This is a genomic window from Enterobacter sp. UNJFSC 003 (assembly GCF_036903355.1).
Taxonomy (GTDB): domain Bacteria; phylum Pseudomonadota; class Gammaproteobacteria; order Enterobacterales; family Enterobacteriaceae; genus Enterobacter.
This window is the reverse complement of record NZ_JBAKHK010000007.1, coordinates 1-194184: the sequence shown is the minus strand read 5'-3', so window position 1 is coordinate 194184 and position 194184 is coordinate 1. Positions and strand designations below refer to the sequence as shown.

Here is a 194184-nt window from a genome sequence, read left to right as displayed (position 1 = left end):
CTGGATGCGACCCTGACCGCCGACGGTAACGTCTACGTCACCTGGCAGTCCGATAATGTGGACGGCAGCGGGATGGGCGTGAGCGGCATCGCGATCGACCCGGATGCAGCCTACTATTCCGAGTTCACGGTCAACACTACCGTTACTGGCGCACAAACCGTCTCCTCCGTAGCGGCCATGCCTGACGGCGGCGCTATTGTGGTCTGGCAGTCCGCCAGCGGCGACGGCTCCGGTAGCTGCGTGATGGGCCAGATGCTGGATGCTAAAGGGCAGCCGGTGGGTGGAGAGTTTGTGGTTAACACCACGACATCCGGGGATCAAACCGCACCACAGGTGGCGGTGCTGGCAGACGGTACCTTCGAAGTGGTCTGGTCATCCGGCAGCTATATCAAAGGCCAGAAGTTCACCTACAGTTACGATAGTGACGGTGTGATGAACGGTGTAGCGACTTCCGGGGCTGAATTTAACGTTAATAACGGTACTGCCGCTGCAAACCAGGGGGCGCCGGTTATAACCACCCTGGAAGATGGCGGTTATATGGTGGTCTGGCAGGCCGCGGTGAACGGTACATGGCAGATCTATGGTCGTCAGTACGACGCCGAGGGATCACCAGTAGCCGATCAGCAGATTCTGACATCTACCACCCTCAGTTCTGGCGGTTTCTTAGTTATTGCCGATTGGGAACCGCTGCCGTCGGTCACCACGCTGAACAACGGTATGCTTGCCATTACCTATACCGTGAAGGGGACGGGTTATGACACGGCGGTACGCATCTACGATCCGTCTACTCAGACCGTAGGAACCGAGTTTATCGCCAACCAGACGCTGACCAACGACCAAGCTTCACCGAGCGTCAGTGCACTGGATAACGGCAACTTCGTCGTGACCTGGGACTCAAACAATAACACTGGACCGGATCAGAACGGCTACAGCGTCTGGGGCCGTATCTACGATGCGACCGGTAAAGCGATATCGAATGAGTTCATCATCAATACCGCGACCGTTGGCGACCAGCATCTGGCGAAGGTGGTGAGCCGTGCCGATGGCAGCTTTGTCACCGTGTTTATTTCGCAGACCGACGCGGATGCAGGGGCCGGTACTTACGGTATCTACGCTCAGTACTTTGATGCCAATGGTAACAAAGTTGGCCAGCAGATGCGTATCAACCAGCTGACCTATGGCGACCAGACGGAAGTGGATGCCACCTTCCTTGAAGGGGGGCAGCTCTATGTAACCTGGACCGATTCGGGTGTGGGTGACGGTAACGGCTCTGCCATTAAAGGACGCATTGTCGACCTGGTGGATACGCTGGGGCTGGAGCAGCAGACGCCGCAGAATAACGATCCGACATTGATTGATTATCAGCCGTCTACCGTCTCAACCCAGACCGGGGATGACACTGTACCGCCGAACGTGGGTATCTCTACCAATACGGCGGATAAACTGGGTGGTCAGACCGAGCCAGGCGTCACGGTCACGGTGACCGATGCCAAAGGCATAGAGCATACCGCGGTTGCCGATAGCACTGGAGCATGGAGCATTGAGCCTAACCCACTTGGCGTAGGGGATAACGGCTATATCTCTGCGACGGATGTGACGGGCAATCAGAGTGCGCCAATTCTGATCAGCGGCTCGGCGCTGGATAACTACGATCTGCTGAATGAGAGCGCGCAGGTCAATACCACGACGGATAACGATCAGGCTAACCCGACCACCACCCGTCTGGCCGACGGCCGTATTGTGGTGATGTGGCAAAACACGACGAGTGTCGGCCTTACGTCGCAGATGGATGTCTATATGCAGCTGTATGAGGCAGACGGCGTGCATAAGATTGGCACCGAGCAGCAGGTCAACCAGCGTACTGCCAATAACCAGGACAGTGCGCAGGTGGTGGCCCTGGCTGATGGCGGCTTCCTGGTGGTTTATGAGTCCTATTATGGCGGCCTGGACAACGATCAGGATGGTATTGTTGCCCGCCGATACGGTGCTGACGGGCAGGCCATGACCGATGAGTTCCTGGTGAATGTCACCACCAGCGGCGGGCAGAATAGTCCTAGCGTGCTGGCAACCGACGATGGCGGCTATATCATCACCTGGGTTGATCAGGCGAAGAGCGTTGTTCAGCGTACTTATGATGCCGATAACCAGCCGACCACCGGTGAAGTGACGGTGGCGACCGGCACCAGCATCGGCGGTAGCGGCGGTCCGGAGATGGCTGCCTTTACCGATGCGGCGCACAGCGGGATGTATATCACCGTCTGGAACGCGGCGAGCGGCCCGTCAGATAACAGCTCCACCGGTGTGGTCGGGCAGATCTTCGGAGCGGACGGTAAGCCGCTGGGCAGCGCCTTCCAGGTGAATACCACCATGGACGCCAGCCAGAACTACCCGGACGTGCTGACCCTTGCAGACGGCAGCTTCGTGGTCTACTGGGATACCAACGACAGCGGAGCGAACGGCTCGGATATCCGTGCGGTGCACTACATCGTGGATGCTGAAACGGGCAAGGTTTCCCTGCAGGGAACGGGTGACTTCATCGTCAACAGCTACACGACGGGCAAGCAGTACAAGCCGGTGGGTGTGGCGCTGGAAGATGGCGGCTACCTGCTTATCTGGGGCTCCGAAGGGGGCGATGGCAGTGGCTCGGCGATTTATGCGCAGCGATTTGACGCGGCCGATCACAGGGTGGGACGCGAGTTTATCGTCAACACCACCACGCTGGGCAACCAGGGTACCGGCGGGGATTCCGCCGACGTCACCCATATTCTGGATGCGACCCTGACCGCCGACGGTAACGTCTACGTCACCTGGCAGTCCGATAATGTGGACGGCAGCGGGATGGGTGTAGAAGGTATCGTGATCGACCCGAACGCGGCCTACTACTCGGAGTTTACGGTCAATACCACCACGACCGGCGATCAGACCAACTCTCAGGTGGTCTCACTGCCGACGGGTGGGCTGTTTGAAGTCTGGGTTTCCGCCAGCGGCGACGGCTCCGGTACGGCCATCAAAGGCCAGATGCTGGATGCCAAAGGGCAGGCGGTGGGCGCTGAGTTTACCGTTAACTCCACCACCACGGGCAACCAGTTGACGCCGGTAGTGCTGGAGAACGGCAATATTGAAGTCGTCTGGACCAGTCCGGGAACGGGCGGGGCCAACTACATCAAAGGTCAGCAATATACCTACTCCTATGACAAGGACGGTAATATTACCGGGCTTACCGCAGTTGGTTCAGAGTTTAATATCAGTTCTGGTGCAGGGGCGACAAGCCAGCAGAACCCAGATGTCACCTCGCTGGACGACGGTGGCTATATGGTGGTCTGGGAAGCTATCGTTGACGGCGAGTATAAGATTTATGCCCGTCAGTACGATGTGAATAACTCCCCGGTGACGGACGAGATTAATCTCGCATCAACTGGCCTGAGTACAGGATTAATAGGCAATAGCAATGGCTGGAGCTCCCTGCCCTCCATCACGCAACTTAGCGGTGGGCAGATCGCCATTACATATGCGGTGAAAGGAACCGGCTACGACACTAGCGTGATGATGTATGACCCGGTGACCCATACGGCAGGCACCCCTACGGTCGTCAACCAAACGACTGCGGGCGACCAAGCCTCAGCCACCGTGTCAGCGCTGGATAACGGTAACTTTGTTGTCAGCTGGGACTCCAGCGACAACAACGGGCCGGATCAGAGCGGCTACAGCGTATGGGGACGCATCTACGACGAAAGCGGTAAAGCGCTGTCAAATGAGTTCCTCATTAACACCGATACTGTTGGCAATCAGCACCTGCCAACCGTAGTCAGCCGTGCTGATGGTAGCTTTGTGGCGGTATTTATCTCTGCGACCGACGGCGATGCGGGTACGGGTACCTACGGGATCTACGCCCAGGACTTTGACGCCAATGGCAACAAAGTCGGCCAGGAGATGCAGATCAACCAGCTGACCTACGGCGATCAGGTTGATGTCAGCGCCACCTTTGTCGAAGGGGGACAGCTCTACGTCACCTGGACCGATGAAGGGGTAGGCGACGGCAGCGGTTCGGCTATTAAAGGCCGCCTGGTTGACCTGGTTGAAACGTTGGGCCTCTCCGATGTTGGTGATGGCGTGACCCATATTGATTATCAGCCTGCCCAGTTCTACCTCAACGGTACGGAAGGTAATGATTCTCTGGATGGGCGCGGCGCTATAACCATCGACGGTAAAGGTGGGGATGACACCATCTTTATTAACAGCACTTCCTTTACCAGTATTGATGGTGGGGAAGGAAAAGATACGCTGGTCTGGGATTCGAATAATAATTTCGAACTGGGCAGCGTCTCGTCGAAAATCAGTGGCATCGAGACTATCCACATGGGGAATAACGCCGCGCAGACGTTGGTTATTAGCGCGAACGATATTCTCGAAATGACCAAAGATAATGGAGAGACTGAACATATACTGAAAATTACCGGTGACGACGGCGATTCAAATACGAGCGGCGCACGTGATACGGTCAGCATCGATAAATCTGGCTGGACGGCTTCAACGTCTGAAACCGATCACGGTGTGACTTATGATGTGTACGTTCATAATGATGATACGACCGTTAAACTGATGGTTCAGCATGGCCTTAATGTAGTGTAAGCAGCACCAAGGCGGTGGCTTCGGCCACCGCCTTAAAGACTGTCTTTGTAAAAATCTTTTCGCAATTAATTAGCCTTTTGCACTTGTAAGGGAATTATGAAACGGTCCGTAATCGCGCAATTTTCACAGGGTAGCTCCTGTAAATATATTACTGCTCTTCTGTTTTTATCCCCTGTATTTAAAACGAATGCGACCGAATTTATAGATATTTTACGGATGACGGCAGATCACCCTTCTATTCAGTCTGCGGTCTCTTCAACCAGCGCTGCTTATTTTGATATTGAGCAGGCAAAAGCGGGTAATAGCCTTCAATTAAGTGCCGGATTAAGTTCCACGGCCTATTCCGGGCAGCCGGGTTATGAAAATAACCCTATTGCGCCGCATATTAGCATCAGCAAGGTGTTATACGATCACGGACGCACTGACGATACGGTTCAGGGTAAAGAGGCGGCGTTTTCGATGCAGCGCGCCCAGGTAATGGCGACCCGCGAAACCATTAACCAACAGGCGTTGACCCTGTTCACCTCGGCGGTGACCAACGCTAAAGTTGTGGCGATCCTCGATCAGGAGATTGTCGCCCTTAACGATCTGCTGCAACGGGTAAAAACCATTGCCAGCATTGACCCCGGACGAGCGTCGGAGATCAACCAGGTCGCCACGCGCTTAAACTCCGTTGTCGCGACCCGCGAGAGCAGTAATACCACCCTGCAACAATCCTGGAAGCAACTCTCACTGCTGCTTAACAGAAATATTGTCCTCACCAGCGAACTGCCCGATCTGAAACAGGCGGGGTTGCTGCCTGAAAGTCTGGATATCGGCCTAAAAGCGTTGATGGACAACCCTACTTACACGGTATACCGCTACAAACGTGACGAAGCACGGGCGGCGTTGCAACTCGCGTCCAAGTGGAATCGTCCGCAGTGGAACGTAAAGCTGAGCCTCGACAGTCCACGTAATAATGGCGAAATGGAGCCGTTTAAGGCAGCCACACTTCAGGTAAGCAGCGATATTAATCTCTGGGATGGCGGGTCAGGCGCCTCGGCGGTGAAGGGGCAGACCCAGCGCCTGGCCTCTGCGGAGCAGGATATGGATGCCACCTTGCGTTCGCTTCAGCAGCAGTTGGAGCAGCTCTGGATTTCACTGCCGCTACGCCAGCAGCAGATCAACGCCCTGAAACAGCAGTCTGAATCCGCCCTGAAAACATGGAAAGCGGGTGAGGTGCAGTTCTTTGCCAGCCAGCGTCCCCTGACCGATCTGATCTCTTTTGCTACGGATTACTACTCCAGCCTGGCAAGTCTTGAGGAGCAGAAGGTGCAATACGCCGCCGCCCAGTGGCAGATTGTGGCCGCCCTTGGAAAGATGAGCGATCTGGCGAAAAACGTCCCAGCGCTGCCCGGCGCGCCGCTGGCAACCTCAGCGCAGAGCCGAAAAGAACAGACGGCGGATGCCATCAGCACGCTTAATGCGCAAGTTGCCGCCAACGCGCGGCAAAACAGCACTTTGGCCGACGAGAAAGATATCGAAGCCTTTAAAAAAGCGGTAGAGAAGACAAGCGATACCTCCGAAGGCGGCAAGTTGTTAACTGCGCCACAGAATCAGCCGCAACAGATGGCTTTAGCCCCTGTCACTTCGCATAGCGCGCCAGTAACCGCACTGGAGAGTAAACCTGAGACGGTGGCTTTAGCTCCTGTCACTTCGCATAGTGCGCTATTAACCGCGCCGGAGAACAAACCTGAGACGGTGGCTTCGGCTTCGACTTCATCCACCCGTACACCGTTGATCGCGTCAGAGCCTCAGCAGAGCACGTTCATCCCTAAAAGCCAGAAAGAGGCCAATGCTCCGCAGAATGCGCTGCGCGCATGGCCGTGGAATGGGTAGTAAAAAGAGAAACAGGACATGACAACTTCAGAGACACAGCAAAAACTTTCTCCGCGACGACCTGATGGTGAGGAGGCGATGACATCGCACGAGGCATCGGATGTTAGCCTGCCGATGGCATTACAAAACGCGCTAAGGCTATTCGATGTGCGCTTAACCCTCAGCGAAATCACTGATGGCATGCCGCGCTGCCCTGACAGCAGCCAGCCCGATAAACAGAAAACATGGGCCAATCTGGTGCTGCAACGACGCAGTATGATGGCGGTGTGGCGGCAGATTGCCTTAATGGATGTGAAATCCTTTTTACTGCCCGCGGTCATTCGCTATCAGGACAGCTACGTGGTGCTGACCCATTACGATGCTGAGCAGTGCCGCATAATCCTGCCGTTGCTGGGCAGCCAGCCGGTCGCGATTAAGACGGAAGAGGTGATGCGTCATTATCGCGGCGAGATGCTACTGATACGGCCAAAAGCCCATATGGACCATCGCGCTGAAGATCTGGTGCAGCTGACCGGTAAGCACTGGTTCTGGCATACACTCTGGCGCTTTAAACGCTACATCTTTGAGGCGGCGGCGCTCTCCGTGGTCATCAACGTGCTGGTGCTGGCGATGTCCATTTTTACCATGACGGTCTACAACCGCGTTCTGCCCAATCAGTCCTATGTCACCCTCTGGACGATGGCGATTGGCGTCATGCTGGCGCTGCTCTTTGAGCTTGCTGCGCGCGTGGCGCGAGCGTGGGTGACCGACCGGGCTGGAAAGAAGATCGATCTTATCCTGGGGGCGCAGATCTTCCGCCATGTATTGCAGGGCAAGATGGAAAACCGCGCCCAGTCCAGCGGCGCATTCGGCAATATCATGCAGAGCTTTGAGAGTGTGCGGGAGTTGACTACCTCGGCGGCGCTTACCACGGTGGCGGATCTGCCTTTCGTTGTGCTTTTTTTATTTGTTATCCATATGGTTGCCGGGCCGCTCGTCTGGTGCGTGATTCTGATTTTAGTGACTATCGTCAGCATGGTGCTGCTGATGCAGCTCCCGCTGAAGCGCCACGCGGAAGAATCGATAAAAATCGGCAGTAACCGCTACGGCCTGGTAATAGAGACGTTGGATAATCTTGAAACGATTAAAGCGCTGCGCGCCGAGAACCTGGTGTCCGGTAAGCACGATATCGCCAGTGTTAAACTCTCCTCTGTTTCCATGAAGTCGCGTTTTCTGTCGACGATGGGATCGAGCATGATCCAGACCACCCAGCAGTTTGGCACGGTGCTGCTGCTGCTCTGGGGGTCATATCTGGTGGGGGATGGTGAGATCTCGATGGGCGGCATTATCGCCACCATGACGTTAATGGGGCGCGCCGTTATGCCTATCGCCACCCTTGCGGCGCTGGGACTGCGCATTCAGCAGGCTAAAACCTCGCTCGATATTCTTAACAAGCTGATGAAAACGCCGACTGAACGCGAAAAGGAAAAAGTGTATATGCAGCTTCCTCAGGGCAGTCAGACGGAGATCGTCTGTCAGGATCTGAGTTTCAGCTACCGCAAAGAGTTGCCAGCAGTGGTTGACCGCCTGGATCTGACCTTACGTCACGGCGAGCGGGTTGCCATCCTCGGGAAAATGGGCAGCGGTAAATCGTCGCTTTTGCGCCTGCTGGTTGGTCTGTATGAACCGGTCGGAGGCACCGTCAAAATTAGTGGCGTCGATATCAACCAGATTGAAAAGGGGGAGCTACGTTCAAGGATCGCGCTGGTGAACCAGGAGCCGCGTCTGATGTTCGGTACGCTTCGCGACAACCTGCTGATGGGCGCCCCATGGGCCAGCGATGAAGAAATGATGCGCGTGGCGCAGATGACTGGCGTGAGTGATATCGTCTCTCGTCATCCGATGGGCTTCGGGATGCCGGTGGGGGAACGAGGCGAGACGCTCTCCGGCGGGCAAAAACAGGCGATCGCGCTGGCCCGTGCGCTATTGACCGAGCCGGATGTGCTGCTGCTGGATGAACCTACCTCCGGCATGGATATGGGCTCGGAACGTATGGTACTTCAGGCGCTGGTTCCCGCTATGGAGGGGCGTACCGTGGTGATCGTGACCCATCGCCCGGCGGTGCTTAAGTATGTAGATCGCATTGTCGTCATGGACGAAGGCATGAAGGTGGCTGACGGCCCGAAAGAGGAGATCGTCGCCATGCTTAACGATGGCAATATTCCGGCGGCCTCGGTACTGCGTGCTTCCGCAAAGCCAAATGTTGTTGAAGGTAAGCCGGTGGCGGCATAGGTGAGAAAGATGCGTAATTTTTTTATTAAAAAACAGCCTGTTGCTTCTGAAGACGGTATTAACCGTACCGATACGTCGTTCCATACCAACAATGCGACGGCCAGTGAGATTGTCCGGGCTGCAGGAGAAGATCGCTGGGAGGGTTGGCTCTATATCTTTGGGGGGATCATTGCGATGTTTGCCCTGGCGATAATCTGGGCCGCTACTTTCAATATCGAAGAGGTCACCACCGGCACCGCGCAGATAGTCCCCAGCTCCCGCGAGCAGGTTTTGCAGAGCCTGGAAGGAGGGATTTTACAAGAATTGCTGGTGCATGAAGGGGATACGGTAGAGAAGGGACAAATTGTTGCCCGTATTGACCCGACCCGTGCGGAAGCGTCGTTTCGCGAGAGCGCCAACCGGCTATTGGCCCTGAAAGCGCAGTCGGCCCGACTGACGGCGGAGGCTGCCGGGACGGATATCATTTTCCCCCCAGAGGTACAAAAAGAGCCAGACCTGATTGCGAGAGAGATGGATGCTTACCGCTTACGTAAACGTGGGCTGGATGAGTCTATCGCGGGCTATGTAAAAACCAGAGAGCTGATTGCCAAGGAGCTGGCTATGGCGAAGAAACTCGCCGCCGAGTCTCTGCTTTCCAATACAGAGGTACTGAAGCTTGAGCGCCAGGCGAATGATACCGAGCTGCAAATTGTCGATCGCCGTAACCGCTATCGCAGCGAAGCGAACGATGAGTTATCCAAAGTGGAAGTGGAGATGAGCAGCCTTCAGGAGACGGCGCTTGGCAGGCAAGACACTCTGGAGCGTACCGAACTCCGTTCTTCCGTACGTGGCGTGGTGAACAGCATCCGCATCAATACTATCGGCGGCGTCATCCAGCCGGGAGCGGAGATCATGGAGATAACCCCTCTGGACGATCAACTGCTGGTTGAAACCAAAATCAGGCCGTCGGATGTTGCTTTCCTCGCGCCGGGTCAGGAGGCGATGGTGAAAATCTCCGCCTATGACTACTCCATCTATGGCGGTCTGAAAGGGCGGGTGCAGAGTATCAGCCCCGGAGCGCTGAAGAATGAGGAAGCCAAAATGCCGAAGCGGCAGGGTGTGGATGAGACATACTATCGGGTGATGGTGCTGACGGAAAGCAATACGCTGACCAAAGCGGGTAGCAGACAACTCCGCGTGATCCCCGGTATGACAGCCACGGTGGATATCCGAACCGGCGAGAAGAGTCTCTTGCAGTATCTCCTGAGACCACTACTCCGGGTTCAGGAAGCTTTCCGGGAGAAATAAATTAGCGCAGGATGTAACCGGGGCAATGCCCCGGTTTTTTTATGTATAGTAGAATGGAAAAAAACGCGGATAAATAAAAAAAAGCCCCCATGTGGAGGCAAAAGGAACATATAAAACGAACACTAACTCTATTGTTATAAGTACAACGGAGGGGGTATATATTCTCATAGCCAACAAAGTTAAATCAATAATGGGAACCCTGTAATGGGACTTTTCTGTAAAGAAAGTCATGAATATTATGGGGCTCACTAAATAAGATATAACAGTAACCAAAAACTCGCCAGAGGAAGAGGTAACGAAGGGGGAAAAGTCGATTAGCAATTCGTTAGGAATAAAGGAAAGGGGCAAAGAGTATATACTTTTGCCCCTTTCCTTTATTCCTGGTTATAGCTGTAGAAGCTTAAAACATTTTATCCTTTGACTAATTCAGTCGCTGATAATCGCTTTTTGCCTCTTCCAGTTCTTCTTTTGCTGACTCCAGCTTTAATTTCTTCTCTTCAATCTTACGGGTTTTATCGCGGATTTTAGAGGCCCTACCATCCTGCTGTGCTTCTGCCAGATCGTCCTGGGCCTCCTCCAGCTCCAGCTCAGCTTTTTTGACTTTGCGCTCTTTTTCACGAACTTCATTTCCTGCTTTATTACTCTGCTGCCCTTCTGTGCACCAGGTATTGACTTTAGACAGTGCTGTTTCAAGTCTGCGTTCGGCATAGCTGTCACCGCCTTCTTTCGCGACGGCCAACTTGCGGCTAATATCATCTTTCTGTTCCTGGCAGCTATTAGTGGCTGCATGACAGGTAGAAAAAAGCCCCGCGGCAATGATAGATAAAATAAGTCTCTTCATGAAAGCTCTCCATGTTAATGTGGATGTTATATAGGGCAAGATATACCTGGTATCGAAGGGTATCTCTTGTTGTAAAGTTTGTTTTGGCGATAATGCTCTTATTTTTATGGAAATATTGCGGATAGCATCTAATGCTAAAGAATTATCCTGGTGAAAATATTATTGCTAATATAGCTAACGTTTACAGAGATCACACCAGGTGAGGACGCGAGCTAAAAATCGCACTTTCATATATACCCTGCAGCTTAAAATATCAAAATGGATAACAACGATGCAGGTGTTTACATAGGCTGTTATACAAGGATAGCGTTGAGCCGAAAAAAAATCCCTCCGTTAGGAGGGCAAATGTATCACCAGAATATACAACTACTCGTATTATTATTGCTTCCACTAGAAGGAGGCTTATCGTTGCATGGGTTGGGGTTTTTATCAATATGGGTATGCTTGAATTAAGATATTTCTTTAAATTCAAATGATTGTGTCGAAAATTCTTTTGCCTGTTTTAAAAAGAAGATACGATGGAAAGTAAGATTAGGATAAAAAAACGCCGTTGCGGAGGGATAGGGATTAGCTTTCTCAGGAAGCGTCAGATTTTTGCATAGTAAATATATTTTGTTATGGCGAAAGCATATGAAAACGTTTCTGGTAGAAAGTATCATTTGTTTATCTTCGGATTAGCGGTTTTCTCTTTCTGGATGGGACCATAAAAAGTCTCATGATTAATATCGATAACGTTGATCACAGCTTCACGATGGCGTGACTGATTAGCCTGTCCTGTAAAGATGCCACCTTTTTTCACTGAGAACTGATCGTATGTCATGGTGCCGTCCAGGCGACCATGTTCGCAGATATGAATTGTATTAGCTTGGCAGTGGCCTTCTATCATGCCATCAATGATCAGCTCCCGACAGAGAATATTGCCCGTGACCAGACCGTTATGCATCACTTTTACCAGACCTTCAGCAGAGGTCATATTGCCTTTTACCTTGCCGTAAACATATACCTGACCACTGGCGTTAATATTACCTTCAAACTCCACATCGGTGGCAATGATCGTGCTATTCGCTCTGTCGCTGCGTAGTGATTCTGGTTCTGACAGCTCGTTCTCCTTTATCTGTGGCGGGATAGTCGGTGTAACAGAGAATGGGAGGGTCTCATCTTTATCCCCGGTCGTTTTATTTTTTCCAAACATAGCGGTAAGCATCTTTTCCTGTTGAACATGCATGGCAAAAGAGAGTGACAGCAGCAAAAAACAGGCGGTTGCAGTCCTTCGATATTCATAACACCATGCCAGCAGCGCCATTCCCCAGAGAAATATGCCCACATTCAAAAAGACACTATTTTTCTGGTCTGTATCACGTTCCATGTTATGACCTGATTTATTTATTGTTACTTTCAGTCTATCTGTTGATATATTCTTACCGCGATTTTTAATTCAAAAAAACCCGAAATGTCTGAAAGTTATAATTAATCATCACTCTGAAGTGGCCAGAAAGATGAGATTATTCTTCAGATAATCTCGCGGATGTTCTTAATGCGAATGTCTGGTGAGAAATATCCTCAAAATACGTTTTTTACGACGCGTCTTAAGACCCATTGAAACACATCGGCGGTATGATCAGCATAGTTCTGCATTGAGTCAGTATCGTGCGTCTCAGTTCAGAAATAGTATGCCAGGACGGTAAAGGTAAGGATATAAATTGCATTTCGAAGGATTAATAACATAATGAAAAATAATCATATACATATTGCGGTGGTGAACAACAGCAAGATCGTTGAAGCGGCGGAAGTTAATGCCGATACCAGCGCACTATCGACTACAGTACAGCCAGTCATTGTAAAAGCGATTGCAGGGGGCAAGTATTTATTAACCGAAGATGTAAACGGTACTGCACCTGAAAATATTACCGTCAAACGGGTAGGCCACAACCTGTGGATCAGCTTTGAGGGGGAAGACCTGGATCATCCAGGCCTTATCATTGAAGATTTCTACGACTATGACGGGGAGGTGATTGGTAAAGGCGAAGACGGTAGCTATCACGAATATATCGCTTCCGATGCGCGCGACGCCCATGAAGCCGCTGCCTTACTGAGCGGTGACTCGTCGGCCCTGGTGCTGGGTAGCGATAACGTTGTCGGCGTGGGGGCATTAGTTGCACCCGTGGGGATGATCAGCCCTGTCTGGATGGGACTGCTGGGCCTGCTTGTGGCGGGGGGCGCTGCCGCTGCATTAGCGGGTGGTGGTGGCGGCGGTGGCGGTGGCGGTGGCGGTGATAACAGTGGCGGCAGTAATACGGACAGCAGCACCGGGGCAACTGATGATACTACCGTGGCACCTGTAGCTGTGGTGCCGCCTACTACCCAGATTACTCAGGTGAGTGACGACGCGGGAGCCGTTCATGGTTCCGTTGCTTCCGGCGGCCTGACTGACGACAATACGCCAACGCTTACCGGAAAATCCGATCCGAATGCCACCATCGCTATCTATGATAATGGAAACAAAATTGGTGATGTGGTGACAGACAATAACGGAGTATGGGTCTTCACCCCGACCATTCCGCTGGCGGATGGTACGCACAGCTTCACCAGCGTGGCAACGGATGCTGCTGGGAACAGCGGTGCGCAATCCGAACCCTGGGATGTCACTATTGACGCTACCGCCCCGGATGCGCCGTTAATCAGTGTCATTAATGATGATGTGGCCCCTACTACTGGCTCCATCGTAAGCGGCGGCGTCACTGACGATAATACGCCTACTGTTTCCGGGCAGGGTACTCCGGGCGATACCATCACCATTACCGATGGCGGGGCGCCAATCGGCACTGCGGTCGTAGACGATAGCGGTAACTGGACCTTTACGCCGGACACGCCGCTGGCGGATGGTGAGCACGATCTGGCGGTGACGGCGACCGATCCGGCCGGCAATGTCTCTGCCCCCTCCGCCATTTATCCCATTATTGTGGATACCACGCCGCAGATCGAAGGATCTCCTCTGTTGACAGATGATGTCGGCAAGGTTACCGGCACGATCGCCAGCGGTGATACCACCGATGACAATCTGCCCGACTATAGTGGTAAAACCGAACCTGGCGCTGAGGTGATTATCCGGGATAACGGCGCTGAAATTGGTCGCGTGACGGCAGATGATGCGGGTAACTGGAGCTTTAGCCCTGAGGCTCCGCTTGCCGATGGCGAACACAGCTTCACCGCGCAGCCGGTGGATGCCTCCGGAAACGTTGGCGACGAAAGCGCGCCAACCGATTTTATTGTTGATACGGTGCCGTTAGCCGTAACCATCTTGAATGCCATTGATGATGTCAGCCCAATTACCGGGGAGTTAACTTCCGGCCAGGCTACCAATGACGCCACTCCGACGCTGAACGGTACCGCCACCCCAGGAGCGACAGTGAACGTCTACGACGGGGGAACGCTGCTTGGTACAGTGACCGCCACGCCGGAGGGAGAGTGGACCTTAACGCCATCCGCCTCTCTTGCTGAAGGCGAACATGACTTCACCGCCACGGCTTCCAGCCCTTCCCAGGGAGAGACCGATCCGACGCCGGTATTTGCTCTTACCATCGACACCACGCCGCCCGATACGCCGGTGACAGATATCAATGATGATGTGGGAGCCATCGTCGGCCCTGTTGCGCCAGGGGGCCTGACGGATGACAATCAGCCGACCCTGAGCGGCACCGGCACCCCGGGAGATACCATCACCATCACTGATGGTGATACGCCGCTCGGCACGGCTGTTGTGGATGATACGGGCGCATGGACCTTTACACCGGATATACCACTGGCGGATGGTGAGCACGATCTGGGCGTAACCGCCACCGATCCTGCGGGCAACGAATCGGCGCCTGCCACCGTTATCCCCATTACCATTGATACTCTGGCGCCGGATGTGCCGGTTATTACGGGTGTAACGGATGATGTGGATGCCCTTACCGGTGCTGTTGCGGAAGCAGGTCTGACCAACGACGCACAACCGGCTATTAGCGGAACGGCTGAGGCGAACAGCACCGTCACGGTATATGTCGACGGTAGCGCAGTGGGCACCACTACGGCGAGCGATACCGGCGATTGGACCTTTACGCCCGAAACGGGTTTGGCAGATGGCACGCATCAGATTACCGCCTCGGCGGCCGATGCGGCGGGCAATAGCAGCGGGCTAAGTAACGACTGGTCTGTTGTGGTAGATACGGTGAGCGAAACGCCGGTCATTACGACCGCAACCGATGATGTTCCCGGGATTATGGGAGATATCAGTAATGGCGGCCTGACCAATGACAACCTGCCGGTGATCAACGGTACGGCAGAGCATGACAGCATGGTTTCCATTTACATCGACAGCGTGATGGCTGGTACCGTGCAGGCCGACGCCACCGGTGCATGGAGCTTCAAGGTGGATAACTTGCTGTCTGACGGTGAACATCAGTTCTCCGCCGTTGCCGTGGATGCCGCCGGGAATACCAGTAGCCAGTCGGCGGCATGGGGATTAACGGTAGATACCGTTGCGCCCACGTCTTCTATTCTCTATGCCTCCGATGATGCAGGTGTAGATTCTGGGTTGGTCTACGACGGAGAAGCCAGCGATGACAGTCGCCCAACCTTGATTGGTAACGCCGAGGCGGGTAGTAACGTCACCATATTTATCGATGGGGTAGAGGTGGGCACCACCATCGCGGGTACTAAAGATACCTGGTCCTATACCCCCACCAACGATCTTGAGATTGGTCAGCACACGTTTGAAGTTATAGCTACTGATGCGGCGGGCAACAGCAGTGAGAAAACCCCCGTCTTTACATTATCAGTTGAGCCGTTAGAGGCACCTTTGCAGGAAAACCTCACTGATATCAGTGAAGCTTCGGCGGCAAAAGAGAATTTCTCTCTAAACCTGACCGATCATCACGCTGATATTAGCTTATCGGTGAATGCAGAGACCGCGCAGGGTAACGGGGCGGCAGAAGGGCAGGGGAGTAAAGGGAATATGCTGTCCAGTACAGATGTTCTGGCCACGGAACAGGAATCCTGGCGGTTTGACGATGCGGGTACGGTTCAAAAAGAAGAGGCGAGCAGGCCGGGTGAACAACATGGCAATGATAATGCTCTGCCGGTAGCGGATCAGCACCTCAATGAGGCAAGCGGGGATCACTACAGCGTCTTACACCCAACGGGTAGCGATCTTGCTCTGCTTCTGCAACAGGGGGGCATGATCCATTGACGTACTCTCTTATCGCTTGACGTTAATTTACCCTAAACCGTATTGATTGGGTGCCTTACAGGGCGCCCATGGAGGAGTCATGAAAAAAGCTGATCTACATATATTATTAGTTATGCTGCTGGCAGGTGCTGCGCTATGTGGTAACACCGCCCTGGCGCGTAATGCGATGGGAAAACAATATGCGCCGGTATCAACCGTACCGCCGTCTCAGTCTCAGGTAATTTATTATCGTGCTGATACAGGGACCCCTGACGGTGCGGCGCATGTTTATGTGGACGGGGAGTTTCAGACGGCGCTGCTGCCGGGGGGATACAACGCATTCTGCTTGACCCCGGGCAGCCATACGCTGGGAAGTTATATCAACGATGCGCCCGCTTATGCCGGAAAAAGGGAGCAGCCGTGGGCGTTGACGCTGGAAGGGGGCAAAACCTATTTCATGCGTATAGATAAAGGGAGCGCGCAGCAGCCGGAGATGGTTAACCGTATGCAGGCGGAGCAGGAGTTAAGCTCTATGCATCAGCAAATCCACACTCTTTCCAGAGCGTCATCAGTGGTGACATGCCAGACCCGGACAGCCCAGGAATAGAAAGGCTCTGAGTCAGCCTGACGGCTTCCATCGTCGTCAGGCTGTTTACGTTTTTAGCTCAGCTTTAGATGCTCGCCATATTTAAATAGCTCCAGATCGGAGCGTAATCCCAATTTCCGTAAAGCAGTCTGCTTCTGGCAGCTGATAGTTTTACGGCTGCGTGAATATTTCGCGGCGATCTGCATCAGTGTCATACCCGCCAGGTAACAGCGAATAACTTCAGTTTCTCGCGGGGAGAGATCGCGTTTTAACACGCTGATATTTGCCCCCTCATGCCAGAGCTCATTCTCGCTTTTCGCGTCCGCTTCCCGAAAACGGTCAAGCTGCCGCTGCATCTCATGTGTAATAAAGGTTTTTCCGCCGCCGACCTGACGGATGGCATGAACCACCATCTCGGTATCTTCATTTTTACTGACATAGCCCCGCACTCCGGCATGCATAACCAACTGGAGAATAGCTGGGCTGGCGATAGAGGAGTAAATAAGAATTTTTAATCGGGGAAACTGCGCGCGCAGATACTTGATAAGGTATAACCCGTCAATCTCCTCACCACCAAGCTGGTAGTCCAGTACCAGAAGATCAACTTCACGGCTCCTCAGAATAGCGATGAGATCGTGACGATTGCCAAAAAGCCCGATCAGTTCCAGCCCCTCTTTACCGGTAAGGATAGATTGTATCCCTCTGCATACAATGGGCTGCTCATCCAAAACGGTTATACGGAGAATTTTCTGTGATTCGCTTTTTTTTTTCATAGAAGGCCATTGGCTCCGGCTGTGAGTAAAAGTCAAAACATATCCGGGCCTGCTTTATCTTTTATAAAAAACAGGATTTATTACAGGATTTTTTTTATACACCCATCATTGGGAGCTTGCTGATAAAGCTCAGCGGCTCTGTGCATAGTAAAAGCGGCAATTTTCTTTCCGGCCACATAAACATTAACGATGTTAGCTTCTTTGTTCTGTGTGCCATCCCAGAAGGCATACCATTGTCCATCTCCCCAGATAGAACCTGCACCAATGTGATAGCTTTTGTTTTCCATACTCAGTGTAATAGTTTGAGTATTTGAATCGTATGCCTGAGAGCCGATATAAAGATACAAGATGCGTTCGCCAATAAGATTAGGGGATGACGCATTAAATGTTGTCTCACAGGCAAAGTTAAGCACATTACCCAATGTATCTTCGACAACATATTCGCGGGCACCTTCCTCCTGTGCTAAAAACCACTCATTTTGCTTTGCAATGGCTGTGATGGAAACAAAAAGGCAAACGAAAACACCCGATCGGTAAAGAATATGAGGCACTGATATTCCTCCACAAAAAGTGAAATAATGAGCTGTTCTGTTTTATTGTGAAGAGTAATGCAGATTCTCAGCATTAAGCCGCAACGTTAATTTTAAGGCATTGAGTTGCTTTTCAGGATGAGTGCCAGCAAAAGAGAAACCTTTTCGAATCAATGTATTGGTATAATATCCATTATATTTAAATGCCCAGATGATAATGAGTATTATCGCTCCAGCACCCAGCGTGTAAAGGCCCAGCAGTATTATCGCCAACATCAAGGTGATAAAAGTCCGGAAATCTCTGCGAAAAAGTGCCGGGAAAGGACCAAAAAAGAGTGTTGTCCAGGAAAAACCATACATACCTGCTACCCATTCACCCGTTCGGCGATTTTCCATCCTGATCTTTACAGCCATGATTTATCCTTGAGAATACAACTTCTGAAATTATCTCTGTTACAGATAGCAACCCGCATGGATGTTTTTAACAAAATCTACCGACAGTAACAATCTCCAGAATCTGAATTTTACAGAGGACATGGAATGCGCTTAGGAATATTCATTATCAGACGTCTAATGACGTTAAATATCCTTATCTGTACAAATTTTCAGGTAGCAATTATGTTCAACAAGATATAATGGCGGTGGAGGCCTGACGTTTGGTAAGCTTGTAATAGTTTTGTGACTAGAAAGAGAAGCGTCTCGAAGTTAATTTTCATCAGCCATACACTGAACCATTTAACTGGACTCTCAATAGGGTGATGAAGATACCCAGATGTAAATATTTGATTTTCCATGCCCATAAACTTCTCGCCGTCAAGCTGGTGCCGAGTTAGCATTACTGCCTTTGTAGTAAATTACCAATCTCTGTCAGGCCACACCCGTTAATGTCTCTGATACCTTCTTAATTTGCATGGTCGTGTTTTTCACTTCAAACGTGGGCATGGCTTTCGATAAGCCTGCGTGCCTTCTCGTTTTAATTTTCACCTTTTAGCCAAAAATTAATATGGGCTGGCTATTCTGCTCTTTGATATTGATTTGAATCAAATAAAGATCTTTTTATTAACAACTTTCCGCCTCATTTAACTTTTTCGATATAAATGTTTGTTTATTGCATTACGCGTAGTTTTATTTGCTGATGTGTCAGTACAATTTGCTATTCATATTTAGCAGGAAATTCTTAAGATTTTTCTTTGTGCCAATTAAAGATCTGTTTAATTGATCATAAGTCGATCATTATTCTATTATCGCGTGTAAATCACTTTAGTCTGAAAGTGCGTGCAGCGATAAACCGAGGGATGATGAGATGGCTGATAGTTTCCAGAATGAAGTGCCAAAGGCACGTATTAATCTAAAGCTTGACCTGCATACCACCGCCTGAACCACAGCCGAAACCCAAACCGATATCGAAAATTGTCCGCCTCGACAGCATGTCGCTGTTCGATTCGGGTAAGTCGGCGCTGAAATCCGGAACCACCAAAATGCTGGTGAACTCACTGGTCGGTATCAGGGCGAAGCCGGGCTGGCTGATTGTCGTGTCCGGGCATACCGATAACACCGGCAATCCGCAACTGAACCAGACGCTGTCACTCAGGCGTGCCGAAGCGGTGCGCAACTGGATGCGTGACACCGGCGACGTGCCGGAAAGCTGTTTTGCGGTGCAGGGCTATGGCGAAAGCCGTCCGATCGCAACCAACGACACCCCGGAGGGGCGCGCGCTCAACCGCCGTGTCGAAATCAGTCTGGTACCGCAGGCCAGTGCCTGCCAGATACCTGGCAAAACCCCAGCGTCATCGCAGGATGATGGCGTTTCTCAACATTAATGGAGTAAATCCGATGGCAATTCCTGTTTATCTTTGGCTGAAGGACGACGGCGGCGCGGACATCAAAGGTTCTGTGGACGTTCAGGATCGTGAAGGCAGCATCGAAGTGGTCGCTCAGGAACATAACCTGTACATCCCGACCGACAACAACACCGGCAAGCTGACCGGTACCCGTATCCACACCCCGTTCCTGTTCACCAAGGAAATCGACTCGTCCAGCCCGTACCTGTACAAGGCTGTGACCACCGGTCAGACCCTCAAGTCTGCGGAATTCAGGTGGTACAAAATCAACGACGCGGGCCAGGAAGTTGAGTACTTCAACACCAGACTGGAAAACGTCAAAGTGGTGAAAGTAAATCCTGAAATGTATGACATCAAGGATCCTTCTAAAGAGAAGCACAACCACCTTGAGCGCATTGAGCTGCGTTACGAAAAAATCACCTGGACCTACAAGGACGGCAACATCATTCATTCCGATTCCTGGAACGAACGCGCCACGGCGTAATCCTGATGCGGGCAGATTTTCCTGTCCGCAGTTTTTTGCTGAGTGCCTCAGATGCGGGCACTCAGCAAAGAAAAAACAATCTGCCTGCCTGACCTTATGCGCTTTGGTGAACAGCGAGGGGCGGTAGCGTGTCCAGGAACCGACAAAGAGAGAATCTCATGGAAAATCCAGCCATCCTGTTGCGACGTCTGAACCCTTACTGTGCCCGCGCGATGGAAGGGGCAGCCTCTCTGTGTCAGACCCGCGCGCACGCAGAAATCCTGCCGGAGCACTGGCTGCTGAAGCTGCTCGAACAGGGGGAAGGTGATCTGACGGTGCTGGCACGCCGCTACGAGTGGGATATGGACGCCATCTGGCAGGATTTGCTGGGCTGGCTGGACAAGCAGCCGCGCTCGGTTTGCCGCCGCCCACAGCTGTCTGATGCCATTCAGACCTTGATGCAGGAAGCCTGGCTGATTGCTTCTCTTAACGGCGAGGAACAAATTCGCAGCATCCATCTGCTGATGGCGCTGGTTGACAAACAGAAACTGGTTCGCTGTGACGGGCTGTGGCCGCTGCTGACGCTGGGCCAGAGCCAGCTGGAACGTCTGCGTCCGCTGCTCGACGCACAATCGGATGAACGCCCGGACGTGCAGCAGGAAGCAGAGCTGGCGCAGAGCCACGGTGGCGAGGTGGAGTTTGTCGGCCGTCCGGTGGGTGCAGAACTGAAAGAGGGGGAACTGACCCCGGCGCTGCTGACCTGCTACAAAGAAAACAGCATTAGTCGTCAGCTGACGAAATTTGCCGGCGTGGATCTGCAGGAGCGACAGGGTGGCTATGCATAAAACGTTAAAAATCGACGGTGACCCACGCAAGCGTACTTGTTGCTCGTCATCTGGATTAATCAGAAAGCAGGTTGCAAAAACGGGTTTCATCCAAATCTGGGAATGGTACCCTGATGCGATTGAATTTTTAAAAGAACATTACGGTCATATGCATGCTGAGGATAGGTTATTACCTCATTGTCCCAGATACGATATTGCTGTGCAGGCGACTAAGTCAGGACTGAAAAGAGCGGTAGCGTGGACGTCAGAAGAGTTCCGCATTCTCCGGCAATTTTATTCCATGCTGGGGATAAAGATAGTTGCTATGTTGTCATGAAGGAGTCTAATACGCTTCATCGAGAGACTGAAAAATAAGGGCTGCGACGATATGCTGAAAAAGTATAAATATTTTCCTACTCTTACGTATGTCGATAAATAGTCCGGCGCACGTTATCTGAACCCGACAATGAATTTAATTCTTGATAAGCAGATGCGAGATGGTGAAAAACCAGGGGGTAAAGTACTTCAACTATCTTCTTCAGGCATCAAACCGCTAGTAGTGTACTACGTCAATGACAATAGTCGGAACATACAAAAAGTGACAGGCGTCAGGTAACCTTTGATTAATCTAAAAGATGAATGAATAAAATCGGATTTTGCCGCTTTTATATCTGGGTTAGCGATATTAAGATGTTTTCGTGAGATCGGAGTCATTGTTATTTTAGTCTCTATTTTAGATATTTAAGGATAAAGTAATGGAAAATAGCACCCTTCAGAAAATGAGTTCAGACCTGTCAGGATTCGTCGGCACCCACTTTGTGTATACTTATGATAATGGTTGGAAATACGAATGGTATGCGCGCAATGAAGATACATGCGACTACCGTATTCACCAGGGATTGGTTGGGGGACGCTGGGTGACCAACCAGAAAATGCATGCTATTCAGTTTGCACCTGGCATCTATAAAGTTGACTGGCATGAGCCGACAGGTACCTGTGTAAGCCTGATTTTTGATATGAATCGTGAGCTTGTTCACGGTACAATTTTCTTCCCACAGTGGATTGCCGGAGAAGGCCAGCATCCGGAAAAAACCATTTGTTATCAGAATGAATTCATGGAAGATATGAAAAAATTCCGTGATGAAGGTCCGGCATATCCTTATGTCATCATTCCGGAATTTGCGCAGGTAACATATATGAAAAATGAAGGTCCGAATAATGATGATGTAATCAATATGCCTCCGGGGCAGTTACCAGATAACTTCTTCGAAGACAAATAGTATCTCAGAAATGTTCTTGAACACTTTAATCTTTTAAGTATTGCACAAACAAGAGGTGCTTATGTCGTTGCGTGAAAAACTGATTGGCGCATGGGAATTATTTTCTTATGTGGAGGTTCCTGTTACTGGGGGTAATCCTATTCACAGGTTAGGAGAAAAACCTAAAGGGTTAATTATTTACACCCCTGATGGGTATATGTCTGCTCAATTAATGTTGCCTGAACGAACTGATTTTAAATCAGGAGACTGGTTCGATGCGACACCTGACGAATATTGTCATGAGGCTACAAGCTATATTGCCTATAGTGGGAAATTCTTTGTTAATGAGCTGGAACAGACGTTACAACACAGCATGTACGTGTCTCTTTTTCCTAACTGGACAGGGCAGACTCAGCCTAGAGTTGTTGATATTCAGGGGGGGGTATTGAAATTGAGTTCGGCCTCACCGATATTTTCCGGGGGCGTTGAGGTTATGTCATATCTTGAATGGCACCGAGCTGAGCCTAACTGACAATATTGATCTATTTGGCCTGGTGAGAGTGTTTTTATTGCTGCAGTGTGAGGATGAAGAAGGACGGAGTCTTGGACTGACCCCACGCCCGTAGACAAATTCTGTCCTCACGATGAGGCCTGTTCGAAGGCCTCCGGACTGACGCCGCTGAACTGACAACGTCACTGTGACCGGAAGGGCAGGGAGTAGCTCAAGAGAAATACTCATGCTGGATGGCAGAAGTAGGACAGGGGGATTGGCGAGCATCGCGACCAGAAATCTACCGGAACCCCAAAAGCAAAAAACCAGCCGTTAAGCTGGTTTCTTTAAATAAGTGGTGCCCGGACTCGGAATCGAACCAAGGACACGGGGATTTTCAATCCCCTGCTCTACCGACTGAGCTATCCGGGCAACGGGGCGCATTAAACCCGATCCGCCTTCCCTCGTCAACGAAAAATGTTGTTTTCGTTACAGACTGCACACTCTCTCACCAGTTAGCCGCAATCTTAAGCAAAAAAATGCGTCCATAGCGCGGATAGCGGCATGGCGAGCAGCAACGCGGGCAGCATATTCACCACGGCAAACATCTTTATTCCGCAGATGCGTAGCCCGGTTGCCAGCAGCAGCAGGCCGCCAACGGCGGTAAAGTCTGCCATCATCGCTGGCGTGGTGAGGGGCAGGATCAGCGTGGCGCAGGTGGCGAGTGCCAGCTGAATCAGCAGCATGGGCACGCAAATCGCGGCGACGGCGATGCCGAGTGTGGTGGCGAAAATGGTGGCGGTAAAGAAATCGAGAAAGGCCTTCGCAATCAGGATGCTGGGGTCACCGGTCATCCCTTCCTGCATTGAGCCAAAAATCCCCGTGCCGCTGGCGCAAAACAGAATAATGATGGCGACGTAGTTTTGTATAAAAGACTCGTGATTGCCGCTTTTCGATTTACCCGGGCGAGAGATCAGGTTTTTCGCTCTGCTCACGGCGTTATTGATGCCTTTCTCCAGATAGCAAAACTCGCCAATTAACGCCCCGAGAAGGGTTGCCAGCACCATCACCGGCAGGTTGGCACATTTGATCACCAGCAGAATACCAATGCCCAGCGATGCCAGGCCAAAGATGGAGGGCATAGATGAGCGAATACGTTCCGGTAATCGCTGACTTAACACTGCGCCGAGAACGCCGCCCAGCAGGACGGCACCCGCGTTGATAAATGGCCCGATAACCACAGTACACTCCCGTTACTTAATCATTGGTATTGCATGATTATGACATGCCAGCGCTGTTTTAAGGGTAAGCTTTGCAGGGATAAATGCATAAGGATTGCCTGTTGCGGCCTAAAATAAAAGGTGACATTATTGCGCGAATTTTCTCCTCCTGTCTCACCGTTCGGTGAGGGTAACTGCGCCTATGAAAACCATGAAAATTGCCGTCAGCCGCGAGCTGGTGTCCATTGTGTCTACGCACCGTGAAAAGGTGACGCTGGATAACACTGATTTTACCGACGTGGCGGCAGTCGTCATTACGATCGCTGAAAGCTGTAGCGGCATCCTTGCGTTACTGAAACGCACGGGCTTTCAGTTGCCGGTATTTATGTTCTCGCAGGAGCCGAACGAGGTTCCAGAAGGTGTTTCGGCAGTCATATCGGGTAAAGCGCAGGATTTTCTGGAACTGGAGAGCGCCGCCTGTCGTTATGAAGAGAACCTGCTGCCGCCGTTTTTTGACACCCTGAGCCAGTACGTGGCGATGGGCAACAGCACGTTTGCCTGCCCGGGGCACCAGCACGGCGCGTTTTTCAAAAAACATCCTGCTGGCCGGCAGTTCTATGATTTCTTTGGTGAGAACGTGTTCCGCGCCGATATGTGCAACGCCGACGTGAAGCTCGGAGATTTATTGATCCACGAAGGCTCCGCCAAGCATGCGCAAAAGTTCGCGGCGAAAGTGTTCAACGCGGATAAAACCTATTTTGTGCTGAACGGCACGTCCGCCGCCAATAAGGTGGTGACCAATGCGCTGCTGACGCGCGGCGATCTGGTGCTGTTCGACCGCAACAACCATAAGTCTAACCATCACGGCGCGTTGATCCAGGCGGGCGCTACGCCGGTCTACCTTGAAGCGGCACGCAACCCGTTTGGCTTTATTGGGGGAATCGACGAGCACTGTTTTGATGACGCGTATTTGCGAAGCTTAATTCGTGACGTTGCGCCGGACAAAGCGGATGAGCCACGTCCGTTCCGCTTGGCCATCATTCAGTTGGGGACTTACGATGGCACGATCTACAACGCCCGTCAGGTGATCGACAAGATCGGCCATCTGTGTGATTACATCCTGTTTGATTCCGCGTGGGTGGGCTACGAACAGTTTATTCCCATGATGGCGGACACCTCGCCGCTGTTGCTTGAACTGAACGAGAACGATCCGGGCATTTTTGTGACCCAGTCGGTGCATAAGCAGCAGGCCGGGTTCTCGCAAACCTCGCAGATCCATAAAAAAGATAACCACCTGCGTGGACAGACGCGTTTTTGCCCGCACAAGCGTCTCAACAATGCTTTCATGCTGCATGCCTCCACCAGCCCGTTTTATCCACTGTTCGCTGCGCTTGATGTAAACGCCAAGATCCATGAAGGCGAAAGCGGGCGCAGGCTGTGGGCGGAGTGTGTTGAGTTGGGCATCGAGGCGCGCAAAGCGATCATTGCCAACTGCCACATGATCAAACCCTTTATTCCGCCTGTGGTGGCAGGGCGTCCGTGGCAGGATCACCCGACTCACGCCATTGCCAGCGAGCTTCGCTTCTTTAGCTTTGAGCCGGGCGCAAAATGGCACGGTTTTGAGGGATATGCCCGCGAGCAGTATTTTGTCGATCCGTGCAAGCTGCTGCTCACCACGCCGGGTATTGATGCCCAAACCGGTGACTATACCGATTTCGGGATCCCGGCAACCATCCTCGCGCACTACCTGCGTGAAAACGGCATCGTGCCGGAGAAGTGCGATCTTAACTCGATCCTGTTCCTGCTAACGCCTGCGGAAAGCAGCGAGAAGCTGGCGCAGCTGGTGGCGATGCTGGGTCAGTTTGAACAGCATATAGAAGATGACACGCCGCTGGCGGACGTGCTGCCTACTATCTATCAGAAATACCCGGTGCGTTACCGTGACTACACCCTTCGCCAGCTGTGTCAGGAAATGCACGATCTGTACGTCAGCTTTAACGTAAAAGATCTGCAGAAGGCGATGTTCCGCAAAGACAGTCTCCCGGCGGCGGTGATGAACCCGCAGGATGCTAATCAGGAGTACATTCGCGGAAACGTAGAGTTAGTGCGTATTCGTGACGCTGCAGGGCGTATCGCCGCTGAAGGCGCGCTGCCCTATCCGCCGGGCGTGCTGTGCGTGGTGCCGGGTGAAGTGTGGGGCGGGGCGGTGCAACGCTACTTCCTGGCGCTGGAGGAGGGCATCAACATGCTGCCGGGCTTCTCGCCGGAACTGCAGGGCGTTTATAGCGAGAAAGATGCTGACGGGATTAAGCGGTTGTACGGGTATGTGCTGAAGCAGTAGGTGCCGCAGCCCTCTCCACCAGGAGAGGGCGTTTTTTATCACACCGCGCTACGCCTGTACATCCTCCTTGGATGCCCAATTTTGCCGTACAGCATCTCCACCGTCAGAAACCCCACCTCCACGCAGTGCTCCAGATAGCGGCGGGTAGTGGTTTTGCTCAACCCCGTTTCGTCAACCACCTCATCGACGGAAAAGCAGTGTGTCGCTTTGTCATTAAACAGCGTCTGCACCCGCGCCAGCGTATTCTCTTCAATGCCTTTGCTGCCGTTGTCCTGGCGGTAGTTTTTCGCCTGCAGCTGATAGAGTGAGTCGACGTTCTGCTGGTCGACAATTTTCCAGACGCGCTGTTGTTCGGCAAACTGCACGAAGCGCTCGAGCGACTGGCTAAGCCGCTTCCAGGAGACCGGCTTCAGGATATAGTCAAACGCGCCGTTACGGATAGCCTGACTGCAGGTATCCATGTCGCTGGCCGCGGTGATGAAAATGACCGAGCAGTTGGCGCGGGTCAGCATGGGGTTGCTGATAAGCGTAATGCCTTTGCCGTCCGGCAGGTAGTTATCCAGCAGCATCAGCTTTGGCTGTTTGCTCTCAAGCTGAATCTGGGCATCCTCCAGGGACGAGGCAATCCCCACCAGCCGCAGTCGGGGGTGTTTGCCGATAAGCTCCGCGTGCAGTTGCGCCAGTTCGTTCTCGTCTTCAACAATCAGTACGTCGATAAGTTCATGATGCATAATCGTTCTCTTCCAGTTCCTGTGCGGGACGCCGGGCGGGAATAAACAGTGAGAAAATAGCACCCTGTGGGGTGTTATCGGCAACTTCAATGGCACCGCCAGCCTGAGTGACATAGCTTTCGATCAAATACAGACCTATACCGTGATCGCCGCGCGTTTTGGTGGTGATGCCGCGTTCAAATATCCTTTCGCGGATCTCCGGTTTAATGCCAACGCCCTGGTCGGCTACTTCAACAATCAGCTCCTGTTCGCTCAGTTTTATCAGCACTTCAACCGGCGCATGGGGAAGCGGAGAGCGCTGGGTCGCCTCAATGGCGTTATCCAGCAGGTTGCCGATAATGGAAATCAGCTCTTCTTCAGGCAGAGTCAGGAACGGCTTGTCCATGCGGCATGCGGGGTCGAAATCCAGCTCGACGCCTTTCTCTCGGGCACGCGCGGCTTTACCGAGTAGCAGCCCGCACAGCGTGGGGGAGCTGAAGCGGGAAGAGATAAAGTCCAGCAGCTCCTGAGCGTGTTCTGATTGCGCCTGAATATAGCCGATCGCCTCTGCATACCGCCCCATATGCAGCAGGCCGGAGAGCGTCGTCATGCGGTTGAGTTGCTCGTGACGCATGATGCGCAGGTTGTCGACATAGCGTTTGACTTGGCTGAGCTGGGCGCTCAGCGAGTCGATTTCGTTGCGATCGCGGAAGGTGATTACCCAACCCTGCAGGGAATCTTCCAGCATGATGCGAACCCGGCTGGCGATGACCGTGAGATCGTTAAAGCGGCATATTTCGTCATGGGTATCGTTCGCCAGCATGGTCTGCGTCGAGAAAAACGGGACGGGCTCGATGACCTGATTAATCAGCTGTCCGCGCAGCTCGCGCGCTGGCTGGCTCAGGCCCAATAATTTACGCGCCGCCTGGTTGATCACTTCGATGCGCAGGTCGTCATCGATAGCGATCACCCCTTCATAAATCGACTCCATCATCGCCTTTTGCTGACGCACCAGCAGGCCAATTTCCCGCGGTTCGAGGGAGAAGATCTGCTTCTTTATGCTGCGGGTGAAGAACCAGGAGAAAATAAACAGGGCAAACAGCAGCAGCACGGCGGCAATCAGGATGTTGACCACTTTATTGACGGTGATGGTATCAAGGTAGCTGGTGAGATAGCCCACTGAGACTATCCCCACCACCTGCCCGGCGTCGTTAAAGATGGGGGCTTTGCTGCGCAGAGAAATACCCAACCCTCCCTTACGGATGGTGGTGGTGCTTTTGCCCTGTAACACCTCTTCGTTATCCCCCCCCACCAGCGTGGTACCGACCCGGTCGGCAAACACGGAATGGAACAGGTGTAATCCTTTATTATCCCCTACCACAATAAAACTGGCGTCGCTGTGGGCGGCTATTTTCTGCATAAAGTCATGGATGGCCTGGGTATCTTTCTCTTCGACTTCATTACGTAAAGTCGGAATAAGCGCAATCTCTTCTGCCTGTATTTTGGCGCGGGTGCTCATTTCCTGATAAAGCTGTCGGCCAACGTCAACATAATAATATCCTCCCAGCAATGCAAAGAGCACTGAGAAAAAAGCAACCAGCGAAATAAACAGCTTTATCTGAAACGACACTTTCATCACTATCACGCAGGGTATCAACAAGTCGGGCTAATATATCATCTTTTCCCCGGTGGATGCTCGCCTTGCCGAAAACTTGTGATCCCTTGCACAGCAAGGTTTGTAAAAGAATTATCCGAAAGCCTTCTCAGCCCAAAGCTAAATTCATAAATGTTATTTGTATGTTCAATTAGGAAAAGAAACCATAAAAACCACGGCAATAAATAAGGTGTAAATCACATTAAATAAAAGAAACCATTAAAACCATAGTGGCCATTAAAACTTCGCTTTTAATATGCCTTCCCTCACATAAAGTAAGCCTTTGTGACTCTAAGCTGAACGTACAAAATAACTAAGGGGCTTATTATGAGCACAACTGACGATTCTTTCTCTGTTACCCTCGACCCGATTGAAATTCAGCGTCCCTCGCTGAAAGAGCGCTGGTGGCATATTATGGATACCTGGAAAATCGGGATTATTCCTTTGCCACTGTTTGTTCTGGCGGGTGTATTGATTGCCATTGATTGTCTGGGTGGAAAACTGCCGAGCGACATCGTGGTGATGGTCGCGACGCTGGCGTTCTTTGGTTTTGCCTGCGGCGAGTTTGGCAAACGCCTGCCGATTGTCGGCAAGCTCGGCGCGGCGGCGATTTGCGCCACCTTTATTCCTTCCGCACTGGTTTACTACGGCCTGCTGCCGGATGTGGTGGTCGAGTCCACGACCAAGTTCTACAAATCCACCAACATTCTCTACCTCTACATCTGCTGCATTATTGTCGGCAGCATCATGAGTATGAACCGCACCGTGCTGATTCAGGGCTTCCTGCGCATCTTCTTCCCAATGCTGTGCGGTGAAATCGTCGGCATGATTGTCGGGATGGGCGTAGGTATCGCTCTGGGCCTTGAACCGTTCCAGATCTTCTTCTTTATCATTCTGCCGATCATGGCGGGCGGCGTGGGCGAAGGGGCGATTCCGCTCTCTATCGGGTATGCCACTTTACTCCATATGGATCAGGGCGTGGCGCTTGGCCGCGTGCTGCCGATGGTGATGCTCGGCGGTTTGACCGCAATCATTATCTCCGGCTGTCTGAACCAGCTTGGTAAACGTTATCCGCACCTCACGGGTGAAGGCCAGCTGATGCCAAACCGCGCGAATGCGGATGCCACCGTCTCTCAGCCCGCATTCTCCGGTAAAGCGGACGTCACCACTATCGCCTCCGGCGCGTTGCTGGCGGTACTGCTCTACATGCTGGGCATGCTCGGCCACAAGCTGATTGGCCTGCCTGCACCGGTTGGCATGCTGTTTATGGCCGTGCTGGTGAAGCTCTGCAACGGCGCCTCTCCGCGTCTGCTTGAAGGCTCTCAGGTGGTGTACAAATTCTTCCAGACCTCTGTGACCTACCCCATCCTGTTTGCCGTCGGCGTGGCTATTACCCCGTGGCACGAACTGGTCGCTGCCTTCACCGTCAGCAACCTGCTGGTGATTGTCAGCACCGTTTCTGCACTGGTCGCCACGGGATTCTTCGTCGGCAAAAAGATTGGTATGCACCCTATTGATGTCGCCATCGTGTCCTGCTGCCAGAGCGGCCAGGGCGGTACCGGCGACGTGGCGATCCTGACCGCAGGCAACCGTATGAGCCTGATGCCGTTCGCCCAGATTGCTACCCGTATCGGCGGCGCGATTAACGTCTCTATCTCACTGCTGATTCTGGGCAACTTCCTCGTTTAAGTTTTCAGGAAAGAACAATGAAACTCGCAAGCTTTTTATACCAGGGAAAACGCAGCTACGGCATCGTGCAGGCCGAAGGTGTGATTGATTTACGTCGCCGTCTGGGCGACCAGTACAGCGACCTCAAAGCGCTGCTGCAGGGCAACGGGCTGGCGCAGGCCACCCGCTATATCAACGATGCGGTAGATGTGCCGATGAACGCTATCACCTTCTTACCGGTGATTGAGCAGCCGGAAAAAATTCTCTGTGTGGGCATGAACTATGCCGACAAGCGCAAGGAGTTTGACCAGCATAACCCGGCCCCAACCCTGTTTGTCCGCTTCCCGGATTCACAGACCGGACACAACGAGCCGGTGCTGAAGCCGCGCCACTCCAGCGAATTCGACTACGAAGGCGAGCTGGCGGTGATTATCGGTAAAGCGGGGGAGAACATCAGCCGCGACGACGCGCTGCGCCACGTGGCGGGCTACAGCTGCTATATGGATGGGTCCGCCCGCGACTGGCAGCACACCTGGTTTACCGCCGGTAAAAACTGGCGTCAGACCGGCGCGTTTGGCCCGTGGATGGCGACAGCCGATGAGATCCCAGACCCGCACCGGCTGGCGATTCGCACCTGGCTGAACGGCCGTATGGTTCAGGAAGACAACACCAGCAGCATGATCCACAAGGTGGCGGAGCTTATTGAATACATCAGCACCTTCACCCGCTTAAGCCCTGGCGACGTGATCATCACCGGCTCCCCTGGCGGCGTCGGTAAAAAGCGTAACCCTCCTCTGTTTATGAAAGAGGGCGATCGCATCGAGGTGGAGATCGAGCATATCGGTCATCTGAGCAACGTGATCGTGGAAGCGCCAGCAGCCACGCTTGCGGCAGCCCATTAAGTAAGGCGGCAGTATGCAATCGCAACCCATCGATTTTCGTCACACCCTGGTGGCGAAACACCCGGAACGCTTAAGCCAGATCCGTTACCTGCTGGCAGACAGCGGCCTTGGCCTGGATAACGACATCACGCTTTTCGTCGAAGCCTGGTCCGGCTCGCAGCTGGTGGGTTGCGCTGGCCTTGCGGTGAATGTCATTAAGTGTGTGGCAGTGAACGAGCAGCTTCGGGGCGAGAACCTCAGCGCGCGCCTGCTGGCAGAAGTCGAAAATGCGGCGCTGGAGCGCGGCCATTTTCATCTTTTCCTCTGCACGCGTCCGTGCAACAAGGAGCGCTTTGCCCGCAGCGGTTTCTGGCAGATTGCCCAGAGTGGTAACAATGCGGTGCTGATGGAGAACACCCCGCAGGGCATCGAACGTTACTGCCGGTCCCTCTCCAGGATGCGTAAATGTGGGGAAAAAATTGGCGCGATAGTGATGAACGCCAATCCGTTCACCCTCGGCCACCGCCATCTGGTGGAGCAGGCGGCAGGGCAGTGCGATGCCCTTCATCTGTTCGTGGTGCGCGAAGATGCCTCGTTCTTCCCGTTTAGCGCGCGCCTCGACATGGTGCGTGCGGGCGTGGCGCATCTGCCGAACGTGGTGGTGCACGAAGGCTCGCAGTACATCATCTCCCGCGCCACGTTTCCGGCCTACTTCCTGAAGGAGACCGGCAAAGTGCAGCAGGCGTGGAGCGAAATTGACGTGCTGATCTTCCGGGAGTTCATCGCCCCGGCGCTGGGGATTACCCATCGCTTTATTGGCTCGGAGCCGTTTTGCGACATTACCCGGCAGTACAACCAGACGCTGCACGATCTGCTCGCCTCGCATATTGACGTGGTGGAAATGCCGCGCATAAAGGCCACCGGCAACGCCATTTCAGCGTCCGAAGTGCGCCGTTTACTGAAGACACAGCAGTTTTCCCGGATCCGGGAGATTGTCCCGGACTCCACCTTCGCGCACCTCGAAACACATTACCGTGCGAGTGCGGAAGTCGCTTAACTACCAGGAATTTATCATGAAAATTGTAAGGGAGGCGCTGGCCGGAACGCAGGAGTCCAGCGACCTGATGGTGAAAATCGCTCCCGCTCACGGCGAGCTGGAGATAGTCATCCACAGTGAAGTGATTAAGCAGTTTGGCGAGCAAATTCGCCAGGTGGTCAACGACACATTGCGCGCCATGAACGTGCACCAGGGATTAATCATTATTGAAGACAAAGGGGCGCTGGACTGCGTGATCCGCGCCCGCCTGCAAAGCGCGCTTCTGCGTGCAGCAGATGACCAGGCCATCAACTGGGGGGCGCTGAAATGAGTAAACTCCGCCGCAGTATGCTGTTCCTGCCCGGCGCTAACGCCGCCATGCTGTCAACCGCGTTTATCTACCGCCCGGACTCCATCATGTTTGACCTTGAAGATGCTGTCGCCCTGCGTGAGAAAGACACCGCGCGCATGCTGGTGTTCCACGCGCTTCAGCACCCGATGTATCAGGATATCGAAACCGTGGTGCGTATTAACCCGTTGAGCACGCCGTTTGGCCTGCTGGATCTGGAGGCCGCCGTGCAGGCTGGCGTGGACGTGATCCGCCTGCCGAAAACCGACACGCCGGAAGATATCTACGAGCTGGAAGGCCACCTGGAGCGCATTGAACGTGAATGCGGACGCGAGGTTGGCTCCACCCGCGTAATGGCGGCGATCGAGTCGGCCATTGGCGTCATCAACGCCGTGGCGATTGCCCGCAGCTCTCCGCGCTTAATTGGCATCGCGCTGGCGGCCTTTGACTACGTCATGGACATGCAGACCGAGCGCGGCGACGGCACCGAGCTGTTCTATGCCCGCTGTGCCGTACTGCATGCCGCCCGCGCCGCAGGTATCGACGCCTTCGACGTGGTGTGGTCAGACGTTAACGACGAGGCCGGATTCCTGCGCGAGGTCGATCTGATCCGCAAGATGGGCTTCAACGGTAAATCGCTGATCAACCCGCGCCAGATTGACCTGCTGCATAACGCCTATGCCCCGACGCAGGAAGAGGTGGATCACGCGAAACGCGTGATTGAAGCCGCAGAAGAGGGTGAACGTAACGGTCTCGGCGTGGTGTCGCTCAACGGCAAAATGGTCGATGCCCCGATAATTAACCACGCGCAGGTGGTGCTCGAACGTGCGGCGGCCTCCGGCGTGCGTCGTTAAGGATTACACAATGAATCAGACAGAACTTCTCCATGTGAATTTTCCCCATTTGCGGGATTTAAAACCCTTTGATACTGCGCACAGCGCGACGCCGTGGCTGGCAGACAGCGAGGCTAAACATAACCGAAAACTGTGTGCGACCGTTGAAGAGGCCGTATTACGCAGCGGTCTGCAGGACGGGATGACCATCTCCTTCCACCACGCATTCCGCGAAGGTGACCGGGTGATCAATACCGTTGTGGCGCTGCTGGCACGGATGGGCTTTAAAAACCTGACGCTGGCCTCCAGCTCGCTGATGACCTGTAACGACGCGCTGATCGAACATATTGAGAGCGGCGTCATCACCCGGATTTACACCTCCGGCATGCGCGGCAAGCTGGCGGATGCCATCTCGCACGGGCTGATGGACGAACCGGTGCAAATTCACTCTCACGGCGGGCGCGTCAAGCTGCTGCAGGACGGCGAGCTGAATATCGACGTGGCGTTTCTCGGCGTGCCGTGCAGCGATGAATTTGGCAACGCCAACGGCACGCACGGCAAATCCTGCTGCGGCTCGCTGGGCTACGCCATGGTGGACGCGCACTTCGCCCGTAAGGTGGTGCTGCTGACCGAAGAGCTGGTGCCGTTCCCCAATATGCCCGCGAGCCTGGTGCAGGACCAGGTGGACTTCGTCGTGCAGGTGGAGAGCGTCGGCGACCCGGCGAAAATCAGCGTCGGCGCGGCGCGCGTGACCAGCAACCCGCGCGAGCTAATGATTGCCCGCAATGCGGCGGATGTGATTGAGCATTCAGGCTATTTCAAACCGGGCTTCTCGATGCAGACCGGCTCCGGCGCGGCGGCCACCGCCTGTACCCGTTTTATGGAAGAGAAAATGGAGCGCAGCGGCGTCAAGGCACGCTTTGCGCTCGGCGGCATCACCGGCAGCCTGGTGGATCTGCACGAGAAGGGGCTTATCGAAAAGCTGCTCGATACCCAGTGCTTTGACGGCCAGGCGGCGGCCTCGCTGGCGCGTAACCCGAACCACGTGGAGATTTCGACCAACGTCTACGCCAACCCGGGCAGCAAAGCGGCGAGCTGCGACCAGCTCGACGTGGTGATCCTCAGCGCCCTGGAGATTGACGTCGATTTCAACGTGAACGTCATCACCGGCTCCGACGGCGTGATGCGCGGCGCGTCTGGCGGGCACTGCGACGTCGCCGCGGCGGCTAACCTGACGATTGTGGTGGCGCCGCTGCTGCGCAGCCGTATTCCTACGGTGGTGAAGCGCGTGACAACGCGGCTGACGCCGGGGGAGAGCATCGACGTGCTGGTCACCGATCACGGGATCGCGGTCAACCCGGCGCGCCCGGAAATCCGCGAACGTTTGCTTGCCGCCGGGCTGAAGATTGTGGACATCAACGCGCTGTTTGAGCGGGCAACGTCCCTGACCGGCGTGCCTAAACCCATTGCGTTTACCGACAAGATTGTCGGGGTGATCCGCTACCGTGACGGCAGCGTGATCGACACTGTACGGCAAGTTAAGGAGTAACCATGACTATAGCGACACCCGTGCGTGCGGGTGTCAGCCTGGAGGAGCTGCTGGCGGCGAAAGAGCGCCGCGCAGCGCGTCAGGTTGACATGCTTGAGCACTATCAACAACCGGTGATTTCCCTCACCCTGGTTACGCCAGGGGAAATCAAAGACAGCCTGCGCTATCGCAACACCATGGGCGTGGCGCTGCAGATGTGTGACCAGCTACTGTGGGAAAACCGCTGGCAGGTACTGGACCGCCAGGTGCTATGGCTCCCGACCGGGCCAGAAGCGCTGTGGTGCGTTGCCCATCCTGCGGCAGAAATTAAGGCCCACTGCGCGGAGCTGGAGCAGACCCATCCGCTCGGCAGACTGTGGGATCTGGACGTGATCTGCCCTGAAAATGGTCACGTTGGACGCCAGTCTTTGGGGGAACACCTGCGTCGCTGCCTGATTTGTGACGAGCCTGCCCACGCTTGTTCACGTTCGCGCAACCATCCTGTCGAACAGGTGGTCGCCCGCGTGGAGAAGACGATCGATGACTGGTTTGCTCGCGACTAAACTGCGCCCGGCCGATGTCCCCGCGCTTGCCGAAGCGGCGCTCTGGCAGGAGCTGGAACTGACGCCCAAGCCGGGGCTGGTGGACAAACTCAATAATGGCTCCCATCGCGATATGGACCACGGGCTGTTTGTCCGCAGCATTGCGGCGATTACGCCGTGGTTTTTGCGCTTTGCCGAGCTCGGTAACGCGCATGCAGATAAACCCGCTGACGAACAGCTACGGATTATCCGGCCGATGGGAATAGCCTGTGAGCAGGCGATGTATGCCGCGACGCGCGGAGTGAACACGCACAAAGGCGGTATTTTTGCCCTCGGTTTACTGTGCTTCGCTGCTGGTCGTCTGGAAAATGTCAGCGCCGAAAGCCTGTGCTGTGAAGTCAGCAACCTCTGTCGTGGGCTGGTGACGCGCGAGCTTGAGGGTAGAAGCGGGCCGGCGACGGCCGGAGAGAGGCAGTTTCAGCAGTACGGCTTAACGGGCGCACGAGGTGAGGCGGAAAGCGGGTTTGCCACGGTGCGCAAGGCGCTGGCACAGTGGAATGGACATTCGCTTCATGACCTGCTGTTACGCCTGATGGCCATCAATCAGGACAGCAACCTTGTTTCGCGCGGGGGCATGGAAGGGTTGCGCTACGTTCAGGGCTACGCCCGCGATCTGCTGGCTAAGGGGTGGGATCGTGATGCGTTGGAAAGAATGGATAATGCATTGATCGAACGGCATTTAAGCCCGGGAGGGAGCGCGGATTTATTGTCGGTGGGCTGGGTGCTCTCTGAAATAAAATAGCCCGGCAAGCGTAGCGCCACCGGGCTAAAAAGGCACTCAAGATCAGTGTGCGATCGGCTGCGCACCGTTCGGCACGCGAACGTGCTTGTACTTGAACAGCGCGATAAACGCGAAGAACAGCACCAGCGAGTACGCGGCGAAGATCAGCCACACTGGCTGCCAGTTGGTGATGCCGTTGGTGGTGTACATCTCAACCACCTTACCGCTCACCACACCGCCCAGAATACAGCCGAAGCCGTTGGTCATCATCAGGAACATACCCTGAGCGCTGGCGCGAATTTCAGGCTTCACTTCTTTTTCTACAAACACCGAACCCGAGATGTTGAAGAAGTCGAAGGCGCAGCCGTAAACAATCATCGACAGAACCAGCAGCACGGTGCCGAACGGGCTTGGGTCGCCGTAAGCGAACAGACCGAAGCGCAACATCCATGCCGCGATGCTGATCAGCATGACGTTCTTGATGCCGTAGCGGCTCAGGAAGAACGGGATGGTCAGGATGAACAGCGTCTCAGAAATCTGAGAGATGGACATCATCACCGAGGCGTGTTCAACGATAAAGCTGCCGGCAAACAGCGGGTTGTTATCGAAGCTGTGCAGGAAGGTATTGCCGAACATGTTGGTGATTTGCAGTTCCGCACCCAGCAGCATGGAGAAGATAAAGAAGATCGCCATGCGTTTGTTTTTGAACAGCGCGAACGCATCCAGACCGAGCATTGAACTCCAGCTCTGGTTCTTCTGCTGGTTTGACACTGGAATGTGCGGCAGCGTCAGGGTGAACAGTGCCAACACTACGGAGAGCGCTGCGCCGATATAGAGCTGCATGTGGCTCAACTCAAAGCCTGCGAAGCTCACGCCCCACATCGCCATGATGAAGCCAATGGTGCCCCAGATACGGATAGGCGGGAAGTCAGTCACGATATCCAACCCCGCAGACTTAATGCGGTGGTAGGAGATGGTGTTGATCAGGCCAAGCGTTGGCATATAGGCCAGCGAGTTCAGCAGGATCACCATGAACATCGCCCCCGGCGTGGTGACGCCGGCCGCCATAAACAGCGTCCCCGCGCCTACCAGATGGCAAAGCATGTAGAGCCATTTCGCACTTAACCATTTATCCGCCACGATACCGAGCAGCGTTGGCATGAAAACAGCCGCAATACCGAGCGAGCTGTAAACGGCACCGATAGACGCACCATCGAACTTGAGCGTCACAAACATATAGGAGCCGAGTGTGGTGAGCCAGCTACCCCACAGGCAGAACTGCAGAAACGACAAGATTTTAAGCTGCAGCTTAAGGTTCATGTTACTTTCCTCACAAGTGAGCGGGAGATATGTTGTTTTGGGAACATTCAGGGTTGTTATTTGATGCAATTCTATCAGTTGGCAACGATATGTTTTGTTACCTCCCGCAAAAAAATGCAATCCACATTAATTTGCAGTTTGGATTGTGATGCAAATAACATTTTCGTATGGATGAGGGGGAGAACACCTTCTCCCGGCAGGAGAAGGTGTTCTGATTAGCGGCGACGGTAGGTTTTCTGCGCCGTGTTCACTTTATAAAGATACCGACGTGACTCTGCCGATGGGTGACGGGTGGTCAGCGTCGTGTAGACATCGCCTGGCGCCATGCTGTTAATGATATTGGCAGCCTGCACCTTGTCGCTTGAGAAGACGCGCAGCACGCTACCTGCACCGCCGTTGTAGGCGGTAATCACCGCATAGCGGCGTGACGTTGGGTTATCAATACCGCCGAGATAGACATTGTTGAGCATCGCCAGGTAGGCGGTACCGGTATCAATGTTGCTCTGCGGATCGAACAGATAGCTGCGGCTCGGGGTGCCCGATTTACCCTGCGAACGGAATACATCTTTACCGGCGCTATGCTGAACGACCTGCATCAAACCCAGCGCGTCAGAACGGCTTACCGCATACGGGTTAAAGGACGATTCGGTCTGCATAATGGCCAGGATAAGCGACTCATCCACGCCATATTTGCGCGAGGCCTGACGCACCATGCCCAGATACTTATGCGCACGTTTGTCGAGGTGGTTCGGTACCAAATTGATGGTGACGCTGTAGATAATCTTCAGGCCATTCGTACGGCTCTTCAGGCGCGTTTGCAGCAGGTAATCCGCGAATTTCGTCGCACGGCCTTCCCAGCGGATAGGCTGACCGGTGTTATCGACGACCTGCCCGTACAGGAACGGCTCTTTGGAGATCGTGACGTCGTCGGCATCGGAGTAAAGATCGATAGATCCGGGATCGTCACCCATTAGCAGGGTTTTGATAATCGCCTGGCGAAGATGTGCCGCAGGTTCAGTGCCCGCAATGGTCTCAATGGTGATCGTACCGTCATCAAAGTTGATGTGGCTACGGGTCTGATAGGCGTCGGTGTACTTAACGTAGTCCTTAGGTCCGGCAATAAGAACTTCGTTAAATCCCCATATGTTTTCGATGTTGTGGGCAAACTGCCCCATCAAAATGTCAAAACCGTTGGTGTCCTTGACCCAGGCTTCGTTGTAATCATCGCCTTTTTTTGACGAACACGAGACAAGCAACGGCGCAACAAGGGCTAGCGCTAAAAGTTTTTTCATCATTCCGGGAGTGCGTGTTGTGTTTGCTTTAACGGCGGGGTTGCCCCCGCACGCAGTTATTTTTCCGGCGGCGTATAGCCTTCGATGTGCACGTCTTTGCCTTCAAACAGGAAGTTCACCATCTCCTGTTCCAGCAATTTCCGGTGTTCCGTATTCATCATGCTGAGTTTTTTCTCGTTAATCAGCATGGTTTGCTTTTTCTGCCACTGTCCCCAGGCGTCTTTGGAGATCTCGTTAAAAATGCGCTTACCCAGATCGCCCGGGTAGAGCTGGAAGTCCTGGCCTTCAGCGTCACGCTGCAGGAAAGTACAAAAAATCGTTCTGGCCATACTCATTCCTCTTTTTCTGACCGATGCTAAATCATTGCACCGGCACGTAATTGCTGTAACAGGCGCTCCACGGGAGCCGCCAGCCCGACTGACGGCGGTTGCGCTAAGTTATACCAGAGAGCCGTTCCTTCATCCATGCAGGAGGTGGATGAGGACACGGGAAGCCACATTGGCACAATATCCAGGTGGAAATGGCTAAAGGTATGGCGAAATGCAGTCTGTTGCGTGAGATTATCGGCAGCAATGCCGCGCTGTTTAAGCCATTCACGCAGTAAATCTTCATCTTCAAACTGTGGGAAGCAGTATAGACCACCCCACAGGCCACTCGGTGGACGTTGGGCGAGAAACACCTCATCACCCCGCTGCATCAACAGCATATAGCCAGTGCGTTCCGGCAGCGTCTGTTTTGGCTTCTTACCCGGGTATTGCGCCCACGAATGGTTGGCGTACGCTACGCAAAGATCATTGACCGGGCAGAGTTCGCATTTGGGTTTTGAGCGCGTGCAGACCATCGCACCGAGATCCATCATCGCCTGATTAAACCGTTCGACGCCCTTGGCCGGGGTAAGCTCTTCGCTGATCTGCCACAGGCGTTTTTCGACCTCTTTTTTTCCCGGCCAGCCGTCAACCGCATAACAGCGTGCAAGCACGCGCTTGACGTTACCGTCGAGGATCGGGAAATGTTTGCCTAAAGACAGAGAGAGAATGGCGCCCGCGGTTGAGCGCCCGACGCCGGGTAAATCCGCCACCTCGTCGAACGTTTCCGGGAACTTACCCTTGTGGTGCGTCGCGACCTGCTGTGCGGCTTTGTGCAAATTGCGCGCACGGGCGTAGTAGCCAAGCCCTGTCCACAGGTGCAGCACCTCGTCTAACGGGGCATTTGCCAGATCGGTTACCGTCGGAAAGCGCGCCATAAAACGCTCAAAATATGGGATGACCGTGGCGACCTGCGTTTGTTGCAACATCACCTCGGAGAGCCATACTTTGTAAGGCGTTTTTTCAATTTGCCAGGGCAGGGTTTTGCGCCCGTATTTGTCGTACCAGTCCAGCACCTGGGCTGAAAATTGAGAGGCTTGCATGTTCATCGATTCGTATAATCAGGGACGCAGATTGCAGCACAGCCCCCCTCTGCTGTAAACCGGATCTTTCCCATGCTTGCATAGAAGCCTTAACTTTGGATAATGCCCGTTTCCTGAACATTCTCACAAGCAGACAACTCTTTTATGAAAAACGACGTCATTTCACCGGAATTTGATGAAAACGGTCGCCCGCTGCGCCGTATTCGCAGCTTTGTCCGCCGTCAGGGTCGCCTGACAAAAGGGCAGCAACACGCGCTGGACAACTACTGGCCGGTGATGGGCGTTGAGTTCACTGAACAGCCAGTCGACTTTGCCGAACTGTTTGGCCGCGAAGCGCCTGTGACGCTGGAAATCGGTTTTGGTATGGGCACGTCTCTGGTGACCATGGCAAAAGCGCGTCCAGAGCAAAACTTCCTCGGCATTGAAGTTCACTCTCCGGGCGTAGGCGCTTGCCTGGCAATGGCCCACGAAGAGGGCGTTGAGAACCTGCGCGTGATGTGTCACGACGCGGTGGAAGTGCTGCACAAAATGATTCCTGACAATTCTTTGAACATGGTTCAGCTCTTTTTCCCTGACCCGTGGCACAAAGCACGTCATAATAAACGCCGTATCGTTCAGGCACCGTTTGCAGAGCTGCTGAAAAGTAAGTTAAAGCTTGGCGGCGTATTCCATATGGCGACCGACTGGGAACCTTATGCGGAACATATGCTGGAAGTGATGTCGTCTCTGGATGGCTATAAAAACCAGTCTGCAAGCAACGACTATGTACCGCGTCCGGATTCACGTCCGGTCACAAAATTTGAACAGCGTGGCCATCGTCTTGGTCACGGTGTATGGGACTTAATGTTCGAGAGGGTGAAATAATGGCGAAGAATCGTAGCCGTCGTCTGCGTAAAAAGATGCACATTGAAGAATTCCAGGAAGTGGGCTTCTCTGTTGCCTGGCGTTTCCCGGAAGGGACCAGCGTTGAGCAGATCGATCAGGACGTTGATGCGTTTATCAACGAGGTGATCGAGCCAAACAAGCTGGCCTTTGATGGCAGCGGTTATCTGGCGTGGGAAGGTCTGATCTGCACCCAGGAAGTCGGTAAATGCACCGAAGAACATCAGGCACTGGTACGCAAATGGCTTGAAGACCACAAGGTGGAAGATGTCCGCGTCAGCGAACTTTTCGACGTTTGGTGGGACTAATAAAGCAGTCAAGGGCCAGCATTAGCTGGCCCATTTTGTCTGAGGGAGTGTTTAAGATGCGCAAAACGTTGCTGGCTGTTGCTTTAATGGCAATCGGAACCACCGCCCATGCGGATTATAAATGTAGCGTCACCCCGCGTGACGACGTGGTCTTAAGCCCGCAAACCGTGCAGGTCAAAGGCGAAAACGGCAATCTGGTGATCACCCCGGACGGTAACGTCACGTTTAACGGCAAACAGCAAAATCTGACCGCTGCCCAGCGAGAGCAGGCGAAAGATTATCAGGCCGAGTTGCGTACTGCGCTGCCATGGATTAACGACGGTGCACTGACGCGCGTTGAAAAGAGCCGCGTGGCGCTGGATAAGATCATCACTAAAGAGGTGGGTGAGAGCAGCAATATGCGCACCCGTCTGACCAAGCTGGATAAACAGCTGAAAGAGCAGATGAACCGAATTATCGAGAATCGCACCGACGGTCTGACGTTCCACTATAAAGCGATTGATGAAGTGCGTGCCGACGGCCAGCAGCTGGTGAACCAGGCGATGGGCGGTATTCTGCAGGACAGCATCAACGAAATGGGTGCGAAAGCTGTGCTGAAAGGCGGCGGTAACCCGCTGCAGGGCGTTCTGGGTAGCTTGGGCGGCCTGCAGACGTCGATTCAGAACGAGTGGAAGAATCAGGAAGATGATTTCCAGCAGTTTGGCAAAGACGTGTGCAAACGCGTGGTGTCGCTGGAGGATAGCCGTAAGGCGCTGGTGGGGACGCTGAAGTAAGTTCTCTGTGCGCTGGGCCCCTCACCCCGACACTCTTCCCAGGGGAGAGGGGGTAATCGTACCCTCTCCCTGTGGGAGAGGGTATCAGGCTCTGCAGTCGTTGCAATATAACCATCATCACTTCCTCCTCATTTGCCCTAAATTCATTATTCCAGAACCGCAAAACGTCCCAGCGGTTTGCGTTTAAGAACGCGGTTCTTCGTAAGTCATACGCCTCTTTTTCCTGATGTTGCCCACCGTCCAGCTCAACGCTCAGCTTCGCCTTAAAGCAAGCAAAATCGACGATATACGTGCCAACCTGCATCTGGCGGCGAAACTTATACCTACAGAAGTGGCGACCTCTGAGCAAATACCAGAGGCGTAATTCTTCAGGCGTCATTCGTTTGCGGAGTTGTTTTGATTTGTCCATCCACACACTCTGCCAGCCTTTCCCTCAGCCGGCAGAACGGGATGCGAAATGCTGAATCAGCCTTCAGGAATCTTCGGCGAGAAACAGCTCAAGAAGGGAGTTTAAGAACAGTTTGCCGTGCTCGGTAATCTGCCAGTATTCCTCACATTCCGTGAGATACCCCTGCGCCAGCGCCTCGTCAATTTGTGGACGAATCACTGACTCCGGCAACCCGGTGTATCGCGCAAACTCTACTCGGGGTGCGGCTTCCAGCAGGCGGAAACGGTTCATAAAGAACTCAAACGGCTTATCCACCGTCTCGACATCGTGCTGTCGTTCCAGGTAACGCCCCTCCATATATCCACGCGGATGGCGAGTCTTAGCCGTGCGCAGAATGCGCCCGTCCGGGAAGGTCACTTTGCCATGCGCGCCGCAGCCGATTCCCAGATAGTCGCCAAAGCGCCAGTAGTTCAGGTTGTGCTGACACTGGTAGCCCGGCTTCGCGTACGCGGACGTTTCGTATTGCTGATAGCCCGCGGCAGTTAAAAGCTGGTGGCCCTGCTCAAAAATATCCCACAGCGCGTCGTCATCCGGCAGCACTGGAGGGCGAGAGCCAAACAGCGTATTGGGTTCAATGGTGAGCTGATACCACGAAAGGTGCGGCGGATTCAGCTCAATGGCCTGACGGAGATCGTCCAGCGCCTCTTCCAGCGACTGGTCAGGCAGACCGTGCATCAGATCGAGGTTAAAGCTGCGCAGACCCAGCCCTGTTGCCAGATTTGCAGCACGCTTAGCCTCTTCCGGGCCGTGAATACGCCCCAGACGTTTTAACTTCGGCTCGCTAAAGCTCTGCACGCCGATGGAGATACGGTTCACGCCCGCACGCTGATAATCGACAAAACGGTCGGCCTCAACGGTCCCGGGGTTGGCTTCCATTGTAATTTCAGCATCCGCTGCCAGATTCAGGCGTGCTCGCACGCCGTCCAGCAGCGTTTGCATCGCCGGGCCTGATAGCAGGCTCGGCGTACCGCCACCAATGAAAATGGTCTTCACTTCACGTCCCTGTGCGTAAGGTAAATCGGCATCCAGATCGGCCAGCAGATGCGCAACGTAATCATCATGCGGCACTTCGCCCTTCAGCGCGTGCGAGTTGAAATCGCAGTACGGGCACTTCTGCACGCACCACGGGATGTGAATATAAAGACTCAGAGGTGGCAGATTAGCCATTACGTAATGCTTCCAGTAACAGTTTCAATGCGCGTCCACGGTGTGAAATCGCGCTTTTCTCTTCGCGGGTCAGCTCCGCAGCGGTTTTGCCCTCAGTTGGGACAAAGAAAATCGGGTCATAGCCAAAGCCGCCGTTGCCCGCCGCTTCGCGGGTTATCACTCCCGGCCAGCTGCCGTGGCAGACGATAGGCGTTGGGTCTTCTGCGTGACGCATATAGACCAGAACGCAGTGAAACTGCGCGGATCGCTGTTCGTCAGGCACATCTTTCAGTGCGACAAGTAGCTTTTCGAGGTTTTGCTGGTCGGTGGCATCAACGCCTGAATAGCGCGCGGAGTAAATCCCCGGCGCACCACCAAGAAAATCGACGGCCAGGCCGGAGTCGTCGGCAATCGCGGGCAGGCCGGTAACCTGCGCAGCATGGCGTGCTTTCAGGATCGCGTTTTCGATAAACGTCAGTCCGGTCTCTTCGGCAGAGTCCACGCCAAGTTCGGTCTGGGCGACCACATCCAGCCCAAAATCATTTAATAGCGAGGCCAGCTCGCGCACTTTACCGGCGTTACCGGTAGCGAGAACAACTTTCTGCATGGTCTAGTCCTGTTCTGTCAGAGCCGCGACTTCCGTCGGGATAGCGTGCGGATTGAGGATTTTTACCTGTTTATGCCGCCCGAGTTCACCTTTTTCAATGATGACCTGGCTTTTGGCGACACGAAACTGTTTTGCCAGATATTTGGTCAGGTGTGCATTCGCCTGGCCATCAACCGGTGGAGCAGTGATGGCGACTTTTAACTCGTCGCCATGCAGCCCTACAATAGCGTCCCGGCTGGCTTTGGGCTGAATATACAGCCGTAAAACCAGCCCGTCAGCGCAAGTGCTTACTGCACTCATAGCGCCATCCACAGCCCCGGCAGCAGCATGTTGCCTGTCGCCTGCAACAACTCGGCGATCCCCATGTTAGCCACATACAACAGCAGTACGAGGATCATAGGTGAGAAGTCGATACCGCCCATAGACGGGAGCAAGCTGCGAATCGGACGCAGCAGGGGTTCTGCCAGCTGAATCAGGGCGTATTCCACCGGGCTGCGGCCCCGGCTCACCCAGCTCATGATCGCCATGACCATGAGTACCCAGAAGATCAGCAACCCAACGGTTTTGATCAGAATCAGTACGGCAGCAATCCAGATAATCGGCTGGAAGGTAATGACCATAAACAACACGATCGCTTTGATAACGCTAAGAATAAACGCCATCAGCAGAGACGAGCTGTCAATCGGGCCCATTGCCGGAATAATACGGCGCAGCGGCCCCACAACAGGTTGTGTGATTTTCACGACAAACTGCGAGAACGGATTGTAAAAATCACAGCGGGCCCACTGCATCCAGACGCGAAGTAAAAGCGCCATCGTATACAGCTCAATGACCGTTGAGAGCAGGAAAGTCAACGTCTTCATGGCGTTCCTCAGGTTTCCTTATTATTTGGTGTAATCGCGCGCACCGAAAATTGCCGTGCCGATGCGCACCATCGTGCTGCCTGCCGCTATAGCGGCTTCCATATCATCCGACATGCCAAGAGAAAGCGTGTCTACCGATTCGTAGCGCGCCTTAAGCGCCTCAAATGCTACCGCCATTTGCTGTGCCACGGCAAACTGCCTTTCATAACTTGACTCAGGTGCCGGGATGGCCATTAAACCACGCAGGGTTAAGCGTGGCAGAGCGGCCACTTCTGCCGCCAGTGCGTCCAGTTCGCTCAGTGCAATCCCGGACTTGCTGTTCTCATCACTGATATTGACCTGAATCAGTACGTTAAGCGCTGGCAACTCGGCCGGGCGCTGCTCGTTCAGGCGCGTGGCAATACGCAGACGATCGACGGTATGGCACCAGTCGAAGTGCTCGGCCACCAGGCGGCTTTTGTTCGACTGCAATGGACCAATAAAGTGCCACTGCAGGTCGGTATTCCCCCGCTCGGTGAAGTGGCGAATTTTGTCCACGCCTTCCTGGACGTAGTTTTCACCAAACGCACGATGACCGGCGTCAATCGCTTCTGCGATAGCGCTCGCAGGCTTGGTTTTGCTCACTGCAAGCAGCGTAATTTCTTCTGAAGCACGACCGCAACGTGTTGCAGCGGCTGAGATTTTGTCCCGGACCTGTGCCAGGTTATGCGCGATGTCGTTCATTTTCCGAGGAGTAGTCTATGGATGTGGAAGAAATTGTGGCCCTTAGTGTAAAGCATAATGTCTCCGATCTACACCTGTGCCGTGATTCCCCTCCGCGCTGGCGCAGGTTAGGGCGGCTTGAACCGGCACCGTTTCCGCCGCCCGATGTCGACGCGCTATTAAAAGCCTGGCTCAACGATGAGCAACAAGGAGCGTGGTGGGCTAATGGACAGGTCGATTTTGCCGTAACCGTTGCGGGAAACCAACGCCTGCGCGGAAGTGCGTTTAGCCACATGAAGGGCGTTTCGATAACGCTGCGGTTACTGCCGGTAACGTGTCCGCAGCTTGCGTCCCTGGCCGTACCGCGGGTGATCCCTGAACTGTTATCCCATGATAACGGACTGATTCTGGTGACGGGCGCCACCGGCAGCGGTAAATCGACCACCCTCGCGGCGATGGTGGATTTCCTTAATCATCATACTGACGGTCATATTCTGACGCTCGAAGACCCGGTGGAATTTGTCTATCAGAGCGAACGTTGCCTGATTCAGCAGCGGGAGATTGGCCAGCACAGCCCGTCCTTTGCATCGGCGCTGCGTAGCGCGCTGCGCGAAGATCCGGACGTCATTCTGCTGGGGGAACTGCGGGATAGCGAAACCATCCGCCTTGCGCTGACGGCGGCGGAAACCGGCCATCTGGTGCTGGCGACGCTGCATACGCGCGGTGCATCGCAAGCCGTTGAACGGCTGGTGGATACCTTTCCTGCACAGGAGAAAGATCCAGTGCGTAATCAGCTGGCAGGGAGTTTGCGGGCGGTACTGGCGCAAAAGCTGCGCCCGGATGCTCACGGCGGGCGCGTGGCGCTTTACGAACTTTTAGTGAACACGTCAGCTGCCGCAAATCTCATCCGGGAAGGTAAAACGTGGCAGCTGCCCGGCATCATACAAACGGGACAGCAGGCGGGTATGCAGAATTTTGAGCAAAGCCTGGCAGAGCGGCGGGCGCAGGGGCGTCTGTAGGCCCCGACGCTCAGTAACCCTGTTCGAAATAGCTTTCGAGGATGATGACCGCAGACGCAGAATCCACGCTGCCTTTGTTCAGCGCGCGGAACCCCCCGTGTTCAAACAGGCCAGCGCGCGCTTCGACGGTGCTCAGTCGTTCGTCGTGCAGCTTGACTGACACGCCAAAGCGGCCGTGGATTTTATTGGCGAACTTACGCGCACGGGCGGTGAGGGGTTGTTCTGTGCCGTCCATATTCAGCGGTAATCCGACAATTACGTCGTCTGGCTGCCACTCCTTGAGCAAACGCTCGATAAGGTTCCAGTCCGGCGTGCCGTCGTTGGCTTTTAGCGCAGAGAGAGGGCGAGCCGTGCCGGTGATTCGCTGGCCAACGGCGACGCCGATACTCTTGGTGCCAAAATCAAACGCCAGAAGTGTTCCGCTCATTATGCGTGCCCCGCGACGCCTGGCATGGTCAGAATATCAATGCCAATCAGTTTCGCCGCGTCGCGCCAGCGGTCAGCAATCGGGGTTTTAAACAGGATGTTCATGTCTGCAGGCGCGGTAAGCCAGGCGTTATCGAGGATCTCCTGCTCAAGCTGGCCTTTCTCCCATGAGGAGTAACCCAGCGCAACAAGCACTTCGGAAGGCTGCGCCGCGGTGCCGAGCGTTTCGAGCACGTCGCGAGACGTTGTGACCACGGTATTATCCGAGATACGAATACTGGAGGAAAAGATCGGCGGTGTATGAAGGATAAATCCACGATCTTCTGCGAGGGGGCCGCCCAACATCACCGGTTTATCAAGACGGACCTCCGGCAAACGCTCTTCAGCGGAGATTTTCAACTTGTCCAGAATCCCTTCAACCTGAAGGTTTTCCAGCGGCTTGTTGATGATAATCCCCATCGCGCCGTCTTCATTGTATTCACAAATATAGACCACTGCGCGACGGAAGATCGGGTCCTGGAGAGCAGGCATGGCAATAAGAAAGTGATGCTGTAAATTCATTGTCAGAGGTACTGTTTCCTGGTTTAAAAAGCGACAGCCCCAGTATGCGGAGAAAGCCGGGCGCTGTCACTAACAGTATTGGTCAGTTATTTAGGCGATACGCTTTTCGATGGCGTCCATCAGCATTCCGGTGATCGAGACCGGGAATTCCGCCTCAATTTCGCGAATACAGGTTGGGCTGGTGACGTTCACTTCGGTAAGACGATCGCCAATGATGTCCAGACCGACGAAGATGAGGCCTTTGGCTTTAAGCGTTGGGCCAACGCGGCGGGCAATCTCCCAGTCGCTTTCAGTCAATGGACGCGGTTCGCCACGACCACCGGCCGCCAGGTTTCCACGGGTTTCGCCACCCTGCGGAATACGCGCCAGGCAGTAAGGCACGGGTTCGCCGTCCACCACCAGAACACGTTTGTCGCCATCGACGATAGCAGGTAGATAGTTCTGCGCCATACAGTAACGTGTCCCCAGCTCGGTCAGCGTTTCGGCAATAACGCCAATGTTTGGGTCGCTCTCTTTCACGCGGAAAATAGACGCACCGCCCATTCCGTCCAGCGGCTTCATGATGATGTCGCCGTGCTTCTGCCAAAATTGTTTCAGCTGTGCTTTGCTGCGGGTGACAAGCGTTTCAGGCGTCAGGTCTGAGAACCATGCGGTGTAGAGCTTCTCATTACAGTCGCGCAGGCTCTGCGGCTTGTTGACGATCAGCGTCCCTTTTTCTTCTGCGCGCTCAAGGATATAGGTGCAGTAGATAAACTCGGTATCGAAAGGGGGATCTTTGCGCATCAGGATCACATCGAGATCGGCAAGCTGGATATCCTGCTCGTCACCGAATGCATACCATTTGTCGTAGTTCTGCTCGACGTTAACGATGCGGGTACGGGCACGGGCTTCACCGTTGATCAGGTAGAGATCGTTCATCTCCATATAGTGAAGCTCATACCCGCGACGCTGCGCTTCCAGCAGCATAGCGAAGCTGGAATCTTTCTTGATGTTGATGTTTGCGATGGGGTCCATCACGATGCCGAGCTTGATCATTTTTCTCTCCAATAATGCGTCAACCCAGATCGCCAAACCGTACCTGAAGCGCGGTAATGGCTGTGAGTGCCGTTGTCTCAGTGCGCAGAACGCGAGGTCCCAACAGAATATCAGTAAACTGGTAACGTGCGGTCATGGCAATTTCGTCTGCCGACAGGCCGCCTTCCGGGCCAATCAGCAGGCGTACCCGTTCAACGGGGAGCGGCAGCGTATTGATGCTGGCGCTGGCACGGGGATGAAGATTGAGCTTAAGCCCGTTATCGTCTTCAGCGCACCAGTCCTCCAGGTCCATCGCCGGGCGGATTTCCGGAATACGGTTGCGGCCACTCTGTTCACAGGCTGCGATGGCAATTTTCTGCCACTGCTGAATCTTTTTGTTCAGACGTTCCGCATCCAGTTTAACGCCACAGCGCTCAGAAAAAAGTGGCGTAATGAGGCTTACACCCAGTTCAATGGATTTCTGAATCGTGAACTCCATCTTTTCACCGCGCGACATCACCTGGCCCAGATGAATGTGAAGGGGCGATTCACGGTCATCCACGTTGCCGCGCAGCACATTCACATGCACGCTTTTTTTGTCGGCACGCGTTATTTCAGCGTCAAAAACCTGATTGGACCCGTCAAACAGTTGAACCGCCTGGCCCGCGCCCATGCGCAGTACGCGGCCAACGTGGTTCGCCGCTTCGTCAGACAGGGCGATTTCACGGCCCGCCGTTATCAGTTCAGGATGGTAGATGCGAGGAATGCGCATAGTCAGAAATTCCATATGTGATGCGGTGTATGCTAATGGTCGCTAGTGTAGGTTAGCTCTTTTGCGCCTGGCAAGCCCGCTGGACGTAAGGGTTATGATTCCCCTGTACTTTGGCAATACGCTCGTCGCGCTGACATTCCCACTCCGTTACCGGGTACTGCTTGTCCCAGGCATTGAACAACTGCGTCTGCTGCCGGGATAGATTGAGGTCGTAACGGTCGCGCATATAGAAGTAGGTGCGGGCAATGCTGCCGCGCGCGCGGGCAGGTGGCTCGGCGACTTTATCTTTGAAATCCACCTTCATGCCGCACTGACCATACTGGCCTTCGCCACCGTTCCACTGGCTATACATGAAGTTACCGCGATCGCCATTCACTTCACCCACTGCCGGCTGCAGGTTGTGCATGTCGCTTTCTATCTGGCGATAAACCGGATCTTTGGCACAGTTTTTACGCCCGCCATCCTGCCAGCACTGACGCTGATGGCCAAACTGCCATGCTGGAACCACATGTTCCCATTCGATTCGGCTGGCGCGGTTCTCGTTTTTACGCACCTTATAGCCACAGGATTCAAGGTCTACAATGCCTTTTTTTCCCTGCCAGTTAATCTTACATCCGCAGTAGAAATCGCCCGGCACGTCGGCGTTAACCTTAACACCTGCCGTTTTAGCCTGAGAAAAACTGTTGATACCTTCGGCCAGCGCGTGGCCGGAGAGTGCCGTCGCGAGAAAGGCAACCGCGAGAGAAAAATTACGGGACATCTTACACTCCGTGTCAAAACGAGCCCGCAACGTAACGAATGTTGTTCCTGTATGCAATCAGTCAGATCAGGAAAGTTCCTGAAAGTTCTAATGATTATTCCGCAACCAGCGGTTCGCCGCATTTAACGCAGCGGTAGGTCGCTTCGCCGCGTACGATGCGATTATGACGACGAACGGTGAGCTGGTGCTGCTGGCACCGGCAGCGATAGGGGAAGGTATTACGGCGAACCGATTCCAGCTCAAACTGATGGGTTCTGCGGGCTGGAACGCCGAGTACGGCTTCCATCATCCACTTCCACTCTTTCCCGTGCGGCGCCACGCGGCCAAAGTGCTTCCACACCAGCAGATGCGCAAGCTCATGCGGAACCACTTCGTTAATAAATGCCTGTTGGTTTTCCATCATCAGAACCGGATTGAGGCGGATCTCATAGGATTCCAGCCAGGCCGTACCGGCAGCGGTGCCGCGCTGTTGATAGACAAGCTTAGGTTCGGGGTAGTTGCGGCCAAGCTTCAGGTTTGCCTGGGCGAGTTTTTCCCGCAGGCTGCGCATAACGGCTTGCTGAAGGGCGATGGGAAGACGGGGAGCTTTCATAGGGGCAGAGCATAAAGCGGGAAGCGGGGAGGCGCAAGAGGCGCCTCCCCGGCAGTACGATCAGTCGTGTGCGCCAATTTCGCGCAATGGACGGCCTTTCATCAGGTTACGTTCGATATGTTCCAGCGACACGTGTTTGGTTTCTGGAACCAGCCAGATAGTCAGAACGATAAAGAACAGGTTAAGACCGGAGTAAACCCAGAAGGTATTGGCATTACCCAGGTTATTAAGCATGGTCAGGAAGGTTGCGCCGACAATCATGTTGGCAATCCAGTTGGTCGCGGTAGAGCAGGTGATACCAAAATCACGCCCTTTCAGCGGCTGAATTTCAGAGCAGAGAACCCAAATCAGCGGGCCGGCACTCATCGCGAATCCAACGATAAACATCAGCAGCATGGCGACGGCAAAGTACTGTGCAGACGGAGAGTGAATGCCCACATGCATCATGGTGCCGAGTACGCCCATCCCTACAGCCATCACCAGGAAGCCCAGCGTCAGCGTTGGCTTACGTCCCCAGCGGTCAACCAGACCGATGGCGATAAAGGTGGCCAGTACGTTGGTCAGACCCACGATAACCGTGCCCCACATCTGTTCGGTGGTATTGGTATAACCCGCCAGTTCGAAGATTTTAGGCGCGTAATACATGATGACGTTCATTCCGGTGAACTGCTGCATGACCTGCAGAAGCACGCCCAGAAACACCGCGCGGCGGAAGTTGCTGTTCTCTTTGAACAGGGCCCAGCCGGACTGTTTGACCTTCAGGCTTTCGCGGATCTCTTCCAGCTCGTTTTTTGCTTCTGCGCTGGTGTCGCGCAGGCGCAGCAGCACGCGTTCGGCGTCGTGGAAACGGCGCTTGGCGGCAAACCAGCGCGGGCTGTCCGGCAGGAAGAAGACGCCAATCAGCAGCAGGATGGCGGGGATGATAATGACACCGAGCATCCAGCGCCATGCGCCGCTGTAGCTAAACGCGGTATCAGAAAGGTAAGCACCTAAAATACCGATGGTGATCATCAACTGATACATGGAGATCATGCTGCCGCGGATTTTCTCCGGTGCAATTTCGGAGAGGTAGAGTGGAGCGGTATATGACGCCACGCCCACGGCCAGGCCGAGCAGCACGCGAGACACCAGCAGCACTTCAACGTTCGGGGCTGCAGCAGAGAACAATGACCCGGCTACGAACAGGATCGCACCGATCATCAGGCTCTTTTTACGACCCAGTTTGAACGAGAGCCAACCGCTGCCCACGGCACCGACGGCTGCGCCGAACATCATCGAACTGACCACCCATTCCTGGGTGTGAGCGCTGATCTGAAACTCATCGGTGATGAAGGGTAATGCACCGGCAATCACGCCGATATCCAGGCCAAAGAGTAATCCTGCCAGGGCAGCGAGGAAGCAGACGAAGAATGTCATCGCCTTATTGGACGTACGCCCCTGTTTTTTATTGTCAGGCATTATGCCCTCCAGTTGGGTTATCAATTTTATCAATGTTAAGGGTAAGTGAGGAACCCGTAAAAATATGTGAGACAAATCACATTGGTGTAATCGGTTACACTGATGTGCAACTGTAAATGTAATTAAAGCTTTGAAAATATAGAGGGAAATGAGTTGATGCGCATCGCGTTTATCTCAATTTCAGACTTAACTGAAATGAAATGTAACAGCAGAAGAAATACGATCATGCAAAGAGATTATTCTGAAAGCGAGGTTTATAGAGTGGGGTGTAAGCGGTTCCAAATATTACCATCATCCGGCATAAAAAAGGCCAGCACAAAGGCTGGCCTGTTTAACGCTACTGTCAGTCGGTTATTTCAAACCGGCAGCTTCACGCAGCAGAGCGGCTTTGTCGGTTTTTTCCCATGGGAAATGTTCGCGACCAAAGTGACCGTATGCAGCGGTTTCTTTGTAGATTGGGTGCAGCAGATCCAGCATCTGAATCAGGCCGTATGGACGCAGGTCGAAGAACTCACGCACCAGCAGGGTCAGCTGCTCTGAAGGCACTTTCTCAGTACCGAACGTTTCAACCATGATGGAGGTCGGTTCTGCCACGCCAATGGCGTAGGACACCTGAATCTCACAGCGGTCAGCCAGGCCTGCAGCAACGATATTTTTCGCAACATAACGTGCAGCGTAGGCAGCAGAACGGTCCACTTTAGACGGATCTTTACCGGAGAATGCGCCGCCACCGTGACGAGCCATGCCGCCGTAGGTATCAACGATGATTTTACGGCCGGTCAGGCCGCAATCGCCCATTGGGCCGCCGATAACGAAGCGTCCGGTTGGGTTGATGAAGTATTTGGTTGCAGCGCTGAGCCACTCTGTCGGCAGCACCGGCTTGATGATCTCTTCCATCACTGCTTCCTGCAGGGATTTCTGATCGATATCTTCGGAATGCTGGGTTGACAGAACTACGGCATCAATACCCACGATTTTGCCGTCGTCATACTGGAAGGTGACCTGGCTTTTTGCATCCGGACGCAGCCACGGCAGAGAGCCGTTTTTACGCACTTCAGCCTGACGCTGCACCAGACGGTGTGCGTAGGTAACCGGCGCTGGCATCAGCACGTCGGTTTCGTTGGTTGCATAGCCAAACATCAGGCCCTGATCGCCCGCACCCTGTTCCAGCGGATCGGCGCGGTCAACGCCCTGGTTGATGTCTGGAGACTGTTTGCCAATGGCGCTCAGTACTGCGCAAGAGTTGGCATCAAAACCCATATCAGAATGCACATACCCGATCTCACGCACCGTGTTACGGGTGATCTCTTCGATATCAACCCATGCGCTGGTGGTGATCTCACCGCCGACCAGAACCATGCCGGTTTTGACATAGGTTTCACACGCTACGCGCGCTTTAGGATCCTGGGTCAGGATCGCATCCAGCACCGCATCGGAAATTTGGTCAGCAATTTTATCAGGATGTCCTTCTGATACGGACTCGGACGTAAACAGGTGTTTTGCCATGTTTTATTTCACCTAAAAGGAATTTGGTTAGCTCAAGCTGCTGTGTGGAATAGCCAATGGAGATAATTCTACCAAGGCCTGCAGGTTTTTGACACTGGCAGTCTGAGTGTTAATCGGTATGGATGGATTAACATCTGGACGTCTATTTTAGGTCACTTCTTCACCCCATTTCCAGTTTTTTTTGACTTACCTCTCACCCTGTTGAAATCAACGATGGAAATATTTCCTGACGGTACTGGCAACCCGCGCATTTTTGTTTTGCTTTTTAGCCGCCTTCTCGGTATAAAACGCGGCGCGCGGCTCATACAAAAAAAGCGCTCGATGAACTCATCGTGTCGCCACTTCCAGCCGGGTTAAGCAGTGAACTTTTAGCTTTGGCTTGTGGTCCGTTTCAGCAGAGGCGGCCGTGGAGGTGATACGAGATAATGAACCATCGTTTTCCGTTAATTCAGCGCAGCCGTTCTGGCGTGCATCTGATTCCCGCAACCCGCATTTCTAGTCTGCAAACCTGCCGATGTTATACCCATCTCGGCGCTTCTCAGAATTCCAGGGCCGGTTACGCTTTGTGAAAACTGAACAAGGGCGCTCTTGTTAATACAAGAGTTATCTCGTGGTTTCGCCGAACCTTGTCATACAGAGTTCGGATACGTGTTTTACAATGATATGAATAAGAAACCGGTCGCACGGCCTGGATTTCAGCATACTCTGCTGGGAAACGTAGCCGTTTATGGGTTGTTATCGCCGTGTAACGCTGCGATAGTAGTCAACTGTTTTACACTTAATACAAAGAGTTGAGGTTCGCTATGTCTGACGACATGTCTTCTTTTTCGCCTTCGTCAGCGGGCGAACAGGGTGTACTACGTTCTATGCAGGAGGTTGCGATGAGCTCCGAGGAAGCCAGCAAGATGCTGCGCACCTACAATATTGCCTGGTGGGGCAATAATTACTACGACGTCAACGAACTGGGCCACATTAGCGTCTGCCCGGATCCCGACGTCCCTGACGCGCGCGTGGATCTCGCCAAACTGGTGAAAGCCCGTGAAGCGCAGGGCCAGCGTTTGCCTGCACTGTTCTGCTTCCCGCAGATCCTGCAACATCGCCTGCGTTCTATAAACGCCGCGTTCAAGCGTGCGCGTGAATCCTACGGCTATAAAGGCGACTACTTCCTGGTTTATCCGATCAAGGTCAACCAGCACCGCCGCGTGATTGAATCCCTGATCCATTCCGGCGAACCGCTGGGGCTCGAAGCGGGTTCAAAAGCGGAGCTGATGGCCGTTCTGGCACACGCGGGCATGACCCGGTCGGTGATCGTCTGTAATGGCTATAAAGACCGTGAATACATTCGTCTGGCGCTGATTGGCGAGAAGATGGGCCACAAGGTCTATCTGGTTATCGAGAAGATGACCGAAATTGCAATCGTGCTGGAAGAAGCCGAGCGTCTGAACGTGATCCCACGCCTTGGCGTGCGTGCGCGTCTGGCATCACAGGGGTCCGGTAAATGGCAATCCTCTGGCGGCGAAAAATCCAAGTTCGGCCTGGCGGCGAACCAGGTGCTGCAGCTGGTGGAGATCCTCCGCGAGCGCGGTCGTCTGGACAGCATTCAGCTGCTGCACTTCCACCTCGGTTCGCAGATGGCCAACATTCGCGATATCGCGACCGGCGTACGTGAATCCGCACGGTTTTACGTTGAGCTGCACAAGCTTGGCGTGAATATTCAGTGTTTCGACGTGGGTGGCGGCCTGGGCGTGGACTACGAAGGGACCCGCTCGCAGTCTGACTGCTCCGTGAACTACGGCCTGAACGAATACGCCAACAACATCATCTGGGCGATCGGCGACGCCTGTGAAGAGAACGGCCTGCCGCACCCGACGGTGATCACCGAATCCGGTCGCGCGGTGACCGCGCACCATACGGTGCTGGTCTCTAACATTATCGGCGTTGAGCGCAGCGAAACTACCGAAGCGACGCCTCCGGCAGATGATGCCCCGCGTTCCCTGCAAAGCATGTGGGAAACCTGGCAGGAAATGCATGAGCCGGGTACGCGTCGTTCCCTGCGCGAATGGCTGCACGACAGCCAGATGGACCTGCACGACATTCACGTGGGTTATTCTTCAGGCACCTTTAGCCTGCAGGAGCGCGCGTGGGCGGAGCAGCTGTATCTGAACATGTGCCATGAAGTGCAGAAACAACTCGACCCAAGCAACCGCGCGCACCGTCCGATCATCGACGAGCTGCAGGAACGTATGGCGGATAAAATTTACGTCAACTTCTCGCTGTTCCAGTCTATGCCGGATGCCTGGGGTATCGATCAGCTGTTCCCGGTTCTGCCGCTGGAAGGGCTGAACCACGCGCCGGAACGCCGTGCAGTGCTGCTGGACATCACCTGTGACTCAGACGGCGCTATCGATCACTATGTAGACGGTGACGGTATCGCGACCACCATGCCAATGCCGGAGTACGACCCGGAGAATCCGCCAATGCTGGGCTTCTTTATGGTCGGTGCGTACCAGGAGATCCTCGGCAACATGCACAACCTGTTCGGCGATACCGAGGCGGTTGACGTGTTTGTCTTCCCTGACGGCAGCGTGGAAGTTGAGCTGTCCGACGAGGGGGACACCGTGGCGGACATGCTGGAATACGTTCAGCTGGATCCGAAAAAACTACTCACCCAGTTCCGCGATCAGGTGAAAAACACCGGTCTGGACGATGCATTGCAGCAGCAGTTCCTGGAAGAGTTTGAAGCGGGTCTGTACGGGTACACTTATCTGGAAGACGAGTAGGAAACCTCCCTCTCCCGCCGGGAGAGGGTTGGGATGAGGGCATCAGACCGTACAATGCCCTATACTCTCTTGAACCCGCATGCATTACCGGCGATAATTCGCCCCAATTAGCGATTTACGAATCAATCCCTTCCTCGTCGGGTTTAACGACGCGGAGGGGATTTTTTTTCATCTGTTTTTAATGTATCGACTTTAAAAGAGGTCAGGACATGAGCACTTTAGGTCATCAGTACGATAACTCTCTGGTATCTAACGCGTTTGGTTTTTTACGCCTTCCGATGAACTTCCAGCCTTACGACAGCGACGCTGACTGGGTCATCACGGGCGTGCCGTTCGATATGGCCACGTCTGGCCGTGCCGGTGGTCGCCACGGCCCTGCGGCAATCCGTCAGGTATCGACTAACCTGGCCTGGGAGCATAACCGCTTCCCGTGGAACTTCGACATGCGCGAGCGCCTGAACGTGGTGGACTGCGGTGACCTGGTGTACGCCTTCGGCGACGCGCGTGAGATGAGCGAAAAACTGCAGGCGCACGCCGAAAAGCTGCTGGCTGCCGGTAAGCGTATGCTCTCCTTCGGCGGTGACCACTTCGTGACTCTGCCACTGCTGCGCGCTCACGCGAAACACTTCGGTAAAATGGCGCTGGTGCACTTTGATGCGCATACCGACACCTACGCGAACGGCTGTGAATTTGACCACGGCACCATGTTCTTCACCGCGCCAAACGAAGGCTTGATCGATCCTAACCACTCCGTGCAGATCGGTATTCGTACCGAGTTCGATAAAGACAATGGCTTTACCGTACTGGATGCAGGACAGGTGAACGATCGCGGTGTGGACGACATCATCGCGCAGGTTAAGCAGATCGTCGGTGATATGCCGGTTTACCTGACCTTCGACATCGACTGTCTTGACCCTGCGTTTGCACCGGGCACCGGTACGCCGGTGATCGGCGGCCTGACGTCCGACCGCGCCATAAAGCTGGTGCGCGGCCTGAAGGATCTCAACATCGTCGGTATGGACGTTGTCGAAGTGGCTCCGGCTTACGATCAGTCTGAAATCACCGCGCTGGCCGCGGCGACGCTGGCGCTGGAAATGCTCTACATCCAGGCGGCGAAAAGAGGCGAATAAGCCTCACGTGATGTGAAAAAAACCTCTCCATGGAGAGGTTTTTTATTGTCTTCAGAACACGTTAAACGGATATTCCACGTAAGCGCGGATCTCATCCCCGCCCACGTTATAGTCGCTGGCGTTGCTGGAAACGCGCAGCACGGAATAGCGCAGCTTCAGCTTCAGGTCTTTGGCCGGGCCATCCTGCACCTGGTACTGGATCTGGTTAAACCACTCATGCTCTTTGCCGTTGCTGGTTTCGGCGGTTTTAATGTTATCGCCGCGCACGTAGGCCGTGGTCCAGCTCAGCCCCGGCAAGCCAAGGCCGCCGAAGTCCAGACCGTAAGACGCCTGCCATGAACGCTCGTCTTCGCCGTTGAAATCAGACCAGTAAGAGTTTGCCAGCCAGATGGTATTACCGCCGTCACCCACGCCGCCCTGGTCGCGGTAGCCGCCGTAGTTGTAACCGGTGCTGCCGCTGCTCTGCTGGTATGCTACTTTGAAGGTATGAATATCCCAGATGTAGCTCGCCGCCAGGCTCCAGATGGCGTTACTGCGCCCGGTATCCAGGCTGTCTGCGTAACCTTGATTCAGACGGGAGTTATAACCGTTAAAGTCGAGCACCAGCTGTTGCCCGGTGTTGAAGGGCTGTTTGAAGTTCATGCCCAGATACTGCTTGTTCATCACCTCTTCAACGTGAGAGGCATACAGCGCGCCACTGAACTGGTCGTTGAACTGATAGCTCGCACCGCCGAAGGAGAGGCTCTTCAGGCCGCTGTTGTGGCGGTCGTCACTTTTACGCTGCTGGTCGGTGAAGTAACCGGCGTTCACGTCCAGTCCGTCGATCTCTTTCGACGTCAGCATCGTGCCGGTGTAGCTTTCAAACAGCAGGCGCGAGCTGTCGGCATTCACAATAGGTAATTCCGGGCGCTGGTTGCCGTAGCTCAGCACGGTATTGGAGATACGCATTTTGGCTGTTGCGCCAAACTTCGCCAGGTCGGATTTTGCACGTCCATCGTCTTCCTGTTTAAAGAAGTCGATGCCGCCCGCGCCGCTCTTGCCGCGGCCGCCGTCCAGACGGACGCCATATTGGGCGATACCGTCCACGCCAAAGCCCACCAGCCCTTCGGTATAGCCTGACGAAAAGGTCGCAATAATTCCCTGACCCCATTCGGCTTTATCCTGCTGGCCCTGATGATAATCGCGGCTGATGTACGCGTTGCGTAAAAACAGATCCAAATGGCTGTCGTTAATAAAACCCTGGCTGTCTGATTGTTGGCTTGCAACGGCGGGTAATGCGGCGAATAAGCCTAAAGCAACTAACGATAATTCTTTTTTCACGGAGGGAACGTCTCTGTCTTGATATATTAAATTGGAGTGCTGCGTGCGGGATAATTACCCGAATATTTACCGATTGCAATAACTATGTGACGAGACGTTTCAGGGGCAGGGTGTTGATTTGGCAGGGATTCTGGCGGTGTTATCGATACGTGCGGTTAAGTTAACAATTCATGCGAAATAAAAAGGAGGCAAATATGCCTCCTGATAAAATCATTTAATTCCGTCTGCGGCCATTCGATCGCGAATATGCTGTGCGCGCTCAACCGATGCCGGGTGATCGTCGAACATGGAGCTTTGACGGCCTGCTTCCAGTTTTGCCAGTTTTTCGAAGCTGGTGGCTAAGCCGGATGGATTAATGCCGCGTTTGCGCAACAGATCATAAGAATAATCGTCGGCCTCTGATTCCTGACGCTGGGAGAACTGGGAGTTAACCAGCTTCTCGCCCATATCGCCAATCTGGGACTGGGACAGGCTGCCGACAACACCACCCGCCGAGGCCGCTGCCGCACGGACGGCGTTGGTGCCCAGTGCGACCTGCATGCCTTTCTTCACGTGACCGAGGGCAACGTGGCCCATTTCGTGGCCGATGACCGCTTCGACTTCGTTGTCGGTCATCATATCCATCAGCCCGCTGTAGACGCGGATACAGCCGTTTGCCATCGCGAAGGCGTTAACGTCTTTTGCCACGTACACCTTATAGTTCACCGGTTGGCCGTTGATGTTGTCACCCAGCGCAGAGGCAATCTTATTCAGACGCTGCGTATAGGTGCTATTGGCCGGAGCAATAGTCGCTTTTGCATCCATATCTTTACAGGCCTGGTCGCTCAGGGTTTTCACCTGCTCGTCGCTCAGAGAGTAAGCCTGAAAGGCTTCTGCGCCTGAGGACATCAGGCCATTAGAATCCATATTCTGACAGCCGCTCAGCAGGAGCGTTGTTCCCAGGGCCAGCACTATTGCACGCATTTTCATGAGAAGGCTTCCGTACTCGTTAATCTGAATAAAATCTGAAAAGTGCACCGTCAGCGAAGCCGGTGTTGGGCTAAGTATAAGGAATATCTACAGGGGGGGGCGAGCGGATTGCGCAACATGCGAGCATGATCCAGAGATTTCTTAAGATGCAAAAGAATGCTCCATGTACATGACTTGCGGCTTGGGTTACATTGTTGGCACTTTTTTCCGGCGTAGCCCAAAACGCGCTGTCGTCAAGGGCATGGCCTTTAACAGTCCGATCTGGAGTTAAAATGTCCTCACGTAAAGAGCTTGCTAATGCTATTCGTGCGCTGAGCATGGATGCAGTACAGAAAGCCAAATCCGGCCACCCGGGCGCCCCTATGGGTATGGCTGATATCGCCGAAGTCCTGTGGCGTGACTTCCTGAACCACAACCCGCAGAACCCAGCCTGGGCTGACCGCGACCGTTTCGTCCTGTCTAACGGCCACGGCTCAATGCTGATTTATAGCCTGCTGCACCTCACTGGCTACGATCTGCCAATCGAAGAGCTGAAAAACTTCCGTCAGCTGCACTCCAAAACTCCAGGTCACCCGGAAGTGGGTTACACCGCTGGCGTAGAAACCACCACCGGCCCGCTGGGTCAGGGTATTGCTAACGCAGTGGGTATGGCGATTGCCGAGAAGACCCTCGCGGCGCAGTTCAACCGTCCGGGTCATGACATCGTCGATCACTTCACCTATGCATTCATGGGCGACGGCTGCATGATGGAAGGCATTTCTCACGAAGTGTGCTCCCTGGCTGGTACCCTGAAGCTGGGCAAACTGGTTGCGTTCTATGACGACAACGGTATCTCCATCGACGGTCACGTTGAAGGCTGGTTCACTGACGACACCGCAGCACGTTTCGAAGCCTACGGCTGGCACGTTGTGCGTGGCGTTGATGGTCACGATGCTGACTCGATTAAACGTGCCGTTGAAGAAGCGCGCGCGGTAACGGATAAGCCGTCCCTGCTGATGTGCAAAACCATCATCGGCTTCGGTTCTCCGAACAAAGCAGGTACCCACGATTCTCACGGCGCACCACTGGGCGATGCGGAAATCGCACTGACCCGCGAAGCGCTTGGCTGGAACCACCCTGCATTCGAAATCCCGTCTGACATTTATGCACAGTGGGATGCTAAAGAAGCCGGTCAGGTTAAAGAAGCGGCCTGGAACGAGAAGTTCGCTGCCTATGCGAAAGCGTTCCCACAGGAAGCGGCTGAGTTTACTCGCCGTATGAAAGGCGACATGCCGTCTGACTTCGACGCGAAAGCGAACGAATTCATCTCTAAGCTGCAGGCGAATCCATCTAAAATCGCTAGCCGTAAAGCGTCCCAGAATGCGATCGAAGCCTTTGGTCCTTTGCTTCCAGAATTCCTGGGCGGCTCCGCTGACCTGGCTCCATCTAACCTGACTATCTGGTCGGGTTCGAAAGCGATCAACGAAGACGCTGCCGGTAACTACATCCATTACGGTGTACGTGAATTCGGTATGACCGCGATTGCGAACGGTATCTCCCTGCACGGTGGTTTCCTGCCGTATACCTCTACCTTCCTGATGTTTGTAGAGTACGCGCGTAACGCTGTACGTATGGCTGCGCTGATGAAACAGCGTCAGGTGATGGTCTACACCCACGACTCAATCGGTCTGGGTGAAGATGGCCCGACTCACCAGCCGGTTGAGCAGGTTGCTTCTCTGCGTGTGACCCCAAACATGAGCACATGGCGCCCATGTGACCAGGTTGAATCCGCGGTGGCGTGGAAGTACGGCGTTGAGTGTCAAGACGGCCCGACCGCACTGATCCTCTCCCGTCAGAACCTGGCCCAGCAGGATCGTACCGAAGAACAGCTGGCGAACATCGCGCGCGGTGGTTACGTGCTGAAAGATTGCGATGGCCAGCCTGAGCTGATCTTCATCGCCACCGGTTCTGAAGTTGAACTGGCTGTTGCGGCATGGGATAAGCTGTCTGCCGAAGGCGTTAAAGCGCGCGTGGTTTCCATGCCGTCTACCGATGCGTTCGACAAGCAGGATGCTGCATACCGTGAGTCCGTGCTGCCTAAAGCTGTCTCTGCACGTGTAGCTGTAGAAGCGGGTATCGCAGATTACTGGTTCAAATATGTTGGCCTGAACGGCGCCATCGTCGGAATGACCACCTTCGGTGAATCTGCTCCGGCAGAGCTGCTGTTCGAAGAGTTCGGCTTCACCGTTGAGAACGTTGTCGCGAAAGCGAAAGCACTGCTGTAGCTGTTCGTTAGGTGCGGGCTGGTGCCTGCACCCCAATCCTCTCCTACCTGGAGAGGATGAAATACTCAAAACGGTAACCTTTCGGTTACCGTTTTGCATTTACCTCGCTGTAAATTATTCCATCGAAAATGTGACGCAAGTCATATAGCTGGCTTATAGCGCTGGACTGACATTCCTTTTATTCCTCTTTTCGCTTACTCTAGCTGAAGCGTTTCAGTCGATGATATGTTCGACATTTGACCAATCAATCGCAGTTTGTGATAGGCAGGCATTCCCCTTCGGTCGTAGCTGGATTACTCTTTCAGCCACCTCAACTCAGGGATAGCTTTGCAGGAGATCTATGACCGTACGCGTAGCGATTAATGGCTTCGGCCGCATCGGGCGCAACGTGGTTCGTGCTTTATATGAATCCGGGCGTCGTGCGGAAATAACCGTGGTGGCAATCAATGAACTGGCGGATGCTGCGGGCATGGCGCATTTGTTGAAATATGACACCAGCCACGGACGCTTTGCCTGGGACGTTCGCCAGGAAAGGGATCAGCTGTTTGTCGGTGACGATACCATCCGCGTGCTACATGAGAACAGTATTACCGGGCTACCCTGGCGTGAACTGGGCGTGGACGTGGTGCTTGACTGTACCGGCGTGTACGGTAACCGCGAGCATGGCGAAGCGCATTTGGCTGCTGGCGCCAAAAAGGTTCTGTTTTCTCATCCCGGTAGCAACGACCTCGACGCCACCGTCGTTTATGGTGTTAACCAGCAAGAGCTGCAAGCCGAACACCGCATTGTCTCCAACGCCTCCTGTACCACCAACTGCATTATTCCGGTCATCAAACTGTTAGATGATGCGTATGGCATTGAGTCCGGCACCGTGACCACAATTCATTCCGCCATGCACGATCAACAGGTTATCGACGCCTATCATCCGGATTTGCGACGCACTCGCGCAGCGAGTCAGTCGATCATTCCGGTCGATACCAAATTGGCCGCAGGGATCACCCGTATTTTCCCGCAGTTTAACGACCGTTTTGAAGCCATTGCCGTGCGTGTTCCGACGATCAACGTGACCGCAATTGACCTCAGCGTAACGGTGAAGAAACCGGTAAAAGCCTGTGAAGTCAACCTGTTGCTGCAAAAAGCGGCACAGGGTGCATTTCATGGTATAGTTGACTATACGGAATTACCGTTGGTCTCAGTAGATTTTAACCACGACCCGCACAGCGCCATCGTTGATGGTACGCAAACGCGCGTAAGTGGCGCACACCTTATCAAGACGCTGGTCTGGTGTGATAACGAATGGGGCTTTGCTAACCGAATGCTCGACACCACGTTAGCAATGGCCGCGCAAGGTTTCAGGTAAGACGCATAGTGCGTCTGCAAAACTTTAAGAATCAACGAGAGGATTCACCATGTCTGTAATTAAGATGACCGATCTGGATCTGGCAGGTAAACGCGTTTTCATCCGTGCCGATCTGAACGTACCGGTTAAAGATGGCAAAGTGACCAGCGACGCGCGTATCCGTGCATCTCTGCCAACCATCGAACTGGCTCTGAAGCAGGGCGCTAAAGTGATGGTAACCTCCCACCTGGGTCGTCCAACCGAAGGCGAGTACAACGAAGAGTTCTCTCTGCTGCCAGTTGTTAATTACCTGAAAGACAAACTGTCTAACCCGGTTCGCCTGGTGAAAGACTACCTGGACGGCGTTGAAGTGGCTGCTGGTGAACTGGTGGTTCTGGAAAACGTTCGCTTCAACAAAGGCGAGAAGAAAGACGACGAAGCGCTGTCTAAGAAATACGCTGCACTGTGCGACGTATTCGTGATGGATGCATTCGGTACGGCTCACCGCGCGCAGGCGTCAACCCACGGTATCGGTAAATTCGCGGACGTCGCCTGTGCCGGTCCTCTGCTGGCGGACGAACTGGAAGCGCTGGGTAAAGCACTGAAAGAACCGGCTCGTCCAATGGTGGCTATCGTTGGTGGTTCTAAAGTTTCTACCAAACTGACCGTTCTGGATTCCCTGTCCAAAATCGCTGACCAGCTGATCGTTGGCGGTGGTATCGCGAACACCTTCGTTGCTGCTCAAGGCCACAATGTCGGTAAATCTCTGTACGAAGCAGACCTGGTTGACGAAGCAAAACGCCTGCTGACAACCTGCGATATCCCAGTTCCAACTGACGTTCGCGTTGCGACCGAGTTCTCTGAAACTGCGACCGCGACCCTGAAATCTGTAAACGACATCAAAGATGAAGAGCAGATTCTGGACCTGGGCGATGTTTCTGCACAGAAACTGGCTGAAATCCTGAAAAACGCCAAAACTATCCTGTGGAACGGCCCTGTTGGCGTGTTCGAATTCCCGAACTTCCGCAAAGGTACTGAAATCGTTGCTAACGCTATCGCCGACAGCGAAGCGTTCTCTATCGCAGGCGGCGGTGACACCCTGGCAGCAATCGACCTGTTCGGTATCGCTGACAAGATCTCCTACATCTCCACTGGTGGTGGCGCATTCCTCGAATTCGTGGAAGGCAAAGTTCTGCCAGCAGTAGCAATGCTCGAAGAGCGCGCTAAGAAGTAAGCCATTCAAGGGCAGGGAAACCTGCCCAATTTTCAGCGCGCTTATAAGAGCTCGCACCTTTTCTAACGGCCGAAGATACAGGACTAAGCAACATGTCTAAAATTTTTGATTTCGTAAAACCTGGCGTTATCACTGGTGATGACGTACAGAAAGTGTTCCAGGTAGCTAAAGAAAACAACTTTGCTCTGCCAGCAGTTAACTGCGTGGGTACCGACTCCATCAACGCCGTACTGGAAACCGCTGCAAAAGTAAAAGCACCGGTTATCGTTCAGTTCTCTAACGGCGGCGCTGCGTTCATCGCAGGTAAAGGCGTGAAAACTGACGTTCCTCAGGGCGCTGCAATCCTGGGGGCTATCTCTGGTGCGCACCACGTACACCAGATGGCCGAGCACTACGGTGTTCCGGTTATCCTGCACACTGACCACTGCGCGAAGAAACTGCTGCCATGGATCGACGGTCTGCTGGACGCAGGTGAGAAACACTTCGCGGCTACTGGTAAGCCACTGTTCTCTTCTCACATGATTGACCTGTCTGAAGAGTCTCTGCACGAAAACATCGAAATTTGCTCCAAGTACCTGGCGCGCATGTCCAAAATGGACATGACCCTGGAAATCGAACTGGGTTGCACCGGTGGTGAAGAAGATGGCGTGGACAACAGCCACATGGACGCTTCTGCACTGTACACCCAGCCAGAAGACGTTGATTACGCTTACACCGAGCTGAGCAAAATCAGCCCGCGCTTCACCATTGCCGCGTCTTTCGGCAACGTACACGGCGTTTACAAACCAGGTAATGTGGTTCTGACCCCAACCATCCTGCGTGATTCTCAGGAATACGTTTCCAAGAAACACAACCTGCCGCACAACAGCCTGAACTTCGTCTTCCATGGCGGTTCCGGTTCTTCTGCTCAGGAAATCAAAGATTCCGTAAGCTACGGCGTAGTGAAAATGAACATCGATACCGACACCCAATGGGCAACCTGGGACGGCATCCTGCAATACTACAAAACCAACGAAGCTTACCTGCAGGGTCAGCTGGGCAACCCGAAAGGCGAAGACCAGCCGAACAAGAAATACTACGATCCACGCGTATGGCTGCGTGCTGCACAGACTTCAATGATCACCCGTCTGGAGCAGGCATTCAAAGAGCTGAACGCGGTTGACGTTCTGTAATTTGAGCTGTTCATAGCATCAGAAAGGTCCGCAAATGCGGGCCTTTTTTTATGGTTTTTCAAGAGCCTGCTTTCACTGATTTTGTGATCTGCTTGGCAAACTCTGCTCTTTTTGTTTACCCTTTACTGACCTGCCTGTCTCCATGGGGGATGGATTTTCATGTTTTGGTTTAGCATAAGGATAAATGAATGGACGATCTTGGTGTAGTAGATGGCATTAACAACGCGGGTACCTGGCTGGTGCGCAACCAGGCCCTACTGATTAGCTATGCTGTGAATATTGCTGCGGCGATTGCCATCATTGTTGTCGGGATGATCGTTGCCCGCACCGTTTCCAGAGGTATCAATCGCGTTCTGCTGTCCCGTCATATTGACGCCACCGTTGCTGACTTTCTCTCCGCACTGGTGCGCTACGCAATTATTGCCTTCACCCTCATTGCGGCCTTAGGCCGGGTTGGGGTTCAGACCGCCTCTGTGATTGCCGTACTGGGTGCCGCAGGTTTAGCCGTGGGTCTGGCGCTGCAGGGCTCGCTTGCCAACCTTGCGGCTGGCGTGCTGTTGGTCACCTTCCGTCCCTTCCGTGCGGGAGAATATGTTGATCTTGGCGGTACCGCAGGAACGGTGTTGAACGTACAGATTTTCTCAACCACGCTGCGTTCAGCTGATGGCAAAATTGTTATCGTGCCAAATAAGAAAGTTATCGACGGCAACATCACGAACTTCTCTCGTGAGCCGGTTCGTCGAAATGAACTGATCGTCGGCGTTGGCTACGATTCTGATACTGACCTGGTGAAGAAGTTGATCACCGATATCATTGAATCAGATGAACGCATCCTTAAGGATCGTGAAATGACCGTGCGTCTGAACGAACTGGGCGCGTCATCCATTAACTTCGTGGTACGTATCTGGAGCAAAAGCAGCGATCTGCAGAATGTCTATTGGGACGTGCTGGAACGCATCAAACGCGAATTTGATGCCAATGGTATTAGCTTCCCGTATCCGCAGATGGACGTGAACGTAAAAAAAATGAAAGAAGTCGAGTAACCTTCTGCCATAGGCCCGGTAAGCGCGAGCGCCACCGGGCTTTTCTATTATTAGCGCTGCTAATACCCAATTAATATTATCCATTTCATCTAATGTTACTCTCGCAGTATAGTCTGCCCCCAAGACAACTGTGTGAGATGTACGTCATGTTATCCTATTACTTTCAAGGGCTTGTGCTAGGTGCGGCCATGATACTTCCCCTCGGTCCACAAAATGCATTTGTGATGAACCAAGGGATTCGCCGCCAGTATCATCTGATGATTGCGCTGTTGTGCGCGGTGAGTGATTTACTGCTGATCTGCGCGGGCATTTTTGGCGGTAGCGCATTGCTGATGCAGTCCCCGTGGCTGCTGGCATTGGTCACCTGGGGCGGCGTGGCGTTTCTGCTGTGGTATGGGTTTGGCGCATTGAAAACGGCCATAAGCAGCAATCTTGAGCTTGCGAGCGCCGAAGTCATGAAGCAGGGACGCTGGAAGATTATTGTCACCATGCTGGCCGTGACCTGGCTCAACCCGCATGTTTATCTCGATACTTTTGTAGTGCTGGGGAGTCTGGGCGGACAGCTGGACGTTGAACCGAAGCGCTGGTTTGCGCTCGGAACGGTCAGCGCCTCTTTCCTGTGGTTCTTCGGCCTTGCCATTCTGGCCGCCTGGCTGGCACCGCGGTTACGGACCGCCAAAGCGCAGCGCATCATTAATACACTTGTGGGGCTGGTGATGTGGTTTATCGCCTTCCAACTGGCAAAAGAGGGGATCCACCATGTTCAGGGATTGTTCAACTAAGCGTTGTCTTATGGACAACTGAACAAGACGCGCTAAGCTTGCTGGCATGCGCCCTGTTGATGGGGCACTCTTCGCAACATGGAGGAATAACAGTGAAGTTTAACGTGATGGCCCTGGCGGCATTAGTGAGTTTAGGCGCGATGTCGGTTCAGGCGAGTGAATTGCCTAATGGCCCGCACATCGTCACTTCAGGCACCGCAAGCGTGGACGCGGTTCCGGATGTTGCAACCCTGGCAATTGAGGTGAACGTCTCGGCGAAAGATGCCGCTACCGCCAAAAAACAGGCTGACGATCGTGTTGCGCAATATCTCTCTTTCCTTGAGCAGAATGGCGTAGGTAAAAAGGATATCAACTCCGCTAACCTGCGTACTCAGCCGGATTATGATTATCAAAACGGCAAAAGTATTCTGAAAGGTTACCGTGCCGTGCGCACCGTTGAAGTCACCGTGCGCCAGCTGGATAAGCTGAATGCATTGCTGGATGGCGCGCTGAAGGCGGGTCTGAACGAAATTCGTTCTGTCTCACTGGGCGTTGCGCAACCTGAGAAATACAAAGATGAAGCACGTAAAGCCGCGATTGATGATGCAATTCATCAGGCGCAGCAGCTGGCTTCTGGCTTCAACAGCAAGCTTGGCCCGGTGTATAGCGTGCGTTACCACGTCTCTAACTACCAGCCAAGCCCGATGGTGCGAATGATGAAGGCGGATGCCGCGCCGGTTTCTGCTCAGGAAACCTATGAGCAGCCAACGATTCAGTTCGACGATCAGGTCGATGTGGTGTTTGAGCTGGAACCTGCTGCCGCGCAGCAGAAACCCGCTCAGTAATGCGTACGCCGGGGTCACCCGGCGTCGTTTTTAGTCCTGCCTCAATACCTTATGCCCAAACGCCAGCAGCGCATCGGTGACGTTGCGCATCATGCGGCTCTCAGGTGCAAAACGATGCCAGTAAAGCATCCGACGCTGATACAGCCCCGGCGTTAAATCAATCAGCTCACCGCTTTTCAACTCTCTTTCAATCTGCAGATGCGGGATCATGCAGCAGGTGGTGCCCTGACGTGCAAGCTGAACGAAGGCTTCAGACGAGTTCACGATATGGCATGGTACGCTGCCCGGCGGCAGGTCAAAGTTTTGCTGCAGGAAGGCCTGATGCATATCGTCAAGATGGTCGAACGCCACGGCCGGTGCTTTAAGCAGGGCTGCGCGGGTGACGCCATTAGGGAAATAACGATCGGCAAAGGCTTTGGAACCGACAAACAGATAATCCAGCGCGCCCAGCTGATCGACCAGACAGCTTGGCAGCGCCTGAGGCTGGATACTGACCGCGCCAACCACTTCCCCACGACGCAAACGTTCCTGGGTGCGGGTTTCATCCTCTACCTGCAAATTAAGGCGGATAGGGGAGTCGGCGAGGACCGGTGCCAGCGCAGGCAATAGCCAGGTTGCGAGGCTGTCGGCATTCACCGCCAGAGAGAGCAGCAGCGGGGTAGAGCCTGTCTGTTCGTCACCCAGCCATTCATCTTCCAGTAGTTCAACCTGGCGCAGCAGGGCGAGCAGCTTTTGCCCTTGTTCAGTGGGACGAGGAGGTACAGTACGCACCAGCAGCGGTTGCCCGAACATGTTTTCAAGCTGTTTGATACGCTGTGATACGGCGGACTGAGTAATACACAGCTTTTGCGCCGCGCGCTCAAAACCTCGTTCACGAATAACCGCATCAAGTGCCTGTAGTGTTCTGTAGTCCGGACGTTTCATTGCTCTGGCGTACTCCTTAATTTTGCTTATTCTGCACTATGACACAATTTTCCCTTCGTGGCAGACGAAATCCATCCGGCGTGTTCTATAATGCGGCCTAAGTTTTCACACCACAGGCAAAACGATCATGACGCAGGATGAACTGAAAAAAGCAGTAGGATGGGCCGCACTCCGGTACGTACAACCGGGTACCATTGTCGGTGTGGGTACGGGATCAACGGCGGCACACTTTATCGATGCCCTGGGCACGATGAAGGGGCAGATCGAGGGCGCGGTTTCCAGCTCTGATGCTTCCACGGAAAAGCTGAAAAGCCTCGGCATTACCGTTTTCGATCTCAACGAAGTGGATCGTCTGGGGATTTACGTGGATGGCGCGGATGAAATCAACGGCCATATGCAGATGATCAAAGGTGGTGGCGCGGCGCTGACCCGCGAAAAGATCATTGCCTCCGTAGCGGACAAATTCATCTGCATCGCGGATGCGTCCAAGCAGGTCGATATCCTCGGTAACTTCCCCCTGCCGGTAGAAGTGATCCCAATGGCGCGAAGCGCTGTGGCGCGACAGCTCGTCAAGCTGGGCGGTCGTCCGGAATATCGCCAGGGCGTCCTCACCGATAACGGTAACGTGATCCTCGACGTTCACGGCCTCGAAATTCTCGATGCCATTGCGCTGGAAAATGCCATAAACGGTATTCCTGGCGTCGTCACCGTAGGCCTCTTCGCCAACCGTGGCGCGGATGTGGCGCTTATCGGTACGGCTGACGGTGTGAAAACCATCGTAAAATGATCTGACGGGGGGAGCACGCCCCCCGCTAAAAAAATTTTGAAAAGCTAAATTCGGTGACTTGTGTCACGTTTTTGCACCACTTTTGCCGATCCTGCCACGTTAATAATTATCCGCAGCATTTTGCTCTGCCATTTTGCCCCGTATGACTTTTCTTCAGAGTGCCGACGCAAACGTTCATATTGCTGCAATAGTTTTTTTTGATATGTTGGCTACAGCGGATTCAAATCCAGCACAACATCAGTTCAGACAAAAACAGGGTCGGGTAAATGGCAAAGGTATCACTGGAGAAAGACAAGATTAAATTCCTGCTGGTTGAGGGGGTGCATCAAAAAGCAATCGATAACCTCCGCGCGGCAGGGTACACCAACATCGAATTTCACAAAGGCGCGCTGGATACTGAAGAGCTGAAAGCGTCCATCCGTGATGCCCATTTCATTGGCCTGCGATCCCGTACTCACCTGACTGAAGATGTTATTGCAGCGGCGGAAAAGCTGGTTGCTATCGGCTGCTTCTGCATTGGCACCAACCAGGTCGATCTGAATGCTGCGGCTAAACGCGGTATCCCCGTCTTCAACGCCCCGTTCTCGAACACCCGTTCCGTGGCCGAGCTCGTGATTGGCGAGCTGCTGCTGCTGCTGCGCGGTATTCCTGAAGCCAACGCCAAAGCGCACCGCGGCGTGTGGAACAAGCTGGCATCTGGCTCATTCGAAGCACGTGGTAAAAAGCTGGGGATTATCGGTTACGGCCATATCGGCACGCAGCTGGGTATTCTGGCGGAATCTCTCGGCATGCATGTTTTCTTCTACGACATTGAAAGCAAACTGCCGCTGGGCAATGCAACGCAGGTCCAGCATCTGTCAGACCTGCTTAACATGAGCGATGTGGTCAGCCTCCACGTGCCGGAAAATGCATCTACCAAAAACATGATGGGTGCGGAAGAGCTGGCTCTGATGAAGCCGGGTTCGCTGCTGATCAACGCCGCGCGAGGCACGGTTGTTGATATTCCGGCACTGGCCGATGCGCTGAAGCGTAAACATCTGGCGGGCGCGGCTATCGATGTGTTCCCAACGGAACCCGCAACCAACAGCGATCCGTTTACCTCTCCGCTGTGCGAATTCGACAACGTGATCCTGACGCCGCACATTGGTGGGTCGACTCAGGAAGCGCAAGAGAATATCGGCCTTGAGGTGGCGGGTAAACTGAGCAAATACTCCGACAACGGCTCTACGCTTTCTGCGGTGAACTTCCCGGAAGTCTCTTTGCCGCTGCACGGTGGTCGTCGTCTGCTGCACATCCACGAAAACCGCCCGGGTGTGCTGACCGCCATCAACCAGATCTTTGCCGAGCAGGGCGTCAACATTGCTGCCCAGTATCTGCAAACGAACTCTCAGATGGGTTACGTGGTAATTGATATTGAAGCGGATGATGATGTTGCCGAGAAAGCCTTGCTGAGCATGAAGGCGATTCCGGGGACGATTCGCGCGCGTCTGCTTTACTGATTTTGACGGCCGGGTAAGGTGCCGCCGCCGCCCGGCTTTGTTCTACCAGGTCCAGGTTTTACTGGGCGTCACCACTGCCGGCAACGGCACATCCCATTTTTCCACCGGCAACGCCTCCACACCTTGACAGTCGTGCGCGTAACCCACCGGCTGTAGCCCATACTGCCGCCAGTTTTGCAGCGTCCTGTCGTAAAAACCGCCGCCCATCCCCAGACGTTGACCCTGCTCATCAAAGGCAACCAGCGGCACGATCAAGACATCCAGCTCAGACAGCGGCAGCACGTCGCGGACGTCGAGTTTGGGTTCAGTGATTTTCAGACGATTCACCACCAGCTCGCTGTGCGGGTGATAGTGGAGAAAGAGCAAGTTTCCCGCGCTAAACGGATGCAGCACCGGCAGGTACACCTTCTTCCCGGCACGCCAGAGCTGTTCGATGAGCGGTTGGGTATCCAGTTCGCCATCAAACGACAGAAACAGGGCGACCGTATGCGCCATGACGACAGGCGGGTATACCATCATTCGTGCAGCAGCGTGTTGAGCAAAATGGGCTTGTTGTTCGGCGGTTAACGCACGGCGTCGTTTACGGATTAACTGACGGATGTCCTGGCGCGATGCAGGAACTTCAGGAAATAGAGTCATGGTAGTTGGTAGAAGAAGAGAGAGGGAATCTCCGAGATGCCGCCGCAGGCTGTAACCCTTGAACCCTTGGTTCAAGGTGAATGTGTCGTCATAGTTTTAAGGCTTCTCGGACGGACCGAGCATGCTCACCAACCATGGAGCGCCACATTCTTGTGGTATGAAATATCGGCTCAGGGGACTGGCCCGCTTGCGAACATCTCAGAGAAATTTTGTCTTCCCAGTTACTCTACCATAGTCAACTGAGAAGTGTTATTCAAACTTTGGTCCCGGTCTTTCGGGATTGCGACCTTGATCAAGCAACGCCTGTTCAATGGTCTGCTGGAGCATTTTAATGCGCTGCTCCATGCTTGCCGCATAGTCGCGGGTTTTTGCTTTTTCCTGAGTCAGTTCATAGCTGATGTTCAACGCGGCGATGAAGACCAGCTGCTCAGTATTTGTGACTCTAGTGCGTTCTTTTAGATCTTGCAACCGCTGATTCAAATCGTCCGCAGCCTGATTCAAAGCATCCCTTTGTTCAGGCGGACAATTCACTCGCAGTGAACGGCCAAAAATCTGGAGATCGACGGGTTGTGCAGACATGCCACCTTCCTGCTGATTGACTGCGCTGCCTTCGCTTACTGCCCCGGGGGCTGCGAAGGGGCGACACTATAGCTACCCTGATGTGAAGATACAAGCCCTTTTCTGGTGTCACCAGGGTCCAAAGTGGTAGCATATCATGAATATTCCTCCAACGATGACGAATGCGCATGTCTAAACAGAACGAAATGCCTGGTTACAAGGATTTAAACCAGTTACTGAACCAGCAGGGAGTGGGGTTAACCCCTGCCGAAATGCACGGTCTGATCAGTGGCATGCTGTGCGGTGGAAACAACGACAGCTCTTGGCAGCCGCTGCTTCACGACCTGACGAACGAAGGGCTGGCATTTGGTCACGAGCTAGCGGAAGCGCTGCGTAAAATGCACTCTGTCACCAGCGATTCGCTGGAAGACGATGGCTTCCTTTTTCAGCTTTATCTGCCTGAAGGCGATGACGTCAGCGTGTTCGATCGCGCCGATGCGCTTGCAGGTTGGGTCAACCACTACCTGCTTGGCCTGGGCGTAACGCAGCCGAAGCTCGACAAAGTGACCGGCGAAGCGGGCGAAGCAATCGACGATCTGCGTAACATTGCGCAGCTTGGCTACGACGAGGACGAAGACCAGGAAGAGCTGGAAATGTCTCTCGAAGAGATCATTGAGTACGTACGCGTGGCGTCTCTGCTGTGCCACGACAACTTTACGCGATCTCAGCCAACCGCGCCGGAAGTCCGCAAGCCAACCTTACATTAAGAACAAGAACGCACAGGAGGGTGTCATGGTTATCTCAAATCAAGAGTATTCTCGCCGTCGGCAGGCGCTGTTGGCAAAAATGCAGCCGGGAAGTGCCGCGCTGATTTTTGCCGCGCCCGAAGTCACGCGCAGCGCCGACAGTGAATACCCTTACCGCCAGAACAGCGATTTCTGGTACTTCACCGGGTTCAATGAACCTGAAGCGGTACTGGTGCTGATTAAGAGCAATGACACCCACAATCACAGCGTTATTTTCAACCGCGTCCGCGATCTGACGGCGGAGATCTGGTTTGGCCGACGTCTTGGTCAAGAGGCTGCACCAGCGACGCTGGGCGTCGATCGTGCGCTGGCCTTTAGCGAAATCAATCAGCAGCTCTATCAACTGCTCAACGGTCTGGACGTGCTCTATCACGCGCAGGGCGAATATGCCTATGCCGATGAGATTGTCTTTACCGCGCTGGATAAGCTGCGCAAAGGTTCACGACAGAACCTGTCCGCGCCAGCCACGCTCACGGACTGGCGCCCGGTGGTGCATGAAATGCGCCTGTTCAAGTCTGAAGAAGAGCTCGACGTGTTACGCCGGGCGGGGGAAATCAGCGCCCTGGCGCACACCCGCGCGATGGAAAAATGCCGTCCCGGTATGTTCGAATATCAGCTTGAAGGGGAAATCCACCACGAATTCAACCGCCACGGCGCGCGCTTCCCGTCCTACAACACGATTGTTGGCGGCGGGGAAAACGGCTGCATTCTGCACTACACCGAAAACGAAAGTGCGCTGCGCGACGGCGATCTGGTACTCATTGACGCCGGTTGCGAATATCAGGGCTATGCGGGGGATATCACCCGTACTTTCCCGGTTAACGGAAAATTCTCACCCGCTCAGCGCGAGATTTATGACATCGTTCTCGAGTCTCTTGAGACCGCGCTGACGCTGTATCGTCCGGGAACGTCTATTCAGGACGTGACCGGCGAAGTGGTGCGCATCATGATTGCCGGCCTGGTAAGACTCGGCATTCTGAACGGTGACGTGGACACCCTGATTGCCGAGAACGCCCATCGCCCGTACTTTATGCATGGCCTGAGCCACTGGCTGGGGCTGGATGTGCATGATGTGGGGGCTTATGGTTCCGAGCGTTCGCGCGTGCTAGAACCGGGTATGGTGTTAACCGTTGAGCCAGGGCTGTATATCGCCCCGGATGCCGATGTTCCGGAACAGTATCGCGGAATTGGCATTCGCATTGAAGACGACATCGTTATCACTGAAAACGGCAACGAGAATCTGACTGCAACCGTCGTGAAAAAAGCCGATGATATTGAGGCGCTGATGGCAGCGGCACGCGTATGAGCGTGATTATCGTTGGCGGCGGCATGACCGGCGCCACGCTGGCGCTGGCTATTTCGCATTTGACGAAAGGACAACTGCCGGTGCATTTGGTGGAAGCCGTTGCGCCGCAGGCCGCTCATCATCCCGGTTTTGATGCCCGCGCTATAGCGCTGGCGCAGGGAACCTGTCAGCAGCTCTCGCGGATTGGCATATGGCAGGCCATTGCCGAGTGTGCGACGGCGATTAATACCGTTCACGTCAGCGACCGCGGCCATGCCGGGTTTGTAACACTTGATGCCCATGATTACCGTATTGACGCGCTGGGTCAGGTTATTGAACTGCATGATTTTGGCCTGCGCCTGTTCCGTCTGTTACAGGATGCACCGGGCGTCACGCTGCACTGTCCGGCTCGCGTCGCCAGCTTCAGCCGCAGTGAAGACGCGGTCAGCGTCACGCTGGAAAACGGCGCAGTCCTTGAGGGCCAGCTTCTGGTGGCCGCAGATGGTTCGCGTTCTGCGCTCGGTACCCAGTGTGGCGTCGAATGGCAGTCGCAGCCTTACGGGCAGGTAGCCGTTATCGCTAACGTCTCGACGGCGGCTGCGCACTGCGGCAGAGCCTTTGAGCGCTTTACGCAACATGGCCCGCTGGCCATGCTGCCGATGTCAGAAGGCCGCTGCTCGCTGGTGTGGTGCCATCCGCAGGAAAAGGTCGACGAGGTGCAGTCCTGGTCTGATGACCGTTTTTGTACCGAGCTGCAGAAAGCCTTCGGCTGGCGTCTTGGGCGTATTACGCATGCGGGCAAACGTTCGGTTTATCCGCTGTCGCTGACGACCGCATCGCAGTCTATCTCCCATCGCGTCGCGCTGGTGGGCAATGCCGCGCAAACGCTGCATCCGATCGCCGGGCAAGGTTTCAATCTTGGCTTGCGTGACGTCATTAGCCTGGCCGAGTCACTGGCACAGGCGTGGGGCGAGCAAAAAGATTGTGGAGCGTATTCAGTGTTAAGCCATTACCAGAAGCGACGCCAGGCCGACAAAGAGGCGACGATTGGCGTTACCGATGGTCTGGTGCATCTGTTTGCCAATCGCTGGGCACCGCTGGTTGCGGGTCGCAACCTCGGGCTGATGGCGATGGAACTATTCATTCCGGCACGTGACGTGCTGGCGCAGCGGACGCTTGGTTGGGTCGCGCGTTAAGGAGTTATCACCGTGCAAAATGTTGATGTCGCCATTGTTGGCGGCGGAATGGTCGGGCTGGCGCTGGCCTGCGGTTTACAGGGCAGCGGCCTTCGCGTGGCCGTTCTGGAACAAAAGCAGCCGCAGCCCGTTGCGCAGGATGCGCCGCCGGAACTGCGTGTCTCGGCAATCAATGCGGCTAGCGAAAAGCTCCTGACGCACCTTGGCGTTTGGTCAGATATCGTGGCGCAGCGTGCCAGCTGCTACCACGGAATGGAAGTGTGGGACAAAGACAGCTTTGGTCATATTGCGTTTGATGATGAAAGCATGGGCTATAGCCATCTGGGCCACATCATCGAAAACGCGGTGATCCACCATGCGCTATGGCAAAAAGCCCAGTCCTGCAGCGACGTGACGCTAATCGCCCCCGCGCAAATCCAACAGGTTGCATGGGGCGAAAACGACGCGTTTATCTCTCTCCAGAGCGGCGATATGTTGACTGCCCGTCTGGTGGTGGGCGCGGATGGGGCGAACTCCTGGCTGCGTAATAAAGCCGATATCCCGCTGACTTACTGGGATTATCGGCATCATGCGATGGTGGCGACAATTCGCACCGAGGAGCCACACGGCGGCATTGCACGCCAGATTTTCCACAGCGACGGCATTCTCGCTTTCCTGCCGTTGAGCGATCCGCACCTGTGCTCCATCGTCTGGTCATTGGTGCCGGAAAAAGCGCAGCTGATGCAGGAAGCCACGCCGGAGGCCTTTAACCAGGCGCTGTGCATGGCGTTTGATAACCGTCTGGGCCTGTGCACGCTTGAGAGTGAACGCCAGGTGTTTCCGTTAACCGGCCGTTATGCGCGTCAGTTTGCGGCGCACCGCCTCGCGCTGGTGGGGGATGCGGCACATACTATTCATCCGCTGGCCGGGCAGGGCGTGAATCTCGGGTTTATGGATGCGGCCGAACTGGTTGAGGAGCTGCGTCGTCTGCAGCGTGAAGGCAAAGATATTGGTCAGCATCTCTATCTTCGCCGCTACGAACGTAGCCGCAAGCACAGTGCGGCGATGATGCTGGCGGGCATGCAGGGCTTTCGCGAGCTGTTTGCCGGGGCAAATCCGGCCAAAAAGCTGCTGCGCGACATTGGTCTCAAGCTCGCCGATACTCTCCCGGGTGTAAAACCTCAACTCCTTCGCCAGGCGATGGGTCTTAACGATCTCCCGCACTGGCTGCGCTAACTTAGACCCCCATCACATTTTATTTTCCCGGCCTCTGCGCCGGGGAAATGTCCTCGTTTGAAATAATCTAATTCCACCTCCTTTTTCGCATTAGATTAACTAATGTCGCGTTTTTGATGTCACGGAAATTTGGCCTGATTTTCGGCATTAAATATCACCATGTTCTAAATTATGTTAGGCGAGTGTTAACTTTATGCGGGTTTAATCGCATTATTCCAGTGAATAACTCTGTAGGCTTTTCAGCGTTTTTTGGTCATAAGCTAATGTGATGACCTGTTTTACCTTATGGTTAACCGCCGGTTTCGGTGGTAAGTTCAGGTAAAAGAGAACGTTTGCGTCAAGGTCGGAAATGCGATCCCGGCGCCGGGTTTTGTGGCTATTCAGGCACACGAAACGCAAGACAGCCCTGCTTATTCAACGAGGAAAAGATGGCTCAACAGACTCCTTTGTACGAACAACACGTGTTATGTGGCGCCCGCATGGTGGACTTCCACGGCTGGATGATGCCGCTGCACTACGGCTCACAGATTGATGAGCACCACGCGGTGCGCACCGATGCCGGTATGTTCGACGTGTCCCACATGACGATTGTCGACCTGCGCGGTAGCCGCACCCGGGAGTTTTTGCGTTATCTGTTGGCAAACGACGTCGCCAAACTGAAGACGCCGGGTAAAGCGCTCTATAGCGGCATGCTAAATGCCTCCGGCGGCGTGATTGATGACCTCATCGTCTATTACTTCGCTGAAGATTTCTTCCGCCTCGTTGTTAACTCCGCTACCCGCGAAAAAGACCTCTCCTGGATCACTCAACACGCTGAACCTTACGCCATCGACATCACCGTTCGTGATGACCTGTCGCTAATTGCCGTTCAGGGGCCAAACGCCCAGGCAAAAGCGGCCTCGCTGTTCAGCGACGAGCAGCGTAACGCCACCGAAGGCATGAAGCCGTTCTTCGGCGTGCAGGCAGGCGATCTGTTTATCGCCACCACCGGCTATACCGGTGAAGCGGGCTACGAAATTGCGATGCCTAACGAGAAAGCCGCTGATTTCTGGCGCGCGCTGGTGGACGCGGGCGTGAAGCCTGCTGGTCTGGGGGCGCGCGATACGCTGCGCCTGGAAGCGGGCATGAACCTGTACGGCCAGGAAATGGACGAAGGTGTTTCTCCGCTGGCCGCTAATATGGGCTGGACCATCGCCTGGGAACCGGTCGACCGCGAATTCATTGGCCGTGAAGCGCTGGAACTGCAGCGTGAAAAGGGCACTGAACAGCTTGTTGGCCTGGTGATGACTGAAAAAGGCGTACTGCGCGGCGAGCTGCCGGTGCGTTTCACCGATGCCGATGGCAACCATCGCGAAGGCGTGATCACCAGCGGATCCTTCTCACCGACGCTGGGCTACAGTATTGCACTGGCGCGCGTTCCGGCCGGCATTGGCGAAACGGCAGTGGTGCAGATCCGCAACCGTGAAATGCCGGTCAACGTAACCAAACCGATTTTTGTTCGCGCCGGTAAGCCGGTCGCCTAATCATTTTTATCAGGAGAACTCCAATGAGCAATGTGCCAGCAGAACTGAAATACAGCAAAGAACACGAGTGGCTGCGCAAAGAAGCGGACGGCACTTACACCGTAGGGATCACCGAGCACGCGCAAGAGCTGCTGGGCGACATGGTATTTGTTGACCTGCCGGACGTAGGTGCCACCGTCAGCGCGGGCGACGACTGCGCGGTGGCCGAGTCCGTAAAAGCGGCCTCTGATATCTACGCCCCCGTCAGCGGTGAGATTGTTGCCGTGAACGACGCACTAAGCGACTCCCCGGAACTGGTCAACAGCGAGCCTTATGAAGGCGGCTGGATCTTCAAGATCAAAGCCAGCGACGAATCGCAGATTGCTGCGCTGCTGGATGCGACCGCGTACGAAGCACTGTTAGAAGACGAGTAAGCCATACCTCTCTCCTCCTTGGGGAGAGGGAGAAAACACATTCACTGCACGTTTCAGGAACCATCGCTCATGACACAGACTTTAAGCCAGCTTGAAAACCGTGGCGCCTTCATTGAACGTCACATTGGGCCGGATGCTCAGCAACAGCAGGATATGCTGAAGACAGTTGGCGCGGATTCATTAAACGCACTGATCGGCCAGATCGTGCCAAAAGATATCCAGCTTGCTACGCCGCCTCAGGTAGGTGAAGCCACCACGGAATTCGCCGCACTGGCGGAGCTGAAGGCCATTGCTGGCCGTAACAAGCGCTTTAAGTCTTACATTGGCATGGGCTACACCAACGTGCAGTTACCGCCGGTCATCCTGCGCAATATGCTGGAAAATCCGGGCTGGTACACCGCGTACACGCCGTACCAGCCAGAAGTCTCTCAGGGGCGTCTGGAAGCGTTGCTGAACTTCCAGCAGGTGACGCTGGATCTGACCGGCATGGATATCGCTTCCGCTTCCTTGCTGGACGAAGCTACCGCGGCAGCCGAAGCGATGGCGATGGCTAAGCGCGTGAGTAAGCTGAAAAATGCGAACCGCTTCTTCGTGGCCGCAGACGTACATCCGCAAACGCTGGACGTTGTTCGCACCCGTGCGGAAACCTTCGGCTTTGACGTGATCGTTGATGACGCTGACAAAGTGCTGGATCACCAGGATGTCTTCGGCGTGCTGTTGCAGCAAGTCGGTACCACCGGTGAAGTTCACGACTACAGCGCGCTGATTGCCGAGCTAAAAGCGCGCAAAGTCGTTGTTAGCGTCGCTGCCGATTTTATGGCACTCGTCCTGCTGACGGCGCCGGGCAAACAGGGTGCGGACATTGTCTTCGGCTCTGCACAGCGTTTCGGCGTGCCGATGGGCTACGGTGGCCCGCACGCGGCCTTCTTCGGCGCAAAAGATGAATTCAAACGCTCCATGCCTGGCCGTATTATCGGCGTCTCAAAAGATGCTGCCGGTAACACCGCGCTGCGCATGGCGATGCAGACACGCGAGCAGCACATCCGCCGCGAGAAAGCGAACTCCAACATCTGTACCTCGCAGGTTCTGCTGGCCAACATCGCCAGCCTGTATGCGGTATTCCACGGTCCGGCGGGCCTGAAGCTCATTGCCAGCCGCATTCACCGTCTGGCCGATATTCTGGCCTGCGGCCTGCAGCAAAAAGGTCTTAAGCTGCGCCATGCCCACTTCTTCGATACCCTGTGTGTCGACGTGGCTGACAAAGCGGCAGTGCTGGCTCGCGCGAATGCGGCAGAGATCAACCTGCGCAGCGACATCCACAACGCCGTCGGGATTACGCTGGATGAAAGCACCACCCGTGAAGATATCCTGAACCTGTTCAGCGTGCTGCTGGGTGATGCGCACGGTCTGGACATCGACGCGCTCGACAAAGAGGTCGCGCTCGACAGCCGCTCAATTCAGGCAAGCATGCTGCGTGACGACGCGATCCTGACGCATCCAGTGTTCAACCGCTATCATAGCGAGACCGAGATGATGCGTTATATGCACTCTCTCGAGCGCAAAGATCTGGCGTTGAACCAGGCGATGATTCCGCTGGGCTCCTGCACCATGAAGCTGAACGCTGCAGCCGAAATGATCCCCATTACCTGGCCTGAGTTTTCTGAGCTACACCCATTCTGCCCGCCAGAACAGGCGGAGGGTTATCATATGATGATCAACCAGCTTTCCGACTGGCTGGTGAAGCTGACCGGGTATGACGCACTCTGCATGCAGCCGAACTCTGGCGCGCAGGGTGAATACGCGGGTCTGCTGGCGATCCGTCACTATCACGAAAGCCGCAACGAAGGGCACCGCGATATCTGCCTGATCCCAAGCTCCGCGCATGGCACCAACCCGGCCTCTGCCCAGATGGCGGGCATGGAAGTGGTAGTGGTTGCCTGTGATAAAAACGGCAACATTGACCTTGCTGATCTGCGTGCGAAAGCCGAGCAGGCGGGCGATAAACTTTCCTGCATCATGGTGACTTATCCGTCCACCCACGGCGTGTATGAAGAAACTATCCGCGAAGTGTGCGAAGTAGTGCATCAGTTTGGCGGTCAGGTTTATCTCGACGGCGCGAACATGAACGCGCAGGTCGGTATTACGTCTCCAGGCTTTATCGGCGCGGACGTGTCGCACCTGAACCTGCACAAAACCTTCTGTATTCCACATGGCGGTGGCGGTCCGGGTATGGGCCCAATCGGCGTGAAAGCGCATCTGGCACCGTTTGTTCCTGGCCACAGCGTTGTGCAGATTGAAGGCATGCTGACCCGTCAGGGTGCGGTCTCTGCTGCACCGTTCGGGAGCGCCTCTATCCTGCCAATCAGCTGGATGTACATCCGCATGATGGGGGCTGAAGGGCTGAAGCAGGCAAGTCAGGTGGCAATTCTGAACGCTAACTACATTGCGACCCGCCTGAAGTCTGCCTTCCCGGTGCTCTATACCGGCCGTGATGGTCGCGTGGCGCACGAGTGCATTCTGGATATTCGTCCGCTGAAAGAGCAGAGCGGCATTAGCGAACTGGATATCGCCAAGCGTCTGATCGACTACGGATTCCATGCGCCAACCATGTCGTTCCCGGTTGCGGGTACGCTGATGGTCGAGCCAACGGAGTCCGAGAGCAAAGCCGAGCTAGACCGCTTTATTGACGCGATGCTGGCCATCCGTATGGAGATCGATCGCGTGATGGACGGTGAGTGGACGCTGGAAGACAACCCGCTGGTCAACGCGCCGCACACCCAGCACGAAATGGTCGCCGAGTGGCCCCACGGCTACAGCCGCGAGCTGGCTGTCTTCCCGGCTGGCGTGGCAAACAAATACTGGCCAACCGTGAAGCGTCTTGATGACGTCTACGGCGACCGCAACCTGTTCTGCTCCTGCGTGCCGATGAGCGAATACCAGTAATCGTCCAGATGGAGTAACGTAAGCCGGGTAAGGCGAAGCCGCCACCCGGCTTTTTTATTGGGAGAAGATAATGGGCATTGCACTGGTCACTGGCGCGAGCCGCGGCATTGGTAAAGCAACTGCGCTGCAGTTGGCAGCAGAAGGCTACACCGTCGCGGTGAATTATCACCACAACACCAAAGCCGCGACGGACGTCATCAATCAGATCGCCGAGGCGGGCGGTAAAGCCTTTGCCCTGCGTGCGGATATTAGCGATGAAGCTCAGGTGCTGGCGATGTTCGACAGTCTTGACCGTGAAGGCGAGCCGTTGATCGCGCTGGTGAATAACGCCGGGATCCTGTTTGAACAATCCACCATCGAAAATCTGTCGGCTGAACGTATAAATCGCGTGCTGACCACCAACGTCACGGGCTATTTCCTCTGCTGTCGTGAAGCCGTTAAGCGCATGTCGCACAAACACGGCGGCAAGGGCGGGGCGATTGTGAATGTCTCATCGGCGGCATCTCGCCTGGGCGCACCGGGTGAGTATGTGGATTACGCGGCGTCCAAAGGCGCGGTGGATTCACTGACTACCGGGTTAGCGCTGGAGGTGGCGGCACAAGGCATTCGCGTAAATTGCGTACGGCCTGGACTGATTTATACCGACATCCATGCCTCTGGGGGGGAACCGGGACGCGTGGATCGGGTCAAGGCATTGCTTCCGATGCAGCGTGGCGGCCAGCCGGAAGAGGTGGCGCAGGCGATTGTCTGGCTGCTGAGCAAGAAGGCGTCGTACGTGACGGGAAGCTTTATTGAGCTAGCGGGCGGAAAGTAAATTAGTCGTCCTCCCCCGCGGGGAGAGGACGGGTAACGTTAAAGCGTCTCGCCGTTGCTGGCAATCACGCCTTTATACCACTCGAAGCTCTTCTTACGAGAACGCGACATATCGCCCGTACCGTCATCATGCTTGTTCACATAGATAAAGCCGTAACGCTTGCTGTACTGACCCGTAGTGAAGGAGACGCAGTCGATACAGCCCCACGGCGTGTAACCCATCAGATCCACTCCGTCGTACGTAACGGCTTTAATCATCTCTTCCACGTGCGCGCGCAGATAGTCGATGCGGTAGTCGTCATTGATGCTGCCGTCCTGCTCCACGTTATCGTAGGCGCCAAAACCGTTTTCCACGATGAACAGCGGCTTCTGATAACGTTCATACAGTTCGCAAAGCGCATAGCGCAGACCGACCGGGTCAATCTGCCAGCCCCAGTCTGACGCCTTCACGTGCGGGTTCGGCACGCTGCCTTCGAAACCTGAAATGGCATCGCCGGTACCGCCTTCCGCTTTGACCGCGTTAGTCATGTAGTAGCTAAAGCCCAGGTAGTCGCAGGTGCCTTCGCGGAGGATCTGCTCGTCGCCTGCTTCCATTTTGATGGTGAAGCCGCGACGTTCCCATTCGATCAGCACGTATGAAGGGTAGTAACCGCGAAGCTGAACGTCGGTAAAGACATAACGTTCACGCATGGATTCCTGTGCGAACATCACGTCTTCAGGTTTGCAGGAGAACGGATAGAGCGCGACCATTGCCAGCATGCAGCCGACTTTCATTTCAGGGTTAATGCGACGCGCCGCTTTCACCGCCAGCGCGCTGGCCACGAACTGGTGGTGAAGCACCTGATACATGGTCTCTTCCGGGTTATCGTGCTCGGTATAGACCACGCCAGAGCAGCAGTAACCGAACAGCGGGGCACGCCAGTTACGCTGGTTGTTGATCTCGTTGAAGGTCATCCAGTATTTGACCTTATTCTTGTAACGCTCGAAGACAACTTCAGAGAAGCGCACAAAGAAATCGACCACTTTACGGTTGGTCCAGCCACCGTATTCCTGCACCAGATGCAGCGGCATTTCGAAGTGGGAGAGGGTGATCACCGGCTCGATATTGTATTTCAGGAGTTCATCGAACATGTCGTCGTAAAACTTCAGCCCTTCTTCATTGGGCTGCGTTTCATCACCTTTCGGGAAGATACGCGTCCAGGCGATAGAGGTGCGGAAACACTTGAAGCCCATCTCGGCAAACAGCTTGATATCCTCTTTATAGTGGCCGTGGAAGTCGATGGCTTCATGGTTTGGGTAGTATTTGCCCGGCACCACTTCCTGCGTGATTTCACGCGGTACGCCGTGGGCACCACCGGTAAGCACGTCACAAATGCTTGGCCCTTTGCCGCCTTTGTTCCAGCCCCCTTCAACCTGGTGAGCCGCGACCGCGCCACCCCATAAAAAATCTTTTGGTAAGGTCAATTTTTTCATCACTGCTATTCCCAATAAATGACTCATTGGGATCGAGTCTAGCAAAGCGAAATTAAATGTCACGATATAACAATTTACGCGAATTGTGATTTGTCACATCTAAAAAACAGGGTGTTTTATTCCGTTAGTTTCTTCGCCAGCTTTCGCCCCAGTGACTCCAGAATATAGATGACGGGTATTTGCGTGGTGATATCGTAGACGCCAGCAATACGTGTTTGTGGAACATGCCAGGAGAGATTAAAGTCAGCCAGTTTCGCGAGACGGGAGTGTTCATGGCTGGTGATCGAGAGCACTTTACAGTGGTGCAGGCTGAACTGGCTGGCGAAGCGTAAGATCTCTTCTGTTTCGCCGGAGACAGACAGAACAATCGCCAGCGCATTTTTGGCCATATCGTTGGTAACAGGGAAATAAGGATCGTCGATATGATTGCTGAATTTACCGATATTTGAAAAGAATCGCGCGCCATATTTTGCCAGCGAGCCCGAGGTGCCTGCGCCAACAAATATAATACGCTCGGACGATAAAATAATATTTACCGCGCTATCCAGTAACGCGTCGAATTCTTCATTGTTAACGCTTTTAAAGAAGCTGATAATTTCGCTGGCCCCGAAGTTAGCCTGCTGCGGTTCGTTCTGTTCTAAATAGAGTTTAAAGCGCACCCGGAATTCAGAGTAGCCTTCGCAGTTGAGCTTGCGGCAAAAGCGCAGGATCGTGGTGGTTGAGACGCCAGCCGCGTCCGCCAGCTCGCGGATGGTCATATACATTACTTTGTCACGGTTTTTAATGACATAGTTGTAGACCATCATCTCAAGGTTATTGAGGCTGGCAACGGCGGAATGGGAGAACATGCTCACAATGGCTAAACTCACTCATCAGACTTTTCTTCAGGGAATAATAACATGCAGCCAAACGACATCACTTTTTTTCAGCGCTTTCAGGAAGACATTCTGGCAGGGCGTAAAACCATCACTATCCGGGACGAAAGTGAGTCCCATTTCAAGGTGGGCGATATCCTGCGCGTAGGGCGCTATGAAGATGAGGGATATTTTTGCACTATCGAAGTGACCGGAACGTCGACCGTTACGCTGGAGGCATTGACGGAAAAACACGCAGAACAGGAGAATATGACCCTGGAGACGCTGAAAAGCGTGATTGCGGAAATCTATCCCAATCAGAACCAGTTTTATGTGATTGATTTTAAATGTATTTGAAATAAATAGAAACACTTGTTCGCTGAAATTAAGGTGTAACTGTCTGATTGCCATTTGGAAATGTAATGTATAACTTTATTTTAGCGAACAGGTGTTCACTGGAATCATTCTCAGTTAGCATAGTCTGGCGATGAATAATCATCTTTAGTTTTCCCGGAGTTTTGTATGGTGAAAAAACCATTAATCGCACAGGGATATTCACTGGCTGAGGAAGTAGCCAACAGTATAAGCCATGGCATTGGCCTGGTGTTTGGGATTGTCGGTTTAGTGTTGTTGCTTGTGCAGGCGGTGGATTCCAACGCCAGCGCAATGGCAATTACCAGTTACAGCCTGTATGGCGGGAGTATGATCCTGCTATTTCTGGCGTCTACGTTGTATCACGCGATCCCCCATCAACGGGCCAAGCTCTGGCTCAAAAAATTTGACCACTGCGCTATCTATCTTCTTATTGCGGGCACGTACACGCCGTTTTTGCTGGTAGGGTTAAACTCGCCGCTGTCGCGTGGCCTGATGATGGTTATCTGGAGCCTGGCGCTGCTGGGGATCTTGTTTAAGCTGACCATCGCACACCGGTTTAAGGTGCTGTCACTGGTGACTTACCTGACGATGGGCTGGCTGTCGCTGATTGTGGTTTATCAGCTGGCGACGAAGCTGTCCGTAGGCGGCGTTACGCTCCTGGCTGTCGGTGGTGTGGTTTACTCGCTGGGTGTGATTTTCTACGTCTGCAAGCGGATCCCATACAACCATGCTATCTGGCACGGGTTTGTGCTGGGCGGAAGCGTATGCCACTTTTTGGCGATCTATTTGTACGTAGGGCAGGTGTAGTTTTTAGGCCCGGTGAGCGCAGCGCCACCGGGCAATACAGCATTACTCTTCCAGTGAATACGGCAGCGGCACAATACTCAGCGTATTCATATCATCACGCACGCGGAATACGCTGTCGGCTTCCATATCGTTGTTCATCACCACCTGAACCAGCAGGCTGCCATCATCAAGCTGCACGGCAGCTAAAACCGTGCCGGTGCGGCGCCAGTTTTCACCCATCTTCAGCTCTAGATCTTCACCGGCTTCCGGTACACGGCTGGCATGGCCTGAAAGCGTCCATAAAGCACGTTTGTTCGCCCCGCGGAATTTCGCGCGTGCCACCATTTCCTGACCGGTGTAGCAGCCTTTCTTGAAGCTGATCCCACCCAGAGCCTGAATATTGGTAGCCTGAGGAATAAATTGCGCGCTGTTTACGGCGTCGATTATCGGCAGTCCCGCTTCAATATTCAGCGCCAGCCACTGTTGGCTATTGTTGAATTGCGCTTCGCCGCGTAAGGCTTCGGTCACGCGCTCGGCGGTGGCGACGTCGGTCACCAGCAGGAAGCGTTCAGCGGGATGTTCAAACCACAGAATGGATGTTTCGCCTTCGTGAACCAGCTGTTTTTGCGCATCAGGCAGTTCGCTGAACACATTTTTCAGCGCCGCACGAGCCTGAAAACCCGCTACGCCCAGCAGCACATGCTCATCGTCCGCGGCGATGAGCACTTTGGAAAAGACCGCATATTTTTTGAGTTCGGTGAGCTGAGCATCACGCAGGCTGCGGCGCTCAATCAAGGCAAACCCATCCTGACGACGGAACAGACGCAGGTTGCTCCACATCTTGCCTTTAGGATCGCAGTGCGCCGCCAGCAAGTGCTGATGTTCAGTCATCTGGCTGACATCGGCCGTGACCTGCCCCTGCAGATATTTTTCGGCGTCGGCACCCTTCAGTGTCGCCAGCGCCCAGTCATCAAGAGTAATAAGCGTCAGCGGCAGACGCGCAGAGGCGGCGGGCTGGCGAGGAGAAAATGGAGTAAAGGCCATAGTGATATCCTGAATTGCTTAACGCTTTGATAATGCCTAATGGTAAAAGAGACTACAGGCAATGCAAGCGCTTTCAGCAGGCCATTCGTGCCATAACGCAGTAATGCGTAGCGCTACGCAAAACAGTGAAATCCTCTGTCTTTGTAGGGTTTATTGTGGAAGCCAGCTCGACGTTCGCAATATTCCAGTAAAGAAACGGTCAAAAACACGTTACACTAGCGAGTGTCCCCGCAGAGAAATAAAGAACACTGAAAGGGGTACCGACTGTGCCAAACGTAATGCAGGAAACAGAACATGGATATTAACAACAAGGCCCGAATCCACTGGGCGTGTCGCCGCGGTATGCGTGAGCTTGATATTTCCATCATGCCTTTCTTCGAATATGAATTTGACACCTTAAGCGATGAGGATAAGCGTCTGTTTGTTCGCCTGCTTGAGTCTGACGATCCTGATTTATTCAACTGGCTGATGAATCACGGCAAACCCGCCGACACCGAGTTGCAACGGATGGTGCAATTAATTCAAACACGGAATCGGGAACGTGGTCCTGTGGCAATCTGATCTCCGCGTCTCGTGGCGCTCGCAGTGGATGTCGTTATTGCTCCACGGCCTGGTTGCGGCATTTGTTTTACTGATGCCGTGGCCGCTTAGCTATACGCCGCTGTGGCTGTTATTGCTGTCGTTTGTCGTCTTTGACAGCGTTCGCAGCCAGCGTCGGATCAATGCCCGTCAGGGGGAAATCAAATTACTGATGGATTCTCGCCTGCGATGGCAGGGGAAGGAATGGGAAATCTTGGGTATGCCCTGGATGCTCAGTTCCGGCATGATGTTACGGTTACGTAACGTGGAGGGCGGACGTCGTCAGCACCTGTGGCTGGCAGCCGACAGTATGGACAGCGCAGAGTGGCGAGACCTGCGTCGAACCTTGCTGCAACAGCCGACGCAGGAATAAGCGCGCGTTAGCTAAACTTCTCTGCCATTTCGCCCAGAATCTGTTCGCACCAGTTTTGCAGGCGTTCATCGCTCAGATCGTACTGGTTGGTTTCATCCAGCGCGAGCCCGACAAACAGTTGCCCATCAGCGATTATCGGTTTTTTACTGGTAAATTCGTACCCTTCGGTTGGCCAGTACCCGATAAACGTGGCGCCTTTTGGTGCCAGCTTGTCATGCAGCATGCCGAGCGCATCCAGGAACCATTCGCCATAACCCAGCTGATCGCCCATGCCGTACATTGCAATGATTTTGCCGTCGAGATTGAGCGTGTCGAGTTGATCCCAGATGGCTTCCCAGTCTTCCTGTATCTCGCCGAAGTCCCAGGTCGGGATGCCAAGGATCAGCACATCGTACTGCTCCATCAGCGTAAGCGCGTCATCTTTCAGGTTATGCAACGTCACCAGTTCCGGGCCAATGATGTCGCGGATTTTCTCTGCCGCCATCTCGGTATAGCAGGTGCTGGAACCATAGAAAAGACCAATATTCATCGCGTAACTATCTCAATTCTTGCTATGACTTTGCGCGTAGTGTACCAGAAACCGGTAGCAATCAGGCATAATGGCCTGATTGCAGAATCATAGGGGCTGATGTGGAAAAGGATCTCGCACTCATCGAACAGTTTCTCGATGCGCTTTGGCTGGAGAAAAACCTGGCCGAGAATACGCTCAGTGCCTACCGGCGCGATCTCAACATGCTGGTGGAATGGCTGGCGCGCCGAGAGCTGTCGCTTGAAACCGCGCAACACGACGACCTGCAGGCTTTGCTGGGCGAACGCATGGAAGGGGGCTATAAGGCCACCAGTTCCGCGCGTCTACTAAGCGCAATGCGTCGGCTGTTTCAGCATCTTTACCGTGAGAAAATACGCGCGGACGATCCCAGCGCGCTGCTGGCATCCCCTAAGCTTCCGCAGCGTTTGCCGAAAGATCTCAGCGAAGCACAAGTTGAGAGATTATTACAGTCGCCCGCGGTTGACCTGCCGCTGGAGTTACGCGATAAAGCCATGCTTGAGCTATTGTATGCTACCGGCTTGCGCGTTTCGGAACTGGTTGGTCTGACGATGAGCGACATTAGCCTGCGCCAGGGGGTCGTTCGCGTGATAGGTAAAGGAAACAAGGAACGGCTGGTACCGCTGGGTGAAGAGGCGGTTTACTGGCTTGAAACGTATCTGGAGCACGGGCGTCCGTGGCTGCTGAACGGCGTTTCTATAGACGTCTTGTTCCCCAGCCTTCGCGCGCAGCAGATGACCCGGCAAACGTTCTGGCATCGCATTAAGCATTACGCCACACTGGCTGGCATCGACAGTGAAAAGCTGTCCCCGCACGTATTGCGTCATGCCTTCGCGACGCATCTGTTAAACCACGGTGCGGATTTACGCGTCGTGCAGATGCTGCTGGGACACAGCGATCTTTCAACGACGCAGATTTACACCCATGTCGCGACGGAACGCCTGCGGCAGCTACACCAACAGCACCACCCTCGTGCGTGAGTGCCGACGAATTGTAACAGGATCACATATGAAAAAGTCTTTTGCGCTGTTCACCCTGCTGGCAGCCTCATTTACCGGTGTTGCCCATGCGGATGATGCCGCTATTAAACAGTCGCTGACCAAACTCGGCGTCACCAGCAGCGATATTCAACCTGCGCCGGTTGCGGGAATGAAAACCGTCTTAACCAACAGCGGTGTGCTGTATGTGACCGAAGACGGGAAGCACATTATTCAGGGTCCGATGTACGACGTGAGCGGCGCCCAGCCGGTGAACGTCACTAACCAGCTGCTGATGAAGAACCTGAACGCGCTTGAAAAAGAGATGATTGTTTACAAAGCGGCGCAGGAAAAGCATGTGATTACCGTCTTCACCGACATCACCTGTGGCTACTGCCACAAGCTGCATGAAGAGATGAAAGACTATAACGCATTGGGTATTACCGTGCGTTATTTGGCCTTCCCGCGTGCGGGCGTGCAAAGCCAGCCCGAGCAGGACATGAAGGCGATCTGGTGTGCTAAAGACCGTAACAAAGCCTTTGACGACGCCATGAACGGTAAAGGCGTGCAGCCAGCGTCCTGTGATATCGATATCGCCAACCACTACGCGCTGGGCGTGCAGTTTGGCGTGAACGGTACGCCAGCCATCGTGCTGAGCAACGGCTATGTGGTGCCGGGCTATCAGGGACCAAAAGAGATGAAAGAGTTTCTCGACGCGCACATGAAACAGACGGGTGGTAAATAATCCGCGTGAAAGCCCCGATAAAATTGCGCCGCCGCGAAGCGGTTGAAACGGCTGATTTACCTGACGATCTATCGCCGCTGCTTAAGCGCCTTTATGCCAGCCGTGGCGTGCGTTCAGCAGAGGATCTTGAGCGCGGCGTCAAAGGCATGTTGCCCTGGCAGCAGCTGAGCGGCGTCGAAAAGGCGACCGACATGCTCTACAACGCATTCCGTGAAGGGACGTGTATCGTCGTGGTGGGGGATTTTGACGCCGATGGCGCAACCAGTACCGCACTGAGCGTGCTCAGCCTGCGCGCGCTTGGCTGCGATAACGTCACGTATCTTGTGCCGAACCGGTTTGAAGATGGCTACGGGCTCAGCCCGGAAGTGGTCGATCAGGCCCATGCGCGCGGTGCGCAGATGATCCTGACCGTCGATAATGGGATCTCTTCCCATGCGGGTGTCGATCATGCTCATGCCCTGGGGATCCCGGTATTGGTCACGGATCACCACCTGCCCGGTGAAACGCTGCCTGCCGCCGAAGCCATAATTAACCCGAACCTGCGTGACTGTGATTTCCCGTCGAAATCCCTGGCGGGCGTCGGCGTGGCATTTTATCTGATGCTGGCGCTGCGTACGCTGCTGCGGGATAAAGGCTGGTTCGAGTCCCGCGGGATTGCGGTGCCGAACCTCGCGGAGTATCTCGACCTGGTTGCGCTGGGTACCGTGGCGGACGTGGTGCCGCTGGATACCAATAACCGCATTTTAACCTGGCAGGGCTTAAGCCGCATTCGGGCGGGCAAGTGCCGTCCGGGCATTAAGGCGTTGCTGGAAATTTCTAACCGCGATCCGCTCAAGCTGGCGGCAAGCGATTTAGGTTTCGCGCTCGGGCCGCGTTTGAACGCCGCCGGAAGGCTGGATGATATGTCCGTCGGCGTGGCGCTACTGCTGTGCGATAACATTGGTGAAGCACGTGTGCTTGCCAATGAACTGGATGCGTTAAACCAGACGCGCAAAGAGATCGAGCAAGGGATGCAGGCTGAAGCGCTGACCCTGTGCGAAAAGCTGGAACGCAGCGGCGATACGCTGCCGGGCGGTCTGGCGATGTATCACCCAGAATGGCATCAGGGCGTAGTGGGGATTCTGGCATCGCGCATTAAAGAGCGGTTCCACCGCCCGGTCATTGCGTTTGCCCCGGCCGGTGACGGCACGCTCAAAGGCTCTGGTCGTTCGATTCAGGGGCTGCACATGCGCGATGCGCTGGAGCGCCTGGATACGCTGCACCCTGGGCTGATGATTAAGTTTGGCGGTCACGCGATGGCGGCAGGTTTGTCGCTCGAAGAGACCAAGTTCGACGAATTCCAGCGCCTGTTCGGCGAGCTGGTAACCGACTGGATTGACCCGGCACTCCTTCAGGGTGAAGTGGTGTCCGACGGCGCACTATCAGCAGCCGAGATGACGATGGACGTCGCACAGATGCTGCGCGATGCGGGGCCGTGGGGGCAGATGTTCCCTGAGCCGTTGTTCGATGGCCGATTCCGGCTTTTGCAACAGCGCATTGTGGGTGAGCGCCATCTCAAAGTGATGGTAGAACCGGTTGGCGGTGGTCCACTGCTGGATGGGATTGCCTTTAACGTCGACACCGCTATCTGGCCAGACAACGGCGTGCGTGAAGTTGAGCTGGCTTATAAGCTTGATATTAACGAGTTTCGCGGTAACCGCTCCCTCCAAATCATCATCGACAATATCTGGCCAATTTAGCGTCAGTAAAGCTACAAAAAAGGGCGTGGATTCGGTACAATCCCGCTCTTATCACCGCATTTTGACAAGTCCATAAAAGAAAACAGACCATGTTTGAAATTAATCCGGTAAAAAACCGTATTCAGGACCTCACGGAGCGCTCCGACGTTCTTAGGGGGTATCTTTGACTACGATGCCAAGAAAGAGCGTCTTGAAGAAGTAAACGCCGAGCTGGAACAGCCGGACGTGTGGAACGAACCTGAACGTGCACAGGCGCTGGGTAAAGAGCGTTCCTCTCTCGAAGCGATTGTAGATACCCTCGACCAAATGTCTCAGGGGCTGGAAGATGTTTCCGGTTTGCTGGAGCTTGCCGTCGAAGCTGACGACGAAGAAACCTTCAACGAAGCCGTGGCGGAACTCGACGTTCTCGAAGATAAGCTGGCACAGCTTGAATTCCGTCGGATGTTCTCCGGTGAATACGATAGCGCTGACTGCTATCTCGATATTCAGGCTGGCTCTGGCGGTACTGAAGCACAGGACTGGGCCAGCATGCTGACGCGTATGTATCTGCGTTGGGCTGAAGCGCGCGGTTTCAAAACCGAAATTATCGAAGAGTCTGAGGGCGAAGTTGCGGGCCTGAAGTCCGTGACCGTCAAGATCATCGGTGATTACGCTTACGGCTGGCTGCGTACCGAAACCGGCGTTCATCGCCTGGTGCGTAAGAGTCCGTTTGACTCAGGCGGCCGTCGCCATACCTCCTTCAGTTCCGCGTTTGTCTACCCGGAAGTGAAAGACGATATCGATATTGAAATTAACCCGGCGGACCTGCGTATTGACGTTTATCGCGCATCCGGTGCGGGTGGTCAGCACGTTAACCGTACGGAATCTGCGGTGCGTATTACCCACATTCCGACCGGGCTGGTAACGCAATGCCAGAACGACCGTTCCCAGCACAAGAACAAAGACCAGGCCATGAAGCAGATGAAAGCCAAGCTTTATGAACTGGAAATGCAAAAGAAAAATGCTGAGAAACAGGCGATGGAAGACAACAAATCCGACATCGGTTGGGGCAGCCAGATCCGTTCTTACGTCCTTGATGACTCCCGCATCAAAGACCTGCGTACCGGGGTTGAAACCCGCAACACGCAGGCGGTGCTGGACGGCAGCCTGGATCAATTTATCGAAGCAAGTTTGAAAGCAGGGTTATGAGGAACCAACATGTCTGAACAACAAGCACAGGGCGCTGACGCGGTAGTCGATCTTAATAACGAACTGAAATCCCGCCGCGAGAAGCTGGCTGCGCTGCGTGAGCAGGGCGTGCCGTTCCCAAACGATTTTCGTCGTGACCACACCTCAGACCAACTGCACGCTGACTTCGACGGTAAAGAAAACGAAGAGCTGGAAGCGCTGAACATCGAAGTGTCTGTGGCTGGCCGTATGATGACCCGTCGTATCATGGGTAAAGCGTCCTTCGTCACCTTACAGGACGTGGGTGGTCGTATTCAGCTGTATGTATCCCGCGACGATCTTCCGGAAGGCATTTACAACGAGCAGTTCAAGAAATGGGACCTGGGCGATATCCTGGGGGCTAAAGGTAAGCTGTTCAAAACCAAAACCGGCGAACTCTCTATCCACTGCACCGAGCTGCGACTGCTGACCAAAGCCCTGCGCCCACTGCCGGATAAATTCCACGGCCTGCAGGATCAGGAAGCGCGCTATCGTCAGCGTTACCTCGATCTCATCTCTAACGATGAATCTCGTAAGACCTTCAAAATTCGCTCCCAGATCATGGCCGGCATTCGGCAGTTCATGGTTAAACGCGACTTTATGGAAGTGGAAACCCCAATGATGCAGGTGATCCCTGGCGGTGCGTCAGCACGTCCGTTCATCACTCATCACAATGCCCTGGACCTGGACATGTACCTGCGTATCGCGCCGGAACTGTACCTTAAGCGTCTGGTGGTCGGTGGTTTCGACCGCGTGTTCGAAATCAACCGTAACTTCCGTAACGAAGGCATCTCCGTTCGCCATAACCCAGAGTTCACCATGATGGAACTCTATATGGCTTACGCAGATTATAAAGATCTGATTGAGCTGACCGAATCCCTGTTCCGTACGCTGGCACAGGACATTCTGGGGACGACGGAAGTGCCGTACGGTGAAGAAGTCTTCGATTTCGGCAAGCCGTTCATTAAGCTGACCATGCGCGAAGCCATCAAGAAATACCGTCCTGAAACCGAGATGGCCGATCTGGATAACTTCGATTCTGCGAAAGCGATTGCAGAAAGCATCGGTATCAAGGTTGAGAAGAGCTGGGGTCTGGGCCGTATCGTGACCGAGATCTTCGAAGAAGTGGCCGAAGCGCATCTGATTCAGCCTACCTTCATCACCGAATACCCAGCTGAAGTCTCTCCGCTGGCGCGTCGTAATGACGAGAACCCAGAAATCACTGACCGCTTCGAATTCTTTATCGGTGGCCGCGAGATCGGCAACGGCTTTAGCGAGCTTAACGATGCAGAAGATCAGGCGCAGCGCTTCCAGGATCAGGTTAATGCGAAAGCGGCAGGCGACGACGAAGCGATGTTCTTCGACGAAGACTACGTGACCGCGCTGGAGCACGGTCTGCCACCAACGGCGGGTCTGGGTATTGGTATCGACCGTATGGTTATGCTGTTTACCAACAGCCACACCATCCGTGATGTGATCCTGTTCCCGGCGATGCGTCCGGTGAAATAAGTCTTCTGGACATAAAAAAAGCCCCGTGCGGTTACCGCCGGGGCTTTTTTATTGCGCTGCAAAGGCGCGAAGTTTATCGCGAGCGGTGGTGGCCTCCATGACCATCCACGGGCTGAAGGCCCACGGCGTGGCATCCAGCGCGCGGAACAACGCTTCAAGCTCAACCCATTGATGTTCCATCACTTCGTCGTCATTTATTGTGATGCTATTGGTGACGCGAGCAGCAAATACTGGGCAAATCTCGTTTTCAACGATCCCGGAGGGATCGGATTCCCGATAGCGAAACTCTGGTGCAACGGCGGTGATAGCCGTAATTTCAGCACCGACTTCAAAGCGGCAGCGGCGGATAATGGCCTGCTCGGTTTCTTCACCCGATTGTGGATGACCGCAGACAGAATTCGTCCACACGCCAGGCCAGGCTTTTTTGCTTAATGCACGCCGGGTAATCAGACATTCACCTTTGGCGTTAAACAGCCAGGAAGAGAAGGCCAGATGCAGCGGGGTATTTGACGTATGCGCGGCGTACTTCTCCTGAGTGCCAATCACCTTTCCCTGGTCATTTACCAAAATAACGTGTTCCTGAATATTCATTCTTGCTCCAGTACCAATCATGCCAGAGGGTTCAGCACCCACTGCGGCATTATTATACTGCATTCTTATACGAACGGTTTGGCCCACAGAGCGGAAAAGGGCATGACCCAAATGAGTGTGGGCTGCTATCATAGTGCGCCATTCACGCTGACCGAGGAGCTGTTTTGTTTGCAGGACGCCTGACGAGAAACCCTATACCTGCCGTTTTTTGCCTGACGCTGACGCTACTTCTGGCGGGCTGCTCGAGCAAATCGTCGGATATGGGCAGCTATTCCGGCGCGGTGTATACCGTTAAGCGCGGAGATACGCTGTACCGCATTTCCCGCGCGACCGGCACCAGCGTGAAAGACCTGGCGCGGCTGAATAATATTTCTGCGCCATACACCATCGAAGTGGGGCAGAAGCTGAAGGTTAACGGTAGCGCCTCCACGGGTAAAAAATCGTCCTCAAAAGGCAAAACCGCTAAAGTGACGCCGTCTTATACGGTACCGCAATCTTCCTGGCCACCGGTCGGGCAGCGCTGCTGGATATGGCCTGCCAGCGGCAAAGTCGCGGTGCCTTATTCATTATCTGAAGGCGGCAATAAAGGGATTGATATCACTGCTGCACGTGGTACGCCGGTGTATGCATCCGGGGCAGGGAAGGTGGTCTATGTCGGCAATCAGCTGCGCGGATACGGTAATCTGATCATGATTAAACATGGTGAGGATTACATTACGGCGTATGCGCATAACGATACCATGTTGGTCAACAACGGACAGAACGTGAAGGCTGGTCAGAAGATTGCGACCATGGGCAGCACCGGGACGGATTCGGTGAAGCTGCACTTCCAGATACGCTATAAGGCGACGGCCATCGATCCGCAGCGTTATCTTCCGGCGCAGGGCAGTAAACCGAAGTGCTAAGTGATTATTTTATCATCGTTTAGTCGAGAATAGACTTGTATGAAGAGGCGTAAGGTCTATAATGCCTTACGCACCTCAAAGCGGGCGTAGTTCAATGGTAGAACGAGAGCTTCCCAAGCTCTATACGAGGGTTCGATTCCCTTCGCCCGCTCCAAACTCAAGTCTCCTGAAGTCTACCAAACTCAATTTTCCCTTGATAAATCAGCGGTTATAGCATTCTATTAGTCTATGGAACTCAATTGTACTCCCCCAGGGTCAAGCTCAATGTGGGGGTATGGATGGGGGTATAATTGTACCCCCTGCTGAGAGGTACCCCCAATGAAGCTGACAGCTCGTCAGGTTGAAACTGCAAAACCTAAAGATAAGCCTTACAAACTCGCTGATGGTGGTGGTCTTTACCTTCTGGTTAATCCCAACGGTAAAAGATACTGGCGACTCAAATACCGTTCGCTAGGTAAAGAGAAGCTGCTCGCTATTGGCGTTTACCCCGATGTTTCTTTAGCTGAGGCTAGAAGTAAGCGTGAGGATGCAAAAAGGACATTAGCGGCTGGCAACGATCCTTCTCTTGAACGAAAAATTGAAAAACTTAGTCGTCAACAAGACGCAGAAAACTCATTTGAGGCTCTCACGCGGGAGTGGTATCAGCGCCGCTATGACCGCTGGTCTGTCTCCTACCGTGAAGAGATGCTGAGAACCTTTGAAAAGGATGTTTTTCCTTATATCGGTCACCGGCCAATCAAAGATATCAAGCCGATGGAGTTGCTTGCAGTCCTTTCTAAGATAGAAGCACGAGGGGCAACAGAGAAAGTCCGCAAGGTTCGCCAGCGTTGTGGAGAGGTCTGGAAGTATGCCGTTGTGACCGGCAGGGCCGAGTACAATCCAGCACCTGATCTAGCCAGCGCCGTGACTCCTCATGAGAAAGAGCATTATGCTTTTTTAACTCAAGATGAACTGCCTGAGTTTCTTCGGACTCTGAACACCTATGCCGGTAGTGTGATTGTTAAGATTGCGATGCAATTACTTATTTTGACTGGAGTAAGGCCTGGGGAATTGAGGCAAGCGGAGTGGCAGGAGTTTGATTTTGAGCGGAAGGTTTGGAACGTACCAGCAGAGCGAATGAAAATGCGCCGACCTCATCTGGTTCCGTTATCAAGCCAGGCAATTGACCTGCTTAATCAGCTTAAACCCATGACGGGAGCAGGAGAGTTGCTGTTCCCAGGACGTAATAATCCTAAGAAACCGATGAGTGATATGGCATTAACTGTATTGGTAAGGCGCATCGGCTATGCAGGACGCGTTACAGGGCATGGATTCCGCCACACGATGAGTACCATTTTGCATGAGCAGGGATTCAACTCGGCCTGGATTGAGTTACAGCTGGCTCATGTCGATAAGAACTCAATTCGTGGGACATATAATCACGCTCAATACTTGGAAGGAAGAAGGGAGATGATGCAGTGGTATGCGGAATTTATAGCAAAATAATTTAAAGTGTGCCCCACAACTATTTCTTGTCTAGTACAGCACCATTACAATGATTAAGGACCATTCATAAAAGGAGGTTTTTTAATTGTGAATTATTTTTACAAGATATCTTTACTTCCAATCTAAGTTTTTAAATAGATTAATGGTCGTTTACAAGAGTTCAGGGCCATGTTCGGCCCTACTAAAGATGTTTTATTTGTTGAAATACATGGAGTTAGTATTAAGATATAAAACTCATACATTAATTACATCCCATAATGTAGTATCTATTTTTAATTGATTGTATCTAGACTCATCTATAGCAAAACATAATAGGTGCTGAGGTCTTGAAAATCCTACATACATCATTTTTGCGTAACGTTCAATTAACGCCATTTTTGCTTGCAAGGTTTTTATTTTTGCTTTTCTTGTTTTTTCCCCATATCCGTTTTTTAATTTTGTGATTTCAATCTCTATTTTACCAATCTCATCTTTAATGCTGCTAATTATATCAACACAATTCCTGCCTTCAAAAAACTCTTTTAGAACAAAGGATTCATAGTTTTTTTTGAAATAAGTTTCTAAGTATAATGTGGAGGAATGTGTCTGTCCCTTAACAGAGTGTATTGTACCTGTATAGTGTTCTGAATTTTTTTTAGTTGGTATTTCTTTAATGACTGGAGTCGCGGTTATTATTTTTTTTGCATCTTGCAGAAAGAAATTATCGTCATGAATATCAATTTCAGAAATCTTTTTGAATGTCCATATGATCGTTTTTTTAGACATTTCAAAATATACTTCGTCACCCAGAATGAACTTACTTGCTACTCTATATAGAAGTTTTTTTAAATCCTCATAATGTTTTTCGTCTAATTTCTTAATGTATTCAATTAATGTTTTCTTTGTGTAAAAATAACCATTGGCATCTTTGATACTATATGATTTCAGCAAAAATAGAGTTGAGTTTATTAATAAATTACATGTATCGCTTATTGTTACATTACTTTTTCTTAATAATATAAGAAAATAGTCATGCAATGTATTTAAGTTATTTGATTTTAGTTCTGGTAAACTATCTATATTTATAAAGTTTACAAGAGATAGTTTGTCATCTTCCCTTGGTTTTGCAACCCAAGCAATGCTTGCTCTTACCGGGTTATCAAGCTTAGGGATTTGGCCTGAGTTTAAATAACAATCATAAAGCTCATTGAATTTTGGTATGACTTTTTTAATATCTTTACTTCGATAACATAGAATAATTGGTTTTATTTTTGATTGATTATTATTTCCTATAACTATGGCATGCGTAAGGGACAATTTACTTACAACATTTGCAATGGGTGAACTAAGTCTATGACTGCCTTGAATATTTAAGGTTGAGGGGCGTCCAACCCAGTTTATACTTTCTTCATTATCGGTGTTATAAATTGCTTGGTTATTATCACCTATGCGTTGATAAACTGTTTTTCCATTATGAAGACAATTCTCCAAAAGAGAATACTGTAATGCGTCCATATCTTGCATTTCATCTACAAATGCATATTGAAATCTATTACCAATGGTATCAATTATTTTTGGATATTTAGTGATAAATTCATTGGCGAAGAGATAAGCGTATCTGTAAGACAGAATTCCATTTTTGAATGTTTCAGTGAATAACATTTCTAACCCATTGAACTTTAAGTTTTTTTCGTCACTTAATAGAACAGTTGATTCACCTGAAACTTGAAATTTTTTCTCTATAAAGTCAAAGTGTAATTTTTTAATGTTTTCTTCAATTAAAAGTTCACATATTTTATTTATGCTTTTACTGTCTTCATTACCAAGGTTTTTTCCGAGTCGTTTGGCTTCTTTGATATTTCTACCGTAAAAAAACTTAGCTAACTTTCCATAATTGTCATCCCATTTGATTTTCGTGTAATATTTAATTAATGAGTCAATGAATTGTTGATCATCAACTATTCTTAATTGAGTATTAAATCTAAGTTTCAGGTAATGACCTGCTAGATAAGTATTTGTGAAGCTTTGTATAGTTCCAATAAAATTAGGATAGGTAAAAAGTTTTGGACAATACTTTCCAATTCTACTTTTAAGTTCATCAATTGCAGCATTTGTATGGGAAATTACCAGAATACCCCGGCCATCTGAAAATGGCATATGCCTTTCTAGTATAAGAAGTTTTGCTAGTAACGCTGTGGATTTCCCACTGCCCGGTACTGCTTGTAAATCTATCGTTTGCAAATTTTTGATGAAATCTATACGTTCTTGATCAAAACGATCTCCATTTTTTAATAGAATGGATTCAGCATATAAAATATCATTATCACTTATGTTAATTACAGACATATTTTACTCCTTCAATCAGCGAAGATATATATCTGTCATCTTCTTGTAAGACTATTCTATGATCGTGTTTTTCAGAGGATGGATCAATTATTTGAGCTAGTTTATATGCAAAGTCTGTCTTACATAGGCTTTTATTGAATAATTTTATTGCTAGTTCTTTTTCAATATCATCTTTGTTGATATTTTTGTGCATATCGCAAAGGACTTGTTTTGAGTATTCGCCTAAAACTGGAGATTTTAGGAGGCTATATTCTAAAGTCCAGTGCTTTGTTACAAATACTCTGACATTTTGACTATTGAACTCATCCTCTTTTTCAATTACTTTCCTTGTTGATTCTTCTTCAATTATTTCTTCATCTATTTTTATATAATCATACTCATTTTTTTTTGCTTTATCTGCTTTATCCTCATTAATTACTTTTCTTTCGAAGGCTCGAACATCAACATCTGTGATTATTGCAACGGGTATTGGAATCAGCGGTTCCTTGTTCCTAAGGAATATTTTACTAAAACGTATAAATTCTGCGCTGGCAACATTGACAACAGCTATGCCCGCATCAGTAAAATCTTTAGTAATTACTCCTTGTTTTTTTAGAAGTTTTGCTATTGCTGGTAAGAGGATTTCTTCAGACCAACCTTCCACCATTAATATTCCTTTGGCAAAGAATAAATTTGATTTTGTGACATCAAGAAAACGCTCTAAATACAGATAATCTCCATTTTCTACATCTAGCTTTGTATACTCTTTCCCTAAAGGAAAAACACTTCCAGAATGGCAAAGAATTAAGTTTTCTAAGTGAACTTTAGATGTGAGATTTGGGCTGTGTGATGTAATTAATATTTGTATATCATTATGTTTTTGTAATGATTCAATAACTTTCATTTGAGCTTGGGGGTGTAAGTGTGCTTCTAGTTCTTCAATTAAACATAGTTTTAATCCAGACCAATCACTTTCCTCTAAATGAAGTAACTCTGCAGCCATAAATAATTTGTTTAATGTCCCAAGGCCAGGGTTAATGCCGTCTTGTATCTTCAGAGCTAACTTTTCTAAAATCGATTTGATGTTGGCTGGGGTTACTTCAAAATTAGTCGATATAGATTCATCAATAAAATCCCTAGCGAACCCCTCAATTTTATCTTTTAATTCCTTACCTTTGCTGTCATCCGGAATGATATTGCCTTGAGAATCTTTCCCTTCAAAATAAAGGGATACGTTAGTGTTGAACTCTATAAAAAGATCAAGGAGTCTATGGTTTTTGTCCTTATTATTAAAGGCTGCATGAGTTTTAAGTATTTGTGATAGTCTAGAGTTTTGTTTAGGAGTTAAATCAAAGTTAGCATCACGAAGTGGTTTTAAATATGTTGTTTTTAAATACTCCTTTGCTTCAGCTTTAAGTGCTTTCCCTTGGTTGTAACTTCCCGCATTTATATCTGATTGTATTATTCTTCCATTCTTTTTATATACCTCGTAAGATAACGTCAAATAAGGATGTATCCTATCGCCGTCACGATGGTATTCTACCCATTCATTAAAATGATGGGCTTCTTTTTCCATGTCGTCAAAAACTAATTCAATTCTAAGTCGGTCTGTATTTTTATAAAAGTCATTTTCGTCAACTTTGATCCATTCAAAACTATGTGTTTTTAAAACCAGTTTAATAGCATCTATTATCGCTGTCTTCCCTGAGTCATTTTCACCTATTAAAACATTAAGACCTTTTTTAAGGTGCAAACATAAATTTGGTTTGTTTAGATCAATCTCCTCCGAAGAGCCATACTTTCGGAAATTCCATACTTTCAAAATTTTCAGGTACATAACACCACCAAGTTTATTCAATAACCTATTGATAGTAATGGTTTTATGAATTTTTAAAAGCATTTTCAAATCAGAATGAGATAGAGGCGTCAATTTCTCATCATCCAGATGCAACCTTCTAAAGGAATATTGTTTTTTTGCCATGTGTGCAATGCCATTACAAATGTGTTTGTGATCGTGCTCAAGGAAAGACCCGCACATAGAAACGGAGCTGCCTCATGAAGGGTTTCCGCACTACCTTCGAAACTGATGCAACATACCCCGGCAAGGTACCGTAGAATCATACTCAATTTATAAAAAGCAGTACTTTATGAACTGTAATGGTATCTTCGTGAACTATAAATATTCGTTATCTCATTGATTGATATATTATTATTCCTGTGCCTACTTCTAGAAAGATGTTACTTAAAAGACTTTTAGTCTTTTAAGTAACGGTGCATACTTCGAAAAAACGCGATAATATTTCGATGCGAGGTGTGTGTATGTCATTGGAAAATATGGTAAAACTACTTGAAAGGTTAGCAGTGATTTCTGACGATCTCACTAAGTTGGCTCTCTCAATAGCCATCCTTCTTTTTGTCTACTCAATAGTTGTAGGTAAGTGATATGAATTTTCTATGGAAACCAATGCCTTACTACATCATGAGAGATTGCGGTCTCTTAAAACAATTAAAAAAAAACCAAGTATCTCAAGGTATATCGGCGTTGAAAATCTTCATGTTGATTTGCTTAAAATCTGAGATTGATGAAAATGGTATTTACAGTGCTAACCTCACCTATGATCAGATTTCGCAACTCTGTTCATTGAGCAGAAAGTTGGTTAGCGATGGATTGCGTTTCTTGGAACACTCTGAAGCTATTGAGGTTTCTGGTGATCGGAAGAAGAAGTATATTTTGCTGAATTGTGAACGGAAAGATGGGGTCCGAAGGGTTGCTAGGTTTAGCTCTGCCAATGGACACTGGTGTAAGCTACCGTTTAAAGGGGTCATTGATGAAAAAAATAGAATCACGGCCTTTGAGTCTATGACTAACCGCAGCCTTCACGAACTTAATGCGCTGAGGTTATTTTTGTACCTACTCATGGTGCGTTCCCGCGGATGCTCGCATTCCTCTGTAACATTAAAAACAATAAAAACAAGACTATCAATAAATTACCAGGAAGTAATGATAGCAATTGGGTATCTTCAGTCTCTTGGTTTGGTGGTTAAGGTTGACGTTGGAACCAACTTAATCGGAAATTATGATGAGCGATTTGCAATTTCCTTTTTAGTTTGTGGCTGGGAAGGTCTGGAATGGAAGCCACGATATCTCTCTGAGGATCAGTGGAAGAACCAGATAACTGATGTTTTCTAACCCTTCATGAAGTTGAATGAAATTGGCGTCTTTGCTTTGGGCGGTAGATATTTCCATACATCAATGATGGTCATATCGTTGTTTGATTAATGAAGTACACAGTATTGATTGTTCAACCGAAAGTACATATTCGTTTTTTCGGATGTGTTGTTGATTTTTTTTGGGTGAAGAGTACCCTACGTTTTTACAGCAAAGGAGTCATAATGTCGCTCTCATCTTTACAACTCTTCAAAAACCTTTCCGATGAAACCCGTCTGGGCATCGTGCTGCTGCTCAGGGAGATGGGAGAGCTGTGCGTGTGCGATCTCTGCACTGCGTTGGAACAGTCTCAGCCTAAGATCTCCCGCCATCTGGCAATGCTCCGGGAAAGTGGTCTATTGCTGGATCGCAAACAGGGCAAGTGGGTTCACTACCGCTTATCCCCGCATATTCCTTCCTGGGCCGCTCAGGTGATTGAGCAGGCCTGGTTAAGCCAACAGGACGATGTACAGGCCATCGCCCGTAAGCTGGCATCGGCAAACTGCTCTGGTAGCGGTAAGGCTGTTTGCATCTAAAAAATTTGCCTGAACATATATGATTTTACGAATGTGAGGTATTCAGAATGAAGACGTTAACGGTGTTTGACCCGGCAATGTGCTGCAGTACCGGCGTATGTGGCTCAGATGTCGATCAGGTTCTGGTTGATTTTTCTGCTGATGTGCAGTGGCTGAAAGGACGTGGTGTACAGGTTGAACGTTACAACCTGGCGCAGCAGCCCATGAGCTTTGTTCAGAATGAGAAAGCGAAAGCATTCCTCGAAGCATCTGGAGCAGAAGGGCTTCCGCTACTGCTGTTGGACGGTGAAACGGTGATGGCAGGGCGATACCCAAAACGTGCTGAGCTGGCTCGCTGGTTCGGTATTCCGCTGGAAAAGGTAGGGTTAGCTCCCACCAGCTGCTGTGGTGGTAATACTTCCTGTTGCTGAATATGTCAGGAGGACATATGAAATTCTTACAGAATATCCCGTCTTACCTGTTTTTCACCGGTAAGGGAGGTGTCGGCAAAACTTCGATTTCCTGCGCAACGGCTATACGTCTGGCTGAACTGGGAAAGCGTGTTCTGCTTGTCAGTACCGACCCTGCCTCTAACGTCGGTCAGGTATTCGATCAGACTATCGGTAACACTATCCAGCCCGTAACTGCTGTTCCTGGTCTTTCGGCTCTGGAGATTGACCCGCAGGAAGCCGCCCAGCAATACCGCGCCAGAATCGTTGACCCTATTAAAGATCTTTTGCCTGATGACGTTGTTAACAGCATCAGTGAACAGCTTTCAGGAGCTTGTACGACAGAGATTGCTGCGTTCGACGAGTTTACTGGCTTACTGACCGACGCTTCTCTGCTGACCCGTTTCGATCACATCATTTTTGATACAGCGCCGACGGGCCACACGATTCGCCTTCTCCAGCTTCCCGGTGCCTGGAGTAGCTTCATTGAAAGTAACCCGGATGGTGCTTCCTGTCTTGGCCCAATGGCCGGGCTGGAAAAGCAGCGTGAGCAGTATGCTCATGCGGTAGAGGCGTTATCCGATCCTGAACGTACCCGCCTGGTTCTGGTTGCGCGACTGCAAAAATCTACGCTGCAGGAAGTCGCCCACACCCATGAAGAACTCGCCGCAATTGGCCTGAAAAACCAATACCTGGTGATTAATGGTGTGCTGCCTAAAGCCGAAGCTGAACATGACGCCCTGGCCGCTGCGATATGGCAACGTGAGCAGGAGGCACTGGCAAATCTTCCTGCCGGTTTATCTGGGCTACCGACAGATACCCTATTACTACAGCCAGTCAATATGGTTGGTGTTTCAGCATTGAAGGGACTGCTGGATACCGGTTCTGAGGCATTACCGCTCCCGGTAACGAACATCCACTACACGCCTGAAAACTTATCGCTCTCTGGCCTGGTCGAGGATATCGCTCGCAGTGAACACGGCCTGATTATGCTGATGGGCAAAGGTGGCGTAGGGAAAACCACGATGGCTGCTGCCATCGCCGTAAGGCTGGCGGATATGGGATTTGATGTCCATCTCACCACCTCAGATCCCGCTGCACATCTCAGTACCACGCTGAACGGTAGCCTTAATAACCTGCAGGTCAGCAGGATTAATCCACACGAAGAAACCGAACGCTATCGCCAGCATGTTCTTGAGACGAAGGGTAACGATCTGGACGAAGCAGGGAAACGGCTACTGGAAGAGGATTTGCGCTCTCCCTGTACTGAAGAAATTGCCGTGTTTCAGGCCTTTTCCAGGGTGATTCGTGAAGCGGGTAAACGGTTTGTTGTCATGGATACCGCCCCTACCGGACACACGCTGTTGCTGCTGGATGCGACCGGGGCTTACCACCGAGAGATTGCCAAAAAAATGGGGAGTAAAGGTCATTTTACTACCCCAATGATGCAGCTTCAGGATCCGGATAGAACCAAAGTTCTGCTTGTTACGCTTCCTGAAACCACACCGGTTCTGGAGGCGGCAAACCTGCAGGCTGACCTTGAAAGAGCGGGGATTCATCCGTGGGGCTGGATTATCAATAACAGCCTTTCCATTGCGGATACGCGTTCTCCGTTGCTTTGCCAGCGCGCCCGGCAGGAACGGCCTCAGATTGAGGCTGTTAAGAATCAGCACGCTGAGCGTATAGCGCTTGTTCCGGTGCTGGCGTCAGAGCCCGCCGGTATTGAAAAGCTCAGAGAGTTGATGAGTTAATTTTTTGGCATATACAGGGCGGCAAAGTCGCCCTGTCAGGAGGTTTTATGTTACTGGCAGGCGCTATTTTTGTCCTGACCATTGTTTTGGTTATCTGGCAACCGAAGGGATTAGGGATCGGCTGGAGTGCAATGCTGGGAGCGGGACTGGCTCTGATATCAGGCGTTGTGCATGTGGGCGATATTCCGGTGGTGTGGAATATCGTCTGGAACGCGACGGCGACCTTTATTGCCGTAATTATTATCAGCCTGCTGCTTGATGAGTCCGGTTTTTTCGAATGGGCAGCGCTGCACGTTTCCCGCTGGGGTAACGGTCGTGGACGTTTGCTCTTTACGTATATCGTTCTGCTCGGTGCGGCGGTGGCGGCACTGTTTGCCAACGATGGTGCGGCACTTATTCTGACGCCGATAGTCATCGCCATGCTGCTTGCATTAGGGTTCAGCAAAGGTACCACGCTGGCATTCGTCATGGCTGCCGGTTTTATTGCCGATACGGCCAGCCTGCCGCTTATCGTGTCAAACCTGGTGAATATAGTCTCGGCGGACTTCTTTGGACTGGGCTTCACTGAGTATGCGTCGGTAATGGTGCCGGTGGATATTGCCGCTATTATCGCCACGCTGGTGATGCTGCATCTGTTCTTCCGCAAAGATATTCCACCGACTTACGACTTGGCTCTCCTGAAAGCACCGGCAAAGGCGATTAAAGATCTGGCAACCTTCAGAACCGGCTGGATAGTTTTAATTCTTCTGCTGGTTGGGTTCTTTGTCCTCGAGCCGCTCGGTATTCCCGTTAGCGCGATTGCGGCTGTTGGAGCTGTGATCCTGTTTGCAGTAGCTAAACGAGGCCATGCCATTAACACCGGCAAAGTGCTGCGCGGTGCGCCATGGCAGATCGTCATCTTCTCATTGGGGATGTACCTGGTGGTCTACGGTCTGCGCAACGCCGGGCTAACCGAATACCTTTCCGGTGTGCTGAACGTACTGGCGGATAAAGGACTCTGGGCTGCGACGCTGGGTACTGGCTTCCTGACGGCTTTCCTGTCTTCCATCATGAACAACATGCCTACCGTGCTGGTTGGCGCTCTTTCTATCGATGGAAGCACCGCAACAGGCGTTATCAAAGAAGCGATGATCTACGCCAACGTGATTGGCTGCGATCTGGGCCCGAAAATTACACCTATTGGTAGCCTGGCAACGCTGCTCTGGCTGCATGTCCTTTCACAGAAGAACATGACCATCACCTGGGGATACTATTTCCGCACCGGGATCGTCATGACTCTGCCTGTGCTGTTTGTAACGCTAGCCGCGCTGGCGCTACGTCTCTCTTTCACTTTGTAATGAGATACTGATATGAGCAACATCACCATTTATCACAACCCAGCCTGCGGCACGTCGCGTAATACGCTGGAGATGATCCGCAACAGCGGTAATGAACCGACAGTCATTCATTACCTTGAAAATCCACCGTCACGCGATGAGTTGGTCAAACTTATCGCAGATATGGGGATTACAGTACGGGCGCTGCTGCGTAAAAATGTCGAGCCTTATGAAGAACTGGGGCTTGCCGAAGACAAGTTTACTGACGATCAGTTAATCGATTTTATGCTTCAGCATCCGATCCTGATTAACCGCCCGATTGTGGTGACACCGTTGGGAACGCGCCTGTGCCGTCCTTCCGAAGTGGTACTGGATATTCTTCCGGATGCGCAAAAAGGCGCATTTGCAAAGGAAGACGGCGAGAAAGTTGTTGATGAAACAGGTAAGCGATTGAAATAAATATAAAGGGGGCTGATGCCCCCTTATTCCTGCCTCAGAGCATAAGATCTGAATCTTCTGGCAGAGTACTATTCCCTTCACCAAGTTTCATTTGCAGCAAAACCGTGTCAAGCCAGCGGCCATGCTTGAAACCAATGTCCTTTAATGTACCTATTTCAGTAAATCCTGCGCGGATATGCAGCGCTACAGAAGCGACGTTAGCGCTGTCACCCACAACAGCAATCATCTGGCGATAGCCTTCGGACTCGGCCCATTTTAATGCATGATCGAGCAGTGCTTTTCCGACGCCCTGTCGCTGATAAGCCGAATCAATATATATCGAATTTTCGACCGTATACCGATAGGCATGGCGTTCGCGGTAACGGGAAATATAACAGTAGCCGATGACCGTATCGCCATGCAGAGCGACATACCAAGGGAATCCCCGAGACTGAATGCTCCTCAGTCGGTTAAGCATTTCCTGCGTATCCGGAGGTTCGGTTTCGAAGCTACCTGTACCATGCAGAACATGGTGAGCATAGATATTGCGTATTGCGGTAATGTGCTGTTCTTCAGCATTAATAATGTGCATCGTGTTACTCCAGTAATGGTGTTTTACAAACTACCGGAATTCGCGACAGCAGGTTAAGTACTTAAACTTATAACCTGTATAAGCTAAAGTTTGGCTACAGAAGATGGGGCCGCAGCCCCATCTGTTAGCCTGCCATTTTTGCCAGCAGAGCCGTACCTACGGGTTCTTCATTTTGCAGTGCCGCTAATGCAATGCGCTTTGCATACTGCTCTGTAACGTCATTTATCAGCGGCAGTTCGCGACTCGCTCGGGTTACGAGGAACGGTGTGGACGGTTTCGCAGCAGCCAGACTGCTATTAATTACCCATGCCCATGGCTCAATTTCAGCCCGACGCAAATCTTGCTGCAGATTTGCTGCTTCCAGTACAGGTGTCGTTTCGGCAAGCGTCACGATAATCACCTTCGTCTTCTCCGGGTCCTGCAATTGCATCATTGGTGTCATCACATGGTCATGTGTTTGCCCCATCTGACGCACCATTTCCCGGTGATAGGCTCCTGTTGCATCCAGTAGCAGAAGCGTATGGCCCGTTGGCGCAGTGTCCATAATGACAAAATGGTCGTCTGCCTCTTTGATGATCCGCGAGAATGCCTGGAAGACGGCGATCTCTTCAGTACAGGGAGAGCGGAGATCTTCCTCCAGCACCGCTAGCCCTTCTGCATCTAACCCTTTCCCCTGATTTTCCAGAACAAAGCGACGATAACGTTCAGTCTCTACTTTCGGGTCAATACGGCTGACCTGAAGGTTTGGTAGCGAGCCATCCAGCGTGTAAGACAGATGTGCTGCCGGATCTGACGTCGTCAGATGGACTTTATGGCCGCGTTTTGCCAGAGATACCGCCACCGATGCCGCAACAGTCGTTTTGCCCACACCGCCTTTACCCATCGTCATGACCAGACCTTTACCTGTCAGGCTGAGTTCATCCACAAGCGAGGCAAGTTTCGGTAAATCCAGAGTATTTAGCGTGGTAGTTGGGAGAGACATCGAGGCTTCGCTCTCTGTAAATAACCCACGCAGGGCTTCGAGACCGACCAGATTAAATGGCTTCAGAAACAGCTGCGAGCGGGGAAGGTTCGCCAGATTCTCTGGCATAGCAAGAAGTGCTTTTCCCTCCCGAGCCAAAATACTTTGCGCCAGCGGATCATTCTCACCCACAAATGGTGGCAAGACACCATTAATAGCAAGGTGTTGATGCTGCAAACCGATAGCAGACAGCTCATCATGCGTATGGGAAACCTCTTTTAGTGTCGAAGCCTGGGCACGGGCAACCAGAACCAGACGCGTGAGTGCAGCATCAGAGAGCGCCTTAACCGCGTCTGAGTACTGGTGCTGTTGTTTCTCCAGCCCCACCAGCGGCCCGAGGTTAGCGGCGGCATCAGGGTTCGCTTCGAGATAACCGCTCCAGGCCCCTGGCAACTCAAGCATACGGATGGTATGACCGGTTGGCGCAGTATCAAATACGATATGGTCATACTTTTCCCGCAACTCATGGTTGGTAAGAAGACCAGTAAACTCATCAAATGCAGCGATTTCCGTAGTACAAGAACCGGAGAGTTGCTCTTCAATACTGCTGACTACATCGGCAGGCATCAGCCCGCGAACAGGGTCGAGCACTCGGTCACGATAGGCTTGCGCTGCAGCCATCGGGTCAACTTCCATCGCCGCAAGATTTTGGACGGTACTGATATCTGTTATTCGGTGGCCGATAGTCTGGCTAAATACCTGACCGACATTGGAAGCCGGATCGGTACTCACCAGAAGCGTTCTCATACCCTGATCGGCCAGCCACACCGCAGTAGCACAAGCGAGGGATGTTTTACCTACTCCACCTTTACCGGTGAAGAAAATGAACGGGGGAATGTCTTTTAAAAATGGCATATTCATCAGTGATAGCTCCTCTGTAATTAAGGCATACGTGGAATGCAGCAGCAGCTTGGTTGCGTGCTGTCTTCACTCCAGTCCTGAGGAAGCTGAATACCGGCCCAACGGGCGATATCTTCACGATTCGGGAGTTTGCCTGCCATTACGAGTTTGCCGTCGAGCAAGGTCACTGGAAGGGACTCTAGTCCCGAAGTGTTCAGAAACTCTTTGATGACAGGGTCATTCAGGAACTGCTGCGGGTTTTTCGCAAGGCTATGCCGCTGAATATCAACGCCATTTTTTTTTGCCCATTCGGCGCTGGCGTTCCATTTGACAGCTTCGTCACTGACCACAACGCTACTGGTTGCGCAGCAGCCTGCAGCTTCAAAGATCTCAATTTTTGACATGGAGTGTTTACCTCAGTGTTTAGTCATTTGGCTTTACACTGAGGTAAACGAAGGTGGTGGGAAAAAGATGCGCGATTAATTCATTTTTTTGTGGCAGCAGACGGGAGACGTGTCATCCGCCTCAATCTGACAAAGTTCTGTCATCGTTTCTTTCAGGTGCTTTCTTGCCCGAAGCAAACGGGATTTAAACGCCGTAAGCGTAATTCCCAGTTCATCGGCCAGAGACTGCTGGGGACGCCGGTTAAGGTCGGACTCTTCAATCAACCACCGATCATCTTCGGATAAAGCCTGTAATGTTTCAGGCAGGCAAATATCCAGCGTTGAGATTGCATCAGGGGATGCGTTTGTTAATGGGGCATCTTCTTCCAGATCAACAAACTCCCTGGTGGTGCGGTACTCATCAATCAGCAGATTCCTCGCCGCCCGGTACAGCCAAGCTCGCGGATTCTCCATCCCGCAGAAACTGTCTGAATGAGCGCGGGCACGTAGGAATAGCTCTTGCAGAAGGTCTGCTGCTTTTTCGCTATCGCCAGTCTTTGATGTCAGAAAGCGAGAGAGTTCGGCTTCATGTTGCCGCCAGAACACGCTCATGCAGTTGTTGAATGCTGTTACATCACTCATACCAGCCCTCAAATTTTGCTCTGATTAACCCGCCGTGAAAGTTCTTCTGCAGACTCTTTTCGTTCGCTGTAGCGATCAACGAGATAGGCTGAGTTACCTCGGGTCAGCAGAGTAAATTTCACCAGTTCTTCCATCACATCCACGATCCGGTCGTAATAAGACGACGGCTTCATGCGTCCATCTTCATCAAACTCCTGCCAGGCTTTTGCGACAGAGGACTGATTCGGGATGGTGATCATCCGCATCCAGCGGCCAAGAATGCGCATCTGGTTTACGGCATTGAAAGACTGAGAGCCACCGCAGACCTGCATAACGGCCAGTGTCTTACCCTGTGAAGGGCGAACTGCACCTTCTGATAACGGTATCCAATCAATCTGGGCCTTCATGATGCCGGTCATCGCACCATGGCGTTCAGGGGAACACCACACCATCCCTTCGGACCAACGAACCAGCTCGCGCAGTTCCATGACTTTAGGATGCGAGTCAGGCGCATCATCAGGAAGAGGCAAGCCAGAAGGATTGAAGATCCGCACTTCTGCGCCCATGGCGGTCAGTAACCTTGCCGCTTCTTCCGTTGCCAGTCGGCTGTAGGAACGTTCGCGCGCAGAGCCGTACAACATGAGGATACGTGGAGGATGGGGAACGGCAGGAACACCGAATCTTGCCTCTGTGATTGAGGTGTCGAACAAACCCGAATCAACATTCTTAAGATCACCTGTCATTTTACTTCTCCGTCGTCTGGGGCAGGGTGAGGCAGTCGTCAGTTCCTGAGCAGCATTCTTCTGTCAGGAAGGCAATCAGAGCCTCGAGGTTTTCATATCGAGCATGGCAAAAGAGCGTTCTACCCTGACGTTCCTGGCGTACCAGAGAAACTGATATCAGCGATGAGAGATGATGGCTCAGCGTAGAGGCAGGGATGTCGAGCCGCTTCTGCAGTTCGCCAACCGGTAACCCTTCATGTCCGGCTTTAACCAGCTCTCTGTACACGCTCAGTCGTGTAGGATGACCCAGCTCTTTCAGAGTGTCTGCTGCTTTTGAAAGCTCCATTTGTGTCTCGTTTCTATATTTCCGGAATAATGGAAATATTAACTCATTTTCCCATCAAACCATAGTTCAATATGTTTGAGGGTGAACTGGAGCAACGACTTAATCTGCAACGGTGGATACACGGTGGTATGAATGTTAAATAGGTTGACGGGGATTTAGTTGTTGCCAGTCCGATGCGAGATCTGGTGTGAGTTCCTGGGCTGACAATCACACAGAGTTCTGCCAGTGCCGGGAGAAAATCTCCCTGCACTGTACTGACTTATCTTATGCTTCCCCCGAATGAGCGTTCTTCATTGTTGTAGGACTTGGTGTATTCTTTGGCATAGTATTCCAGGTGGCTCCGTAACTTCAGTATCTGTTGCCCAAAGCGGTCCACCCGAAGACGCTCCAGATAGTGCGGCGTATTGGTGAGGTTAACCAGCGTCCTGTACTCAGGGAATTCGAGCAGACCCAGCGCACTTAGCCAGGCCTCGCAGATATAACTCCCCAGATTATGGTCTTCTTTCGAATAATTCCCTAATCCATTAAACGTATCTTTGTTAACGAATATCGCCATGTGGTAATGTGATTTACCGCTGGTTCCCACCTCGCGCACCCAGACGTATCTCAGGTCCGTTGGACACACCTGATGGCCTTCCCGCTTACGTCGTTTCTGATGGGTTGTGACACGGGATATCAGCGCCCCTATGACTCGTTCCATCAATCCTGAACTCAGATCAGGGACACAGGCAATACTGTCGCCCGTATCACGATATTCAGGCAGTCTGAGTACGAAGGTGAATACGGATGTCCTGGCGTGGGCTTTTGTCGCGAAGTTGATGATATCCGTAATACGTTTCATATAACCCGGATTGATTTGCCCAAATTTCCTGTTAGTCATAAATATTACTCCTTTTGAGTCTGTTTCAGACGAGCGAAGTCCCTGCCAGAGCGAATGGCAGTAATGAATACATTGGTTGTTTGATATTTATGCCTTTACTGGGTAGGGGGCGTTATTTTCCCGTTGTTATCCCCTGGTAGTTATAACTTAAGAGTTAATATTGTGGTTTCTATTTGTGAGATGCGGCTCTCTTTTTGACATTTAACACATATTTTTTTGAATGTGTATTAAGGTATTTAAATTGAAATGATGCATATGGATTGCATAAGCGGAATTATTGCATGCACTCTGTTGATTTATATTTAATTAGTCAGTGTTGTGTGTTTCATACTAAAAACACATGAATTCCTGGAGATACATTTTAATCATTTTTCATATCTGCCTACATATACCATTAGCTTGTTTATGTATGTTTATATGTATTTATATCTTAGGGTATTAGTCTCTTTGCATATAATATATATACTGTACAACTGAATATAACTTATATACACAAAAGCCTTTCCACATGCGGGGCTTTATATTATAGGCGTTCAGAGTTTACTCCAGGGTTAGCAATTCAGAATATAAATAAAAATCTGATAATCAGGATATTCGGAAGTGCTCATGGACAACATCTGTTTTGTCCATTTATGCTTCTGCCAGGCCACCAGGAGCTAAACCTTACTTCCACTATTTTACAGACATGCTCAGTTACCCCGGGAGTCTGCTATGCGCTGCTGCAACCAGGCTTCCACTTCGCTCTTTAGCCAGCGCGAGCTACGACCCAGTTTGATTGGCTTAGGAAAGAGTCCTTCACTGATGAGTTTGTAGAACCATTTGTCTGTCATTTCGGTATAGGTGGTGATGAATGCCATATCGACAAGCTGGTCGTTCAGCAGAGCAGGTGATGTATTCATGGGGATATCTCCTTTACGTTGAATGTGAAAAGGAGGAATGACTGGTTCTCAGTGTTGTGTTGCAGCCTTCCTCAGGGGATGGAAGACCGTGTAAAAAATCAATGAAGCTGGCTGTTACCCACTTTCCTCTGTCGCATAAGAGATGCATAAAACGTCACTTCTTTTACCCGGAGCAGATGTCATGCCATAGCGGTCCATTGGGTATGACGGGCAGCGTCTGAGAAGATTGTTATCGCAGTAATTTTTAACTAACTTCCGGTTAAGTGAGATTCTCAAGGTAAAAAAGAACCTTCTGAGTAGATGGTATCTGGTAAGTTACAGAAACTACTGCATTTAAATTAACGCAATGAATTTAAATGTTAAAATTGAAAGTAGCCTACTTTTATAGGTCACTTTTAAATTTTATAGCATGTAATTAATAACCTATACCTTATCAATTTTAGGGTACTTTTTATTTTTTAATTACCATCAAATTAAGGTAAATTGGTTGTGCGATAGTGATGGGTGGAGTTCCGGAGCAGGAATGTAAACCAGCAGGTAAATGCAGAGAAATCAGGAACAGCCGGGGGGGATGTATGGCGTATAAATACAAAGCAACGATGTACTATTCTGATGAGGAGACTGAGGCGTTTCTTCGTGACAAAGCGGTGAAGTCGAATGGGAAAAAAAGTGCGTCTCATTATCTTTACTCTCTGGTCACAAAAGAGAGAGAGAATTTGATGGCTAATAATGACATCAAAGGTAAACACGTTCCGGTTCAGCTTTTTCCCGAATATGTTAATTCGAGGGAATTCAGTGTGAACGGTTCGGTTGATTTCATCGGACTGCCTGAGGTGTACTTCCCTAATAACGGAGAGAGCTCCTTGATACGGCAAAACCATAAGTCTTTGATGGAAACAATTGACGATAAAATTCTTGAACACGTTGCTAATCATTTTAGCAATCATGGTCACGAAGTTAACGATAAATCGTTTCGGATTGTGCTGAAGACATATGTGGCGTGTTATTACTGTAATACCAGCACTGCCACCGGATTGTACTCAGGGACCTTTACTGCAACGTGCAGGATGATTACTGTCAGCAGGAGCGAATGGGACAAATGTGGCGGGGTGCTGGATTTTGAAAACTTACGCTATATAAAATACGAGGCTGTCGCTCAAGCAGGACGAAGAATTCCCAGAGGTCTGTGTAAGGTCGCTGAATCGTCCCGGACAGATACAACCGGGGCATTTTTTATACCGGTATTAACTTTACCAAAAAAATTCCCTGAGAAGACGTTACCTGAATCTGTGATTATCAAAGGGGTTGATATTTCATTTAGTAAAGAACGTCTGAAGTTTAAAGCCATGAATGAAAGCCAGAAGAAGAGGTATCTGCTGAAACCTTAACGCCGGGTGATTGAGTTGTAAATTATTTCAGGCCTATATTACTCCTGTGATATTGAACAAGATTGTTTTATCACAGGTGAAATATGAACAATGAATCCTCTAAAATAATGCCGCTACAGCAGCTCCTTTCACAGTTACCTGCTGATGCTACAGAAAAGATATACCGTCAACTCAGCAGTATCATAAGTTATGAACCCTGTATCGGACTGATGGGAAAAAGCGGCACAGGGAAATCCAGCCTCTGCAATACCCTGTTCAGCCCACCTCCCGCCAGGGTTGATGCCATCAGCGGCTGTACCCGTACCGTTCAGCGCTATCGGGTCACTCACGGCACACATACCCTGACACTGGTAGATTTTCCGGGTATTGGCGAAACCCCGGAGCTGGACAGTCTGTACCGTAGCCTGTATCAGGCGTGGTCCGGCAGGCTGGACCTGATTGTCTGGGTACTCAAAGCCGATGAACGGGCCTGGAACGAGGATATCCGCTGTTACCGCGATTTACTCCGCAGCGGAGCAGAACCGGAGCGCTTTCTGTTTGTCCTCAGCCAGGCAGACAAAATAGAGCCCTGCCGGGAATGGGATGGGCTGAATCACCGGCCCTCGCAACAGCAGCAACAGAACCTGCAGGCTAAAACCCGACTGGCTGAAACCCTTTTCGCCACTGCCCACCCGGTCATTGCCGTCTCTGCTGCAGAGCACTACAACCTGCATCACTGGGTGGAGGCCCTGATACTGGCGTTACCAGTACACAGCGGCAGCGCAGTTTCCCGCCATCTGCACCCCGAACTTCGGACCGACACAGTCAGGGAAACTGCCCGTGATGGATTTGTCCGTGTGACCGGGGAGATATTTGATGAAGCGGTGAACACTCTGAAGACTTCCGGGATTCTGGTTCACTATCTTCACCAGATCCGCCACCGGTTGCTGACTGTTGCCCGCGCCGTCTGGCATCTCCTGTTCTGATTTTATCGTGTCTTTTCTCAGCACCTGTTCGATCTGTTTCGACGATCGAAATGAAACCGGATAATAGGTATTGACTATCAGATTAAGTTTATCGATCGTCTCATTCGATAGAAAATAACGATCGGTAATCAATTATCGATCTGAATTAACGATTATCACACCAGAAAGTTAGGCAGTACGATCTGCGCTGAAAATAACCAGCAAACCTTTCTTAACCATCCCAGTAATTTGTTTATTAAGGAGTATTTTATGTCTTTGTGCGTCCCTGTGTTTAACAGAGAAAAGAGCAATTCGGGGGAATCGCTATGAAATCTTATCCGTTATTACGTCAGGACCTGTTCGCATGGTGTCTGGCGGCAATTCTCCCGACCCTCTGGATTGTGCTTTACCTGAACTTTCCGCAGGGCGTTGCCGGGGTCATTTATATGATTGTTGCCCTAGTCTGGGTGTTACTGGACCGGATAAACCTGATGAAGCAGGGCATCACACCACCTTCATGGCTGTGGTTTCCTCTGAATTTTGTTTACCTTCGCCAGCGCGACCAGATGCAGGGCAAATCGTGGCGGCTTCTGCAGGTCTGGTTGCTTTGTACAGTGCTGTCATTCGTGGCGATAAATCAGTTTAAGAAAACCTCAGGTACAGAAAATCTGGCGCAGAGTGCCTGTGCCGTCGTGACGAAAATCCTGCATAAAGAGGGGAGTGATGAGCGCTGTATCCGCGTCACGGAAATGCATGAAGAGGTCAGCGGTCGTTTCTGGCAGGCGCAGGCATTGCTGAATACCGGTGTAAAGGAGCCTGTGACCATTGAGGTCAGGGGCCGGGATATTTATGTCGTTTTACCCGAAGCGGGAGAGTGAAAAAATGAAAACGGTAAACGTTATCGCCCGGCTGCTGATTGTCGTCGCGGTATTATGGACTCAGGTGAGCCGTGCTGCTGCCTATGACATTAAACCCGTTATCGTCACAGGCGAGGTGGCAGGAAATGTGCAAGTCATGCATGACCACATCATGGATGGCGTGGATGATTTTATAATTAGCGCCACAAAGGGTAAGGAAACGCAGAAGTTTATTCTTACCTGCAACGGCCCGGAAAAGCGCCTGAATATTTTCTACTGGCTGAAAGATATCACCGGAGGTAAGGCATCAGGCGCAACGGGTATGACCATCCAGTATTACCCGGAGGAAGAGCGTCAGATAAGGACACATGCGGAACAGACAGTGACACTTTTCGACAGCCAAGTCTCACCGGATCTTACACGCGCAGCGTCACGTATGCTGAATTATAAAAAGGGAAGCTTTGTTTTCCATTTCTATGAAAATGACGGCGTATCCGATCACGGTCCAGTGGCATGGAGCTGGCAATATCCGGCCCCGAAACTGGCCCCGGCGCTCGCTGGCGCACTCGTATCCGCCAAGGCCAATAACTGCAGCCTGGCGCAGGGTGAAACCCGTATTGCCTCCCTCGCGCGTCTGGCCGACCATCAGTAAGGATACTGACATGATAGCAGGCGTTCTCTATCTAACATCCTGCATTGTTTATGTCTTGGTCCTTGTTCTGAGTTAAAGCCTACTCTTCTGGCATCCCTAGTACTGACCGTATTCCCCCAGGTATTAACCCCGTTATTTTTGTTCACTAAAAGGCCGTACTTCCTTCGGGAGGTATGGCCTTTTCATTTATGTAATCAAAGGAGTTACCCATGCGCTTAGCCAGCCGTTTTGGCACTGCCAGCCTCGTGCGCCGCGACCGTCCGTTAACCCACGATGAACTGGCGCACTACGTGCCCAGCGTCTTCAGCGAAGAAAAACATGAATCCCGCAGCGAACGTTACACGTACATCCCGACCATCACCTTGCTGGATAACCTACAGCGGGAAGGCTTCCAGCCGTTCTTTGCCTGCCAGACCCGCGTGCGCGACCTGAATAAACGCGATCACACAAAGCACATGCTGCGTCTCAGGCGTGAGGGGCAAATCACCGGCAAACAGGTCCCCGAAATCATCCTGCTTAACAGTCACGACGGCTCCAGCTCATACCAGATGCTGCCGGGCCTGTTTCGTTTTGTCTGCCAGAACGGGCTTGTCTGCGGCGAAACCTTTGGTGAGGTGCGCGTCCCGCACAAAGGCAATGTGGTGGAAAAGGTCATTGAAGGGGCTTACGAGGTACTGGGGATTTTTGACAGGGTTGAAGAAAATCGGGATGCGATGCAGTCGCTGCTACTTCCCCCACCGATACAACAAGCTTTTGCCAGAGCCGCGCTGACGTATCGCTTCGGGGAAGAGCACCAGCCGGTGACGGCATCCCAGATACTGATACCCCGCCGCTATGAAGACCGTCAGGACGACCTGTGGTCAGTTTTCAATCGTTGCCAAGAGAACCTGCTGAAAGGGGGTCTGTCAGGACGTACTGCCAAAGGCAAACGCAGCCATACTCGCGCGGTTAAAGGCATAGACGGCGACGTTAAGCTCAACCGGGCACTCTGGGTGATGGCGGAAGAACTGCAGCAGGCACTGAGCTGATGCCACCGCTGCCTGATAGCGCCCGCCAGGCCACCCTGGAGAATAATCCATACAGCCGCTCTATCTCCGATGACGACTTGTGCGCATGGTGCTCACACCTTCTTTATCGACCCGGTGAACTCAGCCAGTGCAGCTTAAGCATCACTGAGGGGAGCTGGCCTTCGTGCTGTGATGAGGATGGCTATGCGCAGTCCTGCCCATCACTTCGTCTCGACAACCTATATGAAATACAAAGGAAACTAAATGAACAACATACTCATCCTGACCAGCACAGTGGCTGAATCCCCCGCTTCACCACACGCTGATACAGTGCGCATCGTATGTACGCCCGTGCCCGATGAACAGCGTACTGCCTTCTGGTCGCAGCACTTTGGCTCCATTCCACAATGGATAACCCTTGAAACCTGTATTTTTGCCTGGATGGACCGGCTGTGTGCCGATTACCACGGTGGTATCTGGAACTTTTCGACGCTCGGTAACGGCGGTGCTTTCATGGCTCCTGAGTCAGAGAACGATAAGACGTGGGCATTGTTCAACAGCATGAACGGCAATGGCGCAGAGCTCACCAGTGAAGCAGCAGGGATAATCGCCTGCCTGATGGCATACAGCCACCACGCTTGTCGCACCGAATGTGACGCGATGACTGAGCACTATTATCACTTACGTGACTACGCGCTAAACCATCCGGAATGCAGCGCCATTATGCATCTAATCGACTGAGGAATACCTGACATGAATATCGCATTATCCCCGGTATCATCACAGCCTGAACTTTTTCCGCTGGCGGTTATGGCTCAACATGATTACCTGCTTACCGCGACATCCGGATTAACCCCCTATGCCCAACGCACCATTCGTCGTGCTATCAACTTGCTGGATAAATATCTGCGCCAGCCCGGCATATCCTTCACCTCAAGCACTGCTGCCCGTGACTGGCTTCGGTTACAGCTGGCCGGACAAGAACGGGAAGTGTTTATGGTGCTCTATCTCGATAACCAGCACTGTTTACTGGAGAGCGAAACGCTGTTTGCCGGTTCGATTAACAATGTCCAGGTCCATCCCCGTGAGGTAGTGAAGTCAGCGCTTCGCTTCAATGCTGCAGCTGTCGTACTGGCGCATAACCATCCATCCGGTGACCCGAAGCCCAGTCAATGCGATCGCAACATTACGGGCAGGCTTAAAGAAGCGCTAGCACTGGTTGATGTGAACACGCTCGATCATCTGGTCATCGGTTCAGAGGGCATTGTGTCGTTCGCAGAGCGAGGCTGGATATGAAAATCATCAGCAAACGCCAGGCAATGACCCTGTACCGGCAACATCCTGGCTCCCGACTGTTTCGCTTCAGTACGGGCAAATATAAATGGTCAGGCAGTATCTGCCATTATGCTGGCCGCGAGGTGGAGGACATACGCGGTGTTCTGGCCGTGTTTGCTGAACGTCGTCAGGACCGCAATGGTCCCTATGTCATTCTTCGAAGTGTTACTCTCAATTAATCCTTTACTTTAATCAGGAACAATAATGAACAATCACTCAGAATCTGGTGACAAGCCGGAGAATCCAGCCTGCCAGCAGTGGGGGCTAAAGAGTACGATCACACCCCGTTTTGGAGCTCGTCTGGTGCAGGAAGGCAACCGGGTGCATTTTCTCGCTGACCGGGCCGGATTCAACGGTGCTTTCAGCGACGATGACGCGCTGCACCTGGATCAGGTCTTTCCGTTGATACTCAAACAACTGGAGCTGATGCTCACCAGCGGAGAACTCTCTTCCCGGCATCAGCACTGCGTCACGCTATATCACAACGGACTCACGTGCGAAGCCGATACTCTTGGTAGTTGCGGCTACATATATATCGCCATTTATCCCACTCAATATTAATTACTTTCACGAGAACAAAATGAAATATCAACCAGCAACAACCCTGTGGGCAGCGAAGCCATGCCTGTCGCCCGTGGCTGTCTGGCAAATGCTACTTACACGGCTGCTGGAACAGCATTATGGTCTGACGCTAAACGATACACCTTTCTGTGATGAAACCGTTATACAGGAACATATCGATGCCGGTATCACCCTCGCTAATGCCATTAACTTTCTAGTGGAAAAGTACGAACTGATTCGTATCGATCGCAAAGGGTTTAGCTGGCCAGAACAAACGCCATATCTCACGAATATTGATATCATAAGGGCCCGCCGCGATCTGGGTTTATTAAATCGTAATTAGTCTGATACTAACGGCGTCGCTGCTTTCGAGTATGTCTGCCATTTGCTATCATCTCGCTTCCTGCTGATTTATCGACAAAGGTAATTACTTGAATTCAAAGCCTCTGTGCTTTGGGGGTATCTTTGGGGGTATAAGTTAAGATATAACTTGGGAATTATATATTTTTCAAGTTGTTGTAGGGTTTGTTCTAATCCCTTCGCCCGCTCCAATCTCCTGATAAATCAACAAGTTATGATTTATCAGTTAGTTACGTTGCCCCGCTTTAGCAGGTACAACTTAAACTCCCCATTGCTCTACGCCCGCACCTGTCGCGTGATTGGTCTGTGGTACAAGGGAGCATATCATCACGCTGGCGGTGGTTCTGAGTTCTTACCGCGACAGTAAACAACGAACAAAAAGCCGTATACCTGGCATAACTCCCGAACAGATTGATCGCACGCATTTAAGCCCGATGTGTGGCCCTATGAGCCACGTAAACAGGTGTAAACGTACCTGCACACGACATGCAGGCTCTGCCAGCGCTTCGCTCACGCTCCTAACAGTACACGAGCACCCTGATAAGGTGTGATCCCTCTGACAATCTGATTTGGTCACTGGTGACTTTCGCAAAGCGAAACCAACCAGGTTGGCCTGATGAAGTCGCTACGTTCCGCTTGTTGCTTGTACCACTAACGGGGCTTTATGGCTTCTATGGTCTGATATCTGATACATTGCACAAACATCATGTGGATTGCTGTAAAGTTCATCAGTATGATTGCTTGCACAATCAGCGATTGGGAAAGCACTTCTGGAAGATAAGGGACGATACGATGAAAGTGACTGATGAGGCTTTGTTACGTTCAGGGTTTACGCAGCCCGAATTGCAGAAGATAAAAAGCAATATTGAAAAATATGGAGGAACGCTTGGGGAGGCCATAAATGACCTCGCTAGGCGATTTGTTACCTTGGCGGGAGTAGTAGCTGTGTGTGCCTTAATCCTACTGCTACTTATCGTCTTCAGCTCACCTGATAGAGCATTTGCATGGGGGCTGGCGATGATCTTTGGGGTTGCCATTATGTCCTTTGCACAGCCGCCGGTAATTTCCTATAAATCCTGGCGTTACCGAAAAACTATCAAGAATTAACTGGTTCCATTTTCGGTTGTCAATAGATCGAAAATCACTTTTGCTTTAACACCATAACCGACAATCTTCATTGTTAGCTTAGGAGTGCTCATTGTGCTGACTTTGCGATAGTCATCCTGTGGAAGCCAGCGGAATAATCTCCAGGCTCCAGTTTTTCGAGCGAGTCCAACAATGCTGTACACACTGGCGCCAAGAGTAACGCCATTATAGAGAGCCAGGCCCGCGTTAGGATTAAATCCCATGAACTGGGCCGTACGCATCGCAGAGTCAGCAATGATACCTTGCGAGGGTTTATGTCCTGCTGGCTGATCAAAGTTGAGCACTTCTTTCGTTAATCCGTTCATTCCATCGGCAATCAGGACTGCCCCAGCCAGCATACCAATCGGCCCCATAGTGGATAACATCATAAAACCACCAAAGAGAACCACGCCTGATAGCACCACATTTACAGCGGATATAACATAACCGACGATTTTATTATTTTCCTTAACAAACTCGATCTTCGCGTAAAGCTGTGTGGACTTGGTTTTTAACAGACGCTCTTGTTCAAGCAGGTTGTCTGTTTCAGCACGAAGATTTTTGATGCATACAATACATTCTTCATCGGTTTTAGCTCGTCGCGCTGTTTCAAATTCTTTATCTACAACCTGTTTTATCTCTTCGACAAACTTGATACGTGTAAGACCATTGAATCGCCACGGGTTTAATAGACACTTCTGATCCGTTGATAATATTGACTTTCAGTCAGCCTGCCCCCAAAATTTAAAATTAAACCTCCTTTCTTTGTGCTTGCTAAATATCCCCTGGTATATCTGTGCGCAAAATATCCCTGTAGCGAGTTAAAAATGAAAATACGAATAGTTCTGTGCACTGACATATTGGCCGCGTCATGTGCCCACGTCAGCGCCCTCTATTTTTATGAAACCAGCACTGAAGATACCGCGCTTGCAGGCGCAGGGCAGGCGGCCCGCGCGTAGGATGCTTCCACAATAATGACCAACCCTGCTGGAATGACGCATCTACCCGATCACAGAGTCACCGGAGGAGTGCAGGTGATGGATGGGGTAATTGATTACCAGCTGAATAACGGGGCGCAGCAAAGCCCTGGTGATGTCATGAAGACGTTTCCAACCGCCAGCATCTTTTACAGCCAGAAAGTGACCGACAACTTTTATGCCGGTTTTGTGCTTTACGGCAATTATGGGCTGGGGATCGATTAGGGAGCGCAGTAGCAAATCACACCTGCTGCCAATATTGGTCTGGCAGTCGAGTATCTCCATATGCAGTCCGCACAGATTAAAACATTCTGTGCTTTTGCAGGCAGTTATGATAGCCCCATCTCTGGTTTGCCAGCGTGAACTACAGTTACCCATTCTGAGTAGGCAACCGCTGGTCTATACTGGCATGGCCTATTGCTTTAAGGATCTCTCATGCATATTTTACCACCTGTTCGTCCCGAAAAATCCATTGAACGTTTGACCGGGATCCTGGAACCGATTGCTGAGGAAGTGAAGGTTGTTCCCCGAAAACGCATCACCTGGACACATAAAGGTCGTCAGCAAATGTATCTTTTTCAGCATGGCGAACTCTCCATGCTGCGCGCCTCGGATGGATTACTGTTGGTCACGGTATACGAGCCTCATCTTTTTGGCATCGCCGAGATGATCCAGCCGACGCAAGGGCATATCCTGCGGGCTGAAACGGAGTCGACAATATTGCGTGTCGACGCGGCACAGGCTGAAGATCTGTTCCGACAGCAGGGCGTCTGGGAGGAGGTTGCGGCGGTATTGTCTTACCATACGGCCTATTTAATTTATCGCGATGCGCAGGTCGTACAACAGAGAACCTATTCTGTTATTCGTAATCATCTGCAGGAGATGATATTACTTCCGGAAGAAGCACGCATGCGTACCACTATTCTTGACTATATTCAGGATAGGACATTGCTGTCCCGCAGCAGTATTCTTAATGTTTTGTCCGCGCTTAAGCAGGGGAAGTATATTGCTTTCAGACGTGGCGGGTATTTACTGGAAGTAGGTCACCTTCCGGAGTCGTTTTGACGGAAATTTAAAATTAAACAGGAATTACATTAACGACGCTCTTGTTTGGCTGTATCGTTTGCTCACTTAACGCTATTCAACAGAGTAAACGGGATTTTCTATGAAAAAGACAATTTGCGCTTTAATTATTGCTAATGCTTTTACTGCTACCAGCGCGTTTGCGGCTGCCGATGCGGGGACATGGTATAGCGGTGCCAAGTTTGGTTGGTCACATTATTTTGATGCAAATACCGGTTCAAAAGCGCGTGATAATAACAGCGGTTCAAACCAGTATAATATCGATCACGATAACGTGGGCGGCGGTGTTTATACTGGCTACCAGATTAACCCGTGGCTGGCGGTGGAAGGCGGGTATGATTATTTAGGTAATATGCAAATCAATGGCCACCATAGCGCGGGTGCACAAATGAAGAGTCAGGGTTTACAGATGTCCTTGAAGGCCAGCTATGGCCTGACGGATAGCTGGGATATCTATGGTCGTGCCGGGGCGATGGCCTACCGTGCTGAATCTGATGTAAGTGGTCACAATCGTTTTGATACCGGCGTACGCCCGCTTGCTGCCGTGGGCACGGAATATGCTTTCAACAAAAACTGGGCGGGGCGTCTGGAGTATCAATGGGTAAGCAACGTGGGTAATGCCAACCAGATTGGCGTAAGTAGCGACGTAAGCTCCGTTACGGCAGGATTAACGTACCGCTTTGGTCAGCACGATTAATATCTCCTCCATCCGTGAGGATAAAAAGCCCGACTACGTGAGTAGTCGGGCTTTTGCCTATTTATCCAGCCGCTAATGGTTTAAGGGCAATATGAATATTTTGCAGGCCGGCTTCATTTTTATCTTTCAGGTATTGTTGATTAATCATGTCTAACTGCTCCAGTTTCGTCAGCGACGCGTAGACAGGCTGTACTGGGCTGTCTTCGGTAAAAATATCCTTGGCGGTGGCGTTCTGTAAATAATGCTCTTTAAGGCTGCTTGTTAACTGGTTAATCTGCTGTTGGTTTTGGCGATAAAGCGATGCGATATGCGATGGTTCAACCGCAGGCGGTTTTTCTCCCGGTAATACCAAAGGGATATGCAGACGGTTAATTTTCTCAACTTTATCAGGTTGAGAGGTACTGCATGCGGTTAATACAATTAGGCTGAGTAGTGCTAATGACAATCTCTTCATGGAATTACCTGGGGCTAAAATAAAGAGGGTGATTATCTAATAAGGCAGGAGCCTCTTCAGGTAAAATTTGTTTATTTTTAAATATATTATCAATGGGAATGAAACGCTCAGATGTTAGCCTTATGTCATCGAAATTCATTATTACCCGTCGAGGATGTATGAAACTGAAAACACGCGTTAGCGCAGTGACCGTTGCCTGTCTGCTATCCACATCGCTGGCTGCTTTCCCCGTCATGGCGCAAGAAATGGCGAAGGACGCAACCGCCAGTACGAAAAACAGAAATGAAGCGCTGTACGGGCAATTGCCATTCTTTGATAAAACCGACTTCAGTAATGCGCATAAAGGCTTTATTGCGGCGCTGCCGCAGGAGGTCATCAAAGGTGAAAAAGGTAATGTCATCTGGGATCCCCAGCAGTACGCTTTTATCAAAGAAGGCCAAAAAGCGCCGGATACGGTTAACCCAAGCCTGTGGCGCCAGTCTCAGCTGATTAATATCGGTGGACTGTTTGAAGTCACCGACGGCGTATACCAGATCCGCAACCTTGACCTCTCAAATATGACGATCATGGAAGGGAAAGAAGGGATCACGGTAATCGACCCGCTGGTCTCTGCCGAAACCGCGAAAGTGGGAATGGAACTCTATTATAAATACCGTGGCAAACGGCCAGTTGTGGCGGTGATTTATACCCACAGCCACGTTGACCACTACGGCGGCGTGCGCGGTGTGATAAATGAAGCCGATGTGAAATCCGGCAACGTGAAAGTGTATGCTCCGGCGGGCTTTATGAAAGAAGCGGTGTCGGAAAACATTATGGCCGGAAATGCCATGAGCCGCCGCGCCAGCTATATGTACGGCAATCTGTTAACGCCTAACGCAAAAGGGCAGGTGGGGGCGGGATTGGGTACCACAACCTCGGCCGGTACCGTGACGCTGATCGCACCCACCAACACCATCACCAAAGATGGTCAGAAAGAGGTTATCGATGGCCTGACGTATGATTTTATGATGGCGCCAGGGTCAGAGGCACCGTCTGAAATGCTCTGGTACGTGGAAGAGAAGAAGATGATTGAAGCCGCGGAAGATGTCACCCATACGCTGCACAACACCTATTCTTTACGCGGAGCAAAAATCCGCGATCCGCTGGCTTGGTCAAAATACATCAACAGCGCCATTGAACGCTGGGGTGATAAAGCCGAGATTATCATGGCGCAGCACCACTGGCCGACATGGGGTAATGACAACGTGGTTAAGCTGATGAAAAATCAGCGTGATATGTACCGTTACATCAACGATCAGACTCTGAGACTGGCAAACAAAGGGCTGACGCGCGATGAAATTGCCGCCAACTTTGCGCTGCCGGACGGGCTGGCCAAATCCTGGGCGAGCCGGGGTTATTATGGTTCTGTGAGCCATGACGTGAAGGCCACCTACGTGTTCTATCTCGGCTGGTTTAATGGTAATCCTGCAACGCTGGATGAACTTCCCCCGGTCGATGCGGCGAAAAAATACGTCGATTACATGGGCGGCGCCAGCGCGATTCTCGATAAAGCCAAAGCCGATTATGCTCAGGGCAACTATCGCTGGGTAGCGCAGGTTGTGAGCCAGGTGGTATTTGCAGAGCCAACGAACAAGGTGGCTCGAAATCTGGAAGCCGATGCGCTCGAACAGCTGGGCTATCAGGCGGAGTCCGGCCCGTGGCGTAATTTCTACCTGACCGGCGCGAAGGAACTGCGTAGCGGCGTGCAGAAACTGCCAACGCCGAATGCTGCCAGCCCGGATACCGTTCGCGCGATGTCACCGGAGATGTTCTTTGATTTCCTCGGCGTGCACATTAACGGCGTGAAAGCCGCCAATGTGAAAGCGGTCTTCAATGTCGATCTCGGCAGTGATGGCGGTCAGTACAAGCTGGAGCTGGAAAATGGCGTGCTGAACCATACCGCGAACACGGTTGCGAAAGATGCGGATGCGACGATCACGCTCAGCCGCGACACGCTGAACAACATCATTCTGAAAGAAACAACCCTGAAAAAGGCGCAGGAGAACGGTGATGTCACCCTCACCGGCAGTCAGGCGAAGCTCGAAGAGATGCTCAGCTGCCTCGACACCTTTGATTTCTGGTTCAATATTGTGACTCCGTAATCGTAAAAAAGGCTGCATTACGCAGCCTTTTTACAATCACTTTTTCGGGAATATCCACACGTGCTTCTCAGGCAACGACAGGTGGCAGTGCTGCGGGTCGCGAACCTCGTGCCCGTAGGCGCGGATTACAAAATCATCCGCCGCTGTGCGGAACAAATATTCCCAGCGGTCGCCAAGATACATGCTGGTGAGCAGCGGTAGCGCAAGCTGGTTGTCACCCGGCCCGTCGACCACCGCCACGCGCTCAACGCGGATAACCGCTGTCGCTTCTTCCCCGCTTCGCACGCCTTCACCCGACTGTCCCCACAGCACCCAGTCTTTCCCTTCGATACGCGCTTTGCCGTCACGTACCTCTGTTACCTTCCCGTGCAGGCGATTGTTACTGCCCATAAACTCAGCCGTGAACAGCGTTTTCGGCGAGCCGTACATCTCCTGCGGCGTGCCCTGCTGCTCGATTTTGCCGTTGTTGAGCAGCAGGATGCGGTCAGAAATGGACATCGCTTCGTTCTGGTCATGCGTCACCATCAGTGCCGATAACCCGAGTTTGATAATCAGCTCGCGCAGAAACACGCGGGCCTCTTCGCGCAGCTTGGCATCGAGGTTTGAGAGCGGCTCGTCCAGTAAAATCACCGGCGGGTTGTACACCAGCGCCCGGCCAATCGCCACGCGCTGCTGCTGTCCACCGGAAAGCTGGTGCGGGTGGCGTTTGCCAAGATGGCCCAGACCAAGCTGGTCCAGCACGTCCTGCACGCGCTGCTGGAGTTCTTTGGCCGGCACTTTGCGCAGCTTGAGCGGATAGGCCACATTTTCAAAAACGGTTTTGTGCGGCCACAGCGCGTAGGACTGAAACACCAGCCCCAGATTGCGTTCTTCAGCCGGGATTTCGCTGCGCGGCGTGCCGTTGTAAACGGTATTTTTGCCGATCACAATCGAGCCCTGAGTCGGTTTTTCCAGCCCGGCCACCGCACGCAGCAGGGTCGTTTTACCGCTGCCGGAAGGCCCCAGCAGGGAAACCACTTCGCCACGCTTCAGGTTCATGGAGACACCTTTTAAAACAGGATTGTCGCCATAGGTTAAGTGCAGATCGTCTACCGCTAATTCAATCATGTAATTTGACTCCGAAACGAAGGGCAACGCCCAGACCTACTACGACCAGCAGGATATTAATAAAGGAGAGTGCCGCCACAATATCAATCGCACCTGCAGCCCACAGCGAAACCAGCATTGAGCCGATGGTTTCCGTGCCGGGCGAGAGCAGATACACCCCCGTTGAGTATTCGCGCTCAAAGATCAGGAACATCAGCAGCCATGAGCCGATAAGCCCGTAGCGGGACAGCGGGATCGTGACGTGACGGGTAATTTGCCCGCGCGTGGCACCCGTGCTGCGGGCCGCCTCTTCAAGCTCCGGCCCTACCTGCAGCAGCGTGGAGGAGATGAGCCTCAGTCCGTAGGCCATCCATACCACGGTATAGGCCAGCCAGACGCTGAAAATGGTGCTGCGCAGTGAACGTAACCAGACGACCAGGTTTTCACGCATCCAGTCGGACCAGGCAAAGCCAGAGAGCCAGCCCGATTTCAATGCGTTATCCAGCCACATCGGCAGGAACAGGAACACCCACAGGAAGGCCAGACCCGCTAGCAGGCCAGGCACGGCGCGCGGTACCAGCACGCTGTAGTCAAGAAAACGCGTGGTGTTATCCGGTTTGCGGTGCATGGCGATGCCGACAAAGAGATAACAGGCTACGGCCAGCGCCCCGCCAATCACGCCAATCGACATCGAGTTAACGATAGCGCGCAGCAGGTTCGGCTGTGCCCAAATGGTGCGGAAAGTGCTCAGAGAAAGTTCGTCCCATAGCGATACGCCCACGCCCCAGTTGGAGATAAAGGCGCGTAACACCACGCCGAGCAGCGGTACGCCAATCGTAACGGTAAGCCAGAATGCCACGACCGCGCCCGCTACCCAGCGCCATTTGCCCAACGGTAAGGCACGCGCCTGCGACGCTTTGCCTTTTACGGTGACGAAGCGGTTAGCGGTGCGCATCAGGCGGCGCTGGAGCATGACCAGCGGGATGGTGATGCAGATAAGCACCACGGCAACCGCCGCCATCAGGTGATAGGAAGGCGTGCCGAGCTTATTGGTTAACTGATACAGATAGGTGGCCAGCACCATGTTGCCTTCCGGGTCGCCGAGCACCAGCATCAGGCCAAACACCTCTAGCCCGAGGAAGAACAGCAGCACGATGGCGTACAGGATCGAAGGGCGCACCATTGGCAGGCTAACGGATGTCATCACCTGTAGAGGCGACGCGCCCGCGGTGCGCGCGGCTTCTTCCACATCGGAACCCACGCTGCGCAGCGCGGAAGAGATATAAAGATAGGCATGCGGAACGTGCGTCAGGCCCGCGATGATCACGATGCTCGACATGTCATAGATATTCCACGGCACAAAGCCAATCAGCGCCTGCGCCCAAAGGGACAAGAACCCAACCGGTCCAGCTGCGACGACATAGCCAAATCCTAATACCATTGGCGATACGAAAATGGGTACCAGGATCAGCGGTTCAATCAGCCGGCGCCCGGGTAGGTCGGTACGTACCATCAGAAAGGCCAACACGCCGCCCAGTGGAATGGCGATGATGACCAGACCAAACGCGAGAATAAAACCGCTTCTCAGGGCTTTATAGAAATCAGGGTCGGTAAAGATAAAACCAAATGATTCAAGGCTCCACTCTTTTGCCGGTGAAAAGAAGGGGGCGGACAGGAAGCTCTGGATCACGATAAACGACAAAGGCACGTAGATAACCAGCGCAGTTATCAACACGACAATGCCACGCGGCAGGCTTTGCCACTTTCTGCGTAATGTATTCATGGGATATCCCTGGCGTTGAAACCCAGCAAAACGACTTCAGGTCGAGGAAATAAGGCGCGACGACACGCGTCGCGCTCAGGGCTTATTTACCGGCGGCGGTACGCCACTGTTTGATGTATTCCAAACGTTTCTTTGGCTGCAGATACTCAAGCAGGCTTTCATCAACCGGGATCGGTTTCAGCGCCGTGCCGAGGATTTTGGTGAGGCCTTCGATATCATTTTTACCGTCGATATCGTTTCGAATGGACGGGATGTCAGCCTGATTAGCCAGAATGCTTTGCCCTTTTTCAGACAGGACATAGTCCAGCCACAGCTTCGCGGCATTGCTGTTTTGCGCCTGCTGGCTAATGAAGGAGACGCGTGATAACACCAGGGTGTAATCTTTTGGGTAGGAAATGCCAAGCGACGGATCGTTCTTTGCGCGGGCTTCGGCATACGAGCCGAGGATATTAAAGCCGATCAGGTTCTCGCCGGATGAGACGCGTTCCATCATGGTGCCGGTTGACGACTGCACCGCTAAGCCACCTTTGGCGATGTCCGCCAGGGTTTTGAAGTAATTCGGATCGGCTTTGTCATCCTGCACCGAGAGCATAAAACCAAGTCCCGACTTCTCAATGTCGTAGGTGGTTACTTTGCTTTTGAATTTATCCGTCTGGCTGGCGATAAGCTTAGCCAGCGCCGCGTGGGAGTCCGGTACCTCAGCGGCTGGGATCAGGCGCTTGTTGTAGATAATGACCACGGGCTCATAGGTCGTACCATACGCTTTGTCGCTCCAGACCGCCCATTTTGGCAGCTGGCTTTGCTCGGGAGATTTGTACTCCATGGCGTAATCAGTGGCGAGCTTCAGCCCGGTGTCCATAGATGAACTCCAGACCACGTCACCGCTACCGCCGCCAGAAGCCTGTTCGCTAATAAAACGGTTGTACAGCTCGGTGCTGTTCATGTCGTTGTATTCAACCTTGATGCCCGGGTACGTCTTTTCAAAGCCCTCAATCAGCGGCCCGGCGGCTTTGGTGTCGGTGGTGGAGTAGATCACCACTTTGCCCTCTTTGGTCGCCGCATCCACGACTTTTTGATACTCCGTAGGGTAGCCCTGCGGCAAGGCAGACATTGCGGAAGAGGAGACCAGTATGGCAGCGGTAATCAGAGAAATTCGGAAGATGTTCGACATTATAATTAACCTTTTAGTTACATTTGAGGAACTAATGGTCAACATAACCGATGGGGTCGCGCAGGCAATAGGGGGGCAAGGGCAATGATTCCGAAGTGTGATTGTCGGCATCGTTTCAGCAATTAACACCATTAAATCCGCGAACCTTAGGCAGCGAAGAATTACGCTTTATCCGGGACTTTACGGTATAGCCTTCTGGGATGACCAATATTGCCATACAGCATTTCGATGCTGATAAACCCGCTTTCCACGCAAAATTCAAGATAGCGCCGCCCGGTAGTTTTACTGATGCCAACGTTCTCGACCACCTCTTCCACCGACATCGTACTCTCGGGGTTATCATCAAAAAAACGCCTGATACGCTCCAGGGTGTTGGGCTCAATCCCCTTTGTCGACGGGGCAAGCGGGGATTCTGCGGCAGGCAAATGGAACAGGCGATCCAGCGCATGCTGGTCGACAACCTTCACCTGCTGCACGGTGTGGATGAAACGCATAAACCGTTCCAGCGAGGCGTGCAGGCGCTGGAAAAAGACGGGCTTAATCAGGTAATCAAATGCGCCGCTGCGCATGGCGTGGCTACAGGTCTGCATATCGCTTGCGGCGGTGATGAAGATCACCGAACATTCAAAGCCCTTCAGCAGCGGATGGTCGATTAAGTCTACGCCCTTGCCGTCCGGGAGATAGTTATCCAGCAGAATAAGCCGGGGCTGATGCTGGCGGATCAGGCTGTGCGCTTGTTCAATCGATGCAGCAATGCCCACCACGCGTAAATGAAAATTTTGCTCAATATACTCACGATGCAGCTCCGCAAGATGCGGCTCATCCTCAACAATCACAACATCAAGTGGTCGGGTCATGCTTTAGCCCTGTCGAACGGGGAGTGGGTTGGGAATAAATACAGAGAAAATAGTGCCTTGCGGGGTGTTATCGCTGATTTCTATGCTGCCGCCAGCCTTATCGATATATCCTGCCACCAGAAACAGTCCAATACCGTGCTCTGAGCCGATTATTTCATTATCCTTTTCCGGTTTACTGCTGAACCCCTGCTGAAAGATATGGGGCTTCATGTCATCGTCTAACCCACAGCCACGATCGGCGACCTCGATCAGCAGTTCCTGGTTGCGGTCAGAAATATAGAGCTCTACCGCCGCGGGCACCGGGGCTTTCAGGGTGGCATCAACCGCGTTATCCAGCAAATTACCGATCACCGACATCAGCTCAGTTTCGGTGAGGGTAGCTGGCATCCGGGTCAGATGACAGGCGGGATCGAACAGCAGCTCAATTCCTTTTTCCCGCGCGCCGACGTATTTACCTAAAAGCAGCCCGCACAGGGCCGGAGAGGTAAAATGGGCCGAGACAAAATCCAGCACGCGCTGTGCGCCTTCCGACTGCACCTGAACGTAACGAATCGCTTCGTCATAGTGCTTCATTTGCAGCAGCCCTACCAGCGTCGCCGTCCAGTTCAGCTGTTCATGGCGCATAATGCGCAGGTTGTCCGCATAGCGTTTGATTTGGCTGAGCTGGCTGCTGAGGGTGTTAATGTTATTTTTATCGCGAAAGCTATAGACCCACCCGCTTTCAACGCCGGGGTCGACCTCAATGGCCACGCGGTTAACGATCACCTCACGCTGATTCAGCACCGCAATTTGGTCGTGACTGCCGCGACTCGCTGACGCGTAGCGCTGGGATAAAAAGCCCGGAGAGGTATGCAGGACGTCTTCCAGCGGTTTACCAATAAGCTCTTTCTCACTCTGATGAATGTCGAGCATCTCTCTGGCCGCGCGGTTAATTAAAATCAGCTGCTTTTTATCGTTAATCGCAAATACCCCCTCGTACATCGCCTCCAGCAGCGCTTTTTGCTGCAAAACCAGCTGGGCAATGTCTTTCGGCTCAAGGCTAAACATCTGCTTTTTAAGATTACGGGTGAACAGCCAGGAGAACATAAACAGCAGCAACAGCAGGCCAATACCGTATAGCCCTGACTGCCAAAGAATATGGGCGTTAATATTGGCAATATACGAGGTCAAATAACCGACCGAGACAATACCAATCACCTGATGCTGTGCGTTAAAGATGGGCGCTTTGCTGCGTAATGACACGCCTATTCCGCCCTGTCGCACGGAAATAATGGTCTTGCCTTTAAGCACCTCGGCATTGTCGCCGCCGATCATCGGTAAATTCAGGCGCTCCGGCGACTCGGAATGATAAAGATGCTGCTCATGGATATCGCCAATAACAATATAGCTGGCATCGCTTTCCGCGCGCAGCGGCTGAATTAAACGGGCAATGCCCGGAATATCTCTGGCCGCAACTTTCTCCGCCAGCCCCGGCATTAGCGCTATTTCGCTGGCCTGCACGCGGGCGCGTTGGCCTAAATCGTGATGCAGCTGCCGGTCAATAAAGTGAAACAGGATGGTGCCCAGCAGAACCAATAGCAGGCAGGAAAAGCACACCAGCGCGAGAAAAAGCTTCACCTGAAAAGAGAGTCTGCGTTTCATTCAGCCTGTGGCAACCATGCAAAAGGGAGATATTCGCGGAGCCTGACATGCGCAAATGTCGGAAGCAATCTGACGAGAACAGAGTTGTGAGCTGGCTTTTCGTTTTCAGCGTTATAGCCATCGGGATCGGGTAAGGCTATTCTTCATTCAGCAACACAATAATTACAGAGGCAATGTCGTGGAAAAAGAGCTACTGGATGCGGGTTACCGGGCCTATACCGGGGAGAAAATTGACGTCTACTTCAACACCGGGATCTGCAAACATTCAGGTAACTGCGTGCGCGGCAGCGCGGCGCTGTTTAACCTGAAGCGTAAGCCGTGGATTATTCCCGATGAAGTGGATGTAGAAACCGTTATACGCGTGATTGATACCTGCCCGAGCGGTGCGCTGAAGTACCGCCAAAAATAAGCGAGGAACCATGGAAATTCTGGAAGGCCATAATAAGTTTTACGTTAACGATGCACAGGGAAACCAGGTTGCGGAGATTGTCTTCGTGCCCACCGGCGAGCACCTGAGCATCATTGAGCATACCGATGTGGATGAGAGCCTGAAGGGGCAGGGCGTCGGTAAACAGCTGGTGGCGAAAGTGGTGGAGAAGATGCGCGGTGAGAACCGTAAAATTATCCCGCTGTGCCCGTTTGCGAAACATGAATTTGATAAAACGCGGGAATATGACGATATCCGTGCGTGAGAATATTGCCCGGCATGATGCCGGGCAGTACAGACTCAGCCGACAAACATCACCGACACGCACAGCACGCCGACAATCAGCGTCAGCAGGTTGCCGATGGAGCGATACGGTTTCAGTGACGCAATGAGATAGGTCGACAGCGTCGGCATGATAAACAGGATCATGGCGATAAGCGGGCCGCTGATGGCGTAAATCATCGAGATTGCGTTCGGGTTAATGCAGCAGACCACAAACGTAATCAACGACACGCCCAGAATCGAAATCGCGCGGTTAAAGGCGCGGCTCTTTTTCACCCCGACCTGGTTCAGCGACGACTTAACAATCTCCGTCGCCCCTTCAATCACCCCAAAGTAGGTGCCGAGGAACGATTTCGACATCGCAATTATCGCCACAATAATCCCAGAAATGCCTAACCATGCCGGAGAAGAGGGCATCATCGACAGCGCCGACAGAATAGTAACCCCTTCTTCTTTTGCGGCCACGATGTACGACGGCGGAATAGACAGCAGGCAGCTGAACACAAAGAACAGCACGCTAAGGCAGATAATCAGGTACGCCACCTTCATGATTTTTTTGCATTTACCCATGGCTGCGTCGCCGTATTTCTCGCGCCGATCTACGGCGAATGTCGAGATAATCGGGGTATGGCTAAAAGCAAAAACCATCACCGGAATCGAGATCCACACCTGATGTAGCGTGTGACGATCGAACGCCATCTGGCTGGTGAGCAGCGTCGGCTGCCAGCTTCCCGTCAGGTACAGTGACACAAACAGGAAATAGGCGATCAGCGGAAACACGAGGAACCCCATCACCTTAATGGTGATATGTCGGCCCATCAGGAAGATCAGATTCAGTACCAGCACCACAGCAAAACTAACCAGCATGCGCACGCCGGTATCCACCGTCATTCGCTTTGCCAACTGTTCGGTTAAGGAATTGGTGATCGCCACCGCGTAGATCAGGACCACCACAAAGAAGGCGACAAAATAGAGCGTGGTGATCAGATTACCGATCTTCTTGCCGTAGTAGTGGCTAACTGCGCCCGTGATCCCTTCGTTGCCTTGGGTTTTCGACGACAGGATAAATTGCGCCAGCGCTTTATGCGGCCAATAGGTTAAAGGGTAGGCCACGAGGGCGGTAATCAGCAGGACAATCGCGCCTGCCGATCCAAGCTGGATGGGCAAGAACAGCGTTCCTGCCCCCACGGCAGTGCCATAGAGGGCGAAACTCCAGAGAGTCTCTTCTTTTGACCAAATTTTCGACATTAGAGCAACGTATCAACTATAAAACGAACAAAAAGAGGTGCAATTTACCATAGATCTGAGGAGAGGGCGCAGTTGCTTCGAAGGAGGCTGGCCGGAAAAGGGATCCGGCCAGAAGTGAAATTAGCTTGCCAGAGCGCGTCGTTGCTGGCGGCGCTTGATAAATTTTTCGCGCAGGGTGTCATACGTCCAGTTATAGAACATGGTGTACGGCAGGAAGAACAGGAAGAAACCTATTTCCAGCGTGAATGCCTGGAGCAGCGTGACGCCCAGAACCGCGGCAACGATAGAGACGCCGATGACAATAAACCCGCACTCAAACCCCAGCGCGTGCAGCGCACGGACTTTGGCGGTGCGCTTTACCCGCTGCACGGGCCAGAAACGGTCAAAGCCGACGTTGTAGAGGATATTCCACAGCATCGCCGTGGTGGCCAGGATAATCGTCAGCCCACCCATTTCGACCACAGAGCGCTGCATGAGCCACGCCGCCGTTGGGGCGAGGATCGCCGTGGCAATGCCTTCAAAACAGACGGCATGGAAGATGCGCTCCGGCAGTTTTCGTTGGAGTGTATCTTGATGTTGCATAGGGAAAGACCTCATTAATTCGCCGGTATGGGCGTTGATGGCGCCTATTGTTATCGCTAAAGCTGATATATTAAAGATGGTATCCATCGATAAAGTAGATAGGTCATGCGCTATTCCCCCGAAGCCCTTAACGCCTTTGTTGAAACTGTCGCGACCGGCTCCTTTTCCGCCGCCGCACGCCGCCTGCGTAAAAGCCAGTCCACTGTCAGTACCGCCATTGCAAACCTTGAGGCCGATCTGGGGTTTGCGCTTTTTGACCGATCGGCGCGTCAGCCGGTGCTCACCGCTCAGGGCGAGCAGGTGTTGGGTTATGTTCAGTCAATCCTTGCCGCCAGCGCCCGGCTGGATGAACTCGCGGTATCGTTAACGGCACAAACCGAGGCGCGCCTAACGTTCGTGCTCTCCGATACGCTCAACCCGGACGTGCTGGAAAATCTGATGAAGCAGTTCGACCAGCGATTTCCGCATACAGAATTTGAATGCCTGATTGGCGAGGAAGAAGACGTTATCGATCTGCTGCAGAAGGAGAGGGCGCAGATTGGCCTGACGGAAGCGCGCGACGCTTATCCGACCGATATTGGGGCTACCCGGCTGCCGGTACAGACCCGAATGGCGATTTATGTCAGCGCGGATCACCCGCTTGCCGGGCAAGCTGAAATCCAGGCCGATGAACTGCACGGCTGGCGTGAGCTACGGATAAGCACCTATCTCGAACGTGAAGCAACGCTCGCACGAGGGCCGGTGTGGTCAGCCCCGAACTACCTGCTGCTTCTGAGTATGGCGGTTCAGGGTTTTGGCTGGTGCGTGCTGCCGTGTGCGCTGGTGGACGAATTCGCCGCATCGAAATCGCTGGTGCAGCTGAATGTCCCCGGCTGGCCACGCGCGATCGGGATCGATCTGCTGTGGAACAAGCGATCTCCGCCAGGCGTTGCCGGAAGCTGGCTGCGGCAATATTTGCAGGATGCGCGCTAATCCTGTGACTAAACTCACTTTTCCTAAACATTTGCATCAACTGTTGATAACAATCATCTACTATCGTCACGTCATTTAACACAGAGGTCGTGATGAAAGATGTCGTTATAGTGGGTGCGTTGCGTACAGCTATCGGCTGTTTTCAGGGCGCGCTGGCGCGCCACTCGGCTGTTGATCTGGGTAGCGTGGTGGTTAAAGCGCTGGTGGAACGCAGCGGGATCGCAGCACATGAAGTCGATGAGGTGATCCTGGGCCAGGTTCTGACGGCGGGCGCCGGGCAAAACCCTGCCCGTCAGGCGGCGCTAAAAGGCGGTCTGCCCAACACCGTATCGGCTATTACCATCAACGACGTCTGTGGTTCTGGTTTAAAAGCGCTGCATCTTGCGACGCAGGCCATTCAGTGCGGCGAGGCAGATGTGGTGATTGCCGGCGGGCAGGAGAATATGAGCCGTGCGCCACATGTATTAACAGACAGCCGAACCGGCGCGCAGCTCGGAAACAGCCAGCTGCTCGACAGCCTGGTGCATGACGGCCTATGGGATGCCTTCAACGACTATCATATGGGCGTGACGGCGGAAAATCTGGCACGTGAATATGGCATCAGCCGTGAGCTGCAGGACGCCTGGGCGCTCAGTTCGCAGCAAAAAGCCCGCGCCGCGATTGATTCCGGGCGCTTTCGCGATGAAATCGTCCCCGTCAACACGCGGCGCCAGAACGGTGAAGCCCTCATCATCGATACCGATGAGCAACCGCGCACCGATACCAGCGCGGAAGGGCTGGCAAAGCTCAACCCTGCTTTTGAAACGCAGGGTTCCGTCACGGCGGGTAATGCGTCTTCTATTAACGACGGTGCTGCGGCCGTGATGATGATGAGCGAAAGCAAAGCGCTTGAGCTGGATCTTCCGGTGCTGGCGCGTATTAAGGCCTTTGCCAGCGTGGGCGTCGATCCCGCGCTAATGGGGATCGCGCCGGTCTATGCAACCCGCCGCTGTCTGGAGCGTGCGGGCTGGCAGCTTGGGGATGTGGATCTTATCGAGGTCAACGAAGCCTTCGCCGCGCAGGCGATCTCAGTCGGTAAAATGCTGGAGTGGGATCCGTCTCGGGTTAACGTCAACGGTGGCGCCATTGCGCTCGGCCATCCTATTGGTGCGTCCGGTTGCCGCATTCTGGTGTCGTTAGTGCATGAAATGAAGAAGCGTAACGTCCGTAAAGGGGTAGCGACGCTCTGCATTGGCGGTGGACAAGGCGTCGCACTTGCCATTGAGCGATAGCGTCATCCTTTCTAAGATAGCCTCCCAATGGGAGGTTTTTTTTTGACTGTCTGTATCACTTATTTACCTTTCTCAGCGCAATCTCACGCGTAATGCGAATAATTGCGCGATGAATTATTTCCTTGTCTAACCTCCTGCTGTGATCTCTCTCCGGAAATTTAACCTTAATCCCCTTTATTTGTTGATGGGGTTCACGTCGATCTTTGCCAAAAAAAATGAAACAAATAATTACGATCCTGGTCACTAAAATTACGGTGCATAAAAAATAAACTCTAGTTTCATAAAAACGAAACATTATTTTAATTGAGGGTTTTTTCATGTTAAAGAAATCTCTGGCTCTTGCTTCCCTTATTGGTGCCTCTTTCGCTGCTAGCGCAGTTACCGTCGATCTGCGTCATGAATACATTGACAGCGGCTCGAACGCGGACCGCGTTTCGGTTTCGCACCGCTTTGCTAACGGCTTAGGTTTTTCTGTGGAAGCAAAGTGGAAATCAGGTGGCGATAAGGCTGACCAGCCGTTTGCGGATGTTGTGGGTAACGGTCACGAAGATCAAATAAGCTGGCGCTGGAAAGCGACGGATAATATTGCCCTGACGCCTGCCTTCACCATTGAAAGTAATGACAGCCGCACCATTTATAAACCGAATCTGCATTTGCAATATAGTTTCGACAATGGTTTTTACGTGGCAGCACGTTACCGCTATGAATATACGCGCTACCCGTCAAGCTCGAATAAAGAAGATGATAAAGTTAACCGTGGCGATGCCTGGGTGGGTTGGGTATTAGGTGACTGGCGTACCGAGCTGAACTACGTATACGCAAAAAGCTCTGAAGGCATGATTCGTAATAACAATAAAGATTACTCCAACGAATATAACGCCAAGCTGGCCTATAAATGGGATAAAAACTGGGCACCGTACGTTGAAGTGGGCAACGTGGGCGTGAAAGAAACCGATGAACGCCAGACGCGCTTCCGTTTGGGCGTGGCATATTCATTCTAAATAATAAGCAGTACCTCCGGGAAAAAACCGGCTCAGAACGAGCCGGTTTTTTTGTTTCCGCTAACGCTCGCCTGACGGCCAAAAAAAGCCCTCTATAAGAGAGGGCAAGGCCAGTTACAGAAACACTAACTCAAATCATGCATGCAACATTTCTGGTTGCTCGGGGAGTTTCGCGATATAGAGGGCAGGTTTTCCGTCTTTATCGGAACTGAACAGCACCGCGCTTTCATCCGGGGTAAAGGAGGGATGCGGATGGGTCACCTGGCGGCTATTGGCCACCGTCGCCCAGGAAGTGTCGTGCCGGGCGATGCGGAAGTACCTTTTTTTCGCCACGTCAAAAGCATAAAGATAGGGATCGTTATCGATGGTGTAACCGCCGGTGTCTTTCACGTCGACAGGCGTACCTGAGCCGTCACCCACCAGCAGCGTGCCGTCAAAATTACTCATCAGGTGCGAACAGGCGGGCATCTGCATTACCGCTTCGTTAACGCCGGTATCCGGGTTGTAGCGGGAGATCGTGCGTCCCTGCTGGCCTTTCAGGTAAGAGACATATACCAGCGCCGAACCGTCCGGCACCCAGAACTCATGCGTACAGCTTTCACCTTCCGCGTGCGCTTTTACTTTGCGAACCTGCGTGCCGTCTTCGTTGACCAGCCACATACGGGCATCGACGAGATCGTGCGGGCCTTCATGGCAGAAGGCCACGGTGTGGTCATCAAACGGACGGTAGATGGGATGACCCAGCCAGTTCTTCTCTTCATGGATCGTTGAGCTTGCACCCGTTTTCAGGTCCACGCGCAGCAGGCGGCAGTGGGGCCCTTTGTGGAAGAAGTCGTGGAAAATTTTCCAGTCATTCAGCGGCGTCCAGTCGCTTTTGGCAATCTCGATACCCACCAGTTTGGTGCAGTCGCTGTTTGCTACCCAGGTGCCGTAACCGACCCAGTCGTCAGACACGCGATAAACTTCGCGCTCTGCCAGGGTGTGTAAATCCACTTCCAGCAGCGTGCGATCGTTCTTCACATAGTAGAAGGATTTATCATCCGGCGAGAGGAACCCACCAAAGGTGTTATCGCCTGCGCCTTCCGTCAGCTGAACGGCTTCGGCTTTTTTCAGATCCAGCAGGTAATAGTTCCAGTTGCCGTCAAACTCCCCGGCGAACAGCAGATGGCTGCCATCGTTAAAGAAGCACTTCTGGTAAAAGTAATTGCGATGACAGGTGACTTCTGGAGGGGTCAGGCGCGTGACTTCCACGCCTGTATCCGGATCGCGTGCGATCTCGTAGTTCAGCGTGACCCGCATACCTTTAGCCATAATGCACTCCTTTGTACGGAAATTGAGTTAAAAACTGGGTGTTAAATTATCAAAACACCGTTTCAATGTGTGTGACTGATAGCGCACTTTGCCATTTTCATTGACGGCATTTATCACTCCCTGGATTAATCGTGATCGAAACGCCATTTCTGGTATAAATAAACATAAAAAATGAAACGTTGTTTTAATTGCAATTGAAAACCCTATTCTCAGCGTTTACTATGTCCACATCATGAAAACGGAACGATGTTTCGTTAATTATTTTGCTCTCAGGCACGATCAATCTGGAGGTTACCGTGGACATCAGACAAAGCATCCACAGTGAGCACGCGAAGACGCTGGATACTCAGGGGCTGCGCAATGAATTTTTAGTTGAACAGGTGTTCGACGCCGACAAATACACCCTGGTCTATAGCCACATCGATCGCATTATTGTGGGCGGGATTATGCCGGTGACGAAAACCGTCTCCGTCGGCGGGGAAGTGGGTAAACAGCTGGGCGTGAGCTATTTCCTGGAACGCCGCGAGTTAGGCGTGATTAACATCGGCGGGCCGGGCACCATCACCGTCGATGGTGAGTGCTACGAAATCGGCCATCGCGATGCGCTGTATGTGGGGAAAGGGGCGAAGGAAGTGGTCTTTGCCAGTGACGACAGCGGCAAACCGGCGAAGTTTTACTACAACTGCGCGCCGGCCCACTCGACGTATCCAACCAAAAAAGTGACGCCTTCGGAGGTTTCCCCGGTAACGCTTGGCGATAACCTCACCAGCAACCGTCGCACCATCAACAAATACTTTGTACCGGATGTGCTGGAAACCTGCCAGCTCAGCATGGGGCTGACCGAGCTTGAGCCGGGCAACCTGTGGAACACCATGCCGTGCCACACCCACGAGCGCCGCATGGAAGTGTACTTCTACTTCAATATGGATGATGACGCCTGCGTATTCCACATGATGGGGCAGCCGCAGGAAACACGTCATATCGTGATGCATAACGAGCAGGCGGTGATTTCACCGAGCTGGTCTATTCACTCTGGCGTGGGGACGAAAGCCTATACCTTTATCTGGGGTATGGTCGGAGAAAACCAGGTCTTTGATGACATGGACCACGTCGCTGTTAAGGATCTGCGCTAGTCGCGGGCAGTTAAGCATATACCTGCCTGTTCGTGACAGGCGTTAAACGAGTAAGGAACTAACATGATTCTGGATGCATTTTCTCTGCAAGGTAAAGTGGCTGTGGTGACCGGTTGTGACACCGGCCTGGGCCAGGGCATGGCGTTGGGTCTGGCGGAAGCGGGCTGCGATATCGTGGGTATCAACATTGTAGAACCCACTGAAACCATTGAACGCGTCACCGCGCTGGGCCGCCGTTTTCTGAGCCTGACCGCCGATCTGCGTAAAATCGACGCCATTCCTGAACTGCTGGATCGTGCGGTAGCGGAGTTTGGCCATATTGATATTCTGGTGAACAACGCGGGCCTGATTCGTCGTGAAGATGCGATCAACTTCAGCGAGCGCGACTGGGACGACGTTATGAACCTGAACATTAAGAGCGTGTTTTTCATGTCTCAGGCGGCGGCGAAGCACTTCATCGCCCAGGGCCATGGCGGCAAGATCGTTAACATCGCCTCTATGCTCTCCTTCCAGGGTGGCATCCGCGTGCCGTCCTACACCGCTTCTAAAAGCGCGGTAATGGGCGTAACCCGTCTGCTGGCGAACGAATGGGCGCAGCACAACATCAACGTTAACGCGATTGCACCTGGCTACATGGCGACCAACAACACCCAGCAGCTGCGCGCGGATGAAGAGCGCAGTGCGGCCATTCTTGAGCGTATCCCTGCGGGCCGCTGGGGTCTGCCAAGCGATCTGATGGGACCCATTGTGTTCCTTGCGTCATCTGCATCTGATTACATCAACGGCTACACCGTGGCGGTTGACGGCGGTTGGCTGGCCCGCTAAGTCGGCTTTACGAAAGAACCTCTGCCTACGGGCGGAGGTTTTTTTTCACCAAAAATTGCCATTATCCATATAGCGTAAGATGAAAAATCCATACTAAAAAGTCATAAATGACATTCATCACAGTTTTATTAATTGATAACTAAGTGATTATTAAAAAATGGCGGTATTTCAGCATTAGTTGAAATTGTAATGTCCATCACAGAACGCTATGTCGCAGCGATATAATCCATATCTTCGCGAATTCCAGCCTGACACTTTTTTCCGCTATCTCGTAACGTCAGTTAACGCATTTCACTGTTCAGGCAGGAAAATATGACCTCAATAAATGACTCTATCCTCATGCCCCGCGCGTTGCGCGATACCCGCCGCATGAACCAGTTTGTCTCTATCTCAGCCGCCGTAGCCGGTTTGCTGTTCGGTCTGGATATCGGCGTCATTGCCGGTGCGCTGCCGTTTATTACCGATCACTTTACGCTAAGCAACCGCCTGCAGGAGTGGGTCGTGAGCAGCATGATGCTCGGGGCGGCCATCGGTGCGCTGTTTAACGGCTGGCTCTCGTTCCGCCTTGGGCGAAAATACAGCCTGATGATTGGGGCGATCCTGTTTGTTGCGGGCTCGATTGGCTCCGCGTTAGCCACCAACGTAGAGGTGCTTTTACTTTCCCGCGTGCTGCTCGGCGTGGCGGTCGGGATTGCCTCCTACACCGCGCCGCTCTATCTCTCTGAAATGGCGAGCGAGAACGTGCGCGGCAAGATGATCAGTATGTACCAGCTGATGGTCACGCTCGGAATCGTGCTGGCGTTCTTGTCCGATACCTGGTTCAGCTACAGCGGCAACTGGCGCGCGATGCTGGGCGTGCTGGCGCTGCCCGCGCTCGTACTGATTGTGCTGGTCGTTTTCCTGCCGAACAGCCCGCGCTGGCTGGCACAAAAAGGCCGTCACGTGGAGGCGGAGGAAGTCCTGAGGATGCTGCGCGATACCTCTGAAAAAGCGCGTGAAGAGCTGAACGAGATCCGCGAAAGCCTCAAGCTGAAGCAGGGCGGCTGGTCGCTGTTTAAGATCAACCGTAACGTGCGTCGGGCGGTGTTCCTCGGCATGTTGCTGCAGGCGATGCAGCAGTTTACCGGCATGAACATCATCATGTATTACGCCCCGCGCATTTTCAAAATGGCCGGATTCACCACGACCGAACAGCAAATGATTGCCACGCTCCTGGTGGGGCTGACCTTTATGTTCGCCACCTTTATCGCGGTGTTTACCGTGGATAAAGCCGGACGTAAACCCGCGCTGAAGATTGGTTTTAGCGTCATGGCGATAGGAACCCTGATCCTCGGCTACTGCCTGATGCAGTTTGACAACGGCACGGCCTCAAGCGGGCTCTCCTGGCTCTCGGTCGGAATGACCATGATGTGCATTGCCGGTTACGCGATGAGCGCGGCGCCTGTGGTATGGATCCTGTGCTCGGAAATTCAGCCGCTGAAGTGCCGCGACTTTGGGATCACCTGTTCCACCACCACGAACTGGGTGTCGAATATGATCATCGGCGCAACCTTCCTGACGCTGCTAGATTCGATCGGAGCTGCCGGAACATTCTGGCTCTACACGGCGCTGAACGTGGCGTTTATCGGCGTGACGTTCTGGCTTATTCCTGAAACCAAAGGCGTGACGCTGGAACACATTGAACGCAAGCTGATGGCGGGGGAGAAGTTGCGCGATATCGGTATCTAGTTACAGCGACTCTCGGGGTAGCCACGGGCTTGCGACCCGTATCGTCTCACGATGGCTGTCACCGTTAATAATATGCAGGGCGCTCAGGCGCCCGATTTCGTAATGAGGTAGCTGCACCGTTGAGAGGGGCGGTAAGAACAGATCGCCAATCCCCACCATGTTGTCGTACCCCACCACCGCCACATCCTGCGGAATACGCAACCCTTGCCCCAGCAGCGTCTGATAGACCATAAACGCGATACGATCGTTGCCGCAAATCACGGAGTCGAACAGCGGCGTTTGCTGCTGAATATGCGCCAGAACGCGTGCTGGAATATCGCGATAGTGTTCATCGCCGTATTCCATATAGCAGTGATCCAGGGTATTTGGGTCGATTCCCGCTTCCCGACAGGCACGCTCCAGCCCCTGGCGACGGCGAAGGGTAGCCAGATGATTAGCCGGCAGATGCAGGCAAAGGGGGCGACGGTAGCCCGCGGCCAGCAAAGCCTGTACCGCAGAGAACTGGCCCTGCTCGTCATCCGGTATGTAGCTGGCCACTGGATCGTGCAAACTTTCGCAGTTTGCCAGCACGCAGGGAAGGGTTAGTAACTTGGCTGGAAGTGGCACCTTGCGCAGCCCCATGGTCGTGTAGATGATCCCGTCCGGGCGATGAGAGAGCAGAAGGTCGACCATGGTCTCCGGGCTATCGTCGGTAAACATGTTGACCACAAAGCTGTTCCAGCCGTGCGCCCGCGCGGTTTCTTCAATCGACAGCGTAATGTCTACCGAAAAGGGCGTGGTCACCGTATCCAGCGCCAGCACCCCGATGGTGTTCGGCATGGCGCGCGCCCCGCGAATTTTTTTCGCCGACAGGTCGGGCACGTAATGGGTCTGTTCGATAGCGGCCTGAACCCGGGCCAGCGTTTCCGGTTTCAGCCTTTCCGGGCTGTTGAGCGCGCGGGATACCGTCATCAGTGACACATTGGCCAGCTTTGCCACATCCTTCAGCGATGCCATGTTAATTACTCCGCCCTTGCTAAGCTGCTGATGTAAAAGATCGGTCGATATTCTATCTTACGCGCGACGTGCGTGCAGGTGAGAAATAGTTGATCGCGATCGCACCACATCAATGTTAACGTTAACTTTTGTGATTAACATCATGAATCTCAGCAAAATGACATGAGTTATTCCAATTGTTAACGTTACCATTTGTGGCATTCCTCCACGATGAGAATGTCATGATGAAGAAACATCACTCTCAAAGCTACCCGTTACTCAGTGCGTTATTGTTTTTCTTTTTTGTCTGCTGGTCCTCTTCCGGATCGCTGCTCTCTATCTGGCTGCATCAGGAGGTGGGCCTGAAGCCGGGGGATACCGGCATTATCTACGCGGTGCTCTCCGTCTCTGCGCTGTTTGCCCAGGTCTGCTACGGTTTCATTCAGGACAAGCTCGGCCTGCGGAAAAATCTACTCTGGTACATCACCGTACTGCTGATCCTCTCCGGACCGGCCTTTTTACTGTTTGGCTATCTGCTGAAGATTAACGTGTTGCTTGGCAGCATTTTCGGCGGAATTTACATCGGCTTGACCTTCAACGGCGGTATCGGTGTTTTAGAATCCTATACCGAGCGCGTGGCACGACAGAGCCAGTTTGAGTTTGGCAAGGCGCGGATGTGGGGCTCGCTGGGCTGGGCGGTTGCAACGTTCTTTGCCGGTTTACTCTTTAACATCAACCCAAAATTCAACTTTGCGGTGGCCAGTTGCTCGGGGCTGGTATTTTTCATTTTGCTGGCGCGGCTGCGGGTTTTCTCCGCCTCACAGGCGATGGAAGAAGCGGTGGCGGGGGGGAAGGTGACGCTGGAAGACGCGCTGCGCCTGCTCACCCTGCCGCGCTTTTGGGCGCTGGTGTTCTTCGTCATCGGCACCTGCATTTATGGCGTTTACGATCAGCAGTTTCCGGTCTACTTCTCTTCTCAGTTCCCGACGCTCCAGGAAGGGAATGCTATGTATGGCTATCTAAACTCATTCCAGGTTTTCCTTGAGGCAGCTGGCATGTTTTGTGCGCCATGGCTGGTGAACCGTATCGGTGCGAAAAACGGCCTCATCTTCGCCGGAATGGTGATGGCGAGCCGCATGGTCGCCTCCGGGCTGGTAGAAGGCCCGCTGCTTATCTCTATCACCAAGCTGCTGCACGCGCTAGAGTTGCCGGTTCTGCTGGTGGCCATCTTTAAATACAACAGCCTTAACTTTGATAAACGTCTCTCATCCACGCTGTATCTGGTGGGGTTTGCGTGCACCAGCTCGATCATCGCCACGGTGCTTTCGCCGCTGGCAGGCTATAGCTACGAGAAATATGGCTTCGCCCAGTCTTATCTAATTATGGGACTGCTGGTGTTCAGCACCACCTTTATCTCCATCTTCTTGCTGCGCGCCTCGCGGTCGTCCTCAGACCCGCTGGTCTCGCAACCCTCCGCTATCTGAATCAAAAAGAGTGAAGACTATGATGTACACCATTTCCAACGCAGAACAGGAACTCCAGGCTAAACGCGAGGCGCTGAACCTGCGCTGGTATCCGCGCTACCACCTGGCCGCCCGAGCGGGCTGGATCAACGACCCGAATGGGCTGGTATGGTTTGATGGCTGGTACCACGCGTTTTACCAGCATCATCCGTATTCAACCGAATGGGGGCCTATGCACTGGGGGCATGCGCGCAGTAAAGATCTGGTGCACTGGGAACATTTGCCGGTGGCGCTTGCCCCGGAAGGCCCGGAAGATAAAGATGGCTGTTTCTCCGGTTCGGCAGTGGTCGACGGCGATACGCTGGCGCTGATTTACACCGGGCATAAATTCCATGGCGATCCCGGTGATGAGGGCAACCTCTTTCAGGTCCAGTGTCTGGCGACCAGCCGCGACGGTATTCACTTTGAACGCCAGGGGATAGTGGTAGACACTCCGCCGGGTATGCACCACTTCCGGGACCCGAAAGTATGGCGTGAAGGGGATGACTGGTACATGATCGTCGGCGCTCGCGAGGGGGATACCGGGCAGGTGCGGCTATATAAATCGGCCGATCTGCGCCAGTGGCATGATGCGGGGGTGCTTGATGAAGCGGAAAACGCGATGGGCTATATGTGGGAGTGCCCGGATTTTTTCATCCTCGACGGCAAGCGCGTTCTGATGTTCTCTCCCCAGGGACTGGAGGCAAACGGCTACCAGAACCGCAATCTGTTCCAGAGCGGGTATCTCCTCGGCGAATGGCAGCCAGGACAGACGTTCACCCGCGAAGGCGGATTTGTTGAACTGGACCACGGTCATGACTTTTATGCGCCGCAAAGTTTCCTGGCGCCAGATGGCAGACGCATCGTCATTGGCTGGCTGGATATGTGGGAATCGCCATTGCCGGAGCAACAGGACGGCTGGGCGGGTATGCTTTCGCTGCCGCGTGAGCTGAGTCTGGGTGCGGATAACCGCCTGCAAATGCGTCCGGCCAAAGAGGTTGAGGGGTTGCGCGGTGCCTGGTTCCCGTGGCCGGTCACCCTCCTGAAAAACCAGCAGAGGGTTATGATGGAAAACGGCGAGGCTATGGAAGTCATCCTGCACTGGGATTGTGCTAACAGCAGCGCCGAACAGTACGGACTCCGCTTTGGCGACGGCCTGCGCGTCTATGTTGATGCGCAGATGCAGCGGCTGGTGCTGGAGCGTCACTATCCGCACTATGGCCTGTGCGGCACGCGCAGTGTGCCATTAACTGCCGGTAAGGCGTTGACGCTGCGGGTGTTCTTCGATAGTTCGTCGGTAGAAGTTTTTGTAAACGATGGCGAAGCTTGCCTGAGCAGCCGTATTTATCCGGATGCAGGCCGTCGGGAACTCGCGCTGTTCGCCTGGGGCGGTTCGTCATGCTTAACGGAGGCAGGTGCCTGGCAGCTCGAATAACGCTGCGCCTTTCTGAACGATCGAAAGGCGAGGTTATCCCCCGCTGAGCACAGGGCTAGCGGGGGACGCTATTAACGCATGGCGCGTTTCAGAATACGCTCAGCTTGACGCTGGAAGTCCGCCGCCGTTTCTTCCACGGTCTTCTGGCCGTAGTCGATGTACTGCAGGGATGTACCGAACTGCGCCACAATCTGCGGATCGTCAAAGTATGGCGATACGGAGAGCTTCGCAGGCAGAGACTGCGCCAGGCGCAGGCCCGCTACAGAAGGATCGCTCTCTTTGATGGTGCCGTCTTCCGTCAGGAACTGCACCGCCGCTTTGCTCAGTGGGACGCCACGTTCCAGACCCAGCGTATCCACACCCTCTTTGCTGTTCAGCAGGAAGTTAATCAGCTTCGCGGCCGCTTCCGGGTTTTTGGTCGATTTACCAATCGAGAGCATCTGTGCAGGTTTGAAGAATAGACCCGCATCCGTTGCGCCCGGCAGCATTGGGTAGTTGCCCAGCGCCAGCTTCGCAGGCGGCTTCAGGTTGTCGGAATATTTATTGATGGTGGAGTTCCACATATAGGTGCCTCCCCATTCTCCCTGAATCCACGGCTTCATCTCATACATGTTGCTCTTACCAAATGACGCATAGTATTTGGTGTCCGGCATGACGTGGCTATCCACCAGCTTTTTATAGGTCTGGAAGAATTCAACCCACTGCTCTTTGCTGTAAGAGAATTTTTTGGTCTTCTCGTCCACGGCGGGGATATTGTATTTCTGGATCATGTAAGAGTTCAGCAGCGCTAGCGTATCCTGGTGTTCCAGAACCACCGGGTAATATTGCTTGCCAAGCTTGCTCTCGAATGTCTTGCCCGCCGCCATCAGATCGTCCCAGGTTTTCGGGTATTCGACGCCGGCTTTTTTCCAGGTTTCATCATTAAAATAGAAGACGCGCGCGGTCACAGAGATCGGAATGCCGTTCAGCTTGCCGTTAACGGTGGTGGACTGCAGCTCTTTTGGATCGAACTGCGTTAAGTCGATCACGTCCTTCATCTTGTTCAGGTCGTAAAAGCCATCGCCGGTTTTAGAGAAGATCGGCAGCCAGTTCCAGTTGGTTTGCATGACGTCAGGCTCGGTTCCGCCCGCAATCTGCGTGGTCAGGCGCGAGAGGTGTCCATCCCAGCCGGTGTATTCTGCTTTAACGTTGATGTCCGGGTTCTGTTTATGGAACTCGTCCAACGCCTTCAGCGTCACCTGATGACGGCCGTTTCCGCCCCACCAGGACATACGTAAATCAACATCTTGCGCCATCGATGGCAAAGCAGTAAGGCCCAGGGTAGCGGAGATTGCTGCGCTTAAAAGCACTTTTTTCATTTTTATTACTCCATCAGAGAGAGATGTTCTGTTCAGTTTTTGCGTCAAAAATATGACATTTATTCATATCAAACTTGAAGTACACCTTACGATGAAGGCCTTTATCAATCATTGGCTTAGCTTCATCGGAAGGAATTCGGGCAGTCAGTTCGTAGTCAGCAACCTTCAGATACACAAAGAATTCGTGGCCCATATTTTCTACTCGCACCATCTCACCGCTGCAGCCGCCTTCAAGGAATGGCTCATCGGAGAGCGAAACGAACTCCGGGCGCACGCCGTAGAAGACCTCCTGACCAGCATACGACGTGACTTTGTCTTGCATTTGAGCATGTAACGGCATGGTTTCATTGCCGATGGCGATATGCAGTTGCCCCGCATTTTCCACCAGTTGGCATTGACGAATGTTCATCTCAGGTGCGCCGATGAAGCCCGCCACAAACATATTCTTTGGCCTGTGGTAAAGGTTGTCCGGGGTATCCACCTGCATGATGTGGCCAAGTTTCATGACGCAGATACGGTCGCCCATGGTCATGGCTTCGGTCTGATCGTGGGTTACGTAAACGGTGGTGGCCGGTTTACCGGAGGCTTTCAGCTGCTTGTGCAGGTCAGAAATACGGATACGCATCGAGGCACGCAGCTTGGCATCCAGGTTTGATAAGGGTTCATCGAACAGGAAAACGTCCGGTTTTTTGACAATCGCGCGGCCAACGGCCACACGCTGTGCCTGGCCGCCGGACAGCTGGCGCGGCAGGCGGTCCAGCAACTCTTCCAGCTCCAGAATTTTAGCTGCCTCGTTCACTTGAGACTCAATCTGGTCTTTCGGCAGCTTGCTCAGCTTCAGGCCGAACGCCAGGTTCTCGCGTACCGTCATGTGCGGATAGAGCGCGTAGTTCTGAAACACCATCGCAATTCCACGCTCTTTCGGCGCGAGGTTGTTCACAATCTTTTCGCCGATACGCACTTCGCCGCCGCTGATGGTTTCCAGCCCGGCCAGCATGCGCAGGGTCGTGGACTTGGCGCAGCCGGATGGTCCGACGATCACCATAAACTCCCCTTCAGCGATTTTCAGGTCGATAGCATGTACCGCTTTGAAGCCGTTGGAGTAAACCTTTTCCAGTTTGTTGAAGATAACTTCAGCCATGATATTTCCCTCTTAACCTTTAATTCCGCTGCTGGTGACGCCCTGGACGAAGTAGCGCTGTGCCAGGAAGAAGACAATGATGGATGGCAGAATGGAGATACTCGCCATTGCCAGAATTTCGTTCCACGGCGCACCTTCGGTGACGTCGATGGACATTTTCAGAGCCAGTGCAATCGGGTATTTGTCCACGCTGTAAACGTAAATCAGCGGGCCGATAAAATCGTTCATCGACCACATGAACTGGAACAGGGCGACGGAAATGATGGCCGGTTTGAGGATCGGCACCACCACATACCACAGCACCTGCAGGGAATTACAGCCGTCGATCTGCGCGGCTTCTTCCATGTCACGCGGCACGCCGCGCAGGAACTGGATCAGCATGAAGACAAAGAACCCTTGCGTCGCGAAGGCCAGAGGCAGATACAGCGGCATATAGCTGTTCAGCATGCCCATTTCACGGAACATCAGGTATTGCGGGATCAGCAGCACGGTGCTTGGCAGCAGCATGGTGGTGATGAGCGTGGCAAACCAGAATTTCTTCCACGGGATCTCGAAGCGAGCAAAGCCGTACGCCACGATGGTGGAGGAGATAATGGTCAGGATCACTTTCGGGATCACATACTTAAAGGTGTTGAGCATGTAATGGCCGAAGTTGTACTCGGTCCCGGTTTTCCAGCCGTTTACAAACCCGTCCCAGGTTGCATGTGCAGGCCACAGGCTCAGGGTGGTAAAGATTTCGTGGTTCGGTTTGAACGACGCCGAGAACATCCACACCAGTGGATAGAGCATCAGCAGGCCGACAAAAAGCAGGATCACATAACGAATACTGGCGTTGATTTTCTCTCTGCGCAGCGTTCGGGCCACTTCGCGCTCTGCAATGCTTCTTGCCGTGGAGAGTTGTTGGATATCAGCCATTTTTGCCTCCTTTATCGGCGGAGTAGAACACCCAGTATTTTGAAGACTTAAAGGCGATACCGGCAAAAACCGCCACCACCAGGAACAGGATCCAGGCCAGTGCCGCGCCGTAGCCCATGTCGAAGTATTTGAAGGCGGTGTCGTAGATGTAGAGTGAGAACAGGTAGGTTGAGTAGGTTGGCCCACCGCCGGTAATCACGTACGGTCCGGTAAATTCCTGGAACGCCTGGGTAGTCTGCATGATGAAGTTGAAGAAGATGACCGGCGTGATCAGCGGCACGGTGACTTTAGTGAACATTTGCCATTTAGAGGCACCGTCGATCATGGCTGCTTCATATTGCGACTGCGGAACGTTTTGCAGTGCCGCCAGGAAGATCACCATCGCGGAACCGAACTGCCAGACGCGCAGCAGCGTCACCGACATCAGGGCCAGCGACGGCTCACCCAGCCAGTTCACCGGGTCAAAGCCAAACACGCCAATAAAGCTGTTTAACAGGCCATCAATGGCAAACAGCGCGCGCCATAAAACGGCGATGGCGACGGAGCTGCCGAGAATCGACGGAATATAGTAAGCGGTACGGAAGAACCCGATGCCGCGTAATTTAAAGTTCAGAACAAACGCAATCCCTAATGCGAAGGCGAGTTTTAAGGGGATGGTCAGAAATACATAGGCAAAGGTCACGCCCATTGATTTCCAGAAGAGCGTGTCCTCGGTAAACATGTAGCGATAATTTTCGATGCCGTTAAACACCGGCGGACTCATCAAATCGTAATCCGTAAAGCTGAGGAAGAACGATGAGACGAAGGGGAAAGCCGTAAAGAGTATCAACCCGATTATGTAAGGTGATATCCACGCTAACCCCAGCAGCTTGTTTTCATTCATACATACCTACCTGGCAATCAATGGTTTAAAACGGAATCTGCATTTGTAACGTCGCCTGACGCCTGTCGAGCACAGCATAAGGACGGAAATTCTGGATGCTACGTAAAGCGAAACTGCATTTAACTTTGTTTTATAACGCTTTTTTTGGTTTGTCCTTATTGCGAATCGTTTGGGTTTCAAAACAGGCGAACCGCTGTTCTTGAATACTAAAACATCGTTTTATTTTATTTTATTGCTATTTATTTCTGCGTCATTCGCTTAATGATGGAAATGTGATCGCGGTCGAAACGGTGTTTCAATAAGGTGAGGAAGGTGGCATTTTTGCTGTATTTCAAGCAATCAAATCCAGTGGGAAAGGGTGAGGCAGGAGAAACTACATGATAAGTAACAACAATAACGGTAGAGAACTAACTACTAAATTTAATAGTGAGTGCCAGGATAGACCAAACTTACGTTCAGATAATTCTTAGACTCTTGTATCATCGGACCACCAGAAGCATTCAGGCAGAAATTACTGCGCCCTCAAAAGAAGAACGGTTATGTCAGCGATGGATTTCAAAAAAAATACGGATCTTGATTTTCCCCGTTATGCCTCCCCGGCAGTCAATACGAAAGAGATCGACCTTCTGGGATTACTGGACGTCCTGCTCGCAGCAAAAAAACGCATTATCGCCATTGCGTTTGCCTTTGCGCTGGCGGGGCTGGCGATTGCGTTTATGTTGCCGCAAAAATGGACCAGTAAAGCGGTGATCACCCCGGCAGAACAGACGCAGTGGAACCCGCTGCGTCAAATGATGGTTGCCTTGCAGGTGCTGGACGTGGACGTGAAGGTTGCGCGTCCTGACGTATTTAACCAATTCATTAAAAAGTTTCAGTCGCAGTCGCTGCTTGAAGAGTACATGAAGAATTCACCCTACGTGATGTCTCAGCTCGAAGGCACCGAGGTCGACCCGCTTGAGCTGCATCGTGCTGTGGTTAATATTTCAGAAAAAATGAAAGCGGTAGATAACACCCAGGCAAAAGACGCGGATAAAGCGCCTTACGTCTCGTGGACGCTCAGCTTTACCGCGCCGACGGCGGGCGATGCGCAGACGGTGCTTGAGGGCTATATCGACTATATTTCTCGCATCGTTGAACGGGAAACAATGGAGAATATTCGTAACCAGATCACCCTGAAAACCAAAGTGGTCCAGCAGCAGCTGGAGCTGGATCGGGTGCGTCTGACCAATATTCACAATACGAACCTGCAGCGCCTGAACTATTCCCTTGAAGTCGCCAACGCGGCGGGCATCAAAAAGCCGGTCTACAGCAACGGGCAAGCAGTAAAAGACGATCCGGATTACTCCGTGGCGCTGGGTGCAGACGGGATTGCGCAAAAGCTGCAGATTGAAAAAAATCTCAAGGATGTGGCCGAGCTGAATGCGGATTTCCAGAACCGTGAATACTATCTGACTCAGCTGCAAAAACTGTCCGTGGAAGATGTCAAACTTGAGCCGTTTAAATATCAGCTTTCACCGTCTATGCCGGTGAAAAAAGATGGACCAGGCAAGGCGCTGATTGTGCTGCTGGCAGGTATGCTTGGCGGTCTGTTTGCCTGCGGGAGCGTGCTGTTACGCGAGGCGATGCTTTCCCGTATCCCTCTGCCAGAGACGGTAACGCCAGTCACGCCCGTGACAGAATAACGTCGACGACAAAAAGGCGCTGAAAACAGCGCCTTTTTTTATTTCAGAAAATCTTCGCGCACTGGCGTAAAGGTATCCAGCAAGGTGCCGGGCTTCAGGCACACGCAGCCGTGCATAACATGCGGCTCTTTATAAAGCGTATCGCCCGCCGTCACGACATGTTTCTCTTCACCGATAGTAAACTCGAACTCGCCGGACAGAACATAGGTTAACTGTTCATGCGGGTGATTGTGCAGAGGGCCGATTGCTCCTTGCTCAAAGTTTACCTCTACCGCCATCATCTTACCACCGTGCGCCAGAATGCGGCGCGTCACGCCATTACCCAGATCGTCAAGCGTGGTCTCTTTATGGAAAATAAACATATCTCCGCCTTGTTATATGATGAAACATTGTTTCATTTAATTTATCTCACCCTGAGTTAAAAAGAAACGACGCGACAAAGAACTGGAAACAGGATCACAAGTTTGCTTCACTGGGATAAACACATAAGGGGGGATGATGAAAACGATAGGTTTGCTTGGCGGGATGAGCTGGGAATCAACAATCCCCTATTATCGCCTGATCAATGAAGGGGTGAAGCAACGTCTCGGTGGCCTGCACTCCGCAAGCCTGCTGCTGCACAGCGTCGATTTTCATGAAATCGAAGCCTGTCAGTCGAGCGGCGAATGGGACAAAGCCGGTGAGATACTGGCTAACGCGGCGCTTGGGATGGAGCGTGCCGGTGCCGAAGGTATTTTGCTGTGTACCAATACCATGCACAAAGTGGCGTCGCATATTGAGGACCGCTGCTCGCTGCCGTTCCTGCATATTGCCGATGCGACCGGGCGTGCAATTAGCGCATCCGGAATGCGCCGCGTGGCGCTGCTGGGAACTCGCTACACCATGGAGCAGGATTTCTATCGCGGGCGGTTGAGCAGCGAGTTTGGCATTGAAAGCCTGATCCCGGATGAGACCGACCGGGCGCGCATCAACCAGATTATCTTTGATGAACTCTGCCTGGGTACCTTCAGCGAATCTTCCCGCGCGTACTACGTCAGCGTGATGGAAAAACTCGCACAGCGGGGGGCGGAAGGCGTGATTTTCGGCTGTACAGAAATCGGCCTGCTCGTGCCGGTTGAACGAAGCCCCATCCCGGTGTTTGATACCACAGCGATCCATGCTGCCGATGCCGTGGCGTTTATGCTGTCATAAGGCGTGTTGCAGGCCAGGTAAGCGAAGTACTACCTGACGGGCATGTTCAATTAAGTGCTCGCTAAAGGCTTCGACCAGCGCTGACGCCGGACGGTGCAGGGGGCGAATCAGGCTCACGGTGAAGGGGACGGAAACGCTAAAGGGGCGGATAACAATGCCGCTTTCCGCGTAATCCAGCGCCGTGAGCGGATTGACCACGGCCACACCCACTCCCGCGCGCACCATGGCGCAAATCGACGCCGCGCTGTGCGTTTCGACTACCATTCTACGTTTCACCTGATGTTCGGCAAATAGCGTATCCAGAAGCTGTCGATAGCTGTCGGTCTGCGACAGGCTAATGTAGTTTTCACCGTGGAAATCTGCAGGTGTCAGCATGCTTTTGGCGGCAAGCGGATGTCCCGCGGGCAGCACGCAGACTTCATCTAAAGAGAGTAGCTCCGTGCGCTGCGTACCTGCAGGCGTCGCGAGCGTTTCCGTCAGGCCTAAATCGTGACGCTGCGCCGAAAGCCACTCTTCGAGCAGAGGTGACTCCTGCGGAACAATCGTCAGGTTGACCTCAGGATAGCGTGCCAGAAAAGGCTGCAGCAGCATGGGCAGGAACGACTGGGAAAAAACGGGCAGGCAGACGATAGACAGCTCGCCCTGACGAAACTCACGCAGGCTTTCCGCCGCGCTAACAATCCTGTCCAGCCCGTACCAGGAGCGCTGCACTTCTTCGAACAGACGTAACCCTTGTACCGTTGGGTGCAGCCTCCCGCGCGCGCGTTCAAACAGCTTCAATCCCAGCACTTTTTCAAAGCGCGCCAGTTCGCGGCTAACCGTCGGCTGCGAGGTATTCAGCATCTGCGCAGCTTCCGTGAGATTGCCGGTAGTCATCACAGCATGAAAAATCTCGATATGGCGAAGGTTAACGGCGGGCATAGGGCACCTGATGGTTTAACGTTATCCATATCATTTTTGCATAGACTCACGATAAAACGATATTTTTTATTCTCTTCGTGCTGTGGCGTAATCATCAAAACGCATTGACCCGGAGAAAACCATGCCACGCCCGCTGAACCAGACTGATACCGATTTGAACGCCGACAACCTGCTGCGCCTGCCTGCCGAGTTTGGCTGCCCCGTGTGGGTCTACGACGCGCAGATCGTTCGCGAGAAAATTGCCGCACTGCATCAGTTTGACGTGGTGCGCTTTGCGCAGAAGGCGTGCTCCAACATTCACATCCTGCGCCTGATGCGCGAGCAGGGCGTGAAGGTCGACTCTGTTTCATTAGGTGAAATTGAGCGCGCGCTGGCGGCCGGATTTGATCCAAAAGCCGACGGCGACGCCATTGTCTTTACCGCTGACCTCATCGACGACGCAACGCTTGCGCGCGTGCACGCGCTGCAGATCCCGGTAAACGCCGGTTCTGTGGATATGCTGGAACAGCTTGGACAGGTTTCTCCTGGGCATCGCGTCTGGCTGCGCGTGAACCCGGGCTTCGGGCATGGTCATAGCCAAAAAACCAATACCGGCGGCGAGAACAGCAAGCACGGGATTTGGTACAGCAATCTGCCTGCCGCCCTGGAGGTACTTCAGCGCTACAGCCTGAAGCTGGTGGGCATTCACATGCACATCGGCTCCGGCGTGGATTACGGTCACCTTGAGCAGGTTTGCGGTGCGATGGTACGCCAGGTAGTGGAGTTCGGTCAGAATCTGGAGGCGATCTCCGCGGGAGGCGGTCTTTCCATTCCTTATCGCGAAGGTGAAGAGGCGATCGATACCGATCACTATTACGGACTGTGGAGCGCCGCGCGCGACAAAATCGCCGCCCATCTGGGGCATCCGGTAGAACTGGAGATTGAACCGGGCCGTTTCCTGGTCGCGGAGGCCGGGGTGCTGGTTTCGCAGGTACGCAGCGTGAAGGAGATGGGGTCTCGCCACTTCGTATTGATTGACGCGGGTTTTAACGATCTGATGCGCCCGTCCATGTACGGCAGCTATCACCACATTACCGCATTGGCTGCTGATGGCCGCGATTTGACGCAGGCGCCACGCGTTGAAACGGTCGTTGCGGGGCCGCTGTGCGAATCAGGCGACGTATTCACCCAGCAGGAAGGTGGCAAAGTAGAAACCCGCGCGCTGCCTGACGTGAAGCCGGGCGATTATCTGGTGCTGCACGATACCGGCGCGTACGGAGCGTCGATGTCCTCTAACTACAATAGCCGCCCGCTGCTGCCGGAAGTGCTGTTTGATAATGGCGTGGCGCGTCTGATTCGCCGTCGCCAGACGATTCAGGAACTGCTGGCGCTGGAATGCATCTGAGTAAAGTACGGCCCCGTGGTGACCGAGTCGCGTAACACCAGCGTGCCGGTAAACGGCGGGATCGCTTCGACCGGCTGGTTTTTCGCCAGCCGGATCGCCTGATCGATAGCCGTCACGATCATATTATCGATAGGCAGATAAACCGACGACAGTGCGGGCTCCAGCCATTTCGCGCTTGGGGCGTCGTCAAAGCCAAACAGCGAGATATCCTGCGGGATCCGCAGCCCCGACTGGTGTAATGCTTTAGACGCGCCCAGCGCCATATCATCATTACAGGCGAACAGGGCGCTAAAGGATACGCCTTCGGTAATTAATTCATTGCACAGCTCATAGCCTCGGGTCATTCCCGCATCGCCATATTTAATCCGCCGCTCGTCCAGCCGAATACCGTGCTTCTCCAGCGCTTTGCGATAGCCCATCAGGCGCGCTTTGCCGGTAGGCGTATGGATCGGCACGGTAATGCAGGCTATCTCGCGGTGGCCCTGGCTTATCAGGTAATCCACCGCTTTGAAGGCCGCATCCTGCTGTTCAAAGAAGACGCAGCGATCCGCTGCCTGGCTGACTTCACGGTTAATGACCACCAGCGGGGTTTGCACGCTGTTGATAAGCTTCATGATCGCTTTTTCACTCATGTAGCGGGTGTACAGCACGATAGCGTCGCACTTGCGATCGGCGAGCATTTGCACCGCCTGTTCTTCCTGTTCCGGCGCGTCGTGGCCATCGGTGACGATCAGCTGCTTGCCGTGTGTTTCCGTCTGCCGCGAGGCTTGTTGCAGAAGGCGACCAAAATAGAAGCCGTCAAAGGTGGAGACCACCAGACCAATGCTGTTACTGGTCTGGTTAGCAAGCGAACGTGCGAGAAAATTCGGGCGATAGCCCAGCTCTTCCATCGCAGCAAAAACCTGCTGACGCGTACTCTCTTTAACCTGACCTGTGCCGTTCAGCACGCGCGATACCGTCGCTTTCGACACGCCCGCACGCAGTGAGACATCCAGCATTGTTGCCATTAGACATTCCTGATTCCACGTAATGGTTTGCAGTTTAACACAGACCATCCGGCGCATAAGCGACGCGGGCAGGGCAAAATCCCCACCAGGATCACGCTTTTTGGTAACGATCCGTCAGCCCAACATAAATGACTGAAAGTGGTATGCCAAAATGGTCAAAAATCACAATCTGGAATACCTATCACGGCGTTGGGAGCTTAATCACAGAACAATCACTCCCCTGAAGCTATTTTTGGTATGCCAATAGTATCCGGCTGTACACCTTATTCAATAAAAGCCCTTTTACTGAGGTATTACCCTATGGCATTACAGGAAAAACTGATCGACGCTCTGGGCAGTTTTGCCACGAAATTCAACAGTTATCGCTACATCATGGCGATCAAGTCTGCTTTCATTACCTTAATGCCGGTCATCATCGTTGGGGCATTCTCCGTGCTGATCTCCAACATGGTGCTGGATCCGAAAAACGGCCTGGCGAGCTTCCAGTCGCTGTCGTTTCTCGCCGCGCTAAAGCCAATCACCAGCGCGTTAAATTACGCCACGCTCAACTTCCTCAACATCGGCGCTGTCTTTCTGATCGGCGTTGAGCTGGGACGTATCAACGGCATCAAGTCGCTGTTCCCGGGCCTGCTGGCGGTGATCTGCTTTATCTGCGTGACGCCGACTACCGTGGAAATGCTGGTGGACGGCGAAATGCACGTGGTCAAAGACGTGCTGCTGCGCCAGTTCTCTGACACCCGCAGCCTGTTTCTCGGCATGTTTATCGCCATTCTGTCCGTAGAGGTCTACTGCTGGCTGGAGAACCGTAAAGGGCTGAAGATCAGGATGCCGGATACCGTCCCGCCTAACGTGGCGGCATCGTTCTCTGCGCTGATCCCGGCTATTATCACCACGACCGCAATTGCCACGTTCGGCTTCGTATTCCATCAGATCACCGGCATGTATCTCTACGATGCGGTTTATCAGGTGGTACAGCAGCCGCTGGAGCGAGTGGTGCAAAGCCTGCCGGGGATCCTGCTGCTGATGTTTGTCGCCCAGCTTTTCTGGGTCATCGGCATTCACGGCAACCAGATGATCAAGCCGATCCGCGAGCCGCTGCTGCTCGGGGCGATCACCGTTAACATGAGCGCGTTTGAGCAGGGCAAAGAGGTGCCGAATATCATCACCATGCCCTTCTGGGATGTGTATATGAGCATCGGCGGTTCCGGTTTGACGATTGGCCTGCTGATCGCCGTGATGATCGCCACCAAGCGCAAAGAGATGAAAGAGATCGCCAAGCTTTCCATTGGACCGGGCCTGTTTAACATCAACGAACCGGTGATCTTCGGTATGCCAATCATGCTTAACCCGATCCTCGCCATTCCTTTCATCATCACCCCGCTGGTCACCGGCTCAATCGGTTACTTTGCAACGGTGACCGGGTTTGCCGGTAAAGCCGTCGTCATGGTGCCGTGGACCACGCCGCCGCTGATCAACGCCTGGCTTTCCACCGCAGGATCGATGGGCGCGGTGATCACCCAGCTGATCTGCATTGTGACGGCCGTGCTGATTTACCTGCCGTTCGTGAAAATTGCCTCACGCCGTGCCGATCAGGCAGCGCTACAGCAAGCCACCGACAACGTATGAGGATGTCATGAGCATAAAACAGATGGCGATACCGCAGGATTTCATCCTGGGAGCGGCCGCGTCGGCCTGGCAGACCGAGGGCTGGAGCGGCAAGAAAGCGGGTCAGGATTCGTGGATTGATCTCTGGTACAAAAACGATCGTCACGTCTGGCACAACGGCTATGGCCCGGCGGTGGCGACCGACTTTATCAACCGCTTCCGTGAAGACGTCGCCCTGATGAAGCAGGCAGGGCTAACGCACTACCGCACTTCGATCAACTGGTCACGCTTTTTAACCGACTATGAAAACGTGACGGTGGATGAATCGTACGCGGCGTATTACGACGCGCTGTTTGATGAAATGCACCGACAGGGCATTGAGCCGATGATCTGCCTTGAGCACTATGAACTGCCGGGCGTGCTGCTGGAAACTTACGGCGGCTGGGGCTCGAAGCAGGTTGTCGAACTATTTGTACGTTATGCGGAAAAAGTGTTTGAACGCTACCACGCCAAAGTGACCCGCTGGTTTACCTTCAACGAGCCAATTGTCGTGCAGACCCGCGTGTATCTTGATGCGCTGCGCTGGCCGTATGAGCAGAACACCCATAAATGGATGCAGTGGAATCACCATAAGGTGCTGGCGACGGCAAAGGTCGTTAAGCTGTTCCGTGAAAAAGGGTATCAAGGCTCGGTGGGCTGCATTCTGAACCCAGAAGTAACCTATCCGCGCTCCCGCGCGCCGCACGACGTGCGTGCCGCTGAGGTCTATGATCTGTTCTACAACCGCGTTTTTCTCGATCCGCTGGTACACGGACGCTATCCGCAGGAACTGATTGCCCTGCTGGATAAGCATCAGGTGGCGTGGGACTACACGGAAGATGAGCTGACGCTCATCGCCGAAAATACCGTCGATGAGCTTGGCATTAACCTCTATTATCCGCACCGGGTAAAAGCGCCTTCACGGGCCTGGCATCCCCAGACGCCTTTTCACCCTGCCTACTATTACGAGCCGTTTGAGCTGCCAGGACGGCGGATGAATACATCCCGTGGCTGGGAGATCTACCCGCGCATCGTCTATGACATGGCGATGCGGATCAAAAACGATTACCGCAACATTCGCTGGTTCGTGGCAGAAAGCGGTATGGGCGTTGAAAACGAAGCGCAGTTCCGCAGCGCTGAGGGCATTATTCAGGACACCTACCGCATCGACTTTATCCGCGAGCACCTCTATTACGCGCTGCTGGCGCGGGAGGAGGGCGCTAACTGTCATGGCTATATGCTGTGGGCTTTCACCGACAACGTTTCACCGATGAACGCGTTTAAAAATCGCTATGGGTTAATTGAGATCGATCTGGAGGATAACCGCGCGCGGCGTGCGAAAAGGTCGGCCGCCTGGTTCCGCCAGCTGCACGATGAGCGGGTGCTCACGCTCTCAATTGATGATGAATGGAAGTAAGCGAAAACCAGGCAGGTTCTGGTAAAATAGCGCAAAAACTGGCCGGGAGGACGCCCGGCCTGCGCATTAACTGAAAACACAGGTGGTAACGTGGATAAGGCTGTCATCCTGCCGGAAAAAAAACAGTACCAGGAAATTGGCGAGGATTTACGGGCGCAAATTATCCAGGGGCATTATCCCGTTGGGTCGCGCCTTCCTCCTGAGCGCAATATTGCCGAGACCTATGGCGTGAGCCGCACCATCGTGCGCGAGGCGTTGCTCATGCTGGAGCTGCAGGGCACGGTGGATATCCGCCAGGGCTCTGGCGTGTACGTTATGCGCATCCCGGAAGAACACGAGAACGAAGAAGAGCGTTTTCTCAATAGCGACGTGGGGCCGTTTGAAATCTTACAGGCGCGCCAGCTGCTCGAAAGCAACATTGCCGCGTTTGCCGCCAAAATGGCGACGCGCGCCGATATCGATAACCTGCGCCGCATCATCGAGCAGGAGCAGCGGGCGATTGCTGCCGACGACAGCAGCCAGGACAACAATAAAATGTTCCACCTGGTGCTGGCGGGCGCGACGCAAAACCAGATGTTGCTGGCGACCGTGGAGAGCATCTGGCACCACATGGACAGTAGCCCGCTGTGGCAGCAGTTCAACGTGCATATTGCCAGCCGCGCGTATCGCCTGAAATGGCTGGGTGACAGGCAAACTATCCTTGCCGCACTCCGTCGCCGCGACGTGATGGGGGCCTGGCAAGCGATGTTTCAGCATCTGGAGAACGTGAAAAAGAGCCTGCTTGAGTTATCTGATGAAGACGCACCGGATTTTGACGGCTATCTTTTTGAATCGCTGCCAATCTTCCAGGGGAAAATGGTGTGACTATTCTGCCGCTTTACGACGCGCCGCAGTATGCGGACACGGTGACCGACTGGATCTGGCTGGCCTTTGGCGACGGCTTACCGCGCGAGTTCTTTCAAAGTATCGTCGAGCACAGCCAGACGCCGGGTGCGCTGCCCCTGACGTTTATTGCCGTTGAAGGCGAACAGCTTCTGGGTACCGTGGGGCTCTGGCGTTGCGATCTGATCGCCCGTCAGGATCTCTTTCCGTGGCTGGCGTCACTGTATGTTGATGACGCGGCGCGAGGAAAAGGGCTGGCAGGACAGTTACAGGAGCATGTCATCGCGTATGCCGCTCAGGCAGGGTACACCGAGCTGCATCTCTGGTCCGCCTGCCGCGACTTCTACGAACGTTACGGCTGGCAGTACATCGGTGATGCGCTGGAGTACCCGAACAAAACGGTACATCTCTATCGCTATTCCTCTGGCGTTTCAGCCAACTGTGCGACAGAGTGACGGCGTACCAGCGTTGGGCTGAAAAGATGCGTAATATCAGGCGGCTGACGCTGATCCGCCAGGGCTAACGCCAGTTCTGCGGCCTGCGTTGCCATGGTGATAATCGGGTAACGCACGGTGGTCAGGCGAGGGCGCACGTAGCGCGACACCAGTATGTCATCGAACCCAATCAGGGAAATCTCTGCAGGCACCTCAATACCGTTGTCATTGAGCACCCCCATCGCCCCTGCGGCCATCGAGTCGTTATAGCTGGCAACCGCGGTAAAATTCCGCCCGCGCCCTAAAAGTTCCGTCATCGCCTGTTCACCGCCGCTCTCGTCCGGCTCTCCGTAAGCCACCAGACGATCGTTGCACGGTAAACCGTTTTCGCGCAGCGCATCGTAATAGCCCTGCAGGCGGTCGTCAGCATCGGAAATAGGGTGGTTAGAGCAGAGATAGCCAATGCGGGTATGGCCCTGTTGAATCAGATGGCGAGTCGCAAGCCAGGCACCGTAGCGGTCATCCAGCGCTACGCAGCGTTTTTCAAACCCAGGGATAATGCGGTTGATGATCACCATACCCGGGATCTGCTTCATGAGATGAATGAGGTCAGCATCGGGGATCATTTTGGCGTGGACAACCAGCGCGGCACAGCGATGACGCATCAGCTGTTCAATAGCCTGACGTTCTTTTTGTTCATTGTGGTAGCCATTGCCAATCAGCAAAAAATTGCCAGTTTGATAAGAAACCTGTTCAACGGCTTTCACCATCGCACCAAAAAACGGATCTGAGACATCGCCGACGACCAGTCCGATGGTGTCGGTCGACTGCTGAGCAAGCGCGCGGGCATTGGCGTTGGGATGGTAGTTCAGGGATTCCATGGCGCTTTGCACAGCCTGGCGTGATGCGTCACTGGCTTTCGGGGAGTCGTTAATCACGCGTGATACGGTTGCAACGGACACACCAGCCAGACGGGCCACATCCTTAATTGTCGCCATTTAATACCTTCTTAGTGGGGGTAAGCGGTTACACACCAACTAGTGTTGCGGAAAAGCGCCGCGCATTCAAGGGGAGCGGGGTGACACACGCGACAAACGTGACGCAGAACAACCCCTTTCTGTGTAATCGTTACACGGTCAGACATGTCAAAATAATGTCATTCCGAACCTTTAGTTACACTTTGCCGTAGGCTGTTGCGATTGTCCGATGGCGAAGATGACGGGCAGATTGATAGAGTCGAGATCCCAGAGGTATTGATAGGTGAAATCAACCCCGGTTGATTAACACGATTTACACCAGCCTGCGTTTTTACGCAGGTTTTTTTTTGCCTGATAGTTCAACCTGTAACAGCAAAAGAGAATATTCACACCTCGTTGCACTTAGGCTCATTCCCTTGCGTTTTCCCACTGGCGAAGCCGGTAGTGAACAGCCACAATCAAGATCCCAGAGGTATTGATTGGTGAGAATTCTTAGTACGGTTTCGTACTCATCTCTTGCACCAGCCTGCGCGGATGCGCAGGTTTTTTTTCGCCTCAGTATTTGCAGTCGCTCCCTCCCCACTTCTCGTGTAATCTGCCAACATTTAGACCTTTTATCCTTGCTGGCAAAGGGAGTTGAGATGCTTTTTGGACTCTTCCGTACACTGTTTCGTATCCTTTTTCGCCTCCGCGTGACGGGCAATGCCCAGGCGCTTTACGGCGAACGCGTTCTCATCACGCCTAACCACGTTTCGTTTATTGATGGCATTTTACTGGCGCTGTTTTTACCCGTGCGGCCCGTATTCGCGGTGTACAGTTCCATCAGCGAAAAATGGTATATGCGCTGGCTGGCGCCGCTGATTGATTTTGTGCCACTCGACCCAACAAAACCGATGATGATCAAACACCTGGTGCGTCTGGTTGAGCAGGGGCGTCCGGTGGTTATTTTTCCTGAAGGGCGTATTTCAGTGACGGGCTCGCTGATGAAAATTTATGACGGCGCCGGTTTCGTTGCGGCGAAGTCACGGGCGACAGTCGTGCCGTTACGCATTGATGGGGCAGAACTGACCTATTTCAGCCGGCTGAAAGGGCTGGTGAAGCAGCGTTTGTTCCCGAAAATTACGCTCCATATTTTACCGCCAACGTCGTTGCCGATGCCGGAAGCCCCGCGCGCCCGGGATCGTCGTAAAATGGCCGGTGAAATGCTGCATCAAATAATGATGGAAGCGCGCATGGCCGTGCGCCCGCGCGAAACGCTGTACGAGTCCCTGCTGTCGGCGCAGTACCGCTATGGCGCGAAGAAAAACTGCATCGAAGACATTAACTTTACGCCGGATACCTATCGTAAACTGCTGACCAAGACGCTGTTCGTGGGCCGTATTCTTGAGAAATACAGCAAGCACGGCGAAAAGATTGGCCTGATGCTGCCGAATGCCGGTATCAGCGCGGCGGTGATTTTTGGTGCGGTTTCCCGCGGTCGTATTCCGGCGATGATGAACTACACGGCGGGCGTGAAAGGGTTAACCAGCGCTATCACCGCGGCTCAAATCAACACCATCTTTACCTCCCGCCAATTCCTTGATAAAGGCAAGCTGTGGCACCTGCCGGAGCAACTGACCCAGGTGCGATGGGTGTTCCTTGAAGATCTGAAAGCGGACGTCACGACGAGCGATAAGCTGTGGATTTTTGCTCACCTGCTGATGCCGCGTCTGGCGCAGGTTAAACAGCAGCCGGAAGATGATGCCATCATTCTGTTTACCTCCGGCTCAGAAGGGAATCCGAAAGGGGTCGTTCACAGCCATAAGAGCATTCTGGCGAACGTCGAGCAGATCAAAACCATTGCTGATTTTACGGCCAACGATCGTTTTATGTCTGCGCTGCCGCTGTTCCACTCCTTTGGTCTGACGGTAGGGCTGTTTACGCCGCTGCTGACTGGCGCTGAAGTCTTCCTGTATCCAAGCCCGCTGCACTACCGCATTGTGCCGGAACTGGTGTATGACCGTAACTGTACCGTGCTGTTCGGGACGTCAACTTTCCTCGGTAACTATGCGCGTTTTGCTAACCCGTATGACTTCTTCCGCGTGCGCTATGTGGTTGCTGGCGCGGAGAAACTGCAGGACAGCACGCGGCAGATTTGGCAGGACAAGTTTGGTCTGCGCATCCTTGAAGGCTATGGCGTCACAGAGTGTGCGCCAGTGGTCTCCATCAACGTGCCGATGGCGGCGAAACCCGGTACCGTGGGGCGAATTTTACCGGGGATGGACGCGCGTCTGCTGGCCGTACCGGGCATTGAGGACGGTGGCCGTCTACAGCTGAAAGGGCCAAACATAATGAACGGCTATCTGCGCGTGGAAAATCCGGGCGTGCTGGAGGCCCCGACGGCAGAAAATATTCAGGGTGAGGTTGAGGCGGGTTGGTACGATACCGGTGACATTGTCCGTTTTGATGAGCAAGGCTTTGTGCAGATTCAGGGGCGCGCAAAACGCTTCGCCAAGATTGCGGGCGAGATGGTTTCTCTGGAGATGGTTGAGCTGCTGGCGACAGCGGTTTCTGCCGACAAGATGCATGCCACCGTCGTCAAGAGCGATGCCAATAAAGGTGAGGCACTGGTGCTCTTTACCACCGACAGCGAGCTTAAGCGTGACCAGCTACTTAAACATGCGCGCGAGCACGGTATTCCTGAACTGGCGGTACCGCGTGATATTCGCTATCTCAAACAACTTCCGGTGCTGGGTAGCGGTAAGCCCGATTTCGTGACCCTCAAAGGCATGGTCGAAGAGGCGGAACAGCAAAATGCGTGAGTCAGTGAACACTAACACTTCGCTTTGGTCGAAGGGCATGATGGCGGTCACCGCCGCTCAGTTTCTCTCTGCCTTTGGTGACAACGCCCTGCTGTTTGCCACGCTGGCACTGCTGAAAGCGGAGTTTTATCCCGACTGGAGTCAGCCGATCCTGCAGATGGTGTTTGTGGGCGCTTACATTATTTTTGCCCCTTTCGTGGGCCAGGTGGCCGACAGTTTCCCCAAGGGCCGGGTGATGATGTTTGCTAACGGTCTGAAACTGCTCGGCGCCGCCAGCATTTGCTTTGGTATCAACCCGTTTATCGGCTACACGCTGGTGGGCATTGGCGCGGCGGCCTACTCACCGGCGAAGTATGGCATTCTCGGCGAGCTGACGACGGGCGATAAACTGGTGAAAGCCAATGGCCTGATGGAATCTTCCACCATTGCGGCCATTCTGCTCGGCTCCGTCGCGGGCGGCGTGCTGGCAGACTGGCATGTCCTGGCGGCGCTGGGCGTTTGCGCGGTGGTGTACGGCGGGGCGGTTATCGCCAACCTGTTTATCCCGGCGCTGCCGGTGGCACGTCCTGGCCAATCCTGGCGCTTTAAGCCGATGACGGGCAGCTTCTTTAATGCCTGCCGCGTGCTGTGGCTTAACGGTGAAACGCGCTTCTCACTGATGGGTACCAGTATGTTTTGGGGCGCAGGCGTCACGCTGCGTTTCCTGCTGGTGCTGTGGGTGCCGGTTGCGCTGGGTATCGCCGACAACGCGACGCCAACCTACCTTAATGCGATGGTGGCTATCGGGATTGTCGTAGGGGCAGGGGCGGCGGCAAGGCTGGTGACGCTTGAAACCGTCGCGCGCTGTATGCCCGCGGGAATGTTGATCGGCGTAGGGGTGCTGTTCTTCTCGCTGCAACACGCGTTATTGCCCGCCTATGCGCTGCTGATCCTGATTGGGATGCTGGGTGGTTTCTTCGTTGTACCGCTAAATGCGCTGCTGCAGGAGCGCGGCAAGCAGACCGTTGGCGCGGGCAATGCCATTGCGGTGCAAAACCTTGGCGAGAATATGGCGATGCTACTGATGCTGGGGCTCTATTCGCTGGCAGTCAAAGCGGGTGCACCCGTTGTGGCGATTGGCGTCGGTTTTGGCGGGTTGTTTGCGCTGGCAATTGCCGGGCTGTGGATGTGGCAACGTCGGCGTTGATATATGAAGCCTGATGCCCCTCTCCCACGAGAGAGGGTGCAAACACTCAAAACGGCAACATGGTTGCCGTTTTGCTTTTATTACGGTGCAGGGTACGTATACACCTGGTGTACCGCTTCAATCTCCGCCAGGACCTCTTCACTCAGATTCAGATGGAAACTCTCAATGTTAGTTTTCAGCTGTTCCATGGTTGTCGCGCCCAGCAGCGTACTGGCAACAAACGGCTGACGACGCACGAAGGCTAGCGCCATCTGGGCAGGATCAAGGCCGTGACGCTTCGCGATATCCACATAGGCCGCAACGGCTTTCTGCGTTTGCTCGCCGCTGTATCGGGTGAAGCGGCTAAAGAGCGTGTTACGCGCCCCAGCAGGCTTTGCGCCGTTCAGGTATTTGCCCGTCAGCGTGCCAAAGCCCAGACAGGAATAGGCGAGCAGTTCCACTTCTTCATACTGCGTCACTTCTGCCAGGCCCACTTCATAGCTGCGGTTCAGCAGGCTGTAGGGGTTTTGAATGGTCACGATGCGCGGCAGTTCGTGTTTATCCGCCAGATGCAGGTAACGCATCACGCCAAACGCCGTTTCATTAGAAACGCCGATGTAGCGGATTTTACCCGCGCGCTGGCACTCCGTCAGGGCTTCAAGCGTTTCCAGCAGGCTCACCACAGGCGCGCTCTCATTCCAGCTGTAACCGAGCTTGCCAAAACAGTTAGTCGGACGCTGAGGCCAGTGTACCTGGTAGAGATCGAGATAGTCGGTTTGCAGGCGCTTCAGGCTGGCATCCAGCGCGGCGCGGATATTCTTACGATCGAGGATCTGATGAGGGCGGATCCCGGCATCGTTATTGCGGGAAGGGCCGCTGACTTTCGAGGCGACAACCAGTTTTTCGCGGTTGCCACGTTTTGCCAGCCAGTTGCCAACGTAGGTTTCAGTAAGCCCCTGTGTTTCAGGGCGAGGTGGTACGGGGTACATTTCGGCGACATCAATCAGGTTAATGCCCTGGCTGACCGCATAATCGAGTTGTGCATGGGCATCGGCTTCGCTGTTTTGTTCACCAAATGTCATCGTGCCCAACCCCAGTTGGCTTATTTCCAGAGAGCTGTGGGGGATACGGTGATAATGCATAGCCGGCTTCCTTCATTAGACATGTAGACAAAAGACATGTAGACCGCGTCAGGAACCTCCCGACAAAGGAATATAAACATGGCAGAGGGGAAGCAAAAGGGGAAGGAAAAAAACAAAAAGGCCAGCAAGCGACTGACCTTTATCTGCTTATCGTTCGATAATTTGTGAAACGTCGTCGCGGTTAATCTGCATCTTGTTGCCCTGCTGGTCGCGGTAGCTCACCAGACCGGTATCATCATCAACTTCGGGTTTGCCATCGGTCAGGATCATGCGTCCATCTTTAGTCGACATGACGTAATCACTGCTACAACCGGATACTGCAAACGCTAAACCCACTGCTGAAATTAACACTGCCCATTTTTTCATCGTTATCGTCCTCACCTGGCTCGTATCAAATCATAGTGTAGTAATAACCTGATTATTCGACAGGAGGAAGCGGTAAAATCTTAAAAACCAGGCGATTGTGTTTGATAGGTCGCAAAATTCGTTAAAAAACTACGTTTTTAGTAAGAAATGGCGTGCAAGCAGTGCCCCTGTGAAATTCTTTTTAAGGTAAAAACCCCGGGGCAGCGTCAGTATCGGTTCTCCCCGTGCGCCGATAGCCTCGGTCAGTGCCTTACTGTTCGCCGCTTTTGGGCGGAGCTGCAATACCTCGCCATGGCGGGCGGTGATGCGCTCGACCTGACCCAGGACAATCATATCCATCAGTTCTTCCCAGTCGAGTCTGAGCTGTCTCTCTTCATCTTCGTCAGGACTCCACAGCAGCGGTGCGCCCACACGACGTGCTGCGAGCGGGATTTGGCGTTCGCCTTCAACCGGTACCCATAGCACCCGCTTCAGTTTATGCCGTACGTGGCTGGTTTCCCACGTGACCCCTGTGTTACCGGTTAACGGCGCAACGCAGACAAATGTGGTTTCCAGCGGCTTTCCCTGACTGTCGACAGGAATGGTTTTCAGCTCGACGCCCAGAGTAGCGAAATCTTGCTCGGGTTTACTCCCTGCACTTGCCCCCAACCAGAGTTCAAGCAACATACCGATCCAGCCCTTATCTCGCTTAAGATCGTCGGGGATCGCTAATCCGGCCATCGCCGCCAGCTCGCCAAGCGAAAAGCCCGCCAGCCGCTGCGCCTGGTGCAGTAACTCAGGCTCAGTAGAAGGGGGGGAAATCATGGGAGTAAGCGGATGCATTAAGGTAACCTTTTGATTAAAAAATAGACTAAGAATTTATCCCCTGTGGATAGAGCTTAACTTTTTCTGTACTCAATTTCCATGTGTATGATTTATAGGTTTTTTTATCCGTGAAAAAGGAATTGCTGAAAGTCCAAAAAAGGGTTGTTCAATTCTGGTCACTGACAATGAACAGGATCTTACACCATGTTATCCACAGAAAAGTGGGATAACTGGGAATAACCCTCACTACTGTTTCAATTTACAGCCTTGACGTGCGACGAAAATCCAATATTCAGACAATTTGTGTCTAACTAATTGGCACAATCTGTGGATAAAACCGACGCTGTTCGATCTTTCATCAGTACGGTGATCGTTGATGTGACGATCGTCACGTTAATCATCATGTACTGTGCAAAAACATGGTTAACAATATGAAAATATTAATTTTATTTCTATGGGATAACGATGGGCTTAAGAGAATGATTCAGGTTGTCCATCGGTAATTCCATACTTCTTCACAACTATATCCACAGAAAAGGTGAATAAAATTGCCGTCTTGGTCACTCATCTGTTTATAACTCAGCCCAAATTTGTGAGTTATTCAAATGTTATTAGGTTGCAGGCCTGTAAGAGAGTGGTTTACCGCCTCCCTGTAGTGTGAAACAATCATTCATATATCAGGTTTAGTTTGGGGTAGTCCGGTGATTGATGACGATGGCTACCGCCCGAACGTAGGAATAGTAATTTGTAATCGTCAGGGCCAGGTAATGTGGGCCCGGCGATATGGTCAGCACTCCTGGCAGTTCCCGCAAGGCGGGATCAACCCAGGAGAGTCCCCAGAACAAGCGATGTACCGGGAGCTGTTTGAAGAGGTCGGTTTAAGCCGAAAAGATGTTCGCATCCTGGCTTCGACTCGCAACTGGTTGCGTTACAAGTTACCGAAACGTTTGGTGCGTTGGGACACAAAGCCGGTTTGTATCGGCCAGAAACAAAAATGGTTTCTGCTGCAGTTGGTGGGCAACGATTCAGATATCAATATGCAAACCAGCAGTACGCCAGAGTTTGATGGCTGGCGCTGGGTAAGCTATTGGTATCCTGTTCGGCAGGTCGTGTCATTTAAGCGCGATGTTTACCGTAGGGTGATGAAAGAGTTCGCAAGTGTTGTGATGCAGCTTCAGGAGATCCCCCCTAAGCCGCAAAGCGCACCTGCCTGGCGACGTAAAAGAGGTTAAGCTACGCAAATCATGCTCACCCGCTTGCGAGAAATAGTCGAGAAGGTGGCCAGCGCGCCTCGTCTGAACGAAGCGTTAAATATTCTGGTCACTGACATCTGTCTTGCGATGGAGACCGAAGTCTGTTCGGTATATCTGGCCGACCATGATCGGCGTTGCTATTACCTGATGGCGACCCGTGGTTTGAAAAAACCGCGCGGCCGCACCGTTACGCTTGCGTTTGATGAAGGTATTGTTGGCCTCGTAGGGCGGCTGGCGGAACCTATCAACCTTGCCGATGCGCAAAAGCACCCCAGCTTTAAATATATCCCCTCCGTAAAAGAAGAGCGCTTCCGCGCATTCCTGGGTGTACCTATTATCCAGCGGCGTCAGCTGCTTGGCGTTCTGGTCGTTCAGCAGCGCGAGCTGCGTCAATTCGATGAAAGCGAAGAGTCTTTCCTTGTGACGCTGGCGACGCAGATGGCCGCGATCCTCTCTCAGTCTCAGCTTGCGGCCCTTTTTGGCCAGTACCGTCATACGCGTATTCGCGCGCTTCCCGCGTCTCCCGGCGTGGCGATTGCCGAAGGCTGGATGGATGCGACGCTGCCTCTGATGGAACAGGTTTACGAAGCCTCCACGTTAGATGAGGTGCTTGAGCGTGAGCGTCTTACCGCAGCGCTGGAGGAAGCCGCCAACGAGTTTCGTCGCTACAGCAAACGCTTTGCTGCAGGCGCGCAAAAGGAGACGGCGGCTATCTTCGACCTGTATTCACACCTGCTTTCCGATGCGCGTCTGCGCCGCGAGCTGTTTGCGGAAGTGGATAAAGGCGCAGTCGCAGAGTGGGCTGTTAAAAAGGTCATCGAAAAATTCGCCGAGCAGTTTGCCGCGCTGACCGACGGTTATCTCAAAGAGCGTGCAGGAGATTTACGTGCTCTGGGGCAACGCCTGTTGTTCCACCTCGACGATACTATTCAAGGCGCGAATGCCTGGCCAAAACGGTTTGTGTTGGTTGCCGATGAACTCTCGGCGACGACGCTGGCAGAACTCCCGCAGGACAGGCTGGCGGGTGTGGTGGTCCGCGACGGCGCCGCCAACTCTCACGCCGCCATTATGGTACGCGCTCTCGGTATTCCCACCGTTATGGGCGCCGATATCCAGCCGTCGGTATTGCACCGGCGCACCCTGGTTGTGGACGGATATCGCGGTGAGCTGCTGGTCGATCCTGAGCCGGTTCTGCTTCAGGAATACCAGCGCCTTATCAGTGAAGAAAATGAATTAAGCAAACTGGCGGAAGATGACGTCAACCTGCCCGCGCAGCTCAAAAGCGGCGAGCGGATCAAAGTCATGCTTAACGCCGGTTTAAGCCCTGAGCATGAAGAGAAGCTCGGTAGCCGCATTGATGGCATTGGCCTCTATCGCACCGAAATCCCCTTCATGTTGCAAAGCGGTTTTCCCTCAGAAGAGGAGCAGGTTGCTCAATATCAGGGCATGTTGCAGATGTTTAACGACAAACCTGTCACGCTACGTACACTGGATGTTGGTGCGGATAAACAGCTGCCCTACATGCCGATCAGTGAAGAAAATCCGTGCCTGGGCTGGCGTGGCATTCGCATTACGCTCGATCAGCCGGAGATCTTCCTGATCCAGGTGCGCGCGATGCTGCGTGCGAATGCGGCGACGGGCAACCTCAGTATTTTGCTGCCCATGGTCACCAGTATTGATGAGATCGACGAGGCGAGAAGGCTGATCGAACGTGCTGGCCGTGAAGTCGAAGAGATGATCGGCTACGCGATCCCTAAACCGCGGATTGGCGTGATGCTCGAAGTCCCGTCAATGGTCTTTATGCTGCCGCAGCTGGCAAACCGCGTCGATTTTATTTCCGTCGGCACCAATGACCTGACGCAGTATATTCTGGCCGTCGATCGGAACAACACGCGGGTTGCCAGCATCTACGACAGCCTGCACCCGGCGATGCTTCGGGCATTGGCGATGATTGCGCGTGAAGCGGAGCAACACGATCTCGATTTGCGTCTGTGCGGCGAGATGGCCGGAGACTCCATGTGTGTGGCAATCCTGATTGGCCTCGGGTTCCGCCATTTATCGATGAACGGCCGTTCTGTTGCCCGAGTGAAATACCTGTTACGCCATATCGACATCGACGATGCCCGCGAGCTGGCGGAGCGCAGTCTTGAAGCGCAGATGGCAACCGAAGTTCGTCATCAGGTCGCGGCTTTCATGGAGCGACGCGGTATGGGTGGCCTCATCCGCGGCGGCCGATAAGCCGCCATACTCCTTCTCCTTTTAGGGGAGAGGGAGAACAAGCCACGCAACCGCATATACACATCTTTTACATCTCAGTCGCATCCTCCGTGTCTGCCTTATGCTATGATTCGCAACTTTGGAGCCTCTGCGACAAGCAGTAGTGCATTTGTACCGCTGTCCACTTTCAGCGGAATAACAACATCTTGTGGTGACAGATGAACAGTGGTTATCTGCATTTTCCGGAATTTGATCCGGTCATTTTCTCAGTAGGACCTGTAGCGCTTCACTGGTATGGTCTGATGTACCTGGTGGGCTTTATTTTTGCCATGTGGTTGGCGGGTCGTCGTGCCAGCCGTCCTGGCAGTGGCTGGACGAAAAATGAAGTCGAGAACCTGCTGTATGCTGGCTTCCTCGGCGTATTCCTCGGTGGCCGTATTGGCTACGTCCTGTTCTATAACTTCCCGGTATTCCTGAGCGATCCACTGTATCTGTTCCGCGTCTGGGATGGCGGCATGTCCTTCCACGGGGGGTTGATTGGTGTGATCCTGGTGATGGTCATTTTCGCCAAGCGCACCAAGCGTAATTTCTTCCAGGTTGCTGATTTTATCGCACCGTTGATCCCGTTTGGTCTGGGCGCGGGTCGTCTGGGCAATTTTATCAACGGCGAGCTGTGGGGGCGTGTCGACCCGAGCGTTTCGTTTACCATGCTCTTCCCGGGCTCCCGCGCGGAAGATATGGCTCTGCTTCCATCGCACCCTGAATGGCAATCCATTTTTGATACCTACGGCGTTCTGCCGCGCCACATGTCTCAGCTCTACGAGCTGGCGCTGGAAGGCGTGGTGCTGTTTATCATCCTGAACCTGTTTATCCGCAAACCGCGTCCGATGGGAGCTGTCTCCGGCCTGTTCCTGATTGGCTACGGCGCGTTCCGTATCATCGTTGAGTTCTTCCGCCAGCCGGATGCGCAGTTCACCGGCGAGTGGGTGCAGTACATCAGCATGGGACAGATCCTCTCAATCCCGATGATTGTCGCGGGTGCCATTATGATGATTTGGGCGTATCGTCGTCGTCCACAGCAACAACTTTCCTGAGGAACCATGAAACAGTATCTTGAATTGATGAAAAAAGTGCTCGATGAGGGCACGCCGAAAAATGACCGTACCGGCACCGGCACGCTCTCCATTTTTGGCCACCAGATGCGCTTCAATCTGCAAGAAGGCTTCCCTCTGGTGACGACAAAGCGCTGCCACCTGCGCTCGATCATTCATGAGCTGCTCTGGTTCCTGCAAGGCGATACCAACGTTGCGTATCTGCACGAAAACAATGTCTCAATCTGGGACGAATGGGCAGATGATAACGGCAACCTGGGCCCGGTTTACGGCAAGCAGTGGCGTGCATGGCCAACGCCAGATGGCCGCCATATTGACCAGATCACGACCGTCATGAATCAGTTGAAAAACGATCCGGACTCGCGCCGAATTATTGTTTCCGCCTGGAACGTGGGCGAATTGGATAAAATGGCGCTGGCACCGTGCCATGCGTTCTTCCAGTTCTATGTGGCGGACGGCAAGCTCTCCTGTCAGCTTTATCAGCGTTCATGCGATGTGTTCCTCGGCCTGCCATTTAATATTGCCAGCTACGCGTTGCTGGTTCACATGATGGCGCAGCAGTGCGACCTCGAAGTAGGGGATTTTGTCTGGACCGGTGGTGATACCCATCTTTACAGCAACCACATGGAACAGACGCATCTGCAGCTGACTCGTGAGCCGCGTGCCCTGCCAAAACTGGTCATCAAGCGTAAACCGGAATCGATCTTCGATTACCGCTTTGATGATTTCGAGATTGAAGGCTACGATCCGCATCCAGGTATCAAAGCCCCCGTGGCTATCTGATACGGCAAATACTCACACAACCGGTGCGTTAACGCGCCGGTTTTTTTTCGTCTTCATTTTTTTTCGAGCCTCTTTCCAGCCTTGATGCAACGACCTGCAACAGGCGAATTTCTCGGGAAAGCCGCTCGCAAACATCACATTCCTTGCTCGCCGAGTTGTCCGCACTTCGCCACACTCCCCGCATGAACAAAGAGAACGGCTTTACGCTTATCGAAACCCTGGTTGCCATCTCGCTGGTTGTCATTCTCAGCGCGACAGGGCTTTACGGTTGGGACAGCTGGCAGCGCGAGCAGCGGCTGTGGCAAACCGCGGGGCAGGTACGTGACTACCTGGTCACCCTGCGCAACGACGCAACTCGACACAATCGTGACCACCTCATCGTACTTCACCAGAATGGGGAGAGCCCGTGCCTGATGAGTTCTGCCGTGAAGGGGTGTGACAAGAGCAGTCCTTATGTACTGATTCCCCTTTGGCCTGAAGTGACGATAAGCGAGGTCACGCCCTCATTAGGATTTTATGGTTTAAGGGATACGGCATGGGCAGGTCGGATACGCGTACAAAGCCGCGCAGGAGAATGGCTAATTATCGTTTCAAATGGAGGACGCATACGGATGTGTAATACCGAGGGAGACAGTTCATGTCGATGAACCAGCGTGGCTTTTCGCTTACAGAAGTCCTGATTGCTGCGGCGATAAGCAGCATTCTGCTATTAAGCGCATCACGTTTTCTTCCCGGTTTACAGCGGGCTGCCCTACTGCAGTCTGGCCTGCGGGAACGTGAAGAGGAGGTCTGGCAACGCCTTTTTGCCATTGGAAAACAGCTTCAGCGAGCGGGATATTGCGCGGGAAACTGTCAGGGGCAGGGCCTGATGGTAGGAAGGCAGGGAAGCTGTGTCATTGTGCGATGGGATGCAAACAGCAACGGCAGTTGGGATACGTCTGCGTCAGAAAACGAGATTACCGGTTTTCGTCTTGAGTCGGGAGCGCTGGAAATCCTGCGTGGAGCAACCTCCTGTGAGGGAAAAGGGTGGGAGAAGCTTACCGACCCGGAAAGAATTGTTGTCCAGCAGTTTATGGTGAGCAAAACGGAGCATGCGGGTTTTGCTCCTGAGTTAACGATTGAACTGGCCGCCCTTCGTAAGGGGGAGTCAGGCACGGCTTATCAAGCCAGCTATGGGGTCACGGGGTATAACTTATGAACCGCGAGCGCGGGATGTCGTCGCTCGCACTGGTTTTGCTTTTGCTGGTGCTCGGTACATTAATCCTCACCGGTTTAAACCAACAGCTCGCTTCCTTTAGCGCGCTGGTGGGCAGTGAAAGTCGCTCGGTCCAGGAGCAGGCGTTTGCGCAGTCGGCCCTGGAGTGGGGGCGGGCTCAGCGCTGGTTATTACAACCGGATATTCAGTGTAAACAGCGACAGACGCAGCGCGTTTGCTTGCGTTTACTCAGCGAGGCGCGCGTTTTACTTATTGCAGGAAAGAACGACCTGATGCTGTGGCGCACGGGAGAGGTGACTGATGGTCTGATTCATTTCTCACCTCATGGCTGGAGTGATTTTTGTCCCCTAAAGGAGGCTGCGCTATGTCAGTTGCCATGAGCAGAGAAAACGGGTTTAGCCTGGTTGAGGTCTTACTGGCGATGATGCTGCTGGTGGTGATTGTCACTGCCCTATCTGGCTATCACCGGGCACTTGCGGTTCGCTTCTCCATGTTGAATCAATATCGTGAGTTATGGCACAGCGTCTGGAACCAGGCACAGCTGAAGGCCAGTACGCTTCCACCAGGCTGGCAGGTAAACCGGGTGCAGACAATGCAGTCCGGATGTGTCAGCATCACGGTTACACTTATTTCTCCTCTGGGGCGACGCGGTGAGATAACGCGTCTGCATTGCCCGGTTAGCCAGTAGTCGGGAGCGTTTATGTTAAGGGTCTACCACTCAAATCGTCTGGATGTGCTGGAGGCACTGATGGAATTTATCGTTGAGCGCGAGCGGCTTGACGATCCTTTTGAGCCAGAAATGGTGCTGGTGCAGAGTACCGGTATGGCGCAGTGGCTGCAAATGTCGCTTTCCCGTAAATTTGGTATTGCGGCGAACATCGATTTCCCGCTACCCGCCAGCTTTATCTGGGAGATGTTTGTCCGCGTACTGCCGGACATTCCTGAGCAGAGCGCATTCAACAAGCAAAGCATGAGCTGGAAGCTGATGGCGCTCCTGCCGGATATGCTGATGCTCGACGAATTCACTATGCTGCGTCACTACCTCAATGACGATACCGATAAGCGCAAACTGTTCCAGCTGGCATCGCGTACCGCCGATCTCTACGATCAATATCTGGTTTACCGTTCTGACTGGTTAATACGTTGGGAAGCGGGCGAGTTAGTTGACGGTTTACCCGAAGCGCAGATATGGCAGGCGCCGCTGTGGAAAGCGCTGGTGGAACATACTGAGAAACTGGGGCAGCCTAAATGGCACCGTGCCAATCTGTACGATCGGTTTATCTCGATACTCGAAAATGCATCGGAGCCTCCAGCCCGACTGCCGTCACGCGTTTTTATCTGCGGGATATCCGCATTGCCCCCTGTTTATCTCAGGGCGTTGAATGCACTGGGTAAACATATTGATATTCATATTTTGTTTACTAACCCTTGCCGGCAGTACTGGGGGGATATCCTCGATGAACGCTGGCTCTCGCGGCTGGTGACTCGCCAGAGAAAGCGCCTCTTTGAAGAACGATCCGTGCCGCTGTTTAAAGACAGTGCAACTGCCGGACAGCTTTTCGATGAGGAAGGGATTCAGAATCTGCCAAACCCGCTGCTTGCCTCCTGGGGCAAGCTGGGGCGCGACTACATTCATATGCTCTCAGACATTACATCGTCAGGGGAAGGTGATGTCGATGCATTTGTCGATATCACGCCTGACAGCCTGCTACATAATATTCAGCTAGACATTCTGGATCTGGAAAACCGTGCAGTGATGGGCGTAACCGCACGCGAGTTCGAACGCAGCGACAACAAGCGGAAACTGGATCCTGACGATCGCAGCATCACCGTCCACGTTTGTCATAGCCCGCAGCGCGAGGTGGAGATCCTCCACGACCGGCTGCTGACTATGTTGCAGGACGATCCCACGCTAACGCCGCGCGATATCGTGGTCATGGTGGCGGATATCGACAGCTACAGTCCCTTTATTCAGGCTGTTTTTGGCAGCGCGACGGGCGAGCGATACTTGCCTTACGCTATTTCTGACCGCCGTGCGCGCCAGTCGCATCCGGCACTGCAGGCTTTTATCAGCCTGCTGTCACTGCCTGATAGCCGGTTCACCTCCGAAGATGTGCTGGCTTTGCTGGACGTTCCGGTGTTGGCCGCGCGTTTCAACATCAATGAAGAGGGGCTGCGCTACCTTCGCCAATGGGTCAACGAGTCTGGCGTGCGCTGGGGGATAGATGACGATAATGTCCAGGCGTTCGAGTTGCCGCCTACCGGTCAACACACCTGGCACTTCGGCCTGACCCGAATGCTGCTGGGCTATGCAATGGAAAGCAGCCAAGGCGAATGGAAAGAGGTGCTCCCCTACGATGAATCCAGCGGATTAATCGCTGAGCTGGTCGGCCACTTAGCCTCGCTGCTGATGCAGCTTAACCTCTGGCGACGTGGGCTGATGCAGGCACGCCCGCTGGACGAGTGGCTGCCGGTTTGCCGGGAGATGCTTAACGATTTCTTCCTGCCGGACAGCGAAACGGAAGCGGCGATGGCGCTCATTGAAAAGCAGTGGCAGGCAATTGTCGATGAAGGCGTTAATTCCCACTATACCGAGGCGGTTCCTCTTTCCCTTCTACGCGATGAGCTGACGCAACGACTCGATCAGGAGCGTATCAGCCAGCGTTTCCTTGCTGGCCCTGTCAATATTTGCACCCTCATGCCCATGCGTTCGATACCGTTCAAAGTGGTGTGCCTGCTTGGCATGAATGACGGTATTTATCCGCGCGCGTTACCGCCGCTGGGCTTTGATCTGATGAGTTCGCAACCAAAACGAGGGGACCGTAGCCGCCGCGATGATGATCGCTATCTCTTCCTTGAGGCGCTCATTTCAGCTCAGAGCAAACTGTACATCAGCTATATCGGTCGTTCGATTCAGGACAACAGCGAGCGTTTCCCGTCAGTTCTGGTCCAGGAGCTGGTGGACTACATTGGGCAGAGTCATTACTTGCCGGGTGACGAAGAACTGAACTGCGATGAGAGCGAGAAGCGGGTGAAAACCCATATCACCTGTTGCCATAGTCGTATGCCGTTTGATCCGGCGAATTATGTTGCTAATGAATATCAAAGCTATGCCCGAGAGTGGCTTCCGGCGGCGAAGAATGAGGGAAAAGCGCATTCCGATTTCATTCAAGAGCTTGAGGCGCGGCCCATTGATACTCTGACATTCGAACAGCTTCTGCGTTTTTGGGCACACCCGGTCCGTGCCTTTTTCCAGCAACGGTTACAGGTTAACTTCCGTTCAGAAGAGAGCGAGATCCCTGATGCAGAGCCTTTTACCCTTGAAGGCCTGGAGCGTTATCAGCTCAACCTGCAGCTTTTGAACGCGCTGGTTGAACAGGAAGATGCCGACAAGCTTTACCGTCGCTACCGCGCGGCGGGGCAACTGCCCTACGGCGCATTTGGGGAAATCACCTGGGATGCGCAGTGCCTGGAGATGAAGACGCTTGCCGACAGGGTACTTGAATGTCGGCAGCCCGGGAAAAGCATTGAAATCGATCTCGATTGCGGCGGTATACAGCTCACTGGATGGCTAACCCAGGTTCAGCCTGATGGGCTTCTGCGCTGGCGGCCCGCGATGCTCAGTGTTTCACAGGGGCTGCAACTCTGGCTCGAACATCTTGTCTACAGTGCAGTCGGTAATAAAGGTGAAAGCCGGATATTTGTCCGTAAAGACGGCGAGTGGCGCTTTCCGCCGATGGAGGCAGACCAGGCATTACGCTACTTATCCCTGTATGTCGACGGTTACCGTCGGGGAATGAGCAAACCGCTGCTGTTATTGCCAGAAAGTGGTGGGGCCTGGATAAAAGCCTGTTATGACGCAGAGAATGATGCCATGTTAATGGATGACGCTTCACTACAGAAAGCGCGGAGTAAATTTGTTCAGACCTATGAAGGTAACATGATGGTGCGCGGTGAAGGCGAAGATGTCTGGTACCAGCGTTTATGGCGAACGCTTGAGCCAGAGTACTTCGAGGTTATCACGGAAGAAGCACAACGCTACCTGTTACCGTTGTTCAAATTTAATCAGTCCTGAGCGCTGTATAAAAATTGCGCAGCGTAGGGGTGTTCATTTATGATGCACTTCTTATCACGGACTGATGTACCCAAAGAAAGAGATGCTGGCGTGTCCAGCACGCAGTTTGTTAATGATGTAGCCGTGATAAAGAGGTCGTTAATGCCAGGCAGCACCTTGTTCAAAGCGTTTGTTTTGTTTGTCGCCCTTTGGGCTCCCATCACTCAGGCAGACTCCGGTTGGCAACCCGTTCAGGAAACTATCCGTAAGAGCGAAAAAGATACTCGCCAGTATCAGGCTATTCATCTTGATAACGGGATGACTGTACTGCTGGTTTCCGATCCGCAGGCGGTGAAATCTCTCTCGGCACTCGTTGTGCCGGTTGGGTCGCTGGAAGATCCCGAAGCGCACCCGGGCCTTGCACACTATCTGGAACATATGACGCTGATGGGGTCCAAAAAATACCCGCAGCCAGATAGCCTGTCTGAATTTCTGAAAATGCATGGCGGCAGCCATAATGCCAGTACCGCGCCGTACCGCACGGCATTCTATCTTGAAGTCGAAAATGATGCGCTGGAAGGGGCGGTTGATCGTCTTGCAGATGCGATTGCTGCGCCACTTCTCGATAAAAAATACGCCGACCGCGAACGCAACGCGGTGAATGCCGAATTGACCATGGCCCGCACGCGAGACGGCATGCGCATGGCGCAGGTTAGCGCCGAAACCATCAACCCTGCGCACCCGGGCTCACGTTTTTCCGGTGGCAATCTTGAGACGCTGAGTGACAAACCGAACAGCCCGGTGCTTGAGGCATTGCACACGTTTCGCGATAAATATTATTCCGCTAACCTGATGAAGGCAGTCATCTACAGCAACAAACCGTTGCCGGAACTGGCTGGCATGGCGGCTCAGACATTTGGCCGCGTGCCGAATAAAAATATCGATGTGCCGCAGATTAACGTGCCGGTGGTGACAGACGCGCAAAAAGGGATCGTTATCCACTACGTTCCGGCCATGCCGCGCAAAGTGCTGCGCGTAGAGTTCCGTATTGATAACAACACCGCGCAGTTTCGCAGCAAAACCGACGAACTGGTGACCTATCTTATTGGTAACCGCAGTCCGGGCACTCTTTCTGACTGGCTGCAAAAGCAGGGACTGGTAGAAGGTATTCGCGCTGATTCCGATCCGGTGGTTAACGGCAATAGCGGCGTGTTGGCCATTTCTGCGACCCTGACGGACAAAGGACTGGCTCATCGTGACGACGTCGTGGCAGCGATCTTCAGCTATCTCTCTTTACTGCGCGAGAAAGGGGTTGATAAACGCTACTTTGATGAACTGGCGCACGTGCTGGATCTCGATTTCCGTTACCCGTCGATTACGCGTGATATGGACTACGTCGAATGGCTGGCGGATACCATGATCCGCGTGCCGGTGGAACATACGCTGGATGCGGTCAATATTGCCGACCAGTATGATGCCGCGGCGGTTAAAGCCCGTTTGGCGATGATGACGCCGCAGAATGCCCGTATCTGGTATATCAGCCCGAACGAACCGCATAACAAAACGGCCTATTTTGTGGATGCCCCGTATCAGGTCGATAAAATCAGCGAGCAAACCTTCACGGACTGGCAGAAAAAAACCGGGGATATTGCGTTGACGTTACCGGAGCTGAACCCTTACATCCCGGATGACTTCTCGCTGATCAAAACCCCCAAAGCGTATCCCCACCCTGAGCTTATCGTTGATGAGCCGACGCTGCGCGTGGTTTACACCCCAAGCCGCTATTTCGCGAGTGAGCCAAAAGCCGATGTCAGCGTGGTTCTGCGTAACCCGAAAGCGATGGATAGCGCGAAGAATCAGGTGATGTTTGCGCTGAATGACTATCTGGCGGGGATCGCACTCGATCAGCTTAGCAATCAGGCCGCTGTCGGTGGGATCAGTTTCTCAACCAATGCCAATAATGGTTTGATGGTCAACGCGAATGGCTACACCCAGCGCTTGCCGCAGCTGTTCCAGGCCCTGCTGGAAGGCTATTTCAGCTATGCGCCAACGGAAGAGCAGCTTGAGCAGGCCAAATCCTGGTATGCACAGATGATGGATTCTGCGGAAAAAGGCAAAGCCTACGATCAGGCCATTATGCCTGCGCAGATGCTGTCGCAAATCCCGTACTTTCAACGTGAGGAACGCCGCGCTCTGCTGCCATCCATCTCATTAAAAGACGTGCTTATGTACCGTGACGCGCTGAAAACTAACACTCGCCCTGAGTTCCTGATTGTCGGGAATATGAGCGAAGACCAGGCCAAAACGCTGGCGCAGAATGTCCGTACACAGCTCGGGTCTAAAGGCGATGAATGGTGCCGGAACCAGGACGTATTGGTTGAGAAAAAGCAGAATGTCATCTTTGAAAAAGCGGGCAGCAGCACGGATTCTGCGCTAGCAGCCGTGTTTGTGCCTACGGGCTATGATGAATTTGCCAGCTCTGCGCAGAGCGCGGTACTGGGACAAATTATTCAACCGTGGTTCTACAACCAGCTGCGCACTGAAGAACAGCTTGGCTACGCGGTCTTTGCCTTCTCCATGAACGTTGGGCGTCAGTGGGGCCTTGGCTTCCTGCTTCAAAGCAGCGATAAACAGCCTGCTTATCTGTGGCAGCGTTATAAGGCGTTCTTCCCGCAAGCGGAAGAAAAACTGCGTGCCATGAAGCCAGAAGAATTTGCCCAGATCCAGCAGGCCGTGATCGCCCAGGTCATGCAGCCGCCGCAGACGCTGGGTGAAGAAGCGTCTCAACTGAGCAAAGATTTTGATCGCGGTAATCTGAAGTTTGATTCGCGTGATAAAGTAGTGGCCGAGATAAACCAGCTGACGCCTCAGAAGGTTGCCGACTTCTTCCATCAGGCGGTGGTGAAACCGCAGGGAATGGCGATTCTGTCTCAGGTTTCCGGTAGCCAGAACGGGAAAACGGAATATGTAAACCCGAAAGGCTGGAAAGTCTGGAAGAGCGTCAGTGCACTGCAGCAATCTATGCCCTGGAGTAAGAAAGAATGACCGATACCGCTGAGTCCCTTGATCCCTTACGTTTACCACTACAGGGTGAACGATTGATTGAAGCCTCAGCGGGAACGGGAAAAACGTTCACCATTGCCGCGCTCTATCTGCGTCTACTGTTAGGGCTTGGCGGCAATGCCGCCTTTTCCCGTCCTTTAAGCGTGGAAGAGCTGCTGGTGGTGACCTTTACCGAAGCAGCGACCGCCGAGTTACGCGGTCGTATTCGTTCCAATATCCACGAGCTGCGCATCGCCTGTCTGCGCCAGAGCACGGATAATCCCCTGTACGCGAGCCTCCTCGACGAGATTGCCGATAAGCAGCAGGCAGCCCAATGGCTGCTCCTGGCCGAACGACAAATGGACGACGCGTCCGTGTTCACCATTCACGGTTTTTGTCAGCGTATGCTGAGCCTGAATGCCTTTGAATCCGGCATGCTGTTTGAACAACAGCTTATCGAAGATGAATCCGAACTTCGTTACCAGGCCTGCGCTGATTTCTGGCGTCGTCACTGCTATCCGTTACCACGAGATATCGCCGAAGCCGTTCATGCCTTATGGAAAGGCCCTGAAGAGCTTCTGCGGGCTATTGAGCGCTACCTTCAAGGCGAAGCGCCGGTCATTAAGTCTCCGCCGCCAGCGGATGAAACGCTGGCATCGCGCCATGAAAAGATCGTCACGCAGATCGCGACCTTAAAACAGAAGTGGAATGAGTCGGTGGGTGAAATTGAGGCCATTATCGAAAATTCCGGCATCGACAGACGCAAATTTAACCGAGGTAATCAGAGCAAGTGGATCGACAAGATCACCGCCTGGGCACAGGAGGCGACGCGTGGATATCAGCTTCCGGACGCGCTGGAGAAATTCTCGCAGCGTTTTCTGGTTGAGCGAACCAAAGCGGATGGTATTGTTCCCGAGCATCCTCTGTTTGTGGCTATCGACGGCCTGCTGGCTGAACCGCTAACGATCAATGACCTGATGATCGCCCGTGCGATGACGGAGATCCGTGAAGCCGTATCCCGTGAAAAGCGCCGCCGGGGCGAGCTGGGTTTTGACGATATGCTGAGCCGCCTTGACGCAGCGCTGCGCAGTGAAACTGGCGAGGCGCTCGCCGCGGCTATTCGCACCCGGTTCCCGGTGGCGATGATCGATGAATTTCAGGATACAGATCCCCAGCAATACCGTATTTTCCGCCGCATCTGGCGGCAACAGCCCGATACCGCGCTGTTGCTAATTGGCGACCCGAAACAGGCCATTTATGCCTTCCGCGGCGCCGATATTTTCACCTACATGAAAGCCCGTAGCGAAGTCGAAGCGCACTACACGCTAGACACTAACTGGCGTTCATCCCCCGGTATGGTTGAAAGCGTCAATACGCTTTTCAACCGTATGGAAACGGCATTCATGTTCCGTGAAATCCCCTTTCAGCCGGTAAAGTCTGCAGAGAAAAACGCGTCATTGCGGTTCGAGCTCAACGGTATAGCGCAGCCAGCGATGAACTTTTTGCTACTGGACGGTGAAGGCTGTGGCATTGCAGATTATCAAAGCGCCATGGCTCAGCACTGCGCTGCTCAAATCCGTGACTGGCTCAGCGCGGGTGCGCGCGGCGAGGCAATACTGTGGAAAGGCGAGAAATCTGCGCCTGTGAAAGCGTCCGATATTACGGTGCTGGTCCGTAGCCGGCAGGAAGCCGCGCTGATCCGCGATGCCCTGACGTTGCTGAACATTCCCTCCGTTTATCTCTCAAATCGCGATAGCGTCTTCGAGACGCTTGAAGCTCAGGAGATGCTATGGCTACTTCAGGCCGTGCTCGCTCCCGAGCGTGAAAGCACGCTACGCAGCGCGCTAGCAAGTTCTATGCTTGGGCTGACCGCGCGTGATATTGATGCACTTAATCACGATGAATCCGCCTGGGATACTGTTGTAGAAGAATTTGTTCACTACCGTGAACGTTGGCAAAAACGCGGCGTGATGGCAATGCTGCGCGAACTGATGGCGCAGCGTCATGTCGCGGAAAATATGCTCGCAACGGCCGGTGGCGAGCGCCGTCTGACAGATATTTTGCATATCAGCGAGCTGCTGCAGGAGGCGGGCACTCAGTTGGAGAGTGGACATGCGCTGGTTCGCTGGCTGTCGCAGCAAATTGCTGACCCGAACAGTAACTCGTCCAGCCAGCAAATGCGCCTGGAGAGTGATAAGCATCTGGTGCAAATCGTCACCATCCACAAATCGAAAGGTCTCGAATATCCCTTGGTCTGGCTACCCTTTATTGCCAATTATCGCGTGCAGGATCAGGCGTTTTATCACGATCGTCATTCATTCGAAGCAGTGCTCGATCTCAGTAAAGCCGAAAGCAGCGTTGAACTGGCCGAAGCTGAACGTCTGGCGGAAGATTTACGCCTGCTTTATGTGGCACTTACCCGCTCTGTCTGGCACTGCAGTTTGGGCATAGCCCCACTGTTTCGTCGGCGTGGTGAAAAGACGGGGGAGAGCGATTTTCATCTTAGTGCGCTGGGGCGTCTAATCCAGCTCGGTGAGGCAAAAGATGCGGCAGGCTTGCGTCAGTGTATGGAATCACTCTGCGGTGACCATATTGCCCTGCAGGTCCCGACACAACCCGATAACAGCCGCTGGCAGATGTCAGAGCCGCGTGAACCCGAGCTGCATGCCCGCCAGATTGCGCGAACCATTGCCGACGACTGGCGCGTTACCAGCTACTCCGGCCTGCAGCAGCACGGACAAAGTATTGCCCAGGATCTGATGCCAAAGCTGGACGTGGATGCTGCGGGCGTGGGTGAAGTACTGCCCGAACCCACGTTGACTCCGCATCAGTTTCCGCGCGGCGCGTCGCCGGGCACCTTTTTGCATAGCCTGTTTGAAGAACTGGATTTCACCCAGCCGGTTTCTGAAGAGTGGGTATTAAAAATGCTGCAGAGCGGGGGGTATGACGCGGAGTGGCAGCCGGTTCTTAGCGACTGGATCAGCGCCATTTTGCACGCGCCGCTCACGGAGCAGGGCATTTCACTCAGTCAACTGACGGCCAAACACAAGCAAGTGGAGATGGAGTTTTACCTTCCTATCGCCAGCCCGCTCAAAGCCGACGCGCTTGACGCGCTGATCCGCGAACACGATCCGTTATCCGCCGGTTGTCCGCCGCTGAATTTCCGTCAGGTGCAGGGAATGCTGAAAGGATTTATCGACCTGGTTTTCCGTTACGACGGGCGCTATTACCTGTTGGATTACAAATCAAACTGGCTGGGTGAAAACAGTGAAGCCTATACCCAGCAGGCGATGGCATCAGCCATGCAAATGCATCGCTACGATCTTCAGTACCAGCTCTATACTCTGGCGCTGCATCGGTATTTACGCCATCGCATTGCGGATTACCGTTATGACGATCATTTTGGCGGGGTTATCTACCTGTTCTTGCGGGGCGTGGATGCGGCTGACCCTCATTCCGGTATCTTCAGCACGCGCCCGGATGAGGCACTGATCGATAAAATGGATAATTTGTTTGCCGCAACCACGGAGGAGGTGGCATGACGATGCAGGAATTATTGCTGAACGCGGTAGAGGAGCGAGCGCTGCGCCATCTTGACGTGCAGTTTGCCATCATGGTCGCAGATGAAAATCCCGCCGTGATGCTTGCGGCGGCTCTCCTCAGCAAAGACGCGGGTGAAGGGCACGTCTGCCTGCCGCTATCGCGTTTGGTGAGTGAGGAGAATATGCCGCCGGTCCTGCAGGCCTGTTTTGCTCTCTTAGGGGAAGGGGTTGCTTGGCAGAGTCTTTTGCTCCATTCCCCTGCAGTAAGCAGCGGAGAAAGTCAAACGCCGCTGATCCTGATTGGTGAGCGTTTATATCTTAACCGGCTGTGGCGCAATGAACTCACGGTGGCTCGCTTCTTTAGCGAGACAAACGCTCCACTTCCCTGCGATGAAGTGCAGCTCCGGCAAACGCTGGATGCGCTGTTTACCTCAGGTGAAGCAATCGACTGGCAAAAAGTTGCGGCGGCGGTGGCTTTAACGCGACGGATTTCAGTGATTTCTGGCGGCCCGGGAACGGGAAAAACGACCACGGTAGCCAAGCTGCTCGCCGCGCTGATTCAGCTTTCGGGCGATCATAAGTGCCGTATTCGGCTGGCAGCACCTACCGGAAAGGCGGCGGCTCGTCTGACGGAGTCGTTGGGTGGGGCGCTGCAACAACTGCCGCTCACCGAGTCTCAGCTTGCGCTTTTCCCTAACGAAGCCAGCACGTTACACCGGCTGCTCGGCGCGCAGCCGGGTAGTCAGCGTCTGCGTTACCATGCCGGCAACCCGCTACATCTGGACGTGCTGGTGGTGGATGAGGCTTCAATGATCGACCTGACCATGATGTCGCGGTTGATTGAGGCGTTGCCGCCTCACGCGCGGGTCATTTTCTTGGGCGATCGCGATCAGCTTGCCTCCGTTGAAGCCGGCGCGGTATTGGGCGATATTTGCACATATGCCAGCCAGGGCTATACCACCGGGCGGGCTGAAGAGTTATCGCGGCTCACAGGCTGTACGCTGGAAGGTGATAACAATCCGCTGGCCGGTGCGCTGCGCGACAGCCTGTGCCTGCTGCAGAAAAGCTACCGCTTCGGGAGCGATTCCGGTATTGGTCAACTGGCTTCGGCGGTGAACAGAGGCGATCGGCACAATACGCGCACGGTGTTTGACGGCAGCTTCAGCGATATTGAGAAAAAATCGCTGCAAACCGGGGAAGAGTATCAGACGATGCTGGACGATGCCCTGCAGGGGTATCAGCATTTCCTGACACATGTGCAACAGAAAAACGCGCCGGAGCAGGTTATCGCTGCTTTTGGAGAGTATCAATTGCTGTGCGCGCTGAGGGAAGGGCCGCTTGGCGTAAGTGGCCTGAACGACAGGCTGGAGCAGTTACTGGTACAGAAGCGCAAAATAACCCGTTTAGCTCACTCGCGCTGGTATGAGGGACGGCCAGTAATGATTTCGCGCAACGACAGTGCGTTGGGGTTATTTAACGGTGATATCGGGATTGCGCTTGACCGCGGACAGGGGCTGCGCGTTTGGTTCATGATGCCGGATGGTAACGTCAAGTCCGTGCAGCCCAGCCGTCTGCCAGAACATGACACGGCGTGGGCAATGACGGTACACAAATCCCAGGGCTCCGAGTTTAACCATGCGGCGTTAATCCTGCCAACGCAGCTTTCCCCGGTGATTACCCGCGAGCTGATTTACACCGCCATCACGCGCGCTCGTCAGCGCTTGTCCCTGTATACCGATGAACGCGTGTTGGTTCAGGCGATAGCCACCCGTACCGAACGGAGAAGCGGGTTAAGCGCACTATTCGAAACCGCCTGAGAAAACGCCCGCGCCGTACGGCGAGGGCGTCGTGTTATCCCAGATCGGCCATCAGCACTTTGGAACGGCGCTGATAGTTGTACATCTCTTTCTTGCTTTCCGGCAGTGAATCGATATCCACCGGCGTGAAGCCGCGTTCCTGGAACCAGTGAATGCTGCGCGTGGTGAGCACAAACAGCTTGCTCAGCCCCATCTGACGCGCCTGAAGCGCAACGCGCTCCAGCAGCATTTCGCCACGCGATGAGCTGCGGTAATCAGGATGGACCGCAACGCAGGCCATTTCACCAATTTTCTCTTCGGGGAACGGATAAAGCGCAGCGCAGGCAATCGTCAGATTATCGCGCTGGATAATGGTGAATTTGTCGATCTCCATTTCCAACTGCTCACGGGAACGGCGAACCAGAATGCCTTGCTGTTCCAGCGGGCTGATCAGCTCCAGGATACCGCCGATATCGTTGATGGTGGCACGACGGATCTGCTCCGCACTTTCCATCACAATCTGTGTACCTATACCGTCGCGGGAGAATAATTCCTGCAGCAGGGCGCCGTCTTCCTGATAGCTGATCAGGTGGCTCCGGCGCACGCCGCTCCGGCAGGCTTTCACGGCACCGCGTAAGAAACGCACGGTCCCGGAGTTGTAATCGCCTTGTTCTTCCAGCTCTTCCACGCGAGCCTGCGCTTCATTAGGGAACAGCTCCGGCACAATTACCCCTTCATTGTTAACGACGCCCTGCGAGGAGCAAAACCCAATCATTTTTTCCGCCTTTAGCTTGATGGCCAGCTGCGTGGCAATCTCTTCTGACGTCAGGTTAAAACTCTCTCCGGTGACGGAAACGGCCACCGGCCCCATCAGCACGATGGCGCCGCTGTCCAGCTGGCGGTGGATCGCTTCTTCATCAATACGACGAATGCGGCCGCTGTGGCAGTAATCTACGCCGTCGTCCACGCCGAGCGGTTGAGCAATAATAAAGTTGCCGCTCACGACGTTGATATGCGCGCCCTGTAAAGGCGTATTGTTCAGGCTCATCGACAAACGCGCGGTAATGTCGAGCTGCAGCAAACCCGCAGCCTGTTTGACTAACTCAAGCGTTTTTGCATCTGTTACACGGGTATTTTTATGGTAAATCGGCTCATGGTGGTGGGCAGCCAGATTGGCATCAATCTGCGGGCGGGCGCCATACACCACGACCAGACGAATGCCCAGACTGTGCAGTAGGCCAATGTCATTGACGATGCTGGAAAAGTTTTCATGCTCAATGGCTTCACCGCCGAGCATGATGACAAACGTTTTTCCCCGATGGGCGTTGATATAGGGAACTGAATGGCGGAATCCCTGGACCAGTTCGGTTCTACGTTCCTTCACCATGACACAACCTTAATGAATGTTTATTCGTAATTTATGTATTTTTATTCGAATTTGACCGCATGTGCAAGCCTAAATTTTCTGCGACACAGAGAAATTTATAAGTAATCCGTGCGTTAGCGTATGATTGTTTACCCTTTTATAGATGACAGTTTATGCGTCATTCGTTAAAGTTTTCGGTCCAATTGGACGTTTTGTATATCAGTCAGATTTCTTGCTCGGGAGAAGCATGTCGGGATCCAATTCAGCAATAAGCCGTCGCCGCTTGTTAAAAGGGGCGGGGGCAATGTGGTTGCTTAGCGTCAGTCAGGTGGGTCTTGCCGCCACAAGCCAGGTGGTGGCGGTGCGCGTCTGGCCATCGTCCACCTATACGCGCGTGACGGTAGAATCCAATCGCGTACTGAAATATAAGCAATTTGCCCTCAGTAATCCTGAGCGTGTTGTCGTGGATATCGAAGGCGTAAACCTGAATTCGGTTCTGAAGGGAATGGCAGCGCAGATCCGCGGAGACGATCCGTTTATCAAATCGGCACGCGTAGGGCAGTTTGATCCGCAAACCGTACGCATGGTGTTTGAGCTGAAGCAGAACGTCAAACCGCAGCTGTTTGCGCTTGCACCTGTGGCGACCTTTAAAGAGCGTCTGGTCATGGATCTCTATCCGGCCAACGCGACGGATATCCAGGATCCTCTGCTGGCCCTGCTGGAGGATTACAACAAAGGCGATCTCGACAGGCAGGTTCCGCCAGCGCAAAGTGGCCCGAAGCCGGGTAAGGCAGGGCGCGATCGTCCGATTGTGATCATGCTCGATCCGGGGCACGGCGGGGAAGACTCCGGGGCCATCGGGAAATATCACACGCGCGAAAAAGACGTCGTGCTGCAGATTGCGCGCCGTCTGAAGGCCTTGATCGACAAAGAAGGCAATATGCGTGCCTACATGACGCGTAATGAAGATGTCTTTATACCGCTGAAAGTCCGCGTGGCGAAAGCGCAAAAGCAGCGCGCGGATCTGTTTGTTTCTATCCATGCTGATGCCTTTACCAGCCGCCAGCCGAGCGGATCGTCGGTGTTTGCACTGTCAACGAAAGGGGCGACCAGCACCGCGGCGAGATATCTTGCAGATACCCAGAACGCCTCTGACTTGATCGGGGGCGTCGGCAAGAGTGGCGATCGCTATGTCGACCACACCATGTTCGATATGGTGCAGTCGCTGACCATCACCGACAGCCTGAAATTTGGTAAAGCGGTGTTAGGCAAGCTGGGCGGGGTCAACAAGTTGCATAAAAATAGCGTGGAGCAGGCTGGGTTTGCGGTGCTTAAAGCACCGGATATTCCGTCCATTCTGGTCGAGACCGCGTTTATCAGCAACGTTGAAGAGGAGCGCAAGCTCAAGACGGCAAAATTCCAGCAGGAAGTGGCAGAGTCAATTCTGGCAGGGATACGGGCGTACTTCTCGGATGGGGCAACGCTGGCGCGTCTAGGATAGTTTTGACGCCGGGTAACGCCCGGCAAATTCACAAACGACAGATACAAAAAAACACCCGTTAAGGTGTTTATTGTTTTTCGACGTATTGGTTGCGGGGGCCGGATTTGAACCGACGACCTTCGGGTTATGAGCCCGACGAGCTACCAGGCTGCTCCACCCCGCGTCCGT

At 53.0% G+C, this 194184-nt stretch carries 173 protein-coding genes, 3 tRNA genes, 1 other RNA gene and 8 pseudogenes; 112 read left to right on the top strand and 73 right to left on the bottom strand.

The genetic code is table 11. From position 1 onward, the window contains the following. The 4 genes from V5P19_RS17085 to V5P19_RS17070 all read left to right on the top strand — a co-directional run. The coding region (locus V5P19_RS17085) for an Ig-like domain-containing protein (RefSeq protein ID WP_334405371.1) at nucleotides 1-4629 on the top strand (4629 nt) is incomplete at its 5' end. Nucleotides 4630-4845: 216 nt separating this feature from the next. Beyond that, nucleotides 4846-6507 (top strand): TolC family protein, encoded by a 1662-nt coding sequence (locus V5P19_RS17080; RefSeq protein WP_334405369.1) that lies wholly within the window; start codon nucleotides 4846-4848, stop codon nucleotides 6505-6507. Nucleotides 6508-6585: 78 nt separating this feature from the next. Further along, nucleotides 6586-8778: a type I secretion system permease/ATPase gene (locus V5P19_RS17075; protein ID WP_334405367.1), complete on the top strand. Its 2193-nt coding sequence runs from the start codon at nucleotides 6586-6588 to the stop codon at nucleotides 8776-8778. Between the two features lie 9 nt (nucleotides 8779-8787). Beyond that, entirely contained in the window at nucleotides 8788-10065 is a 1278-nt protein-coding gene (locus V5P19_RS17070) for an HlyD family type I secretion periplasmic adaptor subunit (protein WP_334405365.1), read from the top strand. A gap of 421 nt (nucleotides 10066-10486) precedes the next feature. On the opposite strand, the gene V5P19_RS17065 is transcribed toward V5P19_RS17070, so the two are convergent. Both V5P19_RS17065 and V5P19_RS17060 read right to left on the bottom strand, forming a co-directional pair. Then, a complete protein-coding gene (locus V5P19_RS17065) occupies nucleotides 10487-10906 on the bottom strand; it encodes a DUF1090 family protein (RefSeq protein ID WP_334405363.1) in 420 nt (139 codons plus the stop codon). Between the two features lie 655 nt (nucleotides 10907-11561). After that, the gene (locus V5P19_RS17060; RefSeq protein WP_334405361.1) at nucleotides 11562-12272 is read right to left on the bottom strand and encodes a polymer-forming cytoskeletal protein; all 711 of its coding nucleotides are present in this window, start codon (nucleotides 12270-12272) and stop codon (nucleotides 11562-11564) included. A 360-nt stretch (nucleotides 12273-12632) separates the two neighbouring features. Between V5P19_RS17060 and V5P19_RS17055 the strand changes: the two genes are divergently transcribed. Both V5P19_RS17055 and V5P19_RS17050 read left to right on the top strand, forming a co-directional pair. Continuing rightward, nucleotides 12633-16133 (top strand): Ig-like domain-containing protein, encoded by a 3501-nt coding sequence (locus V5P19_RS17055; protein WP_334405359.1) that lies wholly within the window; start codon nucleotides 12633-12635, stop codon nucleotides 16131-16133. Between the two features lie 79 nt (nucleotides 16134-16212). Continuing rightward, nucleotides 16213-16719 (top strand): hypothetical protein, encoded by a 507-nt coding sequence (locus V5P19_RS17050; RefSeq protein WP_334405358.1) that lies wholly within the window; start codon nucleotides 16213-16215, stop codon nucleotides 16717-16719. Between the two features lie 53 nt (nucleotides 16720-16772). Here V5P19_RS17050 and V5P19_RS17045 read toward each other — a convergent pair whose 3' ends face one another. The 3 genes from V5P19_RS17045 to V5P19_RS17035 all read right to left on the bottom strand — a co-directional run bounded on the left by V5P19_RS17045 (nucleotide 16773) and on the right by V5P19_RS17035 (nucleotide 18415). Continuing rightward, on the bottom strand, nucleotides 16773-17471 hold the full coding sequence (locus V5P19_RS17045) for a response regulator transcription factor (RefSeq protein ID WP_334405357.1): 699 nt from the start codon (nucleotides 17469-17471) through the stop codon (nucleotides 16773-16775). Between the two features lie 80 nt (nucleotides 17472-17551). Further along, entirely contained in the window at nucleotides 17552-18022 is a 471-nt protein-coding gene (locus V5P19_RS17040; protein ID WP_334405355.1) for a hypothetical protein, read from the bottom strand. A 42-nt stretch (nucleotides 18023-18064) separates the two neighbouring features. Continuing rightward, a complete protein-coding gene (locus V5P19_RS17035) occupies nucleotides 18065-18415 on the bottom strand; it encodes a hypothetical protein (protein WP_334405353.1) in 351 nt (116 codons plus the stop codon). A gap of 889 nt (nucleotides 18416-19304) precedes the next feature. On the opposite strand from V5P19_RS17035, the pseudogene V5P19_RS17030 reads away from it, so the two are divergent. The 7 genes and pseudogenes from V5P19_RS17030 to V5P19_RS17000 form a co-directional block, all read left to right on the top strand. Further along, nucleotides 19305-19370 (top strand): annotated as a pseudogene (locus tag V5P19_RS17030) (type VI secretion system contractile sheath small subunit); the annotation flags it as partial. Next, nucleotides 19369-19821: pseudogene (locus tag V5P19_RS17025) on the top strand (OmpA family protein); the annotation flags it as partial. The pseudogenes V5P19_RS17030 and V5P19_RS17025, both read left to right, overlap by 2 nt. A 13-nt stretch (nucleotides 19822-19834) precedes the next feature. Beyond that, a complete protein-coding gene (hcp, locus tag V5P19_RS17020; RefSeq protein WP_050862713.1) occupies nucleotides 19835-20326 on the top strand; it encodes a type VI secretion system effector Hcp in 492 nt (163 codons plus the stop codon). A 158-nt stretch (nucleotides 20327-20484) separates the two neighbouring features. Further along, nucleotides 20485-21060, top strand: a pseudogene (locus V5P19_RS17015) (Clp protease N-terminal domain-containing protein); the annotation flags it as partial. 76 nt (nucleotides 21061-21136) lie between these two features. Next, nucleotides 21137-21466 (top strand): hypothetical protein, encoded by a 330-nt coding sequence (locus V5P19_RS17010; RefSeq protein WP_334405351.1) that lies wholly within the window; start codon nucleotides 21137-21139, stop codon nucleotides 21464-21466. A gap of 418 nt (nucleotides 21467-21884) precedes the next feature. Beyond that, on the top strand, nucleotides 21885-22409 hold the full coding sequence (locus V5P19_RS17005; protein WP_334405348.1) for a phenolic acid decarboxylase: 525 nt from the start codon (nucleotides 21885-21887) through the stop codon (nucleotides 22407-22409). A gap of 61 nt (nucleotides 22410-22470) precedes the next feature. Continuing rightward, a complete protein-coding gene (locus V5P19_RS17000) occupies nucleotides 22471-22920 on the top strand; it encodes a lipocalin-like domain-containing protein (protein ID WP_334405346.1) in 450 nt (149 codons plus the stop codon). A 314-nt stretch (nucleotides 22921-23234) separates the two neighbouring features. Here the strand turns inward: V5P19_RS17000 and V5P19_RS16995 are convergent. Together V5P19_RS16995 and V5P19_RS16990 are read right to left on the bottom strand one after the other, a co-directional pair. Continuing rightward, a tRNA-Phe gene (locus tag V5P19_RS16995) sits at nucleotides 23235-23310 on the bottom strand. 95 nt (nucleotides 23311-23405) lie between these two features. Beyond that, nucleotides 23406-24119 carry a DUF554 domain-containing protein gene (locus tag V5P19_RS16990; RefSeq protein WP_334405344.1) on the bottom strand — a complete coding sequence of 238 codons (714 nt, stop codon included), beginning with the start codon at nucleotides 24117-24119 and terminating at the stop codon, nucleotides 23406-23408. Between the two features lie 181 nt (nucleotides 24120-24300). Here V5P19_RS16990 and V5P19_RS16985 point away from each other — a divergent pair, with 181 nt between their 5' ends. Continuing rightward, a complete protein-coding gene (locus V5P19_RS16985) occupies nucleotides 24301-26439 on the top strand; it encodes an ornithine decarboxylase (protein WP_334405342.1) in 2139 nt (712 codons plus the stop codon). Nucleotides 26440-26477: 38 nt separating this feature from the next. Here V5P19_RS16985 and V5P19_RS16980 read toward each other — a convergent pair whose 3' ends face one another. Both V5P19_RS16980 and V5P19_RS16975 read right to left on the bottom strand, forming a co-directional pair. Beyond that, a complete protein-coding gene (locus tag V5P19_RS16980) occupies nucleotides 26478-27170 on the bottom strand; it encodes a response regulator (RefSeq protein WP_334405340.1) in 693 nt (230 codons plus the stop codon). Then, nucleotides 27160-28785: a sensor histidine kinase gene (locus V5P19_RS16975; RefSeq protein ID WP_334405337.1), complete on the bottom strand. Its 1626-nt coding sequence runs from the start codon at nucleotides 28783-28785 to the stop codon at nucleotides 27160-27162. Before V5P19_RS16975 ends, V5P19_RS16980 begins: the two co-directional genes overlap by 11 nt. 345 nt (nucleotides 28786-29130) lie before the next feature. Between V5P19_RS16975 and V5P19_RS16970 the strand changes: the two genes are divergently transcribed. Genes V5P19_RS16970 through citG form a run of 8 tightly spaced genes read left to right on the top strand, consistent with a single transcriptional unit; the run spans nucleotide 29131 to nucleotide 36442 of the window. Continuing rightward, nucleotides 29131-30492: a 2-hydroxycarboxylate transporter family protein gene (locus V5P19_RS16970; RefSeq protein WP_334405335.1), complete on the top strand. Its 1362-nt coding sequence runs from the start codon at nucleotides 29131-29133 to the stop codon at nucleotides 30490-30492. Nucleotides 30493-30509: 17 nt separating this feature from the next. Beyond that, nucleotides 30510-31373: a fumarylacetoacetate hydrolase family protein gene (locus V5P19_RS16965; protein WP_334405333.1), complete on the top strand. Its 864-nt coding sequence runs from the start codon at nucleotides 30510-30512 to the stop codon at nucleotides 31371-31373. A gap of 13 nt (nucleotides 31374-31386) precedes the next feature. Beyond that, nucleotides 31387-32409 carry a [citrate (pro-3S)-lyase] ligase gene (gene citC, locus V5P19_RS16960; RefSeq protein ID WP_334405331.1) on the top strand — a complete coding sequence of 341 codons (1023 nt, stop codon included), beginning with the start codon at nucleotides 31387-31389 and terminating at the stop codon, nucleotides 32407-32409. A 16-nt stretch (nucleotides 32410-32425) separates the two neighbouring features. Then, nucleotides 32426-32719: a citrate lyase acyl carrier protein gene (citD, locus tag V5P19_RS16955; RefSeq protein ID WP_032653346.1), complete on the top strand. Its 294-nt coding sequence runs from the start codon at nucleotides 32426-32428 to the stop codon at nucleotides 32717-32719. Further along, a complete protein-coding gene (citE, locus tag V5P19_RS16950) occupies nucleotides 32716-33591 on the top strand; it encodes a citrate (pro-3S)-lyase subunit beta (protein ID WP_334405327.1) in 876 nt (291 codons plus the stop codon). The genes citD and citE overlap by 4 nt, the downstream gene beginning before the upstream one ends. Nucleotides 33592-33601: 10 nt before the next feature. Further along, nucleotides 33602-35119, top strand: a complete 1518-nt coding sequence (citF, locus tag V5P19_RS16945) for a citrate lyase subunit alpha (RefSeq protein ID WP_334405325.1) — start codon at nucleotides 33602-33604, stop codon at nucleotides 35117-35119. 2 nt (nucleotides 35120-35121) lie between these two features. Next, nucleotides 35122-35661 (top strand): citrate lyase holo-[acyl-carrier protein] synthase, encoded by a 540-nt coding sequence (gene citX / locus V5P19_RS16940; RefSeq protein WP_334405323.1) that lies wholly within the window; start codon nucleotides 35122-35124, stop codon nucleotides 35659-35661. Beyond that, nucleotides 35639-36442, top strand: coding sequence for a triphosphoribosyl-dephospho-CoA synthase CitG (citG, locus tag V5P19_RS16935; RefSeq protein WP_334405321.1), 804 nt, complete (start codon nucleotides 35639-35641; stop codon nucleotides 36440-36442). The genes citX and citG overlap by 23 nt, the downstream gene beginning before the upstream one ends. Before the next feature lie 42 nt (nucleotides 36443-36484). Here the strand turns inward: citG and V5P19_RS16930 are convergent, their stop codons facing one another. The 4 genes from V5P19_RS16930 to mutY form a co-directional block, all read right to left on the bottom strand. Then, the gene (locus tag V5P19_RS16930; RefSeq protein WP_334405319.1) at nucleotides 36485-37741 is read right to left on the bottom strand and encodes a nucleoside permease; all 1257 of its coding nucleotides are present in this window, start codon (nucleotides 37739-37741) and stop codon (nucleotides 36485-36487) included. 215 nt (nucleotides 37742-37956) lie between these two features. Then, nucleotides 37957-39033 carry a membrane-bound lytic murein transglycosylase MltC gene (mltC, locus tag V5P19_RS16925; RefSeq protein ID WP_334405382.1) on the bottom strand — a complete coding sequence of 359 codons (1077 nt, stop codon included), beginning with the start codon at nucleotides 39031-39033 and terminating at the stop codon, nucleotides 37957-37959. A 56-nt stretch (nucleotides 39034-39089) separates the two neighbouring features. Next, nucleotides 39090-39362: an oxidative damage protection protein gene (locus tag V5P19_RS16920; protein ID WP_334405317.1), complete on the bottom strand. Its 273-nt coding sequence runs from the start codon at nucleotides 39360-39362 to the stop codon at nucleotides 39090-39092. A gap of 26 nt (nucleotides 39363-39388) precedes the next feature. Then, nucleotides 39389-40441, bottom strand: coding sequence for an A/G-specific adenine glycosylase (gene mutY / locus V5P19_RS16915; protein WP_334405315.1), 1053 nt, complete (start codon nucleotides 40439-40441; stop codon nucleotides 39389-39391). A 144-nt stretch (nucleotides 40442-40585) separates the two neighbouring features. Between mutY and trmB the strand changes: the two genes are divergently transcribed. From trmB to V5P19_RS16900, 3 genes are read left to right on the top strand one after another with little or no spacing between them, the layout of a single operon-like run. Next, entirely contained in the window at nucleotides 40586-41305 is a 720-nt protein-coding gene (gene trmB / locus V5P19_RS16910; protein ID WP_334405312.1) for a tRNA (guanosine(46)-N7)-methyltransferase TrmB, read from the top strand. Continuing rightward, nucleotides 41305-41631 carry a YggL family protein gene (locus V5P19_RS16905; protein ID WP_334405311.1) on the top strand — a complete coding sequence of 109 codons (327 nt, stop codon included), beginning with the start codon at nucleotides 41305-41307 and terminating at the stop codon, nucleotides 41629-41631. Before trmB ends, V5P19_RS16905 begins: the two co-directional genes overlap by 1 nt. Nucleotides 41632-41687: 56 nt before the next feature. Continuing rightward, the gene (locus V5P19_RS16900; RefSeq protein WP_334405309.1) at nucleotides 41688-42404 is read left to right on the top strand and encodes a DUF2884 domain-containing protein; all 717 of its coding nucleotides are present in this window, start codon (nucleotides 41688-41690) and stop codon (nucleotides 42402-42404) included. Nucleotides 42405-42477: 73 nt separating this feature from the next. On the opposite strand, the pseudogene V5P19_RS16895 reads toward V5P19_RS16900, so the two are convergent. The 6 genes and pseudogenes from V5P19_RS16895 to V5P19_RS16870 all read right to left on the bottom strand — a co-directional run. Continuing rightward, a pseudogene (locus V5P19_RS16895) lies at nucleotides 42478-42813 on the bottom strand (endonuclease domain-containing protein); the annotation flags it as partial. Nucleotides 42814-42876: 63 nt separating this feature from the next. Then, nucleotides 42877-44019: a radical SAM family heme chaperone HemW gene (gene hemW / locus V5P19_RS16890; protein WP_334405307.1), complete on the bottom strand. Its 1143-nt coding sequence runs from the start codon at nucleotides 44017-44019 to the stop codon at nucleotides 42877-42879. Next, nucleotides 44012-44605, bottom strand: coding sequence for an XTP/dITP diphosphatase (locus V5P19_RS16885; RefSeq protein ID WP_334405305.1), 594 nt, complete (start codon nucleotides 44603-44605; stop codon nucleotides 44012-44014). Before V5P19_RS16885 ends, hemW begins: the two co-directional genes overlap by 8 nt. A 3-nt stretch (nucleotides 44606-44608) precedes the next feature. Next, on the bottom strand, nucleotides 44609-44905 hold the full coding sequence (gene yggU, locus V5P19_RS16880; RefSeq protein WP_334405303.1) for a DUF167 family protein YggU: 297 nt from the start codon (nucleotides 44903-44905) through the stop codon (nucleotides 44609-44611). Next, nucleotides 44902-45468 (bottom strand): YggT family protein, encoded by a 567-nt coding sequence (locus tag V5P19_RS16875; RefSeq protein WP_334405301.1) that lies wholly within the window; start codon nucleotides 45466-45468, stop codon nucleotides 44902-44904. Before V5P19_RS16875 ends, yggU begins: the two co-directional genes overlap by 4 nt. A 21-nt stretch (nucleotides 45469-45489) precedes the next feature. Continuing rightward, nucleotides 45490-46191, bottom strand: a complete 702-nt coding sequence (locus tag V5P19_RS16870; protein WP_334405299.1) for a YggS family pyridoxal phosphate-dependent enzyme — start codon at nucleotides 46189-46191, stop codon at nucleotides 45490-45492. 17 nt (nucleotides 46192-46208) lie between these two features. Here V5P19_RS16870 and V5P19_RS16865 point away from each other — a divergent pair, with 17 nt between their 5' ends. Continuing rightward, nucleotides 46209-47189 (top strand): type IV pilus twitching motility protein PilT, encoded by a 981-nt coding sequence (locus tag V5P19_RS16865; protein ID WP_334405297.1) that lies wholly within the window; start codon nucleotides 46209-46211, stop codon nucleotides 47187-47189. 10 nt (nucleotides 47190-47199) lie between these two features. On the opposite strand, the gene ruvX is transcribed toward V5P19_RS16865, so the two are convergent. From ruvX to metK, 8 genes are all read right to left on the bottom strand, one after another. After that, complete coding sequence (gene ruvX, locus V5P19_RS16860) at nucleotides 47200-47616, bottom strand: Holliday junction resolvase RuvX (RefSeq protein WP_334405295.1); 417 nt, start codon at nucleotides 47614-47616, stop codon at nucleotides 47200-47202. Further along, a complete protein-coding gene (locus tag V5P19_RS16855) occupies nucleotides 47616-48176 on the bottom strand; it encodes a YqgE/AlgH family protein (RefSeq protein WP_334405293.1) in 561 nt (186 codons plus the stop codon). Before V5P19_RS16855 ends, ruvX begins: the two co-directional genes overlap by 1 nt. 90 nt (nucleotides 48177-48266) lie before the next feature. Next, nucleotides 48267-49211 (bottom strand): glutathione synthase, encoded by a 945-nt coding sequence (gshB, locus tag V5P19_RS16850; RefSeq protein WP_334405291.1) that lies wholly within the window; start codon nucleotides 49209-49211, stop codon nucleotides 48267-48269. Nucleotides 49212-49230: 19 nt separating this feature from the next. Then, the gene (rsmE, locus tag V5P19_RS16845; protein ID WP_334405289.1) at nucleotides 49231-49962 is read right to left on the bottom strand and encodes a 16S rRNA (uracil(1498)-N(3))-methyltransferase; all 732 of its coding nucleotides are present in this window, start codon (nucleotides 49960-49962) and stop codon (nucleotides 49231-49233) included. Nucleotides 49963-50014: 52 nt separating this feature from the next. Beyond that, the gene (gene endA / locus V5P19_RS16840) at nucleotides 50015-50722 is read right to left on the bottom strand and encodes a deoxyribonuclease I (RefSeq protein ID WP_334405288.1); all 708 of its coding nucleotides are present in this window, start codon (nucleotides 50720-50722) and stop codon (nucleotides 50015-50017) included. Between the two features lie 94 nt (nucleotides 50723-50816). Next, on the bottom strand, nucleotides 50817-51314 hold the full coding sequence (locus V5P19_RS16835) for a SprT family zinc-dependent metalloprotease (RefSeq protein ID WP_334405286.1): 498 nt from the start codon (nucleotides 51312-51314) through the stop codon (nucleotides 50817-50819). Between the two features lie 60 nt (nucleotides 51315-51374). After that, nucleotides 51375-52772, bottom strand: a complete 1398-nt coding sequence (galP, locus tag V5P19_RS16830; protein WP_334405284.1) for a galactose/proton symporter — start codon at nucleotides 52770-52772, stop codon at nucleotides 51375-51377. Between the two features lie 351 nt (nucleotides 52773-53123). After that, the gene (gene metK / locus V5P19_RS16825; protein WP_334405283.1) at nucleotides 53124-54278 is read right to left on the bottom strand and encodes a methionine adenosyltransferase; all 1155 of its coding nucleotides are present in this window, start codon (nucleotides 54276-54278) and stop codon (nucleotides 53124-53126) included. 479 nt (nucleotides 54279-54757) lie between these two features. Between metK and V5P19_RS16820 the strand changes: the two are divergent. From V5P19_RS16820 to speB, 4 genes and pseudogenes are all read left to right on the top strand, one after another. Then, a pseudogene (locus V5P19_RS16820) lies at nucleotides 54758-54847 on the top strand (hypothetical protein); the annotation flags it as partial. A gap of 94 nt (nucleotides 54848-54941) precedes the next feature. Continuing rightward, a complete protein-coding gene (gene yqgB, locus V5P19_RS16815; RefSeq protein ID WP_334405281.1) occupies nucleotides 54942-55073 on the top strand; it encodes an acid stress response protein YqgB in 132 nt (43 codons plus the stop codon). 8 nt (nucleotides 55074-55081) lie between these two features. Next, nucleotides 55082-57058, top strand: coding sequence for a biosynthetic arginine decarboxylase (gene speA / locus V5P19_RS16810; protein WP_334405279.1), 1977 nt, complete (start codon nucleotides 55082-55084; stop codon nucleotides 57056-57058). A gap of 209 nt (nucleotides 57059-57267) precedes the next feature. Continuing rightward, complete coding sequence (speB, locus tag V5P19_RS16805) at nucleotides 57268-58188, top strand: agmatinase (protein WP_334405278.1); 921 nt, start codon at nucleotides 57268-57270, stop codon at nucleotides 58186-58188. A 51-nt stretch (nucleotides 58189-58239) separates the two neighbouring features. Here speB and V5P19_RS16800 read toward each other — a convergent pair whose 3' ends face one another. Next, nucleotides 58240-59508: an OprD family outer membrane porin gene (locus V5P19_RS16800; protein WP_334405277.1), complete on the bottom strand. Its 1269-nt coding sequence runs from the start codon at nucleotides 59506-59508 to the stop codon at nucleotides 58240-58242. A gap of 210 nt (nucleotides 59509-59718) precedes the next feature. Then, nucleotides 59719-60477, bottom strand: coding sequence for a M48 family metallopeptidase (locus tag V5P19_RS16795; RefSeq protein WP_334405275.1), 759 nt, complete (start codon nucleotides 60475-60477; stop codon nucleotides 59719-59721). A gap of 272 nt (nucleotides 60478-60749) precedes the next feature. Between V5P19_RS16795 and tkt the strand changes: the two genes are divergently transcribed. From tkt to V5P19_RS16760, 7 genes are all read left to right on the top strand, one after another. Further along, on the top strand, nucleotides 60750-62741 hold the full coding sequence (tkt, locus tag V5P19_RS16790; protein ID WP_334405272.1) for a transketolase: 1992 nt from the start codon (nucleotides 60750-60752) through the stop codon (nucleotides 62739-62741). A 340-nt stretch (nucleotides 62742-63081) separates the two neighbouring features. Further along, nucleotides 63082-64101 carry an erythrose-4-phosphate dehydrogenase gene (epd, locus tag V5P19_RS16785; RefSeq protein WP_334405270.1) on the top strand — a complete coding sequence of 340 codons (1020 nt, stop codon included), beginning with the start codon at nucleotides 63082-63084 and terminating at the stop codon, nucleotides 64099-64101. A 49-nt stretch (nucleotides 64102-64150) separates the two neighbouring features. Then, nucleotides 64151-65314 carry a phosphoglycerate kinase gene (gene pgk / locus V5P19_RS16780; protein WP_134348805.1) on the top strand — a complete coding sequence of 388 codons (1164 nt, stop codon included), beginning with the start codon at nucleotides 64151-64153 and terminating at the stop codon, nucleotides 65312-65314. Nucleotides 65315-65406: 92 nt separating this feature from the next. Continuing rightward, on the top strand, nucleotides 65407-66486 hold the full coding sequence (gene fbaA, locus V5P19_RS16775) for a class II fructose-bisphosphate aldolase (RefSeq protein ID WP_134348806.1): 1080 nt from the start codon (nucleotides 65407-65409) through the stop codon (nucleotides 66484-66486). Between the two features lie 188 nt (nucleotides 66487-66674). Continuing rightward, the gene (gene mscS / locus V5P19_RS16770) at nucleotides 66675-67529 is read left to right on the top strand and encodes a small-conductance mechanosensitive channel MscS (protein WP_334405266.1); all 855 of its coding nucleotides are present in this window, start codon (nucleotides 66675-66677) and stop codon (nucleotides 67527-67529) included. A 146-nt stretch (nucleotides 67530-67675) separates the two neighbouring features. Then, on the top strand, nucleotides 67676-68311 hold the full coding sequence (gene argO / locus V5P19_RS16765; RefSeq protein ID WP_334405264.1) for an arginine exporter ArgO: 636 nt from the start codon (nucleotides 67676-67678) through the stop codon (nucleotides 68309-68311). A gap of 92 nt (nucleotides 68312-68403) precedes the next feature. Then, entirely contained in the window at nucleotides 68404-69135 is a 732-nt protein-coding gene (locus tag V5P19_RS16760) for an oxidative stress defense protein (RefSeq protein WP_334405262.1), read from the top strand. A 30-nt stretch (nucleotides 69136-69165) separates the two neighbouring features. Here the strand turns inward: V5P19_RS16760 and argP are convergent, their stop codons facing one another. Further along, on the bottom strand, nucleotides 69166-70059 hold the full coding sequence (argP, locus tag V5P19_RS16755; RefSeq protein ID WP_119936162.1) for a DNA-binding transcriptional regulator ArgP: 894 nt from the start codon (nucleotides 70057-70059) through the stop codon (nucleotides 69166-69168). Between the two features lie 127 nt (nucleotides 70060-70186). Here argP and rpiA point away from each other — a divergent pair, with 127 nt between their 5' ends. Both rpiA and serA read left to right on the top strand, forming a co-directional pair. Then, the gene (gene rpiA / locus V5P19_RS16750; protein ID WP_334405258.1) at nucleotides 70187-70846 is read left to right on the top strand and encodes a ribose-5-phosphate isomerase RpiA; all 660 of its coding nucleotides are present in this window, start codon (nucleotides 70187-70189) and stop codon (nucleotides 70844-70846) included. Between the two features lie 266 nt (nucleotides 70847-71112). Beyond that, on the top strand, nucleotides 71113-72345 hold the full coding sequence (serA, locus tag V5P19_RS16745; RefSeq protein ID WP_334405256.1) for a phosphoglycerate dehydrogenase: 1233 nt from the start codon (nucleotides 71113-71115) through the stop codon (nucleotides 72343-72345). A gap of 42 nt (nucleotides 72346-72387) precedes the next feature. On the opposite strand, the gene V5P19_RS16740 is transcribed toward serA, so the two are convergent. The 3 genes from V5P19_RS16740 to zapA form a co-directional block, all read right to left on the bottom strand. Next, complete coding sequence (locus V5P19_RS16740; RefSeq protein WP_334405254.1) at nucleotides 72388-72984, bottom strand: 5-formyltetrahydrofolate cyclo-ligase; 597 nt, start codon at nucleotides 72982-72984, stop codon at nucleotides 72388-72390. 24 nt (nucleotides 72985-73008) lie between these two features. After that, nucleotides 73009-73192: non-coding RNA, 6S RNA (gene ssrS, locus V5P19_RS16735), on the bottom strand. A 41-nt stretch (nucleotides 73193-73233) separates the two neighbouring features. Next, entirely contained in the window at nucleotides 73234-73563 is a 330-nt protein-coding gene (gene zapA / locus V5P19_RS16730; RefSeq protein ID WP_006811891.1) for a cell division protein ZapA, read from the bottom strand. Between the two features lie 167 nt (nucleotides 73564-73730). Between zapA and V5P19_RS16725 the strand changes: the two genes are divergently transcribed. The 8 genes from V5P19_RS16725 (at nucleotide 73731) to V5P19_RS16690 (ending at nucleotide 83737) form a co-directional block, all read left to right on the top strand. Continuing rightward, nucleotides 73731-74309, top strand: a complete 579-nt coding sequence (locus V5P19_RS16725; protein ID WP_334405251.1) for a YecA family protein — start codon at nucleotides 73731-73733, stop codon at nucleotides 74307-74309. A gap of 25 nt (nucleotides 74310-74334) precedes the next feature. Next, nucleotides 74335-75654: a Xaa-Pro aminopeptidase gene (gene pepP / locus V5P19_RS16720; RefSeq protein WP_334405249.1), complete on the top strand. Its 1320-nt coding sequence runs from the start codon at nucleotides 74335-74337 to the stop codon at nucleotides 75652-75654. After that, nucleotides 75651-76829: a 2-octaprenyl-6-methoxyphenyl hydroxylase gene (gene ubiH / locus V5P19_RS16715; protein WP_334405247.1), complete on the top strand. Its 1179-nt coding sequence runs from the start codon at nucleotides 75651-75653 to the stop codon at nucleotides 76827-76829. Before pepP ends, ubiH begins: the two co-directional genes overlap by 4 nt. A gap of 12 nt (nucleotides 76830-76841) precedes the next feature. Then, complete coding sequence (ubiI, locus tag V5P19_RS16710) at nucleotides 76842-78044, top strand: FAD-dependent 2-octaprenylphenol hydroxylase (RefSeq protein ID WP_334405245.1); 1203 nt, start codon at nucleotides 76842-76844, stop codon at nucleotides 78042-78044. A 428-nt stretch (nucleotides 78045-78472) separates the two neighbouring features. Beyond that, a complete protein-coding gene (gcvT, locus tag V5P19_RS16705) occupies nucleotides 78473-79567 on the top strand; it encodes a glycine cleavage system aminomethyltransferase GcvT (protein WP_334405243.1) in 1095 nt (364 codons plus the stop codon). 23 nt (nucleotides 79568-79590) lie between these two features. Continuing rightward, nucleotides 79591-79980: a glycine cleavage system protein GcvH gene (gcvH, locus tag V5P19_RS16700; RefSeq protein WP_334405241.1), complete on the top strand. Its 390-nt coding sequence runs from the start codon at nucleotides 79591-79593 to the stop codon at nucleotides 79978-79980. A gap of 69 nt (nucleotides 79981-80049) precedes the next feature. Then, nucleotides 80050-82923, top strand: coding sequence for an aminomethyl-transferring glycine dehydrogenase (gene gcvP, locus V5P19_RS16695; protein ID WP_334405239.1), 2874 nt, complete (start codon nucleotides 80050-80052; stop codon nucleotides 82921-82923). Between the two features lie 70 nt (nucleotides 82924-82993). Continuing rightward, complete coding sequence (locus V5P19_RS16690) at nucleotides 82994-83737, top strand: SDR family oxidoreductase (RefSeq protein ID WP_334405237.1); 744 nt, start codon at nucleotides 82994-82996, stop codon at nucleotides 83735-83737. Between the two features lie 38 nt (nucleotides 83738-83775). On the opposite strand, the gene V5P19_RS16685 is transcribed toward V5P19_RS16690, so the two are convergent. Next, a complete protein-coding gene (locus V5P19_RS16685) occupies nucleotides 83776-85209 on the bottom strand; it encodes a 6-phospho-beta-glucosidase (RefSeq protein ID WP_334405235.1) in 1434 nt (477 codons plus the stop codon). 116 nt (nucleotides 85210-85325) lie between these two features. After that, the gene (locus tag V5P19_RS16680; protein ID WP_334405380.1) at nucleotides 85326-86057 is read right to left on the bottom strand and encodes a MurR/RpiR family transcriptional regulator; all 732 of its coding nucleotides are present in this window, start codon (nucleotides 86055-86057) and stop codon (nucleotides 85326-85328) included. Nucleotides 86058-86108: 51 nt separating this feature from the next. Here V5P19_RS16680 and yqfB point away from each other — a divergent pair, with 51 nt between their 5' ends. Both yqfB and V5P19_RS16670 read left to right on the top strand, forming a co-directional pair. Further along, nucleotides 86109-86420: a N(4)-acetylcytidine aminohydrolase gene (gene yqfB, locus V5P19_RS16675; RefSeq protein WP_334405233.1), complete on the top strand. Its 312-nt coding sequence runs from the start codon at nucleotides 86109-86111 to the stop codon at nucleotides 86418-86420. A 165-nt stretch (nucleotides 86421-86585) separates the two neighbouring features. After that, entirely contained in the window at nucleotides 86586-87245 is a 660-nt protein-coding gene (locus V5P19_RS16670) for a hemolysin III family protein (protein ID WP_334405231.1), read from the top strand. 42 nt (nucleotides 87246-87287) lie between these two features. Here the strand turns inward: V5P19_RS16670 and ygfZ are convergent, their stop codons facing one another. Continuing rightward, complete coding sequence (ygfZ, locus tag V5P19_RS16665; RefSeq protein ID WP_334405229.1) at nucleotides 87288-88268, bottom strand: tRNA-modifying protein YgfZ; 981 nt, start codon at nucleotides 88266-88268, stop codon at nucleotides 87288-87290. A gap of 294 nt (nucleotides 88269-88562) precedes the next feature. On the opposite strand from ygfZ, the gene sdhE reads away from it, so the two are divergent. Together sdhE and V5P19_RS16655 are read left to right on the top strand one after the other, a co-directional pair. Next, nucleotides 88563-88829 (top strand): FAD assembly factor SdhE, encoded by a 267-nt coding sequence (gene sdhE, locus V5P19_RS16660; protein WP_334405227.1) that lies wholly within the window; start codon nucleotides 88563-88565, stop codon nucleotides 88827-88829. Further along, on the top strand, nucleotides 88810-89220 hold the full coding sequence (locus V5P19_RS16655) for a protein YgfX (protein WP_334405225.1): 411 nt from the start codon (nucleotides 88810-88812) through the stop codon (nucleotides 89218-89220). The genes sdhE and V5P19_RS16655 overlap by 20 nt, the downstream gene beginning before the upstream one ends. A gap of 7 nt (nucleotides 89221-89227) precedes the next feature. On the opposite strand, the gene fldB is transcribed toward V5P19_RS16655, so the two are convergent. Further along, entirely contained in the window at nucleotides 89228-89749 is a 522-nt protein-coding gene (gene fldB, locus V5P19_RS16650) for a flavodoxin FldB (protein WP_334405223.1), read from the bottom strand. Between the two features lie 101 nt (nucleotides 89750-89850). Here fldB and xerD point away from each other — a divergent pair, with 101 nt between their 5' ends. The 5 genes from xerD to lysS all read left to right on the top strand — a co-directional run bounded on the left by xerD (nucleotide 89851) and on the right by lysS (nucleotide 95943). Next, on the top strand, nucleotides 89851-90747 hold the full coding sequence (xerD, locus tag V5P19_RS16645; RefSeq protein WP_334405221.1) for a site-specific tyrosine recombinase XerD: 897 nt from the start codon (nucleotides 89851-89853) through the stop codon (nucleotides 90745-90747). Between the two features lie 28 nt (nucleotides 90748-90775). Then, nucleotides 90776-91489, top strand: coding sequence for a bifunctional protein-disulfide isomerase/oxidoreductase DsbC (dsbC, locus tag V5P19_RS16640; protein WP_334405219.1), 714 nt, complete (start codon nucleotides 90776-90778; stop codon nucleotides 91487-91489). 5 nt (nucleotides 91490-91494) lie between these two features. Beyond that, a complete protein-coding gene (recJ, locus tag V5P19_RS16635) occupies nucleotides 91495-93228 on the top strand; it encodes a single-stranded-DNA-specific exonuclease RecJ (RefSeq protein ID WP_334405217.1) in 1734 nt (577 codons plus the stop codon). Nucleotides 93229-93317: 89 nt separating this feature from the next. Then, a protein-coding gene (prfB, locus tag V5P19_RS16630; protein ID WP_334405215.1) for a peptide chain release factor 2 occupies nucleotides 93318-94416 on the top strand; the annotation gives its coding sequence in 2 pieces (ribosomal slippage) (nucleotides 93318-93392 and nucleotides 93394-94416; 1098 coding nt in all). A 9-nt stretch (nucleotides 94417-94425) separates the two neighbouring features. Then, nucleotides 94426-95943 (top strand): lysine--tRNA ligase, encoded by a 1518-nt coding sequence (gene lysS, locus V5P19_RS16625; protein ID WP_334405213.1) that lies wholly within the window; start codon nucleotides 94426-94428, stop codon nucleotides 95941-95943. Nucleotides 95944-95991: 48 nt separating this feature from the next. Here lysS and idi read toward each other — a convergent pair whose 3' ends face one another. Continuing rightward, nucleotides 95992-96534 carry an isopentenyl-diphosphate Delta-isomerase gene (gene idi / locus V5P19_RS16620; protein ID WP_334405211.1) on the bottom strand — a complete coding sequence of 181 codons (543 nt, stop codon included), beginning with the start codon at nucleotides 96532-96534 and terminating at the stop codon, nucleotides 95992-95994. Between the two features lie 164 nt (nucleotides 96535-96698). On the opposite strand from idi, the gene actS reads away from it, so the two are divergent. The 3 genes from actS to V5P19_RS16605 all read left to right on the top strand — a co-directional run bounded on the left by actS (nucleotide 96699) and on the right by V5P19_RS16605 (nucleotide 98924). Beyond that, entirely contained in the window at nucleotides 96699-97439 is a 741-nt protein-coding gene (gene actS, locus V5P19_RS16615) for an amidase activator ActS (RefSeq protein WP_334405209.1), read from the top strand. Nucleotides 97440-97519: 80 nt separating this feature from the next. Further along, nucleotides 97520-97593 (top strand) — tRNA-Gly (locus tag V5P19_RS16610). A gap of 164 nt (nucleotides 97594-97757) precedes the next feature. After that, nucleotides 97758-98924 carry a tyrosine-type recombinase/integrase gene (locus V5P19_RS16605; protein ID WP_334405207.1) on the top strand — a complete coding sequence of 389 codons (1167 nt, stop codon included), beginning with the start codon at nucleotides 97758-97760 and terminating at the stop codon, nucleotides 98922-98924. Nucleotides 98925-99158: 234 nt separating this feature from the next. Here the strand turns inward: V5P19_RS16605 and V5P19_RS16600 are convergent, their stop codons facing one another. Both V5P19_RS16600 and V5P19_RS16595 read right to left on the bottom strand, forming a co-directional pair. Further along, complete coding sequence (locus V5P19_RS16600; RefSeq protein WP_334405205.1) at nucleotides 99159-101249, bottom strand: UvrD-helicase domain-containing protein; 2091 nt, start codon at nucleotides 101247-101249, stop codon at nucleotides 99159-99161. Beyond that, nucleotides 101236-103209 carry an AAA family ATPase gene (locus V5P19_RS16595; protein WP_334405203.1) on the bottom strand — a complete coding sequence of 658 codons (1974 nt, stop codon included), beginning with the start codon at nucleotides 103207-103209 and terminating at the stop codon, nucleotides 101236-101238. The genes V5P19_RS16600 and V5P19_RS16595 overlap by 14 nt, the downstream gene beginning before the upstream one ends. Before the next feature lie 483 nt (nucleotides 103210-103692). Between V5P19_RS16595 and V5P19_RS16590 the strand changes: the two genes are divergently transcribed. The 6 genes from V5P19_RS16590 to arsC all read left to right on the top strand — a co-directional run bounded on the left by V5P19_RS16590 (nucleotide 103693) and on the right by arsC (nucleotide 108926). Beyond that, entirely contained in the window at nucleotides 103693-104418 is a 726-nt protein-coding gene (locus tag V5P19_RS16590; RefSeq protein WP_334405201.1) for a hypothetical protein, read from the top strand. 200 nt (nucleotides 104419-104618) lie between these two features. Continuing rightward, the gene (gene arsR / locus V5P19_RS16585) at nucleotides 104619-104972 is read left to right on the top strand and encodes an As(III)-sensing metalloregulatory transcriptional repressor ArsR (RefSeq protein ID WP_334405378.1); all 354 of its coding nucleotides are present in this window, start codon (nucleotides 104619-104621) and stop codon (nucleotides 104970-104972) included. Nucleotides 104973-105019: 47 nt separating this feature from the next. Continuing rightward, complete coding sequence (arsD, locus tag V5P19_RS16580) at nucleotides 105020-105382, top strand: arsenite efflux transporter metallochaperone ArsD (RefSeq protein WP_000855179.1); 363 nt, start codon at nucleotides 105020-105022, stop codon at nucleotides 105380-105382. A 17-nt stretch (nucleotides 105383-105399) separates the two neighbouring features. Continuing rightward, entirely contained in the window at nucleotides 105400-107151 is a 1752-nt protein-coding gene (gene arsA / locus V5P19_RS16575) for an arsenite efflux transporter ATPase subunit ArsA (protein WP_334405198.1), read from the top strand. A gap of 47 nt (nucleotides 107152-107198) precedes the next feature. Then, entirely contained in the window at nucleotides 107199-108488 is a 1290-nt protein-coding gene (gene arsB, locus V5P19_RS16570; RefSeq protein ID WP_023305191.1) for an arsenite efflux transporter membrane subunit ArsB, read from the top strand. Between the two features lie 12 nt (nucleotides 108489-108500). After that, a complete protein-coding gene (arsC, locus tag V5P19_RS16565; RefSeq protein WP_017880248.1) occupies nucleotides 108501-108926 on the top strand; it encodes a glutaredoxin-dependent arsenate reductase in 426 nt (141 codons plus the stop codon). 34 nt (nucleotides 108927-108960) lie between these two features. Here the strand turns inward: arsC and V5P19_RS16560 are convergent, their stop codons facing one another. From V5P19_RS16560 to V5P19_RS16525, 8 genes are all read right to left on the bottom strand, one after another. Then, nucleotides 108961-109497, bottom strand: coding sequence for a GNAT family N-acetyltransferase (locus tag V5P19_RS16560; RefSeq protein WP_048215599.1), 537 nt, complete (start codon nucleotides 109495-109497; stop codon nucleotides 108961-108963). A 124-nt stretch (nucleotides 109498-109621) separates the two neighbouring features. Continuing rightward, nucleotides 109622-111379 (bottom strand): arsenical pump-driving ATPase, encoded by a 1758-nt coding sequence (gene arsA, locus V5P19_RS16555; protein ID WP_334405192.1) that lies wholly within the window; start codon nucleotides 111377-111379, stop codon nucleotides 109622-109624. 20 nt (nucleotides 111380-111399) lie between these two features. After that, complete coding sequence (locus V5P19_RS16550; protein WP_334405190.1) at nucleotides 111400-111762, bottom strand: arsenic metallochaperone ArsD family protein; 363 nt, start codon at nucleotides 111760-111762, stop codon at nucleotides 111400-111402. Nucleotides 111763-111837: 75 nt separating this feature from the next. After that, the gene (locus tag V5P19_RS16545; RefSeq protein ID WP_334405188.1) at nucleotides 111838-112383 is read right to left on the bottom strand and encodes a sigma-70 family RNA polymerase sigma factor; all 546 of its coding nucleotides are present in this window, start codon (nucleotides 112381-112383) and stop codon (nucleotides 111838-111840) included. Nucleotides 112384-112391: 8 nt separating this feature from the next. Beyond that, on the bottom strand, nucleotides 112392-113105 hold the full coding sequence (gene arsH / locus V5P19_RS16540; RefSeq protein WP_334405186.1) for an arsenical resistance protein ArsH: 714 nt from the start codon (nucleotides 113103-113105) through the stop codon (nucleotides 112392-112394). A 1-nt stretch (nucleotide 113106) separates the two neighbouring features. Next, a complete protein-coding gene (locus V5P19_RS16535) occupies nucleotides 113107-113430 on the bottom strand; it encodes a metalloregulator ArsR/SmtB family transcription factor (protein ID WP_334405184.1) in 324 nt (107 codons plus the stop codon). Nucleotides 113431-113689: 259 nt separating this feature from the next. Next, entirely contained in the window at nucleotides 113690-114310 is a 621-nt protein-coding gene (locus V5P19_RS16530; protein WP_334405182.1) for an inovirus-type Gp2 protein, read from the bottom strand. Between the two features lie 689 nt (nucleotides 114311-114999). After that, on the bottom strand, nucleotides 115000-115209 hold the full coding sequence (locus V5P19_RS16525) for an AlpA family transcriptional regulator (protein WP_275388224.1): 210 nt from the start codon (nucleotides 115207-115209) through the stop codon (nucleotides 115000-115002). A 575-nt stretch (nucleotides 115210-115784) separates the two neighbouring features. Between V5P19_RS16525 and V5P19_RS16520 the strand changes: the two genes are divergently transcribed. The 11 genes from V5P19_RS16520 to V5P19_RS16470 all read left to right on the top strand — a co-directional run bounded on the left by V5P19_RS16520 (nucleotide 115785) and on the right by V5P19_RS16470 (nucleotide 123420). Beyond that, nucleotides 115785-116597: a hypothetical protein gene (locus V5P19_RS16520; protein WP_334405179.1), complete on the top strand. Its 813-nt coding sequence runs from the start codon at nucleotides 115785-115787 to the stop codon at nucleotides 116595-116597. Nucleotides 116598-116806: 209 nt separating this feature from the next. Next, on the top strand, nucleotides 116807-117562 hold the full coding sequence (locus tag V5P19_RS16515; RefSeq protein ID WP_334405177.1) for a GTPase: 756 nt from the start codon (nucleotides 116807-116809) through the stop codon (nucleotides 117560-117562). Nucleotides 117563-117867: 305 nt separating this feature from the next. After that, a complete protein-coding gene (locus tag V5P19_RS16510) occupies nucleotides 117868-118419 on the top strand; it encodes a hypothetical protein (protein WP_334405174.1) in 552 nt (183 codons plus the stop codon). A gap of 4 nt (nucleotides 118420-118423) precedes the next feature. Further along, nucleotides 118424-119050 carry a hypothetical protein gene (locus V5P19_RS16505; RefSeq protein WP_334405172.1) on the top strand — a complete coding sequence of 209 codons (627 nt, stop codon included), beginning with the start codon at nucleotides 118424-118426 and terminating at the stop codon, nucleotides 119048-119050. 209 nt (nucleotides 119051-119259) lie between these two features. Beyond that, nucleotides 119260-120078: a DUF932 domain-containing protein gene (locus V5P19_RS16500; protein WP_275388219.1), complete on the top strand. Its 819-nt coding sequence runs from the start codon at nucleotides 119260-119262 to the stop codon at nucleotides 120076-120078. Between the two features lie 243 nt (nucleotides 120079-120321). Further along, nucleotides 120322-120798 (top strand): antirestriction protein, encoded by a 477-nt coding sequence (locus V5P19_RS16495; protein ID WP_334405168.1) that lies wholly within the window; start codon nucleotides 120322-120324, stop codon nucleotides 120796-120798. Nucleotides 120799-120810: 12 nt separating this feature from the next. Continuing rightward, complete coding sequence (gene radC / locus V5P19_RS16490) at nucleotides 120811-121353, top strand: DNA repair protein RadC (protein ID WP_334405166.1); 543 nt, start codon at nucleotides 120811-120813, stop codon at nucleotides 121351-121353. Next, entirely contained in the window at nucleotides 121350-121571 is a 222-nt protein-coding gene (locus tag V5P19_RS16485) for a DUF987 domain-containing protein (protein WP_012543032.1), read from the top strand. Before radC ends, V5P19_RS16485 begins: the two co-directional genes overlap by 4 nt. 25 nt (nucleotides 121572-121596) lie before the next feature. Further along, on the top strand, nucleotides 121597-121953 hold the full coding sequence (locus V5P19_RS16480) for a type IV toxin-antitoxin system YeeU family antitoxin (RefSeq protein ID WP_334405160.1): 357 nt from the start codon (nucleotides 121597-121599) through the stop codon (nucleotides 121951-121953). Nucleotides 121954-121972: 19 nt separating this feature from the next. After that, the gene (locus V5P19_RS16475; protein ID WP_334405158.1) at nucleotides 121973-122296 is read left to right on the top strand and encodes a TA system toxin CbtA family protein; all 324 of its coding nucleotides are present in this window, start codon (nucleotides 121973-121975) and stop codon (nucleotides 122294-122296) included. A gap of 809 nt (nucleotides 122297-123105) precedes the next feature. After that, on the top strand, nucleotides 123106-123420 hold the full coding sequence (locus V5P19_RS16470) for a hypothetical protein (protein WP_334405156.1): 315 nt from the start codon (nucleotides 123106-123108) through the stop codon (nucleotides 123418-123420). Here the strand turns inward: V5P19_RS16470 and V5P19_RS16465 are convergent. After that, nucleotides 123417-124109, bottom strand: a pseudogene (locus V5P19_RS16465) (DUF4225 domain-containing protein); the annotation flags it as partial. The gene V5P19_RS16470 and the pseudogene V5P19_RS16465 overlap by 4 nt on opposite strands. Nucleotides 124110-124265: 156 nt before the next feature. On the opposite strand from V5P19_RS16465, the pseudogene V5P19_RS16460 reads away from it, so the two are divergent. From V5P19_RS16460 to V5P19_RS16450, 3 genes and pseudogenes are all read left to right on the top strand, one after another. Next, nucleotides 124266-124637, top strand: a pseudogene (locus V5P19_RS16460) (outer membrane protein transport protein); the annotation flags it as partial. Between the two features lie 213 nt (nucleotides 124638-124850). Then, nucleotides 124851-125480, top strand: a complete 630-nt coding sequence (locus V5P19_RS16455; RefSeq protein WP_334405154.1) for a helix-turn-helix domain-containing protein — start codon at nucleotides 124851-124853, stop codon at nucleotides 125478-125480. A 100-nt stretch (nucleotides 125481-125580) separates the two neighbouring features. Beyond that, nucleotides 125581-126195, top strand: a complete 615-nt coding sequence (locus V5P19_RS16450; RefSeq protein ID WP_334405153.1) for an outer membrane beta-barrel protein — start codon at nucleotides 125581-125583, stop codon at nucleotides 126193-126195. Between the two features lie 61 nt (nucleotides 126196-126256). Here the strand turns inward: V5P19_RS16450 and V5P19_RS16445 are convergent, their stop codons facing one another. Further along, nucleotides 126257-126649 carry a hypothetical protein gene (locus V5P19_RS16445; RefSeq protein WP_334405151.1) on the bottom strand — a complete coding sequence of 131 codons (393 nt, stop codon included), beginning with the start codon at nucleotides 126647-126649 and terminating at the stop codon, nucleotides 126257-126259. A 158-nt stretch (nucleotides 126650-126807) separates the two neighbouring features. On the opposite strand from V5P19_RS16445, the gene V5P19_RS16440 reads away from it, so the two are divergent. Continuing rightward, nucleotides 126808-128790, top strand: coding sequence for an alkyl sulfatase dimerization domain-containing protein (locus V5P19_RS16440; RefSeq protein ID WP_334405149.1), 1983 nt, complete (start codon nucleotides 126808-126810; stop codon nucleotides 128788-128790). A gap of 36 nt (nucleotides 128791-128826) precedes the next feature. Here V5P19_RS16440 and V5P19_RS16435 read toward each other — a convergent pair whose 3' ends face one another. The 5 genes from V5P19_RS16435 to V5P19_RS16415 all read right to left on the bottom strand — a co-directional run bounded on the left by V5P19_RS16435 (nucleotide 128827) and on the right by V5P19_RS16415 (nucleotide 135328). Further along, nucleotides 128827-129897: an ABC transporter ATP-binding protein gene (locus V5P19_RS16435; RefSeq protein WP_334405147.1), complete on the bottom strand. Its 1071-nt coding sequence runs from the start codon at nucleotides 129895-129897 to the stop codon at nucleotides 128827-128829. Then, the gene (locus V5P19_RS16430; protein ID WP_334405145.1) at nucleotides 129890-131659 is read right to left on the bottom strand and encodes an iron ABC transporter permease; all 1770 of its coding nucleotides are present in this window, start codon (nucleotides 131657-131659) and stop codon (nucleotides 129890-129892) included. Before V5P19_RS16430 ends, V5P19_RS16435 begins: the two co-directional genes overlap by 8 nt. Nucleotides 131660-131741: 82 nt before the next feature. Next, a complete protein-coding gene (locus V5P19_RS16425) occupies nucleotides 131742-132830 on the bottom strand; it encodes an ABC transporter substrate-binding protein (RefSeq protein WP_334405143.1) in 1089 nt (362 codons plus the stop codon). A gap of 161 nt (nucleotides 132831-132991) precedes the next feature. Further along, nucleotides 132992-133687 (bottom strand): response regulator, encoded by a 696-nt coding sequence (locus V5P19_RS16420; RefSeq protein WP_334405141.1) that lies wholly within the window; start codon nucleotides 133685-133687, stop codon nucleotides 132992-132994. Nucleotides 133688-133690: 3 nt separating this feature from the next. Continuing rightward, a complete protein-coding gene (locus V5P19_RS16415) occupies nucleotides 133691-135328 on the bottom strand; it encodes a sensor histidine kinase (protein WP_334405139.1) in 1638 nt (545 codons plus the stop codon). Nucleotides 135329-135506: 178 nt separating this feature from the next. On the opposite strand from V5P19_RS16415, the gene yjdI reads away from it, so the two are divergent. Beyond that, a complete protein-coding gene (gene yjdI / locus V5P19_RS16410) occupies nucleotides 135507-135737 on the top strand; it encodes a 4Fe-4S mono-cluster protein YjdI (protein WP_334405137.1) in 231 nt (76 codons plus the stop codon). A gap of 10 nt (nucleotides 135738-135747) precedes the next feature. Then, nucleotides 135748-136020, top strand: a complete 273-nt coding sequence (locus tag V5P19_RS16405) for a GNAT family N-acetyltransferase (RefSeq protein WP_334405135.1) — start codon at nucleotides 135748-135750, stop codon at nucleotides 136018-136020. Nucleotides 136021-136055: 35 nt separating this feature from the next. Here the strand turns inward: V5P19_RS16405 and V5P19_RS16400 are convergent, their stop codons facing one another. Then, a complete protein-coding gene (locus V5P19_RS16400) occupies nucleotides 136056-137285 on the bottom strand; it encodes an amino acid permease (protein WP_334405133.1) in 1230 nt (409 codons plus the stop codon). A 120-nt stretch (nucleotides 137286-137405) separates the two neighbouring features. Next, nucleotides 137406-137867, bottom strand: a complete 462-nt coding sequence (locus tag V5P19_RS16395) for a multidrug/biocide efflux PACE transporter (RefSeq protein WP_334405131.1) — start codon at nucleotides 137865-137867, stop codon at nucleotides 137406-137408. Between the two features lie 105 nt (nucleotides 137868-137972). Between V5P19_RS16395 and V5P19_RS16390 the strand changes: the two genes are divergently transcribed. The 3 genes from V5P19_RS16390 to V5P19_RS16380 all read left to right on the top strand — a co-directional run bounded on the left by V5P19_RS16390 (nucleotide 137973) and on the right by V5P19_RS16380 (nucleotide 141111). Further along, nucleotides 137973-138839, top strand: a complete 867-nt coding sequence (locus V5P19_RS16390; RefSeq protein WP_334405128.1) for a LysR family transcriptional regulator — start codon at nucleotides 137973-137975, stop codon at nucleotides 138837-138839. 92 nt (nucleotides 138840-138931) lie between these two features. After that, nucleotides 138932-140110, top strand: coding sequence for an acetyl-CoA C-acetyltransferase (locus V5P19_RS16385; RefSeq protein WP_334405126.1), 1179 nt, complete (start codon nucleotides 138932-138934; stop codon nucleotides 140108-140110). A 317-nt stretch (nucleotides 140111-140427) separates the two neighbouring features. After that, entirely contained in the window at nucleotides 140428-141111 is a 684-nt protein-coding gene (locus tag V5P19_RS16380; protein ID WP_334405125.1) for an oligogalacturonate-specific porin KdgM family protein, read from the top strand. A 135-nt stretch (nucleotides 141112-141246) separates the two neighbouring features. On the opposite strand, the gene V5P19_RS16375 is transcribed toward V5P19_RS16380, so the two are convergent. Beyond that, nucleotides 141247-142422 carry an oligogalacturonate lyase family protein gene (locus tag V5P19_RS16375; protein ID WP_334405124.1) on the bottom strand — a complete coding sequence of 392 codons (1176 nt, stop codon included), beginning with the start codon at nucleotides 142420-142422 and terminating at the stop codon, nucleotides 141247-141249. A 296-nt stretch (nucleotides 142423-142718) separates the two neighbouring features. Between V5P19_RS16375 and kduI the strand changes: the two genes are divergently transcribed. The 3 genes from kduI (at nucleotide 142719) to V5P19_RS16360 (ending at nucleotide 146108) form a co-directional block, all read left to right on the top strand. Further along, a complete protein-coding gene (gene kduI / locus V5P19_RS16370) occupies nucleotides 142719-143555 on the top strand; it encodes a 5-dehydro-4-deoxy-D-glucuronate isomerase (RefSeq protein ID WP_334405122.1) in 837 nt (278 codons plus the stop codon). 63 nt (nucleotides 143556-143618) lie between these two features. Beyond that, nucleotides 143619-144380 carry a 2-dehydro-3-deoxy-D-gluconate 5-dehydrogenase KduD gene (gene kduD / locus V5P19_RS16365; RefSeq protein ID WP_334405120.1) on the top strand — a complete coding sequence of 254 codons (762 nt, stop codon included), beginning with the start codon at nucleotides 143619-143621 and terminating at the stop codon, nucleotides 144378-144380. A gap of 294 nt (nucleotides 144381-144674) precedes the next feature. After that, nucleotides 144675-146108, top strand: coding sequence for a sugar porter family MFS transporter (locus tag V5P19_RS16360; RefSeq protein WP_334405376.1), 1434 nt, complete (start codon nucleotides 144675-144677; stop codon nucleotides 146106-146108). Here the strand turns inward: V5P19_RS16360 and V5P19_RS16355 are convergent, their stop codons facing one another. After that, entirely contained in the window at nucleotides 146109-147104 is a 996-nt protein-coding gene (locus tag V5P19_RS16355; protein ID WP_334405118.1) for a LacI family DNA-binding transcriptional regulator, read from the bottom strand. A gap of 221 nt (nucleotides 147105-147325) precedes the next feature. On the opposite strand from V5P19_RS16355, the gene V5P19_RS16350 reads away from it, so the two are divergent. Together V5P19_RS16350 and V5P19_RS16345 are read left to right on the top strand one after the other, a co-directional pair. Continuing rightward, a complete protein-coding gene (locus V5P19_RS16350; protein ID WP_334405116.1) occupies nucleotides 147326-148567 on the top strand; it encodes an MFS transporter in 1242 nt (413 codons plus the stop codon). Between the two features lie 19 nt (nucleotides 148568-148586). Then, nucleotides 148587-150020 (top strand): glycoside hydrolase family 32 protein, encoded by a 1434-nt coding sequence (locus V5P19_RS16345; RefSeq protein WP_334405114.1) that lies wholly within the window; start codon nucleotides 148587-148589, stop codon nucleotides 150018-150020. A 71-nt stretch (nucleotides 150021-150091) separates the two neighbouring features. Here V5P19_RS16345 and V5P19_RS16340 read toward each other — a convergent pair whose 3' ends face one another. The 4 genes from V5P19_RS16340 to V5P19_RS16325 are packed head-to-tail and all read right to left on the bottom strand — an operon-like array spanning nucleotide 150092 to nucleotide 154317. After that, nucleotides 150092-151378, bottom strand: a complete 1287-nt coding sequence (locus V5P19_RS16340) for an ABC transporter substrate-binding protein (protein WP_334405112.1) — start codon at nucleotides 151376-151378, stop codon at nucleotides 150092-150094. A 13-nt stretch (nucleotides 151379-151391) separates the two neighbouring features. Next, on the bottom strand, nucleotides 151392-152519 hold the full coding sequence (locus V5P19_RS16335) for an ABC transporter ATP-binding protein (RefSeq protein WP_334405111.1): 1128 nt from the start codon (nucleotides 152517-152519) through the stop codon (nucleotides 151392-151394). Nucleotides 152520-152531: 12 nt separating this feature from the next. Further along, a complete protein-coding gene (locus V5P19_RS16330) occupies nucleotides 152532-153434 on the bottom strand; it encodes a carbohydrate ABC transporter permease (protein WP_334405109.1) in 903 nt (300 codons plus the stop codon). Next, on the bottom strand, nucleotides 153427-154317 hold the full coding sequence (locus V5P19_RS16325) for a carbohydrate ABC transporter permease (RefSeq protein ID WP_131633648.1): 891 nt from the start codon (nucleotides 154315-154317) through the stop codon (nucleotides 153427-153429). Before V5P19_RS16325 ends, V5P19_RS16330 begins: the two co-directional genes overlap by 8 nt. A 539-nt stretch (nucleotides 154318-154856) precedes the next feature. Here V5P19_RS16325 and wzz(fepE) point away from each other — a divergent pair. Next, nucleotides 154857-155999, top strand: a complete 1143-nt coding sequence (wzz(fepE), locus tag V5P19_RS16320) for an LPS O-antigen length regulator Wzz(fepE) (RefSeq protein ID WP_334405103.1) — start codon at nucleotides 154857-154859, stop codon at nucleotides 155997-155999. Between the two features lie 38 nt (nucleotides 156000-156037). On the opposite strand, the gene V5P19_RS16315 is transcribed toward wzz(fepE), so the two are convergent. Continuing rightward, on the bottom strand, nucleotides 156038-156361 hold the full coding sequence (locus tag V5P19_RS16315; RefSeq protein ID WP_334405101.1) for a cupin domain-containing protein: 324 nt from the start codon (nucleotides 156359-156361) through the stop codon (nucleotides 156038-156040). 136 nt (nucleotides 156362-156497) lie between these two features. Between V5P19_RS16315 and V5P19_RS16310 the strand changes: the two genes are divergently transcribed. Further along, a complete protein-coding gene (locus tag V5P19_RS16310; protein WP_334405373.1) occupies nucleotides 156498-157190 on the top strand; it encodes an aspartate/glutamate racemase in 693 nt (230 codons plus the stop codon). On the opposite strand, the gene V5P19_RS16305 is transcribed toward V5P19_RS16310, so the two are convergent. Continuing rightward, nucleotides 157185-158111: a LysR family transcriptional regulator gene (locus V5P19_RS16305; RefSeq protein WP_334405099.1), complete on the bottom strand. Its 927-nt coding sequence runs from the start codon at nucleotides 158109-158111 to the stop codon at nucleotides 157185-157187. The two genes, V5P19_RS16310 and V5P19_RS16305, sit on opposite strands and share 6 nt — an antisense overlap. A 121-nt stretch (nucleotides 158112-158232) precedes the next feature. Between V5P19_RS16305 and lysA the strand changes: the two genes are divergently transcribed. Beyond that, nucleotides 158233-159495, top strand: a complete 1263-nt coding sequence (lysA, locus tag V5P19_RS16300; protein WP_334405097.1) for a diaminopimelate decarboxylase — start codon at nucleotides 158233-158235, stop codon at nucleotides 159493-159495. Here the strand turns inward: lysA and V5P19_RS16295 are convergent. Then, nucleotides 159465-160502 (bottom strand): LacI family DNA-binding transcriptional regulator, encoded by a 1038-nt coding sequence (locus tag V5P19_RS16295; RefSeq protein WP_334405095.1) that lies wholly within the window; start codon nucleotides 160500-160502, stop codon nucleotides 159465-159467. The two genes, lysA and V5P19_RS16295, sit on opposite strands and share 31 nt — an antisense overlap. A 300-nt stretch (nucleotides 160503-160802) precedes the next feature. Between V5P19_RS16295 and V5P19_RS16290 the strand changes: the two genes are divergently transcribed. From V5P19_RS16290 to V5P19_RS16275, 4 genes are all read left to right on the top strand, one after another. After that, complete coding sequence (locus V5P19_RS16290) at nucleotides 160803-162128, top strand: PTS transporter subunit EIIC (protein WP_334405093.1); 1326 nt, start codon at nucleotides 160803-160805, stop codon at nucleotides 162126-162128. Nucleotides 162129-162135: 7 nt separating this feature from the next. Continuing rightward, entirely contained in the window at nucleotides 162136-163563 is a 1428-nt protein-coding gene (locus V5P19_RS16285; RefSeq protein ID WP_334405091.1) for a glycoside hydrolase family 1 protein, read from the top strand. A 90-nt stretch (nucleotides 163564-163653) separates the two neighbouring features. Further along, nucleotides 163654-164427 carry a GntR family transcriptional regulator gene (locus V5P19_RS16280; RefSeq protein WP_334405089.1) on the top strand — a complete coding sequence of 258 codons (774 nt, stop codon included), beginning with the start codon at nucleotides 163654-163656 and terminating at the stop codon, nucleotides 164425-164427. Further along, the gene (locus V5P19_RS16275) at nucleotides 164424-164900 is read left to right on the top strand and encodes a GNAT family N-acetyltransferase (RefSeq protein ID WP_334405086.1); all 477 of its coding nucleotides are present in this window, start codon (nucleotides 164424-164426) and stop codon (nucleotides 164898-164900) included. The genes V5P19_RS16280 and V5P19_RS16275 overlap by 4 nt, the downstream gene beginning before the upstream one ends. Here the strand turns inward: V5P19_RS16275 and galR are convergent. Beyond that, entirely contained in the window at nucleotides 164861-165877 is a 1017-nt protein-coding gene (gene galR / locus V5P19_RS16270) for an HTH-type transcriptional regulator GalR (protein WP_334405084.1), read from the bottom strand. The two genes, V5P19_RS16275 and galR, sit on opposite strands and share 40 nt — an antisense overlap. A 620-nt stretch (nucleotides 165878-166497) precedes the next feature. Here galR and aas point away from each other — a divergent pair. Then, nucleotides 166498-168657 (top strand): bifunctional acyl-ACP--phospholipid O-acyltransferase/long-chain-fatty-acid--ACP ligase, encoded by a 2160-nt coding sequence (aas, locus tag V5P19_RS16265; protein ID WP_334405083.1) that lies wholly within the window; start codon nucleotides 166498-166500, stop codon nucleotides 168655-168657. Then, on the top strand, nucleotides 168650-169843 hold the full coding sequence (lplT, locus tag V5P19_RS16260; protein WP_334405082.1) for a lysophospholipid transporter LplT: 1194 nt from the start codon (nucleotides 168650-168652) through the stop codon (nucleotides 169841-169843). Before aas ends, lplT begins: the two co-directional genes overlap by 8 nt. An 80-nt stretch (nucleotides 169844-169923) precedes the next feature. Here the strand turns inward: lplT and V5P19_RS16255 are convergent, their stop codons facing one another. The 4 genes and pseudogenes from V5P19_RS16255 to V5P19_RS16240 form a co-directional block, all read right to left on the bottom strand. Continuing rightward, the gene (locus V5P19_RS16255) at nucleotides 169924-170964 is read right to left on the bottom strand and encodes an NADP(H)-dependent aldo-keto reductase (protein ID WP_334405081.1); all 1041 of its coding nucleotides are present in this window, start codon (nucleotides 170962-170964) and stop codon (nucleotides 169924-169926) included. Nucleotides 170965-171111: 147 nt separating this feature from the next. Further along, nucleotides 171112-171330 (bottom strand): YgdI/YgdR family lipoprotein, encoded by a 219-nt coding sequence (locus tag V5P19_RS16250; RefSeq protein ID WP_334405079.1) that lies wholly within the window; start codon nucleotides 171328-171330, stop codon nucleotides 171112-171114. Nucleotides 171331-171459: 129 nt separating this feature from the next. After that, entirely contained in the window at nucleotides 171460-172152 is a 693-nt protein-coding gene (mutH, locus tag V5P19_RS16245) for a DNA mismatch repair endonuclease MutH (protein ID WP_334405077.1), read from the bottom strand. Nucleotides 172153-172306: 154 nt separating this feature from the next. Further along, a pseudogene (locus V5P19_RS16240) lies at nucleotides 172307-172381 on the bottom strand (hypothetical protein); the annotation flags it as partial. A 454-nt stretch (nucleotides 172382-172835) separates the two neighbouring features. On the opposite strand from V5P19_RS16240, the gene rppH reads away from it, so the two are divergent. The 12 genes from rppH to recD all read left to right on the top strand — a co-directional run bounded on the left by rppH (nucleotide 172836) and on the right by recD (nucleotide 191170). After that, nucleotides 172836-173366 carry an RNA pyrophosphohydrolase gene (gene rppH, locus V5P19_RS16235; RefSeq protein ID WP_013098553.1) on the top strand — a complete coding sequence of 177 codons (531 nt, stop codon included), beginning with the start codon at nucleotides 172836-172838 and terminating at the stop codon, nucleotides 173364-173366. A gap of 12 nt (nucleotides 173367-173378) precedes the next feature. Then, a complete protein-coding gene (ptsP, locus tag V5P19_RS16230) occupies nucleotides 173379-175625 on the top strand; it encodes a phosphoenolpyruvate--protein phosphotransferase (RefSeq protein ID WP_334405075.1) in 2247 nt (748 codons plus the stop codon). A gap of 197 nt (nucleotides 175626-175822) precedes the next feature. Then, nucleotides 175823-176698 carry a prolipoprotein diacylglyceryl transferase gene (gene lgt, locus V5P19_RS16225; RefSeq protein ID WP_334405073.1) on the top strand — a complete coding sequence of 292 codons (876 nt, stop codon included), beginning with the start codon at nucleotides 175823-175825 and terminating at the stop codon, nucleotides 176696-176698. Nucleotides 176699-176704: 6 nt separating this feature from the next. Next, entirely contained in the window at nucleotides 176705-177499 is a 795-nt protein-coding gene (thyA, locus tag V5P19_RS16220) for a thymidylate synthase (protein ID WP_334405071.1), read from the top strand. A gap of 182 nt (nucleotides 177500-177681) precedes the next feature. Next, nucleotides 177682-178146, top strand: a complete 465-nt coding sequence (locus tag V5P19_RS16215) for a prepilin peptidase-dependent protein (protein WP_334405069.1) — start codon at nucleotides 177682-177684, stop codon at nucleotides 178144-178146. After that, on the top strand, nucleotides 178137-178697 hold the full coding sequence (locus V5P19_RS16210; protein WP_334405068.1) for a prepilin peptidase-dependent protein: 561 nt from the start codon (nucleotides 178137-178139) through the stop codon (nucleotides 178695-178697). Before V5P19_RS16215 ends, V5P19_RS16210 begins: the two co-directional genes overlap by 10 nt. Beyond that, nucleotides 178694-179095 (top strand): DUF2509 family protein, encoded by a 402-nt coding sequence (locus tag V5P19_RS16205; protein ID WP_334405067.1) that lies wholly within the window; start codon nucleotides 178694-178696, stop codon nucleotides 179093-179095. Before V5P19_RS16210 ends, V5P19_RS16205 begins: the two co-directional genes overlap by 4 nt. Beyond that, a complete protein-coding gene (locus V5P19_RS16200) occupies nucleotides 179080-179403 on the top strand; it encodes a prepilin-type N-terminal cleavage/methylation domain-containing protein (protein ID WP_334405066.1) in 324 nt (107 codons plus the stop codon). Before V5P19_RS16205 ends, V5P19_RS16200 begins: the two co-directional genes overlap by 16 nt. A gap of 12 nt (nucleotides 179404-179415) precedes the next feature. After that, entirely contained in the window at nucleotides 179416-182790 is a 3375-nt protein-coding gene (gene recC / locus V5P19_RS16195; RefSeq protein WP_334405064.1) for an exodeoxyribonuclease V subunit gamma, read from the top strand. 141 nt (nucleotides 182791-182931) lie between these two features. Further along, nucleotides 182932-185814 (top strand): pitrilysin, encoded by a 2883-nt coding sequence (ptrA, locus tag V5P19_RS16190; RefSeq protein WP_334405062.1) that lies wholly within the window; start codon nucleotides 182932-182934, stop codon nucleotides 185812-185814. Then, nucleotides 185811-189353 (top strand): exodeoxyribonuclease V subunit beta, encoded by a 3543-nt coding sequence (gene recB, locus V5P19_RS16185; RefSeq protein WP_334405060.1) that lies wholly within the window; start codon nucleotides 185811-185813, stop codon nucleotides 189351-189353. Before ptrA ends, recB begins: the two co-directional genes overlap by 4 nt. Then, entirely contained in the window at nucleotides 189350-191170 is a 1821-nt protein-coding gene (gene recD / locus V5P19_RS16180) for an exodeoxyribonuclease V subunit alpha (RefSeq protein ID WP_334405058.1), read from the top strand. Before recB ends, recD begins: the two co-directional genes overlap by 4 nt. Before the next feature lie 34 nt (nucleotides 191171-191204). On the opposite strand, the gene argA is transcribed toward recD, so the two are convergent. Then, complete coding sequence (gene argA, locus V5P19_RS16175; RefSeq protein WP_334405056.1) at nucleotides 191205-192536, bottom strand: amino-acid N-acetyltransferase; 1332 nt, start codon at nucleotides 192534-192536, stop codon at nucleotides 191205-191207. A gap of 226 nt (nucleotides 192537-192762) precedes the next feature. Between argA and amiC the strand changes: the two genes are divergently transcribed. Further along, nucleotides 192763-194016 (top strand): N-acetylmuramoyl-L-alanine amidase AmiC, encoded by a 1254-nt coding sequence (amiC, locus tag V5P19_RS16170; RefSeq protein WP_334405054.1) that lies wholly within the window; start codon nucleotides 192763-192765, stop codon nucleotides 194014-194016. A gap of 86 nt (nucleotides 194017-194102) precedes the next feature. On the opposite strand, the gene V5P19_RS16165 is transcribed toward amiC, so the two are convergent. Continuing rightward, nucleotides 194103-194179, bottom strand: a tRNA-Met gene (locus V5P19_RS16165). Between the last annotated feature and the right edge of the window lie 5 nt (nucleotides 194180-194184).

Excerpts from the sequence above, each read along its gene's own strand:
- arsB (WP_023305191.1), top strand. The coding sequence starts at position 107,199 with ATGTTACTGGCAGGCGCTATTTTTGTCCTGACCATTGTTTTGGTTATC.
- metK (WP_334405283.1), bottom strand. The coding sequence starts at position 54,278 with ATGGCAAAACACCTGTTTACGTCCGAGTCCGTATCAGAAGGACATCCT.
- tkt (WP_334405272.1), top strand. The coding sequence starts at position 60,750 with ATGTCCTCACGTAAAGAGCTTGCTAATGCTATTCGTGCGCTGAGCATG.
- gcvH (WP_334405241.1), top strand. The coding sequence starts at position 79,591 with ATGAGCAATGTGCCAGCAGAACTGAAATACAGCAAAGAACACGAGTGG.
- V5P19_RS16515 (WP_334405177.1), top strand. The coding sequence starts at position 116,807 with ATGGGAAAAAGCGGCACAGGGAAATCCAGCCTCTGCAATACCCTGTTC.
- mscS (WP_334405266.1), top strand. The coding sequence starts at position 66,675 with ATGGACGATCTTGGTGTAGTAGATGGCATTAACAACGCGGGTACCTGG.
- V5P19_RS17050 (WP_334405358.1), top strand. The coding sequence starts at position 16,213 with ATGAAAAAAGCTGATCTACATATATTATTAGTTATGCTGCTGGCAGGT.
- galP (WP_334405284.1), bottom strand. The coding sequence starts at position 52,772 with ATGCCTGACAATAAAAAACAGGGGCGTACGTCCAATAAGGCGATGACA.
- V5P19_RS16930 (WP_334405319.1), bottom strand. The coding sequence starts at position 37,741 with ATGAACCTTAAGCTGCAGCTTAAAATCTTGTCGTTTCTGCAGTTCTGC.
- V5P19_RS16485 (WP_012543032.1), top strand. The coding sequence starts at position 121,350 with ATGAAAATCATCAGCAAACGCCAGGCAATGACCCTGTACCGGCAACAT.
- V5P19_RS16455 (WP_334405154.1), top strand. The coding sequence starts at position 124,851 with ATGCATATTTTACCACCTGTTCGTCCCGAAAAATCCATTGAACGTTTG.
- V5P19_RS16340 (WP_334405112.1), bottom strand. The coding sequence starts at position 151,378 with ATGAAAAAAGTGCTTTTAAGCGCAGCAATCTCCGCTACCCTGGGCCTT.
- V5P19_RS16330 (WP_334405109.1), bottom strand. The coding sequence starts at position 153,434 with ATGGCTGATATCCAACAACTCTCCACGGCAAGAAGCATTGCAGAGCGC.
- V5P19_RS16390 (WP_334405128.1), top strand. The coding sequence starts at position 137,973 with ATGCGCTATTCCCCCGAAGCCCTTAACGCCTTTGTTGAAACTGTCGCG.
- ubiH (WP_334405247.1), top strand. The coding sequence starts at position 75,651 with ATGAGCGTGATTATCGTTGGCGGCGGCATGACCGGCGCCACGCTGGCG.
- rsmE (WP_334405289.1), bottom strand. The coding sequence starts at position 49,962 with ATGCGCATTCCTCGCATCTACCATCCTGAACTGATAACGGCGGGCCGT.
- V5P19_RS16740 (WP_334405254.1), bottom strand. The coding sequence starts at position 72,984 with ATGACTCTATTTCCTGAAGTTCCTGCATCGCGCCAGGACATCCGTCAG.
- V5P19_RS16450 (WP_334405153.1), top strand. The coding sequence starts at position 125,581 with ATGAAAAAGACAATTTGCGCTTTAATTATTGCTAATGCTTTTACTGCT.
- V5P19_RS16335 (WP_334405111.1), bottom strand. The coding sequence starts at position 152,519 with ATGGCTGAAGTTATCTTCAACAAACTGGAAAAGGTTTACTCCAACGGC.
- V5P19_RS16205 (WP_334405067.1), top strand. The coding sequence starts at position 178,694 with ATGAACCGCGAGCGCGGGATGTCGTCGCTCGCACTGGTTTTGCTTTTG.
- V5P19_RS16510 (WP_334405174.1), top strand. The coding sequence starts at position 117,868 with ATGAAATCTTATCCGTTATTACGTCAGGACCTGTTCGCATGGTGTCTG.
- V5P19_RS16590 (WP_334405201.1), top strand. The coding sequence starts at position 103,693 with ATGCCTTACTACATCATGAGAGATTGCGGTCTCTTAAAACAATTAAAA.
- fldB (WP_334405223.1), bottom strand. The coding sequence starts at position 89,749 with ATGAATATTGGTCTTTTCTATGGTTCCAGCACCTGCTATACCGAGATG.
- arsH (WP_334405186.1), bottom strand. The coding sequence starts at position 113,105 with ATGACAGGTGATCTTAAGAATGTTGATTCGGGTTTGTTCGACACCTCA.
- V5P19_RS16905 (WP_334405311.1), top strand. The coding sequence starts at position 41,305 with ATGGCGAAGAATCGTAGCCGTCGTCTGCGTAAAAAGATGCACATTGAA.
- V5P19_RS17005 (WP_334405348.1), top strand. The coding sequence starts at position 21,885 with ATGGAAAATAGCACCCTTCAGAAAATGAGTTCAGACCTGTCAGGATTC.
- kduD (WP_334405120.1), top strand. The coding sequence starts at position 143,619 with ATGATTCTGGATGCATTTTCTCTGCAAGGTAAAGTGGCTGTGGTGACC.
- speB (WP_334405278.1), top strand. The coding sequence starts at position 57,268 with ATGAGCACTTTAGGTCATCAGTACGATAACTCTCTGGTATCTAACGCG.
- V5P19_RS16545 (WP_334405188.1), bottom strand. The coding sequence starts at position 112,383 with ATGAGTGATGTAACAGCATTCAACAACTGCATGAGCGTGTTCTGGCGG.
- ruvX (WP_334405295.1), bottom strand. The coding sequence starts at position 47,616 with ATGAGCGGAACACTTCTGGCGTTTGATTTTGGCACCAAGAGTATCGGC.
- fbaA (WP_134348806.1), top strand. The coding sequence starts at position 65,407 with ATGTCTAAAATTTTTGATTTCGTAAAACCTGGCGTTATCACTGGTGAT.
- V5P19_RS16395 (WP_334405131.1), bottom strand. The coding sequence starts at position 137,867 with ATGCAACATCAAGATACACTCCAACGAAAACTGCCGGAGCGCATCTTC.
- endA (WP_334405288.1), bottom strand. The coding sequence starts at position 50,722 with ATGTCCCGTAATTTTTCTCTCGCGGTTGCCTTTCTCGCGACGGCACTC.
- yqfB (WP_334405233.1), top strand. The coding sequence starts at position 86,109 with ATGCAGCCAAACGACATCACTTTTTTTCAGCGCTTTCAGGAAGACATT.
- V5P19_RS16500 (WP_275388219.1), top strand. The coding sequence starts at position 119,260 with ATGCGCTTAGCCAGCCGTTTTGGCACTGCCAGCCTCGTGCGCCGCGAC.
- V5P19_RS16865 (WP_334405297.1), top strand. The coding sequence starts at position 46,209 with ATGGATGTGGAAGAAATTGTGGCCCTTAGTGTAAAGCATAATGTCTCC.
- ptrA (WP_334405062.1), top strand. The coding sequence starts at position 182,932 with ATGCCAGGCAGCACCTTGTTCAAAGCGTTTGTTTTGTTTGTCGCCCTT.
- dsbC (WP_334405219.1), top strand. The coding sequence starts at position 90,776 with ATGAAAAAGTCTTTTGCGCTGTTCACCCTGCTGGCAGCCTCATTTACC.
- V5P19_RS16725 (WP_334405251.1), top strand. The coding sequence starts at position 73,731 with ATGTCTAAACAGAACGAAATGCCTGGTTACAAGGATTTAAACCAGTTA.
- V5P19_RS17075 (WP_334405367.1), top strand. The coding sequence starts at position 6,586 with ATGACATCGCACGAGGCATCGGATGTTAGCCTGCCGATGGCATTACAA.
- V5P19_RS16980 (WP_334405340.1), bottom strand. The coding sequence starts at position 27,170 with ATGCATCATGAACTTATCGACGTACTGATTGTTGAAGACGAGAACGAA.
- hemW (WP_334405307.1), bottom strand. The coding sequence starts at position 44,019 with ATGGCTAATCTGCCACCTCTGAGTCTTTATATTCACATCCCGTGGTGC.
- V5P19_RS16435 (WP_334405147.1), bottom strand. The coding sequence starts at position 129,897 with ATGATTGAATTAGCGGTAGACGATCTGCACTTAACCTATGGCGACAAT.
- V5P19_RS16385 (WP_334405126.1), top strand. The coding sequence starts at position 138,932 with ATGAAAGATGTCGTTATAGTGGGTGCGTTGCGTACAGCTATCGGCTGT.
- hcp (WP_050862713.1), top strand. The coding sequence starts at position 19,835 with ATGGCAATTCCTGTTTATCTTTGGCTGAAGGACGACGGCGGCGCGGAC.
- V5P19_RS16525 (WP_275388224.1), bottom strand. The coding sequence starts at position 115,209 with ATGAATACATCACCTGCTCTGCTGAACGACCAGCTTGTCGATATGGCA.
- epd (WP_334405270.1), top strand. The coding sequence starts at position 63,082 with ATGACCGTACGCGTAGCGATTAATGGCTTCGGCCGCATCGGGCGCAAC.
- V5P19_RS16440 (WP_334405149.1), top strand. The coding sequence starts at position 126,808 with ATGAAACTGAAAACACGCGTTAGCGCAGTGACCGTTGCCTGTCTGCTA.
- V5P19_RS16400 (WP_334405133.1), bottom strand. The coding sequence starts at position 137,285 with ATGTCGAAAATTTGGTCAAAAGAAGAGACTCTCTGGAGTTTCGCCCTC.
- V5P19_RS16560 (WP_048215599.1), bottom strand. The coding sequence starts at position 109,497 with ATGCACATTATTAATGCTGAAGAACAGCACATTACCGCAATACGCAAT.
- V5P19_RS16290 (WP_334405093.1), top strand. The coding sequence starts at position 160,803 with ATGGCATTACAGGAAAAACTGATCGACGCTCTGGGCAGTTTTGCCACG.
- argO (WP_334405264.1), top strand. The coding sequence starts at position 67,676 with ATGTTATCCTATTACTTTCAAGGGCTTGTGCTAGGTGCGGCCATGATA.
- V5P19_RS16595 (WP_334405203.1), bottom strand. The coding sequence starts at position 103,209 with ATGGCAAAAAAACAATATTCCTTTAGAAGGTTGCATCTGGATGATGAG.
- V5P19_RS16495 (WP_334405168.1), top strand. The coding sequence starts at position 120,322 with ATGAACAACATACTCATCCTGACCAGCACAGTGGCTGAATCCCCCGCT.
- V5P19_RS16505 (WP_334405172.1), top strand. The coding sequence starts at position 118,424 with ATGAAAACGGTAAACGTTATCGCCCGGCTGCTGATTGTCGTCGCGGTA.
- lysS (WP_334405213.1), top strand. The coding sequence starts at position 94,426 with ATGTCTGAACAACAAGCACAGGGCGCTGACGCGGTAGTCGATCTTAAT.
- V5P19_RS16430 (WP_334405145.1), bottom strand. The coding sequence starts at position 131,659 with ATGAATACATTACGCAGAAAGTGGCAAAGCCTGCCGCGTGGCATTGTC.
- V5P19_RS17070 (WP_334405365.1), top strand. The coding sequence starts at position 8,788 with ATGCGTAATTTTTTTATTAAAAAACAGCCTGTTGCTTCTGAAGACGGT.
- gcvP (WP_334405239.1), top strand. The coding sequence starts at position 80,050 with ATGACACAGACTTTAAGCCAGCTTGAAAACCGTGGCGCCTTCATTGAA.
- V5P19_RS16355 (WP_334405118.1), bottom strand. The coding sequence starts at position 147,104 with ATGGCATCGCTGAAGGATGTGGCAAAGCTGGCCAATGTGTCACTGATG.
- V5P19_RS16420 (WP_334405141.1), bottom strand. The coding sequence starts at position 133,687 with ATGACCCGACCACTTGATGTTGTGATTGTTGAGGATGAGCCGCATCTT.
- idi (WP_334405211.1), bottom strand. The coding sequence starts at position 96,534 with ATGAATATTCAGGAACACGTTATTTTGGTAAATGACCAGGGAAAGGTG.
- V5P19_RS17045 (WP_334405357.1), bottom strand. The coding sequence starts at position 17,471 with ATGAAAAAAAAAAGCGAATCACAGAAAATTCTCCGTATAACCGTTTTG.
- yqgB (WP_334405281.1), top strand. The coding sequence starts at position 54,942 with ATGAATAAGAAACCGGTCGCACGGCCTGGATTTCAGCATACTCTGCTG.
- V5P19_RS16690 (WP_334405237.1), top strand. The coding sequence starts at position 82,994 with ATGGGCATTGCACTGGTCACTGGCGCGAGCCGCGGCATTGGTAAAGCA.
- V5P19_RS16550 (WP_334405190.1), bottom strand. The coding sequence starts at position 111,762 with ATGTCAAAAATTGAGATCTTTGAAGCTGCAGGCTGCTGCGCAACCAGT.
- lgt (WP_334405073.1), top strand. The coding sequence starts at position 175,823 with ATGAACAGTGGTTATCTGCATTTTCCGGAATTTGATCCGGTCATTTTC.
- yggU (WP_334405303.1), bottom strand. The coding sequence starts at position 44,905 with ATGAGTGCAGTAAGCACTTGCGCTGACGGGCTGGTTTTACGGCTGTAT.
- pepP (WP_334405249.1), top strand. The coding sequence starts at position 74,335 with ATGGTTATCTCAAATCAAGAGTATTCTCGCCGTCGGCAGGCGCTGTTG.
- V5P19_RS16920 (WP_334405317.1), bottom strand. The coding sequence starts at position 39,362 with ATGGCCAGAACGATTTTTTGTACTTTCCTGCAGCGTGACGCTGAAGGC.
- gshB (WP_334405291.1), bottom strand. The coding sequence starts at position 49,211 with ATGATCAAGCTCGGCATCGTGATGGACCCCATCGCAAACATCAACATC.
- radC (WP_334405166.1), top strand. The coding sequence starts at position 120,811 with ATGAATATCGCATTATCCCCGGTATCATCACAGCCTGAACTTTTTCCG.
- serA (WP_334405256.1), top strand. The coding sequence starts at position 71,113 with ATGGCAAAGGTATCACTGGAGAAAGACAAGATTAAATTCCTGCTGGTT.
- V5P19_RS16855 (WP_334405293.1), bottom strand. The coding sequence starts at position 48,176 with ATGAATTTACAGCATCACTTTCTTATTGCCATGCCTGCTCTCCAGGAC.
- citG (WP_334405321.1), top strand. The coding sequence starts at position 35,639 with ATGACTGGTTTGCTCGCGACTAAACTGCGCCCGGCCGATGTCCCCGCG.
- V5P19_RS16405 (WP_334405135.1), top strand. The coding sequence starts at position 135,748 with ATGGAAATTCTGGAAGGCCATAATAAGTTTTACGTTAACGATGCACAG.
- V5P19_RS16310 (WP_334405373.1), top strand. The coding sequence starts at position 156,498 with ATGAAAACGATAGGTTTGCTTGGCGGGATGAGCTGGGAATCAACAATC.
- V5P19_RS16345 (WP_334405114.1), top strand. The coding sequence starts at position 148,587 with ATGATGTACACCATTTCCAACGCAGAACAGGAACTCCAGGCTAAACGC.
- citD (WP_032653346.1), top strand. The coding sequence starts at position 32,426 with ATGAAAATTGTAAGGGAGGCGCTGGCCGGAACGCAGGAGTCCAGCGAC.
- V5P19_RS16670 (WP_334405231.1), top strand. The coding sequence starts at position 86,586 with ATGGTGAAAAAACCATTAATCGCACAGGGATATTCACTGGCTGAGGAA.
- arsA (WP_334405198.1), top strand. The coding sequence starts at position 105,400 with ATGAAATTCTTACAGAATATCCCGTCTTACCTGTTTTTCACCGGTAAG.
- V5P19_RS16875 (WP_334405301.1), bottom strand. The coding sequence starts at position 45,468 with ATGAAGACGTTGACTTTCCTGCTCTCAACGGTCATTGAGCTGTATACG.
- thyA (WP_334405071.1), top strand. The coding sequence starts at position 176,705 with ATGAAACAGTATCTTGAATTGATGAAAAAAGTGCTCGATGAGGGCACG.
- V5P19_RS16215 (WP_334405069.1), top strand. The coding sequence starts at position 177,682 with ATGAACAAAGAGAACGGCTTTACGCTTATCGAAACCCTGGTTGCCATC.
- V5P19_RS16480 (WP_334405160.1), top strand. The coding sequence starts at position 121,597 with ATGAACAATCACTCAGAATCTGGTGACAAGCCGGAGAATCCAGCCTGC.
- argP (WP_119936162.1), bottom strand. The coding sequence starts at position 70,059 with ATGAAACGTCCGGACTACAGAACACTACAGGCACTTGATGCGGTTATT.
- ygfZ (WP_334405229.1), bottom strand. The coding sequence starts at position 88,268 with ATGGCCTTTACTCCATTTTCTCCTCGCCAGCCCGCCGCCTCTGCGCGT.
- lplT (WP_334405082.1), top strand. The coding sequence starts at position 168,650 with ATGCGTGAGTCAGTGAACACTAACACTTCGCTTTGGTCGAAGGGCATG.
- V5P19_RS16795 (WP_334405275.1), bottom strand. The coding sequence starts at position 60,477 with ATGAAAATGCGTGCAATAGTGCTGGCCCTGGGAACAACGCTCCTGCTG.
- V5P19_RS16885 (WP_334405305.1), bottom strand. The coding sequence starts at position 44,605 with ATGCAGAAAGTTGTTCTCGCTACCGGTAACGCCGGTAAAGTGCGCGAG.
- lysA (WP_334405097.1), top strand. The coding sequence starts at position 158,233 with ATGCCACGCCCGCTGAACCAGACTGATACCGATTTGAACGCCGACAAC.
- V5P19_RS16415 (WP_334405139.1), bottom strand. The coding sequence starts at position 135,328 with ATGAAACGCAGACTCTCTTTTCAGGTGAAGCTTTTTCTCGCGCTGGTG.
- V5P19_RS16350 (WP_334405116.1), top strand. The coding sequence starts at position 147,326 with ATGATGAAGAAACATCACTCTCAAAGCTACCCGTTACTCAGTGCGTTA.
- rpiA (WP_334405258.1), top strand. The coding sequence starts at position 70,187 with ATGACGCAGGATGAACTGAAAAAAGCAGTAGGATGGGCCGCACTCCGG.
- gcvT (WP_334405243.1), top strand. The coding sequence starts at position 78,473 with ATGGCTCAACAGACTCCTTTGTACGAACAACACGTGTTATGTGGCGCC.
- V5P19_RS16520 (WP_334405179.1), top strand. The coding sequence starts at position 115,785 with ATGGCGTATAAATACAAAGCAACGATGTACTATTCTGATGAGGAGACT.
- V5P19_RS17055 (WP_334405359.1), top strand. The coding sequence starts at position 12,633 with ATGAAAAATAATCATATACATATTGCGGTGGTGAACAACAGCAAGATC.
- V5P19_RS16600 (WP_334405205.1), bottom strand. The coding sequence starts at position 101,249 with ATGTCTGTAATTAACATAAGTGATAATGATATTTTATATGCTGAATCC.
- V5P19_RS16375 (WP_334405124.1), bottom strand. The coding sequence starts at position 142,422 with ATGGCTAAAGGTATGCGGGTCACGCTGAACTACGAGATCGCACGCGAT.
- V5P19_RS17000 (WP_334405346.1), top strand. The coding sequence starts at position 22,471 with ATGTCGTTGCGTGAAAAACTGATTGGCGCATGGGAATTATTTTCTTAT.
- V5P19_RS16325 (WP_131633648.1), bottom strand. The coding sequence starts at position 154,317 with ATGAATGAAAACAAGCTGCTGGGGTTAGCGTGGATATCACCTTACATA.
- V5P19_RS16445 (WP_334405151.1), bottom strand. The coding sequence starts at position 126,649 with ATGAAGAGATTGTCATTAGCACTACTCAGCCTAATTGTATTAACCGCA.
- V5P19_RS16985 (WP_334405342.1), top strand. The coding sequence starts at position 24,301 with ATGAAAACCATGAAAATTGCCGTCAGCCGCGAGCTGGTGTCCATTGTG.
- arsD (WP_000855179.1), top strand. The coding sequence starts at position 105,020 with ATGAAGACGTTAACGGTGTTTGACCCGGCAATGTGCTGCAGTACCGGC.
- recB (WP_334405060.1), top strand. The coding sequence starts at position 185,811 with ATGACCGATACCGCTGAGTCCCTTGATCCCTTACGTTTACCACTACAG.
- argA (WP_334405056.1), bottom strand. The coding sequence starts at position 192,536 with ATGGTGAAGGAACGTAGAACCGAACTGGTCCAGGGATTCCGCCATTCA.
- V5P19_RS16680 (WP_334405380.1), bottom strand. The coding sequence starts at position 86,057 with ATGTTCTCCCATTCCGCCGTTGCCAGCCTCAATAACCTTGAGATGATG.
- V5P19_RS16210 (WP_334405068.1), top strand. The coding sequence starts at position 178,137 with ATGTCGATGAACCAGCGTGGCTTTTCGCTTACAGAAGTCCTGATTGCT.
- mutH (WP_334405077.1), bottom strand. The coding sequence starts at position 172,152 with ATGCATCCGCTTACTCCCATGATTTCCCCCCCTTCTACTGAGCCTGAG.
- V5P19_RS16470 (WP_334405156.1), top strand. The coding sequence starts at position 123,106 with ATGAAAGTGACTGATGAGGCTTTGTTACGTTCAGGGTTTACGCAGCCC.
- galR (WP_334405084.1), bottom strand. The coding sequence starts at position 165,877 with ATGGCGACAATTAAGGATGTGGCCCGTCTGGCTGGTGTGTCCGTTGCA.
- V5P19_RS16250 (WP_334405079.1), bottom strand. The coding sequence starts at position 171,330 with ATGAAAAAATGGGCAGTGTTAATTTCAGCAGTGGGTTTAGCGTTTGCA.
- V5P19_RS16965 (WP_334405333.1), top strand. The coding sequence starts at position 30,510 with ATGAAACTCGCAAGCTTTTTATACCAGGGAAAACGCAGCTACGGCATC.
- V5P19_RS16870 (WP_334405299.1), bottom strand. The coding sequence starts at position 46,191 with ATGAACGACATCGCGCATAACCTGGCACAGGTCCGGGACAAAATCTCA.
- V5P19_RS17060 (WP_334405361.1), bottom strand. The coding sequence starts at position 12,272 with ATGGAACGTGATACAGACCAGAAAAATAGTGTCTTTTTGAATGTGGGC.
- V5P19_RS16295 (WP_334405095.1), bottom strand. The coding sequence starts at position 160,502 with ATGGCAACAATGCTGGATGTCTCACTGCGTGCGGGCGTGTCGAAAGCG.
- V5P19_RS17080 (WP_334405369.1), top strand. The coding sequence starts at position 4,846 with ATGACGGCAGATCACCCTTCTATTCAGTCTGCGGTCTCTTCAACCAGC.
- V5P19_RS16475 (WP_334405158.1), top strand. The coding sequence starts at position 121,973 with ATGAAATATCAACCAGCAACAACCCTGTGGGCAGCGAAGCCATGCCTG.
- V5P19_RS16605 (WP_334405207.1), top strand. The coding sequence starts at position 97,758 with ATGAAGCTGACAGCTCGTCAGGTTGAAACTGCAAAACCTAAAGATAAG.
- V5P19_RS16530 (WP_334405182.1), bottom strand. The coding sequence starts at position 114,310 with ATGACTAACAGGAAATTTGGGCAAATCAATCCGGGTTATATGAAACGT.
- recC (WP_334405064.1), top strand. The coding sequence starts at position 179,416 with ATGTTAAGGGTCTACCACTCAAATCGTCTGGATGTGCTGGAGGCACTG.
- mutY (WP_334405315.1), bottom strand. The coding sequence starts at position 40,441 with ATGCAAGCCTCTCAATTTTCAGCCCAGGTGCTGGACTGGTACGACAAA.
- citE (WP_334405327.1), top strand. The coding sequence starts at position 32,716 with ATGAGTAAACTCCGCCGCAGTATGCTGTTCCTGCCCGGCGCTAACGCC.
- citC (WP_334405331.1), top strand. The coding sequence starts at position 31,387 with ATGCAATCGCAACCCATCGATTTTCGTCACACCCTGGTGGCGAAACAC.
- V5P19_RS16285 (WP_334405091.1), top strand. The coding sequence starts at position 162,136 with ATGAGCATAAAACAGATGGCGATACCGCAGGATTTCATCCTGGGAGCG.
- ptsP (WP_334405075.1), top strand. The coding sequence starts at position 173,379 with ATGCTCACCCGCTTGCGAGAAATAGTCGAGAAGGTGGCCAGCGCGCCT.
- mltC (WP_334405382.1), bottom strand. The coding sequence starts at position 39,033 with ATGAAAAAACTTTTAGCGCTAGCCCTTGTTGCGCCGTTGCTTGTCTCG.
- V5P19_RS16315 (WP_334405101.1), bottom strand. The coding sequence starts at position 156,361 with ATGTTTATTTTCCATAAAGAGACCACGCTTGACGATCTGGGTAATGGC.
- recD (WP_334405058.1), top strand. The coding sequence starts at position 189,350 with ATGACGATGCAGGAATTATTGCTGAACGCGGTAGAGGAGCGAGCGCTG.
- citX (WP_334405323.1), top strand. The coding sequence starts at position 35,122 with ATGACTATAGCGACACCCGTGCGTGCGGGTGTCAGCCTGGAGGAGCTG.
- speA (WP_334405279.1), top strand. The coding sequence starts at position 55,082 with ATGTCTGACGACATGTCTTCTTTTTCGCCTTCGTCAGCGGGCGAACAG.
- V5P19_RS16835 (WP_334405286.1), bottom strand. The coding sequence starts at position 51,314 with ATGAAAGCTCCCCGTCTTCCCATCGCCCTTCAGCAAGCCGTTATGCGC.
- V5P19_RS16900 (WP_334405309.1), top strand. The coding sequence starts at position 41,688 with ATGCGCAAAACGTTGCTGGCTGTTGCTTTAATGGCAATCGGAACCACC.
- V5P19_RS17035 (WP_334405353.1), bottom strand. The coding sequence starts at position 18,415 with ATGGCTGTAAAGATCAGGATGGAAAATCGCCGAACGGGTGAATGGGTA.
- citF (WP_334405325.1), top strand. The coding sequence starts at position 33,602 with ATGAATCAGACAGAACTTCTCCATGTGAATTTTCCCCATTTGCGGGAT.
- amiC (WP_334405054.1), top strand. The coding sequence starts at position 192,763 with ATGTCGGGATCCAATTCAGCAATAAGCCGTCGCCGCTTGTTAAAAGGG.
- V5P19_RS16380 (WP_334405125.1), top strand. The coding sequence starts at position 140,428 with ATGTTAAAGAAATCTCTGGCTCTTGCTTCCCTTATTGGTGCCTCTTTC.
- arsC (WP_017880248.1), top strand. The coding sequence starts at position 108,501 with ATGAGCAACATCACCATTTATCACAACCCAGCCTGCGGCACGTCGCGT.
- arsA (WP_334405192.1), bottom strand. The coding sequence starts at position 111,379 with ATGAATATGCCATTTTTAAAAGACATTCCCCCGTTCATTTTCTTCACC.
- zapA (WP_006811891.1), bottom strand. The coding sequence starts at position 73,563 with ATGTCTGCACAACCCGTCGATCTCCAGATTTTTGGCCGTTCACTGCGA.
- V5P19_RS16535 (WP_334405184.1), bottom strand. The coding sequence starts at position 113,430 with ATGGAGCTTTCAAAAGCAGCAGACACTCTGAAAGAGCTGGGTCATCCT.
- sdhE (WP_334405227.1), top strand. The coding sequence starts at position 88,563 with ATGGATATTAACAACAAGGCCCGAATCCACTGGGCGTGTCGCCGCGGT.
- V5P19_RS16685 (WP_334405235.1), bottom strand. The coding sequence starts at position 85,209 with ATGAAAAAATTGACCTTACCAAAAGATTTTTTATGGGGTGGCGCGGTC.
- V5P19_RS16305 (WP_334405099.1), bottom strand. The coding sequence starts at position 158,111 with ATGCCCGCCGTTAACCTTCGCCATATCGAGATTTTTCATGCTGTGATG.
- V5P19_RS16200 (WP_334405066.1), top strand. The coding sequence starts at position 179,080 with ATGTCAGTTGCCATGAGCAGAGAAAACGGGTTTAGCCTGGTTGAGGTC.
- V5P19_RS16255 (WP_334405081.1), bottom strand. The coding sequence starts at position 170,964 with ATGCATTATCACCGTATCCCCCACAGCTCTCTGGAAATAAGCCAACTG.
- V5P19_RS16970 (WP_334405335.1), top strand. The coding sequence starts at position 29,131 with ATGAGCACAACTGACGATTCTTTCTCTGTTACCCTCGACCCGATTGAA.
- trmB (WP_334405312.1), top strand. The coding sequence starts at position 40,586 with ATGAAAAACGACGTCATTTCACCGGAATTTGATGAAAACGGTCGCCCG.
- pgk (WP_134348805.1), top strand. The coding sequence starts at position 64,151 with ATGTCTGTAATTAAGATGACCGATCTGGATCTGGCAGGTAAACGCGTT.
- V5P19_RS16975 (WP_334405337.1), bottom strand. The coding sequence starts at position 28,785 with ATGAAAGTGTCGTTTCAGATAAAGCTGTTTATTTCGCTGGTTGCTTTT.
- aas (WP_334405083.1), top strand. The coding sequence starts at position 166,498 with ATGCTTTTTGGACTCTTCCGTACACTGTTTCGTATCCTTTTTCGCCTC.
- V5P19_RS17065 (WP_334405363.1), bottom strand. The coding sequence starts at position 10,906 with ATGAAGAGACTTATTTTATCTATCATTGCCGCGGGGCTTTTTTCTACC.
- V5P19_RS16425 (WP_334405143.1), bottom strand. The coding sequence starts at position 132,830 with ATGTCGAACATCTTCCGAATTTCTCTGATTACCGCTGCCATACTGGTC.